We start from the raw sequence: 178,058 nt of genomic DNA, 5'->3' as shown, positions 1-178,058 counted from the left end.
CGCCGACTAGCAGATGTCAGCAAAGCAAGAGAGTTGCTGGGTTTTGAGGCACAAGTCTCTCTAGAAGAGGGGTTATGTCAGCTTGTCAAATGGTGGCGCGAACAAAAGCTGGCAAAGGAAACAAGCAATGTCTGAGCAGATGCAGAATATTCCAATTGCCAAACCTTGGATGGGCGAAGCTGAGGCAGATGCCGCTAAGCGGGCGATTATGTCCGGTTGGGTGACGCAAGGACCCGAAGTCGCCGCTTTCGAGCAAGAGTTTGCCGCTTATGTAGGGGCAAAGTCTGCTTGTGCGGTTTCTAACTGTACCACGGCATTACATCTAGCTTTGTTAGCCGTGGGCGTAAAACCCGGCGATGAGGTAATTACCGTCAGTCATTCTTATATTGCGACTGCCAATAGTATCCGATACTGCGGCGCAATTCCGGTATTTGTCGATATCGAGCCGCACACTTACAATATCAATCCCACTTTAATTGAAGCGGTGGTGAGCGATTGCACCCGCGCGATTCTAGTCGTCCACCAAATGGGAATGCCCTGCGACCTCAAAGCAATTTTGGACGTTGCCCATCGCTACAATTTGCCAGTTATTGAAGATGCAGCCTGCGCCATTGGCAGTGAAATTCTCTGGGATGGTGAGTGGGAAAAAATCGGCAAGCCGCACGGCGATATTGCCTGTTTTTCCTTTCATCCCCGTAAGGTAATTACGACTGGTGATGGTGGAATGCTAACCACCCGCAATCCTGAATGGGACAAACAATTTCGTCTGTGGCGACAACACGGCATGAGCGTCCCCGATACTGTCCGCCACGGTGCAAAACAAGTGATTTTCGAGTCTTACCCGATGTTGGGCTACAACTACCGGATGACCGACATTCAAGCGGCAGTGGGACGGGAACAGCTCAAACGCTTACCAGAAATTGTCGCGCGTCGCCGCCACCTAGCACAGCGATACCATGAACAGCTCTCAGATGTGCCTGGATTAAAATTGCCTACCGAGCCAGTTTGGGCAAAAAGTAACTGGCAGAGCTATTGCGTCCGCTTACCGGAGCAGTGCGACCAGGTGCAAGTCATGCAGGCGATGTTGGATGCGGGAATTTCGACGCGACGCGGGATTATGTGCGCTCACCGCGAAGCAGCATATCAAATTGAGGCTTGGTCTTGTGGAAGCGATCGCCTCATCGAAAGCGAACGAGCTACCGATCGCGCCATCATCTTACCACTTTTCCACCAAATGACCGAGCCGGAACAAGATCGGGCGATCGCGGTTTTGAAAACTGTTTGTCTTTAAGTGTTGTGCTGAGTGCAATCTAGCAGGAGCAGATCGAGAGAAAGTATATGGAAACACTAGCTAACAAAACACTCAGCCTTTGGCAAGCAGAAGGTCGCCAGCTCATCCCACAAAACTTTGCGGCGTTTCGTAGCCTGATCTCGCAAGCAAAAGACTTAGCGCAGCAAGGCAACTACGAAGCAGCAGCGGTGTACGGGCAGCTTGCAGCTAACTACGCTCAGTTGAACCATTGTGGTTTTTTCGTCAGCTCCGAACTAGAGCAGCTCCTCCTGACCATTGGACGCAAGGCAATCCCAATCGCTTTCGCTCCTCAAAAGGAGACTGCATTGCCCAAAACGGTGAAGCACGTACTTCACGTATCAACCCATCTTTCTGATATCGGCGGTATACCTAGACTATTGCGGCGCTGGATTCAACAGGATACCGAGCGATCGCACTCAGTTGCTTTGACAAGGCAAGCACTGAACGAAATTCCTCAAAACCTGAAAGATGCTGTAGTCAATAGCCAGGGCAAGATTTACGTATTAAACGACCGAAGTGGCGGAATTATCTCTCGCGCCAAAAGACTGCGCGAATGTGCCGCAACAGCAGATATTGTGATACTACATACTTGGGAGTACGATGTTGTACCAACAATTGCATTTGCTAGTAAAGCACAATCTCCCGCAATTGTCTATACAAATCACGGCGACCATTGGTTTTGGGTAGGAGCTGCTGTTAGTGACGCGATCGCGAATCTCCGCGAGTCGGGAATGCATTTATCTCAGCAGCGCCGAGGGATTGAGGCAAAGCGTAACCTGCTGCTTGCGACGATTTTAGAACCAGCTTGTAGAAAACTGTCGCGATCGCAAGCCAAGCAACAACTTGGAATTGACGAAAACAGTATCATGCTGCTCTCCATTGCCAGAGCAGTTAAATATAAAACGGTTGATGGCGTTAGTTTTGCTGATGCTCACGTTGAATTACTAAAGCGATACGATCGAGCGATCTTGGTTGCGATCGGTCCAGGTCATAGCGACGAAGATTGGTCGGCAGCGATCCAGCAAACCCAGGGAAGAATTCAAGTCTTGGGAGAAACTAAAGATACCGCTGTATTTTATCAAGCTGCCGACATCTATGTTGACTCATTTCCTTTCGTTTCCATTACATCCATACTAGAAGCTGGCAGCTACGGCGTACCCTCGGTGAGTCGCTATCCATACTCTTCCGATCTATGCGGCGTTCTTGGCTCTGATATGCCTGGTTTGACTGGCAATTTAATTCGAGTGCGCGATCTAGAAGAATATACAGCAGTTTTGTCCCGCTTAGTTGAAGATGAAGAGTTTCGTTTATCGCTTGGGGAAGCCACCAGAAATAAAATAGCCGCAACTCATTGGGGTAATCATTGGCAGAATGCTTTAAACGATCTTTATTCTTATGTTGTAGCTCTACCAAAAAAAACTGCGACCTTAGATTTAGTGGATGAGATGTCTTTAGGTGAACCGGATATCTTCTTACCAAGCGTCAATCAAACCGATCTGAAAACAGTTATGCATTGGCACATGCCGCTGATGCCATTCAAACAACGGCTACAGTTGTGGTTCAACTTGGTCAAAAAGTACGGATTTCGTAATAATCCGCTGAATGTTTTACTCACAGAAAAATTGCGATCGCGCTATTACTTATTGCGCCGTAACTACTCGCATTGGCGTTCTTTACGAAAACGTTAATTAAATTTTTAGTTTTACAAATTATATGCTGAAAAACTTACCCCCAATTTATTTTTATATTCCTCCCAGCAAATTACCCCCTGGCGATTTACCGCAAAACGCCGATTCCTACTGGCAGTGGCAGTGTGCTCAACATTCAATTTCTCCTATGCAAAGTGGTGGCTGTTTTTGGACGCTGCAAACCTATCTTTATCTCAAAGACTATGGCTTTTCTTGTCAATTGATAGGAACAATGCCTGATGAAGGAATTGTTTTGTCTCATCGTGATTTTCTCGATGATTCTCTACAGCCTAGTCCCAAGGTACTCATTGTTTGCTTAAGAGCAGATGTGGATCGACATCCTTACGCACAACTGCATGTCGTGCAAAATCCGTACCAAGCAATACCTAAGCGATTTTTGACACTTTGGGAAAGTTACTTTATTCCTCACTGGGCGCAATCTTCTCTGATTCCTCGCGATCCTCGGCGAGGAGATACTTTTGAAAATGTTGCTTTTATGGGAAACGAAACAAATTTAGTCGCTGAATTTCGGGGTCAGTTTTGGCACGAGCAACTAGACGCTTTAGGCTTGCGATTTCAGAAGAAACTCGCTCACGATTCCTGGCATGACTACAGTGATATTGATGTCGTCTTGGCTGTCAGAGAATTTGGTCGTAAAAATTATTTTAGAGGCAAGCCTGCATCAAAATTATATAATGCATGGCACGCTGGCGTACCAGCAATCTTAGGATATGAATCTGCCTTCCGAGCCGAGCGCAAAAGCGAGCTTGATTATCTAGAAGCAACTTCTTTGACAGAGGTAATTTCATCGCTCAAGCGCCTTCGAGATAACAAGGAAATGCGTCGCGCTATGGTTGAAAACGGGTGGATACGGGCTAAAGAAACACAATCGGAGCAAATGGTTGCAAAATGGCAAACTTTTTTGATCGATAGTGCAATTCCAGCCTATAAAAATTGGTGTTCGATGTCGCCTTGGCAACAGCAAGTCTTTTTTAATACACGTCGTTCTTTCCTCTCATTTCGTCCGAGTTACTACTTCCTAAAATCACAAGTATTTAACTTTGTAGAAAAAACTGTTCGCGGGAAAAGTAGCTTAACAATCTCAGGTCGTAGACAGTAATCTTTACTTGAGTTTTGCATGTGTAAAATCACAAAAATACAAAAATATTGTATTTTAAAATATAACCATTATAAAAAATATGAAGATAGCATACACAACCACCTACAATGCTCGCTTTTTAGGTACGCAAGGCTGTAATGAATGGTCGGGAACAGGTTATTACATAGCTCAGTCACTCAAGCAGCAGGTCGCCAGCGACATAGAGTATATTGGTTCTCTAAAAAATCCACTGACGTTGAAAGTTTGGCTAAAACTGAAGCGGCACTATCACGAGCTTTTTCACAAAACTTATATCAAAACTACAGAACCAACACTTCTTAAAAATTACGCCGATCGGGTTTCTAAAAAACTAGCTCAAAGTAATGCAAATATTATATTTAGTGCCACGGTAGATCCGATCGCATATCTTGAATGCCAACAGCCAATTGTTTTCTGGGCAGATGCAACTTTTGCTAACTTAATAGATTTTTATCCCCAATATAGCAATCTATGTCAGGAGTCAATTAGCAACGGACATTTAATGGAAAAAACTGCTCTCCAGAAATCTAAGCTAGCAATTTATTCATCTGAATGGGCAGCTCAAACCGCTATTGAATATTATCAAGCCGATCCAGCAAAAGTAAAAGTTGTACCTTTTGGAGCAAACATTGAAAGTAGTAAAACTCTTTACGAAGTTAAAGATTTAATTGAAGTCAGACCCTTAAGTCCATGTAAATTGCTATTTATTGGAGTTGATTGGTTCCGTAAGGGGGGAGATATTGCCCTTAAGGTTGCTCAGGAGTTAAATAACTTAGGTTTGAGTACAGAGCTAACAGTTATTGGCTCTCATCCTATTGTAGAAGGTTCTCTACCTAGTTTTGTTAAACCATTGGGTTTTATTAGTAAATCTAGTCGCGAAGGTCAAGAGAAAATCCATCAACTTATTGGCGAATCTCACTTTCTAATTTTGCCCTCACTTGCAGATTGTTCGCCCATTGTTTTATGCGAAGCGAATTCACTAGGCGTACCTTGTCTTTCCACTAAAGTTGGGGGAATTCCGACAATTATCAAAATAGGTTTAAATGGTGCAACATTTGACAAAGAAGCCGATATTTCGGAGTACTGTAAATATGTAATTCATTTATTTAATAACTATAACGAATACAAAGATCTGGCACTTTCTGCTTTTAATGAATATCAGACGCGACTTAACTGGAAGGTGGCTGGGCGAACCGTGAAAAAATTACTGGTAGACAACCTAAATTAGAACTGGAGATGCCAGGGACTAATATGTTTACTTTTAAGAGCTATTTTTATGAAAAATAAACTATCAGTTAGCATCATCATCAATAACTATAACTACGATCGCTTTTTAGCAGAAGCAATTGATAGTGCCTTAAGCCAAACTTATCCTCATACTGAAGTCATTGTTGTCGATGACGGATCTACAGATAATTCTCGCAATATTATTGCTAGTTACGGCGAGCGTATCATTCCTATTCTGCAAGAAAATGGCAAACAAGCAGCCGCTTTTAATAGTGGATTTGCTATAAGTCAAGGCGAAATTATTATCTTCTTAGACTCTGACGATTATCTTTTTCCTCATACTGTCGAACGCATAGTTTCTATCTGGGAACCACATTTAGCTAAAGTACATTACCGCTTAAATGTAGTTGATACCTTTAGTCAATCTCTAGGATATTCCTGTCCGCAAGGTGCATTATTATCGACTGGCGAGGTATGGCGCAGATTACTAGAAGTTGGTTGTTATGGTAGCACACCTACTAGTGGCAACGCACTCAATCGTAAAGCACTAGAACAAGTCTTCCCGATTCCCGATGAATATAAACTAACTGCTGATGATTACTTATCAATTTCAATTCCTTTTTATGGAGAAGTAGCAGCGATTGAAGAACCTTTAGGTGTGTACCGAATTCATAATAGCAATCAGTGGGCTTTAGCTACAGTAACAGGCGATCGCTTTCATAGATTTGTCCGGCACGATCTACAAAACTATTCCCTGCTATTACAAAAAGCAAACGAATTAGGATATAAATTACCAAAAGATTTAGAACAACGAGCCATCGGGCGATTATGGTCGCGGATTATTTCCTTACGCTTAGATCCTCAAAATCATCCGATTCCTTCCGATAGTTCTCTCTCACTTGTCTATCAGGGAATTCGTTCGCTTTGGAAATACTCGCACTTTAATTGGCAAAAACGATCGATCTACAGTCTCTGGTTTATTTGGGTGGGATTTATGCCTTTAGCTTTAGCAAAACCCGCGATCGCTTGGTTATACGCGCCGCATTTTCGCCCCAAAGCGATCGCTTGGATAATTACAAAAATTCAGTTGCAGGCAAATCGGTCGAAGTTATCTAGTAGTAAAATATAACGATTTATACATAATAAATACAATGAAAACAGTAGATTCAATTCATAGCAAAAAAACGAATTTTAAAACTAACTCTTGTCTGCGAGTTCTTTTTGTCAGCCATGCTTATGTAGTAGGTGTAAATCAGGGAAAACTTCAGGCGATCGCAGAAATTGATGGAATTGAAGTCGGTTTATTGGCTCCTAGTAACTGGAAAGCATTGGAATGGAATCGCCGACTTGAACTAGAAAAACCGTACTCAAAAATTCAAGTTTACAGCGCACCCGTGTTGTTTGCTGGTCGTGGCGGCGCTCATATTTACGCACCTTGGCGAGTTTGGCAAGTGCTGAACGATTTTCAACCTGACATAGTACAAGTCGAAGAAGAAGTTTTCTCAATGTGTGCGTTTGAACTAGCAATTTGGACGCGAATAACAGGCAAGCAATTAGTTGTATTTGGGTGGGAAAATATGGATCGCAACCTACCCAGATTTCGCCGTTGGGTGCGTCAATTTGTGCTGAATTCAGCCAGCGCCATTATTGCAGGGAATCATGAAGGAGCCGATTTATTGCGTCATTGGGGATATACAAGAAAGATCGCAATTATGCCTCAGATGGGAGTAGACACGAATTTATTCGCGCCGCAATTATCTCAAGGCGATCGCCAAGAGTTCCATATCGGTTTTTTAGGACGATATGTTGCGGGAAAAGGAATAGACATCTTATTTACCGCTGTTAGTCAACTGCGACAACGGGGTTTCAATTGTCGCGTCATCCTCTGCGGTTCTGGTACGAGTGAAGCAGATTTGCGTCAGGAAGCAGAAAAACAGCAGATTGCTGACTTGGTAATTTGGGAAAAAGCAGTACGACACGAAGCAGCACCGATCGCAATCGCACAATTTGACGTACTCGTACTTCCCTCACGCACAACTCCCACCTGGAAAGAACAGTTCGGTCATGTATTAATTGAAGCAATGGCAATGGGTGTACCTGTTATCGGCTCTACCAGTGGCGAAATTCCCCACGCGATCGGACGATCTGACTTAATATTTTCAGAAGAAGACGCACATCAATTAGCAGTAATTTTAGAGCGACTAATTTGCGACCCAAATTGGCGACAAGAAGTAAAAAATTACTGTTTGAACAGAGTTCAACAGCATTACTCGCACGAACGAATTGCAGCGCGATCGCTTCAACTATGGCAAACATTGAGGAAATGGGGAGAAGGGAATAGGAAGTGGGAAGCGATGGCTGATAACTGATAACTGATAACTGATAAGGAGTTTAAAAATGCGCGTCGCGATCGCACGAACAATGGCTGAATTTAGCATTGATGTCCATACCAACGGTTTAATTTCAGGACTCAAAGCTGTCCGTCCCGATTGGGAAATTATTGAATTAGCACCGCGTTCTTTCGATCGCAATAATTCTTCCTGGTTGCTGAGAGTGCAGAAATATTACGAACGTTTCTGGCGCTATCCTCGTAGAGTTAAACAGCAAACAGCCGATATTTTTCATATTATCGAACCTTGTGATGCTCATCTCGTCTATTGGTTAAAGCAGACTGGTCAACCTGCGATCGTTACTTGTCACGACCTGATTAACTTTTTCTACCGCGATAATCTTAAAGGTTCGGTACAATTACCGCTAGTTAGTAAAAGTGCTTGGATCTATGCAGTTAAAGGCATGAAATCTGCCGATCGCATCATTGCTGTTTCTAGTGCGACCGCTAAAGATACAACACAAATCTTAGATATTGAGCCAGCGCGGATTAGCGTGATTCCTAATGCTGTCGAAGCTATTTTCAAACCTTTACCCCAAGTAGAAGTTGAGTCATTTCGCACTCAACAAGGAATTAGCAAGGAAACATTTTGTCTTTTAAATGTTGGCGTAAATCATCCCCGTAAAAATATTTCTAAGATTTTACAAGCAATAGCAGTTTTAGTTGACAAAGGTTTGCCAATACAATTTTGGAAAGTAGGGTCAGATTTTAACACCGAGCAAAAAGAGTTTATCCAAAGTCATAACTTAACTAAATGGATTAAATATTTTGGAAAACCAGATAAATCGACCTTAATACAGTTATATAATGCTGCTAATATTCTAATTGCTCCTTCATTACACGAAGGGTTTGGAATCACTATTTTAGAAGCAATGGCTTGCGGTACTCCTGTCATTACTTCTAATGTATCTGCTATGCCTGAAGTTGTTGGTGATGCTGGGATTTTAGTTAACCCAAACAATTCGATGGAAATTGCAGACGCAGTAATTTGTTTGCAAAAAGATCCAACGTACTACCAAGACCTTGTAAACAAAAGTTTGCATAGAGTTAAGTCATTTACTTGGGAGAAAACAGCAGAGCAAGTAGCTAAAGTTTATGAAGAATTACTAAGTACCAGATCGTCTAGCAATCGAATTTCTTCTAATAATTACTTAAAAATTTCAATGGAGAGAAAGTAGTAAAATGATTGTAATGTCTACAAAAGATTTAGTTAGAAGAACATTACCCCCCTCGGCTGTTATTCACTTAATGGCTGCAATGCACTACCGTAAAGGTGAGCCTGAGTTAAAAATACTTAAATCGCTGGTCGATCGCCAGAAAAATAGTATTGACATTGGGGCAAATAAAGGAATTTATACTTATTTTCTAGCTCGGCTTTCGCGTCATGTATTTGCTTACGAACCCAATCCAGAACTAGCAGAATTCATTCATAAATCGGGTCGTTCTAATGTGAGCGTTTACGCGATCGCTCTTTCCAATCGGTCGGGACAAGCAAATCTATCAATCCCACTTGTCGATAACTTTTTATACGACCAACTTGGAAGCCTAGAAGAAAAAGCTGTTCCTCAAGGTAGTAAAACATATCAAGTACCATTAAAAACACTTGACGAGCAAGGTCATACAAACGTTGGTTTTATCAAAATTGACGTAGAGGGACATGAAGCAGCTACAATTGATGGAGCCAAAAATTTATTGATAACTCAACGCCCAAATCTTCTGATTGAAATCGAACAAAAACATCATCCAGATCGCGATATTTCTGAGATATTTGCGAAGATTCTAGCTTTAGGTTACAAAGGTTTCTTCTTGCTAGATGGAGAGCTTAAAAGTTTAGATAACTTTTCTCTCAAAAAATACCAAAACATCGAAAATTATGCCGGGTTATCCTCTCTAGGAAAAACCTATATCTGCAACTTTATTTTCCAGCCTTCCTATGGCTAATTGGCAAAAAATTTCATACCTTTATTTCCGCTCCCAACTATGAAAATTTTAATATCTGCATACTCCTGCGAACCAGGTATGGGTTCCGAGCCTGGTATCGGTTGGAATATCGTTCGCGAGGCTGCCAAATATCACGAAGTTTGGGTACTCACTCGACCTGATGAAAGCCAGAATGAGATTGAGGCAGAACTAGCACGCAACCCCATCCCCAATCTTCACTTTATTTATTTCACTCTCCCCTTTTGGTACGATAGCCGCCGATGGGGACACTCTGGCGGAATGCAACTGCATTATTACTTATGGCAAATTCAAGCATATTTTGTTGCTCGTCGCCTGCATCAGAAAATTGGCTTTGACCTGACGCACCATGTTACTTTTATGAAGTATTGCAATCCTTGCTTTCTATCTTTGCTACCATCCCCCTTCATCTGGGGACCAGTAGGAGGTGGAGAGTCTGCGCCAAATACCTTCTGGGAAGATTTTAGTTGGAAAGCCAAAATTTACGAAATTACCCGCAGCTTAATTCGCAAGTTGGGAGAGATAGATCCCTTTGTACATCTGACTACCAAAAAGAGTACTGTAGTCCGAGCAACAACTAAAGATACAGCCGAGCGGCTGTATAAAATAGGCGCAAAGCAGGTACAAATCTTGCCAGGATTCGGATTACCTGAAGAAGATATGGCGCTTCTGACTCAATATGAAATACCTGACGAGACACCAGTAAGGTTTATCAGTATCGGTAGGCTTTTACACTGGAAAGGCTTTCATCTGGGACTGCGTGCCTTCGCTCAAGCAAATTTACCCAATACAGAGTACTGGATTGTTGGAGAAGGACCGGAATGCGATCGCCTGCAAATTCTAGCACGAGATTTGGGTATCGATCGCAAAGTAAAATTCTGGGGTAAATTACCGCGTGAAAAAGCTTTAGACCTCTTAAGAGATTGCCACGTATTAGTTCATCCCAGTTTGCATGATTCTGGAGGATGGGTATGTATGGAAGCAATGGCAGCAGGTCGTCCCGTTCTCTGTTTGGATTTAGGAGGTCCAGCAATTCAAGTTACAAATGAAACTGGTTTTAAAGTTCCAGCTCTCGAACCATATCAAGCTGTACGCGACCTCGCAGCCAGCATGATTCACTTAGTTCAAGATCCAGAACTGAGAATTAGTATGGGTCTTGCTGCACGGAAGCGAGTCAGTCAAAACTATAGCTGGAAAGCTGTCGGCGAAGATTTGAACAAGCTTTATACAGAAGTCAGGTGTCAGAAGCCAGGAGCAAAAATGACTAAATAGCTCCTAAAATACCGTGCCTCTTAGAGTCACATCCGATCCATGGCAATACATATTTAAGGGAGCATCTCGATATGCACATTCTCATTGCTGCTTTACACAGACCTTCCAAACCAACTGGTGTTTGCAGACACGCCGCAAATTTAGCTCAATGCTTAGCTGATACAAAAGAGGTCACTAAAGTAACTTTGATAGTAGGAGCATGGCAGAAGCATTATTTTAAAACATTTTTTAGCTCCAAAAAAATTAATTTGGTCGATATAGACATCGAGAATAGTGCGTTGGCAAGAAATATGTGGTTTTTATTTGGTTTACCAAAATTGGCTAACCGTCTCTTGCCTGACTTAGTTTATATGTCATTTCCTTTCCCCTTTGTAAGAAGGCTATTCTCGTCTCCTATAATTTCTACAATTCACGATTTATATCCTTATGAAAGTCCTGAAGTTTTTGGATATCCAAATGCAATTTTCAACCGTTTATTTCTGAAGCAATGTATAACAAATAGCGATGGTCTAGTTTGTGTATCTAAATCTACTGCAAGCAGCCTGAAATTATATTTTCCAAATCTTCATCTACGCAAACTAGTAACTGTTATTTATAACTACGTGAGTTTGGAAGGTTTAAAATCTAATTCGTCAATTCACTTACCAATTAGCGATCGCGATTCTTTTCTATTGAGTATTGCTCAACATCGAAGCAATAAAAATATCAACTTAGCAATCCAAGCTTTTTGGTCGTTAATTAAAAACAAGTACTTAAAAAATACGACTAAACTAGTTATTGTGGGCAACAATGGACCTGAAACCGCAAAAATTCAGCAGTTAATTAATCGACTCTCCCTTCAAGAACTGGTAGTACTGCTTGATTCTATTGAAGATAGTGAATTGTGTTGGCTGTATCAAAATTGTGAAATGTTTATTGCCCCTTCGTCGCAAGAAGGTTTTTGTTTGCCTCTAGCAGAAGCTATACATTTTTCTTGTAAGATAGTTTGCTCTGACATTCCAGTATTTAGGGAAATTGGCTCCTCTAACTGTACTTACTTTGACTTGCAAGGAGATCCAGTAAAAAATCTCTCTCAAGCAATGATTAATGCATTAAAAAAACCTCTCAGTCAAACTGCAAAAGACCTGCGTTTTTCTAAATCAGATGTAGCCGCTCGTTATCTGAAATTTTATGCTGCGATCGCTAGAAAGAGTCCATTACGTGTCGGTTTTTTGCAACGAGTGCAAACTAGTTTTAATAAAATCAGTACCAATAACCAAAATCAATCTACATCGAAAGTTAAAAAGTTTAATCAATAAGTAGGTGAACGTAGATATTTATCGTAGAGAAAAGGCAGAAGGTAGAAAGAAAATAAATTTGCTCTTTAAGTATGTCCGAATACTTAACTCCAAACATTTAGCGGAGGGAAATGAATAGATGCAACCCTTACCTCAAAAAATGGATTTAGCGATCGGCACTAGAACCATAGCAAAAAAGAAGTATATTATTAAGAGTTCAACTCTGATATTTTTTGCCTTTGCTACTGCTTTTTATTCTCGAATTTTTTGTACGATAACTCGCGCTCCTTCATTTCTCAATTTTTTTCATTTTTTGACAGTTGGGTTTGCGCTTGCAGTGGTGCTAGTCACTAACCGCAGCAAGGATCGTAAGCAAATGGCGATCGCCAGTTTGCTTTCATCTGCTATTCTGGTTCTGCTAGGAGCTATGCTTGTCAGCGCGCTTGTCAATAACGCAGGTTTTATCAATGTAGTTTTTAACTTTTTAATTCTGGCTGAGCCATATCTATTCCTGCTAGCAATAGTTTGTATTCCCCTATCATCCGCCAGCATTAAAAAAATCAGGAATTGGATGTTAATTTCAGCTTTGATTAACTTTTTGTTAGCTGAAGTTCAGAAACCTTTATTAAGTGCTGGCTTACTATTTGCAGCAAATGGAATGGATGAAACGGATGGCGTTCAAGGAGTTTTCTTTGCAACAGGAGCAGGTGGTTATGTCTCCACTGCCGTTTCCGTAAGTGCTGCTTTATATTTCTTGCTTTTTTTTAAAACAGCTCCCCTCTGGCTACGAATACTTAGCTTAATTGGTGCAGTTCATCAAATCTTGATTGCAGATACAAAACAGGTAATTTTAACTTCAGCATTAGCTTGGATGTTGTTAGGTTTAAGCCAAACTCGAAATGTTAAAAAGTTTTTAATGTATGTGACCTGTATCGTTCTCGCGATCGCCGCTTTTATCTGGGCTGCATATAATCTAGAAGCTTTTGAGGTTTACAAATATTGGTTTTCTAGATCCGATATATATGAGAATTCTGAGACTGGCGGACTTGCCGTTAAAATGCAAGGAATTCATATGGTACTCGCCCACTGGCGATCGCCCTTAAATTGGTTATTTGGGCTTGGACCAGGGCATACACTTGGTAGATTAGGAGGATGGTCAATTCGAGAGTATTGGCACTTATTAAGCCCGCTAGGAGCTTCCAATCCTCCTCTATATGACGACATCTGGAAGTTTATCAATGGGAATTGGATTGCTTTGACAACAACCTTGTATGTTCCTTTGTTCAGTTGGGCAGGAATTTGGGGAGATTTAGGTTGGTTTGGGCTAGGAACTTATTTGTATCTTGGCTTCATTGTATGGCGCAATCTTTGCTTAGATGATTTCAGTAGGTTTCTCGTACTTACTGTAGTAGTTTACGGTTTTTTTCTGACTCAAATGGAGGAACCAGGTTTTATGCTCACTATTGCTCTTTTAATCGGTCTACGATGGCATGAAAACAGAAAAATAGCGTTAAAGATTGAATAAATAAATAACTTTCTATCAAAGTTTTGACGCTAATACTCGCTATTTCTACTAACGTTAAAGCTTGCCCAAGGTCTTACAAACAACATACATCAAACAAATTTACAAGGTTTAAACATCGTGACAAAAAATAATTCTCAGAAGTCGAATGTGATGGATCGAGTTAAAGCCCACAATTCACAAACTAGAAAATATCGCCATACAAGCTGGATGAGAAAGTTGGCAATTTTTTTGACAATGGGATTCCCAGATCAAAAATACTTAGGAGCTTTCTACATACCCCTACTATTTCAATTAGTTCCACAAAAATATCGGAGAAATCTAGCTTTAAATTTAATTGCGATTAGTCCTCATTATTTTGGACAGCATAGAAAAAGCATTCAAAACATATCTCGTCGAAATTTTTTAGAAACCGAACACAAAAGGATGGTTAACGATAGACAGTCTATGGTTGAAAGGGCTGTGAAACCATACATAAACCAGGAAATGACCGTACTAGATCATGGCTGTGGACCTGGATACCTGGCTCAAGCAGCTGCACAATATTGCCGCAGAGTTATAGCCGTAGATATTTCCGCAGGCGTTATCGCTTGTGCCAAAGAAATTAACTCTCAACCGAACATTACATATTTGACTGAAAATAAGAGCGATCGCTTATCTCAAGTTGGTGACTCTAGTATAGACTTTATTTACTCTTTTGCTGTCATGCTACACGTTACCGATGACGTATGCGAACAACTCTTAAAAGAGTTTTTTAGAGTTCTAAAACCTCAAGGAAAAGTCATTTGCGAATTTCGTTTAGAATCACCAGAAAATAAGAACCTAGCGATCGAAGGGAGCGGAAAGAAAAAATCTCTCTTTCAAAGAGTACTAGATAAGTATACTCTTCGCGTAGTCAATCGACCTTTGGAAAAAATTGAACAGTTTATGCAAAACTCAGGTTTTGAAATCGTCTCATTTAGCGAAAACCCTGGTTACAGCAACGGTTACTACACGTTCGTATTAAAATCAACTCAATTCGCCAAAGTTTCTGACATCACCGTTTCAGTCTAGAGCCAGCTCTCCAAATCTTAGCGCCCCGTTCGTATGCCCCGATATCGGGGGCGCTACCCACGAACCCATCTGTCACCCCAGTAATTGCCATACCTGCATCGATCGCAGGCGAACCAGATTGTAAGGTAAAATCTGGGATAGATTTTGAATCTGTTGTAGTAGCTTTGGTGAACTTTGGATCGGTTGACTGAAATAAATTGTGAGACTGCTGGCTGGCAGTTATACTCGTCGAACTCCGCAAAATATTGTTGCGCGCTTCAACAGTTTTATCTGTATATATTGAACCGAGAAACGTATTGTTGAAAATCCGATTGTATCCGCGTGGACTACCTGCGACTAGATAAAAGCTATCTTTGCCCCCCGTAATATTCCACACTACATTGTGATGAATTGTACTGTTGTAACTTTCAATATCTAAATAAATACCTCGCGTTCCCCAAAACGGACTGAATGCTTGAGTATCTCGAATCCAATTGTGATGGATAGCTCCGCCTGCAAGATTGATATAGCAACAGATATAAATTGCCCCCAAATCGGTACTCAACATGCCAAAGCGAGAGATATCGTTGTAAGCAATATCGATTTTGTTACCGTCGAAACCTGCGGTATGCCAATCAAAACTGATAGCGTCGCGTCCAGCTGCTTCGATTGTATTGTAAGTAATCCGATGATTAGTCCCGTTGATGCGGACTGGGGCGGCGTAAGATGCCATGTAATTGCTGTTAGCAATAATATTATTCGTCACTCTGTGTCCCGTGCCTTCTAACAATACGCCATTGCCAGAACTCCATTCCACAACTGAGTTTTTCAGCGTATGCTTGCTACCCCGTAACTGTATACCGGTGTCGTGCGCGTGAGATGCAACGATCAAACCATCATCAGAATTAGGTGCTTGCTCGGACTTCGGTAATGGTGGTAGAGTCATGTGGTGCGATACGTACTTGGCACGGATACCATCGATAACTACACCTTTACTCGCATTGCTGGTGGTCACTGTACTGGCAAAAAGCTTCAAATTACGCAGTACGATATAAGAGCGATCGCCCAGATCGAAAGCAAAGTTGCGCTGCTTCACCTCTACTGAGTTAGGACTCGTACCACCAAGAGTCCAAAGATAGAGGGTGCGATCGCTGCCATCGTAAAACCATTCGCCTTCGCTATCGAGCAACCCCAACTTGCCAACTAGATAGAACCAATATCCACCTCGATCCCAAGGGGCAGTCATTTGTGCCGTCAGCTTTCCCGCCGTACCACCCGTTATCGTCCCGGTGCGAGTGACATACCAATCATTCGTCCATACTGTAGCACCAGTCCAACCCTCTGCTAAATTGGGAATTTCAGCGTTTTCTACGATCGCCGCATTCCCACTCAGGCTTCTGACACCACCACCCGCCAGTTTCGGACGCAACGGATCTCTTCCCGTGTTGGGCCACCGCGCTTCTGGCATCATCTCGCCATTGACAAACACTTGATTGGCAAAAAAGCCCGTATCGTTGTATTTACTTGTGGGTAAAGACGCATTCGCACGGAAAATAGAACCGCGAAACACCTGCCATCCCTCAACCAGATTCGCACCGGAGATCGTTACGTCCTCTTTGTTGTACGCTGCAAATGTTATCGGTGTAGTCGATGATGTCCCTGAATTTGCGGGGCGAACTGTTTCGCGATAAATTCCAGCTCTTAATAAGCAGGAGTCACCAGGCTGAGCGACACTAGCACACTTTTGCACTGTTTGAAATGGGCGCTCCAACGTACCGGGATGATTATCTGAGCCTTTTGAGGCGACGAAATACTCACGAGCAACATTCGCAGCATCAAGTGGCGAACTACTGAGTAAATATCCATGCGGACTATGAGAGCGATCCGAGGCAGATATACTGAAGCTGATAAGAATACCAGTAGCAAACAATAAAATTCTCAACTTATTCATGCGATCGCCCGTAAAGCCATAGCTCGGAGTACATTTATGTTGAAATGGCTGAAAGTTAGTGCCATCGTATTCACGGAATACTTGAGCGCTGGATAAATTTTTGATTGTTTTAACCAGGTGGTGCAAATACAAGTACGGGTAAAGAGTGAGGGATTATAAACGAAAAACTTTTCCCTCAATGCTGATTACCCAAGGAGTACCATTCGGTTCGACTGCTATGCCAGTAGCAGCACCAGGGAGTGTCGTCCACTTAGAAGCTTGGCGTGAAAGTATTTCAAAACCACCAGCGCCAACTGGCTTACAGCCTAGTATCCAAGCAGAGTCATTTTCTCCTACTCCAATCTCCTTTGCACAACCGGAAACTTGTTGCCAACTGTCGCCACTACGTTTGTAAATCTGCCCGCTGGAATTGACAATCCAAGGAGTACCATTCGGTTCGACTGCTATGCGTGCAGCAGCGCCTTCAACTCGATTCCATTGGGAACCTTGCCATGAAAGGATTTCAAAATTCTTAGCTCCAGATTGCTTGCAACCTAATACCCAAACAGAGTCATTTCCTACTGCAATATCTCTCGCACAACCTGCAACTTGTTCCCATCCATTGTTACCGTTGCCTTTGTAGATTTGTCCGCCTGAGTTAGTTATCCAAGGAGTACCATTTGGTGCGACTGCTATGTCGCTACCAAAACCTGGAATCATATCCCACTTAGAACCGTTCCAAGTAAATAAGTAAAAATCTCCCGATTCGTTTGCTTTAGCGCAACTTACCATCCAAACAGAGCTATTATTGCCCACGCCAAGATCTTTTGCACACACTCCGGGAAATTGCTTCTGTACTGACGTTGCTCGATCTGCACATTGAGTCGTTACAGATGCTAAACATGACAAAACAATGATTTTAAAAATCGTTCGTCCCAGTTGAAAACGCATAGATGGTTAATTGAATTGTATGATTTGTATGGTGGAAAAATTTGCTATTTCGATCGCATCTTCATAGATCTATCATCAGATACTTGTCCTTGCAGAAGAAAAAAAATAAGAGATATTTTATAATCGATTCCTAGTCGAGTGCTTCGATCTCAATACCTACACTTGGTCGTTACAGATAAGATCGAGAGAGAAAAGCGCGATCGCACTCAATTAAGACTCAAAATGACAAATCTGCGGCAATCAAACTCTAAAATTAATCAATTTCAGGCGATTGGCAAAAAATTAACGCGCGTCTTGCGGATTAGCGCTACCTTACTCACCTCATATTACGCTTATATGTTGGAATATCGGGCAGAGCTATTTTTATGGGCTTTGTCTGGTAGCCTACCGCTGATCTTAATGGGGGTATGGACGCAAGCAGCCCAAAGCGGACAATTCGGCTTATCGCCTATAGACTTTGCCCGTTACTTCCTCACAGTATTTCTGATCCGACAGTTTACCGTGGTGTGGGTCATTTGGGAATTTGAGAAAGAAGTCGTCGAGGGACGGCTCTCTCCCCGCTTGCTTCAACCTTTAGATCCAGTTTGGCATCATGTATTTTCTCATATCTCTGAAAGATTTGCTCGCTTACCATTTGCGATCGCCCTTGTCGGTTTGTTTTTCTTCCTCTATCCCCAAGCGTTTTGGATACCAAGTTTAGGTAGTTCGATCTTATTTATAATTGCCGTTCTGCTGGCTTTTACTCTGCGGTTTCTAATCCAATATACTTTTGCTTTGTTTGCTTTTTGGACGGAAAGAGCAAATGCAATTGAAAATTTCTGGTTTCTATTTTACCTGTTTTTCTCGGGTCTAATTGCACCTTTAGAGACGTTTCCGCCAATTGTGCGCGATATTGTTCTATGGACTCCTTTTCCCTATCTGATTCATTTTCCTACTTCCTTAATCGTGGGTTTACCAGAAAATGTAGGGCGGGGTTTTTTAATTACAGTAGGTTGGTGCGCGCTATTTTTCGGCTTAAATCGTTGGTTGTGGCGACGGGGGTTAAAGCAGTATTCTGGGATGGGGGCTTAAGAGATGATGTCGCGCAAAGGCGCAAAGCAATCTTGGCGACTTTGCGTCTTTGCGCGAGATTAATTAAAAGACTTGCTTTTCATGCGGAACTACTGGAAGATGTAGGACGGCGATCGCATTTATCCAATTTATGACCGATATCCCTCAGCCAGGGCAAATATCACCAAATTTTACTGCTATCAACCAGGATGGTAATTTGGTCAGTTTAGCCGATTTTGCCGGACAATGGCTGGTACTTTACTTTTACCCTAAAGATGATACACCTGGGTGTACGACGGAAGCAAAGGACTTTAGCGAGTATACGCAGGAGTTTAGCAACCTGGGGGCGAAGGTTGTCGGCGTGAGTGTTGATTCTCAACAGTCTCACTGCAAGTTTATTGCCAAACATAATTTGTCAATTATACTTCTGAGCGACCCCGAACATCAGGTTGCTGATGCTTATGGGGCGTGGCGATTGAAAAAGTTTATGGGTAGGGAGTATATGGGTGTCGAACGTTCTACTTTTGCGATCGCACCTGATAGAACTATCGCTCATACTTGGGCAAAAGTCAAAGCCAAAGGTCACGCGATCGCCGTTCTCAATCGTTTGGAAGAATTAGTCAGTTCTAAATAAGCATATTTCAATCTTTATTTATTATGTCAAAATTCAAGCAGTGGATAGCTTTAGCCGCGATCGTGGCATCAATTCTAATTGGATTTCATACTATTTCTAGTCCCACAATCGCTCAAATTCCAGACACACCAGACGAACACGGAATGCGAGTTGTGGGAAATCATAAAATCTATCTTTCTCACATGGGGATTTTCAAAGATTATCCTACCACAAATCACGATTATCAAGCACTTTTTGAAGTGATTTTTGTTGGTAAAGATAATCCTCAAGCAAAATATTTGAGCGACCAAAAACAAGATGCCACTAAGAATGAATATACTTTAGAACCAACAGAACATTTTCTGTTGTCAGACTTAGCTGCTGGTAAACGCAAGTCATTTAAAGCTAATATCTATCGCGGACAGTACGAACGCCCCGAACTGAATCCGATCGGACTGGTGAGTAATGCTACTGTAAATGTAAAGCGAGTTATCTACTTTAAACGATTCGATCCGCAAGCTAAATTGCCAAGTAATTTAGAGTATTTGTTGTTTGGCGATCGCTCGGAACAATACGTCGCGCATGTGTTAACTAAACCCCGCGATTTCGATCAAATTTTAGCGGTGAAAACTCCCCTCAATTTAACAAATGCAGAATTAGCTAAAACTGTATCGCTAACTTTTCCAGAACGTCCGACTCCTAACGAGCCAGCCCTCGCTAATATGGTACTCAAAGCAAATAATGGTGAGCAATACCAAGTCTTAGTGGGTGATGCTGCCAAACCCCAACAAATAGAGTTAGCAACGGAATATTTCTTGGAATCAATCGATTATTGCGGTAAAGAGGGATGTCAACCTTTACTGTAGTTAAGGTTGTAGTCTATACACTCATTCCAATTAAGATATGTTAAGCTTGGCTCGAACCCTCAGCCTTCCTGGACGATGACCATGCTAGCAGCGATTCTTTACGATCTCGACGGTACGATTGTCAATACCGATCCACTGCACTTTCGCATATGGCAAGCACTCTTGAAAGAGCATGGTATAGAGATCGATCGAGAGTTCTATAAAAATCGCATGAGTGGCAGGCTGAATCCATTTATCGTGCGAGATTTATTTCCAGAATTCTCTTCTGAAGAGGTGATAAAATTTAGCGATCGCAAAGAAGCAGAGTTTCGCGAACTAGCAGTGGAATTGACACCAATACCAGGACTGTTAGAAGCGATCGCTTGGGCTGATGAAAAAGGAATCAAACAAGCCGTAGTCACAAATGCTCCTCCAGAAAACGCTAAGCACATGTTGAGCGTTTTGAACTTAGAACATAGATTCGAGCGAGTATTTGTCTCCCAAGAAATCGGTATGGCAAAACCCGATCCTGGACCCTATCTTTACGCACTAGCTTACTTTGGCTTAAACGCTCAACAAGCGCTTGTATTTGAAGATTCTCCCTCGGGAATTCGTTCAGCCGTGGGTGCAGGAATACCCACAGTAGGCATTGCCTCTTCCCAAACAGCAGATGAGCTTGACGATCTAGGTGTAATGCTAGCTATTCCTGATTTTACCGACTCCCAACTTTGGAGACTATTGGGCGACAGATAATACAAATAACGATCTTTGTGTAATAAGTTGTTTCACATGTAATTTGCCTACAAATAGCAGCTAAAAGCCTGACCATAAATACATTTTCCCCTTTCTACTTTTAACTTTTAACTTGTTTAACAGGGACTTGCTCAAATCGCCTTGCTGGTAGTAATATTCTTGACTGTATTTCTACATCCGAACAACTCAAGCATCTTTCATTTGTCTTTCAGAACTACCAAACGACCGTAGCACTCGATCGCAGCTTGTTGTCAGTTACAATCTACAACTATGTCAAAGATAAATCAGTATTGGTCTCGTCGTCATGCACTGTGGATGATGGCAGGGACGACGGGTAGTTTCGTTTTACATGGGTGTGACACGGCGACTCAAACACCATCCCCAAGTCCGACAGCAGCAAAACCCGTCTCAGCCACGATTGGCATTCTTAACTGGATTGGACTAACACCACTACATATCGCGCTCGAAAAAGGGTTTTTTAAACAAGCTGGCATCGACTTGCAGCCAAAAATCTTTGGCTCTAACCCCGATTCTAACGCTGCTTTTATCGCCGGACGGCTAGATGCTCTCGCTCCCGTGACTTCAGAAGCAATTTTGATTGCGAGTAAAGGCAGAGACTTTCGAGTAGTTTTAGTTGAAGATATTTCGGTGGGTGGGGATGGCATTTTGGCGCGAAACAGCGTCACAGACATTAAGGCATTTAAAGGTAAAAAAGTGGCAGTGGAAAGAGCTTCTGTCAGCCATTTCTTCCTCTTGCAAGTCCTAGCTGAAGCAGGTTTAAGCGAGAAGGATATTACGATCGTCAGCACAACACCAGATGCAGCAGCAGCAGCTTATCAAACCGGACAGGTTGAGATTGCTGTATCCTATGCGCCTTTTTTACAAAAAGCAAATCAAGCGCAGAAAGACGGACGAATTATTTACGACTCTGCAAAGATGCCGACTGCGATTAGCGATCTGTACGTGTTTGATGCAAAGTTTATTCAAGCCAACCCTCAAGCAGTACAGGCATTTGTCAACGGTGTCCTTCAAGGGTTAGACTTTCTCAATAAAAATCCAAAAGAAGGGTTAGCGAGCGCAGCTAAGCGTTTGGAGACAACACCTGATAGTCTTGCAGCCGATCTAAAAGGAATTAAACTTCCCGATGCTGCTACGAATATCGAAATGTTTACTAACTCGCAAAGCGAACTTTACATATTAAACTCAATGAAGTCTATGGCTGAATTTTTATCCAGCCAAAAGCAGATTGAAAAAGTTCCCGATATGTCAAAGTTTATCGAACCAAAGTTTGTCAAGGCAGCACAGAATACGATTTAAGTCCCAACGCGCACGAGGCGAATTTCTGTCCTTTGATTGCGCGGATCTTGGGGTGAAATTCCAGATAGGGGTTGGCGGAAGCCTTTACCCTCAGCAACGATCTGGAGCTTCAAGCGCGATTTGAGATAATTGGCGACGACTTGCGATCGCTGTTGGCTGAGTTTTTGGTTGAGTGCGGCTAAGCCAGTTCTGGATGTATGACCGATGACACGCACGGCGACGGTGCGATCGTTGAAATCAGACATTTCTGCTGCTAGACGATCTAATGTTTGCTTACCTTCAGGCGTAAGTGTTGCCGAATCGTAGGCAAATTTCACGTTCCCTTTCACATGTAAGTTGCCAATATTAGGCGCGGATGTCAACGAATTGCGATCGAATTTGCGAGGGGTGAGTGCTATTTCTTGACCTGCCAGTTTGTTTGCTAATGTTGGGTTATCTGCGCGGACAAGATCGATCAGTGTTTGGGTATTGTTTGCGGCTTTGGTGATGAACTGGGACGCAAATAGGTTTTTAGGATTGGCAGGGACTTGCTCCATTTTGCCTGCTAGTGTCAAGATGGCGGCTGTAGAGTCGATCCGTTTTTCAAAAGTGCCATCAGTCAGCCAGGATTGAGCTTCAGTTGCGGTAAAAAACTTGATTCCCTGCATGACTGCGATCGCATCTTCTGCTGATAGCTGTCCATCTTGAGCTATTTGTTGTTTTAACCGTGAAGCATCGCGCATGTCAGCGTCAACGCGGCGATAGTATGCAGCTAAGAAGTCAGAAAGCTTGTCGGGTTGAGATTGGATCAGGCGATTGGAGGCTATAATTACGTCTACGATCGCCCCTTGAGCGTCGCCACTCGATAAAACTACCGTATATCCCTGCCTTTGCGCTTGGGTGACGTATGGTTCCCAGACAACAGCTACCGCTACATTTTGTCGCGGATCTTGAATGAGTTTCCACGCATCGGCAGCATCTTCTACCCGCCGGATTTGGAAATCGCTTAACTGAAATTCTTCAAATTTAGCACTCAGTAATAAGGCGAGATACTCGCTCGGACTGTTGCCAGTAAAAGCAATGTCTAACAGTTTACCTTGCGATCGCTGCTGTTGAACGAGTTGAGTCAAATCTTGTAGCGATCGCAATTTTGGATATTTTTTGGTATTGAGAATAACTGCATCTCCCCCCATCGTGCGATCGATTAATCCGACAACTTTACCATCGACTTTTTGTAGCAGAAATTCATCTAACGTCGAAAATGCTAAGTCAGTTTTTCCCTGGTTTAACTGCTCGATTTGCTTGGAGAAATGCATTTCATCCATGCCGAGTTGATAGCGCCAGTCAATGCCCAATTTTTTCAGTGCTTGACGCAGTTCTGGACTCCGAAAAGTGCTGTAACCGCTGAAGGAGTTGCCGCTAGCTAGTAATGGCGTATATTCTTGTTTAAAAGTATTTTCCGATTCAGTAGAAATAGAATTAGTTGTGGTAGCTTTTTGTACAGGCAAGCTACGAGTTTTCCAGACTAAATACAGTATTCCCGCCAGCGCTAATATTCCAATTAACGGTACAATCGACCAATTAACCGTAAACGATCGAGTAGGAGTTTTTTTATTACGATTAAGAGGAGAGTGACAATTTTGACAGTGAGTTAAGGCGATCGAATTAACGCGACCGCATTTCTGACAGTTGATAGAATGATATTGTTTTGAAGTAGATTTCATTTTTCATAGCAAGAAAATATAGCAATACAAAATTAAAGCTTAAGGAGGAAATTTATGCAATCAATCCTCTAAGAATCTTTATTTTTTCCTTTTAATACATATGTTACAAATGATACTTTAAATAAAAGCTTATACAACCGCAGACTCCAACATCTGAATCGTTCCCGCAGTTGCATCAATTTCAACTTCTAGACCCATTGGTAGTGTCAAAATAGTGTCAATGTGACCGATCGCCGCACCGTACCAAGCGGGAATTTTTAATGGTTGAATGTGGTTCCAAATAACTTCCTCTAGAGTTAAAGAACCATAATCGGCATCTGGAGTACAGTTAGGACATTGCCCAAATATAAAACCTGCTAGTTTATCAAAGATTCCAGCTAATTTTAACTGTGTCATCAGGCGATCGAGTCGATAAATATTTTCACCAATATCTTCTAAAAATAAAATTGCTCCGTTTAGATTTGGTAAGTATGGCGAACCGACAATTGCCGATAGTACAGATAGATTTCCTCCAAATAACCTACCTTTAGCACGACCAGGATTAATCGTTTGAATTCGATATTTTACTTGCATTATACGGTCTGTATCGCTGCCATCTTTGAAGTTTTTAAACTCTAAAGATTCACCCGCAAATAATATGCGTCGAAAATAATCTGTTTGCTCTGCATTCCAAGAAGAAAAACCATTTGGTCCATGAAAAGTGACTAAATTAGTTCGAGCTGTAATCCCTAAAATTAGAGCAGTAATATCGCTAAACCCAACAATAATTTTGGGATTTTTCCGAATTAATTCGTAATCTAAATACGGTAAAATTCTGCTAGAACCCCACCCACCTGTAATAGGCAAAAGTGCAGCAACTTTAGGGTCGGCAAAAAACTGATTTACATCAGCAGCGCGATCGCGGTCTTGTCCAGCAAGATAACCATAGCGATCCAAGACATGAGGTGCGAGTTTCGGTTCTAACCCCAATCCTCTCACGGCATCGCGGACAATATCTAAATTTTCCCGTACAAATGTCGCCCCAGCAGGACTGATGATTCCCACAACGGAACCGGGTTTTAGTCTTGCAGGTTTGATGGGGGAGTCGGGAGTCGGGAGTCGGGAGTCGGGATGTTTTTTCCCTCTGTTCCTCTGCTCCTCTGCTCCTCTGCTTAACTTTGCAGTAAAGACAGCTGTACTAGTAATAGTTGTGGCGATCGCGCTTCTGAGAAAATGACGGCGTGGGAACATTGAGCTTAGCGATTTGGCGTACCAGCTAGCCGAGCAAAAGCACTCTCGACATCTGGGGGTAATTGACGCATAATTTTACCCTTTTCGCGATCGACTGCTACTAATATGACTCTTGCCGTTACATACAATTCTTGGTTGTCGGGAGATTGAATTTGATAGTCCCAATTGATCCGCACGCCTTCCATATCCGCCATGCGAGTTCTAACTACAGCATCCATCCCCATTTTGATCGGACGGTGGTAGCGTACTGCAAGTTCTACTACAGGTAAGTCACAACCCAAAGCGACTAAGTCAGCAAAATTAATCCCAATCGATCGCAAGCATTCTACTCGCGCTTCTTCCATCCAAGCAATATACGAACCATACCAAGCGTTACCACCATAATCTGTGTGATGTGGCTGCGCTCGGACTGGATATTCAAACCAATCGGTAAAGGCTACGTTGGGTAAGTTTGTTGTCGTTCCGTCAGTATTGGGGTATTGAGGATCTTGTGCTTGGCTCACTGTCAGATTTAAGGAGATAAGGGATAAGGGGTAAAAGGTAAGGGAGAGAGTTAGTAGTTAATGGGCAACTACCAACTACCAATTACCAATTACCAATTACCATTTGCCATCATACTTTAACAAATGTCCACTCCAAACTTTTCATCGGTGCGGTTTGTAATTGCTCTATCAGTTCGGCATTACTACCAAATTGTAGTTGGGAAAGGTATGAGGCTTCTACGTTAACAGTAAACTCCCGATCTTCAAAGCACCAAGGAGTAACGGTAACTTTGCCATCCTGCAACTGAATAATATCGTAGCGATCGCCATCTGGTCCTTTCCCTATTTCTAATGCGCGTTCGTCTACTGGTAATTGACGGTTACAGAGAATTAATGAAAGGCGATCGCACCACTGAAAAAATGCATAAGCTTCTTCAGCATCTTTCTGACTAATTTTAAGTTCTTTTCTATATTGCTTTTGTAGCTCTAATTGTTCGTCAAGAAACTCATCGAGTTCCGATGACTCTCCCCGTTTTCCTTCATTCAAAAAGCTAGTATGCATAGAAGTTAGCATTGTCACCCACCGTCCCCGATAGCGTGCGTTGGAAATGTGCTGTTTCAGCTTGGGTAGATGAGTACTAGTATCGAGAGTAAAGTCTAACGGCGCACCAGCTGGCGTGAGACTATTTTCTTCCCATTCTTTTTCTAGATCGTCGTGGTGAGAAATTGCAGCTATGGTTTCGTAGATCCGTGGTGGAAAATCTCTACGTCGCCAATGTCCAGCAATTTGTGCTGCAAGTAGCGCATGAGCGCGATGATAAATAACTTCCCAACCTGTTTCAGTTTGATTAGCGATCATATAACAGTTATCCATTATCAGAAGAAAGGAGTCAGGAGTCGTAGGGGCGGGTTCACCAAAGATCTCTGACTCCGACGAAGATTTCGAGTGAACCCGCCCGTACAGGAGTCAGGAGTCAGGAGTCAGGAATCAGAAGGAAGACAAATACGAATTCTTCTCACGCACCACGCACCACGCATCACGCACCACTCACTCCCTAACTACCAACTACCACTTTCAATCCCCACCCAATTCGACAATCTTGCCGATATTGAAATCTATTCTGATCCAGCCTTTGAGCCTGCGGAGATTGTCTAAAAGTAAGAGAGGAATTTGCCAGTGATGTACCATTAAAAATGGCAAAGGATCGTCGATCGCAAAAATTGCATCCTTCCCGCGTAAGATGGTTTTGAACCAGGTCTGTAATTGTTGAAAAGAGCGAATTCCAGTTAGCCGCCAGAGTTCGTGATAAGTCCAATAAGTAGGCTTGCTGGTCGATAAGGGTTGCAACGGCTCAGTATAAGGCTCGTTACTTAGATATGCATCGGCTACCCCTGGATGATTATAAAACATTGTAATTGCTGAGTGAGTGCGGGGGTTGCACTCGATCGCGTAAACGTTTCCATCCTCAGCTTGAATAAAGTCAAAAGAAGCTTGTCCGGTAATTCCTAATTCTTTGACAAAATGACGCACCCATGCAAGTATTTCTGGCTTGTCAACGTTTTCGTAATTGACTTGAAAAGCCGAAGACTCGCAACAGCAGTGCATTCTTAATTCCCCGTTGCGAACGGTGCTGTGAGTGCAGTATTCCTGTCCTGGGATAAATTCCTGCATAATCCAAGGCTTTTCAGGACTAATCGGCAGGCTATTGACAAAAGCTGCTATTTCTACTTGTGTAGCACATGGTAGCTTAGTTAAGTTTAAGCGACGTACCGAGTCGTAGGGAATGCTTTTAAGGATATACGGACGTTCTGCATTGGAAAAGTCAAAGTTAATGACTTGTTCTGGATGAGTAATTTTGAAAGATTTGGGGACAGATAAACCGAGAGATCGCGCTTTCTCGGCAAAATCATGCTTATCGTCTAACATCTGCGTCACCTCTGCATCGAAGTGAAACACCTCGCAGCAGCCAGATAAAACTGATTTAGCCACAGAGTCATAGTAGCTGGCGACGGGACTACAGACGGGAACGTAGACATCAATATTTTCTTGTTTGGCGATCGCCAACAATGCTTGTGAATAGCCTTCTAGGTCTTTTTCCGGTGCGGGAACGGTATAAAAGCGATCGACGGCGTTAGAAAATCGATGTCCGGTCAACCAATATTTATGAGTTTCTACCAACACCACCCGATGTCCGACCATATGAAACGAACGGGCAAGTTGCAGGGCTTTGGTCATCTTCCCCCCCGTCAGCATGATGTTTTTGGGGTGAGATACAGGTAAGATGCCTCCGTCAAGAAACGGCTTGCTGACGAGATTCCACAATAACGCTGTCAAGACAACGATACAGTTGAAAGGAAAGGCGATCGCGAGTAGAAGTAGCGTTCCCAGATTTTGGAGTACTGCAAATATCTGCATGGTAGGGGTAATAGATTGTGGTAAAAGCAAGGCATTGCCTTGCTTTTACCGATTTATATGCGCCGAATAATTGTCAAACCATCGCGTAGCGGTAGCAAAACCTGTTCCACGCGGGGGTCAGCAGCTACGATGCGGTTAAATTGGGCGATCGCTTCTCCGTTCGGGGTGCGCTGGTCGGGTGGCAGGTATGGTTGTCCTTGCAACAAGGTATTATCAACGCAGATAAATCCTCCAGAGGGTACTAAATCTGCATTTAGCAAGAGGTAGAAATAATCTACGTACTCCTTCTTATCGGCATCGATAAATACTAAGTCAAAAGACTCTTTCGCGGCTGCCAATTTCTGCAAGGTTTCTAAAGCTGGGGCTACTTCTACAGAAATTTTGCGTCCGTGGGGAGATGCTTGAAAGCAGTCAATTGCAAAATCTGCCACGTATCGATCCACTTCGCAAGCGACCAAGCGTCCGTTTTCTGGTAAAGCCTCTGCCATTGCCAAAGCAGAGTAACCCGTGAACATTCCGACTTCCAAAACGCTTTTGGCTTTGGTCATGTGGACGAACATTTTTAATGTCTGTCCTTCCAAATGTCCAGATAGCATTTCCTGTTCTAACTGGCGGACTGTCTCCTGGTCAGAAAATCGTTTTTCCCAAGGTTCAGCACAGGTCTTGTTTGCTAGTGCGGCGAGGGCAGCAGATTCTTCGGTAGAAACGGCTTCGATATATGGGTCGATGCCTGCGGCGAGTTGCCACACTTGCTGAATTTTGGCAGCTACCTCTAAAGAAATGTTTTGTTCTTTCGCCACTAACTCTAGGATTTGTTGCAACTGCTGCACTAGAATCCCCAAGGGCGTAACTGGTCTTGCCGTATTTTCTTTCTGAGGTGCGATCGTCATGGTTATACGCTCCCTACAAGTTCGGGTTCTTGTACCATGTAAGCATCAACACCGTCGCCACCGCGAGGATAGGTCGCGCACAGTTGCTTGTGTTCGGCTAAAGCAGCATTCAGTTCTTCCCGCGTCAGATCATTGACGAAGAAGCAAGTACCGATCGGTTTGGGCATTGCTGCGCGTAGTTTGCCATCTCTGGTTTGCATAATCGACTCAGTTGCCTGCCAGAGAAGATCGCCTTCTAGTAGGGGATGGTCGAGGGCTAAGCCGATCCGACTCATTAAACCAAGGATGCGATCGCGGTCTTGGGTAGAGATGTAGCCGCGTTTTGCTGCGAGAGTGGCTGAGAATGCCATGTCAATATTCACAGCGTGACCGTGGAAAATTGGTACGTTAGGGGCGAGTTCTAAAGTCGGACTCCAGGTATGACCGTAGGCAATGACGCGATCGAGGTCGATTTCGTGCAGGTTGGGAGTTTCCAACTCGATCATCGTCTTGATCGATTCGTAATTGACTTTGTAGGCAATTTCCTGAAGTTCTGGTGTTGCATCTACATAACCGAAGTGAGTTTGCAGGAGTTGTTCGCCATACTTCTCCAGTAAATTGAAGACTTCAGCGTTGGCAACTACGGCAATTTTTACCAGTTCTGCCATGCCGTTACGCACTTGGGCTGTAGGTAGGGTGCGCAAGAAAGAAAAGTCAAGGATGACCTGTTTAGGTGCGTGGTAAGCGCCCAAGCGGTTTTTCAGTTTCTTATGGTTGACTGCAACCTTAATTGCTACTCCAGCATCGATCAGACCGATTAAGGTTGTCGGAACACGGATGAAGTTAGAGTTACGACGATAAGCAGCACAGGCAAAACCAGCTACATCTGTGACTAATCCACCGCCAACAACCAAGACTGGTTCTTTGCGGACTAAGCCGAACTCGGCAAATGCATCGATAATTGTCTCGAAGGTCGCGATCGTCTTATTTGGTTCGGTGATGGTGATGGGGAATACGGTTAGGTCGATGCTGTAATGCTGAAAGTAAGCTTCAATTTGTTCGCCGTACAATCGATAAATGTTGGCATCGATGACGGTTAAACAGCGTCCGTATTTTTGATATTGATCGGCAATTTCACGGTTGCTAATGTCAAAAGCACCATTAATGCAGAGGAGGCTGAATTCAATCTTTTCGTAGCCTTCAACGTGAAAAGCTGTTTCAGTCGCCGTGAACTTTGCTTGTACTTCGCTCATGAATTTTACCTGTGTGAATTAGTCCAACAAAAATTAGCGACTTGCATGTAGCGCCGCAAGACCAAGTAGATGCAAAAGAAGTTCAGCAAAAGCACATTGGATACAGTAGTAAACACTTACCCAATTTTTGACTTCACTTTTTTCTGTTGCCTCTAACCACTCGCCACCGTGTTTGGGAATGCGATGACAGAAAGCCTAATAAGTTCGCGTCAATTATGATGGCGATAACAACGTTTGCGCTAAACGCTACGCTACACTACTCCTTCGGAGAAGCAAGCTACGTGAACGCTAACGCAATTTCTGCTCGCCCTTTACTCTCAGCTACACTTTCATAGCTGGTACTGCTCTTATTAGGTCAAAAAATACATTACTAAAAGCCAAATTAGCTATTTCCTAGTGTGTTTCCCAGTCTGAATACAGCGGGAAGAAAAGGAGGAGAAAAACTAACATCAGCAGATTTTATTTGCGCCTTAAGAGCCAATTGACTCTGACAATACATTAGCAGCAAGTAAATATTATTTGCAATCCTTGACAAAAACAAATCTTTATAGAAGACAAAAAATTTGCAGCAATGTTGCGATTAGACATTGCTTAAACTGCCGCTTGGAATCGCTGAGCTTACTGCTGTTACCCGCTCTTTTGCCGAATCTGCGATCGCGGTTGGAATCCTACAAAATACTGAAATCTACGAGCTTCGGCAAGCCTAAATGCTTGGCTTTGAAGTATTTTTACTCATAAAAATAGCAGCTATAGCGATCGAACCACCTTTTTCATCTCCTGGTTTCCATTTGAGATTGCAACCGTAATTGACATTCTGCTCTGAATTTAGAGGAGATAGATCTAGTTCAACATTGGGCTTGTATTGCAAGTTTTGCTCCCTTATGGACTTTGCCACACTTGACACGATCGCAGCTATGCCAAGGCACTCGCGCGCGTGAGTCTATTCACGTTACATCACAAAAATAAACTGAAGCCGAAATTTCTGTCCTCAGTCCAAAGTAGGAGTTGTATTTACTATAAAAAAATTACGGCAATTGCCATAATTATTCCTAACAACTCTACTTGTGAATTCTATCAAACTCAGCAATGATTTACAAGAGTTTACATAAAATTGAGAGGGCGATCGCCAAATATTTTCTCTAAATTTTATTGACTAGTTTCAACACACAATTTATTACTTTTATAACTATAGATAGATGTAGTCAGTTGTCAGTTATCAGTTATCAGTGGTAATGGGTAGTTGTCCCCCTTGTCCCCCTACTCCCTGCTCCCTGCTCCCTACTCCCTGCTCCTTACTCCCTACTATTACAGAATTTAAAGTTATGTAGCCTTTTACTGAAGTGGATTCGGACTCTACGGTAAACTAAGCCTTGATTATGAGTCTATGCCAACATAAAACGCTCGTTGGAGTCTTAATTTCCATGTCTCATACCGTTAAAATCTACGATACCTGTATCGGCTGCACTCAGTGCGTGCGGGCTTGCCCAACAGACGTGCTAGAGATGGTTCCTTGGGATGGCTGCAAAGCCGCTCAAATCGCTTCCTCTCCCCGCACGGAAGACTGTGTAGGCTGCAAGCGCTGTGAAACAGCTTGTCCCACCGACTTTTTAAGCATTCGCGTATATCTCGGTGCGGAAACCACTCGCAGCATGGGTCTAGCTTACTAGAGTTTGAGTTAAATCCTCTAGACGCTAGAAATAAAAAAACAACATTTTGATAGCCAGTACCATTAGACGATTGCCTTTTTTAGCTGCGTGTCACAATCCAGCTGCATACAGAGGGGGGAGAACACAAGCCACCCTCTTTTTTTGATTGAGGGAGCAGGGGGATAAGGGGGACAAGGGGGACAACTACCAATTACCCGTTACCACTGATAACTGATAACTGTCAACCAGTTACTACTACTTAATTCGTGCAAGGGCAACATCCGTATGGCGTAAATCATCAACTATAGAATAGAGAAATTATTTGTCGATTCCAGACAAACCCAATAGATTAACTCATAAACTTTAAAGAATATAAGAAAGAATAGAAGGAGTGACACATGTGCGGAATTGTAGGCTATATCGGCACTCAAGCGGCAACCGGAATTTTGCTGGCGGGTTTAGAAAAGCTGGAGTATCGAGGCTACGATTCTGCCGGAATTGCTACGGTGTGGGAAGGCGAGATTCACCGCGTCCGTGCTAAGGGTAAGTTACGCAACCTCCAATCAAAACTTAACGGACAAGAAATTCCTGGTTTAGTCGGAATCGGACATACACGCTGGGCAACCCACGGAAAACCGGAGGAACACAACGCTCACCCACATTTAGATGCTTCAAAACGGGTAGCTGTAGTGCAAAACGGTATTATCGAAAATTATCGAGAGCTACGAGAAGAATTAAAACAGCTGAACTATGAGTTTGTGACTGAAACCGATACTGAAGTTATTCCCAATTTGGTAGCGGAATGTCTGAACCAGATGCGGCAGAGTGGCGAAACCGAAAAATTTTACTCTCCTTTGACGGAAGCAGTGCGGCGAGTCGTGAATCGGTTGGAAGGAGCATTCGCGATCGTGCTTTTGTGTGCCGATTATCCTGATGAAATTGTGGTGGCGCGACAACAAGCTCCGTTGGTGCTTGGTTTCGGGCAAGGGGAGTTTTTCTGTGCTTCAGATATCCCGGCGATCTTGCCCTACACTCACGCGATCGTGCCGTTGGAAAACGGAGAAATGGCGACTCTTACGCCTTTGGGAATTGAAATTTACAATTTTGCAGGCGATCGCCTCAAAAAACATCCCCATTTGCTCAGCGGTACTGCCGTCACGATGGAGAAACAAGGCTTCCGTCACTTCATGCTCAAAGAAATTTACGAGCAGTCGAGTGTCGTGCGGATGGTTTTAGAAACATACATTGGCAACGATTGGACTGCTGCATCTACCACCAGTCCAATTAATCTGAGCTTACCAGCAGAGTTCTACACCGACTTGGAGCAAGTTCAAATTGTAGCGTGCGGTACGAGTTGGCACGCTAGCTTGGTGGGTAAGTATTTGCTGGAGCAGCTGGCACAAATTCCCACACAGGTACACTATGCCTCAGAATTTCGTTACGCGCCGCCGCCTCTGATGCCGAATACGTTGATTGTGGGCGTGACGCAATCTGGTGAAACGGCTGATACCCTATCGGCGATCGCTATGGATAAGCAACGCCGTGCCGAGAAAACGCCACAATTTCGTCCTCGTCTGTTGGGAATTACCAACCGAATGCAAAGTTCGCTAGCTCGACTAGTAGACTACACGATTGACATTCAGGCTGGAATTGAAATTGGCGTAGCCGCCACAAAAACTTTTATTGCCCAACTAGTTGCTTTTTATTGCCTCGCCCTCGATCTGGCGTATCGCCGCCAAACTCTATCAGCGACTCAACTAGAGCAAATCATCGGGCAACTGTGGCAACTCCCAGCCCAGATCGAGTCAATTTTGGAACAGCAAGAGCGACAAATCGAAGAACTCGCCCATGAGTTTACTGAGACGCAAGACTTTATTTTCATCGGACGGGGAATTAATTATCCGATCGCGCTGGAAGGGGCGCTGAAATTGAAGGAAATTAGTTACATTCATGCGGAAGGCTATCCAGCGGGAGAGATGAAACACGGACCGATCGCTTTGTTGGATGCCAAAGTTCCTGTCGTGGCGATCGCTATGCCTGGTAGCGTTTATGAAAAAGTTCTTTCTAACGTACAGGAAGCTAAAGCCCGCGACTCGCGCTTAATTGGCGTTGCTCCCATGCACGACGAACACGCCAAGGAAATATTTGACGATACACTGCCCGTCCCAGTTGTAGATGAAATCCTCTCTCCCATTCTCTCCGTGATTCCGTTACAGCTACTTGCCTATCACATCGCTGCAAGGCGTGGCTTGGATGTGGATCAACCCCGTAATTTGGCTAAGTCCGTCACCGTCGAGTAGATTTTGGGAAAAGTCGATTTGTGCAAGATATAAATCGACTTCTGAATTTGGAACTATGAAATTAATTCTCGTTCCAAAGTTTGCTCGATCGCTTGTAAAGATTGCTGATTGACCTGCAAACACTTCCATCCTCTATTTGCAGTGATAGTAAAAATTAAACCTCCCTCTCTCAAAGCACTGAGTACTTGCCGCGCTGTATTTTTGTTAATAGCAACTTTTTGAGCGATAGTTTCTACCGTCATCGGTTCTTCACCGCTACAACAGTCAAGTATTTCTAAAGCTAATTGATAAGGTTGAGCTAAATATGGTCGCACAACCTGTTGAAATGGTTGCGGTAAACAGTGACGAAACCAAAGAATAAATTTTGTTGCTGTTTGAATTTTTTCTACACTTTTTTGATTCACTTGCTCTGGTTATCAGTTATCAGTTATCAGTTATCAGTGAGTATTTACAACTAGACCATCTACAAGCAGCAATGCTTTTGTTGCCCAGAAACCGTTTCAATAGCTAGCCACTGGTCACTAGTCCTTGGTAACAGGTCACTGGTCACTGAATTGCTCCCTTTTAGGGACAACTTCATCCCTTAGAGGGATATAAGAATTCTATGACTGATGCGAATATCAGTGTATCTACCGAAGGGCGGGTAATTGACTCATTATCTCTCACCCGATTTCAGTAAATGTTCGGTGGACTTTGTAATTTATATTGAATTGACTGCGACAAAAACTGTTTTTTCAGGTAATTTTTTAAACTGTTGAGATCGAACTGGTTGAGGTTAAATATGAGTCTAATTCAAGTCGCCTTAGTTGAAGACCACACTCTTACCCGCTTAGGAATGCGGACTGCTCTAGAACAGACTCAGAAAGTAAAAGTGGTTGGCGATGCTGCTAATGCCCATGATGGGTTGCAATTGCTGCAAACGACTAAGCCAGACGTGGCGATCGTTGATGTAGGCTTGCCAGATATGGATGGAATTGAATTAACTCGTAAATTCCGCGAGTTTCAAACCCAAACTCCAGACTGCAAGACTAGAGTTTTGATCCTGACTTTAAACGATCGCGAAGATACTGTTTTAGCTGCTTTCACGGCTGGAGCAGACTCTTACTGTATGAAAGACACTAGTATAGAGCAGTTGGTCGAAGCGATCGAAGCGACCTACGCAGGTGAAAACTGGATTGATTCGTCAATTGCCCGGATCGTGTTGAAAGAAGTCCGTCCGGTTGGTGCTAAGCCAACTGTGGCGATCGATGCCATAGAGCCAGAATACACTCAAATGCTGGCAGCGACTCCTCTCACCGAGCGCGAACTCGACGTGTTAGCGCTGATCGTAGCGGGGCATAGTAATTATGACATTGCCGATAAACTCTACATTACAGTTGGCACTGTCAAAACTCACGTCCGTAATATTCTTAATAAGTTATGCGTCAACGACCGGACGCAGGCGGCTGTACGCGCCCTCAGAGCTGGGTTGGTAGCATAATTTATCCAGAAATGTTATGACGTGTAGAGACGTTACATGTAACGTCTCTACACGTCATGTCTCTATACGCAATAAGTTTCTTGTTTAAAAGGTCTGAAGCCGCGATTGAGGTAGTTGGGCATGGCAGCTGGGTGGTCTAAAGTGCAGGTATGCAACCAAATATAATTTTTAGTCAAATCCCAAGCTCGTTCGATCGCTACAGTGAGTAGGTGTTTGCCCAATCCCCGCCCTAAAAATTCGTCGAGAATACCAAAATAAGCAATTTCTACCGATTTATCTTCGTGTTGTTTTAATTCAAAAAATCCGGCTGGCGCACCCATTGAGTAGAGAATCCAAATAGAAATGTTGGGTTGTTTGAGATGATTTTTAATTTGAATATCCGTCCAGTTGAGGCGATCGCACCAATGGTATTTACGTCCAACTTCCATGTACAGATAGCGATAAAACGAAGCCGGACATTCAATGACTCGATGAATTTGCAGGCGATCGCTTTCTATTTTGGCAGGTTTTAATTCGTCTGCCGCTGTCATTTTTAGATAGGTACGGGTGACTTCAATTTTTTCGATCATTGGTCATTAGTAAGTCAAAAGTTAAAAGTCAAAAGTCATAACCAATTAGTCACTGATAACTGATAACTGATAACTGATTATCGTTTCTTCGTCGATTTAGCCGATCGCGATTTTGTGGCTGCACCGTTTTGCGGAGTTTGTCGTTGATTGGCGGCTTGGGTAAGCAAAGATTCGGCAAAGGCGATCGCATCTTGGGCAGATTTACCCCCTGCGAGATTGGCTAATTCCTCCCGCCGCGTATCAAAATTATCCAGGGCTGCAACTCTCACAACCGTCCTAATTTCTCCCGATCCCGGTACGGGCAGGTTTGCCGGGACTGTTTGTTTATCCCCAGGCGTGTCTGATAAACCCGCCCCTACAATAACTTGCTTATCTACCCGAAAATGACGATCTGCCATAGCTGCAACTAGGGGTTGGTGGGTGACGCACAACACTTGGTGACGTTGGCTGAGATGGTGGAGTTTATCGGCGATCGCTTGGGCGACTCTTCCCGATACGCCAACATCAATTTCATCAAATATCAGCGTTCCCGATGCTTCGGCTTGGGAAAAACAGGCTTTGAGGGCAAGTAAAAATCGACTCATTTCACCCCCAGAGGCGATCGCGATCAGGGGTTGTAATGGTTCGCCAGGATTGGGGCTGAATAGAAAAGAAATTTGGTCGTTTCCGGTGGCTGTAGGGACTGTAGAGGCTACTTCTACCTGAAATTGGACTTTTTCCATCGCCAAGGGTTTGAGTTCTGCAAGAATCTGTGCTTCGAGTTTGGCGGCGGCTTGCTGGCGCAGTTGGGTGAGTCGATCGCATTCCTGTAACAGTCGGTCTAGATATTTTCGTTCCTGTTGTTCCAAGGCTTCAATCGATTGTTCGCTGTCGTTGAGTTCGGCGAGTTCGGTTTGAATTTTTTGGTAGTAGGCGATCGCTTCTGGAAGCGTACCGTACTTGCGACACACGAGTTTTAATTCGCGAATACGAGATTCGACAATTTCTAGCCGCTGCGGATCGGATTCTAAACTTTCGCCATAAGCGCCGATCTGCCGTCCTGCTTCTGTAATTGCTGCGAGTGCTTCGCTGACTAAATCGAGGATTGGTTGTAGCTGGGTGTCGTATTGCACCATATCTGTTAGCGTCACTTCTGCGTCTGCTAGTAAGTCGGCGCTGGCTTGTCCGTCATTCTCATTTTGATAGAGGACTTGGTAGACTTTATAACTCGACTGTTGTAGTTCTACGACATGGCTGAGGCGTTGGCGTTCCTGTTCCAGTTGTTCTAGTTCGTCTGGTTCGCTTAAACTAGCTACTTCTAATTCTTTGACTTGATAAGTTAGTAAGTCAATTTGCTGCAACCGCTGGCGATCGGACTGTCGGCGTTTTTCTAAATTAGTTTTAACTTCTTGGTATGCGGTATGGGCAGTTGCGACAACTTCCCGTTGTTGAAAGTGACTTGTACCACCATATAAATCTAGCCATTCTCGTACTTGGGCTGCTTGTCCTACTTGTACGGCTTGCCCTTGGGCAGTAATTTCTACCAGGCGATCGCGTAGTTGTGCCATGTGCTGGCGGTTGACGAGTACCCCATTGACTCGCGATCGGCTGCGGAGGCTATTTTGAGCTACGGTTAACTCGCGACTGCATATTAAGGAATTATCGTCAATTAGTTCGATTTCTTCTGTAATTAGCCAGTCAGCCAAATCTTTATCCAATCGAAATGTCGCTTCGATCGAGGCGCGATTTGTTCCCGTGCGAATGGCGCGACTATTGACTTTTCCACCCAAGGCTGCATCGATCGCATCCAAAATAATCGATTTACCAGCACCAGTTTCGCCTGTGAGGACATTCAGACCAGTGCCGAATTCCAACTCCAGCTGGTCAATTAAAGCAAAGTTTTCAATCTGGAGGGAGATTAACATGAAGGGCTATATCGTGAGGGCGATCGCATACTTGCCACCTCATGAATTTTAGCCAAGATTGGCAGGGGATTAATAGATCGGGTGGTAATTGGTAGTTGGTAGTTGAAGGTGGGCTGCTGACTTCTGTTACGATAAGTTGCAAATTGCAATACGAGTCGAGGAGTCTTGGATGACCTTTGACAAATATCATCTGGCACAAGTCAATATTGCACGTTTGCCCTTTTGACTTCTTACTTTTAACTTTTGACTTGATTTTAAATGGAAGTCGCTCAATTAGTTACTGTCTTAATTATTCTGTTACTCGTAGCAACTGGCGTGGCTTTACTATCCCGTTGGTTGCGAATGCCTTATGTTGCGGGTTTAGTGTTAGCTGGTTTAGCAGTTACCGAACTTTTACCTCAACGTATTGGTTTAGATGACTCTCTGGTTTTGAATTTGTTTTTGCCAATTCTCCTATTTGAGGCAGCTATCAATACTGATACTAGTCGCCTGCGTAGCACGATTAAACCAATTACCTTGCTAGCGGGACCAGGAGTTGTTATCGCCTCTGGGGTGATAACGGTAGTACTGAAATTCGGTCTTGGTTTGAGTTGGATACCAGCGTTGCTAGTTGGGGTGATTTTGGCAAATACAGATACCGTTTCCGTGATTGCTGTCTTTAAAGAAGTACTTGTGCCTTCGCGACTGTCTACGATTGTCGAGGGAGAAACGTTATTCAATGATATTTTCACTCTAGTTTTATTTAATCTGGTTTTAAATGTCAGCGTGACTGGTTCGTTCTCAATTTTGAGTGGATTACAACAACTTTTTGTAGCGATCGCAGGTAGTATTTTAGTAGGGTTAGCCTTGGGCTATTTGAGTACGGGTAGCACGGGTTTATTAGCTCGAATGGACGATCCGCTCAGTAGTATCTTGCTAACAGTAGCAGTAGCACTAGGAACTTTTCAAATTGGACAGGCTTTGGGAGTTTCTGGTGGGGTAGCAGTGGTTGTTGCAGGGCTAATTTTTGGTACGATTGGGCTTGTTAGACAGATATCAGCTTCTAGTAAGTTGACTTTGTTGAGTTTTTGGGAATGTGCCAGTTTTGGTGTTAACAGTTTTATTTTTCTGCTCATTGGCATAGAAATCAACTTAATAACTCTTTGGCAAACCCTGCCTGCGGTATTACTAGCATTTTTGGCTTGTCAGGTGGCACGCATTGTCTCTGTTTACGGATTATTAATTCTGGTGCGTTGGTTTGACCGTCCGATTCCGTGGCGCTGGCAACACGTCTTATTTATTGGTAACATCAAAGGCTCGTTATCTATGGCACTGGCGCTGAGTATTCCAACCTCACTAGCAGGGCGAGAGCAGCTAATTGCGATAGTGTTTGGTACAGTGTTGCTATCCTTAGTTGGGCAAGGATTGAGCTTACCTTGGTTTATTAAACGTTTGCATTTGTCTGAGTTTTCCAAATTTCGCCAACAGATTGAAGAATTACAAGCACAGTTGATGACTGCCAAAGCAGCACAAGATGAATTAGATAGTTTGTTGAGGTCGGGAGTATTACCAAAAGCTATTTATGAAGAGATGCGATCGACATATCAAGTGCAAGTAGCAGGGGCAGAAAAAGCACTGCGAGAAATCTACAATCGCCGTCCAAATGAGTTAGACACTACTGTAGGTAATCTCACTAAATTCGATGCTATTCGTCGCCGTTTACTATTAGCAGAAAAAGGAGCGCTCAACGATGCTATACGCAAGCAGATTCTTTCAGAAGAAATTGTGCGATCGCGCTTGCAAAAGCTTGACGAGCAACTACTAAACCTAGAAGACGATTGATAGTTATCAGTTACTTACGACTTACTTTTAATTACTTTACCAGGGCTAATAAAAGAAATGCCTTGATGGTAGCCGCTACCAATCATAACTGCTTCAATAATAGGTTCGGAAACTTCTGTTTGAGCTATCCATTCCACAAGAAATTTAGCTCCCGATCCTCCACTAGTATCGGTTGTATCAATGACAAAATCTGTAGAAGCTAGAGCATCAATTTGAATTGGTTGCTCTAAATATTGCCTGACTAACTTTCCATTTGTATCGTAGTAGCGAACAAAGGTAATGACAATAGGATTTGCCAAATCGGTGTTACGAATACTGAGGGTAGCTGCTAAATTAAAAGTCTTTTTCCCATCATCGTGATAGATATGAGAGTAAACAGGAACGTAGACAGTTTGACCTGCTAATCTTTTAAAGTTTTCATCTACATTTACGACTTGTTGAGATGGAGTTTCCTGTGGAGAATTGGCTTGTCGCGACGGACTTGGTGACGTACAGGAAGACAGAAAAAAAACAAATACAAGTAAGCAAAATAATGGATATATTCTCATGAAAATTAGTTACCGACAACCTTCGATAAAATCGATGACTTGATGCAGCGAGCCTGGTTTCGTCACGATTAATACAGTTGAATCCGGTTCAAGTATTGTACTACCATTAGGTATGACTAAATCTTCATGAGGATGGGCTTGATAACCAATAATTAGAGAGCCAGTAGGAAATCTTTTATCTTGAGCAATTTCGGCAACGCTACGACCGACAACGTAACAATTATTAGGAAGCGCGAGTTTCAATACTTCAATTTGTCCCTGCTCGAAATGCATCATCGATTCTACTTGTGGATACTCGATCGCATTTACCATTGTAGAGACTGCCAGCTCTACAGTGCTAATAATATGATTAGCTCCGGCAAGACGTAGCGGTTCGGCAAAATCGCGGTGACGCATCCGCGCCAAAATGTGAGAGACTCCGTAGTGCTTGGCAAGAGTGACCATTGCTAAATTTAAAGCATCCTGACGGAGGACAGCAGCCACAGAGTCAGCTTTGCGAATCCCTGCTTCTAGCAACACTTCTGTATTGACTGCACTCCCTTCAAAAGCCATCACCCCCACTTGTTCGCGGGCATAACGACAGGCATTATAATCGCAATCGATAATTGCAACAGTATGCCCTAACTCTACAAGCTTTTGTGCCAAATTTAGCCCAACTAAGCCCGCGCCGCCAATTAGTACGTACATTGCTATACCAAGCTATATGCTTCAATTTACAGGCTAGCAGAAATGTTGTGTGTCATTAGTCATTCGTTATTTTTGACTGTCAGATAAAATGTTGCGCGATCGAAAATAAAGATGGGTAAGAAATGCGACTTGCAAAGCTTTAATGCCAAATACGGATATCCTCGACAGCCAACCACCGATAGAATCTCCAAAACTTGCCCGTCATCAGTAGGATTACTTTACTGAACTAAAAAGCGATAATGATGACGTTGGTGCAGTGCGATCGCTATCGGACGTAACAGATTTCTGTCTTAAGTCCAGTGGCGTTCGGGTATTGCGACAACTTTTTTAGGTAACAAATTGTTACAATAGTTAGCGAACTCACGCCCAAGCGTCACCAAATTCATGAATGTGAAGCAGGTTTCCCCAAATCCTCAGCAGTTGGACAGCCAAAGAGGGAACAGTTACGTAGAAGTAACGACAGATAGCCCCGTGACTAGCACAGATGTTGTGCCAAGACACGCTACAGAAATTGGACACAGCTCGATCGAGCCGGAATTGGCATTAAGATACGAACCGGAAGCGATCGCTGCATATTACAGTCGTCGTCCTTTTCAGGTTGTTGGTAGAATTTTTGCGATTCTGCTGCCTTGTTTTTCCTTTGCTTTTGGTTTGTGGTGGGACAAGCAATGGGGAAGCAGCTTAAAAATGCAGCAGCGCAGGGCAGTTCAGCTCAGGGAATTGTTGACGCAACTGGGTCCAGCTTATATCAAAATCGGTCAAGCTCTTTCTACTCGCCCCGATTTAGTTCCACCTGGATATTTAGAGGAACTAACGCAACTGCAAGATCAGCTACCACCTTTTGATAATGCGATCGCCTACCGTTTCATTCAAGAGGAATTGGGGCAAACTCCAGAAGAAATTTACGCCGAACTGTCTCCCAATCCGATTGCTGCTGCTTCTTTAGGGCAAGTGTATAAGGGTAGGTTGAAGACTGGGGAAGAAGTGGCGGTGAAGGTACAGCGCCCAGACTTACGCGATCGCATTACTATCGACTTATACATCATCCGTCGTTTGGCAGCTTGGGCAAACAAAACTTTTAAGCGCATCCGCAGTAACTTAGTCGATATTCTCGACGAGTTTGGATATCGTATTTTTGAAGAAATGGACTACGTTCAGGAGGGCGAAAACGCCGAACGTTTTACCGAATACTATGGATATTTACCAGATATTTATATTCCTAAAATTTACTGGGAATACACTCAGCGCCGAGTCTTGACAATGGAGTGGATTACCGGAACGAAGCTGACGCAGGTAGAAGCGATTCGCGCCCAAGGAATAGATGCCCAACACATCATTGAAGTTGGGGTGCAGTGTTCGCTGCGTCAGCTACTGGAAAACGGATTTTTCCACGCCGATCCTCACCCAGGGAATTTACTTGCTACGCCCGACGGGAAGTTGGCATATTTAGACTTTGGCATGATGAGCGAGATCAAGCCAGCCCAAAGGTACGGATTGATTGAAGCGATCGTCCACTTGGTAAATCGTGATTTTGACTCTTTAGCACAAGACTACGTAAAATTGGAGTTTTTGACTCCAGATACAGATTTAACACCCATCGTCCCTGCTTTTGCCAGGGTGTTTAACGCCGCCTTGGGTGCTAGCGTATCGGAATTAAATATTAAAAGCATCACTGACGAACTGTCGAATTTGATGTACGAATATCCTTTCCGCGTCCCAGCATATTACGCTTTGATCATTCGCTCTCTGGTGACGTTAGAAGGAATTGCCATTCGGATCGAACCGGATTTTAAAGTTCTCAGTGCTGCATATCCTTACGTTGCTAAGCGTTTGTTGATCGATCCCGCGCCAGAGTTGCGCGCATCATTAAAAGATTTGCTGTTTAAAGAAGGGACGTTCCGCTGGAATCGCTTAGAAAACTTGTTGCGAAATGCCCGTGGAAATCAGGACTACGATTTTAATATTGTCCTGAATCAAATGATTGATTTTCTCTCATCCGAACGCGGGGCTTTTATTCGCGATCGCCTGGTAGATGAGATTGTTAAAAGTGTAGATGCTGTGAGTCGGAATACCTTACACGCTGTCACATCTAGACTGCGAGACACGTTCGATCGCGTTCCCTTGGGAAATCGTTTGGCAATGGCAATTCATGAAACTCCAGGTGCTTCTTCCGAGCAACAGCAAACTTTGGAGCATATTAAGCGTATTTGGGGAATTTTACAAGAAACTCGTGGTTTCGACCCGGCACAATTAATTCCGCAATTAACACAGGTGTTGACAAAACCAGAGACTCAAAGAATCGGGCAGCAACTCGCCAGTCAGCTAACTCAAAAGGCGATCGCCCGTTTGTTGCGAGAATTATTAATTACACCAGAAGATAATTACAGCAACGGTTATAAACCACAGGTAGGCGATCGTCTAGCCTTACCACCCGCAAAGGTTTAAAAACAAGGTGGGCAATGCCCACCTTATGACTTACGACTTACGACTTACGACTTACCCAGTTTCATCTTCCTCTTGTTCCCGCCTCACATTCGTTTCCAAAGCCTGAATTTGTTCTCGTCTAGCCTCCACTTCCAGCGCCCGTCGAGATAACTCTTGCGTCTGTAAAGTTAAGGTTTGTCGCCATTTTTCTGCCCGTTCCATTTCTTGTTGCAAAAATAATGGAGTAATGCCATTTGTCAGATAGGTTTGGACTAATTCCATCACCCAATCGGCAGCATTGTGAAGGCTATAAACCTGGCAGCAATCTGGCGAGATTTCTGCCAGTACCAACAAACCCTCAGCAAGGGTAAAAGGACAGCGATCGCCAATCGTAGTTTCCACATCGAGAATAGCACTGCGATCGCTTACCAATATCCAAGTATGCTCTGCTTCCTGACTTGCCAGCAATTTTAAGCCTAACTTACCAGAGATCCCGTACTTGATAATTTGAGCGAGGTAGAACATTGTGAGTGGTGAGTAGTGAGTGGTGAGTGGTGCGAGAAGAAGGGGAGTCGGTAGGGGCGGGTTTTCAAACCCGCCCGTACGGGAGTCGGGTTGAATTTTGAATTTTGAATTTTGAATTTTGAATTTTGAATTTCCCCTTGTCCCCCTCGTCTCTATTTCAACAAACGCAATCGGGCTTGGAGAATTTCAATTTGTTTTTCGGCTTCGGCTAAAGCATCCTTAGCACCTTGAACGACATCAGGCGGGGCTTTATCGACAAATGTGGGGTTAGATAGTCGCGCCGAGAGAGATTTGGCTTCGGATTGGGCTTTGCTGAGGCTTTTTTCTAATTTGGCTTTGAGTACGGCAACATCAACAACTCCCGCCAAAGGAATTAGGACTTGTACCGTACCGACAACATCGGCGATCGCGGGTTCTAATGCTGTATCTAAAGCTGAAGTTATCGTCAGTAATTCAACTTTGGCAAGATCCAAAATATATACTTGTCCGGCAAGAAGGATTTGACGTTCGTACTCGCTATCACTTTGCAAGACAGCATTTGCCTTTACTCCTGGCTTAATTCCTGCTTCCGCCCGTAGATTACGTAGAGTACGGATTGTGCCAACCAACAATTCAAATTGCTGTTCTAATTCTGAATCAATTAGGGTTGCATCCGATTCTGGATAATTTTGTAAAGATATACTTTGTCTTTCTTTTGCTTGTGTCAGCGTATGCCAAATCTCTTCTGTAATGTGAGGCATAAAGGGATGTAAAAGTTTGAGTATCCCTTCTAAAACGTGAGCAAGGGTTTGCTGGGCTACTTGTCGGGAAATGCTTGCAGATTCTGGAAACACCATTGGGTCTGTTGCTTTCATCTGCAATCTTGATTTGACTAGTTCAATATACCAGTCACAAAAGTCACCCCAGATAAAATCATATAATCCCTTTGCTGCTTCTCCCAAACCGTAATTCTCGATGTAATCTGTTGTTTGTTTGACAACCTGATGATATCGAGAGAGAATCCAGCGATCGCTCTGTTCCAATTTATCTGCGGCTGGTTGCCCTAATTGTTGCGGGGTTTTGCCGTCCAAATTCATCATTACGAAACGGGCGGCGTTCCACAATTTATTCGCAAAGTTGCGGGATGCCTCAACGGATGCTGATTCATCCTTTTGGCGGTTGTAATCCAACCGAATATCTTGTCCCGCACCGACAACTTCTTTCACCAAGGTGTAGCGCAGGGCATCTGTCCCATATTTATCCATGAGTAACAGCGGATCGATCCCATTTCCCGCTGACTTGGACATTTTCTTGCCGTTTTCATCCAACACCAACCCGTGAATGTAAACATCCTTGAACGGCATTTGTCCGGTAAAATGTCCCCCTAACATGGTCATTCTTGCCACCCAGAAGAAGATGATGTCAAATCCCGTGACTAGGGTAGCAGTAGGATAGTAGAATTCTAAGTCCTCAGTGCGATCGGGCCAGCCTAAAGTGGAAAAGGGCCACAATCCTGAAGAAAACCATGTATCTAATACGTCTGGGTCTTGTTCTAACCTGACATCCGCACCAAACTGTGAAACTGCTTTTTCCCGTGCTTCTGCTTCACTTCGCGCTACAACGAACGGCGTGTTGTCGGTAATTTCTCCGCCCGTCTCGCTGACAGCGTACCAGGCGGGAATTTGATGTCCCCACCACAGTTGACGCGAAATACACCAATCTCTGAGTTTAACTAGCCAGTCGCGATAAACCTTCGTCCAACGTTGGGGGACGAACTGGGGCGAATTTTGCTCGTCTAGAAATGATAGAGTGCGATCGCCTAAAGGACGAATTTTGACAAACCATTGAGTTGAAAGTAAGGGTTCAACTGGAACTTTACCGCGATCGCTATACGGTACAGCATGTTTGTATTCTTCTACTTTGACGAGAAATCCATCAGTTTCTAACCGTTTGACGACATTTTTACGGGCGACAAATCGATCTTGTCCTTGAAAATCTCCCGCATTTTCATTCAGCGTGCCGTCTTTATTCATAATATTAATAAACGGCAGCTCGTGACGCTGACCCATCTCAAAATCGTTCGGGTCGTGGGCAGGAGTTACTTTAACGCAACCCGTTCCGAATTCAGGATCGACAAATTCATCACCAATTACCGGAATTTCTCGCCGCATAATTGGTAAAGTTAGGGTTTTACCAATTAAATGTTTGTAGCGATCGTCATTTGGATTTACCGCGACAGCCGTATCGCCTAACATTGTCTCCGGTCGCGTTGTTGCTACTTCTACAGATCCAGACCCATCAGTTAATGGATAGCGGAAGTGCCATAAATGCCCGTTGACTTCTTTATTTTCTACTTCTAAATCTGAGACTGCTGACTGAGTTGCGGGACACCAATTCACTAAATATTTGCTGCGATAAATCAGTCCTTCTTCGTGAAATCGGACAAACTCTTCGACCACGGCTTTGTTTAAGCCTTCATCCATCGTGAAGCGTTCCCGCGACCAATCTACAGAAACTCCCAAGCGGCGCAGTTGACCGACAATTGTTCCCTTAGATGAGTCTTTCCACAGCCAAGCGCGTTCGAGAAATTTCTCCCGTCCCAGTTCGTAGCGGGTTTTGCCTTCTGCTTGCAGTTGCTTTTCTAAAATTGTGTGAACTGCAATACTGGCGTGGTCGGTTCCAGGGAGATATAAGGCGTTGTATCCCTTCATGCGATGGTAGCGGATTAGGGAATCTATCAGCGTGTTATCGAAGGCGTGACCCATATGGAGGCTACCAGTCACGTTTGGAGGAGGAATGACGATGCAGTAGGGTTCCCCGCCGCGCTGGGGTTCAGCTTTATACACTTGGTTGTCTTCCCAGAATTTTTGCCACTTGGCTTCAGTGGTGAAGGGGTTGTAGAGGCTGGGCAGGTTAGGAATGGTTGCTGTCATGTCGGGAAGACGGAATGCAGTGAATTATTTAATATTTTGCCATAGGGCAAGGCGGAGGTAGAACAAGTACTGTCATTCGTCATTGGTGAATACAGATGATTCCTAGCCTTTCTAAATTTTAATGTCTGCGAGGAGAGCGATCGCTCAAATTATCTGTTGCTATCGATCGCTAACATCCTTGAGTCACAAATTGAGCTACTGGTTCTAATAATTTATGCTCTTTTGCAGGTGAAGATAAAAATAATATGAGACTGGAGATATTGGCATGACTTGCCAACTCGATAAGTAAGTCGAGTTTTCCATCCCTATCTAAATCGCCTGCCCAAAAAACTAGATCTAAAGAGTTAAAGCAAGAGCGATCGCCTGCAACTACCATATACTAACTACCGCGATCGCACTTACTAAATTTTTTTTTGTATAAATAGGCACTAACATTTTTAGCAATGCCATTTCGTCACTTTCTGTAAATAACTTCAATTGACTAGTCAATCAAAGTTATTCTAAGAATTAAGGAGTAACCAAACAATTTTTCTCCCCTGCTCCCTCTACAAACTCAACGACGAATACACGACTAGGATATAGCCATGCCCCCACGGGACGATCGCGATTTTGAGGATAAGCGACAGCAAATTATTGATGGTGCTTTACAAGTTTTTGCTAGCAAAGGCTTTGAAAAAGCAACCAATAAAGATATTGCTACGGCATCCGGTATTGGCTCTCCTGGGTTGATTTATCACTATTTCAAGGACAAAAGCGACTTGTTTCAACAAGTTCTCGAACAACGCTTACCTTTAATGCAACTACTGAGCCACAGCGACGAGTTGATGACCAAGCCGATACAGGATGTGTTAACTCTGTTCGGTCATGCTTTTCTCAGAATGGCTGAAAATCCTACATCGCTGGCTCTATTCAAACTCATCATGGGAGAAGCAATTCGGCAGCCGCACGTTGCAGAAATAGTAAATCGAATTGGTCCTAGTCGTTCGGTGGCTTTCTTGTCTGGTTATTTAGAACAACAGATGGCTGCTGGCGTACTCAAACCGATGAATCCAAACGCAGCAGCACGCTGTTTCGCTGGTTCTTTTGTGGCATATTTACTAACGCGGGAGGTCTTCATGCAACCCGACGCACAGCAGCTTAGTGCAGAAGTGATGGTAGAAACTGCGGTCAAAGTTTTCTTACAAGGGACATTAGTTGCTCCCACAGATGAGTAGGGATACGGGGTAGGAATAATTCATGCGATTCAGCTTTAGGACGTTTTTTCGATTTTGATTGATTAACTAATCAATCAAAAATAAGTTCAATTGTTTTGGAAGTTTTAAGGAGTTTTTGGTATGACTAACGATACGACTCCCATATCGCCAACTGATGCCGTATCCCCGCAGCATGAAATTTTAGACCGACAAACGACAACCTGCTGTATTGTGGGCAGTGGTCCGGCAGGAGCAGTATTGGCGCTGCTGCTGGCACGTCAAGGTATACCTGTGATGCTGCTGGAAGCACACAAAGATTTGGATCGTGACTTTCGGGGTGATACCATTCACCCATCTGTGATGGAGATCTTGGCAGAATTGGGCTTAGCCGAACGCTTGCTTGAGCTGCGCCACACCAAATTACGCCAGCTGAATATTCGCACAGATGGAAAAACTTTCACAATAGCTGATTTCAGTCACTTGAAAACCCGCTATCCGTACATTACAGTGATGCCCCAAGTAAAATTCTTGGAGTTTATCACCGAGGAGACAAAACATTATCCCAACTTTCAACTCGTGTTGGGCGCAAATGTACAAGAATTAATTGTGGCAGATGGAGGAGTCCGAGGCGTGCGCTATCGCGGACATGGGGGTTGGCATGAAGTCAGGGCGCAGCTTACAGTTGGTGCAGATGGTCGTCATTCTCGCCTACGTCAACTTGCTGGGTTTAAGCCAATTGAGACCTCGCCGCCTATGGATGTGCTGTGGTTTCGTCTTCCGCGCCGACCGGATGAACCAGAAGGTTTGAATGGTCGTATCGGTAGCGGTCATATTTTAGTAACGATCGATCGCGATGATACTTGGCAGATTGCCTATGTTATTCCCAAAGGCGGTTATCAAGAATTGCGAACTGCGGGGTTGGAGGCGTTGAGACAGTCTATTGTTGAGGTAGTGCCGGAATTTAGCGATCGCGTGGAACTACTCAAAGAGTGGTCTCAAATCGCATTTCTCTCAGTTGAGTCGAACCGCCTACCGCGATGGTATAGTTCTGGCTTACTATTAATTGGTGACGCTGCGCATGTCATGTCACCCGTTGGAGGAGTAGGGATCAACTATGCGATTCAAGATGCCGTAGTAGCGGCAAACGTGCTGAGCGAACCACTAAAAACTGGTAGATTGCAGCTACAAGACTTAGCCAAAGTCCAACGTCGGCGTGAGTTGCCCACACGATTTATCCAGGCTTTTCAGTCTTTAATCCAACAGCAAATTCTCAATCGAGCGCTCGATCCACAGCAAAAGTTCCAGCCGCCAAGCTTGTTACGGCTGTCAACTCTACGCGACTTGCTAGCGCGGTTCATTGCCTTTGGGTTAATGCCCGTGCATGTAAAAACTTAACTTTGGATTTGCCGCAGTCTGAATGAGCTTGAGTATCCGCCAGTGCCAGCAGTTGAGTTGAGTTAGCGATCGATGTCCAATGTAGAGACGTTACATCTAACGTCTCTACACCTTGCCTCTATGTCTAGCGCAGATTGAGTAATTTTTCAATCTTTACCACTATATGTAAATCGCGTATAGTCTTAATCTATTGCCTTTAACTGCTAAGGCTTTTTTTCCAGTCAAACCTTTTTCCTAAATATTTTACCTATGGTGCGAGAGCTACAGCGCTTAAACCCAACCAGCCAGTTTCCCGAAACTGCCCCAGCTGCAAATCCAGTCTTCTTCAGGACGTATAGTCGGCGGATAGGAGGTGGGCGCGAGACTTGGGAACAAGTATGCGATCGCACCCTGCGCGGGCTAGTAGAATTGGGTAAACTCACCCCAGCAGAAGCCGCTATTCTCGAAAAAATGCAAAAGGAGATAAAATCTCTCCCTAGCGGGCGCTGGCTGTGGGTAGGGGGTACGGAATGGATCTCCAGGCAAGAAAACTTTTCCGGTGCTTACAACTGCACTTCTACCAACGTGGTAGACTGGCGGGCTTTTGGCTTGATGATGGACTTGGCAATGATGGGCTGCGGTACGGGTGCAATCCTCGAACCCCAGTACATTAACCAATTGCCTGTAATTCGCAACCGCCTCCACGTCACTGTAGAAGGAGAAATTGGCACGACTGCGCCTGACGCACGGCAAGACGAGACAGAAGTACAAATCGAAGGGAATATTGTCAATGTTCTTGTGGGTGATAGTCGTCGAGGTTGGGTCAAGTCCTATCAAACTTTGTTGGAACTATCAACTAACGATGCCTTCTCGGATGTCTTACATGTTAACGTCAATCTCAGCAACATCCGTCCGGCAGGGGAAAGTTTAAAAGGTTTTGGTGGCGTTGCTAATCCGATTAAATTACCAGAATTGTATCAACGCTGCGCGGCGATTCTAAATAAAGCAATCGGCAGAAAACTGAATTCGGTTGAGTGTTGTTTATTAATAGATGAAGCTGCTGTTGTAGTTGTCGCAGGCAATGTTCGCCGCTGTTTACCTGAAGATGCTTTAGTACATACCTCAAAAGGACTTATACCAATTCGAGATATCCAAATTGGAGATTTGGTACAAACTCCACTTGGTTTTCGATATGTGATTGATAAATTCGACCAAGGCGTTCAAGAAGTCTACGAAATTGAGACAAACGGTACTTTTCCCCGCGCTACTTTAAATCATCGTATTGCCGTTTTAGCTGATGCTAAAGGTAAGATTAATTGGCAGCAAATTGGAGATTTAGTAGAAGGCGATCGCCTCATACACAATACTCAGGTTCTTCCTGGTACGGTGACTCAATTGCCACGAGATTTTACTACAGAACGACCGATTCAAAGTAGAAACGCTAGCCCAATTAGTATCCCCGAATTAACTCCTGACGTGGCATGGCTAATTGGTCTGACTCATGGTGATGGATATGTCAGTTTAGATAGAAATAAGCATGGAAAACCTTATGGAGCAATTTCTTGGGCTTGTAGCAGCTTAGATGAAGAACTCGCTGCCAAAATTCACGATAAGATCGATCGCGCTCTAGCTTTATTTGGATTAAAAGCAACGCATGTACTGCTCTCAAATGAAAATACACTGCGATCGCGTGTCACTTCTATTCGATTGGCTGAATATTTCCATAAATACATCAAACAGCCAAATCAGCCAATAGAAATTCCTGACTTTATTTTGCAAGGTTCGGTTGACATCAGATCTGCTTATCTAGCAGGTTTAATGGACAGTGATGGTGCAGTTAATAATAGACCACCTCATTTAGTGACAACAGTTTATCGCTCATTTGCTAGACAAGTAGCTGCTGTTCTTTCCAGTTTGGGGATTGCAGGAAGAGTAAAGCTAACTCGTCCACAAATAGAAAAATGGCAGGTGAAATATTATGTCACAATACCTGCTTTAAAAAATCAATATAATGCCTTAATTGCACTGCATTCAGTCAAAGGTGAATTACGCCAAGGACTGAAGATGTATGGATTTACTATACCTGGTTCGCTAATGCGTGAGGTATATAGCTATAGTGAGATGCGAGGCATGGGATTTCAAGGTTCTCGCGATGTGGATGCTAATTACGAACGCTACGTTGCTGAATCAGATATTTGTCTCGATATTCCAGTTACAGTAAATGGTTTGGGAAGCTACGACTGCGTGCAAACCTACGATATCGAAGTAGAAGAAGCTCACTGTTTTTATTGTGATGGCTACCTAACTCACAATAGTGCGGGGATGCGTCAAGGTACTAGCAATGACGAGCTATTTGCTAATGCTAAAAATAACCTTTGGCAACAAGATGAAAATGGTAATTGGCGGATCGATCCCGAACGCGATGCGTTGAGAATGGCGAATCATACCCGCGTATTTCATCAAAAACCAACTTTAGAAGAATGTATTAACGCCGTTCGCAGTCAATATTATTCTGGTGAAGGAGCAATTCAATATGCGCCAGAAGCGATCGCCCGTAGTAATGCAGATATTTTGACTAGCCAAGAGCTAAAACAAGAGTTTATCAAAACATACACAAACTCAAAAGAACAAGCTCAAAATTGGTTGCGCGATCGCCATCCTGAAATAATAGTTTCAGAGCTAGAACATAGGCTTTCAAGATATGGTTTGAATCCATGTGGCGAGATCCACGGCGTTAATTTTCACTGCAACTTATCGGAGGTTCATTTAAATCAAATCGACCCCAAAAATGACAAAGAACAAGAAGAAGCTTTTACGGCAGGGGCATTATCTGTCGCTTCTTTGTTGAATCACAAATTTCTCGAACCCCGCTATCAATTTAGTCGGGAATTAGACCCAATTGTGGGAGTATCTTTCACGGGATTATTCGATTTCTTCGTCCGCGCTTTTGGCGTAGATTGGTTGCGGTGGTGGGAACAAGGAAGACCGGAGGAATTCGGAATTCGGAATTCGGAATTCGGAATTGAGAATGCAGCGGAGTATTTTAGAAGTAAAGAAGAAGAATATCTCAGTCGTTGGCGCGATATCGTGTTTCGCGTTGTGTGGGAATATTGCGATCGCCATCACATTAAACGCCCTAATCGTTGTACCACAGTCCAACCTAGCGGGACGAAATCTCTACTGACTGGCGCGTCTCCTGGCTGGCATCCTCCTAAAGCTCAACGTTTTATTCGTCGGATTACCTTCCGCAAAAACGATCCAGTGGCACTAGCTTGCATTGACTACGGTTATGCTGTCATTCCTTCCCAATCGGATAAAGACGAAAATGGCAATTTGTTGAACGATCCGTTCGATCCTCGTTGTATGGAGTGGTTGGTAGAAATTCCTGTCGCCGTGCCTTGGGCAGATTTACCCGGTGCTGATGCAATTGAGATTAGCAAATTTAGCGCTCTAGCCCAAATGGATTTCTACATGCAAGTGCAGAAATACTATGTAACTCACAACACTTCCGCAACAATTGAGTTGCGAGAAAACGAGGTAGAAGCATTAGGGACGCGGATTTACGAAACTATTCAAAACGATGAAGGCTATATTAGTGCTGCCTTATTAGCCAGATTTGACGACTTACAGACTTTCCCCCGCTTGCCATTTGAACCGATAACCAAAGCTAAGTACGAAGAGTTAATGCAACAAGTGCATTCCCGACGGCAAGTGCATGATTTTTATACTGCCCTCAGCCGCTATGATGCTCAAGAGTTAGACGAAGCAGGTCCAGCAGGGTGCGATTCAGATAAATGCCTCTTTCCTCAAGTAGAAGGTAAGTAGGGATTGGTAGTTGGTGAAAGGCGCTCTTGCGCTCTTGCGAGAGGCACTTTTGTTTTTTCTCTCTCAGCTCCCTCAGCTCCCTGCTCCCTACTCCCTGCTCCCTGCTCCCTTATTCAAGCGCTAGAATTTCAAACAGTACAGATGCAGCCACGCATAGAGGAGATTCAACTATGTTTGTAGACGAACTAGCACCTATTTTTAAGGAATTGGTACAGCACCCAGTTTCTTTTTTAGGAGGATTTGTCTCTGGGGTACTACACCTCAGCCTAGCTGACGATCCAGTCAAAAGTTGGCTCGATCGCCAGTCTGATTCTTCCAGCTACAATTCTTCCACATCTGGCGATCGCAACGGCAAAACTAGCGGTCCCCAAAGCATTTCTATCGACTAGAGGTAGAGAGTTACGTAGAGGCGCGATCTTTCGCGTCTCTATAGTGGCGATAGTTAACTGTTAACAGTTAATAGATTAAATAATAACTATTGGAAATTTTTTAGGCAGTATTTGTAATACAGAAGACCTTTGATAAACAAACCATACGATATGATATGCGTAAGTGTGAGTTCAGTCCTGTAACTGGTTAAATTTGAGAAGCTGCTACCGACTGGGGTTGTCTATCTTGAAAGCTAGATTACTGACAAATTTGAAATCTGGTATTTGCCGAAACTGCAAATTTTTAGGTTCGATTTCCCGACTGAACTTGACTCTCTGTTCAGACTTACGCGACCGATTATGACTATCTACGTTGGAAACCTTTCTTACCGCGCTACGGAAGAAGACCTGAGAACTGTATTCGCAGAATATGGCACGATCAAGCGCATTGTCTTACCGATGGATCGGGAAACTGGCAGAATGCGCGGATTTGCTTTCGTTGACATGGACGAGGATGCCCAAGAAGAATCAGCGATTGCTGAATTAGATGGTGCAGAATGGATGGGAAGACAGCTGCGAGTCAATAAAGCTAAACCCCGCGAAGAAAATGGCGGTGGCGGCGGTGGATATCGGCGGAACGGAGCCGGAGTGAGGGCAAGATTTGGTCAGGAGTAGTTACAACCACCCCGCTCTGTAGGAAACCACTCGGAACAAGATTAATAGTTTAAATCTGAATTTGGGTCAACCCTTTCACTGACCAGTTAAGTATCTGACACTGATAATTGCTGGTCGGTGTTTTGTCGAGCGCAATTGGCTCGTTCTAATTCTTGTCATCAGTTCAACGCATGTTGTCAATCGCTCTTGGCAAGAACTAGACTGATGGCTTGACGGCATTGTTGGAAAATAAAACTCTGAAGATCGAGCCGCGATCGCAGTATTTCGCAATCGTTCAGCAACACGATTGAGGCGATCGTACGTGACAAAATGCAGTGATTTCTATAGTTTATCTAAAGTCAGATTCCACTATTAGATTCAGTTCCTAAGATAGTAGTGCAGGGTACTGCCTTATTGGTAAATCTTGCAACATGCCCTCATCTACAGAGAGAGCGATCGTTATGGCTGAAGCTGTCCAACACTCAATAGATTACGAATCTGCACTAGGTCGGGATTGTACAACACTGTCTCGACACGTCCTACAACAGTTGCAAAGTTTTTCTGCTGATGCCCAAGATCTGAGCGCCTTAATGAGTCGCATTGCCCTCGCTGGCAAGTTAATCTCGCGTCACCTCAGTCGTGCGGGATTGATGGAAGGCGTACTGGGATTTACCGGAGACGTGAACGTACAGGGGGAATCAGTCAAAAAGTTGGACGTTTATGCCAACGATGTCTTTATCTCGGTTTTCAAGCAGAGCGGTTTAGTCTGTCGCTTGGCTTCCGAAGAAATGGAAAAGCCATATTACATTCCTGAAAACTGTCCGATTGGTCGTTATACCTTGCTTTACGACCCAATCGATGGTTCATCCAATACAGATATTAATATGAGTCTGGGATCGATCTTCGCCATCCGACAGCAGGAAGGCGACGATCTAGATGGAGAGGCAAAAGACTTACTGCAATTGGGAAGCAAACAAATTGCGGCAGGATATATCCTCTACGGTCCTAGCACCATCTTGGTGTATTCCATCGGCAAGGGCGTACATTCTTTTACCCTCGATCCCAGCCTGGGAGAATTCATACTTTCGGAAGAAAATATTCAACTGCCGCAACACGGTTCGGTTTATAGTGTCAACGAAGGTAACTTCTGGCAATGGGATGAATCGATCCGAGAATACATTCGTTACGTCCACCGCACAGAAGGCTATACCGCACGCTACAGTGGAGCTATGGTAGGTGACATTCATCGAATTTTAGTGCAAGGTGGCGTGTTCCTTTACCCTGGCACGGTGAAAAAACCAGAAGGTAAAATCCGCCTACTATATGAATCTGCTCCCTTAGCATTTTTGGTCGAGCAGGCAGGAGGCAGAGCATGTACGGGAAACCAAGACATCATGGATGTCGTGCCAGAAAAACTGCACCAACGCACTCCGTTGATTATTGGTAGTAAAGATGACGTGGCATTAGTCGAGTCCTTTATTCAGCGACACGCCCAAGCCCAAGAGGAAAAGAATATTCGGGCGCAGGCACGCATACCTCAATGAGAGGGATGAGGAGTTAGGGGCTAGGGGTTAGGGAAAGGACAAGGAAGACAAGGGAGACAAGGAGACATTCCAGCCACCCATCACCCGCTCTCTTATCTCTCGCTCCTCGCTCCTCGCTCCCGACCTAGCAAACCAATGAAGAGTTGAGAAATACAAATATGGCAACGAATCATTTACTAGAGATCAAAGAATACGGTCAAAGCATTTGGATGGATAATTTGACCCGTGACTTAGTTCAGTCTGGAGAGCTGAAGAATTTAGTTGAGAATCAAGGTATTTGCGGGATCACTTCTAACCCAGCAATTTTTGAAAAAGCGATCGCGGGTAATGCGATCTATGATGCTGACATCGAAGCAGGGATTCGAGCGGGGTTGCCAACTTACAAAATTTATGAATCCTTGGTGTTTAAAGATATCCGCGATGCCTGCGATATCTTGCGTCCCGTATATGACGCTTCCGGCGGACTAGATGGATATGTCAGCATTGAAGTGCCTCCCACGATCGCCCACGATACCCAGGCAACAATTAACGAAGCCCGTCGTTACTATCAAGAGATCGGGCGAGATAACGTAATGATTAAAATCCCTGGGACTGATGCAGGTTTACCAGCGGTAGAACAGGTCATTTCCGAGGGGATTAATGTCAACGTAACGCTATTGTTCTCAGTTCAAAGTTACCTCGAAACAGCCTGGGCATACATTCGCGGTTTGGAAAAACGTGCGGCAGAAGGGAAAGATATTAGTAAGATTTCTTCGGTGGCTAGCTTCTTCCTGTCGCGGATCGATTCTAATATTGACGGGAAAATTGATGCTGCCCTCAAAGCAGGCGTAGACCGAATTGAGAAAGAAGCAAAATTAAGAGCTGTGAAAGGAAAAGTCGCGATCGCCAACGCTAAGATTGCTTACCAAGAATACAAGAAAATTATTCAAAGCGATCGCTGGCAAGCATTAGCAGCCAAAGGCGCAAACGTTCAGAGATTGCTGTGGGCTAGCACCAGCACCAAAGACCCTAACTACAGCGATGTCATGTACGTTGACGAACTGATCGGTCCTGAAACAGTCAATACATTACCACCCAATACGATTGATGCGTGTGCCGACCACTGCGACGTAGCAAATCGCGTCGAGTCAAATGTCGATGCAGCATACAAGTTAATTGAAAACTTAAAAGATCCAGATGTGGCGATCGATATCGACCAAGTAATGGACGAATTACTTGTGGAAGGGATCGACAAATTCATTAAACCCTTTGAATCGCTGATGCAGTCTCTGGAAGAGAAGGTTGCTAAGCTGTCACCCGTGTAATTAATGTAGGGGGCAAGGCAGTGCCTTGCCTTACCCCTTATCCCTTACCCCTTACCCCTTACCCCTCATATGGTCACGTTGCTAGAAAATCCCTTACGAGTGGGGCTGCAACAACAGAGAGTTCCCGAACCGCAAATCTTAGTCATTTTTGGTGCGTCGGGAGATCTGACTCAGCGCAAACTCGTTCCAGCACTCTACAAACTCAGACGGGAACGCCGCCTACCACCCGAATTTACAATTGTAGGCGTAGCACGCAGAGAATGGAGTCACGATTACTTCCGCGAACAAATGCGGGAGGGGATCGAGCAGTTTTCTGACGGGATTGGTTCGGAAGACCTATGGCAAGAGTTTTCTCAGGGTATATTTTATTGCCCCGGAGATATTGACAATCCCGAAAGCTATCAAAAGCTAAAAAACTTTTTGGCAGAATTGGATGAAAAGCGGGGAACCAGAGGCAACCGCGTATTTTACCTGTCTGTGTCGCCCAAGTTTTTTGCAGAAGCCATCCAGCAGTTGGGCAAAGCAGAAATGCTCAAAGATCCGCTCAAAACCCGTTTGATGATTGAAAAGCCCTTCGGTCGGGATTTGGGAACGGCGCGATCGCTTAACCGCGTCGTGCAGCAAGTTTGTAAAGAAGAACAAGTCTATCGCATCGACCACTATTTAGGCAAAGAAACAGTCCAAAATTTGCTGGTGTTTCGCTTTGGGAATGCCATTTTTGAACCATTGTGGAACCGCCAGTTTGTCGATCACGTCCAAATTACCGTTGCCGAGACAGTCGGGGTAGAAGACAGAGCCGGATACTATGAAAGCTCTGGGGCATTGCGAGATATGTTGCAAAATCACTTGATGCAACTATTTGCCTTCACAGCAATGGAGGCACCTAACTCCCTAGATGCCGATTCAATCCGCACGGAGAAAATGAAGGCGATTCAAGCGACTCGTTTAGCAGATATTCAAAATTTGGAACGTGCGGCAGTCAGAGGACAATATAGTGCGGGGTGGATGAAAGGCAAGCGCGTCCCTGGTTATCGAGAAGAACCAGGGGTGAATCCCCAGTCTACAACTCCCACGTTTGTCGCCATGAAGTTTTTGATCGACAACTGGCGTTGGAAAGGCGTGCCTTTTTATCTGCGGACGGGTAAACGCTTGCCGAAAAAAGTTTCGGAGATTTCAATTCATTTCCGCGAAGTACCGAATTTGTTATTTCAGTCGGCAGCACAGCAGATGAACGCTAATATCTTGGCGCTGCGAATTCAGCCAAACGAGGGGATTTCGCTGCGATTTGAGGTAAAAATGCCAGGGGGAACTCTACGGACTCGTTCTGTAGATATGGACTTTACCTATGGTTCCTTTGGCTTACAAGCAACTTCCGACGCATACGATCGCCTCTTACTCGATTGCATGATGGGCGACCAAACGCTATTTACTAGAGCCGACGAAGTAGAAGCTGCATGGCAATTAGTGACTCCAGCCCTCTCAGTTTGGGATTCGCCTACCGATCCCGCGACGATTCCGCAATACGAAGCAGGGACGTGGGAACCAACCGAGGCGGAATTACTGATCGATCGAGATGGTCGTCGCTGGCGTAGGTTGTAAATAGCAATGAACCGATCGACACTCAATCTGTATACAGGCTATCTGTTACAAATACCAATTTACGGGAATGATGGTAAAGGTGGCGATCGCTCTATTGCTAATAGCTAGTTTCATCCTTCATCCTTCATCTTTCATCCTGTCCTATGGTGACTCAATCTGCTCCAATTTTCTCACTTCAGGCTCCCAAGGATATCTCAGTTAGCGAGATTGAAGCCGAACTCAATCAGATTTGGCAAAGTTATGGCGTGGCTGGTGAGGATGGGGGACTGCCCGCCGCCACTCGCGCCAAAACCTTTACTTTGATCGTTTACGAACCAGAAGAAACTCAACAATTGCTGGCAGCTTTGGGATATTACAGCGGTCCAATCGACGGCATCCCAGGACCACGCACCGCCTCCGCAATTCGCGAAGCCCAAAAAGTATTTGGACTAGAAAAAACGGGGAAATCTAGCCCAGAGTTACTCATAAAACTTAGAGAAGAACAAAGCAAACGCCGTGGTGTAGTAGATAGCAGCGCAGCAACGACAGCTTACGCAATGGATACCCGCAGTCCCGCTGTTGCTGATGCGATCGCCAGCCGCAATCCTTGTCGAATTATTGCTTTATGTCCAGTCACCGGAGAAGACGAGGGCGTAAAGGCACAAGTTTCGGCATACTGCCCGATCCAAAAGCAGTCCGCTACAACTTTGATCTGTTGCGAATACATCACCCTGACGGGAACGGTTGAAGCCCTCGAAAGAGTGGTAGGCATGGTTCCAGATTTATTAATTGGTGGCTTGCCTAAATTTCTCTGGTGGAAAGCTACTCCAGAACCCGATCACCCGATCTTCAAGCGTTTGGTAGCCTCCTGCAACTCTGTCATCTTCGACTCCAACAGTTTTACACAGGTTGAAACCAATCTCATCCGGCTGCAAGAATTGATCGATGCAGGCATGACAATTTTCGATGTCAACTGGAGTCGGCTAGCTGCTTGGCAAGAGTTGACGGCAGAAGCCTTCGATCCACCCCAGCGCCGCGCTGCATTAGGGGAAGTCGATCGCGTCACCATAGACTATGAAAAAGGCAATTCTGCCCAAGCCTTGATGTTTTTAGGCTGGTTGGCAAGTCGATTGAACTGGCGACCGACTAAAGTGACTACAGAAACGGGAGACTACGACATCAAACGCTTTTACTTCATGGCAGAAGGCGATCGCGAAGTCGAAGCAGAAATTGCTGGCGTTCCAACTGCTAGCGACGGTGACGTAGCTGGAGATTTGATTGCTTTACGCTTAACCTCTACGAATCCAGCTGCCAACTGTTCTACCGTTTTGTGTTCCGAAACCTCTGGCTGTATGCGGATGGAGGCACACGGCGGCGCTCAAGCTGGGATCGTCAACCAAGTGACATCCCTTGCCGATCAAAGTGCTGAAGAGTTGCTCTCGCAGCAACTACAACGCTGGGGACGAGACGTACTATTTGAAGAAAGTCTGGCAGTGACAGTACAGATGTTGAGAATGGGTAATGGGTAATGGGTAATGGGTAATGGGTAATGGGTAATGAGAAGACGTAGGGACGGGTTTTGACCAAAAATTTTCACTTAAGGTTGTTAACCTATTTGCTAAACCCGCCCGTACAAAAGTCAAAATGAATGCTTTTGAAAGTTCAATTACCAACTACCAATTACCAATTACCAACTACTAAGTTATGTCTTTAATTATTGCTGGAGAACGCAGTGGGGTAGGCAAAACAACCGTGACGCTTGCCCTACTATCTTTTTTATGTCGGTGGCAAAAATTATCTGTTCAGTCTTTTAAGGTAGGACCAGATTATATCGACCCGATGTTTCACCAGTACGTCACCGGAGCTCCCTGCCGCAACCTAGACCCCGTACTGACTTCCGAAACTTACGTCCAACAATGTTTTATCCATCATACCCAACAGTCTGAGTATGGACTAGTAGAGGGAGTGATGGGACTGTTTGATGGAATTGGTAATATCGAAAGTCAAAAGTTAAAAGTCAAAAGTCAAAAGTCAAAATTACCAATTACCAATTACCAATTACCAATTAATTTTGCCAGTACCGCTCACATCGCCCGAATACTCAATCTACCTGTAGTACTGGTTATAGATTGCAGTCGCCTGTCTGGTTCGGTTGCGGCGATCGCCCACGGTTATCGTTCCTTCGATCCCCATGTCAAAATAGTCGGATTCGTACTGAATCGAGTTGGAAGCGATCGCCACTTACAATTATTACAAGATGCCCTTGCACCTCTAGACTTACCAATTTTCGGTATTTTACGCCGCCACGATAATATTACTATTCCCGATCGCCATCTCGGTCTAGTCCCCACCGCCGAACTTCCCCAACTGGATCTCGTTATCGAGCAACTGGCAACCTTAGCCCAGACCTGTTTTGATTGGGACAAATTAATGCCTTTGATACAAGGGAGCAGGGAGCAGGGAGTAGGGAGCAGGGGGGATAAGGGAGACAAGGGAGACAAGGAAGAAGGATTTTACCAACTACCAACTACCAATTACCAATTACCAAATCACCAATTCCGAATTCCGAATTCCGAATTCCGAATTCGACTTGCCATTGCCCGCGATCGCGCTTTTAATTTCTATTACCAAGATAACTTAGACTTATTGCAACAATTAGGGGCAGAACTTGTATTTTGGAGTCCCTTAACCGATCCTGAATTACCAAAAGATGTTTGTGGGATGTATTTTGGTGGTGGATTTCCTGAAGTTTTCGCCCAAGAATTAGCAGCAAATAGAGGAGCGATCGCCTCAGTACAAACAGCTATATTGACGGGAATGCCTACATATGCTGAGTGTGGGGGACTAATGTATTTATGCGATGAAATTATCGATTTTGAAGATAATTCTTGGACAATGGTAGGGGCTATTCCAACCGCTGCTACAATGGGTTCTCGCCTTACTCTAGGATATCGTCAAGCGATCGCGCTTCAAGACAGCCCCTTGTTACAAACAAACGATACAGTCTGGGGACATGAATTTCATCGTTCTGCTTCAGAATTACCAACCCAACCCCTATTTCAAACCCAAGGATTCAGCACTTCCCCAACTCCCGAAGGCTGGCGACTCCCCAACCTACATGCCTCTTACATCCACCTCCATTTTGGTACGCGCCCCGACATTCCCGCCCGATTTTTACAACACTGCACTTGCTGGAAAGAAAGTCAATAAATTAGCTTTTGCGTCTTTGCGGCTTTGCGCGACATTTAAATTAAAACTTCTCCCTTGTCTCCCTTGTCCCTTTGATTCTCCTCGATCGCCCGACAACACTCATCAACCCCAGCCCGTTGCTGCATCATACCAACTAAAGCCTCATAAGCAGACCAATTTGCCTGCAATAAAGTCCGTGCTTGTAAAATCGCCCAGCGTTGCTTTTGCTCCACAGCATTAGCCGTATATCCTAAAGGAGTCAAAACCATTCCTAATTTCTGGCGATCGTCTGCTCCCCCTTCAGTGTTACTGTAAACTAAATCTTCTGCTGCTAAACCTGCCATCCAAACAGTACAATAGCGGTCTAGCATTTGAGCTGTCAGCATACCCCGATCTAACTGCGCTGCTAACTCCCGATCTTCAAAACTGACACCCCCTAATCCTGGTTGTTTTTGCTTCAAAGCCTCCCACGCGCTGAGAGTATAACCAGTAATGGGAATGTTTAATAAATGCGCTACCAAAAAATGTCCTGCTTCGTGGCGAACAATGCGATCGCGGTGTTGAGGTGAAAAACTTGCCAGCCAGTCTAAAACTAAATTACCACCTTTGCCTTGAAAACTGAAGCTATCTAATGTTGCAATTGCCAAAACGCTGAATGTAGCAAGTGCTGGAATTGTCGGGGAAAAATGCAACAAGGGACTCAACAGCGTCGAAAGCGTCATCGCGAAGATGGAAATAGCAACTAAGTTTAGGGCAGTCTGGTTCATGCTTAAGATAAATATAACTACAGTTATTTCTCTTATTATTAGCGATCGCGATCGCAACTGGAGATTGAAACATGAACGGTAGCCTAACTATATGCGCATTGAAGCTTGATGATGCCGAATTCGAGCAAGTCGTTCGAGCTAACCCAGAGTGGAATTTTGAACAAACAGCAGCAGGAGATTTAGTTATAGTGCCACCTACTGGAGGAACATCGGGAAAGAAAAATTTAAGCCTATCTGGGCAGTTTAGCAATTGGGTGGAAGATAATCTAGACCGAGGCGAAGGATTTGATTCTTCAACTCTGTTTATTTTACCTAATGGCGCTAAACGCTCACCCGATGCAAGTTGGGTACAGCGAGAACGCTGGGATGCTTTAACTCAACAGCAACAGGATAGTTATGTACCCCTGTGTCCAGATTTTGTAGTAGAGTTGCGTTCTCCTACAGATCGCCTTGAACAACTACAAGCCAAGATGCGAGAATATATGGATAATGGGGCACGTTTGGGTTGGCTGATTAATCCTCAAGATCGTCAAGTAGAAATATATCGTCAAAGGCAGCAAGTAGAAATTTTACAAGATCCTTTTACTTTGTCTGGCGAGGATGTATTGCTAGGCTTTACGCTCAATTTACGGCGAATTTTTGCTTAGAGGACTTTAACATGAATCAGCCATTAAAGTTTACCGATCCGGAAAAAGTCAAGCAAAGAGCTACTAGGATGCGTGAAATCTGCTTAATGTTTGACGCTCAAATTATGTTACTTGACGAGCTAATTGCCCAAGTTGAGGCAGAAAACCGAAATAATCCAATCAATGTTTACCGTCGCGAGAAGGGAAAACTTTTGTTAAAGGAGCTTTTACAAAAACAGACAGAAGAAAAGGATAGTAAATAAGAGCGATCGCATTTTTCTAACTTGAATAATCAAAGCGCGATCGCATTAGGATAGAGTGAGGCAAACGCTGTTTTAATAATTATTAAATCTAGTTCGACTTGCCGCTCTGATTCTTCTAACTCTTGTTGATATTGATCGATTGAAGTAACTTCTTGTTTTTCTAAAAGATTTATATACTCTGGTTCCTTATATTCTAAGGTCTTTTATAACTTGATATCAAATAATCTAACAAATTAAACTGGTTGCCTCAGATGTAGAATATAGACATCATCGGACAATTTTAGTTCAAGCTTATGGGCGATTTTTCCAAGCACTGATCTGTATTAAAGATGCGCTAAAATTAGTCGATATAAATATGAGAAATGCGGATATTGTCAGCGCGCGAGGAATGTTACTACAAGCCTTAGCAGATTACAATAATCCATTGCTATACGAACAGACTTGTCCAGTTGGACAGCTTCGTAGAAAAGAATGTGCTTGGGCGATCGAGCAAGCAGTTACAACAACATATCAAATTCAGGGTGAATATAAAGTAGTCAGCGATCGCCTTGCCAATTCACAAAATCAAATCCGTCACGATACTGTAAATATAATCGACGCTTGTAAAACAGATGACGAGCTTGATTTTATCTTCCCTGAAATTCAACGCCTGCACGACCACGATTTAACAGTACTCAATTCTTGGCAACATCATGTAAACTGGAGGCGATCGCTTTCCCCAGAAGAGGAAAAATTATTATCAAGCGCAAATTTTAGCGATTCAGATACATATAATACAGAAAATAATCAAAAAATAGGCAATTCTACACTGCCTCCAGAACAAAAAATCTACGAGGAACTGAAACAAAAATCTCATCCTCTATCTTTACGCGACCAGTTAAAATTTATGATGCAAACAGAACTGCGTCGAGAAGCAGAAACTTATATTTCTCAACAAGCATCGTTAGCTGGTTATAAAGCACTGATCCCAGCGAATTTACAACAAGTCTCTCACATGACTGTTGCAAACCTCTACTGGTATTTCCAAGCCAGAGATGAATCGACAGCCACAGTAGAAGCATAACAAACCCACATTTACGGAAATCGTACAGACAAACCGATCGCCATCCTACTGAAATGCGATCGCAACTGTATGTCTGCAAATATCTACCCAATGACAGATGACAAAATGCGATCGCAACTGTATGTCTGCAAACCTCTACCTAATGACAGATGGCAAACTACCTAATCTGCGTTAGATAAACGCTTGTCGTATAAACTAAAGTCACTAAACCATCATCGTTACGATTTTTAGCATACAACTGCCGTAAATCTGCAATCAATCGCTCGTAGGCTGCACCAGCGAGGGGGATGTACGATGTACTCATGGCTCTACCGACAACCCCATCAAAATCGAGTGGCTGTTGATAAGCAAATCTATACTGTTGGACATCAGCAAACAAGCTACTCTTGAGTACAGGCTCGATCGCCATCCGGTGCTGTTCGGCAGGATGATAGCCAGAAGCAACTTTAATTAGATGAGTATACTCTGCTGTAAACTCGTCATGGCGATCGCGTTCGTTCCACACTACAGCCAATCTTCCTTCTTCTGTTAAGATCCGGCGAAACTCCAGCAGCGTCGGTTCTGGATCGAACCAATGGAAAGACTGAAAGCACGTTACCAAATCTACAGCAGCATCAGCTAAACCTGTTGTTTCAGCAGTCCCGTCTCGAAATTCTACTAAAGCATGGGGTGCAGCTGCTTGCCTCATTGGTGCATTTGGTTCGATTGCTATGACTCGCACTCCCTTTTCTGCTAGCAATCGCGCTGCAATTCCCGTTCCCGCACCTATATCTGCGGCAATTAGTTGTGATGGCGATAATCCCGCTAAGACTCGCTCGATTGCAGCTTGAGGATAACTCGGACGATATTTTACATAATCCCCCACGCGATCGGAAAACCGATCGACTGGATTCATCGCATACAAAGGTGTTGCATCTAGATTAGATGTATTTTGCTCAGACATAAGTAGGAATCATAAGGGACAAGAAACTATCGATACCTAACTACTTCATTACCTGTAATGCCAATTGTAGAGTGCAGGCGCAGTTAAGTTCGCGGCAGAAGTACTCGAAATATTTTGACCGAAGTATTTTAAGTTGCAAATTTATCTATATTTTGTTGTCTTAATGTTGCTAGTTGTTCTGAAAAGTTAAAAATATTTACTATAAGGCAGTTGATTTTAATTGCCAATTTGTAAAAACTCAGAAAATATTCACTTTTTCTTAATGTGATAGTTTAGCATGAACGATTCTACTTACTAGCAAATTATGGGGTTTAGTCTATACTTGAAGTATACAGTGGTGCAATTCCGATTCTCAGATTCTGAATCGAAAACTCAGAGCCTATCATTCATGAATACCGAGATTCCATAAGTATTTTCTTCCATCTCACTGACTCTTTTGGATGTTGGGCGATAAATCGAGTCACGAGCGGCAAGATAAGTATTTCAATGTTGATTTGCTCTTAGCTTGTGATACTTCGTACATTTTTGCATGTCAAGATTATCCGTTTTTAGTTTGTGATACTTCATACACTTTTAAATGCTGATATGACTTGCTTTCAGCTTGTGATACTTCATACATCCTCGAACGCCAATATAAGACAGTTATCTCATCCTTGATACGGATGTCTGCATCATTTTCTTACATTAAGCTGAGAATTCGTAAGTAATAATTGGTAAATACCACTATCGAGAGGTTATGAAAGAAGGAAACGCCGAACAAGCTCCTGCCCATTACCTGAAAAATGACCGCTGAGTAAGCAATCGCCAAGAATCTGTGGTTGAATGAAAAAAATTGTAACTTTGTATATGAGAGTACATTTTAAATTTTCTCAGTATAGGTATGCTAATGAAGTGCAGCAATAATCTAGTAAGATATCAATATATTTTTCCTGTAAGCAGCTTAACAGTTGAAATTAAGAGATAAACTCTACTCCAAGGTGAGAGCGCTGTGATTTTCTAAACCAAATGTTATAGATTGCATGTTATGTAGTTGAGCCGGGAGAGGTTATACATCTTTCCAAAAGCTAACAGTACCTAAATGTAGCGATCGCTCCGAACAACTGAAGAGGAATAAAGAGCGCGATCGCAACAGTGTAGTTGACTTCATCTTCAAAAATAGAACTTGAAAAAAATTGAAAAAAGCATTTGACAAATACCAATAAATTCTGTTATTTTTTTAGTATTGAAAAGCCAGCAAATATTTAATGAGTTTCCTGAGTATTTGTGGCTTAAATTTACAAGAGAAATTAATTAGGAATATGCAAGAGGTATTCAGCGCGTGTGGCGCTGTAGGTTGTAAGAGAAGACACCGAGGAGTGCACTTTTACAACTTCCATAAAAAGAGTATGCGTACTCTTTAGGTGGACGAATTATTATCGATAATTTATTATCGATAACTTGCCAGTCTGCCAGGGGTTTAATTATTTTTGAATGAGAATAAACTTGAGGCTGTTAGAAGTGAAAGTTAATCAACTCTAACAGCTTTTTTTATGGGTAAATCTCGCTGATTTATAAGCGAGGAACTCGCTCATTCTAGTTTTCGTAAATTTGTTGTTCTGAATTGGTAAGAAAACCAAAAAAAGAGTTAAAAAGGAAGTAGTAAGTTTTATGAGTCAACCTGTAGTGATGGTTATCGATCCACAACCCGAACTTATAGGAGAGATTAAGAAAGATTTGCAGCGTTCTCATCAAAAACTGAGAATATTATATGCGAATTCTCCATTAGAAACATTAAAAAAATTGAAAGATTTGCAGTCGTCTAGCGATACGCTAACGCTATTAATCGTAGAACAAAAAACCTTTCAAATAGTCGCTGCCGATCTTCTACAATTAGTCAGAGAAATGTTTCCAAAGGTGCAACGCTTGACGCTCAAAGTCCACGATAGCGACGATTTACCCAGTTGCATTCCCATTCCCACAGCTTTTGTAGTGAGTACCAATGAGGTAGAGACTGCGCTGCCAGATTTACAGCTAATGGCGCACACAAGTCGATCGAGCAACTTACCTCCAAGCGTCATGAGATTTCGTGGTTGAAATTCGGTAAATTTTAGATTGATTCTAGCAAAGTTATATTGGAGCAAGATTTTAGTTAAGCATGAGTTTTGAGTGACAGAAAAGATGTTCTGGCGGATGGTATTTTTGTAGTGATTCAAAGGGATTTCCAATGCCTGGAAAACGTAGCAGCCGCAAACAAATACAGCATTTTTGCTGTCCTTACTGCGATCGCCGTTTATGGCGAGCAGGTAGTACAAAACACTTTTTGTTCTATACAGAAGCAGCTCAAATCCGACAATATGTAAATGTGTCTCACAAAAGCGCTGCTTTGCTTGCTAGTCAAGGTGCTTATGTCGATCGCAACTCCTGGATTGAAGAGTTTTTTTGCGGCGAACATGGTAAGCTGTGGCTGAAACTCAACCGTAATCCAGCAGGTCAATTAACTTCGCAAATAGCTACAAGTAAAGATTGGCAGCAATCAACTCAAACGATTAATCCAGAAGTGCCAAACCCTTCAGTGAGTGAATTTAGCTATCGTATGAGTCGAGCGCCAAGTGGTAGACTCTCCTATTGCAGAAGATAAATCGCCGCTATCTATCAACGCCTGCCTCCGTTCTTGTTCGACTTTAGGGATGCATCGCGATCGCTACTATAGGCTTGATAGGCGTGGTAAAACCATTCAAAAAATTCATTTAACTCTTGCTGTTGAATTTTAACCTGACCCGCATCTGAGGTCTGCACGAATTCTTCTAGCAAAGCTTTAGTTGTGTGCAAGCAAAGGTGGCTGGCATCCCGTAACTGCCGAAAATCAATTTTCTGCGAGTCTGACGCTGGCAAGTCACGAGCAGCAGAATTAATATAATTCAGATGTACGTCTAGCAAACTAGCCGGCGTAATTTTTTGTGCTATGCGCTGTGCTGGATTGCTGAGAAAATTCAATCCTAATAATTTAGCGCGCTTAGCAGTTGTATTGGCTGTCTCCATACCCCACGTATCTGCCGCTAAGTTTGTCAGCGTTCGATCGGTTGCTGGCTGTTTTTGTTCGGAAATAAAAGCTTTCAGGCGATCGCGCAACACGAGCAGATCTAAATTCTGGGGGAGGTGGACTAATTGCGTTTCAACTTCTTGTAGCAGCAAGCGAGCCTGGTAGACAGAGGCAGCAATATAATCGGTAAAAGTTTCTCGCTCGGCAGTTTCTAATAAATAAGTCAGCGTCACTGCCGTATCCCATAACTCTTCTACCAGAAATTGGCTGCCAGCGTCATCGTCATGAATTTCTAGTAAAACGTAAGAGTTGTAAGTGCGAATCAGCTTAGAAAACAAACCGACTACAGCTATAGTGTAAGGCTCGCTCTCTGAATTGATAACTAATGCAATTGCAGACTGAATTTCTTGCAGGTAGCTATGTAAAGTGCGAGCGGCATGGAGAAAAGCGTGACTAAAGGCAGGCTCGGTCTTATCGAGTAAGTGGACGAGTGGTAAAGTAATTCTCTGATCTAGCTTATGGGGTAAGTTTTGCTGCATCTATCCTCTGTCCGCAAAAATAGCTCTTTACCTTCTAGCGATACGCACTTTCCTATCGATCGATTAGACAATTCAAGTCCGTAAATCCTAAACTAAGCGCTGCGTATCTGTCAATCAAAACTTTGAGACTGGCATGGAATTCACTCATTCAAAGGAGAGTTTTCACCTTACCTTCGGTTGAGAGGCTGTCCTCCCAGTGCATCTATCGATACTAGATCGAGAATACTTTCTAACTTCATCCCTTTAAATCTGAAAGAGTGCTAGCCTCTGATGATAACACGCTCAGTGCTAGCTTATATCCTGCCACTCCTTTGAAAATTTGATTCAAATCGTGCATTAGCGACAATTTTTGCCAAAAACTTCATTCTCAAAAATACTGAATAAAGCAGTATTTTTGAACGAATCTCAAACAGAAATTGTATCTCATTCAATATTGCTCTTGACCACGTTACAAGATAGCACTTATAGATAAATCTTTCTTCAGTGATAAGCATTTAGTTATAAGTACTATTATGGGTTTACTTCAATATGGCTATATTTTGTTGGTATTACAAATCGCGATCGCTAATAGCGGGCGATCGCATGACAGTGAGTAGTTGATTATTCAGCTTGACATTTAAATGTTTGGATGCAGACTGGCAAGAGTACGAACTTTCACAGGGTAAATCTACAATTTTTATCCACCACCTTTTACCCATATGGCAGCTTGTGTCTACAAAAAAGAAACAATGGATTACCTTTAAAGTTTCGGAGTTAGAAATGCAAGCCCTCGAAGCTTATTGTCAACAAACTCAACGCACAAAAACAGATGTTTTGAGAGATTTAATTCGAGGTTTACCAACCTATACTAACTCGCGTTCCGCAACCAGAGGCTTTAATCTCAACCAACCTCCCCACCCTGAAGAAGACCCCAATTTCTAAATTCAAATCTTAGGGAAACTATCATCAAGATTTTGCTCGGTTGCCAGGGCAAAATGTCTGTTTTTAGGGGATTTTTGTGGTTAACCCTCGTAGTGTCTAGGGTTATTATTGGTTTCAGCAAGGGAATTGAAGCTACCACTTAACTTTACCATGACAAATGAAACCTATTTCTATTGAACAGCTCATATTGACTCAAAATCAACAATATACTCGCCAGAAACAATGGATTACCTTCAAAGTTTCTGAACTAGAAATGCAAGCCATTGAAACTTACTGCCAGCAGACTCAAAGAAGTAAAACAAACGTACTGCGAGAAACAATTAGGCAATTACCAACCTACAGCAGTTTTTCGACAAATTCATAGCTAATTGCTATCAGTTCTAGTTCAAATTTTAGTCAAGGGTGTGTTGAGACATATTTGTAACTTGAAAAACATCTGTTGAAATTAAAACAGAAGATATCAGAGTACAGGTAGGCTTGGGACAAGAGTGTAATTAATCTCACCCGACATATTTGCTCTTCAACTTTATTAGTTGACCTATTTACTTCTTTGCAAGTTATTAAGTCAAACCTCGGTTGCAACAAGAGAAACTCTAGTCTTAGACAAATAATTGTCAGCTATTGTCAAGCATTGATACTTTTGTTACTTCCACTACCAAACTAGAACGAGATTCAAGTATGAAACAGATATTCAGTATTGCCCGCAAGCACTGGTTGCCACTGCTGGGATTTAACAGTGCCGTGCTTGCTGCCACAATTTATGCAGCGTTCTATGCCAGCACGAGCATTCCTCCAGTCTGGACAGCTAATGCCAAGTTAAATCTTCCCCAAACAGGCGGTTTAAGTGCGAATCTCGGTCCTTTAGGTAGCACTCAAACCACAGCGCTCAACTTTAAAGATGTCAGCCCTTTGGACGTGCAGTTAGCTATTTTAACTAGCGATGCCGTGATGAAGCGCGTGCAGGCAGTTGACCCCGAAAAAAGCTTGTACTCGAAGGTGAGTAGCTTCAGCCAGTTATTTGTCGTTACCCCACAGCCAGCAACAACGCTGATAGAAGTGGAAGCTCAGGGTAGTCGCCCCGATATAGCTTACAAGCGATTGTTTACCTTTCTTGAGGTCTATCAACAACGACTCAACGAACTACGTCGCAAAGATGCAGAAGTCCGAGTGCAGTATACCCAAGAAGAGCTGGAACAAGCTCGTCTTAATCTCAACCAAGCGCAAGCTAATTTATCGAATTTTCAGCGCTCTACCGGACTAGTCAACAGTCCCGAACAATCTGGGGGGTTGATCTCAGCAATTAACAATCTAAAAACGACGCAGGCAACGCTGATCGCACAGGGACAAGCCAACGCCACGCAAGCTCAAGCTGCGGCAGTCAGTCTCGGGATTACGCCTCAACAAGCAATGAATTCTCTGCGTTTGGGCGAGAACAAAGAGTATCAAGCCACCCGCACTCAACTCTCGCAATTAGAGTCAACTATGGCAGTCACCCGCAGTAAGTATAGAGATGATAGCCCGCAGGTGCAATCTTTATTACAGCAGCGCCAACAGTTACTCCGCCAGCTCAATCAGCAAATTGCCGTGGCAATTCCTGGTGCTAACACCGCGCAAATAGATACAACTCTAGGTAATGGACCTAACGATAGCCGCCTAGAACTGATGGTAGAGTTGATCCGAAACCAGACTCTAGCTCAGGGAACGCAGCAACAAGCGAAGCAAATTCAAAAGCAAGTTAACAAACTCAATACCGAACTCAACTTCATCACGAAAAATCAAGCGCAGTTGTTAGACCTCCAGCGCAAGTACGAGATTGCCGAAGGCGTATACAAAGGCATTATTGCTCAAAGCGAGCAGTCAAAGACCAATCCTTTTAACGCCTATCCAAACGTGCAAACGCTAAACGAACCCACCATCGACCCCAGACCATCCATACCTAACTTAAAGCTGATTACTACTGGCGGTATGCTCGCTGCTATTTTCGGCAGCATGGCTCTAATTTTCTTCCTAGAAAATCGCAACCCATTGCTCAAACCAAAAGACTTACAGCAAGTGGAACTCCCGGTTTTGGGTAGCATTCCCCATCTCAAACAACCCAGCATGGAACGAAATTTAGCAGCCGAAATCGATATCGAGTTTCAGCGCTTGGCTTCATCTATCTTGATGCTGGAACACCCGTGTTTGATGGTGACTAGCGCCACTGCTGGCGAGGGTAAGACCACGGTTACTCTGGGGCTGGCTCTAGCCTTAGTGAACTTCGGCTTTCGGGTGCTGGTAATCGATGGCGATCTGCGCAAGGCAGAAATGAGTCGGCGCTTAGGGAAAAATCGGATCAAGAGCGCAGCAAATGCTAGTCCTCCAATGCCAGTTTCCGTTTCCCCAGGTTTTGACTTGCTACCAGCGTTATCTATTCCCAAGCAGAAAATTCCTGAATTCTTTGCCCGTGGTAGTTTTGAGCGCAATATCAAAGCCCTGCGCGACTCCGGTGGCTACGATTACGTATTAGTAGACAGCCCTCCAGTCGGGCTAGCCAGCGAGACGAATTTAATGAGCGCAGTGGTATGCAACGTCTTGTTTGTTTTGCGTTCTGGCACGAGCGATCGCTATCCGGTGATGAATAGCTTGGAACAACTGACGCGGTATAACGCGCGGATTATGGGTCTGGTAGTCAACGGATCGGACTCGCATACCTCAGTTTACCGCTACGGGTACGGACGGCAACGAGAATTACTAGAACACGAAGCTTAGGTGTTGCGGAGATCATGACTCAGCTGTACAGACCTAAATCCACGATCGCGACAACGGCATCAGCATCAGATCGCCAACTCTTTTTCTGGGGCTGGATGCGCTGGGGAGCTTTAACAGCAGGAGAACGTTTTGTCTGTGCCTTTATCATTCTCATACCAGTGCTGTGGGTAGTAGGCATTTACAAGTACATGACATCTCTCCTGATCGTGTGCATTGCTGTTTATGAATGGTGGAAGCATGGAGAAATACGTCTCAAGCCCCCGATTACGGCAGTCGTTGCCGTGTTTGTCTTCTGCATCTATCGAATAGCCCAAATGCTGATCAATTTTGATGCTCCCAACAAAGGCAGCATATCTGGTCTCCTTATTACATGGTTTAGCTACGCCTTGCTGCTGTGGTACGTTCAAAGCAATAACGTGAGATTGCGCATAGAAGCGATCGCCTGGGCTTGTACGGTCAGCATAGTGCAAATGCTTGGGTTTTGGTTGTTGCTGCAATATGTCTTGCCAATCAGCCTTTTCCAGCCTCCTAGCATACCTAACTTGTTTGGATTGGTTACGGGTAAAGCAGCAGGAGAAAACCTCTTAGCTCCCTATCAGGGCGATATATCGGGGTACTACCGTCCGAGCTTATTTTTTGTCTCCGCACAACTTTTTGCATTGATTGTAGGATGTATTGGCTTAATTGCCTTGGAAATCAAAAATCGGATTTGGTCGCTGCTGTTACTTTTAGGCAGTGTTTTCCTCATCGTTATCAGTCTGAGTCGGGGTATATGGATAGCTTTTCCGATCGCTATTTGGTTTCGCTACCTCTTTAGCGCCTACAGTCAACCTCGAAATCGTCTCATCTTGTTTGCGGTGATGGCTGTAGCCAGTTTCACCATATTATCAATTGCGCCATTCACCCACTTTTTAATCAGTAGCTATACAGACATTACAGCCCACGTTTCTCAGTTTCGGGCATCATCCACTGAATGGCGTGCCGAGATTTACAGACAGACTTGGGAGGCATTTCTAGAACAGCCGATCTGGGGTCAAATCGGCAAGGGGCAGCCCGTCAGTATGGCTGGCGGCGAGGCAAACGTCGTCGGCTCCCACAGCGTCATTTTAGGCAACCTGTTGTATGGCAACGGCATAGTCGGTACGGGAATTTTTGCAGTTTTCTGGATATCTTTATTTGCGTGGTTGTACAAGACCCGCTCGGGAAGACCTCTAACAGTTTTTTGCGTGATGATCATGTTCACCCTTGCCGCTGCTACGTTAGGAGCAATGTGGTTTTCACCTTTTCCAGCGTTGGCTCTGTTGCTATGCATTGCCATCCGGCAACCTAAACTCAAACCTGCTGGAGAGGTGCGATCGTGGCTAAGCTCTTAGTTTTACCAGGATGTCAAAATACCTTAGGAGGTACGACAGTTTCCCTGTCTTTGATGCTCAAGGGATTTGAACAATGTGGCATCTCCGAGCAGTTGTGCGTCCTGGTCAAATCTAACTCGTTGATGGAGCGGTATTTGCGGCAAGTCGGTCAAACATCTTATCTGCAAATTATTCAAGAACGGGAGTTTATGAAGCACGCGCTGCATTGGGTGAGCCAGCAACCCAAAGATTATCCCCTGTTACTGGAAAACTGCGTCGTGCGGAAGATTTTGCCAAGCTTGATCCTGGCTGCACCTGCACTGCGTTTGAGCGGTCGTCCGGTTTACCATGTCTTCCGCGACCAAACCCGATCGCCTAAATTACTGGGTAACTTGGCTAGAAAGTTAGCTTTTGCCTGCCTCTCTCCCCGCGCCATCTGCAATTCACACTTCACGGCGGCGCACGTTAAGAGTTTAGTGTCCGAGATTCAGGAAATCCTCTATCCGCCAATCGATCCACAGCGGTTTAACGATAGCCCCGCGACTAGCTCGCCGCCAGCAAATTTACAGCCTATCCTCAATTCGGGAGCGCGGCTGATGCTGACACCTTCGCGAATTACCGCACCCGAGCAGGTAAACGACAAAAATCTGCGATCGCTACCTCTGGTCTTGGCTCAGCTCAAAACTCTCGGTCACAACTACCACGGAGTTGTCATTGGCGAGGATGCATCCCCAGGTCAGTCGCTGACCCGCGCTCTGCTCGATCGCGCCGAAAGCTTAGGAGTGGCAGACCGCTTCACGGTTTTACCAGCCACATTTGCGATCGAGGACTACTACAAGTATGCCGATGTCGTCGTCACGCTTGCGCCGCGAGAGCCTTTTGGTCGCACGGTGGTAGAGGCGATCGCCTGTGGCGTACCAGTCGTCGGTAGCAACACGGGTGGCATTGGTGAAATTTTACAAAACTTCGCGCCCGAATGGGCTGTCGATCCCAACGATCCTGTCGCTGCGGCTGAGGCGATCGTGCGCCTGACTGCCGACCTCAATACTCCAACTACGCTCGATCGGGGCAAGCGTTGGGTAGAAACTTACTGTAGTGCCGTGGGATACGCCCGCGCGATCGCCAGAATTACGGGATTAGTCCCCTTAAATGCAAGCGATCGCCAGCGATCCAGCGATGAAAATTCTTTTTTAGCCCCAACCTCTGGGATATGATAACCGATCTGCAACGGCACGAGCGTTCTAGCCAGATAGAAACATCTCCACTCGTCAGTGTCATCATTAATAACTACAACTACGGACGTTTTGTTGCTAAATCAATTGACAGCGTTTTAGAGCAAACATCCAAAAATGTTGAATTAATCGTCGTTGATGATGGTTCTACAGATAATTCGCGGCAAGTTATTGAGTCCTATGGCGATCGCCTAATTGCGATTTTTCAGGAAAATTCCGGGCAAGGAACGGCATTGAATGCCGGAATTGCCCGAGCTAAAGGCGAAATTATTTGTTTTCTAGATGCCGATGACTTCTTTCACCCCGAAAAGATAGCAAGAGTCGTCGCCACTTTTGCAGAGCATCCTGAATGGGTACAGCTCGGTCACTGCTGGACTTCTGTAGATGCTGAGGGAGTTCCGATTGGCAGCAGCACTTCTAGTATTCTCAACCAAGGAGATGTCCGCAATTTGTTATTGCAATGGGGAAGATACGCTACAGCAATTACTTCTGCACTGGCATATCGCCGTACAGTTCTCCAGCAAGTCCTACCGATTCCGACACAACGAACTGAAGCAGCAGATACTTATTTGACAGCAACCGTTCCCTTTTATGGCGAAGTGGGTAGTATTAACGAACCACTCATGTTCTATCGCATCCACGGTAAAAATCGACAAGCCCACAGCGGTAACTGGTCGCGGATGCTGCATCAGCGCGAGTTAACTGCTGCCTACGTCGATCGCGCAGCTGCCAAAGTCGGACTTGTCGAGCGCTCTAATCTCCAGCAGGATGTAGACTATCGCAGTTTCAAAGCTATCGAGCGAGGTAAAGGCAGTTGGATCGGAGCATTGCAAGTCGCGTGGTTGTCCTGGCAAGAAAGTCAGGCAATCGGGCGGAGTATGAAGGATACCCTCGTCAGGTTGGTGTTTCGTAGCACCTGCACTCTGTTTCCGCAGCAGGGTATCTTGCTGCTGCGATATGGGTTGCGCGGTTACGTGCGTTGGAGATTCTTGGGACAAGCACCAAAAACATAAAGCAAACCCCAATGACTACACAAAGTCTTGCTCTAGATGCTGCGTCAGCCAGTCAAGCACCAGATATTTTGATTGTCTCTCGCGTTTTTCCCCCCGATCCAGGCGGAATTCAAGATTACACCTACAATCGTTGTTTGCAAGACCCCGATCGCGCGATCGTTTTAACCGCCGCTCACCCAGGAGACAAGGAATTCGATCGCTTGCAACCATTTCCAGTCCATCGTTGGTTAGTCCCTGGATTTCTCCACACTTTTTTCGATCGCGCTGGTTGGTTAGGTGGTGTCCTCAAGCAGCTGCTCTACGCGATCGAATCGTTTATTGTTGCCCTCTTACTCTATCGTCGCTATCGCTATCGATATATCGAGTGGTTTCACGGCTTCGATTTTCCCGTATTGTTACTGCTGAGTTATTTGCTACCGATCCGGTTTTTTATCTATTTACATGGAAACGATCTGCTCTGTCCTTTAAGCAATCCCATTTTTCAGGCTTTATTCCAGCACACGCTCCAGCGAGCGCAGGGAGTTGTTTGCAATAGTCGTTTTACCCAAGACTACTTAAAAGAGCGCTGTCAGTGCAATACACCTACATATATTATCAATCCCGCGATCGGAGTCGAGAAGTTTGGCAATCTCGACCGCGTTCCCAGCCTTCGCGCCGAGTTGCGCGCTCAGCACGGCATTCCTGAAACAGCGGTAGTCCTTCTCTCTGTGGGGCGGCTGGTTCGTCGTAAAGGTTTCGATCGGGCGATCGAGAATTTGCCTGCACTAGTGGCTGAAGGCATCGATGTCTATTATTTCATCTGCGGTCGAGGTCCAATGGAGTCCGAGCTGAAATCCCTCGCGACTCGATTGGGTGTGGATCTCCGCGTGTTCTTTACGGGATACGTTCCTGACGAGCGATTAGCTAGCTACTATGCAGCCTGCGATTTATTTGTCATGCCGACCTTTTTTGATGCCGCAGCCAAGAGTATCGAAGGTTTTGGGATTGTTTACCTCGAAGCTGGATACTTTGGTAAACCTGCGATCGCGGCGCGGCTGGGTGGAGTAGCAGATGCAGTTCGCCACGAAGAAAATGGTTTGCTCGTAGAACCCAATTCTCCCACAGAACTTGCCAATGCTCTACTGCGTTTGTGTCAAGACCGACAGTTACGCGAACGGCTTGGTAGCAGGGGCAAGGAATTAGCAGAACGTAAACCTCTCCACCGATCGATTTACGCACAGGAGATCCAGAGATCTGGATCCCTCCTAGCTCCCCTTAAAAAGGGGGGATGATAAAGCCCCCTTTTTTAAGGGGGTTGGGGGATCTCTTCTGCCTAACTTCTAACATCAACCAATCAACTTACAATCAAAATTTTCCACTCTCCACTAGCCACTAGCCACCAGCCACTCGCCTCTCGCCTCTCCTCACACACACCGGAGTTCAACGCAATGAAATTATTATTGGTCTGCAATCCAGGGGGTCATTTTTCTACCATGATGGGTTTGAAAAGCTTTTGGTCTACCTACGAAAGAGAGTGGGTGACTTATCGGCATTATGACACGCAAAAATTAAGCGAAAAAGAACGGGTTTATTGGGTGGCAATGCAGGAAGCTCGGATGGTAGTTAGGGCATTTATCAACTTCTTTAAAGCCTTAGTTATTCTGCACCAAAGCAAACCTGATTTAGTCCTCTCCACGGGAGCTAGCATAGCCGTACCGTTTATCATAGCTAGCAAATTGTATGGCATTAAAACAGTTTTTATTGAAAGTATCTCGCGCTCGGGTAATTTAAGCCTCACCGGAAGAATTGTTTATCGCTTAGTAGATGAGTTTTACGTCCAATGGCCCGAGTGTGTAGAACGCTATCCCAAGGCTCAATACAAAGGTGTGGTTGTGTAATTTTCTCCAAGCTTACGAAGGTTAAGTTCAATGATTGTTTACACGCTTGGAACTATCTTTTTTCCTTTCGATCGCGCTGTTGATTGGTTGCAAATACTACTCGAACAAGAAATTATTGTCGAACCAGTATTACTTCAGCATGGCGCTACATCGACTCGGTTGAACCATCCCCTATTAACTAGCGTGCCTTCACTCAGTCGCCATGAAATGTATACAGCGGCACAGCAGGCTTCATTAGTTATTTCACATGCAGGGCAAGGTTCTACACGAATGTTAGCAGAAATGGGTGCTTGTTTTGTCCTGCTTCCCAGACTGAAATGTTATGGAGAACATGTAGACGACCATCAACTCTTATTCGCTCGTGCTGTAGAGAAATATGGCATACAACACTGTATCGAACTTCAGCAGTTACTTGAATATGTAAAGGAGCGTCCTTCTCCCTTTCAAGGAAAATTATTTAACGCTCCTTCACTAGTGATGCATTTAATTGAACGATATAGAAGTTTGGAACTTCAGAAGTAAGCGGCGCTGCTTATGGCGCAACTTGTCCAAAGCCGGAATTAGCATCTCCCAGGCGATATTCGTCAGTGTAGACAACTCTAGGAGCAGGACCCTGAAAGTTAGGATTGCCTTTATACAATCCCATCTTGAAGTACGGTCCCGTGCCTTCATCATTCCAGAAAGTAGCTCCTTGATGATTAATTTTTTGAACGTAGTTGCCGTTGCCTGTTTTCAACCAAAGTTTAAGGAATCCGTCTTGATTTCCCGTCCACTTCACATGCATGACAAAATCAGTCCATTGCCCTCGTAGTTCTGCAACCTTGGCTATGTTAAATCGAGTACATACGGCATCAACAGAACCACCACTGCGTTGAAGATCGAATCCAACGGAATCGCCTCTACGAGAAATCTTGGAGCCAATGCCACCACAGGGATGTTTTCTACCTTTTTTGGTGGGATAAGCCCCAAATTGATTCAAAATATCCCATCCTGCGTCATTATCTTTCCAGTCTGTAGGGATGAATATAGACCACCCATACCAATAAGTTTCACCAATTTTGGTTTTATTCTTTTCAATTTCAGATCGTTCGCCGCAACGATTTACCCAATGTTTGAAAGCTGTCTGTCCAGCTCTCTTAATGTTGTAGGAAGGCTCCATTCCCGAGCAACCTTTGTTTCTAGATTGCGTAATTTCAGTCGATGACTCAATGATTCCGGCATGAGATTGATGTATTCCTACTGAAGCAAACAAAGCCGTACCCAAGAATACCGTGCCTAAAGCCGTGCGTAGCGATCGCCGTTTCCAAACTTTGGCAGACTTATTGCAATTCTCAACGGTCATATTTAAGTTCTCCGTAGATGCAGAATTTTTAACGCTAATTTGAGTAATTTCTATCGAGTTAAAACATTTAAGTAATTCTCAAATGAATAACTCAATATGAATCAATTAGCAGAGTTTATCTGCACGTTGTCTTCCTACAAATCAGCGGTGAACTCAAGTTAATGCTTGCTTCCATCTATTTCTAGGAGAAAAAACACTGATTTTTCTGAAAACCGTAATTTCACCGATTTTTTTCTGTAACTCCAACTTCTGTGAAAATACGCTGGTAAATATGACTAATACTGCAAATAAAGGGACTAACCAATGCGTTAATACTTTAAAAAATTAGTTCGAGATTTGAGAGTTCAATTATCTCTCGATTAACGATTCTCTCTAAAACTATCCCTGGCAAGCGATCGCTGAATTTAGATTAACAATGTTGTTAATTTCAACTAAGCGCTGCTCAAAGACTCAATTTTCGTCTGTTATATCGGTAAAAGCAGGAATACTAGTAATTTAGTGCGATTGTTGTTAAGTAATTTTACTGAAAATCAGCACGAGATCGGTAGAAAAACGGAGACTTGAGTTGACTCAAACTACGAAATTCATCTCTTATGACTAAGACTCAAACATCCTCAAATCGACGAATTAGCTATGACTCAGTAAAAACACTGGTACTAGCTAATTCTTGCAGGAGTTACGCGAAAGATCCCCCCTAACCCCCCTTTTTAAGGGGGGACTTAAAGCCCCCTTTTTAAGGGGGTTGGGGGAGCGAAATCTCCAACTTCAAATGCAGATCTTCTGTCTCACACAAATTTTCTTAAACTACTACAAAACTAAGAGGTAAAGCTATGAAAGCTGTTCTACTCGCTGGCGGACTTGGCACTCGTTTAAGTGAAGAAACAACCATTAAACCAAAGCCAATGGTTGAAATTGGTGGTAGACCAATTCTTTGGCACATTATGAAGACTTATTCTACCTATGGCATTAATGATTTTATTATTTGCTGCGGCTACAAAGGCTATGTAATTAAAGAGTACTTTGCTAACTATTTCTTACACATGTCCGATGTCACATTTGATATGCGCTTTAATCAAATGAACGTTCACTGCGGTTATGCCGAACCTTGGCGAGTCACGCTAGTTGATACGGGTGATAAAACCATGACTGGCGGACGGCTGAAGCGAGTCAAAGAGCATATTGGTAGTGAAACTTTCTGTTTTACTTATGGTGATGGTGTAAGTAGCGTCAATATTAAACAGCTAATTGAATTTCACAAACAACAAAAAACTTTAGCTACTTTAACAGCAACTCAACCACCAGGAAGATTTGGTGCGATTTGCCTAGAACAGGAACAAACTAAAATTACTTCTTTTCAAGAAAAGCCTACAGGAGATGGCGCTTGGATTAATGGTGGTTACTTTATTTTGGAACCAGAAGTTATTGATTACATAGCAGATGACTCCACGGTTTGGGAAAGCGAACCATTAGAAAAATTAGCTTATAACGAGCAATTATCTGCCTACAAACATGATGGTTTTTGGCAACCAATGGATACTTTGAGAGATAAAAACTATCTCGAAGATCTTTGGAAGAGCGGTAAAGCTCCTTGGAAAGTATGGTAGGACACTGAATATGAATACTAAAGGGTGTAATCATTTCTTTATAGGTGTATTGGCGTTGTGTACGACCTTCTTGTGCTTGCCAGAAGGAGTGCATAAATCCGATGCAAAAATCATTGATTCAGTGATTACAACTGTTAAGCGCCCAGAACTCGGTAAAGGGGGTTCTGCTTGTCAAAAGCTAGCAACTATTCCCCCTACAAAAGGGAACGGACAGAAGGTCTTCAAACATTGGGTAGATCGTTGCGGCGAACGGTCTGAGATGGCAACGAAAAAGACTAAGATTGGTGAAACCTATTGGTATGGATGGTCTATGTTCGTTCCTTCTACTTGGAAAGATACCGATGCAGGATTTGATATCGTAAACCAATTTGGAGCTTTTCCTTCCAAAAAAGGTAGAAGATACAAGTGTGGTGGGATCGGCTCTAAAATTTCTCGCCAAGGTAGTAACTTTATTTTCGATTTGCAACGGCAGGGTAATTTTGTTGATGTCGAATGTACCAAATTCAACTTAGCTAAAGTCTCCCAACTAAGAGGGCAATGGACTGATTTTGTCATGCAGGTTAAATGGACGGGGAACAAAGATGGATTTCTTAAATTGTGGATGAAAACAGGTAACGGCAACTACGTTCAAAAAATTAACCATCAGGGAGCGACTTTCTGGAATGATGAAGGCACGGGACCGTACTTCAAGATGGGTTTGTATAAGGGCAATCCTAACTTTAAAGGTCCTGCTCCTCGATCGCTCTATACTGCTGAATATCGCCTGGGTGATGCAAATTCCAGCTTTAAGCAAGTTGTACCGCGCCTTTCCAAGCAAAAAATAGCCGAACGATGACTTCAATTCAGCTTAAAAATTAATTGCTAGGCAATTCTAAATTATTCACGAACAACAGTTGTTTTTATCGTAAGGTGGGCAATGCCCACCCTATACTTAAAATTTTTCTAGTGAATGGTAGTTGTTCAAGGAGATATTTTTTATGTCATTTGTTATGAACATACTTAAGAAAAAAATTATGACTGGTCGCCTGAGATCGGCGATCGGTATGATTCGATTTCCAATCCGTCAATGGATGTTTTCCATCGCTACAAAAAAGCTGGGATTGAATATAGTAACTAGGGAAGATATTTTAAAAAACAAAGAACACTATTCTTTAATTCAATTTGGAACAGAGGAATCAATCTTAGTTGATGAGCCTTACAACAAGAACCCCAATGAAATTCCTAGCATCATTTCTAGCAGAATTGGTAAAGCGAACATCTTAAATCAACCTGGCGTATTTGAAGTTGCAAATGCTCGGTTAGTAGGTTCTACAGCCGTAGGATTTGATGCAGCCGGAAACTTACTTGCGGAAACACTCAATCCACTGAATTTAAGTAGAGCTATACCTACCCGTACTCATATTCTTAAATACCTCCCTACTTGGGAAGATCGAGTAGATACAGCCTGTTCGATAGTTATGGGTAACGGTAATTATTTTCACTGGATTGCAGATTATTTAACTCGGCTTCAAGGACTTGAATTCTATCAAGAACAAACTGGAAGAAAACCGACTTTAATTATAGATAAAAATCCTGCTAAGTGGCAGATAGAGTCTCTCAGACTCTTAGGATATGAGCCAGAAAATTGTCTACCCTGGAATGGATCGAGCTTAAAAGTTGACCGATTAGTCATTCCTTCCTGGCGACGCGAACGGCGTATTGTACCACCATCTGTCTGTCACTGGATGCGGCAGCGTATGCTCAGTAATCTAGATAAAGTAAAAAGTCAAAGCGAAAGTTTCAGTTCTAGAATTTATATTTCTAGAACCAAAACAACTGGTCGTCAAGTGATTAATGAAGAGGAAGTTTTAGCAGCTTTGGCTCCATTAGGATTTGTATCTTACACAATGGAGAAAATGAGCTTTGCCGATCAAGTTAGATTATTTTCTCAAGCTGAAATAGTTGTTTCGCCTCACGGTGCTGCACTCACAAATACGCTACTTTCACAGAACTTAAGCGTCATCGAATTTTTTGGTTCGTATGGTAGTCCCTCTTTCTTCCTCTTAGCAAAAGCATTAGGTTTTCGCTACGCCTGCCTTGCGTCAGGATACAGTGGCAAGAATGAGTTTAGTCAGAAGTATAATGGCGTAACAGTAGATGTAGCGAGATTGCAGGTTCTTGTTGAAGAAATGTTATCTCTATCGAGCGATCGCTCGTTGTTAAGTATGTCGTCATAAGCTTTATTAAATTGCGTTCAATCAGCAAACACTAGTTTCTTCAGGAAAGGTTTTGTGATTTTTTTAACGCATCTACTCAAAAAAAAATTTCTGGTTGTTTCTCGTAGAGCATTAGGCGGAACGTTACGAAGAACATTTCAAAAGTGGACGTTTTCTCTCATAAGTAAATTCAACCTAAAAATTATAACCAGGAAAGAACTACTTGCCGATCGCACAAAAGATCGCGTGTTTCCATTTAGCGATCGCGAGACAATTATCCTTGGCAAACCAAGTCACTTCTCGGACGATATAAAAGCGATCGCCAGTACAATTGGTACGTACATCTTAAATGAATCTTTTGTACATGAAGCAGCTGATGCAGAACTTATTGGTTCTATAGCTGTTGGTTTTGATCGCGAAGGAAGCATCATCTCAGAAACAATCACAGGTAATCCAGACTGTAGAAAATATATACCTGCACGAACTTTAATCTCACAAAAACTCCCTAACAGGGGAATTTCTCAACTTGATACAGTCTGTTCGTTAGTGAATTGGAATAGTGGCTATTTCCACTGGATAGTAGATTGCTTAATTCGATTTGAAGGACTGGCACACTATGAAGCCCAAACTGGAATCAAACCAACTTTAATTATTAATCCTAATCCTGCTAAATGGAAGCAAGAATCTCTCAGACTTCTAGGATACGATCCAGATAATTGTATTCAATGGAACGGAGGGCAAATCAAAGCTAAACGATTAGTCGTCCCCTCTTTTCGGCGAGAGTACAACATCATATCACCTCAAGCTTGTCGGTGGTTGCGTCAGCGCATGTCGAGCAATCTTCCTGCTGTTAGTAGCAATCTTGCTTTTTCACCCAGGATATTTATTTCTCGACCCAAAACAACAGGTCGTCATATCATTAACGAGGATGATGTTCTAAAAGTTTTATCTCCGTTGGGATTTGTGGCTTACAAAATGGAAGAGTTAAGTGTTGCAGACCAAGTGAGATTATTTTCACAAGCTGAATTTATCGTTGCGCCTCACGGTGCTGGTCTCACAAATATCGTTTTTGCTCAGAAACTCAGCCTGATTGAACTTTTTGGTTCATTTGGTAATCCATGCTTTTTTGCTTTAGCGCAAGCATTAGGTTTTCGCTACGGTTGCTTAGGAGTCGATTTCAATCCGAAAAACAAAAGTGGCAAGTACCAAGGCATGATGGTAAATGTTTTTAAACTACAAGCTTTGGTAGAAGAGATGTTGTCCATTAGTGGTGCGACCAAACTGCAAGAAGTATTACCGACTAAACAGAAATAACAAGTCATAGCTTTTTAAGGAAAGATTTTATGGCATCTGTAAGGAATCTGCTGAAGAAAAAGATTTTAGTTGGTCATCGCATAGTCCTTTATAAAAGAATTAAAAAATCACTGCGTAAGTGGATATTTTCTGTTTTTAAAGAGAAGAAAAGTTTTAATATACTGACAAAGGAAGAACTATTTAAAAACAACGATAAATACCAAATTTTCCCCTTCGGAGCTGAAGAAAATTTTATAGTTAGTGAGCCGTTTAATGGAGTAAATGAACTACCTAATTTAATTAAAACTACAAGTTTACTTACAGGATCGATTGGCAAATTTACTTTAAATAAGCCTTTTGTAGCTGAAGTAATAAACGCCGAGCTTGTCGGTTCGGCAGCAGTTGGATTCGACCGGGAAGGAGGCTTAATTACAGAAACTGTAATGCAAAATCTAGTAAATATAGAAAGATATTTACCTAATGGCATCCCTGCACAAACCTTGATTTTAAAGAATTTACCTAGCTTCGGCTCTCATCAACTGGATACAGCTTGTTCGTTACTTAATTGGTGGTCTAAGAATTATTCTCATTGGATAGTAGATTGTTTATTGCGGCTTGAAGGACTCGAATATTATCAAAAGCAAACTAAGAGAAAACCAGCTTTAATTATTGAATCAAATCCTCCTACCTGGAAAATAGAGTCTCTCAAACTTTTAGGATATGGACTAGATGATTGTATACTTTGGAAGGGTTCAAAAATAAAAGTCAACCGATTAATAGTTCCATCTTTTCGACGCGAGCAAGCCTTCCCTGTATCACCAGCCGCCTGCAAGTGGCTTCGTCAACGCCTATTGAGTAATCTTCCTAATATAGAGAGCAGTCAGCGTTCTTTTTCACCAAGAATCTATATTTCCCGCGCCAAAACAACAGGTCGTAAAGTAATTAATGAAGATGATGTATTAGAAACTCTATCTCCTTTTGGATTTGTGGCATACGCACCAGAAAAGATGAGCTTTGCAGACGAGGTTAGACTATTTTCACAAGCAGAAATGGTTGTTGCTCCTCATGGTTCTGGTCTAGTAAATATAATATTTGCCCAGAACTTGAGTGTCATCGAACTTTTCGGTTCAACTGGTGTTCCGTGCTTTTTAGTTTTAGCGAAATCACTAGGTTTTCAGTATGGATGTCTTACAGCAGACTACAATTTGAGAAACAATCACTCCTTTGAGCAGAACAATAACATAATGGTTGACATTCCCAAATTGCGGGTTTTGGTGGCAGAAATGTTAAACAACAGATATGGCGATCGCTAACTTGTAATGTCTACTTATTGACGAGCAACAACTAGCTGGCTACTAGATTGTTTAGCGATCGCACTTTTATTCAGAGAAAGGCAGCACTACCTTGAGTACAGCAATAAATCCTGTTGTACTTAATTAATTCGATTAAGTTCCGACTAACAAAAATTCTAATCTTTGCAGGAAAGATGCTGTGGTAAATTTTTTGGTCGCGCCTTTGAGGAATTTGCTCAAGCAAAAGATTTCGGCTGCTCATCGTAGAACAATTGGTGGAGCGATCCGACGCTCAATTCAGCAACAGACCTTTTATTTTGTTAGAAAGTTTGGCTTGAAAGTCATCACGAGAAAGGAAGTTTTTGAGGGAAATATCAAACATCGAGTTCTCCAGTTTAATGCCGAAGAAGCAATTCTCATTAATCACCCCTGTAACGGTTCTGACCAGATTCGAGAAATTTTAAATACAACTGGTCAACATAATTTGTCACAACCATTTGTCATAGAGGTGGAAAATGCTAAGTTAGTTGGAACTATAGCTATTGGTTTTGACGAGGCTGGCAACATAATTGCAGAAACGATCTCGGGAAATCCAGACTGCATTAAATATATTCCAGCTCAAACTTTACTTTTGGAAAAGTTACTGTCTAACTGGGCAGCACCTCAGTTAGAAGCGGCTTGTTCGTTAACTAACTGGAATAGCGGTTACTTCCACTGGTTGATCGATTGTCTAACTCGACTTGAAGGAATTGAGTACTATCAAGCACAAACTGGAATTAAACCAACTATCATTATTCATGCTAATCCTCAAGAATGGCAAAAAGAGTCTCTCAGACTTTTAGGATACAACCCAGATGATTGTATTGAATGGAACGACTCCGGCGTTAAAGTTAAAAAGTTAGTTGTTCCCTCTTTTCGACGAGAACACAACATCATATCGCCTACAGCCTGTCAGTGGCTGCGCCAGCGCTTATTGAGCAATCTGTCAGATAATAACAGCACTCTCTCTTTATCACCTAGAATATATATTTCTCGACCCAAATCAGCCGGACGAAATATCATTAATGAAGCAGATGTCATGGCGGTTTTGGCTCCTTTGGGCTTCGTCGCTTATACAATGGAGGAGCTGAGTTTTGTAGATGAAATTAGACTATTTTCCCAAGCGGAAATAGTTATTGCTCCTCACGGTGCTGGTCTAACAAATATAATTTTTGCACTCCAGAAATTAATTGTTATCGATCTGTTTGGTTCGTTTGGTACGCCGTGTTTCTTTGCACTAGCACAAGCATTAGGTTTTTACTACGGTTGCCTGGGAGAGGGCTTCGATCCAAAGAATAAAACTGGAAAGTACAAAGGCATTACGGTAGATATTGCGAAATTGCAAGTTTTACTGCAAGAAATGCTCAATGTTAGAGATAGCGATCGCCAAGTTTCCAGTGTAGAAGAGACACTATTTCTAACTGGCGACAGTGCCGTCTAAAGAATGCGATCGCCCCACATACACAAATTCAAGCTTACAATCATGAAAATTCTTGTCACTGGTACAGAAGGCTATCTCGGTTCGTTACTAGCCCCAATGTTGATGCAGCGCGGGCATGAAGTTATTGGCGTAGACACGGGGTTTTATAAAGTTGGTTGGTTGTACAACGGCACGAAACTGACTGCTAAAACACTCAATAAAGATCTGCGGCAGATTTCAACTGAAGATCTGGAAGGGGTGGAAGCGATCGTCCATATGGCAGAGCTTTCCAACGATCCAGCCGGACAACTCTATCCCAACATTACTTACGACATTAATCATAAAGGTTCCGTCCGCCTCGCTACCTTAGCTAAAACATCTGGAGTGCGGCGCTTTGTCTACATGTCTTCCTGTAGCGTTTACGGAGTTGCAACCGCAGGAGATGTGACTGAAGAATCTCCTGTCAACCCGCAAACCGCTTATGCCGAGTGTAAAACGCTTGTAGAGCAAGATGTCACGACAATGGCTGATGATAGTTTTTCGCCTACATTCATGCGAAATGCGACAGCTTTTGGTGCTTCCCCTAGAATGCGCTTTGATATCGTCTTAAATAACCTGGCAGGCTTGGCTTGGACGACCAAAGAAATTAAAATGACCAGTGACGGTACGCCCTGGCGACCTCTAGTCCACGCCCTCGATATTGCTAAGGCGATCGCCTGCACGCTGGAAGCTCCGCGCGATATTATTCACAATCAAATCTTTAACGTGGGTGACACGGCGCAAAATTATCGTGTCAAACAAGTCGCCGAAATCATTGCTGAAACTTTTAAAGGATGCAAGCTGAGTTTTGGCGAAAATGGGGCAGATAACCGCAGCTATCGCGTCAGTTTCGAGAAGATTAATACGGTACTGCCAGGATTCAAATGCGAGTGGGATGCACGGCGCGGCGCTCAACAATTATTCGATCTATTTACTCAAATTGATATGACTGCGGACACGTTTTTATTCAGAGGATTTACTCGGTTGAAGCAGTTGGAATATTTAATTCAGACTCAGCAGATCGATCGCGATTTCTTTTGGAAGAAGCTAGGCGATTAGAAATCGCGGCTAGACAAACCACTACATTTTGATGAGTGATGCAAAGATCTTGGAGATCCCCCAACCCCCTTAGAAAGGGGGCTTTTCTGGAAAAAGCGGGCTTTCCATTACATTTTGATGAGTGATGCAAAGATCTTGGAGATCCCCCAACCTCCTTTCTAAGGGGGCTTTGTTTCCCTCCTTAAAAAGGGGGCTTTCCTAGAAAAAGCGGGCTTTGTTTCTTCCCTTTTTAAGGGGGGTTAGGAGGGATCTTGCCTCAATCGGTTAGAGGAGTAATCATGTTAGTTGATGCTTTGAAATTACCAGCAGAAAGTCTGGTAGAAACAGACATTTGTATTATTGGTGCTGGTGCGGCAGGAATTACGCTCGCACGAGAGTTGCGCGATCGCCCCGAACAAGTTTGTTTGCTTGAAAGTGGCGGATTTGACTATGAGGAACAGATTCAATCGCTGTATGCGGGCGAGAATACAGGTCTAGCTTATTTTCCCTTGAAAGAAGCGCGGGGGCGCTATTTCGGCGGTTCGACGAATTTGTGGGGCGGTTGGAGTCGTCCGATGGATGAAATTGATTTTGAGCATCGTCCCTGGATGCCCTATAGCGGTTGGTGTTTTCCGAAAGCGGAGCTAGACCCCTACTACGAACGGGCGCAAACTGCTTGTCATTTGGGTCCGTTTGAATACGATTTAGACTATTGGCAAGAGGCGTTAGCTCAACAATGTCAAGTCCCCGCAACTACAGAGCAGCTGGCTACCTATCTATGGCAGATTATCCCATGTACTCACTTGCGTTTTGGGGAAGCGTATCGCGCCCAAATCGAGCAGGCAAGTAATATCACCACCTATCTCCATGCCAACGTGCTGGAAATTGAAACCAACGAAGGCGCTCAAGCCGTGACGCGGCTGCGGGTGGCAAGCTCGGATGGCAAACAGTTCTCGGTAGCAGCAAAAGTCTTCGTGCTGGCAGCGGGTGGAATTGAAAATCCCCGCTTGCTCTTAGCCTCTAACCGGGTGCAAAGTGGCGGAGTCGGCAACCAATACGATTTGGTGGGCAGATTCTTCATGGAGCATCCCTATCTCATTTCTGGCAAAGCCGAATTGTCCAACTCAGCTGAGTTATACACGCGAATTAAGTTTCCCGTGGGTGAAACATTTCTGGCAACAGGCTTAGGCTTGTCTAAAGAAGTGCAAGAACGCGAACAAATTCTGAATTTTGGCTTGAGACTATTAGCTATTGATGAATGGTTAGAAGCTTACAAGCGATTGCGATCGCAAACTCAACAGTCAGTCCGACATAAAGCTTTTCCTTCCATTGCAGAAGGACGGAAGAACGTTGGTAAGGCTTCTACGATCGCAGATTTCATCAAAGTTGCTAGCCGTCCCAATCGCTTTGCTGACAGAATGACAAAAAAACTGTTTCAGCAATCCATTGCAGCGCGACAATTTAATAGTTGCGATACCCATTTAATCGGAGAGCAAGCACCCAATCCCGATAGTCGGGTTACTCTCAGCCGCGATCGCGATCGATTAGGGATGAATCGCGTCCAGCTTGACTGGCGTTTGAGTCCAATTGACAAGTATACAATTGCGCGATCGCAACAGTTAATCGCAGCAGAATTCGAGCGTTCTGGACTGGGTAAAATTCACATCGAACTAACTGATGATGAAGCGACTTGGCGATCGGTCGCTGGCTCGTATCATCATATCGGCACAACCCGCATGAGTAGCAACCCCAAGGAAGGTGTGGTTGACGAGCATTGTCAAGTGCATGGCATTCACAACTTATATGTTGCTGGTAGCTCGGTTTTCCCTACCAGCGGACTCTCCAATCCTACTCTCACGATTGTCGCTTTAGCGATCCGACTTGCCGATCGCCTGAAAGATCGTATGAACAATTCTACTACCAGCGATCGAGCAGTCGTCCTAATTCAACAGTGACCAGTTATCGTAGGAGCGGGTTTAGCGAATAGATTGGCAATTGTGATAAATCTTTGGTCAAAACTCGCCCCTACAGTTATCAGTGACCCGTAACCAACAACTATCAATTACCAATTACCAATTACCCATTACCTATTAAATGAATCACCAGCAACCGCGCCTCAGCATTGGTATGCCCGTGTATAATGCCGAGCAGTATATCACAGAAGCAATAGATGCAATTTTGGCTCAAACCTATACAGATTTTGAGCTGATTATTTCAGACAATGCCTCCAGCGATCGCACTCAGGAAATCTGTCAAGCATACGCAGCAAAAGATCGGCGGATCAAATACTATCGGAACGATCGCAATATTGGCGTTCATCGAAATTACAGACGCGCCTTTCAATTAGCGACAGGCGAGTATTTTAGATGGGCTACCCACGATGATATTTGCGCTCCACAAGGGATTGAAAAATGTGTTGAAGTTTTAGATCGAAATCCAGATGTCGTATTGTGCTACACCAAGACTAAATTAATTAACGAGCATGGCACAGTTTTGGAGCAAAACTACGATGAAAACCCTCTACTCACTAATTCACCGCACGCTCATATTCGCTTTCGGAATTTGATAATTGACTCTTTTTCTCGACGCTATCGCGGTCAGCAACTTTTTGGAGTCATGCGTCATAGTGTTGCTGCAACAACTCCTCTTTTAGGCGATTACTCTGGTGGGGATAAGCCTTTTCTGGCTCGCATGACTTTATTAGGTAAATATTATGAATTTCCTGAATATTTGTTCTTTAACAGAGAACATTCTCAGCGTTCTTCTAGTAAGGAGATGAATAGCCCCTACCTACGTATGCGGTTATTCAACCCTGATACCAAAGGAGAAAAACCTGTCTTTCCTAAATGGAGTGTTTTCTTAGATTATTTAAGTGCTATTAAAGATGTACCTCTCAGCCTATCCGAACGAATTCGTTGCTATTTAGTTCTCGGGACTTGGTTAGGAAAAAACAAGAACTGGGAGCAATTAGTTAAAGAATTAATTAAGGCATCTGTCTGGTCTATTTATTTTTCTAAACATCGCCAGATGTTAGTACAACAACACCAAGCTGAAATTCCATCAAGTTGATTATAACTGTCATTAGCGATTGGTCATCTATTAAATCATAACGTCTTGCTTTAAGTTTCAGGCGTGCAACCCTCACGGCAAGGGTCTTAAATCACTTTCGTGAAGTTAGACATACTCAAAACGGGATGGGCTACAAAAAATGAGAATTCTAGAAAAAATTTCTCACAAATCTAATTTAACAGCAAGAAAATATCTGACCAATTTATTGGTGCATGAGGTCAAACTTGAGGAGCAGTATAAAAATTCTCAAAGAGTACATTTATCATGTTCTGGTCAAACTATTTATATACCAGAAACTCAACAGATGAATTTTTTCCGCGAGATTAAACATTTGCAAGCAGCAACCTATTCTCTTCCAGATATATACACGACTACTTTACAGGACGTAATTTACTGTACAAAATTTGATATTTTGCTGACAAAAACGCGCAAAGTTATCTCGAACTCCATAAACACCACTATCGAGCAGAATAAATATGATATTGCAGAAAATACTTATTTCAATAAAATAGAAAAAATTGCAGGTGTTTGTGCTATTTTTCGTTCTTTTGCCAATGGGTATTATCACCAGCTAATCGATAACATTCCGCGAATTTTCTTGCTCGATCGACCACAATATAAAGACATAGAAGAAATTAAATTGCTGGCTTCAACCAAAATTACGAAGTCGGAAGAGTTTTTGCTCTCAAAAATACTGCCAAACAACGTAAAACTTACTAAGGTAAGTCCAGATAAAAATTATGCGATCGAAAATCTAATCTTTCCCTCTTTTCTAACTCGTCGCCATGCAGGATACTTACCTTCCGATTATTTAAAATTTTTCACAGAGAAAGTAACGCCGCAACGACCGCGAAAGAAAATCAATCGTATTTTCATCTCTAGAAGAGCTTCAAAAAAGGGACGACATATTTTGAATGAAGATGAACTATTTGATGTGTTGAGTAAGTACGGATTCAAGAAATACCTACTTGAACAGATATCAATTGAAGACCAAATCGAGCTTTTTAGTGATAGCGAATACGTTATAGGTTCGCATGGTGCTGGACTTTCTAATATTATTTTTGCCGAAGGAGTCAATGTCTTAGAAATATTTCCGACACAGGAGATTTTGCCGCATTTTTACTTCTTAGCAAAATCTCTGAATCATAATTATGAATACTGGTGCGGTCAGGCAACATCCAAAAACAGCAATTTTGTAGTTAATGTATCAGAGATTGCAAGAATGATAGCTAGTCAAGAAATGTGTCCAACCTAATCTTGTAATCGATAGACATTGGAAATAGAGCTATTTATTTTTAGCTCTAAATTTTTATAGTCGCAAGTTTTAAGAGGAGTCAAGCAATGAAATCGCTTTTATCTAAAATTAAGCCAACCGATATCTTTTCAGAACCATTTCCTCATATTGTCATTAAAGATGCTTTGGATGAAGAAGTCTACTCAAAGCTGAAATCAGAATGGGCTGATATTGAAATTTTAAGGCAAGGAGAAGACAACAAAGGAACAGATTTGTCTAGCAATAAAAGATTGCATTATTTAGCGCAAGAAAGTTTAAATGACGAGCGAATTACTCCTTTCTGGAAAGAGTTTATTGCTTTACATACATCCGATACATTCTTTCAAGAGTTTCTCAATATCTTTAAAGCTCCTATTCTCCAGATGTATCCTGACTTCGAGCAAAAATATGGCTCGTTTAAAACGCTAAAATCTGGATTGCGAAAAGTTGACACGTTTGAAAGTGTAGATGTGTTACTCGACGCACTGATTTGTATAAATACACCCGTTATTACTAAACCAAATGCAGTCAGAGGCGCGCACATAGATTTACCAGATAAACTATTCGCCGGACTATTTTATCTGCGCGATCCACAAGATACATCGACAGGAGGCAATCTAGAAATTTATAAATTCAAGAATGGCAAGCCTTACGGATTTAGAAGCAGTGCAATTGACGATTCTTACATCAAGCATGTCAAAACAATTGAGTACGATCGCAACGTCCTTATATTATTCCTCAACTCGGTTTATTCTTTACATGGTGTCAGCGTGCGATCGCTAACAGATTCTCCTCGATATTTTGTGAATTTGGTTGGCGAAGTTAAGCAGCCTTTATTCGATTCTAAGCAACATCAAGAATTACCTTCGTTCAAAACGAAATACATCAGAAAACTAGAAAACGCTATCAAAAAAGTAGCTCTGGCAGCCAAGTGATCGACTCATATAAAGAGGTTTTATTCAGCACATGCTCTATAGCGAAACCGAAAAGCTCGCCCCTGACATCACAAATACTATTACCACGCCTGCGACAAATACTATTTTAGTCATTTGTCCTCTCCCATACCCTCCAACCAACGGTACTAGAGTTCATATTTGGGGACTGATTCTGTTCTTCAAACAAACTGGCTGGCGAGTCGTTGTTGCTGCATACAATTGGCCCGGACAAAGAATTTTTAAAGCTAATGGCGAACCTGGAATTGACTTACCAATAGATATAGAATTTCACCTGTTTGAACGTAGTTTTCGTTATTCTGTAGCGAAAGATCCGCATACAACACAAAATCTGCACAAGTTACAAACGCTGATTGACGATTGCAAACCCCAAGTCGTTTGGTGTAATTATTCCGATCTCGTACCGCTAGTCTCTCAACTCGACTTAAAAGGAGCGCATCTCTGGTTTCGACCGCACGATTTTGAACTAGCGCACAACATAGAAACAGCGATCGCCTCTCGACCTTGGAAAACTGGTTGGAACCAAGACACTTTCAAACAAACCGTTAAGTGGAGCAAAAAACTCTTACAACAAACAACCCAATCCTTTGCTTCCGAGCGCCAAATGCATCGAATTTCCGACCGGATCTTTTTCAATGCTTACAGCGACATGCAGTTTATGTCGCGCCTCTACGGTGGGACTGTGCGTAAAGATTGGGTTGTTCCTTTTTTAGAACGGGAACGCATTCCGGTAAAAGATAACAAGTCACCACTCGATGTCGTCTACATTAGCAGCAATTACGTCAGTCCAACCCATCTATCGGGAGTGCGACAACTGCTACAACGAGTCATTCCGGCAGTCGAGCAAACCATGCCCGATCAATTTCGCTTTCACTTTGTCGGCAAGGGTTGTGCCGAGCATTTAAGCCAGTATGCCTCAAACGCGATCGTCATTCACGATTTTGTTGACGATTTGTCAGCTTTCATGCGCGACAACATCGATATTGCTTGTTTGCCAGTAGAAATTGGTTGGGGATGCAAAATCAAAGTTTTAGAAGCAATGGCTTCTGGCTTGCCTGTAATTGGTTTACCTCAGACTTTTCGCGGCGTACCACCAACACCAGGAGCTTACTATGCCTGCCACAGTACGCAGGAATTTGTCTCAGCCTTTAGAGCTTTACAAGATACAAATACACGCCGACAAGCAGCAAGTGCAGGATTAGCAACCTATACGGCATGGCGGAATGAAGGACGGCAAATTTTGAGCGAAGCATTAAATCAGTTAGTAAGGAGCAGGGAGCAGGGACGAGCTGGGAGCAGGGAGTAGGGAAAGACAAGGGGGACAAGGGGGACAAGGGAGAGCGCTCTCGAAAATTCTTCGAGTGTCCTCCCACACACCCCACACCCCACACCCTATTTACTACTTTTCACTGGTTCCACTAGCCACCAGCCACTCATCCGATCGAGGTATTGAAAATATGCAATGCATAGAGCCAGAGCCTAAAACTTATGTCTTACAAGTTGTCGAGCTGCTCAAACAAGAAGCAGATGCAATTATCAAAACAGCAAATCAGTTACAGCCAGAGCGTATAGAACGAGCAGTTGAGCTGTTGGCTGATTGTCACGGTAAGGTTGTCTTGGTGGGTGTTGGCAAGTCAGGAATTATCGCCCAGAAAATTGCTGCAACTCTAACCAGTACGGGGACATCAGCGGTTTTTCTGCACCCATCTGATGCCTTGCATGGTGATATTGGAATTGTGGCTGGAGGTGACGTTGCTATGATCTTGAGTAACAGTGGCGAAACCGATGAATTGGTTGCCATGTTGCCCTATCTTAAATGTCGGCAGATCCCAATTATTGCGATCGTCGGCAGACTGCGTTCCACGCTTGCTTACAATGCTGATGTAAGTCTTAATGCCGCAGTCGATCGCGAGGCTTGTCCGTTTAATTTAGTCCCCACAAGTAGTACAACTGTCGCCTTAGCAATTGGAGACGCACTGGCGATCGCCCTGATGCACGTCAAAGGTTTAACCCCAGAAGCGTTTGCATATAACCATCCTGCGGGACGATTGGGCAAACGCTTAACTCTCAGGGTAAGAGATTTAATGCACGCTGGCGCGCACAATCCCGTTGTTGCGCCTGAAGCCGCTTGGATTGAAGTTTTGAGTGCAATTAGTGAAGGTGGTTTGGGTGCTGTCAATGTGGTAGACGATCTAGGTTATTTGGTCGGAATTATTACAGACGGCGATCTGCGACGATTGCTCCAAAAAGTCAAACATCAAGAGTTGGAAACGCTGACAGCAGGAACGATCGCCACAGCAAATCCAATTGCGATCGCCCCCGATATACTTGCCTACCATGCCTTGGAATTAATGGAAAATCGTCCTTCCCAAATTTCGATTTTGCCCGTAGTTGAGGAACAGCGTTGCATTGGTTTAATTCGGGTACACGATATAGTCCGCAGCGGTATTTGAGTGGGAGTGGTAGTTGGTAATTGGTAGTTGGTAGTTGCCTCTCTGCTCCTGAAGTCCCTGGAGCTTCCTTATCCCTGTTCCCTAATACTGATAACTATGAACATATTAGCTGTGATTCCAGCTCGCTATAACTCGCAACGCTTTCCTGGCAAGCCACTCGTCAGAATTGACGATCGCCCAATGGTGCAATGGGTTTATGAAGCGGCTAAACGTTGTCCGGCTTTCAGTCAAGTTGTGGTGGCGACAGATAGCACGGCGATCGCTGACTGCGTGCGTCGGTTTGGTGGGGTGGTAGAAATGACCCGCAGCGACCATCAAACAGGTACGGATCGAGTCGCAGAAGTCGCAGAACGATATCCTGAAATGACGGCGATCGCCAACGTCCAAGGCGATCAACCCTTCGTCACCGCAGATATGCTGACTCAACTCGTCACTCCCTACTTGCAAGGAGAGTCACCCGATATGACGACCCTAGCCTGTCCGCTGCATGAAGAGAGCTACAACGACCCCAACGCCGTAAAAGTCTTGTGCGATCGCCGCGATCGGGCGCTCTATTTCTCCCGTTCCCCCATTCCTTACTTTCGCAACCAAGGTGCGGCTCCAGTATTTCACCACCTCGGACTCTACGCTTTTAGTCGCGATTTTCTTGCCAAATACGCTCAGTTGACTCCGACACCATTAGAACACTGCGAAGGTTTAGAACAGTTGCGCGTACTCGAACACGGCTATGCGATCGTCGTTTGTCAAACTCAAAAAGCCGTGCTAGAAATCAACACCCCGAGCGATCTGCTACAAGCGCAAGCCCTAATTGCTCAAACTGTCGTTAAGCAGTAAATCCAACATATCTCGGTTAGTAACGCAGATCTTGGAGGTCCCCCAACCCCCTTAAAAAGGGGGCTTTTGTTCCCCCCTTTTTAAGGGGGTTAGGGGGGATCTTGCCTTAACCAAAAAGTATTTGGCAATAAATCACGCACTACGCACCACTACTACTAATAGGAAAATAACAATGCGCGTTATCGTTTGGGGTTTAGGTTACGTCGGTACAGTTGTTGCTGCTTGCTTGGCGCAAGCCGGACATGATGTTATAGGTGTAGAACTTAATCCAGAAAAAGTAAAAGTCTTTAATAGCGGGCGCAGTCCGTTAAAAGAACCCGATTTAGATGAGTTAATTCAGCAAGGAATCGCTCAAGGACGGTTGCGGGCTGTCACGGATGGCGAACAATACGTTGCTGAAGCTGATGCTTCGCTGATCTGCGTTGGTACGCCTAGCATGGCTGATGGTAGTCCAATGCTTAACTATATTAAGGGAGTTGCCCAACAGATCGGTAGTGGGTTGAAGCATTCGCAACGCTATCACGTTGTCGTTCTCCGCAGTACGGTTTTTCCTGGCGTAACCCGCGATTTTCTCCTACCATTGCTAGAACAGCATTCGCTGCGTTCTGCTGGCGAGGACTTTGGTTTGGTAGTCAATCCAGAATTTCTGCGCGAGACGGAAGCAGTCACAGATTTTCACGCGCCTCCTTATACCGTAATTGGGGAATTAGACAAAAAATCGGGTGATGCGATCGCCCAACTCTATAGCAATATCCAGGCTCCTTTACATCGCGTGGCATTAGAGGAAGCGGAATTGTTGAAAGTAGTTAACAATACGTTTCACGCACTCAAGATCGGGTTTAGTAATGAAATCGGTCGGATTTGCGATCGCCTGGGAATAGATAGTCACGTCCTGATGCAGCTCGTTTGTGCCGATACTAAGCTCAACATCTCCCCTGCCTATCTCAAGCCTGGATTTGCTTTTGGTGGCTCTTGTTTACCAAAAGACTTGCGCTCTTTGATATTCAACGCTCGGCAGTTGGGGGTTGAAATCCCGATTCTAGACTCAGTACTACCCAGCAACACGTTGCAAATTGAAGCAGCTCGGATCAAAATTCACGAAACTGGTGCTAAGCACGTCGGTATCTTGGGTTTGAGTTTTAAAGCAGGTACGGACGATCTGCGCGAAAGTCCCGTCATTAGCCTCATCCGTCAGTTGTGGCAGGATGGCTTAGAAATCTCGGTCTACGATCCAGACGTAAATCTAGAGGTGCTATTAGGTAGTAACTTAGAATACCTGCAACGCCAGCTACCGCAAATCGATCGCATTTTGCGCACAGATATCGATAGCGTGTTGAATGAATGCCAAACTCTAGCGATTACTCAAAAACGACCGGAATTCAGCAACATACAAGGACTCAAGAGTAACGTTGCCGTTCTCGACTTGGTGCGGTTGAGCAGCGAGTCTGCCGTTACAGGCTTGGCTAACTATGAAGGGATTTCTTGGCAGAAGAAACAGCCTGCGAAGAAAATCTTGCCATTTGCGGGCAGCGATCGCGCTAGCAACAAAGACGTTGCGCCCGTTGCTAGGTAGTAGGTTTTTGAAACAATCGTAGGGGCGCACAGCTGTGCGCCCCTACTCAAATGTGCGCCCCTACAGATCGTGTATCTCATCAATCAGTAACCACAATGATTCAAACCCAAATTTCCAAAACTCTCTCCATTGGCGATGGCTGTCCTCTCACCTTAATTGGTGGTCCCTGCGTGATTGAATCGGGAGACTTTACGCTGAAAATGGCAGAGGAAATTGCTAAAGTGTGCGATCGCTTGGGTGTTTCTTTTATCTTCAAGTCTTCCTTTGATAAAGCCAATCGCACCTCAATTAATTCTTTTCGCGGACAACCGATAGAATCTGGACTCAAAATTCTCCAACGGGTAAAAGAGGAAGTCGGAGTCCCAGTCCTCACCGATATTCACGAAAGCCACCAAGCAGCGACTGTTGCAGAAGTGGTTGATGTTCTACAAATTCCTGCTTTCTTGTGTCGGCAAACCGATTTGCTTTTGGCAGCAGCAGCAACAGGTAAAGTTGTCAATGTCAAAAAGGGTCAGTTTCTCGCACCTTGGGATATGAGGCAAGTCGTGCGCAAGTTAGAAGCAGCTGGAACTAAGCGGATTCTTTTAACCGAGCGCGGTACGAGTTTCGGCTACAACACTTTGGTAGTAGATTTTCGGTCTTTACCACAAATGCGATCGCTGGGGTATCCCGTAGTCTTTGATGCTACCCACAGCGTCCAAATGCCGGGGGGTCAAGGTGATAAATCTGGCGGACAGCGCCAATTCGTACCTTACTTGGCAAGAGCCGCCGCTGCCATTGGAATTGATGCCTTATTTATGGAAATTCACGAAGATCCAGACAATGCACCAAGTGATGGTCCAAATATGATTCCTCTGGCTCAATTGGAAACCGTGTTGAGGCAAATTATCAACGTCCGTAACTGTTTAGAAGTAACTCCAGCCCTTGTTTAACATGACAACCATTTTTGAATTTGAACCCGAATTGCGATCGCATAGCAGCTTTCAAGGAGATTCGCACAATATTTCTGAAAGAAATGCGCGCTTGTCGCAAGTCAAATTGTTAGTTCTTGATGTTGATGGTGTCCTCACAGATGGGGGTCTTTACTACTCCGAAAGCGGTGAGGTTCAGCAGCGATTTAACATCAAGGATGGTCAAGGATTAAAGCGATTAATGTACTCTGGCGTAGAAGTTGCCATTATTACAGCTAAGTCTTTTTCATCCACCCTTCATCGCGCCAAAGATTTAGGAATTAATCACGCTTATCTAGGGATTAAAGATAAATTACCGACTCTAATTCATCTGTGTCAAAACTTAGACATATCTTTGTCTCAAGTGGCATATGTTGGTGATGACATTAACGATCTAGAAGTCATGCACGTTGTTGGCTGTCCTTTAACGGTAGCTGATGCCATGCGTGCCAATCAAGACTGCGCTCTTTACATCACTAAATTACCAGGAGGACAAGGTGCAGTTCGCGAGATCTGCGATCTCATTGTTGCCCTCCAAACGGTGAAATAAATTCACTCGCATAGAAATAAAGTATGTCAACATCAAAAATAATTAAGCGGCTTGTCGTTTGCTTTGGCAGCATTCAACTCGTCACGGTTTTGTCAGTCATGAATTATCGAGAAAAGGCACGACAAGACCAAAATTTGCAGTACGAAAACTACTTGCTAATTACTCCTCTATTTGCTCCCCAAGGACAAAGTGAGGAATTTGCTGCTTTGATTGAAAAAATGGCTCGGTCGATTTGCACTTGGAAAAAAGTTGCTTATATGCCCTTGGAGCAAAAACAAGCAATTTCCCAAAAAGTGAAGCAGTCTGGTTTATCTAAAGTGACTGACTTGGTTCATGCATTAATAGGGAGTCAGCATTTTGATGAAATATTTCTAGCGCACGAATACGACTTTGAAGACCAGTTGGTGATGAATCTCTATCAAGATGCCGAAAAGATTTGCTACGGTAACGGCATTGGAGTTTACACGGCACAATCGGCTTTCCCTAAAGCTAATTTATTGAGAGATTCGCGTAATTATCTAGACTTTATCTATAAGTTGTCAAAGGATAAACTCAGAGAATTTCTCCCTCGCAAGCGATCGCTGAGCGAACAAAAGCTAGACATTGGTTATTTCTCGCTTCCATTTGCTTTTGGACAAGAACCGGCAATTCCAACGATTATTCTTGACAGGGATGTTTACCGAGAAACTTTTCAAAAGTTAAGCGCCAAACTATCTGAGTTTATCGATATTAGCTATATCGAAAACCTATGCGATCGCATTCAAACTGCTCCTACGTCAATTTTACTCACGAGTAATTTTTCTGAGTCGGGCAGAATATCCACAGAGAATGAAATCGCTGCCTATCGAGAGTTTTTGGTAACTAAAGGAATTCGCCCTGATGAAGTTCTCTTAATTAAACCACACCCTAGAAATTCTAGAGAGAAGTTACTGCAATTAAAGTCTAATCTTAGCGATCTTTATGCAGATGTAATTCTGCTAGCTGAAGACTTTTTGTTTTATCTTCCATTTGAATTAATCTTCATGGAGGTTTTCTTAAACACAGACTTATCAAATCTGCGAAGTCTTAGAGTTTTTACGTTTAGCTCTGCTTGTTTAACGCTGGAATTTGTTTTAGATACCCGTTGTACTCTGGGCTTTGGTAGCGACATAGTACAACAATTCTTTTATCCCGACCATGTAGAAAGTAGAAGCCAACACGAAGCCGATCTCCTATCTACAATTCAGGAAATTAGAAACTTAAATTCCGTTCTCGTCTAATCGCATTTGAACCTACGATTACAAATCAGGGGAGGAATTATGTTAAATCACCTCAGCATTTCTACTAATCCATTGAAAAAGTGGAGTCATTCCACTTGCAATCATTTAGAGGTTAGAGAATGTCTCAAAATAAGTATAAACCATATCGAAAGTGGCTAGATTTTATAACTTTAAGTTCAGCCACTACGTTACTTTTAGTCTTCATGTCAGTTTGGTTAATTCCTTTCAGTAGCAAAGTCAACAGCGATACTCTAGTTTTTCTGAGTGATTTTGAATCGGGATTTTCTGAGTGGGGAGCAGAATTTCGCTACGAATACTCAGCTCAGCTTGTGAACTCTCCCGTACGCGCCGGAAAACAAGCTGTTAAGTTTCTTTTGAAAAAAGAAGACACTCGTATTGATGGTGTGAAGCGTGCGGAATTGAGGCTGGGAGAAGTTCCGCCAGATTCAGAAATATGGTACGGTTTTAGTGTTTTCTTACCTGCTAACTATCATCAAGACCCATCTAGTGAAATTATCGCTCAATGGCACGATCTACCAGATAAAAACTTAGGTGAAACTTGGAAATCTCCAGCTCTTTCTCTCAGTACAAAAGATGGTAAATTCATTTTAAACAGAAAATGGGACTCAAAACGAGTTACAGTAGTTCCAGAAGGTAAAGAGGTAGTAGATTTAGGTCTTTACCAAACCGGAAGGTGGACAGACTTCGTATTTCATGTTAAGTGGTCTAGTGGTTCAAATGGTCTATTGAAGGTTTGGCAAGATGGCAAATTAGTTGTGAGAAGAAATGGTTTAAATAATTATAATGATGCGAGGGGACCATATCTCAAGATTGGAATATATAAGGGTGATTGGAAAAACCACCCAGAAAAATCAACCGTTAGCGAAAGAGAACTTTATTTTGATGAAGTTAGGGTTGGAGATGCCAACGCTAGATACACAGATATTGCTCCGCGCGATTGAGTAAAAGATTACTCAGTAGCGCATAAAGACTATTATTGAGATGGCTCACTTTCACGGGCTGCATCTACCAATTCGATGAATTAATATTATTCAAACTAATATTGTTTGACTTGGCAAAGTTGAAAATATATAGTCAGTAAAATTTAAGCGTTGAAATTGAAGTATTAGATATGGGTGATGCCCAACCGGAAACACAGTTAATAAGCGTAAGGTGGACATTACCTACCCTACTACTGATGAATTATCTAAAAGCTAACTTAATAAGCAATTTCCGACTCCCGACTCTGGTACGGGCGCATAGCTATGCGCCCATACGACTCCACAAACTCAAGAAAACTAAAATTCCTCATGATTTAATTCATCGGCGGGACATCGTGTTTACTCGGGGTAGACAACGCGCCCTGAAAATGGACATTCTCCACTCTAAAATCTTACCTGAAATGCCCATGCCTGGTCTGGTATGGATACATGGTGGAGCGTGGATGGAAGGAAATAAAGAGCAAGGAATCGAACTGTTACTTCCCTTTGCCCGCCAAGGATATTTGTGCGCTAGCATTGAGTATCGCTTGAGTCATGAAGCTATCTTCCCAGCCCAAATTGAAGATTGTAAATGTGCTGTGCGTTTTTTGCGCGCTCATGCGAAAGAATTGCATCTAAATCGCGATCGCATTGGGGTTTGGGGTCAGTCGGCTGGCGGTCATTTAGCGGCGCTTTTGGGGACAACTGGCAGCGTTGAAGAATTGGAAGGCGAGGGGGGCTGGGAGAATTTTTCTAGCTGCGTCCAAGCTGTGTGCGACTGGTTTGCTCCTACGGATTTCACCCGCATAAATGATTTTCCTCGGCAGATCTCTCATAGCGCGGTTGATGCTCCCGAAGCATTGCTGATCGGCGGAATTGTGGAGGAAAATCAGGAAAAAGCAATGCAGGCAAACCCGATCGCTTATGTCAATGAAGATGCTCCCCCTTTCGCGATTTTCCATGCAGATGATGACTTTATAGTGCCGCTCAATCAAAGTCAATTATTGTTTGAGGCGCTACAGCAGGCGGGGGTGGAGGTGTCGTTAGAAATTGTGAAAGGCGGCGGACACGGGAAAAATTTTGATTCTCCTTTGCTACTAGCGCAATTAGAAAACTTTTTTCATCGACATCTTTATTAAGTCTTTACTAAGTTCGATCGTAAAAAACAATACAGTATCTATGGTGACGATCTGTTTGCGTATATTCAGTTGCATAATTTTTGCTGAAAGGGCGTAATAATGTTATTGATTTTACTGCTAGTGGGGTTTTTACTGATAATTACGATCTTTGCGATCGCTCTAGTGTGGGACTACACTCACGGTATATTTTCCTTAAACAATACTACGGGTGCTACCGCGATCGATTCATCCCCGAACGATCCCGAAAAATACCCAGAAAAATACGTATTGTCACAACCAATCGAGCATCCAACCGCATGAACGATCTTCCCAGTGAGTCTGTTTCAGGAATAATTGTTTGACAATCGCAGTACTTTTCGTTATAAGTAAAATATACAATTTACTAGTTTACTTATCCCAGTGCATGGCATTGTGGGTTGTTAGAAACGACACCGAGAGTGCAGTTTAACAGTCCTAGTGAGTTAGAAGTATTGTTACTTTTCGGAAATGAGCTGCTCGGTCAGATAGTCAGATAATAGTTCCATCCTCAACACGACTCGAACAATTTTCAATATGAGCTGTATGAAGGCGCGATGTTTCGCGCCTTTTTTGCATTTCTAAATTTCGCACAGGTGAAGATCTCCCCAACCCCCCGAAGATCGGGGAGCTACGATTTCCCTCTTGTTAGGGGGGCTACGATTTCCTCCTTGTGAGGGAGGCTACAATTCCCCCCTTTTTAAGGGGGGCTAGGGGGGATCGTCCTATCGGAAGCGTATTGGTTTAAACGGAGACAGCGCGATTGGTTAAATCAGCCAAACGCACTTGAATTTAATTGCGAATTATAGCTTGCGACTGACGACTTGATTTTGTCCTCTACAGAGAACTTCTACATGAACGTAGCTGATTTACAAACAAACAAGACACTTCTGGTTAACGATCCAAACAAGACTGTTGTTGTCGGTGACAATAGCCTGACCATAGATGATGTCGTGAGCGTGGCACGGCATAGCGCAAAGGTGCGCTTGAGCGATCGCGAAGATGTTTTGCAAGGCATTCAGGCATCGTGCGACTACATTGCTGATGCAGTGGCATCGGGAGCGCCAATTTACGGCGTGACATCTGGTTTTGGTGGAATGGCGAATGTCGTAATCTCGCCGGAATCTGCTCAACTGTTGCAAAATAATTTGATTTGGTATCACAAGGCAGGCGCGGGACAAAAGTTGTCGAAACCAGATGTGCGGGCGGCGATGCTCTTGCGGGCTAATTCCCATATGTACGGTGCGTCAGCGATTCGGCTCGAACTGATCCGGCGCGTGGAAGCTTTTCTGAATGCCGATGTCACGCCACACGTCCATGAATTTGGTTCGATTGGGGCAAGTGGCGACCTCACGCCTTTGGCATACATCACTGGTGCAATTACTGGACTCGATACCTGTTATAAAGTTGACTTCAACGGGGAAGAAGTCGATGCTCCCACGGCTCTAAATCGACTGGGACTACAACCATTGCCACTCCTACCTAAAGAAGGGCTGGCAATGATGAACGGGACTTCGGTAATGACGGGAATCGCAGCAAATTGCGTTTACGACGCAAGAGTTCTCCTCGCACTGTCAATGGGGGCGCACGCACTTGCGATTCAAGGCTTACATGGCACGAATCAATCATTCCACCCATTTATCCACGAGCGCAAACCGCACCCTGGGCAAAAGTGGGCAGCTAGTCAAATGCTCGATCTTTTGGTGGGTTCGCTGTTAATCCGCGATGAGTTGAATGGTACGCATGACTATCGCGGTGGAGATCCGATCCAAGACCGTTATTCCCTGCGTTGCTTGCCCCAGTACATGGGTCCCATTGTCGATGGTTTGGCGGAGATTACGACTCAAATCGAGCAAGAAATGAACTCGGTGACTGACAATCCCCTAATCGATGCCGAGCAACAAGCTAGCTACCACGGTGGCAACTTCCTCGGACAGTACGTAGGCATGGGAATGGATCGCCTGCGCTACCACATGGGGATGTTAGCCAAGCATCTCGATGTCCAAATTGCGCTTTTGGTCGCTCCAGAATTTAACCACGGACTGTCACCGTCTTTAGTTGGCAACAGAGAGCGCAGCGTCAATATGGGATTGAAGGCACTGCAAATCACGGGTAACTCGATCATGCCCATACTGTCGTTCTATGGCAATTCGATCGCCGATCGCTACCCCACCCACGCCGAACAATTCAACCAAAATATCAACAGCCAAGGATTTGCTTCCGCCAATTTAGCACGGCGATCGATTGAGATCTTCCAACAATATATGGCAGTGGCACTGATGTTTGGAGTCCAAGCTGTTGACTTGCGGACAAAATTAATCGCAGAACATTACGACGCAAGCGAGTGCGTTTCACCTACAACTAGAGAGTTGTACCTAGCCGTGCGCGAGGTCGTTGGCGTTCCACCTTCAGCAGATCGTCCCTACATCCGCAACGATAACGAGCAACCGCTAGACGATCATATTGCTCGCATTGCCGCTGATATTGCATCTGGCGGTCGGATTGTGGCAGCAATGCAAAGTGTTTTGTCTAGTTTGAAGTAAGACCAATTTTCTGTTTGACTACGACAGAAGAGATCCCCCCTAGCCCCCCTTTTTAAGGGGGGGAATGAATGCTCCTTTTTAAGGGGGTTGGGGATCTCATGCAACAGCCCTATAAGTATGCCAATGCCATGAACATCACACAGCATATAGAACGCGGTTGTCATTTATTTCCCAATAAACCTGCACTGATTTTTGAAGGCACGACTTTTACTTATGCTGAATTAGATCGGCTAGCTAATCGCGTTGCCAACGGGTTGCGGGATTTAGGCGTTCACCGCAGCGATCGCATTGCCTTGTTTTTGCCCAACATTCCCGAATTTATCATCTCCTATTTGGGCATTTTGAAACTGGGCGCGATCGCCGTTTCGCTCAATGCCATGCTCAAAAGCAGTGAAGTCAAGTTTATCCTCGACGACTGCGGTGCTAAGGCTGTGGTGACGACAGCAGATCTGGTGAAAAATATTCCCCAACAAGACTTACCGCAGCTCAAACACGTTCTGATTGCTGAAGGTACAGCCACTGAGGGAACTAGCCTCGCCGAACTGATGGCGAATGCTTCACCCAGCGCCCGTGGGGTAGAAATGGATCGCTACGCTCCGGCGGCGATCGTCTATACTTCGGGAACGACAGGGTTTCCTAAAGGGGCTACCCTGTCTCATGGCAATTTAATTTCCAACAGCTACTCGCAGCAACATTGTTGTGGAATGCAGGCTGAGGAGCGGATCTTACTTTATCTGCCCCTATTCCATTGTTTCGGGCAAAATGCCGTCCTGAATGCCGGACTTAATGCCTGTGCCACGCTGGTATTACACCGTAATTTCGACTTGACGCAAATCCTGAAATCTGTCACTGACGAACAAATTACTATGTTTTTCGGCGTGCCGACAGTTTTCCTGGTGCTGCTGAATATGGATCTGCCTAAAGACCAACTCAAGTCCGTGCGGTTTTACTTTTCCGCCGCCGCACCCCTGCCAACGGAAGTTGCTCAGAAGTGGTACGACAAGTACGGGTTGGTCATTCATCAAGGCTACGGTTTAACCGAAACATCTCCCTGCGCCAGCTACAACCACGACTATATCTACAAACCTGGGTCAGTTGGGACGGCGATCGAAAATGTGGAAATGAAAGTCGTCAACAATGGCAAAGAAGTCGAGCCAGGGGAGGTAGGCGAGATCGCAATTCGGGGACCAAACGTCATGCTCGGTTATTGGAATCGTCCATTTGAAACCGCCGAAACGATCAAAAATGGTTGGTTTTACACTGGCGATATCGGACACATGGATGAAGACGGCTTCTTTTACATCGTCGATCGCTCTAAGGACATGATCAACGTAGCTGGATTTAAGGTGTATCCCACTGAAGTCGAAAACGTGATCTACGAACATCCAGCAGTTGCCGAAGTTGCTGTCTATGGCGTTCCCGATTTAGAAAAAAGCGAAATTGTCAAAGCCAACATCATTCTGAAACCAGATAGCAACGTCACCGAAAAACAGATGATTGCTTTCTGCGCCGAGAGAATGGCAGCTTACAAAATGCCAAAAGCGATTAAATTTGTCGATTCCATTCCCAAAAACCCCACAGGCAAAGTGTTGAAGCGAGTTTTGCGCGATGAAGCAGCCAACGAAGCCGCGCTGAAAAAAGGCAATACTGTCCCGGCGATCGCTAAACCAATTCCTTTAGTCGCTACAACATCAGTGCCTAGTAACGATACAAGCGGTGGCGTACTCAAATCGTTGGGTAATATTTTCAAACGTCGAAATTAAGCGTCTACGCCGCAGAAGATCCCCCCAACCCCCCTTAAAAAGGGGGGCTTTGTTCTTGTCTGATTAAGTGGGGCATTCCTTCTAAGTCAGGGGGCTTTGTTCTTGTCTGATTAAGTGGGGCATTCCTTCTAAGTCAGGGGGGCTTTGTTCCCCCCTTTTTAAGGGGGGCTAGAGGGGATCTCTTTTGCCGCAGTCGCGTTCCATCGACGTGAAGCTAAGCAGTTTCCACAATTCTCATCTTTTCTTATGAGCCATTCTGCCCAAACAGTTCGATTAGACCAATCCAATTTAGAAGCAGACTATGTAGCACCCCAGAATTCTACCCAAACTCAACTGGTCGAGATCTGGGAACAGCTTTTAGAAATTACGCCCATCAGCATCAGAGACAATTTTTTTGAGATTGGGGGAGATTCGCTACTCGCCGTCCGTTTATTCGCTCAAATCGAGCAAACATTTGGCAAAAGTCTTTCCCTCTCTACGTTGCTCCAGTCTCCCACGGTGGAACAACTAGCAAGCGTTCTAGGTGAAACAACATCACCATCTTGGTCTTCGCTCGTGCCAATTCAACCAAATGGCTCGAAACCACCCTTCTTTTGCGTTCATGGTAATGGCGCAAACGTGCTTGTGTTTAACGAATTAGCTAACCATTTGGGAACGGATCGACCTTTTTATGGATTGCAAGCACGCGGAGTCGATGGCAAAGAAGCAGCCCTAGATCGAATTGAAGAGATGGCGGCTTTCTACATTCAAGAAATGCGTACCGTCCAGCCAGAAGGACCTTACTTTGTAGGCGGCTTTTCTTCTGGAGGCTTGGTGGCGTATGAGATCGCCCAGCAGTTGCACGCAGAAGGCGAGCAAGTCGCTTTTTTAGGCTTGTTTGATACCTTTGTACCTGGTAGTTTCCCACCAGTATCAGTTCCAGAAAGACTGGCGCGTCACTGGCGCAACCTTTTCCGACTGGGAGCCAAATATCCTTTAAAAATGCTCAGAAGTGCATGGCTGAGAGTATACAACAAAAATGTTTGTCGGCTATATCAATTATTCAGAATTCAGTGGCTGGACTGGCCCTACGAACGGAAAAGAAGATATATAGGAATTTGTATCAGGCGTGCAGTAAAAGCTTACGTACCGCAAGTTTACCCAGGTCAGGTAACTTTGTTTCGCGCTAGCGAACCCCCGATGGGTTGGTACTACATGGGACGAGATTTTCCCACACCCGATGATTGGTACGACCGAGATCCGCAATACGGCTGGGGGAATCTCGTCGGAGAATTGGAAAGCCACGACGTTTCCGGTCATCACGGCTCTATGCTCAAAGAACCTCATGTCGCAGGCTTGACCGAGAAATTAAGAGCTAGCTTAGATGCCGCATTAGATATAGCAGAATTGACTAGGAGTAATCATGTTAGTTGATGCTTTGAAATTACCAGCAGAAAGTCTGGTAGAAACAGACATTTGTATTATTGGTGCTGGTGCGGCAGGAATTACGCTCGCACGAGAGTTGCGCGATCGCCCCGAACAAGTTTGTTTGCTTGAAAGTGGCGGATTTGACTATGAGGAACAGATTCAATCGCTGTATGCGGGCGAGAATACAGGTCTAGCTTATTTTCCCTTGAAAGAAGCGCGGGGGCGCTATTTCGGCGGTTCGACGAATTTGTGGGGCGGTTGGAGTCGTCCGATGGATGAAATTGATTTTGAGCATCGTCCCTGGATGCCCTATAGCGGTTGGTGTTTTCCGAAAGCGGAGCTAGACCCCTACTACGAACGGGCGCAAACTGCTTGTCATTTGGGTCCGTTTGAATACGATTTAGACTATTGGCAAGAGGGATTGGCGCAACAGCAACGGCGACAAGTGCCATTTTCGACAGACGAGCTGGCTACTTATCTGTGGCAAATTATTCCATCAACCCACTTACGCTTTGGCGAAGCGTATCGCGCCCAAATCGAGCAGGCAAGTAATATCACCACCTATCTCCATGCCAACGTGCTGGAGATTGAAACCAACGAAGGCGCTCAAGCCGTGACGCGGCTGCGGGTGGCAAGCTCTGATGGCAAACAGTTCTCGGTAGCAGCAAAAGTCTTCGTGCTAGCAGCGGGTGGAATTGAAAATCCCCGCTTGCTCCTAGCTTCCAACCGGGTGCAAGGTGGTGGAGTCGGCAACCAGTACGATTTGGTGGGCAGATTCTTCATGGAGCATCCCTATCTCATTTCTGGAAAACTACAGCCTTCCCGTCAAATCCCCCTATACACGGGCAGAAATTGTCAGATTGACGAGACATCTGTGGCGACGGCTCTAGGACTATCGAAAGAAGTGCAAGAGCGCGAGCAAATGCTCAACTTTGCCGCGAGACTGATACCTTATGAGGAAGAATGGGTACGAGCGGTGACGCGATTGAAGCAGTTAGGTAAACCGCGCGCAGTCGGACATCAAGCTTTTCCCAAGCTTCAGGAACATAAGGAACACAGGCGGAAGTATTTCCCCAGCATTAAGGAAGGTAACAAGCACAGCAATGACACGACTTTAATCCAAGATCTGACGACGGCGATCGCCAATGTCGATCGGATTGCGGCTAAAGCCTATCAGAAGTTGCTGAAAAAAGGCTCCTCGAAACAGCCGCAATTGTGCGAAACTCACTTAATTGGGGAACAAGCACCGAATCCCGATAGCCGAATTACCCTCAGCCGCGATCGCGATAAATTAGGGATGAATCGCGTCCAGTTAGACTGGCGTTTGAGTCCGATTGACAAGTATACGATTAAGCGATCGCAGCAATTAATTGCGGCAGAATTCGAGCGGTCTGGACTTGGCAAAATGCAAATTGAAATGGGGGACGATGACGCTTCCTGGCGATCGCTGCGCGGTTCATACCACCACATCGGCACAACTCGCATGAGTCACAATCCCAGGGAAGGTGTGGTTGACGAGCATTGTCAAGTGCATGGAATTCACAATTTATATATCGCTGGTAGTTCCGTTTTCCCCACCAGCGGACTCTCCAATCCTACACTCACGATTGTGGCTCTAGCCATTCGGCTAGCAGATCGAATTCAAGAGCAGATGAGTCGTGCTGAAGCCACAGCAGGAGCGATCGGCTAACTTGCTCGACCCGCTGTTGTGTCCTGGCGACTTATTCCATAGGATGAGATCCGCGAGTAGGGGCGCACAGCTGTGCGCCCCTACGATTTATGGCGATCTAATGAGAATCGCTATTTAAAGTCGCCTAGCACAAGATTAAACGTCAAACGCAAACTGGGTGCATCTAAAAAGAGTTATGAAACTAAGTGTAATCATTCCTTGTCACAACGAAGCTGGCACTATTTCCGGTCAACTTGAAGCACTGACAACCCAACAGTGGTATCAACCTTGGGAAATTATTATTTCCGATAACGGTTCGACAGATGAAACAGTTGCGATCGCCGAGCAATATCAGGAAAGATTACCTAACTTACAGATTGTAGACTCATCCGCTCGGCAAGGTGCGGCACATGCTAGAAATGTTGGTGCGTCTGTGGCTGCGGGTGAGGCATTGGCGTTTTGCGATGCCGATGATGAGGTAGCTGCTGGATGGGTAGCGGCTATAGGCGAAGCACTCTCCCAGCATGATTTTGTAGCTGGCAAACGCGAGTACAATAAGCTCAACGAACCTTGGATGCTCACGTATCGCCCTCTGACTCAGGTAGATAAATTGCTAACTAGCCATCCCCCTTTTCTACCCCATGCTTCTAGTAGTAACCTTGGCATCAAGCGCTCGATCCATGAAGCTGTTAGTGGATTTGATGAAACTATGCTCAAAGTTCAAGACACTGACTACTGCTGGAGGGTACAGCTTGCTGGGACAAAGCTCCATTTTGTCCCAGAGGCAGTCGTTCACTACCGCTTGCGCGATCGCATCAGGGCTATCTACCGTCAGGCGCGCCTTGCAGGAGAGTACAATGTTCTCCTGTACAAAAAATACAAAGCGCTAGGTATGCCTAAGCTTTCTTGGAAAGTAGGCTTAAAGGCTTGGTGGCGTATATTAAAGCAATGCCCGCAGATTTTTTCTCAGCAAAACCGTGTTAGATGGATAGCGCACTTCGGTCGGCGCTGGGGACGATTGCAAGGTTGTATCAAATATCAAGTTCTAGCGCTCTAGTTTCTGACCGATCGAATCTTCGCTCTCATAACCCCTTTGCAAAAGGGGTTCATTTCTCTTGTCTAATGTTTTTAAATGCTTTTACGCCTGCAATAAAAATAATCCAAATTATCAAACATGTGAAGTCATTTATACTTCCATCAGGGGAGTAGTCTGCATCGTTCATCTATTTAAACATGCAGAAAAATGAAGGTTTGCTACTTTATTCAAAGTCACAAAAACCCGCAGCAAATATCTCGTTTGATTCGGGTGATTAAAAAACAAAGTCCTAACTCTCTAGTTTTAGTCAATCATGACTTTAGCGTATCTAATTTAGCTATAAAAGATTTAGGCAATTATTCAGGTGTCGAAATTATCGAAAGAAATAAACTGGTTCAAAGAGGTAATTTCTCAATCCTAGAAATTTATTTAGATGCAATTAATTGGTTGTTCGATCGCGTTCCTGATTTTGATTGGTTGATCTGTCTTTCCGGTCAAGACTATCCTACTCAACCCATATCTAAAACTGAAAATTTTCTGGCTCAAACTGAATACGACGGCTTTATTCGCTATTACGATCCGCTAGCAGAAAAATCCGCTTGGAATGAGAAGAGCATTCAGCGATTTTTTAATCAGTACGTGCGGGTTCCAGAATCAATTAACTGGCTGTTAAGAAAGTATTCTGGAAAAATTCAACACTACACGCCGCTGATTGTAAAATGGCGATATTCTATGGTCGGACTGAAAACAAAAACTCCGTTCGGTCGAGATTTTACATGTTATCGAGGATGGTACTGGAATACCCTCTCAAGAGCCTGTGTCAAATTTTTACTCGACTATTTGAACCAACATCCCGACATTTTGAAGTATTACAAAAAAACGATCGGTCCTGAAGAATCTCTGATTCAGACCGTATTAGTTAATAGTCAGCAGTTCAATCTTTGTAATGACGACAAGCGTTATCATGACTATCCTTTAGAACTTGGTGGTTATGCTAGATTGCTAACTGTTACAGACTACCCGATCGTCACTAACGGTAATTTTCATTTTGCCAGAAAATTTGATGCCGAGATAGATAGTGAAATCTTAGACTTACTTGACACTCAAGTCTTAAATAATTCTCCACTTGCACCCGAACGTATTCAAAAGAGTAATAGTTGTGACTGAATATATGGATCGCAGTTTAACTCAAAATATCTGGACTCAAATTGGCAAAATAAGACAACCAGATAAATTACTCAGCTTTCTCGTAACTATCTGGTCGCGCTTTTGGATGAAATTTGCTGGATTAGGCTATTTTGGGCGATTTACTACTTGGCTTGCTACCTGGTTCATTCCACCCTACTACGAGCGTCGTCGTTTAGCTCAATACAACTCAAAAGGATATATTGCGCCTAGTGCCACCGTGTATCACTCCCAATTAAAACTCGGCGCTAACGTTTTTATTAGCGATCGCGTTTTAATTTTTGAGGATCGCAATAGTGGTTCAGTTCAGTTAGGCGATCGGGTGCGCCTGCATCAGGATACTTGCATTCAGACAGGGAATGGTGGCAGTTTGCAAATCGGAGACAATACATCCGTTCAGCCCCGCTGCCAGTTTTCAGCCTACAAGTCAGCGATTCAAATCGGTAGTAATGTCTTGATTGCCCCTAACTGTGCTTTCTATCCCTACGATCACGCGATTGCGCCAGATCTGCCGATCGCGAAGCAACCTTTACAGACCAAAGGAGGCATCGCGATCGAAGATGATGTCTGGTTAGGCTTTGGGGTCATCGTGCTAGATGGGGTACGCATTGGTAAGGGTGCTGTCATTGGTGCTGGTGCAGTTGTGACGCAAGACATACCGGAAGGCGCGATCGCTTTGGGCGTGCCTGCCCGTGTCGTGAAACTGCGCAGTAGTCTAGCAGAGTCAAATCTCGTACCCAGCCCCAGCAATTAAAAGATATTCAACCCTAATACTTTTCAGTAAAGACTAGATCCCCCCTAACCCCCCTTTTAAGGGGGGAACTCTTGTCCCCTTTTGAAGTGGGTTGGGGGATCGCCAAGATCTTTGGTCTTGTCCCCAAAGAACTCTTGCCCCCTTTTGAAGGGGGTTGGGGGATCGCCAAGATCTTTGGTCTGGCGACGTAAATGTATTAGGTCTTGTCTGTGTAGCCGCGAATTTGATTCGCCAAATTAATTATGTTTGTTGATGCTAGGACATTACCAGAAAACACAGTTATTGAGAGCGAAGTTTGCATCATCGGTACTGGTCCCGCTGGAACTACGCTGGCACATGAATTTCGCTCGCAGAACTTTCGCGTTTGTTTGCTCGAAAGCGGGGGAACCGAGCTGGATGAAGCCACGCAGTCTCTCTCCCAGGGCAGGATAGTTGAAGAAATTAAACAAAAGCTTGACAGGTCTCGCTGTCGTCAATTTGGTGGTACTGCTAACCGCTGGAGAGATCGCACCGGAGAAAACCACTACAGCGTCAGACTGTTGCCGCTAGACAAAATCGATTTTGAACAGCGAGATTGGTTGCCATATAGTGGCTGGTCGTTTGACAAATCTCACCTCGATCCGTTTTACGAACGCGCTCAACACCTGTGCCGACTGCGACCCTTCGCTTACCATGCGGCAGATTGGGAAGACGATCGCACTCCACGGCTACCTTTAGCTGAAGAGCGGCTTGAAACGACCATGTATCAGTTTGGACCGCGCAACGTCTTCACGCACGAACTCAAAAGTGAAATTGCGCGATCGCCAAACATTACAACTTATCTCAATGCGAATGTTGTCGAGATTGAAACTAACGATACGGCTAAAGCGATAACTCGCGTTCGAGTCGCTTGTTTGTCGGGAAATCAATTTTGGGTAGTCGCCAAAATCTTTATTCTTGCCACAGGTGGAATTGAAAATGCTCGCTTGTTGCTGCTGTCAAACAAGACTCAAAATGTTGGATTAGGCAACCAAAACGATCTAGTTGGTCGATTTTTTATGGAACATCCAATTTTTCAAATTGGCGTGTTTCGACCGAAAGATCGACAGTTATTTAATTCAACCGCACTATACGATCTCCGCTGGGCAAATAACATTTTAGTTATGGGCAAACTGAGTCTGACAGACGCAGTGATGCGCCAGCAGCAGTTATTAAACACAAGCCTAATTCTCGTCCCTAGGTCGTTAGCATATGAGTCACCCGCTGTTAAGTCATTGAAAACTTTTCTCTCATCAATACGACGGGGTAAATTACCAGAGGCGCGATCGCATTTGCAAGCAGCAATTGATGGTATAGATGAAATTAAGTCTCATATTTATAGACGCACTTTTAAAATTGAGGAAACGCCCTATACCATTAGCGAGGGCGGTTGGTCGTATTTTCAAAATGATGAAAAAAGATTTGGTGCGTTTGAAGTTTGGGCGGCTACGGAGCAAATACCGAATCCAGACATTCGAGTCACGCTAGGCGAGGAACGCGATCGCCTGGGACTCAGGAGAATACAACACATCCGCTGGCATTCGAGCGAGCTAGAAATTCAGAGCAACTTGCAGGTAGAAGAAATCCTTAGAGAAGAAATTGCTCAAGCCGATCTCGGTCAGTTTCAGTCATGGCGCGAACTGACCGGACGTACTAAACCCAAGTACTACGGTGGAATGCATCACATGGGAACAACGCGGATGCACGTCGATCCCATGCAAGGTGTGGTCGATGAAAACTGCTGTATTCATGGCATTGCTAATTTGTTCGTCGCAGGCAGTTCTGTTTTTCCTACTGGGGGTGCTGCCAATCCAACTCTGACTATTGTTGCTTTAGCAATGCGACTGGCAGATCGGATTAAACATGTGATGAAACTAGATGCGATCGCCATAGGCAACGAGCAGTTGTTGCACGTCCAGTAGCGAACAACAAATACAACTACATTTTTACAAACTAAGCAATTTCATGACGATTGCAAATAATTCAGCATATTACGAGATCGACCCACTCAGCGCATTTTCCGAGCGCGGAGTAGATTATGCCAAGTATCGACCGACTTACCCACCCAACGTCATCGATACCATTTTGAAAGAACTGGGCGAACCATCGCAGCTAGCAGCAGCAGATGTCGGAGCTGGCACAGGTATAGCCTCGCGGTTGCTAGCAGAGCGCGGTATCCACGTCTGGGCGATCGAGCCGAATACTTCAATGCGAACCGCTGCCCAAAATCATCCCTTGGTAAAATTCTGCGATGCTAGCGCCGAACAAACTCATCTCCCAAACGCATCTGTCGATCTGATTACATCCTTTCAGGCTTTTCACTGGTTTAATCCTCAGCCAACCCTAGCAGAGTTTCACCGCATTCTCAAACCATCGGGACGACTGGCGATCGTTTGGAATCAACGAGCAGCAGATGACGAATTTTCTGTAGAGTTCGATCGCCTCGTGAAAGCATCAATGAGCGAACTGCCAACGCCTCAGCCGCAAAACTCAGTCGGTCGGATCTTGATGTCAAGTTCGCATTTCGGGCGCGTCCGCCGCCATACTTTTACTTACAAGCACGAGTTAGATTTGGTGGGAACAATCGGTTACGCGCTCAGTAAATCATTTGTCCCTCAAGAGGGAGTAGCACATCGGCAACTGCTTGTGGATTTGCAGGAATTGCACGCTCGTTGGGCAGACGATCGCGGCATAGTTAGCTTTGTTTACCATACAACCCTTTATCTCGCTCAGCCGCAGCATGGCTTGAATAAACTACGTAGGCTTTTTTCTAATTGGCTTATACAGTAGGGAGCAGAGGGGCAGAGGGGCAGAGGGGGACAAGGGGGACAAGGGGGACAATTCTGGTTCCATCACCCACTAGCCACCAGTCACCAGTCACAATTGAACCCCACACCCTAAACCCTAAACTCCACACCCCATTTATCACGCATATTTGGCGATCGCTCATTCGCAATCAATATCTAGAAATCATATATCTAGAAATCACATGCATATCAAACTTCCCACGCCAGTTCGCAATTTTCTAGTAGCTACGAGCTTTTGGAAAGAATATTATTTTATCCTGCGCGAGTTCAAGCACTTTCGGCAAATTGCAATTCTGGCAGCAGTTTTCACGTTGTCAGCGGCAGTATTGGAGGGCTTTGGAGTTGGGTTTATCTTAGCTGTCTTACATAGCGTACTCAATCCCAACGCCAAACCAATTCAAACTGGGGTGGGCTGGTTTGATGTTTGGATTTTAGCGGTCAATGCTTCTGCCAGCGAGCGACTCTTCCGCTCGTCTGCTTTAGTTCTGCTCACAACTCTACTGCGGTTGGGCTTGACGTACTTAGGACGGCTTTACGTTTTTACGGCTCAGTATACTTTAGGATATCGGTTAAGCTTGCAAGTTTTCGAGCAGTTGCAAGCACTCAGCTTGAGTTTTTTCACCAAGACCCGTGCGGGAAATTTAGTTAACAGCCTGACGAGCGAAGTCAATCAAATTACGCTGGCTTTTGATGTTCTGGCTACTTTTTTCACGCGGGGTTCGACTCTCATCGCATATACGATCTCCATGTTCATGCTGTCCTGGCAGTTGACGGCAATTACAGCCATGATGTTCGGCTTGCTATCGGTGGGGATAACAAGTCTATTAGGGCAGATCCGAGAAGCGAGTTTTGCTACCACAAAGGCTCGACGCTGGTATGTTTCAGTAGCGTTGGAATTTATCAATGGAATTCGCACCGTTCAAGCTTTCGCTGCCCAAGACTTCGAGCGCAAGCGGTTTCAGGATGCAAGTCTGCAACTGTTGCAGGCTAGTACTAAATCCAGAGCTGCCCAAGCGTTAGTAGAACCTGTCTCGGAAGGGATAGCTACTTTTATCCTGTTTGGCATTTTGTTCTTAGCGTTTGCTGTTTTAATCCCAAACGGACAACTGCAACCAGCAGGTTTGTTGACATTTCTGTTTGTCTTGTTACGTCTAATGCCAATTCGCCGTCAATTAGATGGAGCCAGGGCGAAGTTCAGCAGTTTTCAGGGATCGTTCAGCAATATCAAAGAGCTGTTGCGGACTGATAACAAAACGTATTTACGCAATGGCAAACTTCAGTTTTCCAAGTTACAGCGAGCGATTGAGTTTGTGTCTGTAGATTTTGGGTACGACAAGCAACATTCAGTATTGCATAACATCAAGCTGACGATTAACTGTGGTGAAATGACGGCATTAGTTGGATCTTCTGGTGCTGGCAAAACGACATTAGCCGATTTAATTCCGCGATTTTACGACCCGACCCAAGGACAAATCTTTATTGATGGTATCGATCTGCAAAATTATGACATTAAATCGCTGCGTCGCAAGCTAGCTGTAGTCAGTCAGGATACATTTATCTTCAATGCTTCTGTGCGAGACAATATTGCCTACGCTTTAGAAGCGGTAGATGAAGACGCGGTTTGGGAAGCGGCTCGACTCGCTAATGCGCTGGAATTTATCCATAAACTACCTGAAGGCTTTGATACTCAATTGGGAGAACGGGGAGTACGATTATCTGGAGGTCAGCGCCAGCGGTTGGCGATCGCCCGTGCCTTGTTACGCGACCCAGATATTTTAATTTTAGATGAGGCGACAAGTGCTTTAGACTCCGTTTCCGAGCGACTGATTCAAGAGTCATTAGAAAAGCTATCTCAAGGGCGCACGGTGATTGCGATCGCTCACAGGCTTTCAACTATTGTTCGCGCCGATAAGGTTGTCGTGCTAGAACAAGGACGAATTCTCGAACAAGGAACTTATCAAGAGTTGTTGCAACAGCGGGGTAATCTCTGGAAGTATCACCAAATGCAACATGAAGTTAGTCAGATGAGCTAACACCAGATTTTGGTAATTGGTAATTACCCCATATGCGACTTTTTTCTTAGCCCCCTTTTGAAGGGGGTTGGGGGATCGTCAACTGCACTACTGAAGAAGAGATCCCCCCCTAACCCACGCCACTTTACTCAACGGAGGACACCTCCGCACGTAAGTGGCTCCCCTTATGAAAGGGGGGGACAAGAGAAAGTTCCACCGAAGCATTAATTGGTAATTGGTAGTTGCTCCCTCTGCTCTCTTTCCCTCATGGCGGTTGTCAATTAGATGCAATACACGTCTGTAGGGGCGCACAGCTGTGCGCCCCTACAAATGTCATCCACACAATCGAGAATTGCTATCACACCCTACACTCTATTTCAACTCAGGACTGAAACAACCGTGTCAAACAACACAAGAGCAATCAAAATTTTGCTATATGGCAAGTCTTTTCCGGTCAATTATCGTTCCAAGGTCTTGATCGATCTACTTCAGCGATCGCAATATTGTATTGCTCAATTTAATCCCGACTTTTATTGGACGAGCAACAAGTTCTTAACTCTATTTTCTTGGCTCGACTTTTTTGTTAAGGCTATCTTTGCCGATGTTATATATTTGCTGCCCAAAAATACCATTTATATCAAAAATGTTCTTTGGGTTGCTAAGCTCCTGCGCAAAAAATTGATTGTAGAAATGCATATCTCGTTATATGACAACTATGTAAAAGAATACAAAACGATTAAGGTTGACGATAAAAAAGCTAAAGCCTTTAAGGAGTTCGATATTTTAGCTCTCACTAAATCGGATTATTTGATCCATAGTGCCGATTATGAATTAGTATATTGGGAAAAACTACTCGATATTCATGTCGATCGCAGTAAGGTTTTTATTGCTCCTAACTGCAATACTTCTACTACGCTACTGCATCAAAGAAGCTTCATGCAGGATGGCGTACTTAAAATTTGCTGGTGGGGAACGTTTATTCCGCTGCACGGCATAGACAAGATTTTGCAAGCAATGCAAACTTTAAAGGAAAAAGAAGTTCAGTTTACTTGCGATTTATTTGGTGTAGACCGACCTATTTTTGCCACTTATGCTGAGAAGATTCAGCTAGCAAATCTTGAAGATTGTGTTTTTCTCAGAAAAGATCTCAACTTTGCTGATGGCTCTTTACCTAAATATTTAGTCGAGAACTGCGATCTAGCATTAGGTATCTTCGGAGATGGAGATGCAGCACGCCATGCTCTCCCAAATAAATTGAATGAAGCTCTTGCTATGAGACTTCCAATTTTAACTATGAATGCTCCTGCCTTGACCGAATTTTTTAACCCTGAGATAGACTTTTGGACGTGCGAACCTGCGGCTGAGTCAATTGTCATGTCAATTTTAAATATTATTCACGGTGTAGCTTATCCTGTGGATTGGGAACAGAGTCGTCAAAAAGTTACAAACACATTCAACGCTGTACGGTATCAAGAAGTCTTGAAACAGGTATTAAGCAAGGCTACTCCTAAGTTGTCACCAAAAGAAAATCAAAATTCTGAAAGTGGAGTATTAACAACTGGTGAGGCTGCACTTAATTAAATTAAGTGTTAAATTGTCAATGCTTCTTTGTCTGAAAATTTGTGTAGTATCTTGAAGCAAAGTTATAGAATTTTTCACAAGTTATCCCAATCCTAAACGCACTGCTAGGTAACTAAAAGTTTCAATTTAAAAAAAATTGGATGGGAATATTGGACAAATTAAAACTCAGTAGAGAGATACAGTATCATGAATTTCGTCAACGATCCGCCTTCTTCAAATTGGCTTTATAGAAAAGAAGCTTTAGTCACTAAATTACTAGAATGGATTCCATTTTCGATTTTGAAAATGCCGCTCTATCGCACTATCTTTGCGCGATTAGGTACATCTGTTCAAATTCATCGAGGCGTTCAACTTCTACGTCCTCATGGAATCGAAATTGGCAACAGAACTACGATTGAGTCTGGAGTTATCTTAAAAAACGTCGGAAAACATAGCAAAATCTGGATTGGAGATTCAGTTACCCTTGAGTCTGGCGTTCGCTTGAAAAGCTCCGCTCACAATAGCAGAATTCGGATCGGAGATGGGACATTAATTGAACGTGGAGTTGATATCAAAGTTCATCGGATGGGTACGATTGAGATTGGCGCAAATACTCATATTGGTCCCTATACCTGTTTATCTGGTAAATCTATCAGCATTGGAAAGAACTGTTTGATTGCTTCTCATGGCGGAATTTATGCTGGCAATCATAATTTTTCGGATTGTACTCGTCCCATTAGAGGACAAGGAATTATTTACAAAGAAAAGGGAATTGTCATTGAGGATGATTGCTGGCTGGGTAGTGGAGTCAGAGTTGTTGATGGAGTAACCCTTGGTAGAGGAAGTGTAATTGGAGCTGGAGCTGTGGTCACTAAAGATATTCCACCTTACTCTGTAGCAGTGGGCGTACCTGCTAAGGTAATTTCTCAACGACATGATGCTTACAACAAATTGTAGAGATAAAGCACTGCTTTAAATCTCAAGATGAGGACGGAAAGTTCGGGTTTAGTTATAGACATTCATTGCAATTTTTTTGGAGAAATTCATGAAATTTATCGAAACAAAACTCAAAGGCGCATTCATTATTGACTTAGACGAGCGAGTTGATAGCAGAGGTTTCTTTGCTCGAACTTTTTGCATGAAGGAATTTATCGACCATGGATTGAAGCCAACTGTTGCTCAGTGTAATTTGTCTTTTAACCACAAAAAAGGCACGCTCAGGGGTATGCACTATCAAACTCCCCCAGCTACAGAAACTAAGTTAGTCCGGTGTACTCAAGGTGCAATTTACGACGTAATTATCGATATGCGTCCTGATTCTCCGACATATTTGTCACATATTGGCGTAGAACTCTCGGCGGAGAACCGCAGAGCTTTATACGTACCGGATTTGTTTGCTCATGGCTATCAAACCCTCACGCCTAATGCTGAAGTCGTGTATCAAGTGAGCGAGTTTTACACTCCAGGTTACGAAAAAGGACTGCGCTACAACGATCCGGCGCTGGCGATTGAGTGGCGCTTACCTGTGAGCGAGATTTCGCCTAAAGATGCAACTTGGTCATTACTATTAGAACCCGTGAGTGTAGGAGTCTAGAGTTGAGCGCGATTAACGGTACTGAAGCTACCGAAATTTTGCGTGGCGATCGCCAAAATGACATCATCAATGGAGCTGGGGGTGACGATACTATTGATGGTGGAGCAGGTAACGATATTCTGATTGGAGGTAAGGGTAAAGATCGTCTGATTGGCGGTGACGGTATCGATACCGTAGACTACAGCCAATCCACCAGGGGGATTGTAGCCGATCTCAACCGAGGTGTTATCTTAGCGCCGATATACGGAACGTCAGGAACGCCGAGAATTATGCCCCTTGGCGATTCTAAAACCGCAGGCGGACACAGTGTCGAACCGACTCCAGGAGCCTACCGGATACAGTTGTGGCAAAATTTTGTCGCAGATGGTTTGAGCATAGATTTTGTGGGTTCGCTATCCAATGGATCTAGCAGTCTTGGCGATAAAGACCATGAGGGACATGGCGGATGGACGACTGATGAGATTTCTGCTTTACTCGACACGGGTATACTCAAAACCTATCAGCCGCACATTATACTATTGACGATTGGCACAAACGATACGGGATCGAGTTCTGTCAATGAAATGTATGGCGATCTGAGCCGCCTGATCGATCGCATTGCGCAACAGTCACCCAACACGCAGATTTTTGTTTCCTCCATTGCACCGATCGATCCAAATGGATCTAAAGGTGTAAAACCAGAAGCAGCAGAAAACGCCGAAGACTTTAACGCTCTGCTTCCCCAACTGGTTAACAACAAAGTTAGCCAAGGTAAAAAAGTTGCTTTTGTAGATGCAGAGGGTAGTTTAACCATTAACGATCTCGGGTCAGATGGCGTTCACCCCAGTTCTCAAGGCTACAAAAAAATTGGGAATAAATGGTATGACGCGCTCGTGGAGCGCGACACCATAAGCAGTGTTGAAAACGTTATTGGTACGGCTTATAGGGATAAATTATTAGGCAATGTTAGTAACAACGTCCTAGAAGGTGGTGCAAGTAGGGATATTCTAACTGGAGGTGGGGGTATAGATACCTTTATCTATCGCTCATCTCATCACGGTAGCGACACCATTACCGATTTTGGTACAGATGACTTTTTTCAATTCTCTGCTGCTAATTTTGGTGGTGGCTTAATTGCAGGTACGCCTTTGAGCTTGACAGAAGCAGCAACAGGTGTTTTTGTCAGCAGCGATAATCCCCTCGCTCTGGGTACAAGCGCCAACTTTCTCTACAATACTGCCACGGGCATCCTGAGTTTTGACCAAGATGGAGTTGGGATTGATGCAGCTATTACCATAGCCAGACTCAGGAGCTTACCTAGTTTGAATTGGCAGCAAATCCAAATTATTGCTTAATTTCGGTAAAACTAAAGCATAACGTGCGGAAAAATCTCAGTATGGGTAGGGTGTGTTACGCGCTTGCGTAACGCACCAAAAACCGAGAGTGATGCGTTAGCCTTTGGCGTAACGCATCCTACGTAGATTTCAAAAATTAAATATGAGTCCTAATTCAACTCAAATTAGTATAGTGGCGTAGTTGAGGCGATCGCCAAGTGAAACCCTTGCAGGAGTGGCATTTTGTCCCTCCTTGGGATTTTTCAACTACGCCGGAGCAGATCCCCCCAACCCCCCTTCACAAGGGGGGCTACATACTAGATTCTGTTGCCAGGAATTCGCCTACGCCGGAGCAGATCCCCCCAACCCCCCTTCACAAGGGGGGCTACATACTAGATTCTGTTGCCAGGAAAATGTAATTGGTATTAGAAGAGGAGCATTTGTTCCCCCTTGACAAGGGGGGCTAGGGGGGATCGAGATTTTAAATTTCAAATGCGTAACTTCTGCCTACCCTCAACGATACCAGAGGATTGAAGTTGTACTGTCTCGGAACAATAAACCAAAAACCACTTTCAATCCATATTGTTATGTGCGGCAAGATACCTATTACTGACAACTGCTGCAAGGGCGGGTTTGGAACAAAGATTTACTGCTGTGGGTATGAGTCTTTCGCTCAACCCACCCGTACCAGTAGGGGCGGGTTTTGACCGAAGACTAACTATCTCAGTCGTTCATCGATTGGCTAAACCCGCCCCTACAACAACTGATAACTGATAACTGATAACTGACTCAAGGAACATACATCATGATCATTGTCGATCGCGCTTTACAAGCAAGAGCAGAAGCAGGCAACCCCGTTCGCGTGGGGATGATTGGTGCTGGCTTTATGGGACGCGGTATTGCCAACCAAATTATTAATTCCGTCCCAGGTATGGAACTGGTGGCGATTTTTAACCGCGATGTCGATAAAGCTATCCGTGCTTATCGGGAAGCGGGAATAGAAGACGCAAAAGCCGTCCAGACTGTATCTGGCTTAGAAGCAGCGATCGCCGCCGGACAGTATGCCGTCACAGATGACGCAATGCTGTTGTGTCAAGCTACGGGCATTGATGCTTTGATTGAAGTCACGGGCGCGGTAGAATTTGGGGCGCATGTCGTTATGAAGGCGATCGCCCACCGCAAGCATGTCATTATGATGAATGCGGAACTCGACGGGACGATCGGTCCTATCCTCAAAATCTATGCCGATCGCGCTGGGGTTATCCTCTCTGCTTGCGATGGCGACCAACCAGGCGTGCAGATGAATCTCTACCGTTTTGTCAAGAGTATCGGTTTAACTCCGCTCGTCTGCGGCAATATTAAAGGACTACAAGATCCTTACCGCAATCCTACCACCCAAGCAGGCTTTGCGCAGCGTTGGGGACAAAACCCTTGTATGGTAACGAGTTTTGCTGATGGAACCAAGATTTCTTTCGAGCAGGCGATCGTGGCTAACGCGACAGGTATGCAAGTTGCCCAGCGCGGCATGTTGGGCTACTATCACGACGGTCATGTAGACGAAATGACCAATAAATACGATCTCGACCAATTAAAAGCATTAGGTGGGATCGTCGATTATGCCGTTGGCGCTAAACCAGGTCCAGGGGTATATGTCTTTGGAACCCACAACGACCCGAAACAGAGACACTATCTCAATCTCTACAAGTTGGGTGAAGGTCCTCTCTACAGTTTTTACACTCCCTACCATCTCTGCCACTTTGAAGTTCCCTTGTCAGTAGCGCGGGCGGTTTTATGTCAAGATCCTGTCATGACTCCGATTGCTGGTGCTGTAGTCGAAGTCGTCACCACTGCCAAGATCGACCTCAAAGCTGGAGAAACTCTCGATGGCATTGGCGAGTACATGACTTACGGACAATGCGAAAATGCCGATGTGGTGCGATCGCAAAATCTTTTACCGATGGGTTTGGCTGTTGGTTGTCGCTTGAAGCGAGATCTGCCAAAAGATAAAGTTCTCACTTACGACGATGTAGAACTCCCCACAGGTAGACTTTGCGACCAATTACGGGCAGAACAAGAAGCGTATTTCGGCATTCAGCCAACTGCAAAATCTCCTGTAGCAGTGTAAAGGAGAATTCGGAATTCGGAATTCGGAATTCGGAATTAGTTGTGATTTGCGACTACGACTGTACGGGCGGGTTTTGACCGCAGAAAAACTGCCTGAGTTGTCTATCTATTTGTTGAACCCGCCCCTACGACAACTGATAACTGATATTCAAGGGTGCTATCGGAAAATAATGAAAATTCTCGTTACCGATCCTGAAGGATATGTAGGTTCCCTTGTTGTTGCCTGCTTCATACAACAAGGTCATGAGGTGATTAGCGTCAGTCAAGCGAACGGTGGCGCTGCCTTATCTTTGATTGAGCTGGCAGTAACCGACTTGCAAAATTTTGACGCAGTTATACATACGGGAGAAATCTGCGGGAATCCAGCCTTGCATCCGCAAATCGCCTGTAACATCCACTACAGAGATGCTATGCACTTGGCAAACTTAGCCAAAGCTGCTGGAGTCAGTCGCTTTATTTATTTGTCGTCCTGTAGCGTTTATGGTGCGGGTGAGGAAGAATATGTCACGGAAGAATCTCTCGTTCGTCCTCAAACTCCTTCTGCTACTTGTAAAGCTGCGATTGAAAGCAATCTATTGACGATCGCCTCGGCAGAATTCTCGCCGACAATTCTCCGTCCGGCAATTGCTTTTGGTGCTTCTCCCCGCATTCGCTTTGATGTCGTTCTCAACAATATGGCAGGATTAGCTTGGACGGCTAACAAGATTAATATTCCTGGCAAGGGTCTATCGTGGTGTCCTGTCGTCCACGTTCTAGATATCTGCCAAATTATCAATTGCATTCTCCAAGCACCGCGTCCTCTCGTTCATCTACAAATTTTTAATGTTGGTGATACAAATCATAACTATCAACTGATAGAAATTGCTGCTATGGTAGCAGAAGTTTTTCAAGTTGAGAATTTTAGCTTTGGGCATCATGGTTTTGGCGATCGCGGTCTATTTATGACTTTTGACAAGATTCATCAGTTTTTCCCTGATTTTCAATGTGGCTGGAATCCTCAGCAAGGTGCGGAACAATTATTAAATTTCTTTACTCTTACCGATTCGATCCAAAGTCATTTTACATTGACGCGATCGCCTCTCCGTCAGTCAGAAAACTATCCTTTCCATACTGCGTCAATCGCCTAGAGCAATGAGAGTTTTTGTGAGGGAGCAGCAAGTATTTCAATCTTTCTGCTCTCTTACAGTTAATTGTTGAGTTCAAATATGTCAATTTTCAGCGATCTTTCTAAAAATTTTAGATTTTCCGTAATTTCACCCGATTACAAATATAGATAATTTCACCTATCGGCAAATTTGCGGTTGCTGCCAAATCATAAAATAGTTAATTTGAAGTTAATTTGAGTCGATCGCAACTTCATATGTCATAAACTGTTCGCAAGGAGAGTTATCGCTCGATTGTTGTTAGTAATAATAAAAACAATATAAAAAGCCGATGACGTGTATTCAATAACGCGATTGCTAGCGATTTTCAAGTTATCTCAGATTGCTAAATCTAACGTCTCATTTAAGCTGAAAAGCCCTGATGAGAAATATATTAGCAATTAGCAAATGACGCATGACCGTCAAAATAGCAAATTTCAAGAACTATTTGTGACCGCTGTTTAACCTCAAACCGTGGAATTTGGCATGAACACTATCATTGCAGCATCAATTTGCATTTTCTTAGCTGGCAGTTGCTACTTTTTGATGAATTGGATGACCTTCTTTCATCGCCAGCCCAATCCTTCAGTGGAAGATAGATTTTTAGCTTTTACAATTTTAATTGTAGCAACTATTTTCTGGGTTTTGCTAATTCCTATTTACTGCTTTAGGCTTTTTACAAACTTTCTTTTCAACATGCCAAAAGCTACAAAGCAACCGACAATCAATACAGCAAAACTAACAACTGGCTATTCGGAAGTTTTGAGGACAGATTACAAGGTTAAAAGTCAAATTTAGGGGCTAAATTTTTTAAGTCAAGAAGGGCTGTAACTATCGCGTTTCTTATGCAGGTAAAATACATTTGTAGGGGGCGCACGGCTGTGCGTCCCCTACAGTTCATTGCACAGATTTTAATGACCAAATAACATTAGAATGTTCGACATTTATTGGCTCTATTAGATAATTTTGCTCTGTTTTAAGCCGAGCTATCAGCGCTAAAAACTCCCTTGTAAAGCTAGATTTAAAGTCTGTCAAACCGCAGGGATTATATAAAAATACATTACTAAATTGCTCTGCATTGATTTCAATATTTTTTTGATTGACTAGTAAAAGCTTAACGTTTGGATTTAGAAAATGGCTAAAAGAAAATAAATAAGTAGCGTTACAATCGTACAGAGATTGATAATTACTGACAACTAATAGCGGACGAGTAGCCTGATTGATAATTCGAGCAATTTCAAGATCGTTTTGATTTTTACCTTTATTCCATGCAGTTTCTGAGTAAGCAATTTTAGTAGAAGAAAATATACCACCTGTGAAAACAGCGATCGCTATCCATAACCAAATTTTTCTTTGCCATTGAGGAAAATGAGGGGAAACAATTTTAGTAGTAAAAAGATAAGCAACAGCAATTTGAATGCTGAGATAGCAGGGAATTAAAAATCGAGCTTGTAGCGTTCTTTGTCCCTGAGTGATAAAGTCTGGAATTGCCAAACATAAGGCTGTACCTCCAAATAGAGTGAAGAGAAACAACCAAACTTTACGTTCGGAAAACCGATAGGTGAAATAGGCTGCATATCCGACTAAAATCAGAGTCAATGGCAAGATTAAAAAGTCTAAATTAGTAGCATTGAAAAACATTAGTCTTATCGTATTTCCCCACGAAAAGACTAGCTGACAAGCAGATATTTTAGCTGCTGATATCCAGTTCGTTGAATCTCTCAATCTACCATAGTTACGAATGGCGATCGCCAGCCAAGGGGTGAAGAGCGCTAATGCTATACTTGTAGCCAATAAATAAGCTCGAACTATTTTTGTCCAGCGCCACCTTCGACTCGAATTTTCACTTACAAATAGATAAATTCCGTGCGCGATCGCCACAAAAGCAGAAAATAAAAAAGTATATAGAGCAGATGCGAGTGCGATCGCATAAATTCCCCAATTCAGCCGACTGTAGCAGCGCTTGGCTTGTAATAAAGCAGCACTAGAAAGTAAAATTGTCACAGTCCATAAACTATACTGTCGCGCTTCTTGAGCGTAGAGGACGTGAAACGGAGAAATAGCCACTAGAGCGATCGCCATCCATCCCGTTAAGGGCGATAATGGAAATAATTCTCGGCACAGCCAATAGATGCAAGGAAATACAAGTAAGCTAGTAACAGCCGACAAACTGCGGATAGCTGTCACCGAATTACCAAACCATTGCATCCACTGACGCAACATCAAATAATAAAGTGGTGGATGCTGCGGATCTTCTATTGCTAACGATTCGATCGTATCTAGCCAATTGCGGTTGTGGTTTGGACTTAAATATTGCCGAAATTCGCTAACATCAATTATTTTCCCGTTAAAAGTCTGCTGTACGACTTCTCGAATGATATAACCACCAACTCTTAAAGAAGTAAAGCCTTCATCAAACCAGTAAACTTTGCGATCGAGGTTAATTAAGCGAAAAAATATACCTACAATTAAAATAGCTACGAGAAATTTCTGCAACCAAGTGCAATTTTTGCTAGTGAGGGAACGATGCATTTAAAAAGCGTTATCTATTAGATTTTCATCTAAAGACGTATGGTTTCATGGTGTCACATCCCCTAGTTTAAAAATCTTTATGTTACTGGTAACGTGGGTAATGTTCACAATAATGATATCTTTAGGTTGGCATTGCCCACTCTACGATAAAAACTCGTCACAAATGACATTTAAGTCACTTCTGCTTTCATTTCGTCAATTTCAAACAAACTGACAATCACGCTAGCAATCGGAATAGCTAGAAAAACACCTAATAATCCTGCTACTCTTGCTCCTACTAATAAAGCAAAAAAGATTACGACTGGATTAACGTTTAAAGAACCTTGCATCACTCTAGGAGAAATTAAATTATCTTGAATCTGCTGCAAAATAATACAAGCAGCTAATACTTTTAATGCCAGCCAGACATTTTGAGATAAAACAATTAGAAAAATAATTCCAACTCCTAAAGTTGCTCCAATCCCAGGAATTGCATCAAACACCCCCACAATTGCTGCTAAAACTAAAGGGAAGGGTACGTTTAATAATAAGAAAACTATAAAGCTAGAAGTCGTTAAGAATAACATTAAAATGAGTTGACCTTGTACGAACCCAGAAAATTTCCGCTTCACAATAAGTTCAAATCTTGCCCTTCGATTTTTCGGTACAGACTTTAAGATTAGGCTCCAAAGCCGTTGACCGTCGAGCAGCATAAAAAAGGAAACTACAGCAATTAAAATTAAATTGAGAAAATTAGTAAAAAATATTTGAATAGTAGAAAAACTATAAGTTAAACCCACACTCAGTCCTGAGAGAATTTGATTTTGTAACTGTTGTTGAATCGCATTTAAATCTACTAAAATATTTCGATTACGTAAAAAGACCTCTAGGTTTTCTACTAATGGAATTAAAGAGTTCAAAAAAGCTGTAATACTATTAATTAGCTGTTGTGCTTGAGATACTAGCGATAAACCAACAGTAATTGTGAGTGCAATAATTAATACTAAACTCACTAGAAAAACTATAGCAACTGCTACATAACGAGGCAAGTATTTTTGCAACCACTGTACGGGATAGCTGAGTAAAAACGCTAAGATCGCAGCAAATGAGAAAATTGCAATAACATCCTCGAAATATTTCAGCAGCAAGATAGAAGCCCATCCAGAAAGAAAGAGTAGCAAGAAACGCACCAACACCAAATTATTTAAGCGTTCCCAAAAATTCGGTGGTTCCTGCATATCTGGCTTCATAAATACGATCGCTACTTGCTTAACATAGATTTCCAGCTAGGAATACAGCATACGGTAGCTGCTGGAAATAATCACCTACCTCAAGCAGCAGATAGCTCTTGTACGAGAACGTATGGCTGGACGATCAGAGTATTGAACTGCTTAGCGCGATCGCTATTCCAATCAGAAAGTTGATGAGTAGAAGGCTTAGCAATCAATGCTTCACCAATCCAATGTTGTACCGCAGTTACGTTATTATTGGCGATCGCCACTCCAACATCAAGAATATCGAGTTGTGGTGCAACAACTACCAATGCATCTCGCATCGCATGAGGAATTAACCACTCCCACTCAGCTCTATCTAAACTTTCTGCCAGTTCTGTTCTTAAATCTTCCATCAATCTGAGGTTATGACAATATTTTTACAGTTTATCGTTTAATAGGGAGCAGGGAGCTGGGGAGAAGAGAGAGTCGCGGAGCTGAGGGAGCTGAGGGAGCAACTACCAATTACCCATTACCCATTACCAACTACCAACACCCCACATCCTGTTCGCTGATAACTAATAACTATCTTCCCATTTCGTGCAAATTTGTAATGGCGGCGGCGCACTGTTGCGTGACGGCTTGTAACTCTTCCTTGTCAGTGGAAGTAGGAGGAGGAATAACTTCGCCAATTCTCACGGTGATGGGAACGGAACGGGGAACGGCAGAACCTTTAATTAGAATTTTTTCGGTTCCCCACAGACTGACGGGTAAGAGTGGCGCTTGAGCTTTGGCAGCGAGTAATGCGGCTCCGCGTTTGGGATCGGTAATGCGTCCGTCAGGCGTGCGCTTTCCCTCTAAATACACGCCTATCGCCCAGCCTGCTTCTAAACATTTTAGTGCGGCACGAATAGCCTTGCGATCGCCCGCCCCGCGACTGACGGGATAAGCACCGTACAACTCAATTGCTTGCTTCAAAACCGGAACGTCAAACAACTCTTCTTTTGCCATGTAAGCCACTGGTCGCCTGACACAAGCCGAGAGCAGTGGCGGATCGAAATAACTGGCATGATTGCTCACTACCACCAACGATCCCTTTTGAGGAACATTTTCCGCACCAAAAATGCGTCCCCGAAAATAAGCGTGCAGCATCGGACTGACTACCGAATATTTAAAGAGGTAATACAGCAGCAGACTGGCAAATGGTTCGCGTTCTCTTGGCATTATCGTGAATTGAAAGTTGGTGTAGAGACGTTACATGTAACGTCTCTACACCAGTGTTTCCTTACCACTAATATTTTCTAAGCTAATGTCGGGGCAGGTACGTTTGATTAACCCGGTCAGGACGTTACCTGAACCAATTTCTACTACCTGTTGCACGCCTGCTTCTACAAAGCGTTGAACTGTCTCGCGCCAACGAACGCCACCTGTCATTTGGTGCGTCAGGCGATCTTTCAAAATCGCTGCATCTACAGTTGGCACTGGTTCCACATTCGATAAAACTGGAATTGTTGCCGTGTTAAAGGTTATGGTTTCTAATACTTGTTGAAACTCGCTAGCTGCTGCTGCCATAAATGGCGAGTGAAAAGCTCCCGATACTTTTAAAGGCATAGCCCGTTTCGTTTTGATGTTCGCAATCAACTCTTGCACGGCGGTGGGAGTGCCAGAAATTACGACCTGAGCTGGGCTATTATCATTTGCCAGGACAACATCGGACATTTGTTGCAGTTGAGTTTCTAGCTGGGTGCGATCGAAACCAATTAAAGCCGCCATCATCCCACCAGAAACGCCGTCCATCAGTTCAGCACGACGTTTAATCAGACGTAATCCCGAAGACCAATCAAATACGCCAGCAACGTAGAGAGCAGCATATTCTCCTAAGCTATGACCTGCTACTAAGTCTGGTTGTCGTCCTTGTTGTCGTAACAAGTCGGCAAGAATAGATTCTACAACATACATACAAGGCTGGGTATAGAGCGTGCGCGACAGGCTATCATCTTCACTCTGGCAAATTTCAATAACAGACCAACCTAAAATTTCTTCTGCCTGGGCAAACTTATCTTTGGCATAATCGATTTCTAACAAATCCATCCCCATGCCAGTTGCTTGCGAACCTTGCCCTGGAAATACCCATGCTGTTTTAGTCATTTGTTGGTAATTGGTAATTGGTAATGGGTAATTGCTCCCCTGCTCCCTCTGCCCCTTTGCTCCCTCTGCCCCTCTGCTCTCTTCTCCCCCTGCTCCCTACTCCCTACTCCCTACTCCCTGATTCACCTATTTCCACTGAAAAATGGCAGCTCCCCAGGTTAAGCCTGCGCCAAAGCCAGAGGCGGCGATGATGTGGTTGGGTTGCACTTGTCCTTGGCGGACTGCTTCGTCGAGTGCGAGGGGAATGGAGGCGGCGGAGGTGTTGCCGTAATGGGCGAGATTGCTAATAACTTTATGGGCGGGAATTTTCAAGCGATCGGCTACAGCATCGAGAATGCGCTGGTTGGCTTGATGTAGGAGCAACCAATCGATGTTGTCAACAGTGAGATTGGCGCGAAACAGGGCTTTGTCAATGACTTCTGGAACTCTCTGCACGGCAAAACGATAGACTTCTTTACCGTTCATGGTGATGGGTTGATAAGTTCCTTGAGTCACTTCCACCCCATCCATGAGTTGTTTCGGTTTGCCCTGATAGCTGAGGTTGAGACAGTGGTTTTCCGTACCGTCGCTTTTGAGTTCAAATCCGAGTAGGCGATCGCGTTTGTCTGCTTGCATCACGACAGCTCCCGCACCATCGCCAAATAGGACGCAGGTGCGCCGATCTTCCCAGTCTACCCAACGAGATAGCACATCTGCCCCAATCAGCAAAACGTTCTGATAAACTCCCGTGCGGATGTATTGGGCAGCAGTAACCATACCAAACACGAATCCAGAACAAGCTGCGGTCAGATCGAAAGCTACGGCATTACTCGCGCCCAGCCGTGCTTGGACTTGACACGCGCTGCCAAACAGATCGTCGGCGCTGGACGTTGCTAACAGGATCAGATCGATCTCGGCTGGCGTAATGCCTGCCATCGCGATCGCCTCTCGTCCAGCAGCAGCGGCGATCGAGCTTAAAGACTCCGCTGCCGTGGCTAGCCGCCTGCTACCAATGCCCGTACGACTTCTAATCCACTCATCGGATGTGTCTACCAGTTGACTGAGACTCTGGTTATCTAACACGGTTGCTGGTGTGGCGGAACCGCTACCTGTAATAATTACGCCTGATTGTTGTACCATGCTTCTCCCAAGTTAAGGGGCGAGGATTGAGGGATGAGGGGTGAGGGAAAATGTTTAAATTTTGCCCCCCGACTCCTGTACGGGCGGGTTTCCAAACTCGCCCCTACCGACTCCCGACTCCCTCTCTTCACTCTTCCGCGATCGCTACTGAGCCTTGAATCCGCTCTAGCACTTCGTTATCTACTGCTTCTCTTGCCAAACGAATGGCATTAAAAATCGACGGCGCTTGAGAGCTACCGTGGCTGATGATGCAGATCCCTGCGACACCCAAAAGCAATCCGCCTCCATGTTCGGCATGATCTACCCGCTGCTTGATCCGTTTCAGGTTTGGTCGCAACAGCGATACGCCTAACTGACCGTGCAATCCTTGGGGTAATTCTTCGCGCAGGATTTGCAGCAACACTTCTCCCACTGCTTCGGCAAATTTCAACAGCACGTTACCAGCAAAGCCATCGCACACGATTACATCAAAATCACCCGAGAGAATATCTCGCCCTTCGGCATTTCCGACAAATGGAACTTTAGGGTTAGCTTGGAGCAGTTGGTAAGCTTGAAGCGCAAGATCGTTCCCTTTGGATTCTTCCTCGCCAATATTTAGTAAACCGACTTTAGGTTCGGGAATACCTAGAACGTATTTGCTGTACACCGTCCCCATAACCGCAAATTGTTCTAAGAACTTGGGGCGACAATCGACGTTTGCACCCACATCTAGGATCAAAACTTGCTTGCTAGCAACGATTGTGGGAAACACGGCTCCAATCGCTGGGCGATCGATTCCTGATAGTCTTCCCAAACGTAATAATGCCGATGCCATCGCTGCACCGGAGTGTCCGGCTGAGACTACGGCATCTGCCTGCTGTTGTTTGACCAAATTCATTGCTACGTTAATCGAAGCTTTGGGCTTGCGCCTAATGCCACTCAGAGGCTCCTCGTGCATTTCTATCGTCCCTTGGGCAGGGACGATTTCCAACTGACCGAGATTAGTATTAGCGGGCAAGACGGCTTCAATAGAGTGGCGATCGCCCACCAGTATGACCTCTACGCCTAATTCGTCCCTTGCTCGCAGAGCACCAGCAACAATTTCGGCGGGTGCATGGTCTCCCCCCATAGCGTCTATTGCGATTCGTGCGCGAGTCTTTCCCATTGATGACAGTTCCAGAAACCTTAAAGATCTTATCAGTTATCAGTTATCAGTTATCAGTTATCAGAAGAAAGGAGTCAGGAGTCAGGAGCCAGGAGTCAGAAAAATTATTTAAATACTCCGCGATGCTCCCTCAGCTCACTTACAGTCTCCTTGTCTCTGCTCAAAGGGAAAGAAGCAATCAATTCCGATCGGTCAAACTAACTGCTGGCGGAGTTTTGGGCGTTGGTGCAAAGCTTTGCGCTCCTGCGGAGCTGATAATAATGGGTTGCAGGATCGCCGTATTGGCAATGGAATTATTTGCCAGCGTAAACAGTGGGTTAGAGAGAATTCCGGCTAGAGATGTCGCAATTAAAGAAAGTACGATGCCCACTTGTAGCGGACGCATCCCTGATAAAGTCCAGTTGATTTCGGGATAGTTTTTCACCACATCGGACATTTCCTGTGGTTCTTTGACCACCATCATCCTGACGACACGGATGTAGTAGTAAATTGAAACTACCGTGGTAACTAGTCCTAGCAATACCAATCCATACTGTCCGGCTTGCCAGCCAGCCCAGAACAAATAGATCTTGCCGAAGAAACCGGCTAATGGTGGAATACCTCCCAAAGACAGCAAGCAAATGCTGAGGCATAGAGTCAGCAAGGGATCTTTTTGATATAAACCTGAGTATTCGCTAATTTGGTCGGTTCCGGTGCGGAGAGAGAATAGAACGACGCAACAGAAGCCGCCCAGGTTCATGAACAGATATACCAACAGGTAAAATACCATACTGGCGTATCCTGCTTCCGTACCCGCAATTAAACCAATCATGACGAATCCGGCTTGGGCGATGGAAGAATAAGCCAACATCCGTTTCATGCTGGTCTGAGCTAGAGCAACGACGTTACCCAAAATCATACTCAGGACAGCGAGGGCGGTAAAGACAAACTTCCACTCGCTAGAAAGTAAGGGAAAAGCAGTAGAAAGAAGGCGAATGGCAAGGGCAAACCCAGCGGCTTTAGAACCTACAGATAAGAAAGCAATGACTGGAGTGGGCGCACCTTCATAAACGTCTGGAGTCCATTGATGGAAAGGTGCAGCGGAGATTTTGAAGCCAATTCCCGCAATGACGAAGACGAGGGAGATCGCCAGACCGAGAGACTGACCCGCGTTAGCTTGGACGATCCCTGTGGCGATCGCGCTCAGTTCGGTTTGTCCGCCCGATAGTCCGTAGAGTAAGGACACGCCGTAGAGGAAGACGGCTGTAGAGGAAGCACCAATCAATAGGTATTTCAGCGCCGCCTCGTTAGAACGGGGGTCGCGCTTGGTGTATCCCGTCAGTAGATAAGAGGAAATACTTAAAGACTCTAGAGAGATAAAAATCATCACTAGCTCGTTTGCTCCAGACAGGAACATTCCCCCCATTGTGGCAGTGAGCAAAATGACGAGAAACTCCGGCAAAGCAGTACCGCTTTTTTCGATGTAGGTAATCGACATCAAAATGGTGACAGCGGCAGAAAGGGCGATAATACCGCGAAAAACTATGCTCAGATCGTCACCGTTAAAGCCGCCCAAGAAAGCGATTGGATTGACAATATCCCATTGAAAATAGAGAGCGATTATGGAACCAAGCAGCCCTGCGATCGCTGCATAAGCAACCCAGCGCGAGGAACTCCGACCCACAATCAAGTCACCAATTAAAACCACCATGAGAGTAACGAGGACGATACTCTCTGGCAAAATCGTCCCAGCATTCAACTGGGTTGCAAGATTGGCTAAATCCATACTCTTTGTATCAGTTGCGATGTATCAGTTGCGATGTATCGGTTGCGATTATTAAGCATCAGGACTGAATGTGTTAGTTTTATTTTCTCTTAATCTGTCGCCCTTTCTGTCACGTCACCCCTGCTAATATTAGCGTTAACTGGGATTGAGGGTATAAGTTTTACTCGTTACATCAAGGCGAGTTAATGCATATCATTAGAAATTTTCTGGGTTTATTTTCCCGTTGTGCAAGTTGCTGCTTCAGAATAATGACTACATCAGTCAAGCCGATCGCGCCTCTTCCCTGGTAACTACAAAATGCGATCGCGTTTATCTCTGAAATTTAGAGGGTAATTACCAACGCGCAGCAAAGAATTCCTGCTTTAGAACGCAGTGTTGAAGAAATCAAGATTGAATGGAGCCTACCATGACTAGCCAGCCATCTATGCCCGATCCAGACAAAGTGAAGCAGACAGTTGCTAACTCGCGTCGCAGACGAATAGAGATGGAATTAGCTGGGTTGGAACTTGAAGAAGTTATCGCCAAATTAGAGCATTACAATCGTCAGCAGCAGATGCAACGGTTAAAACGGGTACTCAATGGTGACGCTACAGAATCGCAACCATTTAAACAGAATCCAGTTAAGGTTTCAAGTTAGCAATTTTTGTTGATAGCTTAGAAAGCGCGATCGCTGACTTACTCATCTTTATGGGTGAAAATCACTTTACCTTCAAATTTGCGAAATTCTATAGCAAATTGGTCAAAAATATCAGCTTGTCCCGTAATACGAGTAAAGTTGCTGTATAGGAGATTTCCAATTCGACAGGGAAAAGAGTACTTGCCAATAGTCTCTGGATTTGCCGATAATAAACAGGCGTACCCCCTCCAACTCCTTCAACAGCGTATAGTTCCTCTGGAGTAGGCGATCGCAACCCTAACTCTTGGGCAACTTGGGGATCGACAAGAGTAATATCTGCACCAGAATCAACGATTAGATCTATAGTTACTGAGTCAGTGGAGCTAGCCATTCGCACTCTAGCCACAGGACGAAGTGAGTCGCCCAGGTAGAGAGTTGAGAATAGTAGATATTGAAATTCAATGCTCAAGCTGTCGCTCAATTAGGTGGGACGCAAATAATAACTGGCTCTTTGCCTTGTTCTCGATAATGCTTTTGAATTGCTTTAAAGTCAATCTCTCCTAAAATTCCTAAGAATTGGTCATCAACTACAACCATGTTTTTCCCGCGATACTGGGCAATGAGTTCGGGGTGATTGTAGGGAAAGGGCGCTTTGGCAAGCACTGTTTTTTTCTGTTCCAGTGACAAGTTGCTGATGTCCATAGCGATCGCTAATTTGAAGCAAAGAAGTGATTATATTTTAGTAGCGTTCGCTCCTTTCCCTTGATAACGACAAAGTGCGATCGCGCCACTCTTCAGCCGCCGCTTCAATTTTGCGCTTTTGCCTGAGTTTATCGCGGTTTTCCTCAATCCAACCGCGTAACAACGACCAATGCCGGATCAAAGCTTCATGGGCAATATCTACTACAGCAACTCGTTTTGGTGGCGATCCCTTTTCCACTAATTCGCTAGTCACGACTAATTTGGCATCTGCTAGCTTTTGGATTATCTGCTCTACAAAGGCTTCTGATTGCTCCGCAGTCACTAAATTTCTTTTCAAAACCTGGCGGCGCGTGTCTTCAGTACCCTCGCCTAACTGCGTCAGCTCTATAAAAATTCCCTTTGCTGCCTGTTGCTCCTGTGGTAAGAGCGATTCATAAACTTCTGTGGCGCGTTTTTGCAGCGTTCCCTTCACCCTTCCCAACCGCGTATAGGCTGAAAGTGTTAATCGTTCTACAGTGCGCTGTTGCCAAAGTTCCGTTAAAGTATACTCCAACAAAGGCAAGCTACCAGGGGAGTCTTTCACATCTGCAATCATTTCGGTGATAAGTTCCCGCTCTACTTCCAAACCTACCTTTTTGGCTGGCTCGATAATCGCTTGCTCTAGCTCTGACTCACTCATAGGTGTTACCGTCACCAGATGCTCTTGAATTGTGGCAGCTAGTCCGGCATACTCTTGTTCGGCGCACTTGCCAAAGAAATCTGCCCGCATACTGATAACTAGGCAGAATTTCTTATCCAATGGCTGTAACGCACCTAAAATACACTCCAAAAATCGCTGCCGTTCGTTATTGTCTTGACATAGGGTAAAAACTTCTTCAAACTGATCGACGACCAGCACTACGCGATTCGGATCGGCAGTCACTAAATGTCCTAATCCCTCAGCGCCCCTTACTATCAACTCCTCTGCCTTAGCCAACTGGATAGCGCGTTCGACAGATGAAGCTTGTGAATCGACAAATTCTAAAGCTAACTTCTGAAGCGGACGATCGCCCGGTCTGAAAATATGGATTGAAGTGCGATCGCTACCCGATAACCGTCGCCCCAACTTCAACTGATACAGCAACCCTGCTCTCACAACCGAAGATTTACCACTTCCCGACGCACCCAATACAGCTAGACAATTTCCTTGGCGTACCTTTTCCAGCAATTGGTCGGTCAGAGTTGTGCGTCCGTAGAAATATTGAGCATCTTGATCGTTACAGTCAAAATATTGCAGCCCCTTGTAAGGACAAATACCTCCCTTAATGCGATCGCCTAACTCTACTTTTGTGCCTGTGAGGATAATTTCCCCACCAGAGTTGGCATGAAGGTAATTCTGGAGAGCCGAGCTTAAACAAATGGCGATCGCCAACGTAGATAAAGTTACTCTAGAATTTGGGATCAAAGTTGCTGGCGAAGCAGGTATTCCTTACGTCACCAAAGGTACTACTCAAAGCAACCTAAAAATTACAGTGGAATGCTCTTTTCCTAAAACTGATAATGCTTGATGATTAATTTGGATAGATTAATGCGTCTCAATAGACCAAAAAATAATACAATTCTTAAGTCCCAAGCTGCACTATGATAATATTGGCTAACAAAAATATGTAAATGTCCGTTCCACCAGAAATCGTTATTATTGTTGACCAACTCAATCGAGAATTGGCTCAGATTGAACAAGAAGCAACAGCAGGAGTAAGTCTTATCAGAATCTTTACTGTCGCGTTTTCCAGACAATATTAGACTGATTCAGTTTTCCACAACTTTTAATAACGCTTTACTATTTGTAGAGATTTCTAGAAGACGAATACAAGCGACTGTAGATCGCCTTTTAGCTCCAGATATTTTAGATGCAGAAATTCAAGAGGTTGGGGAAGATTTAGGAACTTTGATGGGACGAGTAATAGAAGTTAAGATCGGTGGCAGGCGAATCTTGAGTATTTTGGAACAAATGCAATGAGAGAATTACCAGATGAAAAAAAGCTGAATGAACTTATTGAACTTGCTGAAGATTTTGAACAAAAAGCTAAAGAACTTTACGAAGTAGCCACTGAAATAGACGAAAAGTGGCGCACTCGCTTGAAATCGAGACGTAAGCTCGTAATATCTCAAACTGACAATAATATTTAGTTTGGGAAATGGCGATCGCTCATCCAGACTTACCAATTTTAGTTATCATATTTTGAAATAAAAAAGCCCGATTTTTCGGGCTGGACGATCGTAAATTTAGTAGAGACGTTACATGTAACGTCTCTACATCGGTCACTGACTCAACGTTGTCCCCGTCGTAGAGAAATTCGATAGAAAATCTGGAATCGGATTGCCTCCATTACGTCCCACAGCAGAAATTTCTAGCAATTGGTCTGTGGCTTGTCCTTTACCATCATTAATTACAGCATTTTGGTTGCCTGGGTGTCCATTGGGAACAAATAACTGTGGATGGTCGAAGGGCGCTCTTTGAAAGCGAACTCGCTCGTCGGTTAGTCCTCGTAGAAAGGCGACGAACGCTTGTTTTTCATTATTGGTCAAATTCAGCACTGGCAAACCGCCAAAATCTCCACCGCGACTGTAAAAATCTATGACTTGCTCTAAAGTCAAAGTTCCGCCGTTGTGGAAATAGGGAGCGGTGAGTTCTATATTTCGCAGTCCTGGGGTTTTGAAGGCTCCATTCGCCAGGATGGTATCGCTGGGACTGAGGGGTGGATCGAGCGTGGGTGGATTTTCTCCCAATAGTTGCGAGAATTTCCCTTGCTGTGCCAACCTTGCCTCAGAGAGTGAATTACCAAACCCATCATCAGCGCCTAAAGCAATGTCTTCCTGTGGGGGTCTAACTCCAATGGCAAAAAATCCCGTGTCTTCTACAGGTGTCCCTGGAATCGGCGCTCTACCAATCCTGCCACGACCAGCAACATTACGAAACGAAGCCGCAGTGAGTTCTGTACTTGCATGACAGCCAATACAACCCCTTCTGGTGAAAAGCTGCCATCCCTGCTGTTGCTGCGGGGTAAAAGCACTGCGGTTTCCTGCTAAGAATTGATCGAAGGGCGTTTGGCTGGAAACTAGAGTAGATTCATAGGCTTGAACTGCTAATCCAAAGAATAGCGAGAAATTGTATTCTGCCAGCGTATACTCGATTGTTGATAGAGGGCGATTTCGCGGTCGGCGATAAAATCTCCGCCTACCCGTATTCGGATTGACGCGAATCACCATGTTGGAGTCCCACCACTGGGGTTGGAAAGCTTCTTGAATCATCTGCTCGTAGGTTTTGTTTAAACCTGGCTGAGGTGCTTTACTGAAAGCACCTAAAACGCTGTCATTGCCAGCGACGAGCTGTTTTGCTAAAGGTGGTAAAGCAAGGAGTTTTTTACCTGCCTTTCTCCCTATTCTCCTGATGATTCTCCGGCGGGTTGATTGTGCTGTCGTATCATTGCTTTCGGCGATCGCATCTGTTGAGGCGGCGATATCAGCACTGTTACTATCGACTAAATTACCGTTAGTATCTCTCACCCTCACGGTGTTATCCGTATCAGATAAATCGATGACTAATGGTGCGATTGGCAAATCTTCAGCTGCTGTCTCAACTGCTGTGGTTATTGGTGCTACGGCTTGGGAAGCCAAAGACGAATTTTTGATTCTGACTGGCACATCCCGCAAGCGCCTGCGGTTAGTGGCTTGTAAGACTAAAGCTTCTGGGTTTCTCAATCCAGAGCGATCGACTCCATTAAATATATTTTGGGCGCTGCCGTCCCAGAAGTTACGGAAGTTAAAGACTGCATCGATGACAGTTGGGGAGTGACGATCTGTGACGCGCCGCGTGTTGATACCTTGGACTCTGAAAATATCATCTGGCTGCGGCGTGACGTTATCTTTATCGCTTCCAGGCACGATATCGACAAAATTAGCTCGAAATACCCCTTGGGAGCCTGCAATATCATTGCTGTCAGATATAACCCTAGAGGCTATATTATTGGGATCTTCTAGCTGATGAAAGGGAAAATCTGCCGCTGTTAATTGATAATTAGGTGCGCCAGCAAGATTAAATACGCGATCGCCTGCTTTTAATCCTGGGTTGATTTGGTTTTTCGAGCGGCTGTCTGCACCTGCTTTAAAGTGGCAAGTCGCACAAGTAACATTACCATCTGTACCGAGTTGCATATCCCAGAATAAAGTTTTTCCCAAAGCGATCGCGGCGGTTTTATTGCGAATAAATTCGCCGATATTATCGGGTTCGGGAATGGATATTTGGTTTAAAGGTACGATTGGCGGACTACCAACTTGTGCTGATACAGTATGTCCGGTTAAGACTGTAAAAATCACAAGTAGGGCGATCGTAATACTAGTTTTGAGTTTTCTCGATAGCTTATTTCCTCCGAATTGCCGAGCTAAAAATGAGGTAAAAAAGCGAATACCAGCCAAAAAAATAGCTGTTAGCTTAGCAAAAAAACGAGTCATAAAACGATAGAAAACTGTTTCATTTTCTTTGTTCGATAACTCGTTTGGCGGTTTATGCTTCAAACCATGACTCATGGCAAAATTCCCTTTGTTGGTTTGAGTAGAGATAAAATCTCTGCTTCCACAAAACAACATTGGTTGACTCAATTACTGAAAATCGTAATATTTTGTCATTTGTCGCTGGTAATTGGTAGTTGGTAATTGGTAATCGGTAATTGGTAATCGGTAGTTGGTAATTGGTAGTTGCCACTCTGCTCCCTGATAACTGATAACTGATAACTGATTTCAGGCTACCCACAGTTCTTGGGCAAATCTGACTGAGAATAAAATCAGCAAAATGGTGAAAAAACCTAACGTGATGTATCCCCAACGTGGATGGCGGGAGAGTAATAAACTAAGTGCAATTGGTAACGAGATGATTCCGTAAACTAACCGAGTCAATGACCAAGTACTACCAGAAACAAGTAACAATCCTAAACCACAAAAACCATAGGCGATCGCTATAGTCGTAAGTTGGTGGCGCATATGCCATAACAAGTAAATCCCACCTAAAACGGCAACTGTATTCAGCAACGGATCGCCTGCTAACAGCCACAAAGCCAAAACGAGTACGCAAAAACCATAGCCTACCTTAACTGGATTGAATCGGCTACGCCAGCGCCAAAGACAATAAGCCAACGCAATTATCGCGATAAACAACAACGGATGCAGTGGATCTTCGATCCTTCCAGATTTCCAGTTGGCAGTGCCGACAACAACTTGCATCAGCATCTTCCACCAACCTTGTACGTCAACCCCTAGCGATCGCTTCCATTCCTGTTGAGCGCGTCCGAAAGCCAGCCAATCGCCTAAATAAATCCTACAGTAGAGGCTGTAGAGTAATAGACCGCTGCCAGCTGCCAAGCTAGCAAGATAGGCGATCGATTGGCGGCGTTCTTTCCACGCAGTAATAATTAAGGCAGGCACGATCGCAATTCCAGTTGGGCGAGTCGCCGTTGCCAACATCCCCCACAGCGCCACCCCAGGATACTGCTTAAATTCAAAAGCGCGTAAAGTTGCCGTACTACAGAGTAAATATAGCCCTTCGGTATAGACTACCGTACCAAACACCGACAGCGGACACCAAGCTAACACGGCTGCACTCCACCGTGCCGCATTTGTTCCATACTGCCGAGCCATCCAATTAGCTAGTAATAATAGCGCTCCTAAAAACGCCAAATTATTTACTAATACCCCCGCCACTTCTGCTGATAACCCCAGCAGCATCAAAGCACGGATACACAGAGGAAACAACGGAAAAAAAGCAACATTGTCTCCCGCATAACCAGAAGTTGCAATCTGTTGATAAAAGACGCTATCCCAATGAGAAAATACTCCCCAACCAAAATTAGGAATAACGCCTCCTGGTGGTTTTGGTAGTGCAGGTGCAATGAATAACATCGCTACTGCTACCACCGAGCGGCTCAGCAGCCACATATAAGTAGTAAATCTTAGCTCTCTCATTCAGTTATCAGTTATCAGGGAGCAGGGAGCAGGGGGCAGGGGAGCAGAGGGGCAGGGGAGCAGAGGGGCAGGGGAGCAGAGGGGCAATTACCAACTACCAATTACCAGCTACCTTTGTCAAAGCCAATTTAGCCGCTCCCACGATTCCGGCTTGATTGCCTAATTCGGCGCAGACTAACTGCAAACCCTCGCGGGAACAGGGTTCAACTCGACGCTCGATTTCAGCCCATGTTGCAGGAAAGAAAAACTCCGCACACGCACACGCACCACCACCGATCGCCACTGCTTCTGGCGATAGCACGTAGACTAGGCTTGCCAACCCTGCTCCTAAATCCTTACCATATTCCGACCAAAATTGCAAAGCTGCAAGATCTCCAGCTTCAGCCAAAGCACCTAACTCGGCTGGTTCCTTGCCCGTGCGCCGCCGAATTGCCGTCACCGAAACGTATTGTTCTAAAGAGCCTTGATTGCCACTTTTACAGGGTGGACCATCGGGTTTCAAAGTAATTAATCCCAGTTCCCCAGCCGCGCCGCGATGTCCGATAAATAACTCGCCATCAAGGATAATCGCTCCACCGACACCCGTACCGATAGTCAGTAAAATAAAGTGTTTAAATTTACGTCCAACTCCCAACCATGCTTCCCCTACACCCGCACAGTTAGCATCGTTAGCCACAATTGTTGGTAAACCCGTTTTTGCTTCTAACCAATCGGCTAAAGGAACGTTGTACCAGTCGGGAAGATTAATCGCAACTTTCGCAATTCGCCCCGCCGCATCAGCGGGACCGGGAGTTCCGACACCAATCGCCACTCCTTGCCGTTGCGGATCGACTTGAGCGATCGCCTTTACCATTACCAATAATACCGCTGCTGGCGTAGCTGGTTGGGGTGTAGGCACGGTTAAAGACTGCACGCAAGTCCCATCCGGTAAAAATCGCCCTAACTTAATTGCCGATCCGCCCAAATCGATCCCGATGACTTGATGGTCATTTATCATTTGTTGTTAGCTGACGTTAACTGATAACTGGTCACTGGTCACTGGTCACCGATTTTGCTGCCAGTTGCGATCGCAATATCTATTTTGTTTATTTTGACCGAGCGATCGCTGTAGAGTTGTGCCATGAGACACTCCTACATTTGGCTGCGATTTCAAAGCCGTTACGGGTGCGGCATGAATAATACTTGCAGCGGCAAGCGAAAGCATCAAACCACCAGCAGCAGCAGCAACTAAAGATATCGGATCTTTCATCGTCTTTACTTTTTCAAACAAGGCTTTTCAAAGATAACCGATGAACGGGGTGTGGAGTGTAGGGTGTGGGGGGCCAGTGCGGTCTTGGGGGTGGCGCTATCGCGGACTTCGTCGCCCCCCACGAGCAACTGGCGTTGTGAGGTGTTTGATTTAATTCCGAATTCCGAATTCCGAATTCCGAATTCATTATGGTGGTGTTTGACTCCAACTGTCTCTGCGCAAACGGGGGTTGATAAATTCGTTTAAGCCTTCACCCAGTAAAGACAATCCTACAACCATTAGTGTCATGCCTAAGCCAGGAAAAAGCGCCGTCCACCATACTCCTGTTGGCAGTGCTTCGAGGGCAAGACGCAGATCGTGACCCCATTCTGGTGTTTCTTCTGGCAGTCCTAAGCCTAAAAAACCTAAGCCTCCCAGCGTTAAAATGGCATCGGCAGCATTGAGAGTGAATAATACTGGTACGCTCTGCACGACGTTGAAAAAGAGGTATCGAGTCAGAATTCTTCCGGTGGAGGCTCCCATAGCTTGGGCAGCTTCGACAAATAATTCGGTTTTGACGCTAACGGTGTGGTTGCGGACAACGCGGTAATATTGGGGAATATAGGCGATACTGATGGCGATCGCAGCATTTAATATTCCTCTACCGACGACAAAGGCTAGCGTTACCGAGAGTAACAGTCCTGGTAGCGTGTAGATCGTGTCCATGAAAAATAACAATACGCGATCGAGTTTGCCACCGAGATAGCCACTGACTAAACCTAAAGGTACGCCAATAATTAAACCAAAGGCTGTGGCTAATACCACCACTTGCAACGCCGCTTGGCTGCCGTATAGCGTGCGCGAAAATACGTCATAACCTTGGCGCGTCGTGCCAAACAAATACTTGAGGGAAGGTGAATTGTGAATTGGGTTAATCAGAGATTCTGTAGGGTTTTGAATCCATCCCCAAGTTTGAAATACGGGAGCGAGTAATGCTATGCCTAAGAAAATCAGGGTAATTGCTAAGCCGATAGCTGTCAGTTGTAAGGATAGACTAGGACGACCAGAAAATCGAATCAATCTGGGAAGTTGACGTTTTGCCACACTCATGCATGTTTGCCCTAACAGGAGCGATACGCAGACTATTGTTACCTAAAACGAGGCGAGAGGCGAGTGGTTGGTAATTGGTAATTGGGTGGTGCGTGAAGTGTGGGAAGACACTCGAAGAATATTTCTCCCCGCTCTCCCTTGTCCCCCTTGTCCCCCTGCTCCCTGCTCCCTACTCCCTGCTCCCTCTTATCACTGGCTACTCAACCAAGTCATCGCCTGTTTCATCCATTCTTCGGGGCTGGCGTTTTTCGGTACGAGGGCGTTTTGACTGACAGCTGTTAGTGCCTGAGAAATTTCGCTGGGGCTGTAGCCGACGGCGAGGAGTGCGGCTTGCACTTCTTCTAAAATATTTGGGGCTAAGGGTATGGCGGCTGTGGTTGTGGCAAGTCCAGCTGTTTGACTCCAACTGACTAATTTGCTTTTCAGTTCTAAACAAATGCGTTCGGCAGTTTTGCCACCCACACCAGGGGTTTGTAGTAGGAGTTGGGTATTGTTGCTGACGATCGCCTGTACCAGATCGGAGATATCAAAAGTATCTAATAAAGCGATCGCTAGTGCCGCACCAATGCCGCTAACGCCGATTAACAAGCGAAATAAGTCTCGTTGTACGCTAGAACCAAAGCCGTACAGTGATGGCTGTTCTTCCCGCACTTGGAGATGGGTAAAGATTTGTGTCTGTTCGCCAGCAGTTAGTTCCTGCGATAGTCGGGCGGGAATTTGCATTTCATAGCCGCAAGCGTTCACCTCTAGAATCAGGATGACGCGATTGCTGCTACTTTTGACAATGCTGGCAACTGTACCCTTGAGATAGCTAATCATCCCAAAAAACCGAAATGACCTAAGCCCTCTAGGATACCACCTGCACAGGCGGCTTGGGCTAAGTAGCGATCGCCACCTGGATTGGCTTCGTGCCATTCTAGTAATTCAGAACTGGCATTACCGACGATAATTCCTTTGGTTTCCCTGGTGGCGAACATGGAAATATCGTTACCAGAGTCGCCGCACACGACTGTTTTTTCTGAGGAAACTTGCCAAGTTGAACGTAAAAACTTGACTGCTAAGCCTTTATCACCGCGTAAGGGCAGAATATCTAAATCGGTTCCGGTACTGTAGATTAATTTGACTTCTAAGCCTTGCTGTTTCAAGGTAGAATCAAGCTGGGGTAACAGTTCTGCTGCTACAGTTCGAGCTAGGTGAAAGCTGACTTTATAAGGACGCTGTTCAGAATCTGCTTGTAGCGTCAGATCGGCAAAATGAGCTGCGATCGCTAAAATTTTATCTCGATCCCAGCCTAGATCGAGTTGTTCCGACCAAGCCGTATCAGGGTTATCGATCCCGTCAAGATAAATTTCTGTCCCCACTGACGCAACCAACGCATCGGGGGAGATCAAATTTTTTTCCTGTTGCAATTCTTGATATAGTATGGGCGATCGCCCTGTTGCATAAACAATCTTCGTGCCGTGTACGTGGCGATGATAACTTAGTTTTTGGTTTAGTTCTGATAAGGCGCGATCGTCACCTACGAGGGTGTTATCTAAGTCGGTTACGAAGAGAAATTTCACAACTACCTCTTATACCAGCTACTCCATCAAATAGTTTAGGACTAAGTGGCGATCGATCCTATCTGCTACAAGTATCGATCCGAGTTCTGACACAATAGAAAGGGCAATAAAAGTGTAAATAACTTTGAATTACGACAATATTTGTAAATATTTAGCCGAGCAATATCCAGCTAGTTTTGTTCGTTGGTTATTTTCAGAACCAATATCCACAGAAATTCAAGTCCTCAAAACAGAATTGAGTCTAGAATCGAACAATTCTCCACGCCTAACACCCGCCATCGCTACCGAGTTATCAGGATGTGGGAGCAAGACCCTACTCCATTATTAGCAGACAATGCCCTACTACCACTAGCTGTTTTAGCACAGGCGAACTCACCTAGAACCTTATTAGAGCAAGTTGCGACCCAAGTAGATAATATTGAATTAACAGAGAGAGGGCGAAATGTTTCAGCCTGCGTATAGCTACTAGCAGGGCTAAGATTTGAGCAGAATTTAATTCAACAACTATTTCGAGAGGAAATTATGCATGAGTCTGTCATTTACCAAGACATTATTCAAAAGGGCATACAACAAGGTAAGCGGGAAGGAGAATTAGCAGTTGTATTACGCTTGCTTACCCGTCGCCTTGGGACGATAGAACCTGAAGTCCAAGAACGCTTGCGCAGCTTAACTACTACTCAGTTAGAAAATTTAGCAGAAGCACTATTAGATTTCTCTAATTCTGATGATTTAACTAACTGGTTGCAGAGTCAAGGAAGCTAAGCAAATCTACTTTCTGCCGTCTGCCTTCTTCTGCTATGCTGCTTGAGATTGCCCAAATTCGGATAAGAATCGGAATGCTTTCACGACAGCACTAGCGCATTCTCTGGGTGAGGAATTATAAAAAGCACGCCATGCAGATGCTTTAAATTCATCGTAACGGTCTGCTTTTTCAGGGAAATGTTCTAACCAAGCTAAACGCACGGCATGACCGATTAATACATCTAAGACGATGTATTCTTCTATTTGTAAATTGGGATTGCGATCGCAAATTGCTGCTAATTCCATTAGCGTTTCAATATTAACTTGTCGATATTCTGGGGCTTCAATTTTATTGAGTAAATGCTCGACTCGCAGGGCAAAGTTTTTCTCTCCTGATGTCATTTCTGCTAAAATTAACTCGCTATCCAAACGATTGCGACGTTCTAATTTATCGCCAATAATCACGCCTTTAGAGTGTTTCATTAACCGCCAAACTCGTTGGAAAAAGTCTTGAGGAACGCGGTTCATCGCCCCATCCCAGTGTCGCTGCTGTTGCCAGCCACTCAAAGGAACAAAGCCTTCATCTGTGGTTTCAGGCAGTACTACCCATTCAATATCGCTTTCTGGCTGTTTGACGTGTAGCGATTCTCGTTGACGCAAGACTTGATTCATCCCCTCATAACCAATTAAAACTTGGCGCAGGCGCATTTTTACTTCAAATGGGGATAGTTGCATCAAATGTTCGTAGGCTTCATCTTGAGTTAGCCCTAATTCTTGTCCTAATTCGCTGGTAATTAATAGAATTAAATAACCAACCCGCAATGTCAGCAATCCCTTAAATAAGTGGGGTTCAGTACGAATCAATACCCCTAAATAGTTAAGCATTTCTTGAGTCAAAACGCGATCGCGAATATCTTCGCCACAAAACTGGTCGATTTTTTCCCCAATTTCCTGATTGGACATTGGTTGGGTAATCAAGGAAGCCTCGCTGTAAGACTTACCTACGGCAATTTGTTTTTGCCTGACTAGAATTGATGTCACCTCGTCTGAAAGCGACACGTCTATCATCCGTCGCAGTCCTGCGGCGCGGCGTACAATTGTCCACAAGCACAGATTTCCCGCCTTGGTATAAACTTCATCCAATAAATTGTCAACCGTCACTCGTCCAGTGCCAAAACCACTATCAAAATCTAAGCCGCGTAAGCGATACAACGTCTGCAATAACTCAATTTGTTCGTAGAGATTGTCTGAAGCCCGTAATTGTCCTAACAACAGACTGAGATTGGTTTCGCATTCTAGCTGAAATTCTTGAATAATCCCTAGAGGCAAGTTTTTTTCGGGATGAAACGTTAAATAATAGTTGCGTTGTGCGGTTTTGTTAACTGCTAAGCAAGTAAAATCTAACTCATGCAAGAAATCAATCCGTTCTGTTTTTGCCGTTAGCATCAACTGTTGCAATCGTCCCAGCTTAACGTGAACGCTGTTGCATACACCGCTTCTGAGTTCTTCCATCAACGGTAATAACGCCTCTTTCTCCGTTTCTAGCATGGTATGAGTTAACATCAGCGTTACTGTCGGTCGTCCTAAATCGCTCCAATGATGTTTAATGTATGCAAGTTCGCTTTTGAGTCGTGCGACTAGAAAGTGGTAATCGAGAGTGAGATAAAATTGTTGGGGATCGAGGAAAGAAGGTAAAAACACCACGGTTTCATCGCGAATCCGAAAGATTCTCGAAGTCGTTAAACTCCGCAAGCGTCTAATTGGTCTTCCTGTCAAACCTAATTTGTCGTTGCGTCCAATTTGGGTGTAAACAGTTGATAGTTCTCCTGCTTGGCGGACTTGAATTGGTTCTACTTGTGATGGCGTTTGGGTTTCAATACCGTAAACTGCTAGTTTTGCTTGTAAATCTTCATCTTCTGCAAGTAAGGCAATTTGTACCATTGCTTCTTGGCGACGACCGATGTTTAGATGTTTTCCTAAAGGATCGATATCGCCAATTGAGACTAGCCCTTCACTCAACATTTGACCGAGAAAATACAGGCTTTGCGCCCAAACTAAGGGGACATTCTCATTTGGTAGACGAGTTTGAGTTTGGGGGTTTGCCCTTTCTGCGGCAATGTTTTCCTGCGGGACGTAGTACAACTCTGGCAATAGTTTCACGCCATCTCGTTCTACGACAATCTTTTCCAAGTATTCCTGATATGCTTGAACTTGGGTGCGATCGCCTCTAAATATTCCATCTAGTAATAAATAGGTGAAAAATAAGGGCCACTCGCATTCGATATGTTCAAATTGCTTCAGTTCCCGCGGTTCGTAATGCAGGCGGTTGGTGTCTTCCAACACCGTTTGATGTCCGTCGCGTAAAAATCGCTTGCAACCGTAGTTTCCTTGGAGTTTAGTAATAATGTCATTGCGGGTGCGTTCTAGCAAGCGGCGATCCTCTACAGCAAATGCAGGATAACCGATAACGCTTAATACGGCTGCATCAACTTCTTTAGACGCAGATTCCCTCGGTAACAAATTTTCTAACGTAATGCGGGCGCGGGCAATTTCATCGGGTAAAACGTGAATTACCGATGCTTGACTTCCCCCAACTCCAAATAAATCTAGTCCGTTCATGGCTTCTAAGGCTGCTTTTGCCATTCCCACAGAACTAGCATTCAATTCGGCATTACCGTGATTGATTTTGTTTCCCCGTTCCCAAATCCCAAAGTCTGGGGTACGGTAGGTGCGTCCAATATAATAAACCAAATTTTGCACGAAGTTTACTTCGTCGATGGTGTAGACGACGTGCAACCCCGAAGCTGTCATTTGTGCCAGCATCAATAAAAATAGAGAAGTGGCATCGAGTTGTAGATGTCCCCACTCACCATCGCCGACAACAATATCACCCGTTTGAGTATTGTACTTGGCGTGCAAGGCATCTAGGGCAGCTTGAGTGTGTTTGAAGCTTTCTACTTTGGTGGCTTGGCGCATCATCGCAAATAACAAGCCTCGCATCAGCTTCACAACGCTGTGTTCTAATTCGTAGGTACGTCCTTTGTCGGGATCGACTTTACGATATGCTAGCGCCAGACCCCAGACCGCTAAAATACTGTAGACGTTATCTCGTACCCAGGCATCGGTATAATCTCCGTGGGCAGTGATGGCAGTACTGGCAGGTAGCAAGCCAGAAATCGGATTTTGCCGAGATAAAATAATGGTTTTAATCTGATGGTAATAATAGTCCAGTCGTGCGGGTAACTGAGCGGCAGTTTTATACATACTGAAGTTTGACTGTTTCGGGAATCAAGCGGTTGCGTGGTGAAGCTATCTACGGAAAAGCAAAGATCGCTACATTTCATCCTTTAGGAGTAGATCGACCAAAGTAGAAGAACGATAAGCTCATTTAAGATTTTGTTCGTATTCTACTGGAAATCTCACCGTACCACTGAATCGCGTTAGCGAAGCTGAACGAAGTTATCGCCACTATCAAACGAAAATTTATTGTAATCTTCATCAAATCTCCACTCTGCGATCGCGCATTTTTGCCAAATCTTTAACGACTCAAAGCTACAGACTTATCAGCATTTTTACTGAATATGTAACTTTGTATTGTCTTTTTTTATACCATCAGTTTTACAGAATCAACAGGCAGCTAATCGATTTTTAGCGTCATCTCGTGCATGAATGTACAAAAATGAACGCGATCGTTTTCAAAATATTGATTCTCAATGTTGTGAATAAATTCAAAGAAGGCGAGTATCGGCTTTCTAATATTCAGTAATTAATTATACAAACATCAATCTTCCTCTAGAGATAGTATGAAAAACCTGAATTTAGTACTCGGTTGTCCAGTCGAGTATTAAAAGATACCAAAAAGCCTGACTTCGAGGATGACATAACAAACTATATTTTTGCTGTTGAATAATAATTGCTTTACTTTATCTTTAAAATTATAGAGGTAGCATCAAGCTTTCATGGGCTTGTATGAAAAAACACTTGGAATTCGTGTAGGGACTGGTGGCGACGCATCTACAGGACATCAGGGAGGAAGTCACCAATGGCTAGAGTGGCATTGCTGATCGGCGTAAGCGATTACGGACCTGGTTTTAACTGGCTACCTGGGGTCGGAAAGGACTTGGTAGCAATGCAACGGGTCTTACAGCATCCAGAAATGGGTGGTTTTACAGAGGTAGAAATCCTCAAAAATCCCGATCCGCTGACAATACAATTAGCGATCGCGACTTTATTTAACGCCCAGACACGCCAGCCGGATGACTTAGTATTGTTATATTTCTCCGGTCATTACGTCAGCGATCGCTATGGCAGATTTTACTTTCCCACTCGCTTAACTTGTAAAAATCCAAACGGAGAACTGGTTGCACCAACTGCAATCCCATCCCATCTAATTAAAAATATCATGAATGACAGTCCGGCAGAACAACAGGTTGTCATTCTCGATTGTTGCGCTGACAATTCTATTGTTGTAGATGAATGGACGCAAAATCCCATGATGGGCAACCTCCAACAGCAGTTAGGAGGAATAGGTAGGGTAATATTGACAGCTGGAAATACAGCAACAGAATGTTCTCATAAGGGATTTGAACTCTCAACATATACTCATTACTTAGTAGAAGGAATTGAAACTGGCGCAGCAGATTTAGATCGCGATCGCATAATTTCTGTAGCAGAAATGCATCAGTATATTAGGAGAAGACTAGAAGAAAACTCGACAAATTTAGCACCAAATATACACGCATTTGACGATCCGCAGCAGATTTATTTAGCTAAAGCAACCATTAGAAGAACAGCACTTTGGTGGTTGGAAAATGCAACGCTCAATACAGCGATCGTAGCTCATAGTAAAGGTACAGACGATCGCGGTACAGATTGGGAAGCAGACCGTCAGAGTACGGTAGCAGTTTTAACTAGCGAAATGCAGGAAAAAACGGTAGAAGACGATCTCGTTCAACGCCAACCAAAATCTTGGTTGGGAGCAGTTACACTGACAGTTTTGGCAGTATTAGGGATAGCTTATGGTGCAACTCGCTGGCAAGATTTGCGCCAGCTATCCATGAGCGAAACTATTGCCGCAGACACGACATATAATCACCAAGTACCGACGGTACTCGAACATGTTAATACTGTTTGGTCGCTGGCTTTTAGTCCTGACAGTCAAATTTTAGCTAGCTGTGGTAACGATCGCGCAATTAAGTTGTGGAGTTTAAAAACTGGAGAATTAATTCGGACAATTCTTGATGCTCATGCAGGCGCAATTTGGTCGGTGGCGATCGATCCTGGCGGAGATAAATTAGTTAGCGGTAGTAGCGATCGCACGATTAAAGTTTGGAATTTGCAAACCGGGGAACCGATCCGTACCTTGCGGGGACATACAGATGCAGTTCGTGCTGTGGCTGTGAGTCCCGATGACAAACATATTGTCAGCGGTAGTAGCGATCGCACGATTAAAGTTTGGGATTTAAGTACGGGAGTTTTACTGCGAACTTTGAGCGGACATACAAGTGCAGTTCGTGCCGTAGCAATTAGTCCCAATGGTTACACGATTGTAAGTGGTGGTGCAGACAATTTAGTCAGAGTTTGGAATTTAAACACGGGACAATTACTCAGCACGCTACAAGGGCATACTAGTCGAGTCATTGCGATCGCCATGAGTCCCGATGGAAATATAGTTGCCAGTGGTGGAAATGACAACACAATTAGGCTGTGGAATTTACAAACTGGAGATTTATTATATACTTTGAAAGGGCATTCAGACCACATTAATTCTCTGGCTTTTCGAGCGGACGGACAAGTACTAATTAGCGGTGCAGAAGACCATTCCATCAAATTATGGAATCCGCGATCGGGCGAGCTGCTCAATACTTTAAGCAAACACGATGAAGATGTTTATGCAGTAGCTATAAGTCCTGATGGTAAAACTCTTGCTAGTGCAGATAAAGCAGGGGAAATTAAACTGGGACAGTGAACGTTTATCAGTACAACTAGCCACTAGCCACTAGCCACTGATAACTAATTTACCTGTAACCGGGATCTTCTTCTTCTAGGCTGGCTCCACTTGGGCGCGAATTAACTGGAGGTAAACTATTAGCAGGTGGAGATGTGTTGCTTGATGGTCTTACCGTAGGCGGGGTAGGAATGGGAACTGGAGGGGTGGAGATTGAAGGAGTAGAGGAGGTTGGGGGAGTTGAGGGACGGAAAGTCGGCGCGTTAGGCGTAGGAGAAGAGGGCTGCTGTTCGGCTTCTATTAGACCAAGCAATACCCCAGAACTCGTAAAATATTGGCTCCAGTTTTGAATTTGAGGTTGCTTTTGCCAATCAAAGCGAGAAACTTTGGCAAATAATAGAGGTGCTTCTTGTCCGTTACGTTCGCCAAAAATGCGGACGGACATTTCGCGCAACTTGGAGTTTTCTTGAAATCCTAGTCGGGTCAAGTTTGCGGCGATGATTTCCGCTTGTTGGATTAGCTCGGCAAAAGATTGGGGACGAGTGATGTTGACGGTAAAATCAACCTGTTTGGACTGAGTACTTTCTAGGGTCTGGGAATTGCGTGTAAAGTCTACAACCTCTACTGGATTGGCTGTTACGGGAGAGATTGCGATCGCCCAACTACCTAAAATAAATACCGTACCCAAAGTTCTGCTATGACTCATAGCTACAGCCTGATGTATACAAATTCGCTTTAACGCTACTTGAGTTACTCTACCGCTTAATTGCTCCCCAATTGTATAGATGCACGCAAGATTTTTAATTCCGAATTCCGAATTCCGCGCTCCCTAATTCTTAACGTTTGGGATAAACGGCGACGGCTTCAATTTCAATTAACCAACCAGGATCGACCAAACCAGCCACAGCCAGGGTAGAACGAGCTGTTTTGACTGGATTTTCTGGATTGTTGAAAAATTGAGCGTAAGCGTCAAACCAACCCTGGTAATCGACTTGATTGTCCATTGCGGGATCTGCCACCAGATAAACGCGCAGATAGACCACATCAGATAATGACAGGTTCACATCTGCCAACAAAGCTTGAATTCGTTCTAGAATACCGATCGCCTGAGTTTTCGTATCGCCATAGCGATCGCGCGTCCGCAGTGGAGCATCGGGATTAATGACTGGTGGGACTGTGCCACTCGTCCAATAGTAAGCTTGGTCTTCCGGTACGGCGACGGCTGAAGCAATTGAAGAGGTTGGCGAACCGTAAAAAACGACTTTTTCTGGTGAAGTTGGTTTGGCTACAGCTTGAAGATGAATCCCAAATATTTGCAGACCAATTAAGCTAGCACAAACAATTGCTAAAAACCAAACACTAACCTTTCCAAGTTGAAATTGATTGATGAAGCGTTTCATAGTTAATTTTTGGGTGATTTTTGGGTAACGATCGAAAATCAAAAGTCAAGCATTCGTAGGGGCGGGTTTAGCCAAAAATTCATGCCGACAGCAAGAAATCTACCTTCAAAACCCGCCTGTACGGGAGTTTCTGAGGGGCGGGTTTAGCCAAAAATTCATGCCGACAGCAAGAAATCTACCTTCAAAACCCGCCTGTACGGGAGATAGGAGAATGTCAATAAAATCCCGATTGCGCACCAATGACCAATGACACTCATAGAGCCACAATCTGTGTAGAGACGAGACGAGCAGATTCAAAAGCACCAGCCATCCAACCTGTGAGATAACTGAGATGTTCGCCGCACAAATAGATGTTGCCATCTGGTTGATTCAGTCGTGGATAGTATGTTGTTCTGACATTAGTAGTGTATTCTGCCCATCCACCTTTGCTATAAGGCACTGTTGACCAGAACAGCGAAAAGCCATTCTCAAAGTGGTTGTTATATTGCGGGTGAATTTTACTCCCTTGTTCCAATGCTAAAGCTACGCGGTCTGCGGGGGCGAGAGTTCCGACTGTCTCGGCTGTTGAACCAAAGTTGTAGTAGCCCAAAACTACGCCTTTTTGAGACAGATAACCTGTTGAGGGATACCAGATCTGAGTGATGTCTTGGTCAGTTTGAGTGATACCACCGAAGATATCTTCGTCATCTTCCCAGAAACGACGGTTGAACTGTAACGCACTTTTACCCGTGACGGCATATTCCACGCTGGCGATCGCTTCTTTCATGTCGGGAGCGAAATCAGAGGGAATATCTTTCAGTACTGATAGAGGAATATTACAGATGCAGTAGTCGGCTGTTTCTTGCTTGACATTACCCGATTTATCTTTGTACAAAATTTGCACACCATCGGGAGTCTTGCGAATTTCTGTCACCACTGCACCATAAGTAGTGAATCGTCCCACTTGCTTTTCAAAAGCTTTGGCGATCGCATCCATTCCTCCTATAGGTTCAAACATGGTCATTTGCTGGTTGAAGCCAAATTCAGCAGCTTCGTTCCCAGCAAATCCCAATTCCAACAGCGCACTCAAGTCGTAAGGGTCGTTAACGACTCCAGGCGCATCGCCCGCTCCTTGATATGTGGAGTAACCGCGTCGGCTGGAACCTTTGTAAAATAAATCTGGGTTTAAGCCGCCGTAGGTACGGAGAAATTCAATCATTTTCTCCTTATCTTCCACAGTTAGAGGTGCATCAACTGCATCTTTACTAATTGCCTTCGCTAAGAGTTCGGAAATGTATCCCCGCATATCGGCGATCGCCTCGCGAAAATGAACCTTGCGACCGGATAGCGATCCTGCGTTTTCACGGTAAATATATTGCTGGCGGCTGAGGTTGACTATGACTTCTAACGGAACACCCAGTTCTTTGCAATAGTCAATCGTGACGTGATGGTAGGGAATCCGAGCGGGACCGGGGTTAAAATATTGTCCGCGATCGAATCCAATGGTCTGTGTCTGACCTAGAGTATCGGTGAATTTATCTCCTGTGCGAACTGTCCAGCAACGACCCCCTGAACGTTCTCTGGCTTCTAAAATTTTGCATTGGTAGCCGACTTTGCTCAATTCATAAGCACACGTCATGCCACCCAAACCAGCACCGAGAATGATAATACTTTTACTACCTCCTCGACGCTGAAGTTGAAACGGTGATTTTTGTGCTATTGCTGGTTTTTCGATCAAATCCAAAGCTTGCATGACTGCATAGGTCGTACCAGCAGACGCAGCAATCCTCGTGATAAAGTCTCTTCTTCTCACGTCCAATCCTCAATTATTTGGCTGCACAAAAAATGGCAAAAAGATGTAGTTTATACATCATTTGCACTGCAAAACTATATGAGCGGGAGTAGATACTGAATGCAGCGTAATTTTTGCGACATGACTCAAAATATGGCGAATAACAGCCAAAGAGTGTATTTACGATGACAGTTCGATTTGTAATAATAATGAGTTTTGTAACTACTACTTTGCATAAAAATGAGTTTTGTAACCGTCCGCGATCGCGGTATTTTTAGTTACTGAATATTCAGCAATTCTGCTATCTGCTGCGGTTGAACTAGAGTATTGGCACACAAAATTCCTGAAGCGGCAACAGCTGGCACGCCAATTCCAGGCGTGGTACTATCACCAACGCGATATAATCCCGAAATCGGAGTGTGAGTACTGGGAAACATACCCTTACCAGCCGCGATCGCCGCTCCATAAGTTCCCTGGTAACGTCGTAAATAATGCGCGTGAGTTAACGGCGTACCGATCAGTTCTAAGACAATTCTTTGTCTAATATCTGGAATAACTCGTTCTAAAGCACGATATAAAGATTGCGATCGCTCTTTTTTCCGTTCTTGGTAACGATTATCTCGCTGCCAATCTTCGTGCGGTTCTAAAGTATAGGCGTGAACTACATGATGTCCCGGGGGTGCAAGAGAAGCATCCCACACTGAGGGAATGGAGATCATGCAGGTGTTACCAGGAGTTGTAATGTCGCGTTCTGCATCGTGTACGACAACATGATGTCCGGTTAAATTGTCCAACCCCTCGGCTTTAATACCCAAATGCAGGTGCATGAAACTATCTACAGCTGGCGTAGCTAACGCTGTCTGTCTGTAGGATGCGGGTAAATCTTCTGGCTGTAATAATTTGCCGTAAGTATCCCAAATGGAAGCGTTGGAGATAACAATTGGTGCATGAAGGATTTCTCCCTTTCGCAAGCGCACGCCCGTAACTCTGCCAGATTCTACTAAAATTTGCTCGACATGACAGCCCAAGCGCAACTCGCCACCCCAACGTTTCAACCCGCGTACTAAAGCATCGACGATCGCCCCACTACCCCCAATTGGATACTCTACCCCAGCACGAGAGCGTTCGCCTAACATAAAAGCAACTTCTGGGGCGATCGTTCCATGTGCTTTTAAACCCGATAGTAGGAAACATTCTAAGTCAATCAGTCGCCTCACCCAGCGATCGCTCACTTCCCGATCCATGACTTGTCCCACGGAACTTTGGACTAAACCCAAATGGGGTAACATTTTGACTAATGAGGGCAAGCAACGCCCCATCAGAACGGGTATCAGTTGCCAATCAGCCCGTAATAATATTGTGGGAATGCCCTGTAAAGTGTCGTACAAGGGTAGCAAGCGCTGAATAAATCGCTCTAATTCTTTCGATCCTTGAGGGGTAAATTGCCTTACTGCTTCTAGATAGCGTTCCTGTTGGCTGTAAACAGGTAAAGTTCCTTCAGGAAAATGGTAATGTCCCAAAGGATCGTAAGGTATGGCTGGGAGAGTTTCTTCTAAAACATTCAAGACTTGACGCAGGGGGTTGCGGCTGTGGGAGTCGTTTAAACCGCAGTAGAAGGAGGGACCGGAATCGAAATGAAATCCCTGGCGAGAAAAACTATGGGCTGCACCCCCAGCTATGGTATGACTTTCACAGACTGTGACTCTTTTGCCATAACGAGATAATAAAGCAGCGGTAGTCAAGCCACCTATACCGCTACCAATGACAATGACATCTACGTCGCGATCGCTCATTTGTTAATTTTTCTTGTTGAGACAACTTGATATTAGACGTTTTACAGGGGTATTTTTTTATGTCGCGCAAAGACGCAAAGACGCAAAGAAGGGCATCGAGAAATTTACTTTTGTAAACATTCTACTGAAATAGAGTTATTTATTATTGATAGATTTATAGTTTTAGTTGATTGTCTATTATCACTATTAAGCAAATAATATTCTGAAATTTCTAATGAGGTATAAGTTTATGGACAATAACGAAAGCTTAATTTCTGAAATAAACCAAATTAATTTGGAACTACCAAAAGTATATGAAATTCTGAAAGAGGATTATCACATTATAGCAATACTTGAAAGTAAAACCAGAAAAAATGGTGGTTTGCAGTTTTAGACCAGTTTCGAGCGTGGATACCTACTATTTGGGAGAAGTTATCTCTAATTGGTTTTTTCTTAGTATCTATGCGAATTAATGTCGTATTAAATCATATGAGTTACATAACGGTAAATAACAGTTTTTATAAAAAAAAAGGAGCATATGTTTTATTCTATATTTGTCTTTTTTCAGTTACTTTACTACTATTTTGGATACCAAAAGGCATCCGAATAGTTAAATCTATAAAAAGGCAAGACAAGATGAAGAAAGAACAGTTTTTTAAAACTTTAGATGAAAGCGAACATAGAAGTTTAAATGATATTGAGCTGATTGATAAACTTTGTAAAGATGTCAGTCAGTTAACTCTTAAATATGCATTAGCAGAAATTAACAATTTACTAGAAGCAAGACAAGAAAAAGCTAAGAACGATTTTAAGCTTTTGCCAATCTTCACAATGACTCTTGTTATTACTATTATTTATGTGTTAGGTATCCCTGTAGAATTTTTTGGTAATCCCTTACTTTATGGAGCGATCGCAGGAGTATCAGGAGTTGTAATTACTGCTAAACCAATAATTGAATTTACCGCGGAATCAGGATTACAATCAGGAATTTTTGCACTCAAGCGTAGTGTATTTTTACTAGAACAAGCGAAGAGCATATTAGAGAATATTGAAAAAGAAAATATTCAAAATATTAAAAGTTAAGCAAAATTGCTTAGTATGCTGAGAGTCTTATTAACAAAAGTTTACAAATAGAGATATGGCAAAGCTCTCCTGCTACTTCAGTTGCAAAATGTTATAACAAAGACCGCGATCGCCTAGACAAATAGGCGGGTACACTTGGATTGTCATCAAGGGTTTAATTAAAATAAGCCAAAATAGATCGAAGAATAGCAAAATGCTAAAACTGCTACGAGTGAGGTAATGGACTAAACTGTGGAAGTACAACCGAACAGTGAAACTAGCCGCTATAACTTCACAATCTGCTGATGGCTGAGCCAATAATCGAACTCAAAGGTGTAAGTAAATCATTTGGTAGCAACCTGGTTTTAGATCGAGTCGATCTGACGATCTATAAGGGAGAAGCTTTAGCCATCATCGGTCCTTCCGGTACGGGAAAATCGACGATTCTCCGGTTGTTGGCGGGATTACTAACTCCTGATGAGGGAGAAATTTACGTCAAAGGACAGATGCGAGAAGGCTTAATTGAAGATAAGGCAGACCCAATCGGAATTGGGATGGTGTTTCAACAAGCAGCTTTATTTGACTCGTTGACGGTAGAAGAAAATGTCGGCTTTTTCTTATACCAACACAGCCGACTATCGCGCCAGCGGATTCGAGAATTAGTCAACCGCAGCTTAGAGATGGTGGGTTTACCAGGAATTGGCGATCGCTATCCGGCAGAGTTATCGGGTGGAATGCGCAAGCGGGTGAGTTTTGCCCGCGCGATTATTTCTAACCCCGACAACCCCAAAGATCGATCGGAAGTTTTACTTTATGACGAACCGACGGCGGGACTCGATCCAATTGCTTCGACTGTAATTGAAGATTTAATTCGTGAGTTGCAATGCTTGGCAGGAGTTTGTAACACTTACGCGATCGTTACCCATCAAGACAGTACCATCCGCCGTACAGCCGATCGCATTATTTTTCTCTATCAAGGTAAATTGCAGTGGGAGGGAACGGTGGACGATATCAACAAGACAGATCATCCAATGGTGCGACAGTTTTTCAGTGGCAAAGTAGAAGGACCAATTCAGGTAATTGGTTAGTAGGGGTGCAATACAGTGCGCCTGAGTCAGTGAATCGAGGAGAAAACGATGCGATCGCGTGCAGTTAGAGAAGGTTCGGTGGGTTTATTGTTATTGCTAGGAATGGGAATATTTATTGCCATCTTTCTATGGATTAGAGGTTTAACTGTGGGTGAGAGAAGCTACAGCTTTACAGTTGAATTTCCCAGAGTCAACGGTTTACTAGAAGGAGCAGCTGTAAGATATCGAGGGGTAACAATCGGTAGGATTGCCAGCATTCGTCCGCAAGTTAATGGCGTGGAAGTAACTGTTGAAATTTCTCCAGCCAATGTTGTGATTGCCCGCGATGCGATTATCGAAGCTAACCAGTCGGGGTTTTTGGGTGAAGTGAGCGTCGATATTACGCCTCAAAGAGAAGTTCCAACAGAACAAGTGACCGCTAGAGCGCTCGATCCCAAATGCGATCGCGCTTTGATTGTCTGCAATGGTTCCCGTCTCACTGGTGAAATTGGCGTTAGCACTGACGAATTAATTCGCTTTACTACCCGCTTTGCTAGCGTCTACAGCAATCAAGAACTCTATGAAAATATTAATGCGGCGATCGAAAACACTTCAATCGTTGCCGCCGATGTGTCTCGACTGACGCGCGAACTTACGACATTAACCAAATCGACACGACAGCAGCTAGACAACCTTGCAGTTACAGCCGATCGAATTACAGCCACGACAAATAAAACCGCCAGTCAATTTGGAGCCACAGCCAACCAAGTTCGATTGACAGCAGAGCAAGCAAACGATTTAATTGCTAATCTTAATCGTCTCGTCACTGAAAATCGCACTTCCCTCGTCGCTACTTTAGACAATCTCACCCAAACAAGCAAACAACTCCGTTCTAGCGTCGAAACTCTCACACCCACAGTTAACCGCGTTACCCAAGGACAGCTTATAGAAAATTTAGAAACCCTCACAGCCAATGCTACTGAAGCTTCAACTAATTTACGCGATGCTTCTAAAGCGCTAAATAGTCCTAGTAATGTCTTGGCACTACAACAAACCTTAGATTCTGCGCGGGTAACATTTCAAAACGCCCAGAAAATTACCTCCGACTTGGACGAACTCACGGGAGATCCTTCATTTCGGGACAGCATTCGCCAACTCATCGAAGGCTTGAGTGGTTTAGTTTCTTCTACACAGCAGGTAGAACAGCAAGTTCAAGTCGCTAATACGCTTGATTCTGTGGCAGTTGCAGCACAGGAGAGACAAGGGGGAATTGCGGTCGGTAGGGACGGGTTTCCAAACCCGCCCGTACGGGAGTCGGGAGTAGGGAGTTGGGGACAAGAGAGACAAGGCAGCAATTCTAGTCACCAGCCACTAGCCACTAACCACTCACTCCTCACCCCTAGAACAGAGACTCCCCAATGGTTGCTGAAACTCAAGGAAAGTGTAAAACAGGACAAGTAAAGTCAAGGCTAATCAGCTCCAATCTTCTTCGTCTCTAACTGCATTTTGGTAGATGGAGGTAATAGCATGAATTTGACGGGTTTTTTCGTATAAGGTATCTTCCGTTAAATTCCATTTCTGCATGACTGCGTCTAGGTCTGATTGGATGTCTCTAGCTCCAGGGAAGCCGCGATAACGAATTCGCAGTCGTGCTAGCTCTGCCAAATTGTAATCGCTGACGGGATCGGTTTGCAGGCGATCGACGATCGCGCGATCGCGTCTGTACAAGGGATGTTGTTGGTCTTTAGTTTCTGTCATTTATCAGTTATCAGTAAAGAGTGGTGCGTGGTGAAGCCAGCAGTTGCAGAGGTGTCCTCCGCAATAAAGCTGCGTCGTGGTGCGTGGTGCGTGTTTTAATTGTGAATTGTGAATTGATAGTTGCTCCCTACCCCTTACTTGCTCAAAGAAATGGAACCAAAACCAGGGACGCTATACGTAGTTGGAACGCCAATTGGTAATTTAGAAGATATCAGCTTTCGGGCAGTGCGGATCTTGCAGTCGGTAGATGCGATCGCGGCGGAGGATACTCGCCACACTGGGAAGTTATTGCACCATTTTCAAATTAAAACACCACAACTGAGTTATCACGAACACAACCGTAACAGCCGCATTCCCGAAATTATCGATCGGTTACAAACAGGTAAAGCGATCGCTTTAGTGACAGATGCCGGAATGCCGGGAATTTCCGATCCTGGGTATGAGTTAGTTCAAGCTTGCGTCGAGGCAGAGATAACAGTTGTCCCGATTCCTGGTGCGAGTGCTGTAATTACGGCTTTGAGTGCTGCGGGTTTACCTACGGATCGGTTTGTGTTTGAGGGTTTTTTGCCAGCTAAAGGCAAACCCAGACGCGATCGCCTAGAGTTTTTGCAGACAGAATCCCGCACGATAATTTTATACGAAGCTCCGCATCGTTTGCGTCAAACTTTACAAGATTTAGCCACGGGATTTGGGGCAGAAAGACAAATCGTGCTAGCGCGAGAACTGACGAAATTACACGAAGAGTTTTGGCGGGGCAAGATTGAGGAGGCGATCGCCCATTATCAACAAAAAGAACCACAAGGAGAATACACCCTAGTTGTAGCAGGCATGGAATGGGTAAAACCCCAGCTATCGGAAGCAGAAATTCAGGCAGAATTGCAAAAATTGATTTTAGCCGGAGTATCGCGATCGCAGGCTAGCCGTCAGTTGGCAAAGGCGACTTCTCTATCGCGCCAGGAAATCTATCAATTGGCTTTAGCAATTCCGAATTTGCCCCTTTCTGCATCACCGATACCAGACATCCAGAATGAATAAAGCCGCATCTAATATCGCACCTGCCTGTAGCTAGTTGGAGCTATTAGTCTAAACTAATCCTATGAGCGCCTTCAAGCGCCAATGCCGTTTCGCGAATCTTTGCCCCCCTTAATAAAGGGGGGTTGAGGAGATCGGTGTCGCAAAATCGAAACGAGCTGTAGTCTCAAGTGTGAGGGGTTTGAAAGATTTATGATGTCCGTTTTCGCTGCCACTGTGACATGCACGGCATGGATAGTTGGATCTGTCCTCTGGGTAGAACTCGTGCGGGATGCGTACCACGTCTTATCGCATCGAGTGCCATTTTTATATCGGCAGCACGTCTGGCATCATCGCGTCTTTCGCCGAGATTTGACTTTTGCGAGTGCCGACATTTATTGCAAAGCACAGTGGCATAATGACTTGCCGGAATGCTTAGTCATGCTGCTACTTTCCTTCGGTGCGTGGTATCTCTGCTACTGGCGATCGCCTGCCTATCAGTGGGCAGCCTTGGCGGGAACTGCCTATACAATGATGTTTTTAGTGAGTTGTATCGCCCGTGGTAGCGGTAGCGAATGGGCAAGGGAAGCTACAGATTTAACTCATATGCCTGGTGCGTTTACTTCTCCTCCCGCACGCTGGTTTGTAAATCGTACCTATCACTGGCGACATCACTTTGATGATGACGATGCCTATTTTTGCGGTACTTTTACTTTGGTGGATAAGCTTATGGGTACAGCATTGGCACTGAAAGGAAAAACAATTGCAGTAACTGGTGCGTCGGGAACGTTGGGGCGATCGCTATTATTACACCTCCACCAGGCGGGGGCAAAAGTCATTGCCCTGAGTTCTCAATCCGAACCCGTGACGCTAAGCGTTGACGGTAAAACCCTAGCAGTGAAAACGGTATCGTGGCAGGTAGGGCAAGAAGCCGAATTATCCCAGTTGTTAGAAAAAGTTGATATTTTAATCCTCAATCATGGCATTAACGTGCATGGCGAAAGAACGCCAAATGCGATCGCCAAATCTTATGAGGTTAACACTTTCTCCTCTTGGCGACTGATGGAAATGTTTCTCGCCACAGTCCGTACTAACGAAGATATTGCCACAAAAGAAGTATGGGTAAACACATCGGAAGCCGAAGTTAGTCCTGCTGTTAGCCCCTTATACGAGCTTTCCAAGCGGACTTTAGGCGATTTAATTACTTTACGGCGGTTAGACGCTCCTTGTGTCATCCGCAAGTTGATTTTGGGACCATTCAAAAGTAATTTAAATCCAATTGGAGTCATGAATAGCGATCGCGTCGCGAAACAAATTATTGCCCTAGCTCAGCGCGATGTTCGTAATATTATCGTGACAATCAACCCTTTGACTTACATCTTATTTCCGTTAAAAGAATTTTTTGTTTCGCTCTATTTTCGGTTATTTAGTCGTTCTGGTAATTTATCGCCATCAGGCGATCGCTCTGAGTCAGCAAAAATTAAAGCAGGGATCGAACGATAGAGCGAAAAATTTTAATCTATGAATTCTTCGTCAATCGTGTAGCTGGAGAAGGGAACCTGTCACCCTTCTGATGCTCGTTTTCGTCTCTATAGGCATGATGAATCTATTGAACGATTATCAACGAATTTTTTATCGCTGACAAACTCGTCACTTTTTTACCCCAAGTTTGTCACCTACTTAGATTTAATCTAGAACCAGTGTAAAGAACCTTTGATTGTATAGCGTGTCTATTTGAGTTGCGAACCAACGAGTGAGGATTGTCATTTGTCATTTGTCATTTTTGAAAGCACAATTAGCAGGTTACAGACAGATGGACGATATTTTCACAATTGGTTTAGATCCGCTATATACATCTAGATACTTTTTAGTGGTGATAGAGGCTCTGTCGATGAAATTGTTCTGACATCAAGAGCTAGAAAGGGGGTGTTTCATAGCAGGCGGATAGCGTTTGAATACAGGATTGCGCTGTGAGATTTTGAGACTTGCCACTAGCTCAGTTGCACTACAAGTTAGGACTGATTACACCTGTAGAACTTCAAATTGCATTTGACCGAGAAAAATCAAAAACTTTGTATTTTTCATAAAACGATCGAGGAGATTTCTTCATGCGTCAGCTACTAGCTTCTGCAAGATATATCATGTTTCTGCCTGCCTTATCTAATGTCTTAGCGGCATTGGTGTTGATGATCTATAGCGCGAAACAAACCTTGTTTATTATTCTTGAACTTTTGAGTAAAACCATCACGGTTGGAAAAGTCCCCAAAGTCACTCTTTTCAAAACTGCTATTAGCTTTATTGAGATAGTAGATATCATGCTTTTAGCTACTGTAATTTTGATCTGCGGTCTAGGCTTGTACGAGCTATTTATTGGTGGTTTAAAACTTCCAAATTGGTTGTTAATTCGCAATCTAGACGATCTCAAAGAAAAGCTAATTAAGTCAGTAATAGCTGTGATAGCGGTTCAGTTTCTTGTGGCAGTGGTACATAATGATAGCAATTTGTTATCCTATGGTGCAGCAATATCTATGGTAACTGTTGCCTTGGCAATTTTTACTAATTTGTCGCATAGCGCCAAGAAAAAGCTTCAAGCTGAAGATGAAGTTTATAAGACAGAAAAAGTTATCAAACACATTTTACATAGGCATCAAGATTCAGCAGAGCAGCCGCAAAATATTACATCAATTCATCCACAATCCGATCGCCGTGCTAGTTAGGGTTGTATGGCAACAATTGCTCTCAGTAACCGTATAGCTCCTACAATCGCAAACTTGTAGAGGATAATTTTGAACCCAGATCCAAATTTATTTGCGGATCTGGGTTCAATCTCTTCGTGGGCTATGCGGATGATAATTTTGTAGCACTCAAAGATGTAATTGATTATAATAATGGTAAATAATACCATAATAAAAATAGCGCATGAGGCTAACGGTTTGAACCCGCGCAGGCGGGTTTTGCCTGTGTAGGCGCAAATTCTATTCGTCTAACTGCAATTCGTCCAAAGAACAAAACCCCATGAGTACAACCACCCAGTTACCAATTCCCTCTCACTTTGCACCAGAGAAAGTTGGCCAAGTCTGGCGCGTCCCTTACCAACAACGGGAAGCAGCAGCGCGAGAGTGGACAAAAAAATATCAAATCCAACCAGCATCAGCAGATAAAACTCAAGTGTGTTTGCTACTAATTGACGTACAAAATACTTTTTGCATTCCCAGTTTTGAATTATTTGTGGGTGGACAATCCGGTACTGGGGCAGTCGAAGATAATCGGAGACTATGTGAATTTATTTATCGTAATTTAGGAGTTATTAGCGCGATCGTACCGACACTAGATACGCACACGGCAATACAGATTTTTCATCCAATCTTTTGGATTAACCAAGATGGAGAACATCCAACACCATCTGCAACAAATATTACGCCTATAGATATCGAACAAGGGATTTGGCAAGTTAATCCTGCTGTAGCGTATAGTTTAAAATTGGACTATAGTACGCTCCAAAAACACGCTTTACATTACGTCAATCAACTGAGTCAGCATGGCAAATATCCCCTCACAGTTTGGTCTTATCATGCCATGTTAGGTGGCATCGGTCATGCTTTAGTTTCTGCGGTAGAAGAAGCGGTATTTTTCCATTGTATTGCCCGCGATAGTCAAACTCAATTTGAAATTAAAGGGAATAATCCATTAACAGAAAACTATTCCGTCTTGCGTCCCGAAGTTCTTGACGGTGCAGACGGCAAACCAATTGCTCAAAAGAATTCTCGGTTAATTCAACAACTATTAGAATTTGATGCTGTTATTATTGCAGGGCAAGCTAAAAGCCATTGTGTGGCTTGGACTGTAGATGATTTATTAACTGAAATTCAGCAAGTCGATCCGAGTTTGGTTCGGAAAGTTTATCTGTTAGAAGACTGTACTTCTGCTGTTGTCGTACCTGGTGTAGTTGACTATACCGAACAAGCAAATGCAGCTTTTCAAAGGTTTGCTGATGCTGGAATGCAAATCGTGAAATCAACTCAACCTTTGGCGATCGCTAGTTAACCTAACTGAAGCATTAATCGAGGAGAAGCCTATTGTGCTGATTGGTTATAAATTCGATGCCTATCCAGAGAAAAGAAATATTATCGACATAGTTCCCGATACTAAATACAAAAAAGTTCGCGATTTTTTTCTAATGAAACAGAGGATTGCAAGCCAGTTAAATCAGCTTGCTAACCGAGAGATATTTTCTATAATTGACTCTTACAATCAATTTTACGATTTCGATTTGAATCGAGTTAGCCTTTTACATTTTTTCAATACAATCAGTTATGGTTCTACTCCCTGGATTACGACATTTGAAACATTTTTACCGAGATTGAATTGCTTGCTTTCATGTCCGAGCGATCGCGACTTAGAACTCGATTTTTCTGCTCTGAAAACTGAAGCCAAAATACATAAAGCTTTTCAAGCAATTTCTCGCGATGCTTGTCGGCAAATTATCGCTATGTCTGATTGCAATGCGAATATGCAAAGAAGGCTGCTAAAGGAATTTTCTGAATATCAAGAAAGCATAGAAAGCAAACTGATAGTTATGAATCCGCCACAAAGGGTGTTTGTTTCTAAATATGCAGATAAAAATTTGAGCCTGGATGAAACGATAAAATTTATATTTGTTGGTTCTTCTTTCTTTCGCAAAGGAGGGCAAGAAATTATTCAGACATTAAAAGCTTTAAAAGATCGATATAAATACAATCTTGAGTTAACAGTTATTAGCTCTCTTAATATTGATAATTATGCTACTAAAGAGACGCTTGCTGATGTTGAACAAGTAAAGCATTTGCTCCAGCAATCTGACTGGATTAATTATTTTCCCCAATTACCCAATCACGAAGTTATTGAATTGATGAAAAAGGCGCATATCGGTTTATTACCAACTTACGCTGATACGTATGGCTACTCTGTTTTGGAATTTCAAGCAGCAGGGTGTCCTGTGATTACAACTAACGTCAGAGCTTTAGCCGAAATCAATAATAATCATGTAGGATGGACGATCGAGGTTCCTAAAAATAGTTTAGGAGAAGCAATTTACACGACAAAAGAAGATAGAGACACCATCAGTAAATTAATTCGTGAAGGAATCGAGCAAGCAGTACATGAAATATTTGCTAATCGCGCGATAATCCTAGAGAAATCTCAGAACTCGATATCTAGAATTATCGAGCATCATTCCATCGATCGCTACGCGGCAAAGTTAAGAAATATCTACCTCGAAGCAATCGGCGCGGACAAAACTTGATTGAGCTTTCCACTCCGATAACCTTCTAGATCGAGCGTGACGTAGACAAAACCATAACTTTGAAATGCCGCAGTCAGCGCCACCAAATCTGTCTGGGCGACAAAATCTTTAATCAGATCGGGCATTAACTCAATTCTTGCCGTATCTCCCTCCGATCGCACCCTTAAATTTTGCCATCCCAACTTGCGTAGATATATTTCTGCCCTGCCTACCCGCTGTAGCTTAGATACAGTAATCTCTTCGCCATAGGGAAAGCGGGAACTGAGACAGGGTTGGGCTGGTTTATCCCACCAAGACAAGCCCAATTGTTGCGATAATTGCCGTACTTCGGCTTTTGTCACTCCTATTTCTGCCAGAGGCGATCGCACGCCGCGTTCTTTCGCCGCCTGAATCCCTGGGCGATAATCGCGTAAATCGTCAGCATTCACCCCATCGACAATATAAGGATATCCCCATTCCTTTGCCAAGGGTTTGAGCGTATCGTGTAACTCGCTTTTACAGAAATAGCAGCGATTCACGGGATTGGCAGTGTAATTTGGATTGTCCATTTCATGCGTTTGAATAATTCTATGGACAATTCCGATTTGTGCTGCTTGAACTTGGGCATCTTCCAATTCTTCGGGCAACAAAGAAGGAGAAACAGCCGTAACCGCGATCGCGCGATCGCCCAAAACATCAGTAGCAATCTTAGCGACTAAAGTGCTATCCACACCCCCAGAATAGGCAATCAACGCCCGTTCCATCTGGGCAAACAAAGCCTTTAACTGCTCTAGTTTTTGTAACATCAGTCTGAATCTACGATCGGCTCATCCCTATTGTAAGGTTATAGACAGTTGGTTGTTGGTAATGGGTAATAGGTAACGGGTAATTATTCTCCCTTGTCCCCCTTGTCCCCTTCTTCCCTGCTCCCTGCTCCCTGTGCTCCCTACTCCCTACTCCCTGGCAAAGACAAAGTAAAACAACTACCACGCCCCAATTCTGAGCGAACGGTAATATCGCCCCCGTGTAGTTGAGCGAGGCGACGCGACAAGGCTAAACCCAGTCCCGTACCTTCATACTTCCGGTTCAAACCACTATCAACTTGGTGAAATGGTTGAAAAATTGCTTCACAATCTTCTAGCGCAATACCAATTCCAGTATCTATGACTGAGAATAAAATTTGTTGAGATGTTTGTTCAATGCGTAACGTAATCGAACCCGTATCCGTAAATTTGAGCGCGTTAGATAATAGATTGACTAGAATTTGATTCAAACGCCGTCGATCGGCAGTACAGGTTATTGCCTCAGAAGCGATCGCCAAATGAAATTCTAATCCCCGCTGCCGACAACGTTCTTGAAAAAGAGATAGACAAGCTTGTGCTATATCTTCAATAGATAAGGTTTCTGGGGTTAATTCTTCTTTTCCTGCTTCAATTTTAGTGAGGTCGAGTAAGTCATTGATCAGGTCTAATAAATGCTTGCCAGAGGTATGAATGCATTCAACATATTGTTTTTGTTTGGCATTTAACGAACCAAAAATTTGTTCCATTAATACGCCAGAAAAGCCTAAAATGCCCGTTAGAGGTGTCCGCAGTTCGTGACTGATATTACTTAAAAACTCGCTCTTAGCTCGATTGGCTATTTCTGAAACCAATTTTTCTGCTTCTAATTCTTGGGTACGTTGTTGGACTAATTCTTCTAAACGCTCGTAACTTTGTGCATTATAGAGGGCGATCGCAGCTTGATCGGCAATTTGTTGCAACAAGTAAATTTCTTCGTGAGTAAAAGTGCGATAAGCGTTAGTAGTCTGTAAAGATAGACCACCGAAAAGGCGATCGCGAATAAAAATTGGGACGCTCAAAACAGAACGAGTACTTGCTTGTTCTATTTGCATCTGTCTAATTCTCGTAGAAGGCAATTGAGAGTAGTCAGGAGCGTGAAAATAGCGCCGACAGTAAAAATCAGAGTCAGGATCTATCAGATCGATCCATTCTGATTTGGGAAATTGGAGATTGAGCATTGAGTAAATCCGATCGTTCGCTCGCCACTCTTTCAAAATTTGCACTGAGTCTGTATCGACAGAAAAGATTAACAGTCGATCGACATCAAAACATTCGCCAGTCAGTCTGACAATTTCTTGTAAAATAAAATCTGGATCGAGAATAGAATTGAGTGCCTGACTGATCTGATTGAGAGTTTGCTGGCGGTGTAATTGCTGCTGTACTTGAGAAAATAATTGGACTTGATGAATGGCGATCGCGCACTGGTCGCTAATTGCTCTGACTAGAGAAATCTCTTGCTCCGTCCAATGTCGTTCTCGATCGCATTGGTGCAGGATAATTCCACCCAGAAACGACTGACGATACAACAAAGGGGCGATAATCAAAGCGCGAATGTTACACTCTCCGGCAGCGTCTCTAACTGCCATAGGGACGTTCTCATCCATATCGCGAACGATAACCATCTCTCCCCGCAGCAGTTTATCTTTATAAAAAGGGTAAAGAGAGCATTCATGTCCTAGCAAATGTTCTCGTTCTCTGGCCGCAGCGCTGATATGATAAATTCCCATTTGGGCTTGAGAATTTGGCTGAAAAATTAGGCAACGACTCAAACCCAAAGCTTGGTGCAGCATATCTGCTGTAATTTGCAGCACCTCATCCAGTACCAAAGTTTCGCGCATGGCGTGGACGATGTGATTGATAATTGCCTGTTGCTGCGCTTGGAGTTGAGTGTGGGCTGCGGCTTGCTGCTGTTGGCGACGAAGTTCAAATTCTTGCAGCGATCGCTTCAATACTACGGGTAGGCGAAACAACCGCTCTTTCATGACATAATCTGTCATGCCTGCTTTGATGCAATCAACTGCTGCCTCTTCTCCCAAACTGCCAGTCACCAGAATCAGTGGAATCTCATGCCCAGATGCCTGCAAAAGTTGCAACACCTGATATGCCGTAAACTGAGGTAACCGATAATCTGCCAAGATTGCATCGTAAGTTTGAGTTTGCAGCAGGTGCTGGCACTCACTCTGACTTTTGGCGATATCGTAGGTAAATGCGATCTGGGCGGATTCAAGGGCAAGTATCATCAAATCGACATCTGCCTTTACGTCTTCTACGATTAACAGGTGAAGTTGCGCGGCAATTGACAATTCTTGCCGCTGCATAACCTGAGAATGCTCTAGAGTCTGCATAATTGGCTGAGCAGAGGGCGAGGACAGGGGTTTATATGGCAATAGCATCCAGTACGAACCAATACGGCGAATGACACCGATTCAGGTTTTAAAATCTAGTGATTTCACTACGTGGCTGCTGATTTCCAGAGCGTAACATGCATTTCAGTTATTGTCTGCTGCTGTGGTAGTCAAGATTACCTAAGATCCGATCTTGAGCGACTCTGCTTGGACGAATAACATCCTAGCTGGCGAAACTTCTACTCCGCTCTACTATCTTCAGGAAAGTCTAAATTTCATCAAAAAAGTAGCACCTTGCTGGGGTACGCTCTCAGCCCAGATTTTACCACCATGACGGTGAACGATGCGTTGGACGATCGCTAATCCAATACCCGTACCTTTAAATTCTGTTTGGGAGTGCAGCCGCTGAAAGGCTCCAAACATTTGCTCGGCATATTCCATCTGGAAGCCTACCCCATTGTCCTTAACAAAAATTGTGGTGTTATCTCCTGGCAGCGTGCCAATTTCTATTCTGGCTGGTTGGCGATCGCTACTAAATTTCACCGCATTGTCAATTAGGTTGGCAAAAACTTGTCGTAATAAAATTGGATCGCCGTCGATTGTAGGCAAGTCACCAACGATAAATTCGATCTGACGATCTGTGGGAGTTTGACTTTTAATTAAGGCGATCTCTGCCTCAACCAATTCTCGCACGCTTACAGAAACCTGCGCCAAAGGTTGCCGTCCGGCTCTAGACAAAGCCAATAAACCATCAATCAACTGTGTCATCCTGATGCTGCTATCTTGAATAGTCTGGATGTAACTAGCAATTTTGGGATCGGCGATCGCCTCAGTAGACTCCAAGCGCTGCGCCAAGGCATCGGCAAATCCGTGAATGTGGCGGAGTGGTGCGCGTAAGTCATGAGACACGGAATATGCAAAAGCATCTAGTTCCCCGTTTGCTAACTCCAATTGAGCCGTGCGCTCGCGCACTCGTTTTTCGAGAGTTTCATTCCACTGCTTGATTTTGACTTCGGCTTGCTTGCGTTGAGTAATATCCTCTACCAGTCCCACAATTCGATAAACTTTTCCGACGCGATCGTGAATTGGAAAGGCGCGAGAGAGTACCCAACGCACCGAACCATCGGGGCGGACGATCCGAAATTCATGATTAAACTCCTCCAACAGCTTCGTCCCCAGGGGCTTTTGCTCTAAAACGGCAATTAACGCGGCACTATCTTCAGGATGAATTCCCGCTAGGAAAGACGATGGCTGAGCGTACAAACTTTCACAAGTCCGCCCCCACATTTGTTCGTAAGCTGGATTGACATAGAGAATCTGCGTGAGTCCAGGGGTAGACATCCACAAGACTTCGCGTAAATTTTCCGCAATTTGACGAAACTGTGCTTCGCTCTGCCGCAATTGGGTAAATTGCTGTTCTAGAGAATCTGCTAGTTCGTTAAAAGATTGTGCTAATCGTCTAATTTCTAAGGGAGCATAACGTAATTTTGAAATGCAAACTCGAAAATTACCTTGCTCAGCCAATTGACGACTTGCTTGATTCAGAAGGCGCAACCAACGCCCCAGCACAACTTCAATTCCCACCCAGACGATCGCCATTGCAACCGTTGCGGCTAGCGTCAGTACCGTACACTCAAACTGAGGAACGCGATCGGCGTTATGAATGAAAAAGAACAGATATAGCGGTAAAACAGCCAGGACAACTAGAAATACTAGGTGTATATGGAGAGTGTTAAAAGATTTAGACCAGAGCATTAACAAAAGTTGAATTTAAAAACATGAAATGAATGCACTTTACAAGAGGCAAGAGGCAAGAGGCAAGTCGTAGGGGCGGGTTTAGCAAAAGAATTGACAGTTGAGGCAATAATTTTTGACTCAAAACCCGCCCGTACAGCAGTTGCAATGCACAATTAATTAATCTCTCGCCACCAGCCACCAGCCACTAGCCACTTCGTTGCTTTTGTACAGATTTTACCCATATCATCTCTACACTGATAACTGATAACTGATAACTGATACCTGTATGGACGCACAACTGGCTCAATTATTTGTTAATGGGGTAGCTGTAGGTAGCATTATTGCTTTAGCTGCGGTAGGACTGACGCTGACTTATGGCATTTTACGGCTGGCTAACTTTGCCCACGGCGATTTTATGACTTTGGGCGCTTATTTAAGTTTGCTAGCCAATACGAGCGGCATTAATATTTGGCTCTCAATGTTACTCGGAGCAATTGGCACTGTAGCAGCAATGCTGATATCTGAAAAGCTAATCTGGTCAAATATGCGATCGCGGCGTGCCACTTCCACCACGCTCATTATTATTTCGATTGGACTCGCTTTGTTTCTCCGTAATGGAATTATTTTAATCTGGGGTGGCAGTAACAAAAGTTACGATATTCCTACCAGTCCAGCTAGAGAAATTTTAGGAATCAGAATTCCCCAGAATCAACTTATAGTCATGCTTTTAGCAGTTATCGTTATTTTGGCGCTGCACTACTTGTTACAAAATACGAAGATTGGCAAGGCGATGCGTGCTGTTGCTGACAACCTCGACTTAGCGCGTGTATCTGGAATTGATGTCGATCGCGTCGTACTTTGGACGTGGGCGATCGCTGGCAGCCTCACGGCTTTAGGTGGTAGCATGTACGGCTTGATTACAGCCGTCAGACCGAATATGGGCTGGTTTTTAATTTTGCCGATGTTTGCTGCCACAATTTTAGGTGGAATTGGCAACCCATACGGCGCGATCGCTGCGGCTTTGGTGATTGGCGTTACCCAAGAACTCAGCACCCCTTTCCTCGGTTCTCAATATAAACAAGGTGTAGGGCTGTTTATCATGATTCTGGTGCTGCTCGTTCGTCCCAAAGGTTTATTCAAAGGCACGATATGAGCAACACCATTCCACTCAAAACTATTGGAGAATGTGGAAATAATAGGCTGCCACCAGGAAGTTGATAGCTAAGAGCAGTAATGCCCAACCCGTGCGAAACGGATAGGGAGGATTAGCATTACTTTTGGCTACATCCTCGCCAATAGCAGGTTTATTTGCTTGAGCAGACATAAGGTTTTTCTCCTCAAATTAAGAGCATCTATAGAAATACCAAACAGCTGTCATCCTTGCCTACTTTCGTTAAGAATATTTTTGTTAAAAGTGTGTGGTGCGCGATCGCTGACAACTGCTCACTGTTCTCCCGCGTGGTAGGAACTACGTACCAAGGGGGCGGAACGGACGTGGCTAAACCCTAGATCGCGAGCGATCGCGCCTAGTTGCTCGAATTCTTCGAGAGTCCAGTATTTTTGGACGGGTAGGTGTTCTAAGGAGGGGCGCATGTACTGCCCAATTGTCAAGCGATCGCAGCCTATTGCTCTCAGATCTGCCATCGTTTCGATCGCTTCTTCTACTGTCTCTCCATGCCCCAACATTAACCCAGATTTTGTCGGAATACTCGGATCGATTTCTTTGACTGCTTGCAGGACTTGCAACGAGCGATCGTATTTAGCTCCTCTTCTGACTCGTCCTTGCAGCCTTTTGACAGTCTCAATGTTGTGGTTGTAGCAAGCGGGTTTTGCCCCTACAACCATAGCAATTCTTTCCCTTTGTCCTACGTCTCCCGCGCCTGTACCACCCCAAAAATCAGCAGTTAATACTTCAATTTGCGTTTGAGGACTGCGATCGCGAATTGCTGTCATGGTAGCAACAAACCAACTTGCTCCTTGGTCAGCTAAATCGTCCCGCGCTACAGAAGTCAAGACGACATAGTGCAATCCTAGTGATTGCACAGCCTCTGCGACCTTCTGCGGTTCTTCTGGGTCGAGTGGCATGGGTGCGTGACCTTTATCCACTTGACAAAAAGCACAAGACCTAGTGCAAGTTGGACCCATCAGTAAAAAAGTGGCTGTTTTTTGGGCGTAGCATTCGCCTCGGTTCGGGCAGCGTCCCTCCTCGCAAATCGTGTGAATCTGTCGCTGCTTAATAATTTTTTGAACTGTAGATAATTCGCTTGCCTTACCAATCGGTCGGCGCAGCCATGATGGTAAAGCCTCAATTTCCGACTTGAACTCAGAACGAGAAGATAGAGTCATATATTCAGTGACCAGTGACCAACTTCCATTATTAACTACTAACCACCAATTACCCATTACCAATTAACCTTCCAATCAACAATTTGCCGACCGAAAATTTACCGAACTATATTTGTTTAAAGAAAATTTTGCGATCGCTCAATCAGTAAAAATTCCCTTGGAGACAAAACGCGAACAGCGTTAGGTTTAGTTCGTAGTTTTGTTGTGCAAGGTTAGCTAGAAAAGCAAGTTACTGGTGTAGTCCAGATGGCTGTTACTCTCACTTACGTGTTTCAATTGAGCGAGTTCGAGATGTTGGCGATCGAGAATTTAAACTTACAGTTAACTAATATCTGCTGCACTTACTTTCTAGACTGCATAACCAGATATTCTCGCCTTTAAATCGTATTTTTCCATCTTATTCCCCTTAAAATTCATTGCCGAGGAGTCAGTTGTGGCAAGTAACAAAATCGTAGTTATCGATGACAGCCGCGTAATTCGGATGCGCGTCAAAGAAATGTTGCCACCTGGCAACTTTGATGTTTTAGAAGCAAAAGATGGTTTGGAAGGACTCAACTTAATTCGTCAAGAACGACCGAACCTAATTATGCTTGATTTTTTGTTACCTAAGCTCAGCGGCTGGGAGGTATATCAGCAAATCCAACAAAATACCGAACTACAAAAAATTCCTTTAGTCTTAATGTCGGGACGCAAAGAAGAAGTTGTCGAGAAAATTCCAGAGCCATTCGAGTATTTTGAATTTATCCCCAAACCGTTCGAGCAAAAAGATTTAATTGGTGCAATTAAAGCGGCAATGGTTAAGTCCAAATTGCCGCGCCAAGGAGGAGCAACAGCACCGGCAGCGCCACAGGTGGCTGCAATGGCAACCGGAAATAGCACATCATCATCCGAACTGCAAGCTTTGAATGGAAAAATTGCTGCTATGCAGGCAGATATAGAACGGTTAAAACAGCAAATGGCACAAGTCATGACTGTGCTGGCTAGAAAATAACCTATAAGTTATAGCAGTCCTATTTGATTCGTGAAAAAATTGAAGTAGGGTGTGTTATCGCGCCGCGTAACGCACTCCCATACGCATAAGTGGTGCGTTACGCCATCATGCTAACGCACCCTACTGGTGTGGCAAGGCTAAAATAGTGCATTAAAATCAGCTGTTTCTTCGGTGACAAAAATCGGATAAAGATGTTTAAGTTTGACGCGAGCATCTTCAGTAGTA

153 protein-coding genes and 3 pseudogenes are annotated in these 178,058 nt (G+C 44.1%); 102 read left to right on the top strand and 54 right to left on the bottom strand.

The features are described from left to right. The 13 genes and pseudogenes from H6G17_RS34565 to H6G17_RS33385 form a co-directional block, all read left to right on the top strand. Positions 1–135 (top strand): annotated as a pseudogene (locus H6G17_RS34565) (NAD-dependent epimerase); the annotation flags it as partial. Then, positions 128–1,291, top strand: a complete 1,164-nt coding sequence (locus tag H6G17_RS08500; RefSeq protein WP_192156123.1) for a DegT/DnrJ/EryC1/StrS family aminotransferase — start codon at positions 128–130, stop codon at positions 1,289–1,291. The pseudogene H6G17_RS34565 and the gene H6G17_RS08500, both read left to right, overlap by 8 nt. Positions 1,292–1,338: 47 nt before the next feature. After that, on the top strand, positions 1,339–3,000 hold the full coding sequence (locus tag H6G17_RS08495) for a glycosyltransferase family 4 protein (RefSeq protein ID WP_192156122.1): 1,662 nt from the start codon (positions 1,339–1,341) through the stop codon (positions 2,998–3,000). A gap of 25 nt (positions 3,001–3,025) precedes the next feature. After that, a complete protein-coding gene (locus H6G17_RS08490) occupies positions 3,026–4,120 on the top strand; it encodes a hypothetical protein (protein WP_192156121.1) in 1,095 nt (364 codons plus the stop codon). Positions 4,121–4,199: 79 nt separating this feature from the next. Then, positions 4,200–5,366, top strand: coding sequence for a glycosyltransferase family 4 protein (locus tag H6G17_RS08485; protein ID WP_192156119.1), 1,167 nt, complete (start codon positions 4,200–4,202; stop codon positions 5,364–5,366). A 48-nt stretch (positions 5,367–5,414) separates the two neighbouring features. Next, a complete protein-coding gene (locus H6G17_RS08480) occupies positions 5,415–6,494 on the top strand; it encodes a glycosyltransferase (protein WP_192156118.1) in 1,080 nt (359 codons plus the stop codon). 22 nt (positions 6,495–6,516) lie between these two features. Next, entirely contained in the window at positions 6,517–7,734 is a 1,218-nt protein-coding gene (locus H6G17_RS08475; RefSeq protein WP_192156115.1) for a glycosyltransferase, read from the top strand. 28 nt (positions 7,735–7,762) lie between these two features. Beyond that, entirely contained in the window at positions 7,763–8,932 is a 1,170-nt protein-coding gene (locus H6G17_RS08470) for a glycosyltransferase family 1 protein (protein ID WP_192156113.1), read from the top strand. Between the two features lie 4 nt (positions 8,933–8,936). Beyond that, the gene (locus H6G17_RS08465; protein WP_206757149.1) at positions 8,937–9,695 is read left to right on the top strand and encodes an FkbM family methyltransferase; all 759 of its coding nucleotides are present in this window, start codon (positions 8,937–8,939) and stop codon (positions 9,693–9,695) included. Between the two features lie 39 nt (positions 9,696–9,734). Then, the gene (locus tag H6G17_RS08460) at positions 9,735–10,985 is read left to right on the top strand and encodes a glycosyltransferase family 4 protein (protein ID WP_192156109.1); all 1,251 of its coding nucleotides are present in this window, start codon (positions 9,735–9,737) and stop codon (positions 10,983–10,985) included. 71 nt (positions 10,986–11,056) lie between these two features. Continuing rightward, positions 11,057–12,283, top strand: a complete 1,227-nt coding sequence (locus tag H6G17_RS08455) for a glycosyltransferase family 1 protein (RefSeq protein WP_192156107.1) — start codon at positions 11,057–11,059, stop codon at positions 12,281–12,283. A 118-nt stretch (positions 12,284–12,401) separates the two neighbouring features. Continuing rightward, positions 12,402–13,787: a hypothetical protein gene (locus H6G17_RS08450; protein ID WP_192156105.1), complete on the top strand. Its 1,386-nt coding sequence runs from the start codon at positions 12,402–12,404 to the stop codon at positions 13,785–13,787. Positions 13,788–13,904: 117 nt separating this feature from the next. After that, positions 13,905–14,837, top strand: a complete 933-nt coding sequence (locus H6G17_RS33385) for a class I SAM-dependent methyltransferase (protein ID WP_192156103.1) — start codon at positions 13,905–13,907, stop codon at positions 14,835–14,837. Here the strand turns inward: H6G17_RS33385 and H6G17_RS08440 are convergent. Next, a complete protein-coding gene (locus H6G17_RS08440; protein ID WP_192156101.1) occupies positions 14,821–16,893 on the bottom strand; it encodes a right-handed parallel beta-helix repeat-containing protein in 2,073 nt (690 codons plus the stop codon). The two genes, H6G17_RS33385 and H6G17_RS08440, sit on opposite strands and share 17 nt — an antisense overlap. Before the next feature lie 27 nt (positions 16,894–16,920). Continuing rightward, complete coding sequence (locus tag H6G17_RS08435; RefSeq protein WP_192156099.1) at positions 16,921–17,697, bottom strand: tectonin domain-containing protein; 777 nt, start codon at positions 17,695–17,697, stop codon at positions 16,921–16,923. 222 nt (positions 17,698–17,919) lie between these two features. Between H6G17_RS08435 and H6G17_RS08430 the strand changes: the two genes are divergently transcribed. From H6G17_RS08430 to H6G17_RS08410, 5 genes are all read left to right on the top strand, one after another. Continuing rightward, positions 17,920–18,768, top strand: a complete 849-nt coding sequence (locus tag H6G17_RS08430) for an ABC-2 family transporter protein (RefSeq protein ID WP_192156130.1) — start codon at positions 17,920–17,922, stop codon at positions 18,766–18,768. 130 nt (positions 18,769–18,898) lie between these two features. Further along, positions 18,899–19,381, top strand: coding sequence for a thioredoxin-dependent thiol peroxidase (bcp, locus tag H6G17_RS08425; RefSeq protein WP_192156097.1), 483 nt, complete (start codon positions 18,899–18,901; stop codon positions 19,379–19,381). Positions 19,382–19,404: 23 nt separating this feature from the next. Next, the gene (locus H6G17_RS08420) at positions 19,405–20,226 is read left to right on the top strand and encodes a hypothetical protein (RefSeq protein ID WP_192156095.1); all 822 of its coding nucleotides are present in this window, start codon (positions 19,405–19,407) and stop codon (positions 20,224–20,226) included. Positions 20,227–20,307: 81 nt separating this feature from the next. After that, on the top strand, positions 20,308–20,958 hold the full coding sequence (locus tag H6G17_RS08415) for an HAD-IA family hydrolase (protein WP_192156093.1): 651 nt from the start codon (positions 20,308–20,310) through the stop codon (positions 20,956–20,958). 270 nt (positions 20,959–21,228) lie between these two features. After that, positions 21,229–22,275, top strand: a complete 1,047-nt coding sequence (locus H6G17_RS08410; protein WP_192156091.1) for an ABC transporter substrate-binding protein — start codon at positions 21,229–21,231, stop codon at positions 22,273–22,275. Here the strand turns inward: H6G17_RS08410 and H6G17_RS08405 are convergent. The 8 genes from H6G17_RS08405 to H6G17_RS08370 all read right to left on the bottom strand — a co-directional run bounded on the left by H6G17_RS08405 (position 22,272) and on the right by H6G17_RS08370 (position 31,096). Next, entirely contained in the window at positions 22,272–23,978 is a 1,707-nt protein-coding gene (locus H6G17_RS08405; RefSeq protein ID WP_192156089.1) for a phosphate ABC transporter substrate-binding/OmpA family protein, read from the bottom strand. The two genes, H6G17_RS08410 and H6G17_RS08405, sit on opposite strands and share 4 nt — an antisense overlap. Before the next feature lie 129 nt (positions 23,979–24,107). After that, a complete protein-coding gene (locus tag H6G17_RS08400) occupies positions 24,108–25,208 on the bottom strand; it encodes an LD-carboxypeptidase (protein WP_192156087.1) in 1,101 nt (366 codons plus the stop codon). Between the two features lie 5 nt (positions 25,209–25,213). Further along, positions 25,214–25,711: a thioesterase family protein gene (locus H6G17_RS08395; protein WP_192156085.1), complete on the bottom strand. Its 498-nt coding sequence runs from the start codon at positions 25,709–25,711 to the stop codon at positions 25,214–25,216. A gap of 109 nt (positions 25,712–25,820) precedes the next feature. Beyond that, entirely contained in the window at positions 25,821–26,549 is a 729-nt protein-coding gene (locus H6G17_RS08390; RefSeq protein WP_192156083.1) for a DUF3891 family protein, read from the bottom strand. 216 nt (positions 26,550–26,765) lie between these two features. Then, a complete protein-coding gene (locus H6G17_RS08385) occupies positions 26,766–28,106 on the bottom strand; it encodes an ATP-grasp domain-containing protein (protein ID WP_192156081.1) in 1,341 nt (446 codons plus the stop codon). Between the two features lie 53 nt (positions 28,107–28,159). Beyond that, positions 28,160–28,996, bottom strand: coding sequence for a class I SAM-dependent methyltransferase (locus tag H6G17_RS08380; protein WP_192156079.1), 837 nt, complete (start codon positions 28,994–28,996; stop codon positions 28,160–28,162). Between the two features lie 2 nt (positions 28,997–28,998). After that, the gene (locus H6G17_RS08375; RefSeq protein ID WP_192156077.1) at positions 28,999–30,228 is read right to left on the bottom strand and encodes a sedoheptulose 7-phosphate cyclase; all 1,230 of its coding nucleotides are present in this window, start codon (positions 30,226–30,228) and stop codon (positions 28,999–29,001) included. A gap of 703 nt (positions 30,229–30,931) precedes the next feature. Further along, positions 30,932–31,096 carry a hypothetical protein gene (locus H6G17_RS08370; protein ID WP_192156075.1) on the bottom strand — a complete coding sequence of 55 codons (165 nt, stop codon included), beginning with the start codon at positions 31,094–31,096 and terminating at the stop codon, positions 30,932–30,934. Positions 31,097–31,649: 553 nt separating this feature from the next. Between H6G17_RS08370 and psaC the strand changes: the two genes are divergently transcribed. Then, positions 31,650–31,895, top strand: a complete 246-nt coding sequence (psaC, locus tag H6G17_RS08365; RefSeq protein WP_012411495.1) for a photosystem I iron-sulfur center protein PsaC — start codon at positions 31,650–31,652, stop codon at positions 31,893–31,895. Between the two features lie 377 nt (positions 31,896–32,272). Beyond that, complete coding sequence (gene glmS, locus H6G17_RS08360; protein WP_192156073.1) at positions 32,273–34,174, top strand: glutamine--fructose-6-phosphate transaminase (isomerizing); 1,902 nt, start codon at positions 32,273–32,275, stop codon at positions 34,172–34,174. Positions 34,175–34,227: 53 nt separating this feature from the next. Here glmS and H6G17_RS34560 read toward each other — a convergent pair whose 3' ends face one another. Beyond that, positions 34,228–34,578, bottom strand: a complete 351-nt coding sequence (locus H6G17_RS34560; protein ID WP_015152872.1) for a helix-turn-helix domain-containing protein — start codon at positions 34,576–34,578, stop codon at positions 34,228–34,230. Between the two features lie 377 nt (positions 34,579–34,955). On the opposite strand from H6G17_RS34560, the gene H6G17_RS08350 reads away from it, so the two are divergent. Continuing rightward, positions 34,956–35,654: a response regulator transcription factor gene (locus H6G17_RS08350; RefSeq protein ID WP_192156068.1), complete on the top strand. Its 699-nt coding sequence runs from the start codon at positions 34,956–34,958 to the stop codon at positions 35,652–35,654. A 62-nt stretch (positions 35,655–35,716) separates the two neighbouring features. On the opposite strand, the gene H6G17_RS08345 is transcribed toward H6G17_RS08350, so the two are convergent. Beyond that, positions 35,717–36,223 (bottom strand): GNAT family N-acetyltransferase, encoded by a 507-nt coding sequence (locus tag H6G17_RS08345; protein ID WP_192156066.1) that lies wholly within the window; start codon positions 36,221–36,223, stop codon positions 35,717–35,719. Positions 36,224–36,300: 77 nt separating this feature from the next. Then, positions 36,301–38,127 carry a DNA repair protein RecN gene (gene recN / locus H6G17_RS08340; protein ID WP_192156064.1) on the bottom strand — a complete coding sequence of 609 codons (1,827 nt, stop codon included), beginning with the start codon at positions 38,125–38,127 and terminating at the stop codon, positions 36,301–36,303. 258 nt (positions 38,128–38,385) lie between these two features. Here recN and H6G17_RS08335 point away from each other — a divergent pair, with 258 nt between their 5' ends. Next, positions 38,386–39,948, top strand: coding sequence for a sodium:proton antiporter (locus H6G17_RS08335; RefSeq protein WP_192156062.1), 1,563 nt, complete (start codon positions 38,386–38,388; stop codon positions 39,946–39,948). 14 nt (positions 39,949–39,962) lie between these two features. On the opposite strand, the gene H6G17_RS08330 is transcribed toward H6G17_RS08335, so the two are convergent. Both H6G17_RS08330 and H6G17_RS08325 read right to left on the bottom strand, forming a co-directional pair. Continuing rightward, positions 39,963–40,496 (bottom strand): DUF3124 domain-containing protein, encoded by a 534-nt coding sequence (locus tag H6G17_RS08330; RefSeq protein ID WP_192156060.1) that lies wholly within the window; start codon positions 40,494–40,496, stop codon positions 39,963–39,965. Between the two features lie 9 nt (positions 40,497–40,505). Continuing rightward, positions 40,506–41,183 carry a TrkA family potassium uptake protein gene (locus tag H6G17_RS08325; RefSeq protein WP_192156058.1) on the bottom strand — a complete coding sequence of 226 codons (678 nt, stop codon included), beginning with the start codon at positions 41,181–41,183 and terminating at the stop codon, positions 40,506–40,508. Positions 41,184–41,567: 384 nt separating this feature from the next. Between H6G17_RS08325 and H6G17_RS08320 the strand changes: the two genes are divergently transcribed. Next, on the top strand, positions 41,568–43,628 hold the full coding sequence (locus H6G17_RS08320; RefSeq protein ID WP_192156056.1) for an AarF/ABC1/UbiB kinase family protein: 2,061 nt from the start codon (positions 41,568–41,570) through the stop codon (positions 43,626–43,628). A gap of 51 nt (positions 43,629–43,679) precedes the next feature. Here H6G17_RS08320 and H6G17_RS08315 read toward each other — a convergent pair whose 3' ends face one another. The 3 genes from H6G17_RS08315 to H6G17_RS08305 all read right to left on the bottom strand — a co-directional run bounded on the left by H6G17_RS08315 (position 43,680) and on the right by H6G17_RS08305 (position 47,420). After that, positions 43,680–44,132, bottom strand: coding sequence for a hypothetical protein (locus H6G17_RS08315; protein WP_192156054.1), 453 nt, complete (start codon positions 44,130–44,132; stop codon positions 43,680–43,682). 152 nt (positions 44,133–44,284) lie between these two features. Next, the gene (locus H6G17_RS08310; RefSeq protein WP_192156051.1) at positions 44,285–47,044 is read right to left on the bottom strand and encodes a valine--tRNA ligase; all 2,760 of its coding nucleotides are present in this window, start codon (positions 47,042–47,044) and stop codon (positions 44,285–44,287) included. A gap of 169 nt (positions 47,045–47,213) precedes the next feature. Then, positions 47,214–47,420: a hypothetical protein gene (locus H6G17_RS08305; RefSeq protein WP_192156046.1), complete on the bottom strand. Its 207-nt coding sequence runs from the start codon at positions 47,418–47,420 to the stop codon at positions 47,214–47,216. A gap of 208 nt (positions 47,421–47,628) precedes the next feature. Between H6G17_RS08305 and H6G17_RS08300 the strand changes: the two genes are divergently transcribed. The 5 genes from H6G17_RS08300 to H6G17_RS08280 all read left to right on the top strand — a co-directional run bounded on the left by H6G17_RS08300 (position 47,629) and on the right by H6G17_RS08280 (position 54,479). Continuing rightward, complete coding sequence (locus tag H6G17_RS08300) at positions 47,629–48,258, top strand: TetR/AcrR family transcriptional regulator (RefSeq protein ID WP_192156044.1); 630 nt, start codon at positions 47,629–47,631, stop codon at positions 48,256–48,258. Positions 48,259–48,378: 120 nt separating this feature from the next. Then, a complete protein-coding gene (locus H6G17_RS08295; RefSeq protein ID WP_192156042.1) occupies positions 48,379–49,632 on the top strand; it encodes an FAD-dependent oxidoreductase in 1,254 nt (417 codons plus the stop codon). Positions 49,633–49,881: 249 nt separating this feature from the next. After that, positions 49,882–53,436, top strand: a complete 3,555-nt coding sequence (nrdJ, locus tag H6G17_RS08290) for a ribonucleoside-triphosphate reductase, adenosylcobalamin-dependent (RefSeq protein WP_192156040.1) — start codon at positions 49,882–49,884, stop codon at positions 53,434–53,436. A gap of 170 nt (positions 53,437–53,606) precedes the next feature. Further along, entirely contained in the window at positions 53,607–53,825 is a 219-nt protein-coding gene (locus H6G17_RS08285) for a hypothetical protein (protein ID WP_192156038.1), read from the top strand. Positions 53,826–54,164: 339 nt separating this feature from the next. Continuing rightward, positions 54,165–54,479, top strand: a complete 315-nt coding sequence (locus H6G17_RS08280) for an RNA-binding protein (RefSeq protein ID WP_192156036.1) — start codon at positions 54,165–54,167, stop codon at positions 54,477–54,479. 176 nt (positions 54,480–54,655) lie between these two features. On the opposite strand, the gene H6G17_RS33970 is transcribed toward H6G17_RS08280, so the two are convergent. Beyond that, positions 54,656–54,787: a hypothetical protein gene (locus tag H6G17_RS33970; protein WP_277875956.1), complete on the bottom strand. Its 132-nt coding sequence runs from the start codon at positions 54,785–54,787 to the stop codon at positions 54,656–54,658. A gap of 132 nt (positions 54,788–54,919) precedes the next feature. Here H6G17_RS33970 and fbp point away from each other — a divergent pair, with 132 nt between their 5' ends. From fbp to H6G17_RS08255, 5 genes are all read left to right on the top strand, one after another. Beyond that, positions 54,920–56,002 (top strand): class 1 fructose-bisphosphatase, encoded by a 1,083-nt coding sequence (gene fbp / locus H6G17_RS08275; protein ID WP_192156034.1) that lies wholly within the window; start codon positions 54,920–54,922, stop codon positions 56,000–56,002. Positions 56,003–56,160: 158 nt separating this feature from the next. Beyond that, entirely contained in the window at positions 56,161–57,306 is a 1,146-nt protein-coding gene (gene tal / locus H6G17_RS08270) for a transaldolase (RefSeq protein WP_192156032.1), read from the top strand. 69 nt (positions 57,307–57,375) lie between these two features. After that, positions 57,376–58,905 carry a glucose-6-phosphate dehydrogenase gene (zwf, locus tag H6G17_RS08265; protein WP_015152852.1) on the top strand — a complete coding sequence of 510 codons (1,530 nt, stop codon included), beginning with the start codon at positions 57,376–57,378 and terminating at the stop codon, positions 58,903–58,905. A 143-nt stretch (positions 58,906–59,048) separates the two neighbouring features. After that, positions 59,049–60,413, top strand: a complete 1,365-nt coding sequence (opcA, locus tag H6G17_RS08260) for a glucose-6-phosphate dehydrogenase assembly protein OpcA (RefSeq protein WP_106170504.1) — start codon at positions 59,049–59,051, stop codon at positions 60,411–60,413. 175 nt (positions 60,414–60,588) lie between these two features. Further along, positions 60,589–62,094, top strand: coding sequence for a cobyrinate a,c-diamide synthase (locus H6G17_RS08255; protein ID WP_192156030.1), 1,506 nt, complete (start codon positions 60,589–60,591; stop codon positions 62,092–62,094). 35 nt (positions 62,095–62,129) lie between these two features. On the opposite strand, the gene H6G17_RS08250 is transcribed toward H6G17_RS08255, so the two are convergent. After that, complete coding sequence (locus H6G17_RS08250; protein ID WP_192156028.1) at positions 62,130–62,840, bottom strand: ATP-dependent Zn protease; 711 nt, start codon at positions 62,838–62,840, stop codon at positions 62,130–62,132. 71 nt (positions 62,841–62,911) lie between these two features. Between H6G17_RS08250 and H6G17_RS08245 the strand changes: the two genes are divergently transcribed. The 3 genes from H6G17_RS08245 (at position 62,912) to H6G17_RS08235 (ending at position 64,792) form a co-directional block, all read left to right on the top strand. Further along, on the top strand, positions 62,912–63,487 hold the full coding sequence (locus tag H6G17_RS08245; protein ID WP_192156026.1) for a Uma2 family endonuclease: 576 nt from the start codon (positions 62,912–62,914) through the stop codon (positions 63,485–63,487). An 11-nt stretch (positions 63,488–63,498) separates the two neighbouring features. Continuing rightward, positions 63,499–63,729 (top strand): hypothetical protein, encoded by a 231-nt coding sequence (locus tag H6G17_RS08240; RefSeq protein WP_192156024.1) that lies wholly within the window; start codon positions 63,499–63,501, stop codon positions 63,727–63,729. A 355-nt stretch (positions 63,730–64,084) separates the two neighbouring features. Continuing rightward, a complete protein-coding gene (locus H6G17_RS08235) occupies positions 64,085–64,792 on the top strand; it encodes a hypothetical protein (RefSeq protein WP_192156022.1) in 708 nt (235 codons plus the stop codon). A 157-nt stretch (positions 64,793–64,949) separates the two neighbouring features. Here the strand turns inward: H6G17_RS08235 and H6G17_RS08230 are convergent, their stop codons facing one another. Next, complete coding sequence (locus tag H6G17_RS08230) at positions 64,950–65,735, bottom strand: class I SAM-dependent methyltransferase (protein ID WP_192156020.1); 786 nt, start codon at positions 65,733–65,735, stop codon at positions 64,950–64,952. A gap of 1,647 nt (positions 65,736–67,382) precedes the next feature. Between H6G17_RS08230 and H6G17_RS08225 the strand changes: the two genes are divergently transcribed. After that, positions 67,383–67,808, top strand: coding sequence for a hypothetical protein (locus H6G17_RS08225; RefSeq protein WP_192156018.1), 426 nt, complete (start codon positions 67,383–67,385; stop codon positions 67,806–67,808). 130 nt (positions 67,809–67,938) lie between these two features. Further along, positions 67,939–68,352, top strand: coding sequence for a hypothetical protein (locus H6G17_RS08220; protein ID WP_192156016.1), 414 nt, complete (start codon positions 67,939–67,941; stop codon positions 68,350–68,352). Between the two features lie 14 nt (positions 68,353–68,366). Here H6G17_RS08220 and H6G17_RS08215 read toward each other — a convergent pair whose 3' ends face one another. After that, positions 68,367–69,293 carry a hypothetical protein gene (locus H6G17_RS08215; protein WP_192156014.1) on the bottom strand — a complete coding sequence of 309 codons (927 nt, stop codon included), beginning with the start codon at positions 69,291–69,293 and terminating at the stop codon, positions 68,367–68,369. Between the two features lie 548 nt (positions 69,294–69,841). Continuing rightward, positions 69,842–69,991: a hypothetical protein gene (locus H6G17_RS33125; protein WP_206757148.1), complete on the bottom strand. Its 150-nt coding sequence runs from the start codon at positions 69,989–69,991 to the stop codon at positions 69,842–69,844. Positions 69,992–70,001: 10 nt separating this feature from the next. On the opposite strand from H6G17_RS33125, the gene H6G17_RS08210 reads away from it, so the two are divergent. From H6G17_RS08210 to H6G17_RS08170, 9 genes are all read left to right on the top strand, one after another. Further along, a complete protein-coding gene (locus H6G17_RS08210; protein ID WP_015152840.1) occupies positions 70,002–70,214 on the top strand; it encodes a molybdenum-pterin-binding domain-containing protein in 213 nt (70 codons plus the stop codon). A 157-nt stretch (positions 70,215–70,371) separates the two neighbouring features. Further along, positions 70,372–70,578, top strand: coding sequence for a hypothetical protein (locus H6G17_RS08205; protein ID WP_192156011.1), 207 nt, complete (start codon positions 70,372–70,374; stop codon positions 70,576–70,578). A gap of 314 nt (positions 70,579–70,892) precedes the next feature. Then, positions 70,893–72,962, top strand: coding sequence for a P-loop NTPase (locus H6G17_RS08200; protein ID WP_192156009.1), 2,070 nt, complete (start codon positions 70,893–70,895; stop codon positions 72,960–72,962). Between the two features lie 14 nt (positions 72,963–72,976). Next, a complete protein-coding gene (locus H6G17_RS08195) occupies positions 72,977–74,335 on the top strand; it encodes an O-antigen ligase family protein (protein ID WP_192156007.1) in 1,359 nt (452 codons plus the stop codon). Then, the gene (locus H6G17_RS08190) at positions 74,320–75,528 is read left to right on the top strand and encodes a glycosyltransferase (RefSeq protein ID WP_192156005.1); all 1,209 of its coding nucleotides are present in this window, start codon (positions 74,320–74,322) and stop codon (positions 75,526–75,528) included. The genes H6G17_RS08195 and H6G17_RS08190 overlap by 16 nt, the downstream gene beginning before the upstream one ends. Further along, complete coding sequence (locus H6G17_RS08185; RefSeq protein WP_192156003.1) at positions 75,525–76,559, top strand: glycosyltransferase; 1,035 nt, start codon at positions 75,525–75,527, stop codon at positions 76,557–76,559. Before H6G17_RS08190 ends, H6G17_RS08185 begins: the two co-directional genes overlap by 4 nt. 11 nt (positions 76,560–76,570) lie before the next feature. Then, positions 76,571–77,830: a glycosyltransferase family 4 protein gene (locus H6G17_RS08180; RefSeq protein WP_192156001.1), complete on the top strand. Its 1,260-nt coding sequence runs from the start codon at positions 76,571–76,573 to the stop codon at positions 77,828–77,830. 156 nt (positions 77,831–77,986) lie between these two features. Then, positions 77,987–78,436, top strand: a complete 450-nt coding sequence (gene pssD / locus H6G17_RS08175) for a PssD/Cps14F family polysaccharide biosynthesis glycosyltransferase (RefSeq protein WP_192155999.1) — start codon at positions 77,987–77,989, stop codon at positions 78,434–78,436. Between the two features lie 30 nt (positions 78,437–78,466). Next, positions 78,467–78,958: a glycosyltransferase gene (locus tag H6G17_RS08170; RefSeq protein ID WP_192155997.1), complete on the top strand. Its 492-nt coding sequence runs from the start codon at positions 78,467–78,469 to the stop codon at positions 78,956–78,958. Between the two features lie 10 nt (positions 78,959–78,968). Here the strand turns inward: H6G17_RS08170 and H6G17_RS08165 are convergent, their stop codons facing one another. Then, positions 78,969–79,778, bottom strand: coding sequence for a polysaccharide lyase (locus H6G17_RS08165; protein ID WP_192155995.1), 810 nt, complete (start codon positions 79,776–79,778; stop codon positions 78,969–78,971). Positions 79,779–80,608: 830 nt separating this feature from the next. On the opposite strand from H6G17_RS08165, the gene rfbF reads away from it, so the two are divergent. The 39 genes from rfbF (at position 80,609) to H6G17_RS07970 (ending at position 127,471) form a co-directional block, all read left to right on the top strand. After that, positions 80,609–81,382, top strand: coding sequence for a glucose-1-phosphate cytidylyltransferase (gene rfbF, locus H6G17_RS08160; protein WP_192155989.1), 774 nt, complete (start codon positions 80,609–80,611; stop codon positions 81,380–81,382). A 10-nt stretch (positions 81,383–81,392) separates the two neighbouring features. Beyond that, positions 81,393–82,217 carry a heparin lyase I family protein gene (locus tag H6G17_RS08155; RefSeq protein WP_192155986.1) on the top strand — a complete coding sequence of 275 codons (825 nt, stop codon included), beginning with the start codon at positions 81,393–81,395 and terminating at the stop codon, positions 82,215–82,217. A gap of 178 nt (positions 82,218–82,395) precedes the next feature. After that, positions 82,396–83,598 (top strand): glycosyltransferase family 61 protein, encoded by a 1,203-nt coding sequence (locus H6G17_RS08150; RefSeq protein WP_242038296.1) that lies wholly within the window; start codon positions 82,396–82,398, stop codon positions 83,596–83,598. Between the two features lie 54 nt (positions 83,599–83,652). Continuing rightward, positions 83,653–84,891 (top strand): glycosyltransferase 61 family protein, encoded by a 1,239-nt coding sequence (locus H6G17_RS08145; RefSeq protein ID WP_192155976.1) that lies wholly within the window; start codon positions 83,653–83,655, stop codon positions 84,889–84,891. A gap of 29 nt (positions 84,892–84,920) precedes the next feature. Next, positions 84,921–86,183 carry a glycosyltransferase family 61 protein gene (locus tag H6G17_RS08140; RefSeq protein ID WP_199316589.1) on the top strand — a complete coding sequence of 421 codons (1,263 nt, stop codon included), beginning with the start codon at positions 84,921–84,923 and terminating at the stop codon, positions 86,181–86,183. Between the two features lie 178 nt (positions 86,184–86,361). Beyond that, positions 86,362–87,642, top strand: coding sequence for a glycosyltransferase 61 family protein (locus H6G17_RS08135; protein ID WP_192155974.1), 1,281 nt, complete (start codon positions 86,362–86,364; stop codon positions 87,640–87,642). Positions 87,643–87,684: 42 nt separating this feature from the next. Further along, positions 87,685–88,719, top strand: coding sequence for an SDR family oxidoreductase (locus tag H6G17_RS08130; protein WP_192155972.1), 1,035 nt, complete (start codon positions 87,685–87,687; stop codon positions 88,717–88,719). A gap of 278 nt (positions 88,720–88,997) precedes the next feature. Next, positions 88,998–90,653 (top strand): GMC family oxidoreductase, encoded by a 1,656-nt coding sequence (locus tag H6G17_RS08125; protein ID WP_192155970.1) that lies wholly within the window; start codon positions 88,998–89,000, stop codon positions 90,651–90,653. Positions 90,654–90,792: 139 nt separating this feature from the next. After that, on the top strand, positions 90,793–91,767 hold the full coding sequence (locus H6G17_RS08120; RefSeq protein ID WP_192155968.1) for a glycosyltransferase family 2 protein: 975 nt from the start codon (positions 90,793–90,795) through the stop codon (positions 91,765–91,767). A gap of 139 nt (positions 91,768–91,906) precedes the next feature. After that, positions 91,907–93,022 (top strand): glycosyltransferase family 61 protein, encoded by a 1,116-nt coding sequence (locus H6G17_RS08115; protein ID WP_192155966.1) that lies wholly within the window; start codon positions 91,907–91,909, stop codon positions 93,020–93,022. Between the two features lie 86 nt (positions 93,023–93,108). Beyond that, positions 93,109–93,975, top strand: coding sequence for a hypothetical protein (locus H6G17_RS08110; RefSeq protein ID WP_192155964.1), 867 nt, complete (start codon positions 93,109–93,111; stop codon positions 93,973–93,975). Positions 93,976–94,006: 31 nt separating this feature from the next. After that, positions 94,007–95,299: a glycosyltransferase family 4 protein gene (locus H6G17_RS08105; protein ID WP_192155962.1), complete on the top strand. Its 1,293-nt coding sequence runs from the start codon at positions 94,007–94,009 to the stop codon at positions 95,297–95,299. A gap of 151 nt (positions 95,300–95,450) precedes the next feature. Next, positions 95,451–96,446 (top strand): KpsF/GutQ family sugar-phosphate isomerase, encoded by a 996-nt coding sequence (locus H6G17_RS08100; protein ID WP_192155960.1) that lies wholly within the window; start codon positions 95,451–95,453, stop codon positions 96,444–96,446. A 96-nt stretch (positions 96,447–96,542) separates the two neighbouring features. Continuing rightward, positions 96,543–97,280 (top strand): 3-deoxy-manno-octulosonate cytidylyltransferase, encoded by a 738-nt coding sequence (gene kdsB, locus H6G17_RS08095; protein ID WP_192155958.1) that lies wholly within the window; start codon positions 96,543–96,545, stop codon positions 97,278–97,280. A 172-nt stretch (positions 97,281–97,452) separates the two neighbouring features. Beyond that, complete coding sequence (locus H6G17_RS08090) at positions 97,453–98,853, top strand: nucleotide sugar dehydrogenase (RefSeq protein ID WP_192155956.1); 1,401 nt, start codon at positions 97,453–97,455, stop codon at positions 98,851–98,853. 95 nt (positions 98,854–98,948) lie between these two features. Then, positions 98,949–99,785: a 3-deoxy-8-phosphooctulonate synthase gene (gene kdsA, locus H6G17_RS08085; RefSeq protein ID WP_015152815.1), complete on the top strand. Its 837-nt coding sequence runs from the start codon at positions 98,949–98,951 to the stop codon at positions 99,783–99,785. 1 nt (position 99,786) lies between these two features. Next, on the top strand, positions 99,787–100,353 hold the full coding sequence (locus H6G17_RS08080) for an HAD-IIIA family hydrolase (protein WP_192155950.1): 567 nt from the start codon (positions 99,787–99,789) through the stop codon (positions 100,351–100,353). A 23-nt stretch (positions 100,354–100,376) separates the two neighbouring features. Continuing rightward, positions 100,377–101,612 carry a polysialyltransferase family glycosyltransferase gene (locus tag H6G17_RS08075; RefSeq protein WP_192155948.1) on the top strand — a complete coding sequence of 412 codons (1,236 nt, stop codon included), beginning with the start codon at positions 100,377–100,379 and terminating at the stop codon, positions 101,610–101,612. A gap of 119 nt (positions 101,613–101,731) precedes the next feature. Beyond that, positions 101,732–102,574: a polysaccharide lyase gene (locus H6G17_RS08070; RefSeq protein ID WP_192155946.1), complete on the top strand. Its 843-nt coding sequence runs from the start codon at positions 101,732–101,734 to the stop codon at positions 102,572–102,574. Positions 102,575–102,744: 170 nt separating this feature from the next. Continuing rightward, positions 102,745–103,731, top strand: a complete 987-nt coding sequence (locus H6G17_RS08065) for an alpha/beta hydrolase (protein WP_199316588.1) — start codon at positions 102,745–102,747, stop codon at positions 103,729–103,731. Positions 103,732–103,830: 99 nt separating this feature from the next. Then, a complete protein-coding gene (locus H6G17_RS08060; protein ID WP_192155941.1) occupies positions 103,831–104,031 on the top strand; it encodes a hypothetical protein in 201 nt (66 codons plus the stop codon). Positions 104,032–104,600: 569 nt separating this feature from the next. Beyond that, complete coding sequence (locus H6G17_RS08055) at positions 104,601–106,289, top strand: aromatic amino acid ammonia-lyase (RefSeq protein WP_192155939.1); 1,689 nt, start codon at positions 104,601–104,603, stop codon at positions 106,287–106,289. Positions 106,290–106,417: 128 nt separating this feature from the next. Continuing rightward, positions 106,418–108,052, top strand: coding sequence for a long-chain fatty acid--CoA ligase (locus H6G17_RS08050; RefSeq protein ID WP_192156126.1), 1,635 nt, complete (start codon positions 106,418–106,420; stop codon positions 108,050–108,052). A 246-nt stretch (positions 108,053–108,298) separates the two neighbouring features. Continuing rightward, positions 108,299–109,465: a thioesterase domain-containing protein gene (locus H6G17_RS08045; RefSeq protein WP_192155937.1), complete on the top strand. Its 1,167-nt coding sequence runs from the start codon at positions 108,299–108,301 to the stop codon at positions 109,463–109,465. After that, positions 109,455–111,149, top strand: coding sequence for a GMC family oxidoreductase (locus H6G17_RS08040; protein ID WP_192155935.1), 1,695 nt, complete (start codon positions 109,455–109,457; stop codon positions 111,147–111,149). Before H6G17_RS08045 ends, H6G17_RS08040 begins: the two co-directional genes overlap by 11 nt. 175 nt (positions 111,150–111,324) lie before the next feature. Next, a complete protein-coding gene (locus H6G17_RS08035) occupies positions 111,325–112,185 on the top strand; it encodes a glycosyltransferase (protein ID WP_192155934.1) in 861 nt (286 codons plus the stop codon). A gap of 186 nt (positions 112,186–112,371) precedes the next feature. Further along, on the top strand, positions 112,372–113,331 hold the full coding sequence (locus tag H6G17_RS08030; RefSeq protein WP_192155932.1) for a beta-1,6-N-acetylglucosaminyltransferase: 960 nt from the start codon (positions 112,372–112,374) through the stop codon (positions 113,329–113,331). Between the two features lie 4 nt (positions 113,332–113,335). Beyond that, a complete protein-coding gene (locus tag H6G17_RS33965) occupies positions 113,336–114,103 on the top strand; it encodes a DapH/DapD/GlmU-related protein (protein ID WP_192156124.1) in 768 nt (255 codons plus the stop codon). Between the two features lie 242 nt (positions 114,104–114,345). Next, entirely contained in the window at positions 114,346–116,043 is a 1,698-nt protein-coding gene (locus tag H6G17_RS08020; protein WP_192155929.1) for a GMC family oxidoreductase, read from the top strand. A gap of 43 nt (positions 116,044–116,086) precedes the next feature. Further along, positions 116,087–116,911, top strand: coding sequence for a class I SAM-dependent methyltransferase (locus H6G17_RS08015; RefSeq protein ID WP_192155927.1), 825 nt, complete (start codon positions 116,087–116,089; stop codon positions 116,909–116,911). A gap of 199 nt (positions 116,912–117,110) precedes the next feature. Continuing rightward, positions 117,111–118,961 carry a heterocyst formation ABC transporter subunit HepA gene (gene hepA / locus H6G17_RS08010; RefSeq protein WP_192155925.1) on the top strand — a complete coding sequence of 617 codons (1,851 nt, stop codon included), beginning with the start codon at positions 117,111–117,113 and terminating at the stop codon, positions 118,959–118,961. Between the two features lie 378 nt (positions 118,962–119,339). After that, entirely contained in the window at positions 119,340–120,521 is a 1,182-nt protein-coding gene (locus tag H6G17_RS08005) for a glycosyltransferase family 1 protein (RefSeq protein WP_192155923.1), read from the top strand. Positions 120,522–120,707: 186 nt separating this feature from the next. Further along, positions 120,708–121,457: an acyltransferase gene (locus tag H6G17_RS33960; protein WP_192155921.1), complete on the top strand. Its 750-nt coding sequence runs from the start codon at positions 120,708–120,710 to the stop codon at positions 121,455–121,457. Between the two features lie 88 nt (positions 121,458–121,545). Further along, the gene (gene rfbC, locus H6G17_RS07995; RefSeq protein WP_192155919.1) at positions 121,546–122,094 is read left to right on the top strand and encodes a dTDP-4-dehydrorhamnose 3,5-epimerase; all 549 of its coding nucleotides are present in this window, start codon (positions 121,546–121,548) and stop codon (positions 122,092–122,094) included. 2 nt (positions 122,095–122,096) lie between these two features. Beyond that, positions 122,097–123,428 carry a GDSL-type esterase/lipase family protein gene (locus H6G17_RS07990; RefSeq protein ID WP_192155917.1) on the top strand — a complete coding sequence of 444 codons (1,332 nt, stop codon included), beginning with the start codon at positions 122,097–122,099 and terminating at the stop codon, positions 123,426–123,428. Positions 123,429–123,989: 561 nt separating this feature from the next. Next, positions 123,990–124,181, top strand: coding sequence for a hypothetical protein (locus tag H6G17_RS07985; RefSeq protein WP_192155915.1), 192 nt, complete (start codon positions 123,990–123,992; stop codon positions 124,179–124,181). Positions 124,182–124,212: 31 nt separating this feature from the next. Further along, positions 124,213–125,532 (top strand): Gfo/Idh/MocA family oxidoreductase, encoded by a 1,320-nt coding sequence (locus H6G17_RS07980; protein ID WP_192155913.1) that lies wholly within the window; start codon positions 124,213–124,215, stop codon positions 125,530–125,532. Between the two features lie 169 nt (positions 125,533–125,701). Next, positions 125,702–126,658 carry an SDR family oxidoreductase gene (locus tag H6G17_RS07975; RefSeq protein ID WP_192155911.1) on the top strand — a complete coding sequence of 319 codons (957 nt, stop codon included), beginning with the start codon at positions 125,702–125,704 and terminating at the stop codon, positions 126,656–126,658. A 501-nt stretch (positions 126,659–127,159) separates the two neighbouring features. Further along, positions 127,160–127,471 carry a hypothetical protein gene (locus H6G17_RS07970; RefSeq protein WP_192155909.1) on the top strand — a complete coding sequence of 104 codons (312 nt, stop codon included), beginning with the start codon at positions 127,160–127,162 and terminating at the stop codon, positions 127,469–127,471. A 99-nt stretch (positions 127,472–127,570) separates the two neighbouring features. Here H6G17_RS07970 and H6G17_RS07965 read toward each other — a convergent pair whose 3' ends face one another. The 8 genes from H6G17_RS07965 to H6G17_RS07930 form a co-directional block, all read right to left on the bottom strand. Continuing rightward, positions 127,571–129,205 (bottom strand): glycosyltransferase family 39 protein, encoded by a 1,635-nt coding sequence (locus tag H6G17_RS07965; protein WP_192155907.1) that lies wholly within the window; start codon positions 129,203–129,205, stop codon positions 127,571–127,573. Between the two features lie 170 nt (positions 129,206–129,375). After that, entirely contained in the window at positions 129,376–130,434 is a 1,059-nt protein-coding gene (locus tag H6G17_RS07960) for an AI-2E family transporter (RefSeq protein ID WP_192155905.1), read from the bottom strand. An 80-nt stretch (positions 130,435–130,514) separates the two neighbouring features. Continuing rightward, positions 130,515–130,811: a DUF2288 domain-containing protein gene (locus H6G17_RS07955; protein ID WP_192155903.1), complete on the bottom strand. Its 297-nt coding sequence runs from the start codon at positions 130,809–130,811 to the stop codon at positions 130,515–130,517. 169 nt (positions 130,812–130,980) lie between these two features. Beyond that, positions 130,981–131,619, bottom strand: a complete 639-nt coding sequence (locus H6G17_RS07950) for a lysophospholipid acyltransferase family protein (RefSeq protein ID WP_192155901.1) — start codon at positions 131,617–131,619, stop codon at positions 130,981–130,983. 45 nt (positions 131,620–131,664) lie between these two features. Continuing rightward, positions 131,665–132,543 (bottom strand): ACP S-malonyltransferase, encoded by an 879-nt coding sequence (gene fabD, locus H6G17_RS07945; RefSeq protein ID WP_192155899.1) that lies wholly within the window; start codon positions 132,541–132,543, stop codon positions 131,665–131,667. A 126-nt stretch (positions 132,544–132,669) separates the two neighbouring features. Beyond that, complete coding sequence (locus H6G17_RS07940) at positions 132,670–133,662, bottom strand: beta-ketoacyl-ACP synthase 3 (protein WP_192155897.1); 993 nt, start codon at positions 133,660–133,662, stop codon at positions 132,670–132,672. 127 nt (positions 133,663–133,789) lie between these two features. After that, positions 133,790–134,806 carry a phosphate acyltransferase PlsX gene (gene plsX, locus H6G17_RS07935; RefSeq protein WP_015152785.1) on the bottom strand — a complete coding sequence of 339 codons (1,017 nt, stop codon included), beginning with the start codon at positions 134,804–134,806 and terminating at the stop codon, positions 133,790–133,792. 178 nt (positions 134,807–134,984) lie between these two features. Further along, positions 134,985–136,571 (bottom strand): NAD(P)H-quinone oxidoreductase subunit N, encoded by a 1,587-nt coding sequence (locus tag H6G17_RS07930; RefSeq protein WP_192155895.1) that lies wholly within the window; start codon positions 136,569–136,571, stop codon positions 134,985–134,987. A gap of 406 nt (positions 136,572–136,977) precedes the next feature. Here H6G17_RS07930 and H6G17_RS07925 point away from each other — a divergent pair, with 406 nt between their 5' ends. Beyond that, positions 136,978–137,208: a hypothetical protein gene (locus H6G17_RS07925; RefSeq protein WP_192155893.1), complete on the top strand. Its 231-nt coding sequence runs from the start codon at positions 136,978–136,980 to the stop codon at positions 137,206–137,208. 88 nt (positions 137,209–137,296) lie between these two features. On the opposite strand, the gene H6G17_RS07920 is transcribed toward H6G17_RS07925, so the two are convergent. The 3 genes from H6G17_RS07920 to H6G17_RS07910 form a co-directional block, all read right to left on the bottom strand. Then, entirely contained in the window at positions 137,297–137,578 is a 282-nt protein-coding gene (locus H6G17_RS07920) for an aspartyl protease family protein (protein ID WP_192155891.1), read from the bottom strand. An 86-nt stretch (positions 137,579–137,664) separates the two neighbouring features. After that, positions 137,665–137,889, bottom strand: coding sequence for a hypothetical protein (locus H6G17_RS07915; protein WP_192155889.1), 225 nt, complete (start codon positions 137,887–137,889; stop codon positions 137,665–137,667). 37 nt (positions 137,890–137,926) lie between these two features. Further along, positions 137,927–139,300, bottom strand: coding sequence for a hypothetical protein (locus H6G17_RS07910; protein WP_199316587.1), 1,374 nt, complete (start codon positions 139,298–139,300; stop codon positions 137,927–137,929). Between H6G17_RS07910 and H6G17_RS07905 the strand changes: the two are divergent. Beyond that, a pseudogene (locus H6G17_RS07905) lies at positions 139,281–139,436 on the top strand (CU044_2847 family protein); the annotation flags it as partial. The gene H6G17_RS07910 and the pseudogene H6G17_RS07905 sit on opposite strands and share 20 nt — an antisense overlap. 448 nt (positions 139,437–139,884) lie before the next feature. Further along, on the top strand, positions 139,885–140,058 hold the full coding sequence (locus H6G17_RS07900; RefSeq protein ID WP_192155885.1) for a hypothetical protein: 174 nt from the start codon (positions 139,885–139,887) through the stop codon (positions 140,056–140,058). Positions 140,059–140,190: 132 nt separating this feature from the next. On the opposite strand, the gene H6G17_RS07895 is transcribed toward H6G17_RS07900, so the two are convergent. The 7 genes from H6G17_RS07895 to H6G17_RS07865 all read right to left on the bottom strand — a co-directional run bounded on the left by H6G17_RS07895 (position 140,191) and on the right by H6G17_RS07865 (position 147,783). After that, a complete protein-coding gene (locus H6G17_RS07895) occupies positions 140,191–142,455 on the bottom strand; it encodes a cytochrome c peroxidase (protein WP_192155883.1) in 2,265 nt (754 codons plus the stop codon). Positions 142,456–142,665: 210 nt separating this feature from the next. Beyond that, on the bottom strand, positions 142,666–143,883 hold the full coding sequence (locus H6G17_RS07890) for a mannosyltransferase family protein (RefSeq protein WP_192155881.1): 1,218 nt from the start codon (positions 143,881–143,883) through the stop codon (positions 142,666–142,668). A 94-nt stretch (positions 143,884–143,977) separates the two neighbouring features. After that, complete coding sequence (locus H6G17_RS07885) at positions 143,978–144,880, bottom strand: ROK family protein (RefSeq protein WP_192155879.1); 903 nt, start codon at positions 144,878–144,880, stop codon at positions 143,978–143,980. A 45-nt stretch (positions 144,881–144,925) separates the two neighbouring features. Beyond that, complete coding sequence (locus tag H6G17_RS07880) at positions 144,926–145,132, bottom strand: hypothetical protein (protein ID WP_192155876.1); 207 nt, start codon at positions 145,130–145,132, stop codon at positions 144,926–144,928. 186 nt (positions 145,133–145,318) lie between these two features. Continuing rightward, a complete protein-coding gene (locus tag H6G17_RS07875) occupies positions 145,319–146,221 on the bottom strand; it encodes an ABC transporter permease (protein ID WP_192155874.1) in 903 nt (300 codons plus the stop codon). Between the two features lie 189 nt (positions 146,222–146,410). After that, entirely contained in the window at positions 146,411–147,040 is a 630-nt protein-coding gene (gene ruvA, locus H6G17_RS07870; protein WP_192155872.1) for a Holliday junction branch migration protein RuvA, read from the bottom strand. Next, positions 147,037–147,783: a sucrose-phosphate phosphatase gene (locus H6G17_RS07865; RefSeq protein WP_192155870.1), complete on the bottom strand. Its 747-nt coding sequence runs from the start codon at positions 147,781–147,783 to the stop codon at positions 147,037–147,039. The genes ruvA and H6G17_RS07865 overlap by 4 nt, the downstream gene beginning before the upstream one ends. A 124-nt stretch (positions 147,784–147,907) precedes the next feature. On the opposite strand from H6G17_RS07865, the pseudogene H6G17_RS34555 reads away from it, so the two are divergent. Then, a pseudogene (locus H6G17_RS34555) lies at positions 147,908–148,545 on the top strand (DUF4351 domain-containing protein). A 33-nt stretch (positions 148,546–148,578) separates the two neighbouring features. Here H6G17_RS34555 and H6G17_RS07855 read toward each other — a convergent pair. Next, entirely contained in the window at positions 148,579–151,788 is a 3,210-nt protein-coding gene (locus tag H6G17_RS07855; RefSeq protein ID WP_192155868.1) for a glycoside hydrolase family 15 protein, read from the bottom strand. 778 nt (positions 151,789–152,566) lie between these two features. Between H6G17_RS07855 and H6G17_RS07850 the strand changes: the two genes are divergently transcribed. Further along, positions 152,567–154,492, top strand: a complete 1,926-nt coding sequence (locus tag H6G17_RS07850; protein WP_192155865.1) for a caspase family protein — start codon at positions 152,567–152,569, stop codon at positions 154,490–154,492. A 49-nt stretch (positions 154,493–154,541) separates the two neighbouring features. Here the strand turns inward: H6G17_RS07850 and H6G17_RS07845 are convergent, their stop codons facing one another. The 5 genes from H6G17_RS07845 to H6G17_RS07830 all read right to left on the bottom strand — a co-directional run bounded on the left by H6G17_RS07845 (position 154,542) and on the right by H6G17_RS07830 (position 159,435). Further along, positions 154,542–155,177, bottom strand: a complete 636-nt coding sequence (locus H6G17_RS07845; RefSeq protein WP_192155863.1) for a hypothetical protein — start codon at positions 155,175–155,177, stop codon at positions 154,542–154,544. Positions 155,178–155,307: 130 nt separating this feature from the next. Continuing rightward, entirely contained in the window at positions 155,308–155,871 is a 564-nt protein-coding gene (locus H6G17_RS07840) for a RidA family protein (RefSeq protein WP_192155861.1), read from the bottom strand. 105 nt (positions 155,872–155,976) lie between these two features. Next, complete coding sequence (locus tag H6G17_RS33955) at positions 155,977–156,108, bottom strand: hypothetical protein (protein ID WP_277875955.1); 132 nt, start codon at positions 156,106–156,108, stop codon at positions 155,977–155,979. Between the two features lie 16 nt (positions 156,109–156,124). After that, the gene (locus tag H6G17_RS07835; protein WP_192155859.1) at positions 156,125–157,663 is read right to left on the bottom strand and encodes an FAD-dependent oxidoreductase; all 1,539 of its coding nucleotides are present in this window, start codon (positions 157,661–157,663) and stop codon (positions 156,125–156,127) included. Positions 157,664–157,920: 257 nt separating this feature from the next. Continuing rightward, positions 157,921–159,435: an NAD(P)/FAD-dependent oxidoreductase gene (locus H6G17_RS07830; protein ID WP_192155857.1), complete on the bottom strand. Its 1,515-nt coding sequence runs from the start codon at positions 159,433–159,435 to the stop codon at positions 157,921–157,923. Between the two features lie 229 nt (positions 159,436–159,664). Between H6G17_RS07830 and H6G17_RS07825 the strand changes: the two genes are divergently transcribed. The 4 genes from H6G17_RS07825 (at position 159,665) to H6G17_RS07810 (ending at position 163,004) form a co-directional block, all read left to right on the top strand. Next, positions 159,665–159,808 (top strand): hypothetical protein, encoded by a 144-nt coding sequence (locus H6G17_RS07825; protein WP_192155852.1) that lies wholly within the window; start codon positions 159,665–159,667, stop codon positions 159,806–159,808. Between the two features lie 242 nt (positions 159,809–160,050). Beyond that, a complete protein-coding gene (locus H6G17_RS07820) occupies positions 160,051–160,497 on the top strand; it encodes a hypothetical protein (RefSeq protein WP_192155850.1) in 447 nt (148 codons plus the stop codon). 284 nt (positions 160,498–160,781) lie between these two features. After that, complete coding sequence (locus H6G17_RS07815) at positions 160,782–161,564, top strand: ABC transporter ATP-binding protein (RefSeq protein WP_192155848.1); 783 nt, start codon at positions 160,782–160,784, stop codon at positions 161,562–161,564. 48 nt (positions 161,565–161,612) lie between these two features. Beyond that, positions 161,613–163,004 carry an MlaD family protein gene (locus tag H6G17_RS07810; RefSeq protein WP_192155847.1) on the top strand — a complete coding sequence of 464 codons (1,392 nt, stop codon included), beginning with the start codon at positions 161,613–161,615 and terminating at the stop codon, positions 163,002–163,004. A 12-nt stretch (positions 163,005–163,016) separates the two neighbouring features. Here the strand turns inward: H6G17_RS07810 and H6G17_RS07805 are convergent, their stop codons facing one another. After that, the gene (locus H6G17_RS07805; protein ID WP_192155846.1) at positions 163,017–163,301 is read right to left on the bottom strand and encodes a DUF3288 family protein; all 285 of its coding nucleotides are present in this window, start codon (positions 163,299–163,301) and stop codon (positions 163,017–163,019) included. A 150-nt stretch (positions 163,302–163,451) separates the two neighbouring features. On the opposite strand from H6G17_RS07805, the gene rsmI reads away from it, so the two are divergent. From rsmI to H6G17_RS07780, 5 genes are all read left to right on the top strand, one after another. Further along, on the top strand, positions 163,452–164,336 hold the full coding sequence (gene rsmI / locus H6G17_RS07800) for a 16S rRNA (cytidine(1402)-2'-O)-methyltransferase (protein ID WP_192155844.1): 885 nt from the start codon (positions 163,452–163,454) through the stop codon (positions 164,334–164,336). Positions 164,337–164,525: 189 nt separating this feature from the next. Continuing rightward, positions 164,526–165,815: a bifunctional sterol desaturase/short chain dehydrogenase gene (locus H6G17_RS07795; protein WP_192155842.1), complete on the top strand. Its 1,290-nt coding sequence runs from the start codon at positions 164,526–164,528 to the stop codon at positions 165,813–165,815. A gap of 605 nt (positions 165,816–166,420) precedes the next feature. Beyond that, entirely contained in the window at positions 166,421–167,029 is a 609-nt protein-coding gene (locus H6G17_RS07790) for a YqhA family protein (RefSeq protein ID WP_192155840.1), read from the top strand. Between the two features lie 298 nt (positions 167,030–167,327). Further along, positions 167,328–168,356, top strand: coding sequence for an isochorismatase (locus tag H6G17_RS07785; RefSeq protein WP_192155838.1), 1,029 nt, complete (start codon positions 167,328–167,330; stop codon positions 168,354–168,356). Between the two features lie 34 nt (positions 168,357–168,390). After that, positions 168,391–169,593, top strand: a complete 1,203-nt coding sequence (locus H6G17_RS07780) for a glycosyltransferase (protein ID WP_192155836.1) — start codon at positions 168,391–168,393, stop codon at positions 169,591–169,593. Here the strand turns inward: H6G17_RS07780 and larE are convergent. The 3 genes from larE to H6G17_RS07765 form a co-directional block, all read right to left on the bottom strand. After that, positions 169,560–170,378, bottom strand: coding sequence for an ATP-dependent sacrificial sulfur transferase LarE (gene larE, locus H6G17_RS07775; protein WP_192155834.1), 819 nt, complete (start codon positions 170,376–170,378; stop codon positions 169,560–169,562). The genes H6G17_RS07780 and larE overlap by 34 nt on opposite strands. Before the next feature lie 140 nt (positions 170,379–170,518). Then, a complete protein-coding gene (locus tag H6G17_RS07770) occupies positions 170,519–172,732 on the bottom strand; it encodes a GAF domain-containing protein (protein WP_242038293.1) in 2,214 nt (737 codons plus the stop codon). A 285-nt stretch (positions 172,733–173,017) separates the two neighbouring features. Further along, positions 173,018–174,514, bottom strand: coding sequence for an ATP-binding protein (locus H6G17_RS07765; protein ID WP_192155821.1), 1,497 nt, complete (start codon positions 174,512–174,514; stop codon positions 173,018–173,020). Positions 174,515–174,782: 268 nt separating this feature from the next. On the opposite strand from H6G17_RS07765, the gene H6G17_RS07760 reads away from it, so the two are divergent. Continuing rightward, positions 174,783–175,649 (top strand): branched-chain amino acid ABC transporter permease, encoded by an 867-nt coding sequence (locus tag H6G17_RS07760; protein ID WP_192155819.1) that lies wholly within the window; start codon positions 174,783–174,785, stop codon positions 175,647–175,649. Between the two features lie 21 nt (positions 175,650–175,670). Here the strand turns inward: H6G17_RS07760 and H6G17_RS07755 are convergent, their stop codons facing one another. After that, a complete protein-coding gene (locus H6G17_RS07755; RefSeq protein WP_192155817.1) occupies positions 175,671–175,820 on the bottom strand; it encodes a photosystem I protein PsaX in 150 nt (49 codons plus the stop codon). 119 nt (positions 175,821–175,939) lie between these two features. After that, entirely contained in the window at positions 175,940–176,842 is a 903-nt protein-coding gene (lipA, locus tag H6G17_RS07750) for a lipoyl synthase (RefSeq protein ID WP_192155815.1), read from the bottom strand. Between the two features lie 433 nt (positions 176,843–177,275). Between lipA and H6G17_RS07745 the strand changes: the two genes are divergently transcribed. After that, positions 177,276–177,833: a response regulator gene (locus H6G17_RS07745; protein ID WP_192155813.1), complete on the top strand. Its 558-nt coding sequence runs from the start codon at positions 177,276–177,278 to the stop codon at positions 177,831–177,833. Positions 177,834–178,058: the final 225 nt, after the last annotated feature.

It is taken from the genome of Chroococcidiopsis sp. [FACHB-1243], from assembly GCF_014696895.1.
Classification (GTDB): Bacteria; Cyanobacteriota; Cyanobacteriia; order Cyanobacteriales; family Chroococcidiopsidaceae; genus Chroococcidiopsis.
Note: the sequence above shows the minus strand (reverse complement) of the source record. Positions and strands in the feature narration are given on the sequence as shown.

Coding starts and splice junctions, on each gene's coding strand:
- H6G17_RS07900 (WP_192155885.1), top strand. CDS start 139,885: ATGAGAGAATTACCAGATGAAAAAAAGCTGAATGAACTTATTGAACTT.
- H6G17_RS08060 (WP_192155941.1), top strand. CDS start 103,831: ATGTTATTGATTTTACTGCTAGTGGGGTTTTTACTGATAATTACGATC.
- H6G17_RS33965 (WP_192156124.1), top strand. CDS start 113,336: ATGGATCGCAGTTTAACTCAAAATATCTGGACTCAAATTGGCAAAATA.
- H6G17_RS08115 (WP_192155966.1), top strand. CDS start 91,907: ATGAGAATTCTAGAAAAAATTTCTCACAAATCTAATTTAACAGCAAGA.
- H6G17_RS07875 (WP_192155874.1), bottom strand. CDS start 146,221: ATGAGTGTGGCAAAACGTCAACTTCCCAGATTGATTCGATTTTCTGGT.
- H6G17_RS08300 (WP_192156044.1), top strand. CDS start 47,629: ATGCCCCCACGGGACGATCGCGATTTTGAGGATAAGCGACAGCAAATT.
- H6G17_RS07815 (WP_192155848.1), top strand. CDS start 160,782: ATGGCTGAGCCAATAATCGAACTCAAAGGTGTAAGTAAATCATTTGGT.
- H6G17_RS07830 (WP_192155857.1), bottom strand. CDS start 159,435: ATGAGCGATCGCGACGTAGATGTCATTGTCATTGGTAGCGGTATAGGT.
- fbp (WP_192156034.1), top strand. CDS start 54,920: ATGGCTGAAGCTGTCCAACACTCAATAGATTACGAATCTGCACTAGGT.
- H6G17_RS08130 (WP_192155972.1), top strand. CDS start 87,685: ATGAAAATTCTTGTCACTGGTACAGAAGGCTATCTCGGTTCGTTACTA.
- rfbF (WP_192155989.1), top strand. CDS start 80,609: ATGAAAGCTGTTCTACTCGCTGGCGGACTTGGCACTCGTTTAAGTGAA.
- H6G17_RS07965 (WP_192155907.1), bottom strand. CDS start 129,205: ATGCATCGTTCCCTCACTAGCAAAAATTGCACTTGGTTGCAGAAATTT.
- H6G17_RS08495 (WP_192156122.1), top strand. CDS start 1,339: ATGGAAACACTAGCTAACAAAACACTCAGCCTTTGGCAAGCAGAAGGT.
- H6G17_RS08055 (WP_192155939.1), top strand. CDS start 104,601: ATGAACGTAGCTGATTTACAAACAAACAAGACACTTCTGGTTAACGAT.
- kdsB (WP_192155958.1), top strand. CDS start 96,543: ATGAACATATTAGCTGTGATTCCAGCTCGCTATAACTCGCAACGCTTT.
- H6G17_RS08285 (WP_192156038.1), top strand. CDS start 53,607: ATGTTTGTAGACGAACTAGCACCTATTTTTAAGGAATTGGTACAGCAC.
- H6G17_RS08200 (WP_192156009.1), top strand. CDS start 70,893: ATGAAACAGATATTCAGTATTGCCCGCAAGCACTGGTTGCCACTGCTG.
- H6G17_RS08230 (WP_192156020.1), bottom strand. CDS start 65,735: ATGTCTGAGCAAAATACATCTAATCTAGATGCAACACCTTTGTATGCG.
- plsX (WP_015152785.1), bottom strand. CDS start 134,806: ATGGGAAAGACTCGCGCACGAATCGCAATAGACGCTATGGGGGGAGAC.
- H6G17_RS07970 (WP_192155909.1), top strand. CDS start 127,160: ATGAACACTATCATTGCAGCATCAATTTGCATTTTCTTAGCTGGCAGT.
- H6G17_RS07955 (WP_192155903.1), bottom strand. CDS start 130,811: ATGGAAGATTTAAGAACAGAACTGGCAGAAAGTTTAGATAGAGCTGAG.
- H6G17_RS07805 (WP_192155846.1), bottom strand. CDS start 163,301: ATGACAGAAACTAAAGACCAACAACATCCCTTGTACAGACGCGATCGC.
- H6G17_RS07825 (WP_192155852.1), top strand. CDS start 159,665: ATGGACAATAACGAAAGCTTAATTTCTGAAATAAACCAAATTAATTTG.
- H6G17_RS08410 (WP_192156091.1), top strand. CDS start 21,229: ATGTCAAAGATAAATCAGTATTGGTCTCGTCGTCATGCACTGTGGATG.
- H6G17_RS08065 (WP_199316588.1), top strand. CDS start 102,745: ATGGGTGATGCCCAACCGGAAACACAGTTAATAAGCGTAAGGTGGACA.
- opcA (WP_106170504.1), top strand. CDS start 59,049: ATGGTGACTCAATCTGCTCCAATTTTCTCACTTCAGGCTCCCAAGGAT.
- H6G17_RS33960 (WP_192155921.1), top strand. CDS start 120,708: ATGAATTTCGTCAACGATCCGCCTTCTTCAAATTGGCTTTATAGAAAA.
- H6G17_RS08020 (WP_192155929.1), top strand. CDS start 114,346: ATGTTTGTTGATGCTAGGACATTACCAGAAAACACAGTTATTGAGAGC.
- tal (WP_192156032.1), top strand. CDS start 56,161: ATGGCAACGAATCATTTACTAGAGATCAAAGAATACGGTCAAAGCATT.
- bcp (WP_192156097.1), top strand. CDS start 18,899: ATGACCGATATCCCTCAGCCAGGGCAAATATCACCAAATTTTACTGCT.
- H6G17_RS08035 (WP_192155934.1), top strand. CDS start 111,325: ATGAAACTAAGTGTAATCATTCCTTGTCACAACGAAGCTGGCACTATT.
- H6G17_RS07915 (WP_192155889.1), bottom strand. CDS start 137,889: ATGGACATCAGCAACTTGTCACTGGAACAGAAAAAAACAGTGCTTGCC.
- H6G17_RS08335 (WP_192156062.1), top strand. CDS start 38,386: ATGGAAGTCGCTCAATTAGTTACTGTCTTAATTATTCTGTTACTCGTA.
- H6G17_RS07920 (WP_192155891.1), bottom strand. CDS start 137,578: ATGGCTAGCTCCACTGACTCAGTAACTATAGATCTAATCGTTGATTCT.
- H6G17_RS07925 (WP_192155893.1), top strand. CDS start 136,978: ATGACTAGCCAGCCATCTATGCCCGATCCAGACAAAGTGAAGCAGACA.
- H6G17_RS08385 (WP_192156081.1), bottom strand. CDS start 28,106: ATGCAGATATTTGCAGTACTCCAAAATCTGGGAACGCTACTTCTACTC.
- H6G17_RS08225 (WP_192156018.1), top strand. CDS start 67,383: ATGAGTCAACCTGTAGTGATGGTTATCGATCCACAACCCGAACTTATA.
- H6G17_RS08070 (WP_192155946.1), top strand. CDS start 101,732: ATGTCTCAAAATAAGTATAAACCATATCGAAAGTGGCTAGATTTTATA.
- larE (WP_192155834.1), bottom strand. CDS start 170,378: ATGTTACAAAAACTAGAGCAGTTAAAGGCTTTGTTTGCCCAGATGGAA.
- H6G17_RS07755 (WP_192155817.1), bottom strand. CDS start 175,820: ATGTCTGCTCAAGCAAATAAACCTGCTATTGGCGAGGATGTAGCCAAA.
- H6G17_RS08050 (WP_192156126.1), top strand. CDS start 106,418: ATGAACATCACACAGCATATAGAACGCGGTTGTCATTTATTTCCCAAT.
- H6G17_RS08125 (WP_192155970.1), top strand. CDS start 88,998: ATGTTAGTTGATGCTTTGAAATTACCAGCAGAAAGTCTGGTAGAAACA.
- H6G17_RS33125 (WP_206757148.1), bottom strand. CDS start 69,991: ATGGGTAAAAGGTGGTGGATAAAAATTGTAGATTTACCCTGTGAAAGT.
- H6G17_RS07795 (WP_192155842.1), top strand. CDS start 164,526: ATGATGTCCGTTTTCGCTGCCACTGTGACATGCACGGCATGGATAGTT.
- fabD (WP_192155899.1), bottom strand. CDS start 132,543: ATGACTAAAACAGCATGGGTATTTCCAGGGCAAGGTTCGCAAGCAACT.
- H6G17_RS08405 (WP_192156089.1), bottom strand. CDS start 23,978: ATGAAATCTACTTCAAAACAATATCATTCTATCAACTGTCAGAAATGC.
- H6G17_RS08240 (WP_192156024.1), top strand. CDS start 63,499: ATGAATCAGCCATTAAAGTTTACCGATCCGGAAAAAGTCAAGCAAAGA.
- H6G17_RS08150 (WP_242038296.1), top strand. CDS start 82,396: ATGACTGGTCGCCTGAGATCGGCGATCGGTATGATTCGATTTCCAATC.
- glmS (WP_192156073.1), top strand. CDS start 32,273: ATGTGCGGAATTGTAGGCTATATCGGCACTCAAGCGGCAACCGGAATT.
- H6G17_RS07770 (WP_242038293.1), bottom strand. CDS start 172,732: ATGCAGCGGCAAGAATTGTCAATTGCCGCGCAACTTCACCTGTTAATC.
- ruvA (WP_192155872.1), bottom strand. CDS start 147,040: ATGATTAGCTATCTCAAGGGTACAGTTGCCAGCATTGTCAAAAGTAGC.
- H6G17_RS08450 (WP_192156105.1), top strand. CDS start 12,402: ATGCAACCCTTACCTCAAAAAATGGATTTAGCGATCGGCACTAGAACC.
- nrdJ (WP_192156040.1), top strand. CDS start 49,882: ATGGTGCGAGAGCTACAGCGCTTAAACCCAACCAGCCAGTTTCCCGAA.
- H6G17_RS08315 (WP_192156054.1), bottom strand. CDS start 44,132: ATGTTCTACCTCGCTCAAATTATCAAGTACGGGATCTCTGGTAAGTTA.
- H6G17_RS08295 (WP_192156042.1), top strand. CDS start 48,379: ATGACTAACGATACGACTCCCATATCGCCAACTGATGCCGTATCCCCG.
- H6G17_RS08205 (WP_192156011.1), top strand. CDS start 70,372: ATGAAACCTATTTCTATTGAACAGCTCATATTGACTCAAAATCAACAA.
- zwf (WP_015152852.1), top strand. CDS start 57,376: ATGGTCACGTTGCTAGAAAATCCCTTACGAGTGGGGCTGCAACAACAG.
- H6G17_RS07845 (WP_192155863.1), bottom strand. CDS start 155,177: ATGAGTCATAGCAGAACTTTGGGTACGGTATTTATTTTAGGTAGTTGG.
- H6G17_RS07890 (WP_192155881.1), bottom strand. CDS start 143,883: ATGAGAGAGCTAAGATTTACTACTTATATGTGGCTGCTGAGCCGCTCG.
- rfbC (WP_192155919.1), top strand. CDS start 121,546: ATGAAATTTATCGAAACAAAACTCAAAGGCGCATTCATTATTGACTTA.
- psaC (WP_012411495.1), top strand. CDS start 31,650: ATGTCTCATACCGTTAAAATCTACGATACCTGTATCGGCTGCACTCAG.
- H6G17_RS07785 (WP_192155838.1), top strand. CDS start 167,328: ATGAGTACAACCACCCAGTTACCAATTCCCTCTCACTTTGCACCAGAG.
- H6G17_RS08390 (WP_192156083.1), bottom strand. CDS start 26,549: ATGATCGCTAATCAAACTGAAACAGGTTGGGAAGTTATTTATCATCGC.
- H6G17_RS08330 (WP_192156060.1), bottom strand. CDS start 40,496: ATGAGAATATATCCATTATTTTGCTTACTTGTATTTGTTTTTTTTCTG.
- H6G17_RS08375 (WP_192156077.1), bottom strand. CDS start 30,228: ATGAGCGAAGTACAAGCAAAGTTCACGGCGACTGAAACAGCTTTTCAC.
- H6G17_RS07975 (WP_192155911.1), top strand. CDS start 125,702: ATGAAAATTCTCGTTACCGATCCTGAAGGATATGTAGGTTCCCTTGTT.
- H6G17_RS08485 (WP_192156119.1), top strand. CDS start 4,200: ATGAAGATAGCATACACAACCACCTACAATGCTCGCTTTTTAGGTACG.
- kdsA (WP_015152815.1), top strand. CDS start 98,949: ATGATTCAAACCCAAATTTCCAAAACTCTCTCCATTGGCGATGGCTGT.
- H6G17_RS08350 (WP_192156068.1), top strand. CDS start 34,956: ATGAGTCTAATTCAAGTCGCCTTAGTTGAAGACCACACTCTTACCCGC.
- H6G17_RS08110 (WP_192155964.1), top strand. CDS start 93,109: ATGAAATCGCTTTTATCTAAAATTAAGCCAACCGATATCTTTTCAGAA.
- rsmI (WP_192155844.1), top strand. CDS start 163,452: ATGGAACCAAAACCAGGGACGCTATACGTAGTTGGAACGCCAATTGGT.
- H6G17_RS08105 (WP_192155962.1), top strand. CDS start 94,007: ATGCTCTATAGCGAAACCGAAAAGCTCGCCCCTGACATCACAAATACT.
- H6G17_RS07950 (WP_192155901.1), bottom strand. CDS start 131,619: ATGCCAAGAGAACGCGAACCATTTGCCAGTCTGCTGCTGTATTACCTC.
- H6G17_RS08090 (WP_192155956.1), top strand. CDS start 97,453: ATGCGCGTTATCGTTTGGGGTTTAGGTTACGTCGGTACAGTTGTTGCT.
- H6G17_RS07810 (WP_192155847.1), top strand. CDS start 161,613: ATGCGATCGCGTGCAGTTAGAGAAGGTTCGGTGGGTTTATTGTTATTG.
- H6G17_RS07855 (WP_192155868.1), bottom strand. CDS start 151,788: ATGTATAAAACTGCCGCTCAGTTACCCGCACGACTGGACTATTATTAC.
- H6G17_RS07850 (WP_192155865.1), top strand. CDS start 152,567: ATGGCTAGAGTGGCATTGCTGATCGGCGTAAGCGATTACGGACCTGGT.
- H6G17_RS08320 (WP_192156056.1), top strand. CDS start 41,568: ATGAATGTGAAGCAGGTTTCCCCAAATCCTCAGCAGTTGGACAGCCAA.
- H6G17_RS08420 (WP_192156095.1), top strand. CDS start 19,405: ATGTCAAAATTCAAGCAGTGGATAGCTTTAGCCGCGATCGTGGCATCA.
- H6G17_RS08040 (WP_192155935.1), top strand. CDS start 109,455: ATGTTAGTTGATGCTTTGAAATTACCAGCAGAAAGTCTGGTAGAAACA.
- H6G17_RS08245 (WP_192156026.1), top strand. CDS start 62,912: ATGAACGGTAGCCTAACTATATGCGCATTGAAGCTTGATGATGCCGAA.
- H6G17_RS08345 (WP_192156066.1), bottom strand. CDS start 36,223: ATGATCGAAAAAATTGAAGTCACCCGTACCTATCTAAAAATGACAGCG.
- H6G17_RS08075 (WP_192155948.1), top strand. CDS start 100,377: ATGTCAACATCAAAAATAATTAAGCGGCTTGTCGTTTGCTTTGGCAGC.
- H6G17_RS08435 (WP_192156099.1), bottom strand. CDS start 17,697: ATGCGTTTTCAACTGGGACGAACGATTTTTAAAATCATTGTTTTGTCA.
- H6G17_RS07895 (WP_192155883.1), bottom strand. CDS start 142,455: ATGAGTCATGGTTTGAAGCATAAACCGCCAAACGAGTTATCGAACAAA.
- H6G17_RS08250 (WP_192156028.1), bottom strand. CDS start 62,840: ATGAACCAGACTGCCCTAAACTTAGTTGCTATTTCCATCTTCGCGATG.
- H6G17_RS08140 (WP_199316589.1), top strand. CDS start 84,921: ATGGCATCTGTAAGGAATCTGCTGAAGAAAAAGATTTTAGTTGGTCAT.
- H6G17_RS07820 (WP_192155850.1), top strand. CDS start 160,051: ATGAAGAAAGAACAGTTTTTTAAAACTTTAGATGAAAGCGAACATAGA.
- H6G17_RS08480 (WP_192156118.1), top strand. CDS start 5,415: ATGAAAAATAAACTATCAGTTAGCATCATCATCAATAACTATAACTAC.
- H6G17_RS08325 (WP_192156058.1), bottom strand. CDS start 41,183: ATGTACGTACTAATTGGCGGCGCGGGCTTAGTTGGGCTAAATTTGGCA.
- H6G17_RS08475 (WP_192156115.1), top strand. CDS start 6,517: ATGAAAACAGTAGATTCAATTCATAGCAAAAAAACGAATTTTAAAACT.
- H6G17_RS08235 (WP_192156022.1), top strand. CDS start 64,085: ATGAGAAATGCGGATATTGTCAGCGCGCGAGGAATGTTACTACAAGCC.
- H6G17_RS07980 (WP_192155913.1), top strand. CDS start 124,213: ATGATCATTGTCGATCGCGCTTTACAAGCAAGAGCAGAAGCAGGCAAC.
- H6G17_RS08195 (WP_192156007.1), top strand. CDS start 72,977: ATGACTCAGCTGTACAGACCTAAATCCACGATCGCGACAACGGCATCA.
- H6G17_RS07790 (WP_192155840.1), top strand. CDS start 166,421: ATGCGTCAGCTACTAGCTTCTGCAAGATATATCATGTTTCTGCCTGCC.
- H6G17_RS08155 (WP_192155986.1), top strand. CDS start 81,393: ATGAATACTAAAGGGTGTAATCATTTCTTTATAGGTGTATTGGCGTTG.
- H6G17_RS07930 (WP_192155895.1), bottom strand. CDS start 136,571: ATGGATTTAGCCAATCTTGCAACCCAGTTGAATGCTGGGACGATTTTG.
- H6G17_RS08185 (WP_192156003.1), top strand. CDS start 75,525: ATGATAACCGATCTGCAACGGCACGAGCGTTCTAGCCAGATAGAAACA.
- H6G17_RS08465 (WP_206757149.1), top strand. CDS start 8,937: ATGATTGTAATGTCTACAAAAGATTTAGTTAGAAGAACATTACCCCCC.
- H6G17_RS08255 (WP_192156030.1), top strand. CDS start 60,589: ATGTCTTTAATTATTGCTGGAGAACGCAGTGGGGTAGGCAAAACAACC.
- lipA (WP_192155815.1), bottom strand. CDS start 176,842: ATGACTCTATCTTCTCGTTCTGAGTTCAAGTCGGAAATTGAGGCTTTA.
- H6G17_RS08080 (WP_192155950.1), top strand. CDS start 99,787: ATGACAACCATTTTTGAATTTGAACCCGAATTGCGATCGCATAGCAGC.
- H6G17_RS08170 (WP_192155997.1), top strand. CDS start 78,467: ATGATTGTTTACACGCTTGGAACTATCTTTTTTCCTTTCGATCGCGCT.
- H6G17_RS07960 (WP_192155905.1), bottom strand. CDS start 130,434: ATGAAGCCAGATATGCAGGAACCACCGAATTTTTGGGAACGCTTAAAT.
- H6G17_RS08380 (WP_192156079.1), bottom strand. CDS start 28,996: ATGACGATCGCACCTCAGAAAGAAAATACGGCAAGACCAGTTACGCCC.
- H6G17_RS08030 (WP_192155932.1), top strand. CDS start 112,372: ATGAAGGTTTGCTACTTTATTCAAAGTCACAAAAACCCGCAGCAAATA.
- H6G17_RS08100 (WP_192155960.1), top strand. CDS start 95,451: ATGCAATGCATAGAGCCAGAGCCTAAAACTTATGTCTTACAAGTTGTC.
- H6G17_RS07760 (WP_192155819.1), top strand. CDS start 174,783: ATGGACGCACAACTGGCTCAATTATTTGTTAATGGGGTAGCTGTAGGT.
- H6G17_RS08460 (WP_192156109.1), top strand. CDS start 9,735: ATGAAAATTTTAATATCTGCATACTCCTGCGAACCAGGTATGGGTTCC.
- hepA (WP_192155925.1), top strand. CDS start 117,111: ATGCATATCAAACTTCCCACGCCAGTTCGCAATTTTCTAGTAGCTACG.
- H6G17_RS08165 (WP_192155995.1), bottom strand. CDS start 79,778: ATGACCGTTGAGAATTGCAATAAGTCTGCCAAAGTTTGGAAACGGCGA.
- H6G17_RS08215 (WP_192156014.1), bottom strand. CDS start 69,293: ATGCAGCAAAACTTACCCCATAAGCTAGATCAGAGAATTACTTTACCA.
- H6G17_RS07880 (WP_192155876.1), bottom strand. CDS start 145,132: ATGAAAGATCCGATATCTTTAGTTGCTGCTGCTGCTGGTGGTTTGATG.
- H6G17_RS07840 (WP_192155861.1), bottom strand. CDS start 155,871: ATGAAACGCTTCATCAATCAATTTCAACTTGGAAAGGTTAGTGTTTGG.
- H6G17_RS08500 (WP_192156123.1), top strand. CDS start 128: ATGTCTGAGCAGATGCAGAATATTCCAATTGCCAAACCTTGGATGGGC.
- H6G17_RS08305 (WP_192156046.1), bottom strand. CDS start 47,420: ATGGTAGTTGCAGGCGATCGCTCTTGCTTTAACTCTTTAGATCTAGTT.
- H6G17_RS08415 (WP_192156093.1), top strand. CDS start 20,308: ATGCTAGCAGCGATTCTTTACGATCTCGACGGTACGATTGTCAATACC.
- H6G17_RS07885 (WP_192155879.1), bottom strand. CDS start 144,880: ATGATAAATGACCATCAAGTCATCGGGATCGATTTGGGCGGATCGGCA.
- H6G17_RS08015 (WP_192155927.1), top strand. CDS start 116,087: ATGACGATTGCAAATAATTCAGCATATTACGAGATCGACCCACTCAGC.
- H6G17_RS08220 (WP_192156016.1), top strand. CDS start 67,939: ATGCCTGGAAAACGTAGCAGCCGCAAACAAATACAGCATTTTTGCTGT.
- H6G17_RS07940 (WP_192155897.1), bottom strand. CDS start 133,662: ATGGTACAACAATCAGGCGTAATTATTACAGGTAGCGGTTCCGCCACA.
- H6G17_RS08455 (WP_192156107.1), top strand. CDS start 11,057: ATGCACATTCTCATTGCTGCTTTACACAGACCTTCCAAACCAACTGGT.
- H6G17_RS08310 (WP_192156051.1), bottom strand. CDS start 47,044: ATGACAGCAACCATTCCTAACCTGCCCAGCCTCTACAACCCCTTCACC.
- H6G17_RS08470 (WP_192156113.1), top strand. CDS start 7,763: ATGCGCGTCGCGATCGCACGAACAATGGCTGAATTTAGCATTGATGTC.
- recN (WP_192156064.1), bottom strand. CDS start 38,127: ATGTTAATCTCCCTCCAGATTGAAAACTTTGCTTTAATTGACCAGCTG.
- H6G17_RS08430 (WP_192156130.1), top strand. CDS start 17,920: ATGACAAATCTGCGGCAATCAAACTCTAAAATTAATCAATTTCAGGCG.
- H6G17_RS08490 (WP_192156121.1), top strand. CDS start 3,026: ATGCTGAAAAACTTACCCCCAATTTATTTTTATATTCCTCCCAGCAAA.
- H6G17_RS08280 (WP_192156036.1), top strand. CDS start 54,165: ATGACTATCTACGTTGGAAACCTTTCTTACCGCGCTACGGAAGAAGAC.
- H6G17_RS08120 (WP_192155968.1), top strand. CDS start 90,793: ATGAATCACCAGCAACCGCGCCTCAGCATTGGTATGCCCGTGTATAAT.
- H6G17_RS08180 (WP_192156001.1), top strand. CDS start 76,571: ATGACTACACAAAGTCTTGCTCTAGATGCTGCGTCAGCCAGTCAAGCA.
- H6G17_RS08045 (WP_192155937.1), top strand. CDS start 108,299: ATGAGCCATTCTGCCCAAACAGTTCGATTAGACCAATCCAATTTAGAA.
- H6G17_RS08400 (WP_192156087.1), bottom strand. CDS start 25,208: ATGTTCCCACGCCGTCATTTTCTCAGAAGCGCGATCGCCACAACTATT.
- pssD (WP_192155999.1), top strand. CDS start 77,987: ATGAAATTATTATTGGTCTGCAATCCAGGGGGTCATTTTTCTACCATG.
- H6G17_RS07765 (WP_192155821.1), bottom strand. CDS start 174,514: ATGCTCTGGTCTAAATCTTTTAACACTCTCCATATACACCTAGTATTT.